The sequence below is a fragment of the Nitrobacter vulgaris genome, from assembly GCF_031453995.1.
GTDB lineage: Bacteria > Pseudomonadota > Alphaproteobacteria > Rhizobiales > Xanthobacteraceae > Nitrobacter > Nitrobacter vulgaris.
The window spans coordinates 1-203,297 of sequence record NZ_JAVDPZ010000004.1 but is presented as its reverse complement, the minus strand read 5'-3'; the positions used below and the strand labels follow the sequence as shown (position 1 = coordinate 203,297).

Below are 203,297 nucleotides of genomic sequence, written 5' to 3'. Positions count from 1 at the left end.
ATGCTTGGGAAGACAGATCCCGAAGGTGGCCAGCAGGCCCCTAATCGTATTCTCCATATTCATTCGCGATTTGATCGCAACCTCCCGCGCTCGCAATGCCGATGGGTGAGCCACAGGTTTGACAACTGAAATGCAACGGCTGGGAGGCACGATTCGACATACCCGCACGCACGGCCGTGTGCGTTTCGCAGGTCTCACATTTGAGAATAAAATTGATATTCATCGTTGGCTTATCCAAGTGAATTATTTTCGTGCCACCCCTAACACTGGCGCGGAAAGCAGTTGGGCTCATAAGGAGGTTTTTGGCAGTGCGTTTAGCCGTTTGAGGATGTGCAGTTCTGCCAACAATCTCTGCGCATTGAAGTCCTATCTTATAGAAATCGCAGAGTCGCCGAGGCGGGATTCCTAGTAATGTGCTTAGAATCAATGTGGCACTTGCTCAGGCTGAGGGACCTAACGTGATGACGTTATCGCCCGCGGGCGGCGGCATCTACAATAGAACGATTGCAATCCACTTTAGATGGCCAGCGCCGCCGACGAGGCCGACCATCGCAGAAATGAATGAATCTCGACGTGCGACCGTTCGAACTGAAAAATCCATCCCCGCACCATCGCCCTCCAATTCGACCTGCGTTCATTCATCGCCCGCAGAAACAGGAGTGCTCTAAAGTGAATCGCAAGAGGTCAAACTCGGGTTCCGAGCGCGAACTTAGACGGAGGCCATCGCGGGCGGTGGCTCTCAGATCGCTCGCTTGCCCGTCTGGTAGGCTCCGGCACTGCTTAGGAAAAATCGCCAAAGCCAAGCTGACTAGAATTCAGACCCTCGGGGTCACATTTTGATTCGCCGACACTTGACGACATCGGCTGACGCATGGACCCGCCGATTGACGTTCAAGAAGTCTTGTAAACTCGGCGAGTCCCTCGTTCAGGACTGTCCTGCAGATGGCGCCACTTCCGTGTCGGAGTGAGATGAAAGACGACAGAACCAAACGCAATTTGAGCCGCTGAACCGCGCGGAGTATGGTGCCCGGCTCGGCTCAGCGCGAAATGTCTGACGCCGAAGCCTACATGGCGTTGGCGCTAAACAACGCGCAAGGCGAGCTGTCGCTCACCTCCCGCTTCTGGCTTTTTGTTAGCGGCGTGCTATAAAACGCGGATGAGCGAAGAGCCCGGCAATGACGAAGTCCAATTGGTCGTCCATGAGATGCTGCGCGCCATTCGCCGCAACCAGACTGCTATCCTCACCAAGCTCGATAATATCAGCGAGGAAACTCGCACTATGGAAGTGCGCTTCGGCGCGCTCGAAACTCGTTTCTCGGCCATGGAAGAGCGTATGGCTGGCGTGGAAGTGCGGCTCGATCGGCTAGTCATTCCACGAATGTAGCTTATCGGTCGGCCAGCCATTGGCATCGCAGCCGGCCGGGTTGCCGTAAATAGCGCGGAAGTCGTCCTTCATGAACTCGGCCATCTGCAGCCGCTGACCGACGTGCTTGCCTTCCGGCAGGAAGAGATAGCGCTCGCACCATTCAATGTTGTCCTCGGCGCGCTCGGCCGGGATCGAACGGCCCCACGCCCGTGTCTCCAGCAGGCTCACGACGACAGCGCCAGCACCATGACAGTGACCACCACAATGAGGCCAAATATCAGAACCCCGGCGTAGGCCCAGCCAGCCCGCCGTTCCTTGACACCTGCTCTGCTCGTCGCGAACAAGAAACAAAACGACACAAAACAGAACAAGACGACACAAAACGAAATGTCAGCGCCGTGAGTCAACCTTTGACTGATTCGCCAGCATGGCAGTCCTACCAGAACGATACGGATCCCGGCTCAGAGTCTGCTTGGAGACTGTGACCCTGAACTCCTCATACAGCCACTGGCAGAGATCGACGATGCGCCAACGGACAACGCCGCAAATAGCAGGGATCGGCCCGCTTTCGATCACGGCAGCCAACGCCCGACGATGCTCGTCATCAAGTCGGGGCGGCTGACCGGGCGCCTTGCGATCAAAAAGGCCGTCCGGGCCGAGTGCGTTGAACTTCATCACCCAGTCGCGAACAATTTGCACACCAACTCCGCCGATCTTGGCGGCTTCCGTCCGCGTCGCACCGTCGTAGATCGCGGCCAAGGCCAGAAGTCGTCGCGCCTGCGGCCCGTCTTTCGACCGCTTGGCAGCGGACCGTGTCGTCTGTGCGTTGAAATCAACTCGCAGTGGCAGGGGCGACATGGCGAACCTCCCTCGTTCGCCATGTCGAATCAGCCCGCCGCTGATTCGAAAAGCCCCACAGAGTCACGCTCTCCGAGATTTGGTATTAGTCTACGAATAGGTCGCCCGCCGGAGACCCTCGCGCAAATGGCCAGCCTCCGTTATACTGCGCCGCGATCGCTGGCCGTTACGCGCAGGCCCTGTCGCCCCGCTCGAAAAAGGCACCGTGAGTCTGGCGCCGCCGAGGTAACACATTCGGCCTTTTCATTTTCCGAGCTACACTCGTAGCCTGACGCAAAATCGCGGGAATGCCAGTTTATTTGCACAAAACCCGTAGGTGGTCAGCATGCGAATGAATCTAGCGAACATAGTGGGAGCACTTTGCGCCGTCGCGATGGTCGGGAGCGCAAACGCTGCGATCAAGGAGGAGCCGGTCACCTATAAGGACGGCGCTACGACGATGAAGGGGTTCGTCGTATACGACGATACAACCCAAGCCAAGCGGCCCGGGATCGTGATGGTGCATGAATGGTGGGGCATTACCAAGCACATCCATAACGAGGCACGAAACTTCGCAAAGCAGGGCTACACGGTCTTGATTTCTGATATGTACGGAGACGGCAAGACCGCCGACAACCCGAAGGACGCCGGCGCGCTCTCGTCGTCGGTGATGAAAAACCCGACGGTGATGGAGTCGCGCTTCAACGCAGCTCGTGATGAACTCGCCAAGCAACCGTCGGTCAATTCCCAGCGGATCGGCGCCGTTGGTTATTGCTTCGGTGGCGCGGTCGTGCTGAACATGGCACGCGCCGGCGCGGACCTCGCCGCTGTCGCGGGCTTTCATGCATCACTTGGTCTCAATACCCCCGCGCCCAGGCCGGGAGCCGTTAAAGCGAAAATCCTCATCCTGAACGGCGCGGACGACCCGTTCCTCAAGCATGAGCAGTACGATGCGCTGAAAAAGGATTTCGACGCAGCAAAGGTCGATTATCGGGTCATCCGGTATCTCGGCGCGGTGCACGCATTCACAAACCCTGAAGCGACCGAGCTTGGCAAGAAATTCAACCTGCCACTCAGATACGACTCCAAGGCCGACCAGGATTCGAAGGCCGAAGCCGCCAACTTTTTTGCCGCGGACCTAAAAAAATAGACAAGAAAAGCATCTACTGGTTTTTTGACGTGTTTAGGCGCGACATCAAGCAAGGCGAGCTTCGTGTTCACGTCCCGCAGGCGCACCAAGCTGATACCGGCGTAACTTGCGGTTTTGCTTATGCTGTCCTGCTGTCCTCGTGGCCAGGATCACCGAGGAGCCATGCTAAGCGAGAATCTGCAGATTTTTTTGGCGGTCGGGCTCCAGAATCAGGCCCCTCCCGGCATACAGGCTTCGCAGATCGCGGCTATGTGCTTGTGATCGGTTCCGCAGCACCCGCCAAGTATGCGCATTGACGGGAACGCTCGCATCAGCCCGCTGTATCGGCGGCTGAGGTCGGCCATGTCGCCGATGTCGAGCGTGTCGGATTCGTCGAGTTCGGCATGGCTCTTGGCTGACGCGTTAGCGCGCACGCCGTGGATGCGCTTTACCCAATCTTCATCACGCTCCAGCGCCTGCTCGAAATGGATCGGGTGGGCGCAGTTGACCATGTAGTAGGCCGGCGACGTGCTAGTCGCCTCCTCGGTCGACTCGATCGCCGCCCGCAGCGTCGTGCCGTCGACCAGCCTACCATCCATCTCTACAGTGAACGAGACGACGCATGGCATCCCCGCCGACTTCGCAGCTCGTGCGATGCCCACCGCCTCGTTTACCGTATTCATAGTAGTCGCCGAGACCATGTCGGCTTGCGTGCCAGCCAAGATGTTGACCTGGAACGCGTGATAATCTTGTGCTTCGGTAATCTCCATGGCGCCAGCCTTGTAGCCGTCGCCGCGCGGTCCAATTGCTCCGTTCAACACTATCGGCGTTGCCCGCGTTTCCCACAGGTCGCGCAGGGCAGCGATCAGTTCCACCGCCGCGATGTTGACGGCTTTCAGCCTGCAGGCGTCAAATCCGATTAACTGGCCCCAGTCGAGACTTGCCCGCCAGGTGGCGGTGTCGAGCACGAAACCGACGCCACGCTTCCTGGCGATCGGAAGGAAATGCTCGTAATACTTCACCAGCTCTGCGCGACCCTTCTCGTCTTCGAGCAGCACGAAGGATGCGAACTGCGGCAAGTCTTGGCCTTGCAGGAAGATTAGCGCGGTCTCCATTCCGCCGTCGCTGAGGAACAGGCCACCTTGGGCCTGCGGTAATGCGTTACGATACTTCGCCATTGTTGATTCCACTCCATCAATCGACGACGGCAACACGGTCCCGGACGACGCAGTTATTGCCAACTCGTTTTACATTAACTCACGAATATTTTGGACTAGCGGCATTGAGACCGTGCCGCCAAGCGTCAATCAAGATGGAGGCCCTAGGCGCCGACGGCTGCCAGAAGGAAATTGTGGTCGCTACAATTCGAGTTGCAGCAGACCTGTTATACGGACCGCCTGGCGCTGGAGGGCGACGCCGTTGGCACGCTATTCGATGGCGCGTTGGCAGACTGTAAAGATGACGAAAGAGCGGCTGCATTCGCTCACCTGGACCGTCGATCTAAATCCAGGCGACATCACGCATTTATGGGCAACTCGATCACGAGGCCGATGGCGGAGCATCATCCGGAATGGTGCCGAAGTCGCACCGGGCTGCGCATGATCGACTCGCAACCGGCGGGCGCCATCTGGTACGCGCATGCGTGTTGCACGGCCGGCTCCTTTGGCAGCACATCTCAACGGTTTCATGGTCGACGACGGCACATTTGCTTGGTACAAAGCCGGCATCTGATGTAGCGTTAGGTCATTGATTTTGCTGCTGTTAAAAGGGGAAGGAGACAATCCTTTCCTGGGCACCATTTCATTGAAGACCTCTTCTCCTTCAATAAATTAAGCCCTATCAGAGTGTTGCACTTGCCCGGCTGTGTAACAAGGGTGCGCAACAATGCTGTTTCGGCTAGTCGGTCCGATGAAGCGCGATGGCTCTCGTATTCCGGTTTTCGTGTAGCGGATTCCCGTAGATGCGCGCATTACCAGGCCACCGCACTCGCGGCGAGCTCTATCGCATTTGGGCGGACGGTTAAGAATCGCGCCCGGAGCCCCGGCCATTGAGCAAAAGCCCGGTGGCGGCTGGCAGCGCGTAATCGAGACGCAAGCCAATGAGACGTCGGAGCCGTTACAATTCTTGGTGTTTGCGGATATTTCGTTGTCCCTCTACTCAGGCCGACTCCCGACCATCCTCTTTTCGGTTCGGAATCGAGACGATGTGCGGCGCATTCCCGTAGAATAGCGCACTCGTGACTCGGACAAGACGGCTACTCAACGAAAGGGTGAGAAGAAGCGCGCCGCAGCTGAGTCATAAGTAGGAAAAAAGCGATGGAAGCGATTTCGCAAGTTGCTCTCGCGGTCGAAAGAGGCGCAACGACGGTTCGTGGTGTTATCGATGTGACCGGGTTGTCTCGTCTTAAAGTCGAACGCGCACTGCAAACGCTTGAGAAGCAGAAGCGGATTGTTCGCGACAGTGAAGGCTTCAGGCCACCGGGCAAGCCGACGAAACCAAACGTCCGGCAATGTGGATCGTGCAACTGCTGTTGCGATATCCTCGAGGTGACAGCGGTCGCAAAACCGGTGAATGAGTTATGCAAGTATTGGGAGACCGGCAAAGGATGCACCATCTACAACGATCGTCCTCAAATGTGCCGATCGTTCACGTGCGCCTGGCTGCAAGGTCATTTCAACGACGACTGGTTTCCCGAGAAGGCTCGCCTGGTGATGCATTTCAGCGAGAACACGGTCAACGTTCAGGTCGATCCCGAATATCCCGACCGATGGCGACAGGAGCCGTACTTCAGCAAGCTGTGCGAGTTGTCACTCAATGGGATAAGGGCGAGAGGAAACCCCGGCTATGCCACCCTCGTCTTCGTCGGTTCTGACAAATTTCTCCTGCTCGGGCGAACCGCCGTCCCCGATCCGACGCTCTTCGGCACGGCGTTCGTACCCGTCACGCCCGAAACCTTCCGCTATTGGAGGGCCCAGTCGCAGGAGCATGCCCAACGCTTGAATGAACGCGCCGCTGAGATCCAGCGGATACAGCAGGAATTTGGATATTGCGCGATCCCCGACGACGAAGATCCCTATCCTCCTTATCGGCCTGCCCTTCTCCGATTGTCGAAACATCCACCCGATAAATCAGAATAATCCGATCGAACCTGGCAGACTGGTGTCATTCAGTCCACGCTACTCGTTCTGAAATGGGATCTGCTTTTTCTTCGCCGGACAAGTCTTTCTCGGCCTGAAGATAGAACTCCTCATCCTTCCCGGAAGGGAAGCCTTCTTGCTGCCATAGCTCATACGCACGGCGGCGAATCTGTGCCGGGGTGGGGTTTTGGTGGGGTTTTCTCATAGTTGATTTTGGATTGGACGATGGAATCTTGAGAGGGACTGCCCTGCGAGCGGAAAGCTCGCAGGGCAGCTCGCGATGCGGCGATATGCCCGTCAGCCCTCAGGCTGCGAAGTACGCGATATAGACAACTATGAAGGCGGCCACGACCAAACCGGTTCCTGCCACGAGCACGTTGCGCACCGTGGGTCCGCGCTCTGCGCCCCGTGCTTCCGTTGCGGTTTCGACGATGTGTCCGTTTTCCATCTTTGCCATTCGATCGCTCCTAAAATCTGTTGGGTATCCGTTGTGGAACTGCGTATCGCTCAGGAAAGAAAAACGGGCTGCCTCGCAGATCGTTCCTCCAGGCTGCGCGCGTCGTTCTTTCAACGGCAGATACACTGACCAAGCAGCAGTGCGATCAGTGAGCGCTTGCCTGGCCCGGTCCTTGCTCCGCCTGCGGAACCTAAGCGTGGCCTCAGGAGAACGTCACGTCGGCGATGACCGGCAAGTGATCCGAGCAAGCGCGGGCTTCCGGATCGGTCCATGCCCTGGCGATACACCCCGTCCGCACGGTGTAAATGCGATCAAGTCGAAGCACGGGACACCATGATGGAAAGGTGCGCAGTCTAGTCCGCACAGGGCATCGCTGCGCCAATATTCGCCTGACCGATTTGACCCAGAACCAATCGTTGAAATCACCGAGCACGATCGTTCTGGGAGCATCGATGAGATTGACGATTGCGCGAGCCTGCTCCTGACGCTCGCGGATGCTCAGCCCGAGATGGGTAGCGATCACTGCGATCTCTCCGATCGGGGACTGAATACAAGTGGAAATCGCCCTGCGCGCCTCTCGCTCCCGGTATGAAACATCCACGATGGTCGGTGCCCGGATGAAGGGCCACTTACTCAGCAAAACCTGTCCGTAATCGCCATCCGCCGTGACGATCGATCTGGCATCGACGTTATGCGCGCCCACGACACCTGCAAGACGTTCGAAAGGATTGTCGCTGCGTCCGCGAGAGTCGATCTCCTGCAGTCCCACAATATCGGGCGACCATTTCCGAATGATCGACGAGACCGCCCCGATGTCAAAGCGCGGATTGAGATTGAATGTGCCGTGTACGTTCCACGTCATCACGCGGATTGTAAGCGTCATGCTTTCCGCCCGGCGAGCCAGGTGACGACAAACTGAGCCGCGAGGCAGATCGCAATCCAGATAACAATCGTCAATCCGAGAGAAATCACATTCCCCCAGGATTCGCTCTTCGCAAAATCGGCGATCTGTGAACCCAGCGCAGCCATGACCACGATACCCGGCATCATGCCAAAAATCGTACCCACCAGGAAGTCTCTCAATTTCAACTGACTCGCGCCTGCGACAACATTGACGATCGAGAATGGTGCGAGTGGGACCATCCGGAGGATGGCGACCGCGATAATCCCCTTCCCAGCCAGCCGCCCCTGAACGCGCAGCGCGCGAGGCCCGAGAAGATTTTGCAGCCGTTTGTGGCCAAGATAGCGCCCAATCATGAAGAGTAGAGAGGCGCTCAAAATGACCCCTGCCACAGCAGTTATCGCGCCGGTCCAGGGTCCCAATGCTGCGGCTGTCGCTGCGATCAGAACCACGACAGGAAATATGATCAAACCGCCGAGCACAAAGCAGGCGACCGCGATGAACGAAGCAAACGGGGAGTCGTGCTGACTCATGATGGCCGACAGAAAGCCGATATCAGCGTAGCTGCGCAGCGGCGTGTAACGCCAGAGCAACGTCAGGGCCATAAGCATAAGCACGAGGCCCGCCGTTCCCAGGAGGGTTCTTGTGGTCCACATTCTACTTGCGGCGCGTTTGAGATTCAAAGGTATGCGGGGATCGGCAATGGGTTGGATGAAATCATTGAGCGCACGAAACGAAACCTGACCGACCTCGATCGGCTGCAACGCCTTGGTCGCTCCCGCGACTGCATAAGCATCGAGGAACCGCAGCAGACGAGATTCATTCTCAGCAACTTCTTCTTCGGCCGCGCCGCAAAAATGACCGATGAGTCGCCGACGCAACCTGCGAACAAAGTCGCGATGGGCTTCGGTCGTCGCTTCAAACACAAGGTCGCATTCGCTATCCGCACCCATTGAGCGGTTGTTGAGATTGGCCGATCCGATCCGGACGAGATCATCGTCGATAATCATCAGTTTGCTGTGGACCATGATAGGCTGGCCCGCCGTAGATGGATGAAGAATGCGCAATCGTTCCGTGACGCCGGCTTTCTTGAATGGATCAAGAAAGGAGTCGCGACCGCTCTGCATCGCCCGCGACTCAAGCCATGAGGAATGTAGCTTCGGCACGATAATCAGCACTTGAAGTGATGGGACAGCTGCCATCCGTTGGGCGAGGAGCTCGGCGATCTTCCTGACACTGATGAACTGGTTTTCGAGGTAGACAAAAGTCGTCGCGACGCCAATCAACCTTTCGAACAGGAGTTCAACCTCGTGAACGTCCTCGGATGAGTGGCTTGCCACCTCTGTTCTGGCGATCCCGACGGTGACTTCCCGGGCCCCGATCGGTACGGATTTCGGCCACCGGTCGTCGCCGGCAGAACCGACCTTCTCAAAATTGCAACCCGCCGCCTGCCAGCGCCGCATCGCAAGCTCACCGAGAGCCGCTGCCGCTTCGCCGTCGACCATGCACTGGACGTCATGGAAGGGGGGATAGCGCTTTCCCTGCGGATCTTTTCGAAATGGATGCTCGGGAAGATGGTCGCTGGTATCCCAGCGCCGGATCGTCAGGTCGAGCCCACCGACGAAAGCCAGCGAGTTATCGACGACGACAAATTTCTGGTGCTGCGCCGATCCAAGCGGAAGGCACGAATCCCAGCAGAAACGAATCCTGTCATCAGCCGCATCGGCGAATTTGCCAGCAGAACTGACTTCGCGCTCGGCGGCGTACAGCGCCGCAAAGTCCCAAATGAGAATGTTGATTGTGAGTTTGGGCTTGAGTTTTAACAGCGCCTTTAGAAAAGAGGCCAGCGAAAGCGGTAATCCGTCGTTGACGACCCCCGAGGGCCCGACCAGCGGGGTTTCGCTATGAATATCCCATCCAACAATCTGTATTTGTGTTTCGGCCCGCAGAAAGGATTCCCGCAACGCCGCGAAGTATTCGGCGGCATCATTGAGAACCGCCATTCGAGGCGCCCGGCACTTGAACCACACGGTTTGTCCCGGTATGAGAATCGAGGAATTCGTAAGCAGGTCAGATCTCCAATAGACGCTGCGTGCGAGGAACTGCTGGTGGATAGAACGATGCTTGATCTGCCGAGTTCCACATACTAACGCTGAGTTGCGCGCGTTGGCGAGCCTTCAACCCCGTACCGGAAACGGCCTCGCTTTGCTGTCGCCTAGGCGCCGAAAGCACCCACTGCCAATGGGTAGGAATTAGTGGCATACCGGCTTTCTTGCTAAACTCATCCATGCGTCAGGAGTGCACCGTTCATGGCCGTGTCCGATATCATGCTGGCGGCGAGGCTGAACGATCAGGCCGAGCTCTTTAAAGAGCAGGGTCGCTACGCCGAAGCCGAGCCGCTTTACAGACAAGCGCTGGCGATCTGCGCGAAGACGCGCGGGCTCGATCACCCCTCTGTCGCGCTAGGGTTGACCGATCTGGCCGAACTCTACGGCCTCCAGGGCCGCTACGCCGAGGCCGAGCCGCTCTGCAAGCGGGCGTTGGCGACCTGGAAAAAAGCCCTCGGGCCTAGTCACCCCGATCTCGTGCAATCGCTGAACGGTCTGGCCAAACTGTATACCGCCCAGAGCCGCTACGCCGAGGCCGAGCCGCTCTACAAGCGGGCTGTCGTCATCTTCGAGAAGGCGCTCGGCGAGGGTCACCCTTCCGTCGCGTCGGCGCTGGACAATCTGGCCTCACTCTACAAAGCAGAGGCCCGCTACGCCGATGCCGAGCCGCTCTACAAACGAGCGCTGGCGATCCGGGAGAAAGGGCTCGGCCCCGATCACGCTGATGTCGTGAAATCGCGGAGCAATTTGGACGACTTGTATAGCGCCCAGAAGGGGAGCACCGGCAGTCCCTAGAGCCTTTTTCGCTTCTGATAAAATCACGCGAATCGGCATCCACTTCGCTCGAAAACGCCGCCAGGATGAGCGCAGGCAAGGTGACGGTGGGGACCCCATGCCTGAGCCAGAGATCGCCACTGAGGCAGGCCGCCTGGATGCCGTGGCGCGCGGTTATGGCCGTGTTTCTACCGCCGTGCTGGACGAGGCCGCCAGGCTTGAGGCGTTGGATGGCAGGTTCCGCTGCTTCCGCAGTTCCCGCAGGACGATCAGGACCGGCGATAGAAAAACGAGCAGAAGCCCGAAGACCACGATCCCCAGAAGAATCGCCTTAAACGCCGACCAGACTGCGAGCAACAGGTGCATGAGCGTCTTAAGAATGAGCGCCACCTCTCCGTACACCATCGCCGGATAGCCCAGCGCGTACATTATCCATCCCGCCAGGATCGACAGGACGACTGCCGGCAGCAGGATCGTCAGCAGCCGGAGGTTTATTATGGAAAGTATCTGTTCCTTGATATCCGCCTGCATCGCTACCCTCGCCTCCAGCTACTCCGCTGCTCGGAATCGTATCGTCGGGAAACTCGCCACGCAAGGATCAGGACGACATTGCCGAACTGCCTGCCCGTGGTTTCAAGGTTCATGGTCAATTCTGCACTTGACGCCCTAGGGGCGTCGGTTTCCATCGTTTTGCACGGCGGATGCGCATCGGTCCGTTCGTCTCGTCGATCTCAAACGCATCGATTTCTCGGATAAGGCTGCTGAGCTTTCCGAACCCATAGGTACGGACATCGAAATCCGAAGCCAGTTTTGATCTCTGTTGCCCCATAGGACCGAGAAGCCCCCATCCATCCTCGTTTTCAATCTGCGAAATGGCCTTGTTAAGGACCGGAACGGCGGCGCTCGGCGGCTTCAGTATTTTTGAGTGGGGCGATATCGGTGACGGAGCGGCTACGGGTTTGAGTTCAGTTTTTTTGCGGAAGGAGATTTTCAAGCGAGATGAACCTATCGCAAGCTCGCTGAAAGCCGCCCGGCGTTTTCTTTTCGCCAAACCCATAAACTTTCGCGCCTTCCCGCCGCAGCCGGGCGGCAAGACTTGTGAAATCACTGTCCAACGAGACCAGACAAAATCCATTGATCCGACCGTCATGCAGAGGTCCATAACGGGGCGATCGTTGTTGTTCGACTTTCATCCAACGCCTTGAGAGACGTAACCTGCCGATGTTGTCGCGATTTCGTTGATATTATTGAAAGATGGGCCGCCGTCATGCACACAAGCAGGGACCGGAGTCAGCGAAATCTTGTGAAAGAACTCAGATTTTTCCTTGTATTAGAAATATTCATGAGCCACCCGGCCTTATCCGCTGCGAGCGCTGCTGGCCGCCCAGGTCGTTCAAAGGATCGTCCCTCGTTGCTGGAGCCCTTTCCGCTTCTGACAGAATCAGAAGCGGGGCTCTATGATCTTGATTTGACGCGTTTTCTTTGCACGAACCGGTGCCCACTTCGCTCGAAAACGCTATAGTCATTGCAACGATATTTTAGCCGCCAATCGATTCGACGAGGCCGAGACATCATGACCATCCGCCTGCACCGTGGCGACCTGCCGGACCAGGATCTTACGCGCTACACCGGTTCGGCGGCGATCGATACCGAGACCATGGGCCTCAATCCGCACCGCGACCGGCTGTGCGTGGTCCAGATGTCGCCGGGCGACGGTTCGGCCGACGTCATTCAGATCGGCAAAGGGCAGCGTGACGCGCCGAACCTGAAGAAGCTTCTCGGCGATCCGGCCGTCGTCAAGATCTTCCACTTCGCGCGCTTCGATCTCGCCGCGCTGTACAACGCATTCGGCGTGATGCCTCGGCCGGTCTACTGCACCAAGATCGCCTCGCGATTGACCCGTACCTATACCGATCGGCACGGCTTGAAGGATCTGGTGCGCGAGGCTCTCAGCATCGACCTGTCGAAGCAGCAGCAATCGAGCGATTGGGGATCGCAGGCGCTGAGCGACGCGCAGCTCGCTTACGCCGCTTCCGACGTGCTGCATCTGCACGCTTTGCGCGCCAAGCTCGACATGATGCTGGCGCGCGAGGATCGCACCGGGCTGGCGGAAGCGTGTTTCGAGTTCCTGCCGACGCGAGCGAAGCTCGATCTCTCCGGCTGGGAAGCCGACGACATTTTCGCGCATTCGTGAGCCGCGCCCCAAGATCGCCGCCTCGTGGTCGGCCTTTCACCTTTCGCCCCCTTTCGGTCACACTCCTCGTCCTCGGTGGGGCAGGCTTCGAGGTCAAAGCGGCTAATGTAGCAAACGCGCTCGGCGCCAGCAGCGACCGACGATGCGCCGTGCGGGTGTGCCGCCGCACGATGTCCGGGCTGCGAAGACCCCCATTTCGGGGTAGGATAACCAGAACAGGCGCCTGGAGCAGCGGTGTACTCGGTTCACAATCCCACCTATCAAGCCGGAATGCAGACTGGGCTGGAAGCAAGGTTCGCCCGCGCCGCCCGACACAGCCGCTTGGTGCGGGTATTGCGGATCGCGGTGCCCGGGGCGGTCGGGCTGGCGATGGCCGCGCTGATCGGGATCGCGACCTTCAATCCCTTCCGCGCGCTGGCGAGCCTGCCGCTCGACATGGATAATCTCGTCGTCTCCGGCACCAAGATCACGATGGAATCGCCGCGCCTCGCTGGCTTCACGCCAGATAAGCGGCCCTACGAGATGCAGGCCACCACAGCAACGCAGGACGTCACCGACCCCGATCATGTCGAACTGCATACCTTGCAGGCCAAAGTGCGGATGGAGGACAACTCGACGGTGACCTTGAATTCCCGCACCGGGATGTTCAACACGAAAACGCAAGTGCTCGACCTGCACAAGGATATCCTCATGCAGTCTTCGACCGGATACGAGGCGCGGCTGACCCATGCCATGGTCGATATGGGCCGGGGCACCGTCACCTCGGACCAGCCCGTCGATGTCAAACTGCTGAACGGAACGCTGACCGCCGACACCATGCAGGTCACCGAAAAGGGTGACGTGGTGCGATTCGAGAAAAATGTCGTCATGCATCTGGTGATGGACCGCCCTCCCGCAACTGCCGGTGCGGGGGGCGGCGATACGAAATGAATTCGACCGTGCCAAGTTTTCGCTGCTTTCCCCCGGTTTCCCGCATAGCTCTCCTGCTGCGCGGCGGATTGGTCGCCGTCGCCGTGATGGCTGTCGGCGAAGCCGCCGGACAAAGCTCGGTGCAGGGCGTTCCCAACGCGATGCAGGGTTTTTCCCAGAATCGCGATCAGCCGATCCAGATCGAGGCCGCCGCGCTGGAGATGCGCGATAAGAAAAAAGAGGCGACTTTCTCCGGAAACGTCAAGGTGGTGCAGGGCGACACCACGATGACATCGAAGACGCTCGTGGTCTATTACGAGGGCGGCAGTTCGACCGCTGACGGCAAGACCAAGGCACCAGCGAGGACGGCGATGAAATCGGCGGAACCGGGCCCATCGGGTGCATCCTCGATCAAGCGGCTGGAGGCCAAAGGCAGCGTGGTCGTGACCCAGAAGGACCAGGTCGTGACCGGTGAAACCGCGGTGTTCGACACCAAGACAAATCTGGTCACCATGCTCGGCGGAGTTGTTCTGACCCAGGGCAAGAACGTATTACGCGGCGACAGGCTGATCGTAGACATGACCACCGGCGTTTCCCGCGTCGAATCAAAGAATGGGCGGGTACAGGGCCTGTTTCAGTCGTCCGGGCAGGGAGGGCCGCTGGGTGGACCGCTGTCGCTCCCCGGATCAACACAAAAGCCCAAATGATATCAGTTAATCGTCCAAGGACATGGCGGCAGGAAGTTGAATCCGCAGTCACTCGTTTGTATCTACCGCAAGCGGATTTAAAGCTGCCGCGGCGGAGGCGGGTGTTGCGGGCAACGGATGTTTCCTCATTCATGGTGAGGCGACGAATCAGGCACGCTGCGGGATGCAGGCGAACGACCGTGAGAAGCTGAGCAGGCGCCCATGGTGGATCTCTTCAATGTATTCCGTAAGCGGCCGCAGAAGCGCGGGGCGCAAGCGTTTGCGCGGACCCGGACGGACATCACGGCACTCGGCGATACCATCGGCGACATGCTGACCAACCCAGTGCGCGACGCACCGCCGATCGCTCACGGGACCCGTCGCAACGCTCCGCCGGCCCCGCCCGTTTCGCAACCCCGGGTTTCGGCGCGCTCAGCGCCTGAAACGTCCCGGCCAGAAGTTTCCCGGCCGCGCGCCGCTTCCAACGGGACTGCCGCGCCACGGATGGCCGCGCGTCCTGGTTACCTGGCCGTACACGGGGTGGAAAAAAGTTTCGGCTCCCGTCAGGTCGTGCGCGGCGTGAGCATCTATGTCCGCCGCGGCGAGGCGGTCGGACTTTTGGGTCCGAACGGCGCCGGCAAGACCACCGTATTCTACATGATCACCGGTCTGATCCCCGCGGATCGCGGCGCCATCGAACTCGACGGTCACGACGTGACCAAACTGCCGATGTACCAGCGGGCGCGGCTCGGGATCGGCTATCTGCCGCAGGAAGCCTCGATCTTCCGCGGCCTCAGCGTTGAGCAGAACATCCGTGCCGTGCTCGAGGTCGTCGAGCCAAGCAAGAAGAAGCGCGAAGCCGAGCTCGACGCGCTGCTCGAGGAATTCAACATCACGCGCCTGCGGAAATCGCCATCGATCGCGCTGTCCGGCGGCGAGCGCCGGCGCGTGGAGATCGCGCGCGCGCTGGCGACGCGCCCGAATTACATGCTGCTGGATGAACCATTCGCCGGCATCGACCCAATCGCGGTCGGTGATATTCAAGATCTTGTGCGCCATCTGACCAATCGCGGCATCGGCGTGCTCATCACCGACCACAACGTCCGCGAAACGCTCGGCCTGACCGACCGCGCCTACATCGTCTATGCGGGCGAGATCCTGACCGAGGGCAGCCCTGAGGCGATCGTCAACGACCCCGACGTGCGGCGCCTTTATCTGGGCGAGGAATTCCGGTTGTAGATAGTCGCCGCCAGACTTTTCCGCTCGATCCTTGCAACGCTACGCGTGATTCGACCCCTCACCAGGGGTCGTCATTGACATCGACATCAATTGCCGGACCGTCGTCAAAGTTGCGATAGACGTCGGCGCCCGGCGCCCCGTAGCGGGAACGATAACCGGGGCGCTCATAGACATCATCGTTATCATCGTCCTGCCAACGTTCGACGAACGGCGGCGCGTGCGTGCGGTAGCAATTCCCGTCGTCGTCGCAAATCATCTGCGGGGCTTCGTCGGTGAAGGAAAAATCCGCCGCAAACGCTGGGAGCGCGAATAACAATCCCGCGGCGGCAACAAGAAGGCTGGTCTTGAACATGTGCAGTTTCCTCGCGTGCTTGGCGCGGCGGCGGCCGGCCAACGCCCCGAAGCTGAACCGCGCCGATGGCCGAATTGGGAACTTCCGCGGGCGTATCGGCGACGGGCCGACCCCCGTCTCGCCGCATTCTTCGTTCTTTCTCGTCGACAAAACGGGGAGCGTGAAATGAAGACAGTCCTTGCTGCAATTGCCTCGCTCGCGCTTCTATCGTCGGCGGCGCCGGCGCAGGAACGTGCCGGCAGCGCTGCGCTTGGCGCGTTATCGGGCGCGGTGGTGTTGGGTCCGGTCGGGGCGGTCGCCGGCGCGGTGGTTGGCTATACCGCAGGGCCATCGATCGCGCGTTCGTGGGGGTTGCGCCACTCATCGACCAAGTCGCGACGGCAATCCTCCAAACGAGGGCATCGGGGACGGACGACCGTGACCGATAGCGGCGGCCGCGCACCCGATGCGCAGACGGCAAGCCGGAACGCAACATCTACAGCAGCGATGGCCGCTGAACCGGGTGCGGTTTCCCCGAAAGTAACGCTGCCTCCGGTACAAGCCCTAGATTACTAGAGCGAAAGTCGGATTGTCGTCGTAAGGCGTGTACATCCGGCCATAAAAAAGCTAAGCAAGAATCGGACCATTTTGGACCGCTCTTGGCATGGCGCTAACGCAGAAACTCGAATTTCGACAGTCCCAGTCGCTGGTGATGACGCCGCAACTCATGCAGGCGATCAAGCTGCTGCAACTGTCGAATCTGGACCTTTCGGCGTTTGTTGAGGAGGAACTGGAGCGAAATCCTCTGCTGGAGCGCGCGAGCGAGGACCCCGACCCGCCGGTCGCCGGAGGGTCGGCCGTAAGGGACACTGAATATTCAGAAGGTGACGACGCGGCGGCGTTCGCGAATCACGGCGCAAGCGAGGGCACCGATGGTCAGGATTTAGAACCCGCGCCCGACGAATGGATGAATCGCGATCTCGGCAGCCGCGCGGAGATCGAACAGACCTTCGACAGCGGCCTGGAAAACGTTTTTCCGGAAGAACCGGCCGAGGCTGCAGCGCGGACCGCGCAGGATGCCGCACCGGTCACGTTCACGGAATGGGGCGGCGGCGCCTCCAGCGATGATAGCTACAATCTCGAGGCCTTCGTCGCGGCGGAGATAACGCTCGGCGAACATCTCGCCGAACAGCTTGCGGTGGCCGTCACGGTGCCGGCGCAGCGCATGATTGGCCGGTATCTGATCGATCTCGTCGACGAGGCTGGTTACCTGCCAGCCGATCTTAGCGAAGTCGGCGACAAGCTCGGCGCCAGCGAAAGCGAGTTGGCGGCCGTTATCGCGGTGTTGCAGACTTTCGATCCACCCGGCATCTGCGCCCGCAGCTTAAGCGAATGCCTTGCGATCCAGTTGCGCGAGAAGGACCGTTACGATCCAGCGATGCAGGCGCTGGTCGAGCATCTCGAGCTGCTGGCGAGGCGTGATCTCGCAGCCTTGCGCAGGATCTGCGGCGTAGACGACGACGACCTCGCCGAGATGGTCGGCGAAATCCGTCATCTCGATCCCAAGCCAGGCTTGAGGTTCGGCACCACGCGCACGCAGACGGTGGTGCCGGACGTGTACGTGCGGCCCGGTCCGGACGGCGGCTGGCTCGTGGAACTCAACAGCGATACGCTGCCGCGCGTGCTGGTCAACCAAACGTACTATGCCGAATTGTCGAAGACGATCCACAAGGACGGCGACAAGACCTATTTTACGGACTGCCTGCAAAACGCGACCTGGCTGGTCCGCGCGCTCGACCAGCGTGCCCGCACCATTCTCAAGGTGGCGACAGAGATCGTGCGGCAGCAGGACGGCTTTTTCGCGCATGGCATCGCCCATTTGAGACCACTCAATCTCAAGACCGTGGCGGATGCGATCCAGATGCATGAGTCCACCGTGTCCCGCGTCACCGCTAACAAATACATGGCGACAAATCGCGGCGTCTTCGAGTTAAAGTATTTCTTCACGGCATCGATCGCCGCGGCCGACGGCGGTTCCGCCCACTCGGCGGAGTCGGTCCGTCACCACATCAAGCAACTGATCGATGCAGAAGCGCCGTCGGCTGTTCTGTCCGACGACACCATCGTGGAAAGACTGCGCGAAGCCGGAATTGACATCGCCCGCCGCACCGTCGCTAAATATCGCGAAGCGCTGCGAATCTCTTCTTCAGTGCAGCGCCGCCGCGAAAAGCAGAATCTGCTTGGCGGCGCGCAGACGGCGTCTGCTCCGTCGCCGAACCGCTCGCGCAATGCCGCACCGGCTTGATTGCGCACCCGCGACACCCGATAATCTCTCCCCACTCATGATCGATGAGGCTTGTCATGACACTTCGAATCTCGGGCAAGAGCATTAACGTCGGCGAGGCGCTGCGAGGGCGCCTCAACAACCGTACCGACGAGGTTCTCCGAAAATACTTTGATGGACAATATTCGGGCCACATCACGCTGAGCAAGGACGGTTTCGGATTCCGCACCGACTGCGCGCTGCATCTGGATTCTGGAGTAACGCTCGAGGCTGAATCTAATGCCGCGGATGCCTATGCGAGCGCTGATCAGGCGCTGCTGCAAATCGAAAAGCGTCTGCGCCGCTACAAGAGCCGTCTCAAGGATCGCTCGGCGCGCAAAGCGCACGCCGCTGCGGAGGCGATCGCCGGGCTCGACGCACCGAGCTACGTTATCGAGGCGCCAGCTGTGGACGGCGAAGACGAGGTCACCGCCTTCAATCCGGTGATCATCGCAGAAACCGTCACCTCGCTGAGGCGGCTCTCGGTCAGCGAAGCGGTGATGGAACTCGATTTCACCGGCGCACCCATGTTGGTGTTCCAGCATGGCTCCAGCGGCCGCGTAAACATGATCTATCGCAGACCTGATGGCAATGTGGGCTGGATCGACCCGCCGTCCGTCAACGGCGCGGCCTGACTTGTTGCCATTGACGCTTGGGACGACGATCCATATGGGCCGCGGCCTTCCCGATCGGTCTACATAAAAGTTCGGGAATTGGCATCGGGCTCGCGTTAGACTATAAGGCCGGTCATCCTGGCCGGAGGGCCGCGAACCGCTTAGCGTGTGCGTTCGCCCGTATGTGGGCTCACGTTTGTTGCTGCTTGTCTGACGTGTCTTTCGCAACCTGACGGCAAACCTCACCTCGGAACGTCATATGATGATTACCGATCTGGTCGCACCCGAGGCGATCATTCCTGCATTGAAGGTCAACAGCAAGAAGCAGGCGCTGCAGGAACTGGCCGCGCGTGCCGCTGAATTGACGGGACAGAACGACCGCGCGATTTTCGAGGTGCTGTTGCGGCGCGAGAAGCTCGGAACCACGGCTGTCGGCTACGGTGTCGCGATCCCGCACGGCAAGCTGCAAAAACTCGACAAGATATTCGGTCTTTTCGCGCGACTCGACCGTCCGATCGATTTTGAAGCAATGGATGGGCAGCCGGTCGATCTCGTCTTCCTGCTGCTCGCTCCCGAGGGCGCCGGCGCGGATCATCTGAAGGCGCTGGCGCGGATCGCACGGCTGCTGCGCGATCAGGACATCGCCAACAAGCTGCGCGCCTCCCGCGATGCGCAAGCGATCTATTCCGTGCTGGCGCTGCCGCCGGCGACAGTCCCCTGATCGCTGCGAATCCAGCAAACCCTGGAGCGATTCTTATTTTGACGGAACGGACCACTCCGACATTGCGAACTCGCGTGAAGAAAACGCGTCAAATCAAAAAGCTGGAGTCTTTTATCGTTTCCGTGAAAAGAAGGCTCTAACGCTTCGGGCAAACATTCACGACAGGAACTGGATCTGTCATGCCCGGTCTTGGGTCAGACGCACACGTCGTTCTGCCTCGGGCGTTCGAAGACATGGAGGCTCAGCCCATACGCGGACAACGTTCGCCGTTCGGTGAACGGCAATGCCCAACTATGACGAAAAGCGTCAACCCGAGCACGCTATTCCTTCACCACACGCACGGCGCCGAGCGCGGCGCTGGTGGCATGCGCAGCGTAGGCCTTCAGCGCCATCGTCACGCGGCGCTTGCGCGGAGCGGCCGGCTTCCACGCCTTGTCGCCCCTCGACTCCATCGCCGTGCGGCGACGCTCCAGCTCAGCGTCGCTGACGTCGAGATGAACCTTCCGGTTCGGAATGTCGAACGCGATGGCGTCACCTTCCTCGACGAGACCGATCGCACCACCCTCCGCTGCTTCCGGCGAGACATGGCCGATCGACAGACCCGACGAGCCGCCGGAGAAGCGGCCGTCCGTGATCAGCGCACACTGCTTGCCTAGCCCCTTCGATTTCAGATAGCTGGTCGGATACAGCATCTCCTGCATTCCGGGGCCGCCGCGCGGCCCCTCGTAGCGAATCAACACCACGTCTCCTGGCTTGATTCTGTTGCCAAGGATGGCGTCCACCGCTGCATCCTGGCTTTCGAAAACGCGCGCGGGACCTGAGAAGGTCAGGATGCTGTCGTCCACGCCCGCGGTTTTCACGATGCAGCCGTCGCGCGCGATGTTGCCGTAAAGCACGGCGAGACCGCCGTCCTTTGAAAAGGCGTGTTCGGCATCGCGGATGCAACCTTTGGCGCGGTCGGCGTCGAGCTCCTCGAAGCGCTTGTCCTGACTGAACGCGACTTCGGTGCGGACACCCCCCGGCGCGGCCATGTAGAAGGTGCGCACGCTCTCGCTTTTCGTCCGCTTGATGTCCCAGCGCTCCAGCGCATCCTTCAGCGAGGTGCTGTGAACCGTGGGCAGGCCGGCGTCGATCAGACCGGCGCGATCGAGTTCGCCGAGAATACCCATGATGCCGCCGGCGCGATGCACGTCTTCCAGATGCACGTCCGGCACGGAGGGTGCGACCTTGCACAAGACCGGCACGCGGCGCGACAGCCGGTCGATGTCCTTCATGGTGAAGGGCACCTCGCCTTCGTAAGCCGCGGCGAGCAGATGCAGCACGGTGTTGGTGGAGCCGCCCATCGAAATATCGAGCGTCATCGCGTTTTCAAACGCCTTGAAGCTCGCGACCGAACGCGGCAGCACCCGCTCGTCGTCCTGTTCGTAATAGCGCCGCGCGAGATCGACAATGAGATGTCCGGCCTCGACGAACAGACCTTTGCGGTCGGCATGGGTGGCGAGCACTGAGCCGTTGCCGGGCAATGCGAGGCCGAGCGCTTCGGTCAGGCAGTTCATCGAGTTGGCGGTAAACATGCCCGAGCACGAGCCGCAGGTCGGACATGCCGAGCGTTCGAGCGCCTCGACATCGGCGTCGCTCACATTGTCGTCGGCGGCGGCGACCATGGCGTCGATCAGGTCGACGGACTTGACCTTGCCGTTGAGTGTGACCTTGCCCGATTCCATCGGGCCTCCGGAGACAAACACCGATGGAATGTTGAGGCGCAGCGACGCCATCAGCATACCGGGCGTGATCTTGTCGCAATTGGAGATGCAGACCATGGCGTCAGCGCAATGCGCGTTGACCATGTATTCGACGCTGTCGGCGATGACCTCGCGCGAGGGCAGGCTGTAGAGCATGCCGTCGTGGCCCATCGCAATGCCGTCATCCACCGCGATGGTGTTGAATTCCTTGGCGACGCCGCCGGCCTTCTCGATCTCGCGCGCCACCAGCTGGCCGAGATCCTTGAGGTGAACGTGCCCGGGCACGAATTGGGTGAAGGAGTTGACCACCGCAATGATCGGCTTGCCGAAGTCCTCGTTCTTCATACCGGTGGCGCGCCACAAGCCGCGAGCGCCGGCCATGTTGCGACCGTGTGTGGAAGTGCGGGAGCGATAGGCAGGCATAAGGTTTTTCCCGAAGGTTCAACAGCTTGGCGTGACCATACAGGCCGGCCGCTCAAGGTCAAATGCAACCGTCGAATGCTGTCATCCGCGAAGGCCTCGCGCGGCCGGATGCGAGGCCTCGATCAAGATGATTTGGGGATCGGATCGATCATGATCAATCGATTGCAATATTTTGGGGTCGATGCTGGCCTCTGCTCATCCCTGCTCCAGAAAGCGACAGCGCTCAACGCGCCGCCGCTTCCCGCCAACTCCGCCGCGCAATCGACGCGGCTCATTCAACGGATACTTGCTCGTATTCTGATCGCAGGCCGGTACCCGTTTTTTGCGGCATGACCGCTAGTGAACGCTGACGGCCTGCAATTCATTGCTCCAGGCGCTCGCGACCGCGGCCTCGCGCGAATCGGTGAGCATGATCGGCGTGCCGTCAGCAGCATGCAGTGCGAACAGCATGAGACCGGGCGCGATTTTCGGCGCCTGCGGAAACAGATCCGGAACGTCCTCGGAACGAACCTGCTTCACATAGGCAATGTGGCCCTCGCCAAGCTGCGCCAGCGCTTCGGTCGAAACGTTTTCGGGTCGGAACGTAGAAATCACTTCACTCATGGTCTCGACTCCTTTTGCTAGACTAAGCGGTCGAGTCCGCTACTCGTTGCACCCGAAAGCTTTTTTTGCCGGATAACCGGTCTTTTTTCGGGTCATGCATCATTCGTGTTCATTGATCGCGATTGTCTTAACGACCCTTTCAGGTTCCGGCCTGGCCAGATCGATAGACAATAGCCCGTTTTTGAGGTCCGCGCCCAGCACCAACATTCCCTCCGCCAGCACAAAGGTACGCTGGAAGTGGCGCGCGGCAATGCCGCGATGGATATATTGCCGGGCTTTATCCTCCTGTTGCCGGCCTCGGATCACAAGCTGATTTTCCTCAATGGTTACATCAAGCTGGTCGCGGGTAAATCCCGCCACCGCCAGCGTGATCCGCAGGCGTTCGGGCTCTCCGCTGTCACGGTCGCACCGCTCGATGTTGTAGGGAGGATAACCGTCGGCGCCTTTGACGACGCGGTCGAGCGCCCGCTCGATCTCGTCGAATCCCAAAAGGAACGGACTGGACAACGAAGGAACACGAGACATTACAAAGTCCTCTCGAAGCGACTTTGACGCGCGCGACCAGCAAAGTGAAACCGGTTTTGCGTCCGGTCGCGCGCCAACTTTATTGGCGTATGATCCGGATCGCCGAACCGCCTACACTTCGGCGGGTCAACGCGCAGGGCCCTTGCGGCACCCCGCTTGGCCGTCTGGTGCTCCCAGCCGGTCAACTCAAAATATGGCATGATTTGCACGCCATTCAAGATGTGCGACCTACCCTTTAAGGCTTTGGAATTAGGTCAGGATCGCGCCATTTGTCCTCACAGGCGCTAGAAGGGATGTCGCTTGTCCGGCGCCGGCATACATCGCCACGCCTCGGAAGATGACGGCATATGGTGGAGCCAGGCGGGATCGAACCGCCGACCTCTTGCATGCCATGCAAGCGCTCTCCCAGCTGAGCTATGGCCCCTCGACCGACCCCACCCAATGGGAGCGGCGCGATCTGCAAAGACCCTGAACCACAGTTCAGGGCCGATCTCAAGTCTCCTCGTCATCTCCTACGTCACCGATGATATCGGTCACATCCTCGTCGCCCTCTTCCTCGTCGGCGATGAAGGTGGAGTCATCGTCCTCGTCGTCGTCGAGGCTGTCGTCGATCTCGATATCATCCTCAGACTCTGGGACGACGGCCTTCTTGACCTTTCCGCTGTTCTCCTCGGCATCGGCCTCCTCCAGCGAAACCAGTTCTTCGGTCTCGGCCTCCGGCGTAGCGTCGGATGTGGAAGGCGCAGAAGCGGCGGCGCGGGCGGCCTCGCCTCGCCCCCGAACCGGCGCCACGACGATCGGCACGACCTCGCCGGTGTAGGGCGAGATCACCGGGGTCTTGTTCAGATCGTAGAACTTTTTGCCAGTCGTCGGGCAAATGCGCTTGGTTCCGAGCTCGGATTTGGCCACGTGTTGGAATCCCGGGAGTTCTTGAAAAACGGTGCTTCACTTGGCTAGTTGCGGCGGCCCTGTCAATAGCGCTTTGCAGACCGGCTCGCAGGCGTGACGCGCCGTCGTCCCTGTGATACCAGCCGCCACAACGGGGACGTGCAACTTGACTCTTTCCGGCCAGACCATGCCGCTTGAGGCGCGAAAATGCCAGTCATTGACGGGGCGCGTCAGGGTGCCCGGAGACAAATCGATTTCCCACCGGGCGCTGATCCTGGGCGCGCTGGCGGTTGGTGAAACCCGAATCTGGGGCCTTCTCGAGGGTGAGGACGTGCTTAACACGGCCCGGGCGATGCAGGCGCTGGGAGCGAAGGTCGAACGGACCGACGACAAAGGCGGGATCGCCTGGTCGGTGCGCGGCGTCGGCACCAGCGGATTCGCGACGCCCCAGGCGCCGCTTGATTTCGGCAATTCAGGCACTGGATGCCGCCTGGTGATGGGCGCGGTGGCCGGCTGCCCTATTAGGGCAGCCTTTGATGGCGATGGCTCGTTGCGCTCGCGGCCGATGCGGCGCATTCTCGATCCTCTGGAATTGATGGGCGCGCGGGTGATCTCACAAAGCGACGGCGGCCGCCTACCGCTGACGCTTGAGGGCGCGCACGATCCGCTGCCGATCGTTTACCGCACGCCGGTGGCCTCGGCGCAGATCAAATCGGCGGTGCTCCTGGCGGGACTGTCAGCTCCTGGGGTCACGACGGTCATCGAGCGCGAAGCCAGCCGCGACCACACAGAGCTGATGCTGAAGCATTTTGGCGCCGACATCGTTTCCGTGGCCGACGAGGCGCACGGCCGCCGGATATCGCTGACCGGACAGCCCGAACTGCACGGGGCCGGAGTCACCGTGCCAGCCGATCCGTCATCGGCAGCGTTTCCGATTGTTGCCGCGCTGATCACCGCAGGCTCCGACATCGTGCTAGACGACGTGATGACAAACCCGTTGCGAACTGGCCTGTTCGTCACGCTGCGCGAGATGGGCGCGTCGATCGAGGAGAGCGAAACACGCCTTGATGCCGGCGAACCGATGGCGCAGCTGCGCGTGCGCGCATCGAAGCTGCGCGGGGTCGAGGTGCCGGCGGAACGCGCGCCGTCGATGATCGACGAGTATCTCGTGCTTTCGGTCGCCGCAGCTTTTGCCGAAGGCACCACCGTCATGCGCGGCCTGCACGAATTGCGCGTCAAGGAATCCGATCGCCTCGAAGCCGCCGCAGCGATGCTGCGCGTCAACGGCGTCGCAGTCGAGATCGCCGGCGACGACCTTATCGTCGAAGGCCGCGGCCGTGTGCCCGGCGGCGGTCTCGTCACCACCCACATGGATCATCGCATCGCGATGTCGGCGCTGGTGATGGGCTGCGCCTCGGACGCGCCGGTCAAGGTCGACGACATCGCCTTCATCGCCACGAGCTTCCCCGATTTTGTTCCGATGATGCAGCGGTTGGGAGCGGATTTCGCATGATCATCGCCATCGACGGACCTGCCGCTTCGGGAAAAGGCACGCTCGGCAAGCGGCTGGCGCATCACTATCACTTCCGCCATCTCGATACCGGGGTGATCTATCGTGCGGTCGCGAAGGCCCTGCTCGACATCGGCGCGGACCTGGCCAACGAGGCACACGCGGTCGCGGCCGCGCATGAGCTCGACCCGGAAAAATTCGGCCATCCGGCCCTGAAAACCCGGGCGATCGGTGAGGCCGCCTCGGTGGTCTCGGCGTTTCCCGGAGTGCGCGAGGCGCTTCTGACCTTCCAGCGCCAATTCGCAGCCGAGCCGCCCGGCGCGGTGCTTGACGGCCGTGACATCGGAACCGTGATCTGCCCGGACGCCGACGTGAAGATTTTCGTGGTGGCCGATCCTGTCGTGCGGGCCCGGCGGCGCACGCTGGAAGCGCGGGCGCGTGGCGAGGAGGCCGATGAGGCTGTGGTTCTAGCTGATATCCTCAAGCGCGACGAACGGGACCGCAACCGGCCCGTCGCACCGCTGAAAGCGGCCGCGGACGCCCATGTGCTGGACAACTCCCATCTTGACATCGAGGCCGGCCTGAAAGCGGCGATTGCGATCGTCGAGGCGGTGAGGATCGGTTCCGGCCGCGCGTGATTCATCAGAAGCGGAACTCTATGATTTTGATTTGACGCATTTTGTTCACGCGAACCGGTATCCAATTCCCTCGAAACCACTGTAGGACGTTTTACAAAAGCCTTGTTCGCTTGCGGCTTTGACGGTATATCCACGGCATCCGGACCATCGTCGAAGTGTCGAGGCTGTCCGAGCGGACCGGCCGGAATCTCAAATTCCCGCCGCCATTGGAGGAATGTCCCGCTCAGTCTCCATATCGATCGTCCTTGCGATCGATCGCTCGTATCAGGCTCCGGATCAAATCATCGTCTCGAACGTGAAGGCTTCTGCCGGCCCGTTGTTGCTCTCTGCACGACGGTCGTCAGGACTGCGGACCCTGACCCTTCCCGCGCGAAACGCACATCAACCCGAACGGCCGGCAAGTACCCCGCATTGGAGAACACATGGCTTCGACTGATACCCTCAATCCGTCCCGTGACGATTTCGCCGCGATGCTCGATGAGTCTTTCGCTGGCGGCAGCCTGCAGGAAAGCTCCGTCATCAAGGGAAAGGTGGTCGCGATCGAGAAGGATATGGCCGTCATCGACGTCGGCCTCAAGACTGAAGGCCGCGTGGCGCTGCGCGAATTCTCCGGACCCGGTCGCGAGAGCGCCCTGAAGGTCGGCGACGAGGTCGAGGTGTTCCTTGATCGCATCGAGAACGCGCTCGGCGAAGCCGTGCTGTCGCGCGACAAAGCGCGCCGCGAGGAAAGTTGGGGCAAGCTCGAAAAAGCATTCCAGAATAACGAGAAGGTGCACGGCGTCATCTTCAATCAGGTCAAGGGCGGCTTCACCGTCGATCTGGACGGCGCCGTCGCCTTCCTGCCGCGCTCCCAGGTGGATATCCGTCCCATTCGCGACGTCGGTCCGCTGATGAACAACACGCAGCCGTTCCAGATCCTCAAGATGGATCGCCGGCGCGGCAATATCGTGGTCTCCCGCCGCACGGTGCTGGAAGAGACCCGCGCCGAACAGCGACAAGAGTTGGTGCAGAACCTCGAAGAGGGTCAGGTGATCGACGGCGTGGTGAAAAACATCACCGACTATGGCGCCTTCGTCGATCTTGGAGGCATCGACGGCCTCCTCCATGTCACGGACATCGCCTGGCGCCGCGTCAACCATCCGACCGAAGTGCTGGCGATCGGCCAGACGGTGAAGGTCAAGATCATCAAGATCAACCACGAGACCCACCGCATCTCGCTCGGCATGAAGCAGCTGCTCGACGATCCCTGGCAGGGCATCGAAGCGAAGTATCCCCTGAACTCCCGCTTCACCGGCCGCGTCACCAACATCACCGATTACGGCGCCTTCGTGGAGCTGGAGCCGGGCATCGAGGGTCTGATCCACGTCTCGGAAATGTCCTGGACCAAGAAGAACATGCATCCGGGCAAGATTGTCTCGACCTCACAGGAAGTCGAGGTGCAGGTGCTCGAGGTCGACAGCGTCAAGCGCCGCATCTCGCTCGGCCTCAAGCAGACCATGCGCAATCCCTGGGAGGCATTCGTCGAGAAGCACCCGGTCGGATCGACCGTGGAGGGCGAGGTCAAGAACAAGACCGAGTTCGGCCTGTTCCTGGGCCTGGAGGGCGATGTCGACGGCATGGTCCACCTCTCCGACCTCGACTGGAAGCAGCCGGGCGAGCAGGTCATCGACAATTTCAAGCGCGGCGACATGGTCAAGGCCGTCGTGCTCGACGTCGATGTCGAGAAGGAGCGCATCTCGCTTGGCGTCAAGCAGCTTGAGGGCGACCCGTTTGCCGAACCGGGCGACGTCAAGAAGGGCGCGGTCGTCACCTGCGAGGTGCTTGAGGTCAAGGACGGCGGCATCGAGGTGCAGATTTCCGGCACCGAGTTCCAGACCTTCATCAAGCGCTCGGAACTGGCGCGGGACCGCAACGACCAGCGCAGCGAGCGTTTCGCCGTCGGCGAAAAGGTCGATGCCCGTGTCATCCAGTTCGACAAGAAGGCCCGCAAGGTGCAGGTCTCGATCAAGGCGCTCGAAGTGGCCGAAGAGAAGGAAGCCATCGCGCAGTATGGCTCTTCCGACTCTGGCGCGACGCTGGGTGACATTCTCGGCACCGCTCTGAAACAGCGCACCGACACCAAATAAGCGCAGCTTCCTTGTGACGGATCTGGATCGCTCCTGGTCCGTCATCGTTTGCTCGCAATGAGGCGCATCGTGTCAAGGCCCCGGTCTCGCCGGGGCCTTTTCGTTGTTCGCAAACGCACGCGACATCAGAGTCGGACTCACGGGAACCTAACGCTGCGTACCCGGTTACTGTTAAAGATGGAGGTATCCGCGCCATCCGGACCAGACGATTATGACCGGGAGCCCTCTAGCGTCTTTTCGGGCCAACGGCATAGGTCATTGATTAGGCACACCGCGCAGCGCGGTGATCGCGCTAGGCAAGTGTAGCGTCCATGCAGGATCAGCCAGTGATGCGCATGCAGCATAAATTGGTCGGGGATGACGCGTTCGAGCCCAAGCTCGACGTCAAGAGGCGTCTTGCCTGGTGCCATACCGGTGCGATTGGCGACGCGGAAAACATGAGTGTCAACCGCCATGGTGTGCTCCCCGAAGGCCATATTGAGCACGACATTGGCGGTCTTGCGTCCCGCGCCGGGCAACGATTCGATCCCTGCCCGGCTGTGCGGGACCTCGCCATCAAACTCCGCAAGCAGTTTTTCGGAGAGCGCTATGATATTTCTCGCTTTGGTGCGATAGAGCCCGATGGTCTTGATATAGTCGCGGACCTTCTCCTCCCCGAGCGCCAGCATCCTGGCAGGCGTGTCGGCGATAGCGAACAACGCCCGAGTGGCCTTGTTGACGCCGGAGTCGGTCGCCTGAGCCGACAGCACCACGGCGACGAGCAGCGTGTAGGGGTTGAGGTGCTCGAGTTCGCCCTTGGGCTCGGGATTGGCTTTGCGGAAGCGCACAAAGGCTTCACGGACTTCGGCTGGCGTCCAGGGCTTAAGGGGTGGCGGGAGCACTGCGGATCCCTGCGTCGCGCTGGAAGGCTGCTTGGCCTTGGAGGTCGGCCCCGTCTGGCGTGCCGCCGGCTTTCCGGTTTTCCTTTTTTTTGCCGTCGCGGGCTGCTCAGATTTCGCCGCGGTGGTTTTTTGCTGCCGAGAATTCGCCGCAGGGCTGTTCGAGGGTGGTTTGTCGGTCCCGGCGCCAGCGGGCTTCAGCCTTGAAAATGTGCGGCGGGTGTTTTTGGACATGATCGTGGTATAGTGGATTTCCAATGACATTAGACCATACACAGGCTGGTCCGAAGTTACCTGAACAGACGCTGTTTTCAGCGCTGCTAACGCCCCATCGCTCGTTGTCTCAAACTGGATTTGTTGTGATGATGACGATTGTAGCCGTGGGAAGCTTTGTCGCGGGAATGATATTCCTGATGATGGGCGCCTGGCCGGTGTTCGGCTTTTTAGGTCTCGACGTCCTCGCCATCTACTGGGCTTTCCGCATCAGCTTCCGGCGCGCCCAAGCGACCGAGGAAATCTCCATCACCCATTATGAGTTGCGGGTGCGCCGCACCAGTCACCGCGGTCACATCGTCGAGTGGGTTTCCAATCCGCTGTGGGTGCATCTCGACCAGAAAATCCACGAGGAATATGGCATTGAGCGGCTTTATCTGGTTTCGCGCGGCCGCCGGATCTCGATCGCAAGTTTTCTTGGTCCGGACGAGAAGTTGAGTTTCGTTAAAGCCTTATCAGCAGCGCTCCAACTCGCAAAACGCGGACCGACCTACAATCTGGCGACTTGAGGGCCGCGGTAAATCGGGTGGCTGCGAGACGGCAGCCGTTCTACATCTTGGCCATGATGACGCTCACGAAAAATCTCGCTCCGAGTGATTCTTGCATCACGGACGCGCCGGGTGCCGCATTTCGCGACTACGACGCCGTACGGCGAGCTATCGCCTTCATCTCGGAAAACTGGCGCTCGCAGCCTCCCATCGCAGCGATGGCTGACTCCGCTGGAGTGACGTCCGACGAACTGCATCATCTGTTCCGGCGCTGGGCAGGCCTGACTCCGAAGTTGTTCATGCAGGCGCTGACGCTCGACCACGCCAAGGGGCTGTTGCGCAATTCCGCCAGCGTGCTGGACGCAGCCCTCGATTCCGGCCTGTCAGGTCCGGGGCGCCTGCATGACCTGTTCGTCACGCATGAAGCGATGTCGCCCGGCCAATGGAAGAACGGCGGCTCCGGCATGAAGCTCGCTTTCGGCTTTCATCCCTCGCCCTTCGGCATCGCGATCGTGATTGCCAGCGACCGTGGACTCGCCGGACTCGCTTTCGCCGACCCAGGCGAGGAGCAGACCGCGCTTGCCGACATGAAGCGGCGGTGGCCCAATGCAACCTATGTTGAGGATGCCGGTCGCACCGGTGCGCTGGCGCAGCGCGTGTTCGATACGAGGCTCTGGCGAGCAGATCAGCCGCTGCGTGTGGTTCTGATCGGGACGGATTTCGAGGTTCGGGTCTGGCAGACCCTGCTCAGGATTCCCATGGGAAAGGCCACGACCTATTCGAGCATTGCTGCCAATGTCGATCGCCCGAACGCCTCGCGCGCTGTGGGCGCCGCCGTCGGCAAGAACCCCGTATCATTCGTTGTGCCCTGCCATCGCGTGCTCGGCAAAAGCGGCGCGCTGACCGGGTATCACTGGGGACTCACCCGCAAGCAAGCAATGCTGGGGTGGGAAGCCGGGCAGATCGGCCTATAGCCTTTTCGAGCGAAGGGGAGTCCCGGTTCGCGTGAAGAAAATGCGTCAAATCAAAAAGCTAGAGTCTTTCACTGGTCCCGTGAAGCGACGAAAAGACTCGAGAATGAAGTTTATCAGGCTGCGAGATCAAGTTTCGAGGCCACTGTCGCATCGGCATTGAGCCGATAGATCACCGGCGCACCGGTTGCCAGTTCGCGCGCGAGGATTTGTTCCGGCGACAATTTTTCCAGCACCATGACCAGCGCGCGCAGCGAATTGCCGTGCGCCGCGACGAGCGTGCACTCGCCACGGAGGACGCATGGCAGGATTTCCTGCACGAAGTACGGCAGCGTGCGCGCCAGCGTATCTTTCAGGCTCTCGCCGCCGGGCGGAGGCACGTCATACGAGCGGCGCCAGATCAGCACCTGTTCGTCACCCCATTTCTTACGAGCCTCGTCCTTATTGAGACCCGAAAGATCGCCGTAGTCCCGTTCATTCAGCGCCTGATCTTTCCTGATCGGAATTCCGGTCTGGCCTAATTCCTTCAGCACAAGGTCGAGCGTGTGCTCTGCGCGGATCAACGTCGAGGTAAAGGCAACGTCGAAAACAAAGCCCTGCCCCTTCAGCTTGCGCCCTGCATCCTTCGCTTCAGTCACGCCAAGATCCGTCAGATCCGGATCCTTCCAGCCAGTGAACAGATTTTTCAGATTCCATTCGCTCTGGCCGTGACGCACGAGCACCAGAAGACGTTCGCTCATTCTGCCTGCTCCGTTTCTTAAATTCTAAACGCCCAACCCAAGCACGTCGGCCATTGAATAAAGCCCGGGCGCCTTGCCGCGCGCCCACTTCGCGGCCTTCAACGCACCATGGGCAAAGATCATCCGGTCTTCGGCGTGATGCGACAACGTTATGCGCTCATACGGACCCGCGAAGATGACGCTGTGATCTCCGGACACGGAGCCGCCACGGAGCGAGGCAAAACCGATGTCGCCCGCTTTGCGGGCGCCGGTCAGGCCATCTCGCCCGCGTACCGCGCGCTCATCCAGCCCGATCTTGCGGCCGTCAGCCGCCGCCTGTCCCAACATCAACGCGGTGCCCGAAGGCGCGTCGATCTTGGCTCTGTGATGCATCTCGAGAATCTCAATATCGAAACTCTCGTCGAGTGATTGCGCCATCCGCTTCACCAGCGCGGCGAGCAGATTGACGCCCAGACTCATATTGCCCGACTGCACAACCGCCGTACGTGAGGTCACGCTTCGGATCACCGCCATATCCGACGCTGAGAGTCCGGTGGTGCCGATGACATGAACCAGACCCCGCTCGGCAGCGACGGCAACGTTCGCGATGGTCGCGGCCGGAACCGTAAAATCCAAAATACCGTCGGCATTTGCCGATAAAGACCAGAGATCTGCCGACACTTCGATTCCGCTGGCGGGAAGTCCGGCCAGGACGGCGGCGTCTTTCCCGATCAGCTCGGATCCGGGCGCCTCAAGCGCGCCGGCCAGCACTGCGTCACCGGTTTCCGCGATCGCGCGCACCAGCGCGCGGCCCATCCGGCCGCCTGCTCCTGCAACGATCAAACGCATGTCAGCCACGACTCCTCAAATGCTCTTCGGGTATAGCGGGGGCTGCGTTTCGCGGCAACCGATCAGGTCTACATCAGCGCAGTGCCTCACATCAGGCGCGGCCTCATCGCATATCCCCGGCGATGGTGATCAACTGGCGTACCATCTTTTTCAGCGCATCCGCATCCGCCGAACGCTTCAACCGTTCCATATCGTCATAGGCTTCGCCGGCGAACGACAGCGCGAGCTGATTAGGAATCACCATCGCCCCGCACGCCGTAAGTATCAGACGCAACTGAGCCAGACATCTTGCGCCGCCAAACCGGCCCGCGGAGGCCGAGGCGATCGCGAACGCGCGTTCATGGAAAACCTGACCGCGTGCTTCATGCGGACTTTGTACGCATGATATCCAGTCGATCGCATTCTTGAGCAATGGCGGCAGCGAGGCGTTGTATTCGGGCGTCACGATAAGAATCCCATGATGCGCCCCGATCATCTGCTTGAGGTTGATGGCGCTTGCGGGCACGCCGGAATTTGCCTGTAGATCGGCGTCGTAGATCGGCAGCGGGAAGTCTCCAAGCGAAATTCGGGTGACCTCGACATCGGCTCGAACAAATTCCTCGGCTACGACGGCGGCAAGCCTTGCATTCTGCGAGCCGGTGCGAAGCGAGCCGGGAATGATGAGAATTTTCGGTGCGAACAGAACTGTCGATCGCATTGCAGGGACACCAGCCGCCGCGCTCGTGCCCTGAATCTGAAGTTTGCCTCATTGTGCGGCGCCTTCCAGAGCGGGCTTCAGATTCGAAAGGGCGTTAGCACGTTCATAATTCTCTTTCCCCGTTTCACGGAAACGGTGAAAGACTCCGTCTATTGATTAGACGCGTTTTCTTCCCGCGAACCGGATCCCTTCGCTCGAAAACGCTATCTTGTGGTTTGGGTTCAGAGGTTCGCTCGAAGCACTCGCAGAGAAAAAATAGCGAACTTCTGAACCACCACACGAGCTCATCAGCGCTTGCGATATACCCAGACGCGTGCAGGAGGGAGGTTCATCCAAATCCGCTCGGACGCTTCGGTCGAAATACCGGGGAGAGATTTGGGAATGGGAGGGACGACCGAATAGGTGAACTGCACGAACGGGGCGCCGGGAGCGAGCGTCGCGAAGGCGTCCCGGATCAATTTGAGCCGGGTCAACATCGGCTTGGTGACAAGCGGCAGCCCGGAGACAATCGCCGAGGCGCGAGCGCTCAGCACGTTCCACAGCGAATCTCGCAACGTATAGGCATCACCCTGCACAACCGTTGCCTGCGGGTAGCGGTCGCGAAGTAGCGCACAAAAACCAGGATCGTATTCAACCAACACCAACCGCTTCTGATCGACGCCGTGCTCAATCAGCGCGTTGGTGATCGCACCGGTCCCCGGTCCCAGTTCGATGACCGGATCGGACGATCCGACATCGACATACTGCGCCATCGTGCGTGCCAGGATGCGGCCGGACGGCATGACGGCACCCATATGGAGCGGCTTTTCAATCCACGAGCGGAGAAAGCGTACCTCGTCGTCAAGACGAAGGGGTTTCTTCGACGCACGCGCGGACAATTGCAAAGGCATTTCGCACCCAGGTGGGTCACTACTGGCAGGAAGTCAGGCTTAAGTTATACACAGGTACAACCGACAATCGACACGGTCAAGCAAAACGGTCATTACGGAGTGGCGCGAGTGCCGAAGAAGTCTTTGACCTTAGTGAAGAAACCTGCCGTCTCGGGTTGAGTCTCACCCGAAGATAGCTTTTCGAACTCGGCCAAGAGATCCTGTTGCCTCTTGGTCAGATTTTGCGGCGTTTCGACCACCATCTGCACATACATGTCGCCGGTCTGACGGGAGCGCAGCACTGGCATCCCCTTTGTTGCAACGCGGAAACGTCGGCCTGACTGGGTCCCAGACGGCACCCTCACCTTGGTCTTGCTTTTGTCGATGGTCGGCACCTCAAGTTCTCCACCAAGCGCGGCAGTAACCATTGAGATCGGAACGCGACAATGCAGATCGGCACCGTCTCGCTGGAAGAACTCATGCGGGGCCAGCGAGAGGAAAATGTAGAGATCGCCCGGGGGGCCGCCACGAATTCCCGCCTCACCCTCGCCGGCCAGACGAATGCGGGTGCCATCCTCGACGCCGGCGGGAATATTGACCGATAGCGAGCGTTCCCGGTTGACACGACCTGACCCACCGCAGGACGGACAGGGATCCTCAATCATCTGGCCCCGCCCCTGACAGCCAGGACAGGTGCGCTCCAGCGTGAAGAAACCCTGGGCTTGGCGGATCCGGCCAGCACCGCCGCACATCGAACAGTTCTTCGGCTTGGTCCCGGCCTTGGCGCCCGTGCCTGAGCAGGATTCGCAAGTCACCGAGACTGGGATTTCGACCTGAGCAGTCTTACCCTGAAAAGCCTCCTCCAGCGTGATCTCCATGTTGTATCGAAGATCTCCGCCTCGTTCGCGACCGCCGGTACGACCGCGCTGGCCGGCCATTCCAAACAAGTCCTCGAAGATGTCAGAGAATGATGAGGCGAAGCCGGCTCCGAACCCGGGGCCACCGCCACCCATGCCGCCCTGCTCGAACGCGGCATGACCGAAGCGGTCGTAAGCCGCCCGCTTGTTGCCGTCCTTCAGAACTTCATAGGCTTCATTGATTTCTTTGAAACGCATCTCACTGGACGAATCGCCCGGATTCCTGTCCGGGTGCCATTTCATCGCCAGCTTGCGGAAGGCCGCCTTGAGTTTGGTGTCGTCCGCACTCCGCTCGACCTCAAGGGTTTCGTAGTAACAGCGCTTGGTCGACATCAGTCCATTCCGCCCGAACGTCGTTTTATCCCGGAAAACGCGTCAGAAATTCGCTTGTCGCTGGATGCAGCGTCCCACCTAAACAAACATGACCCCGTCCTCCGAGACGCGCTGCGCACTCCTTGGGGGCCGGGGCCATGGTCATACCTGCCGTTTAAGCAGACTTCTTGTTCTTGTCGTCGTCGACTTCGGTAAACTCCGCATCGACGACATCGTCCTTCGCGGCGTCCTTGGCCGCATCGGCCTCCGCCTGCTGTTTGTACATGGCCTCGCCGAGTTTCATAGATACCTGCGCCAACGTGTTGGTTTTGGTCTTGATCGCCTCTGCGTCGTCGCCCTTCAGCGCCTCCTTCAGATCGCTGACGGCATCCTCGATGGAGCGGCGCTCACTTTCCTCGATCTTCGAGCCGTGCTCGGCGAGAGCCTTCTCGGTCGAGTGCACCAGACTGTCGGCGTGGTTCTTGGCGTCGACGGACTCGCGTCGCTTTTTGTCCTCGGCTGCGTTCACTTCCGCGTCCTTGACCATCTTCTCGATGTCGGCCTCCGACAAACCTCCCGAGGCCTGGATGCGGATCTGCTGTTCCTTGCCGGTCGCCTTGTCCTTCGCCGAGACGTTGACGATGCCGTTGGCGTCGATGTCGAACGTCACCTCGATCTGCGGCATGCCGCGCGGAGCGGGCGGAATGCCCATCAGATCGAACTGGCCGAGAACCTTGTTGTCGGCCGCCATTTCACGCTCGCCCTGGAAAACGCGGATGGTGACGGCATTCTGGTTGTCCTCGGCTGTTGAGAACACCTGGCTCTTCTTGGTCGGGATCGTGGTGTTGCGATCGATGATGCGGGTGAACACGCCGCCCAGCGTCTCGATGCCGAGCGACAGCGGCGTGACGTCAAGCAGCAGCACGTCCTTGACGTCGCCCTGCAGCACGCCGGCCTGAATCGCCGCGCCGATCGCGACAACCTCGTCCGGGTTGACGCCCTTGTGCGGCTCCTTGCCGAACAACTGCTTGACGACTTCCTGGACCTTCGGCATGCGGGTCATGCCACCGACCAGCACCACTTCGCCGATCTCGCCCGCCGTCAGGCCGGCATCCTTCAGCGCCTTGCGGCACGGCTCGATCGTCTTCTGAACCAGATCGTCGACCAGCGCCTCGAATTTGGCGCGGGTAAGCTTCATCGTCAGATGCTTCGGACCTGACTGGTCAGCGGTGATGAATGGCAGGTTGATTTCGGTCTGCGTGGTCGACGACAGCTCGATCTTGGCCTTCTCGGCGGCTTCCTTCAGCCGCTGCAAGGCCAGCTTGTCGTTGCGCAGGTTGATGCCCTGCTCCTTCTGGAATTCGTCAGCCAGATAGTTGACCAGGCGCATGTCGAAGTCTTCGCCGCCCAGGAACGTATCGCCGTTGGTCGACTTCACCTCAAACACGCCGTCGCCGATCTCGAGGATCGACACGTCGAAGGTGCCGCCGCCCAGGTCGTACACAGCGATGGTGCCGGCCTTCGACTTGTCGAGGCCATAAGCAAGCGCGGCCGCAGTCGGCTCGTTGATGATGCGCAGCACTTCGAGGCCCGCGATCTTGCCGGCGTCCTTGGTCGCCTGGCGTTGCGCGTCGTTGAAATAGGCAGGAACTGTAATGACAGCCTGATCAACCTTCTGACCGAGATGAGCCTCGGCGGTTTCCTTCATCTTTTGAAGCGTGAAGGCTGAAATCTGCGACGGCGAATAGGTCTTGCCGTCGGCCTCGACCCAGGCGTCGCCGTTGCCGGCTTTCGAGATCTTGTAAGGGACAAGCTTCTTGTCCTTTTCAACCGTGGGGTCGTCGTACCGCCGGCCGATCAGACGCTTGACTGCGAAAATGGTCCGCTCGGGATTAGTCACAGCCTGGCGCTTGGCCGGCTGCCCGACGAGACGCTCGCCATCGTCGCTAAAGGCAACGATGGACGGCGTAGTCCGCATCCCTTCCGCGTTTTCGATGACTTTCGGCGTCTTGCCGTCCATTACCGCCACGCACGAATTCGTGGTGCCGAGGTCGATCCCAATGACCTTTCCCATGGTCCTCATATCCTTCTTGTTGCGGCAGTCCGGCCAGGCCCTGACGGCACCCTCATCCAGACCCCCAGATATCAATTACTCGCGATTAGCGACGGTGAGCCTCATATAGGAGGGGGGGTGGGGGCTGCAAGGACCAGACCACTCTCCACCGGATGAAAACGCAATTCTTTTGCAATCCCGGACAGCCAGGGACGGCCCGAATAAGCAGATAATTAACCCAGCCTCACCGGACACCTTGGCCTCATAATCAAAACGGTGGTAGGCCGCCGCACAACAGCGACGAGAGGTTCGGCCGATTGCCGACGAATCATGCGCTTGAGGCGGCAGTCAAATCTCCTTCCAGAACCGCCGGCCTGGCGATCATTGAACGGCCTTAATGCAAATCCAATAAGCGCGCATGAGACACCTTCTGCACGTATTGATCGCTCTTTGCATATTGGGCAGCGCAAATTCGGCCCTCGCCGACGACGTGGTCTATGCGCCGGGCAGCCGGATCGGGCTGGTTCCGCTGATAGGTCTGACCCCGGCAAAGACATTTCCGGGTTTCGAAACCGCGGATCAGCGGGTCAAGGTCATCGTCGCCGAACTCCCCGTCACCGCCTTCAGAGACGTGGAAAACGTCGCCAAATCGAACGTGGCCGACCCTCGAGGCCAGAAGCCACAAGGCCTCGAGACCGCGAGCGGACAGGGTTATTTCATCGTCGAGGCGGCCAAGAACGGCGACGACAATGTCCGGCGCTATTCAATGGTGATTTCGGGCGGCACATTTTCCGGATACGTCGCAGCGCAGGTGCCAGAGAACGTCGGAAAGATCTATTCCGATGAAGCGGTGCGAAAGATGTTCGCAACGGTCGCCTTGCGCAAGGACGTACCGGTCGAGGAGCAACTCGGCCTGCTGCCCTTCAAGCTGAGCGAATTGAGCTCCTTCAAATTGATCCGCACGCTGGCACCAGGAGCAGTTATCCTGCTTTCCGACGCAGAAGCGGAAAACGACATCGACAGCAAAGCCTTTATGATTATCAGCCCGATCGGTTCGGTCCCTGAACGACCGGACGATCGGGACAGATTTGCACGCGACATCGCAGCCACAATCCCGAACCTCCGTGAGGGACGTATCACCATGTCGGAGTCGATGCGGATCAACGGATCGCCCGGCTTTGAAACGCGGATCGACGGCACGAACACACGAACGAATACGCCAGTGACGGTCGTGCAGTGGCTGGTGTTTGGCAGCGGGAAAACGGCAATGCGTCTGATCGGAAGTACGCCGCGGGATGGGTGGTCTGAAGCTTTTTCGCGCTTCCGCGCGGTTCGTGACGGTATCCGGCCGCGCTAGTGGAGTGAATTTGACATTCGCGACCCACCTAGCCGCGCGTCCCGGGCGTGAATGTCGAATTCAAAACTCGACCAGCAACCAATATCGGCCAGTGGTCTTTGATTCTCGCATTCAAGCCCGAGGACATAATATTGGTAAGCCCGCGAACGGGCGGATTCATTCGGACGCGGCTGCCTTGGCTCCGCCCTTCGCAACACCTACCAGCGCCGGACGCAATATCCGCTCACCGATCATGTAGCCGGCCTGAATGACCTGCGCGACCGTGCCGACGGGGATGGACGAATCGGGAACTTCGTACATGGCCTGATGGACGTTCGGATCGAATTTTTCGCCAGCCGGATCGAACCTCTTCACACCGTGTTTTTCCAGCGCGTTGTGCAGCGAGCGTTCGGTCAACTCCACGCCCTCGATCAGGGCTTTGAGTCCGGGGTCGGCGGCCGCGCGTGCCTCGGCGGACACCGCATCAAGCGCGCGTTGCAGATTGTCGGCAATATCCAGCACGTCGCGAGCGAACCCCGAGATGCCGTAGGTCCGCGCGTCCGACACCTCCCGCGCGGTGCGCTTGCGCAGGTTTTCCATTTCCGCCAACGTACGCAGCATCCGGTCCTTGGCGTCCGCGACTTCCTTGGTCAGCGCTTCAACCGCCCCCTCCTCGGGATCGTCGGGCATAATGTAAGGCTTGGATACCACTGGCTCGGCCTCCGGAACCGGATCGCCGGAATTGTTTGATTTGCCGTCGGAATCGGTCATTACACAGCCTTCTTGCACATGGTCTCGAATTAAAAGGGATGGTCGTGCGGGATATCGTGCTTCAGGCGTAAAAATCAAGCACAGGGCGGCGGGCGGGCTCAGCCGCCGAGCATCTGGCTGACAATGCGGGCCGCGTAATCCACCATCGGGATCACGCGCGCGTAGTTCAGCCGGGTCGGTCCGATCACTCCGAGAACGCCGACGATGTGGCCGGCGCCGTCGCTGTAGGGCGCGATGATCGTCGAGGATCCGGACAGCGAGAACAGCTTGTTCTCCGAACCGATAAAGATCCTTACGCCGTCGGCGCGTTCGGCGCGGCCAAGCAGATCGATCACGCCGCGCTTGGTTTCGAGGTCGTCGAACAGCAGCCGCACGCGCTCAAGGTCCTCCATCGCATGCAAATCTCCGAGCAGGTTGGCATGGCCGCGCACGATCAATTGCCGGTCGTCGCTGTCGCCGCCAGACCAACTCGCAATTCCTGCCGCGATGATCTTTTGTGTGAGCTGGTCGAGCTCCGCCTTGCTCTGCGTCAACGCGGTTTCAAGCTCGAGCCCTGCCTCGGCCAGCGTCCGGCCGCGAATTCGAGCGTTCAGAAAGTTTGACGCCTCCGTCAGCGCCGAAGCCGGGACGCCGGAGGGGAGCGTCAGCACGCGGTTTTCGACCTGCCCGTCTTCGGCGACCAGCACGACCAACGCCTTGTCGGGCTCCAGCCTGACGAACTCGATATGCTTCAACCGTACATTGGATTTCGCCGTCAGAACCACTGCCGCCGCCCGGGTCAATCCGGACAGCCGTGTCAAGGCCTCGCCCAATGCAGCCTCGACCGATTGCGCCTTGCCCACCGACGCGAGTTGAGTCTGGATCGACTGGCGCTCCGGCTCGGTCAGATCGCCGACCTGCATCAAGGCATCGACAAAGAACCGCAGGCCGAGCTCGGTCGGCAAGCGGCCGGCTGAGGTATGCGGTGCATAAATCAGCCCGAGCTGTTCGAGGTCCGACATCACATTGCGGACCGACGCTGGCGAGAGCGGCACCGCGATGAGGCGGGAAACGTTGCGGGAACCCACCGGTTCGCCCGTTGCAAGGTAGCTTTCGACGATCTGCCGAAAAATGTCGCGTGACCGCTCGTTCAACTGGGCAAGCCCGGCGTTCGGCGCAATCAGACCGATCGGATCGTGATGGGCCAACGATATCTCCCGCGTATAATGACTGTTGCGCCTGGGACCGGATCTAGTTTGTCTCTCCGGCGCACCAGTTACAAGCCGCCTTTGGCAATCGCAGTTCTGACCCTTGCCGGTGCGGCTCCTCACCCCTAAAAGCACGGCACGACGATTTTCATAGAATAGCTGGAGGGTTCCCATGCGGCCTAGCCGCCGTGCACCGGATGAACTGCGCGCCGTGTCGCTGGAACGTGGCGTGGTCAAATACGCCGAAGGCTCCTGCATGGTGAAATTCGGGGATACCCATGTGCTGGTCACCGCGACGCTAGAGGAGCGGCTGCCGCCGTGGCTCAAGGGCCAGGGCCGGGGCTGGGTGACGGCCGAATACGGAATGCTGCCGCGCGCCACGCTGGAGCGAACCCGGCGCGAGGCCTCCGCCGGCAAGCAAGGCGGCCGGACCGTCGAAATCCAGCGCCTGATCGGCCGCTCCTTGCGTGCCGCAATCGATCTCGAGGCGCTCGGCGAACGCCAGATCACAGTCGATTGCGACGTCATTCAGGCCGATGGCGGCACGCGCACCGCATCGATTACCGGCGCATGGGTCGCGTTAGCCGACTGCGTCAACTGGATGAAGGCCCGCAACATGCTCAAGGCCAGCGTGCTTCGAGACAGCGTGCTTCGAGACAATGTCGCAGCGATCTCATGCGGTATCTACAATGGCACGCCCGTCCTCGATCTGGACTATGCAGAAGATTCGGAAGCCGACACCGATGCAAACTTCGTGATGACCGGCGAGGGACGCATCATCGAGGTGCAGGGAACCGCCGAGAAGACACCTTTTTCCGACGACGAATTTTTTGCGCTCATGGCGCTGGCGAAAAAAGGAGTCGCACGGCTGGTGGATTTGCAGAAAATGGCGTTGGCGTGATTCGTTCTGCGAGCGCTCCGCGGGATGCTCCTCCAATAGCGTTTTCGAGCAGAGTGGGTAGCGGTTCGCGTCAAGAAACTGCGTCAACACAAGAAACCGGAGCCTGACTTTGAATTCCGTCAAAGTCGAAATGGCTCTAGGATCGGCCATGAATCGTCGGATCGCCGGCAAGCTCGTGATCGCCACCCACAATCCCGGCAAGCTCGCCGAGATGCGCGAGCTACTTGCGCCGTATGGCGTCGAGGCAATCTCCGCAGGCGAGCTCGGTCTCAGCGAGCCTGAGGAAACAGGCGATGATTTCCGCGCCAATGCTCGGATCAAGGCGACCGCTGCGGCCCTGAGCGCAAAGCTTCCGGCTTTTGCCGACGATTCCGGCCTCGTGGTCGACGCACTTGACGGTGCGCCGGGCATCTATTCCGCGCGCTGGGCCGGCGAGACCAAGGATTTCTCCGTTGCGATGACGCGGATCGAGCGCCTGCTGCAGGAGCGCGGCGCGACGAGCGCGGACAAGCGCAAGGCTCACTTCGTTTCGGCGCTCTGCGTCGCGTGGCCGGACGGCCATCTCCAGGAAGTCGAAGGACGAGTCGACGGCACGCTGGTATGGCCGCCGCGGGGCACGGCCGGATTTGGCTATGATCCTGCGTTCCTCCCGGACGGACATACGCGCACCTTCGGCGAGATGACGGGCATTGAAAAGCACGGGCTTCCGCCGCGCGGCCTTGGCCTGTCGCATCGCGCCCGCGCGTTCGTGAAGCTGGCGGAGATTGCTCTTGATCGGCGCTGATCCGACCACTGCCTTCGGCATCTATGTGCACTGGCCGTTTTGCCTGTCGAAATGCCCGTATTGCGATTTCAACAGTCATGTCCGCCACGCGCCGATCGATGAAGAGCGCTTCGTTCGTGCTTTCAAGCGCGAGATCGAGACCACCGCCGCACGCGCGCGCGGCCGGGAGGTGTCCTCCATTTTCTTCGGCGGTGGTACCCCGTCCTTGATGCGGCCGCAGACCGTTGGCGCGATCCTCGACGCAATCGGAAAATATTGGGGCGTCGCTGATGACGTCGAGGTCACGCTGGAAGCCAATCCGACCAGCGTCGAGGCCACGCGATTCCGCGGCTATCGCGCAGCGGGCGTCAACCGCGTGTCGCTCGGCGTGCAGGCGCTCGACGATTCCTCGCTAAAGGCTCTCGGACGCCTGCATACCGCGCACGAAGCGCTGGAGGCGGTGGCGATCGCACGCTCCGTCTTCGATCGCTATTCCTTCGATCTGATTTACGCGCGACCCGGCCAGACGCCAGCGATGTGGACCGAGGAACTGCGGCAGGCGATCTCGGAAGCGGCGGAGCATCTGTCGCTCTACCAGTTGACTATCGAGGAGGGTACGCCGTTTTTCGACCTGCACGCAGCCGGAAAACTCAGGACCCCCGACGAAGCGATTGCGCGCGCGCTGTACGACGTCACGCAGGACGTTTGCACGCGTCACGGCCTGCCAGCCTACGAGATCTCAAATCATGCGCTGCCCGGCGCGGAATGCCGGCACAACCTGCTTTACTGGCGCGGCCAGGAATATGCGGGAATCGGACCCGGAGCGCACGGTCGCCTCGACATCGACGGCATCAGGCATGCCGTCGCCACGGAAAAGCGGCCGGAAGCCTGGCTCATGCGGGTCGAGGCGATCGGCAATGGAATCGTCGCCGACGATCTGCTGAACAGCGAAGAACGCGCCGACGAATTCCTGCTCATGGGACTGCGCTTGCGCGAGGGCATCGATCCGCAGCGCTACGCGGCGCTATCGGGCCGCCCTCTTGATCCGCGGCGAATCGCAATCCTCCGTGACGAAGGTGCGATCACAATCAGCACCGAGGGCCGCCTGCGCGTCACGCAGGATGGCTTTCCCCTCCTGGATGCCGTGGTGGCCGATCTCGCCGCGTAGAGCGGGAAGAGGAAAGTGTGGTGCGGTTTTCCGCCCGCATCCCGTGTCTCAAATATTTGGAACCAATCACGTCATGATTTTGGATCGAATCGATCCAAAATCATCGTGATCTGACGACGCGGGCTACAGATCAGGCGCCAAAACTTTTTGGCGAACCTGCCGCCGGTTGGCCGCCGCCGGATGCGACTCGCATGACGGCGAGGCCCCGCTGGTTGGTGCCGTCGGAACGGAACCGAAACAGACCGTCGATGCCTGCGAAGCCTGACGCATTGGTCAGCGTCTCGGCCGCGAAGCGCTGCGGGCCTTGGGTGCGAGCAAGAGCCGCCACCAGCGCGACGGCGTCATAGGCAAGGGTGGCCGTACGTACCGGATCGCCGCCATACTTGGCGCGGTAGCGCCCTGCGAAGCTGCGGAAACCGGATGGATCAGGGGCGGCATAGAGGCCGCCCTGCAGCGACGCGCTGGCGAATACGCGAGGATTGTCCCACAGACCGGTACCCAGAAGCTGGACATTGCGCAGATTCGCACCCGCCGCGGCGAGCGCGTCAACGACCGAAACCACCGCATCGCCGTCATCGGCGATCAGCAGCGCATCAGCCGAGCGGAGCGACTGCGCCACCTTCCGTGCCGCACTGGCGCGATCGGCGCCATATTTCTCGAATGCGACGATACGCCCGCCGCGATGACCAACTGTCTGTTTGAAGGCCGCCTCGACGACATTGCCATACGCATTTTCGGGCACCAAGGCGGCAAACGAGCGCTTTCCGGTGCTGGTGGCATATTCGACGATCCGGTTGACGTCCGATTCAGGGAGAAAACTCAGAAGATAGACGCCCCGGCCCGCCACGCTCGAATCAGTCGAGAACGCAATCACCGACGTGCCGCGTGTCCGCGCCGCCTGAGCAACCGCCGGAACAGATGCTGCGAACAGCGGACCGAGAATGATTTCGGCTCCTTCATCGAGCGCTTGTTGCGCTCCCTGTTGCGCACGCTGCGCCGTGCCGGCTGCGTCCTTGACCAGCAATTGGACATTCGGGTTCTGAAATTCAGACAGCGCCATCTCGGCCGCGTTTTTCATCGACTGCGCCGCAACGCTCGCATTGCCTGCGGCCGACAACGGAAGGATCAAACCGACCTTGACCTGACCCGTACCGATTGTAGCTGCCTGCTGAGGCGGACCGGCTGCCTCTGGCTGCGGAGAAGAACCGGGGGAACTGGAAAAATTGTTCGTCAGCGTTTGCTGGACGCCCGAGCAGGCGCCAAGCAGAGGCGCGCCGATGACAAGGCCCAGCGCGGCTCGCCGAGTCGCTCCCTGGCGCTCAGATTTCGGTTCGAAGGGATCCTTCATCATTATCCTTGCAGTGCACCCATTCCGGACAGGTCCGGGCACAAGCCCCGCAGAATCAGCCATATTGCCGATGCCGCCAGTTAACCAAAACAAACGGATCGTGTCCGCCCCGAATTTAGCTCCATACCCAACCTTGGGTGCCGCGGAACATCGGAAAGCATGGGACGGATCCGTTCGCACGCAATCTTCGTGTTATCCGGCTCCGGCACCGAAGACGCTTCTTGACACGGGCCGAACTCATTTTCTCGAAAATGTTATAGAATGTCGCAGTATGCGTGCAAAACCCGCCTCTCTGAAATCGGACATCGAAACCCCGGGGACCCGGACCTTTTCCATAGCGGGCCATCAACTGGTTGCCCCGACGGCCGCGCCCGGTCTTCACCTGGTCGCTACGCCGATCGGTCATCTCGGAGATATCACCTTACGGGCGCTTGAGACCCTCGCAGGCGTCAATATCATCGCCTGCGAGGACACCCGCATCACCCGCCGCCTCACCGAACGCTACGCGATTACAGGCGTGCTCAAGCCTTACCACGAGCATAATGCTGCGACAGCGCGGCCGAAAATCCTGGCGCAGCTGGCACAAGGCGCCTCCATCGCCCTAGTCTCCGATGCCGGCACACCACTGATTTCCGATCCGGGCTTCAAGCTGGTGCGTGAAGCGTGTGCCGCTGGTCATCAGGTGATCGCGGTTCCGGGACCATCTTCGGTGCTAGCGGCGCTGTCCATAGCAGCGCTGCCGACGGACCGGTTCTTCTTCGAGGGGTTTCTGCCGGCAAAGGAGGTCGCGCGCCGCACGCGCCTTGCCGAACTCGCAAGGATCGATGCCACGCTGGTCATGTTCGAGTCCGGCAGTCGTATCCGGGATTCCTTGCACGACCTCGCGGCCATCCTCGGCAATCGCGACGCCGCGATCTGCCGCGAACTGACAAAGCTGCACGAGGATATCCGCCGCGCGACCCTCACGGAGTTCGCGCAAGGAGCCGAAACGCTGGAAACGCGGGGCGAATTCGTCCTGGTCGTCGGACCACCAACGGCTGATGCAGGCACGATGTCCTCCGACCAGCTGGACGATCTGCTGCTGACGTTGTTGAAGGAGAGCAGCGTCAAAGACAGCGTGGCTCACGCGGTCGAAATCTCGGGCCTCCCCCGACGTCAAGTCTATGCTCGCGCGCTTGAGCTCGCCGGACAGATGAGGGACAGTGACAACAATGGCAGCCTGTAAGGACCGCTCCCGAAACGGCCCAGAGGCGGCGGCGCCCGAGCGCGTCGCGGCGTTTCGTACCGGTCTTTCGGCGGAAAGTCTCGCCGCAGCCTATCTGATCGCCAAGGGCTACCGGATTTTGGCACGCCGGTTTCGCACGCCTCATGGCGAGATCGATATCGTGGCCCGCCGGCGGCAACTTCTCGCTTTCGTCGAAGTCAAAGCCCGTCGCAGCCTCGATGAGGCTGCCTATGCAGTGACGCAAAGACAACAACAGCGGATCATCAACGCAGCCCAAGCCTGGCTGATGGCGCACCCCGAACATGCGACTTTCGAATTCCGCTTTGACGCCATGCTGATTGCGCCACGACGTCTGCCGCGTCATCTGTTAGGTGCATTCGACGCCAGCACAATAGCCTGACGTATTCAGACGCTTTCCGCATTGACACAACCCGGACCAACAAGATGAAACTGAAAGTCGCCGTTCAGATGGACCCGATCGCGCGCATCAACGTTCGCGGCGATTCGACCTTTGCGCTGCTGCTGGAGGCACAGCGACGCGGCCACGAAATCTCATACTACACGCCGGATAAGTTATCGCTTCGCGGCAAGGACGTGGTTGCGTCGGTCCAGCCGTTGACCGTTCGGGATCAGGAGGGCGACCATTATACGCTCGGTGAAGCGGCGCGTGCTTACCTAGAATCCTTCGACGTCGTATTGCTGCGCCAGGACCCTCCGTTCGATCTCGCCTACGTCACGAGTACTCACTTGCTCGAGCGCATTCATCCGAAGACGCTCGTGGTCAACGATCCGGCAAGCGTGCGCAATGCGCCGGAAAAGCTGTTCGTGATGGATTTTCCGGAGTTGATGCCGCCAACGTTGATTTCGCGCAATCTCGACGAGATCAATTCGTTTCGTGACGAGCATGGTGCGGTGGTCATGAAGCCGCTGCATGGTCACGGCGGAGCCGCAGTGTTTCGCGTTACGCCGCAAGACATGAACTTCGGATCGCTGTTCGACATGTTCTCGGTGACGTTTCGCGAGCCGTGGGTGATCCAGCGATTCCTGCCCGAGGTCAAACAGGGCGACAAGCGCATCATCCTCGTCGACGGCGAATTCGCAGGTGCTGTCAATCGCGTGCCTGCCGCTGACGATCTGCGCTCCAACATGGTGCGCGGCGGTGCGGCGCGGGCAACCGATCTCTCTCCCCGCGAGAGCGAGATTTGTAAACGCATCGGTCCGGCGCTGCGCGAGCGCGGTCTGTTGTTTGTCGGAATTGACGTCATCGACGGCTTGCTCACCGAAATCAACGTTACCTCGCCGACCGGAATTCGGGCGATTGCCGCGTTGGGCGGCCCGGATGTCGCCGGAAAAATCTGGGACGGGATCGAGGCGAAGCGCCAATAGGCTCACCTAGAAATCCTGCAGCCTGTGTTCCCTTAATGTTCTTGTACATCGGGGAGTTGTAAGCTAGCTTCGCCGTGGCAAAGGGGGCGGCCATGGTTCAGCGGGTATCCACCGTCGCATTTGAAGGGATCGAGGCGCGCGCGGTCGACGTGCAGGTGCAGGTCGCTCCCGGCCTGCCCGCCTTCAACATTGTGGGCTTGCCGGACAAAGCCGTGTCCGAGGCCCGGGAGCGGGTGCGGGCGGCCCTGATCGCTTCAGGTCTTGCGCTGCCGGCGAGACGAATCACCGTCAACCTGGCTCCGGCCGATCTGCCCAAGGAAGGCAGTCACTACGATCTCCCTATTGCGCTCGGCCTGATGGCGGCGATCGGAGCGATTCCCTCCGACGCGTTGTCGGGGTTTACGGTACTCGGCGAACTCGGCCTCGACGGATCGATTGCGGCGGTGGCGGGGGTTCTGCCCGCTGCGATCGGTGCGAATGCGCGCGATGAAGGGCTGATCTGCCCCGCAGCCTGCGGCGCGGAGGCAGCCTGGGCGAGCCCCGACATCCAGATCGTCGCCGCCAGTTCGCTCATTCAGATCGCAAATCATTTCAAGGGAACTCAGGTTCTGTCTCGCCCGCAGCCCCGGATTCGTGAAACCCAGGGTAGCGCTCTTGATCTTCGCGACATCAAAGGGCAGGAGAGCGCCAAGCGTGCGCTCGAGATCGCAGCCGCCGGCGGACATCATCTGCTGATGGTCGGCTCTCCCGGCAGCGGCAAATCAATGCTCGCGGCACGCCTGCCTTCGATTCTCCCACCGCTGTCGCCGGCCGAGCTGCTGGAAGTGTCGATGATCGCGTCGGTTGCCGGCGCAATCGACGGCGGGGCGCTCACCTCGCACCGGCCGTTTCGCGCCCCGCATCATTCCGCCAGCATGGCCGCGCTGACGGGCGGCGGCACGCGCGCCAAACCCGGTGAAATCTCGCTCGCGCATAACGGCGTCCTGTTTCTCGACGAGTTGCCGGAGTTCGATCCGCGCGTGCTGGATTCGCTCCGGCAGCCGCTCGAGAACGGCGAGATCGCGGTGTCCCGCGCCAATCATCGCGTGACCTATCCTGCGCGTTTCATGCTGGTGGCGGCGATGAATCCATGCCGCTGCGGCCATGCCTTTGAGCCTGGCTATGCCTGCAAGCGCGGCCGCATCGATCGCTGCACCGCTGACTATCAAATGCGCATCTCGGGACCTCTCCTGGACCGCATCGATCTGCGCATCGAAGTGCCGGCTGTGACCGCCTCCGATCTCATTCTGCCGCCTTCGTCGGAAGGTTCAGCCGAAGTCGGCGCTCGTGTTGCCACGGCACGGGACATTCAGGCAGCGCGCTATGCGGCGCTCGGCCTTACGAATGTCCGGACCAACGCCGAAGCCCCGGCGGCCGCGCTGGAAGACATCGCGCAACCGGATGCACAAGGGCTGAAGCTGCTCCGCGACGCCGCGGAAAGCATGCGTTTGTCGGCGCGAGGCTATCACCGGGTACTACGCGTCGCCCGCACGCTCGCGGACCTCGATGCCGCTGACAAGATCGGCCGGCTGCACCTTGCCGAAGCTCTGTCCTATCGCGCGCTCGCCGACGACATCAAACGCGCGGCCTGACATTATAGCGTTTTCGAGCGAAGCATGTCCTCGGACTTGACCCGAGGATGGTGACCTGCTCGCGTGAAGAAAACGCGTCAAAATAACAATACAGTTCGCCTCCGTCCGCGACGGATCCGCAAGTTGCCGCCCCGATCTGCCTCGCGACACCGGTCCTGTGATATCTCGATAAGACCTCGTTAACCTTGTTCGCATCCGAACCGTTTCCGGTGTGGCCCTCGAGGACTTCCGCAATGTCATGCTTTCATGCTGACAGGGACACACACACGCTGCGCGTACTTTCGTTGGCGGCAACCGCCTCCGACGAACGCTGCAGGAAATTCGGGAAGGTCGATGGCAGCGCGATTATTCTGGATGAGGGCACGCCTGCGTGGGCTGATCCGGCAACATCCCCGGCTGAATGTTGCTTTTCGAGCCTTCATGACCTTTTCAATCGCGTTCGGAGGTGCCTACGGTTTCATTTCCGGAAGCCGAAGCGCCGATTACGACCCTCACGCCTTCGCAATCGGCATCAGCTTTCTGTTCGCGCTCGCTTGTGTCGCGCTGGCGATCCAGAGCATACGCTTGCGCAGGATGCGCAAGAAAATTCGCAAAGTTGCTCTCCACAATGAAGCGCTCGCTGATCGCAATTGGGAGCTGAAGGAAGCGGAGGAGCGCGCGCGCTGCCTTTTCGAGTCGCAGGGCGATCTGATCGTTTTGCGCGATGGGACCGGCGCCATCACCTCGGTCAATGATGCCTATTGCATCCTGGCGCAGCGATCACGGGCGGAGCTGCTTGGAACCCGGTTCGCGCTCCCCGTTCTCGAGCAAAGCGAGAGCATGATTGAATCGAACGGCACGCGAATTTGCGATCAGCGCGTCGAAACCGCACGAGGCCCCCGTTGGATTGCATGGCGCGAAGCCCTGATGCGGATCGACGCCAACCATCCGGCAGAACTACAATGCGTCGGCCGCGACGTCACCGATCGTACCGAGACCGAGCGCGTGCTCGGTGAAGCGCGGGATCACGCGAACGCGGCCAACCAAGCTAAATCGCGTTTCCTGGCGATGACGTCGCACGAGTTTCGCACACCACTTAACGGCATCATCGGCATGAGCGGATTGCTGTTGGAAACCTCGCTCACGCCCGAACAGACGACATATGTCAAGGCAGTGAAGGCATCCGGAGATGCATTGTTATCGCTGATCGAGGAGTTACTCGACTATTCCAAGATCGAGGCCGGGAAGATCAACCTGGAACGCCGCCCTTTCATGCTGTCCGATCTGATCGAGGACATCACCGAACTGCTGGCGCCGCGTGCGCAGGCCAGGCAGCTTGAAATCGCCGCCTATATCGATGAGGCCCTGCCAGCCGAAGTGATCGGAGACGCCGCGCGCTTGCGCCAGGTGCTGCTCAATCTTGCAGGCAACGCAATCAAATTTACGGCGTCCGGCGGCGTTGCGCTGACCGTCGCTCCCGGCGTCGGGCACGACGATATCCGCTTCATGGTCCGTGACACTGGAATTGGCATTGCGCCGGATGCGCAGGCTCGGATTTTCCGTGATTTCGAGCAGGCCGACGACCAAATTGCGCGCAATTACGGCGGATCGGGACTGGGGTTAAGTATCAGCGATCGCATCGCTAAACGGATGGGCGGGCGCATCACGCTGCAGAGCAAGCCGGGTGCCGGTTCGACATTCGAGGTCTCAATCCCTCTTCCTGCTCACGAGAGCGCACCAGAACGAAAGCGCTTTGTCGCACCGGATCTGGCGGGACACCCAGTCATGCTCGTGGCGCCTCAGACCATCGAGACATCGCTGCTCGCCCGGCGCCTGGAGCGATGGGGAGCCGAGACTTGCACGACATCGGACCTCGCAGTTGCTTACGCGCTGCTTCCGGAGCGAGCGTGGCACGCCGTGCTTGTCGATCATGCGATGGGCGGAGATGAGATCTGGCGGCTCGGTCAGGTTGCCCGCCAACATTCGGCGCGCCGGATCGTCATGGTCACGCCATCCACAAGGCAGGACCTTCAGGTCACCGGCGCCACGGCGTTTACGGGCTATCTTGTCAAGCCTTTGCGAGCTGCGTCGATCGCAGCGCGATTGTCTGCGCCGACCGAGGACTCGACTTTCCTTCGCACCACCAACGGCCAACCTGATTGCGACAGGCCTGAACGATCCGAGACATCGACCACGACGTCCGCACCAAGCCTTTCAATTCTCGTCGCGGAGGACAATGAGATCAATGCGCTCTTGACGCGATCACTCCTGACCCGCCTCGGGCATGCCGTCATCGTCACCGCAAACGGAGAGAAAGCGCTGGAATCGTGGGACGCCGCCCTAGCCGCGGGTAAGCCCTACGATCTCGTCCTGATGGACGTCCAGATGCCGACCCTCGACGGCATTGAGGCCACCAGGAAAATTCGCGAACGAGAAGCCGCCCAGTTCGGCCGCCGCACGACCATCTTGGCGTTGACCGCCAACACGCTGACTGACGATCGTTATGCCTGCTTCGAGGCCGGCATGGATGGCTTTCTCGTCAAGCCGCTCGATCGCGACAGGCTGGCCGAAGCGCTTGCGGGATTGACGGCCGCTCGTCACGTCCCCGCCTGAGGTAACATGCACCAGTGTGCACGTCTCGCTGCCAATGAGACCTACCTTTGCGCACGAAAAATCTCTAAAGCCGCCTTAGCGCGACCTGCTCGACGACATGATCGGCCCCCTTCTTGAGGATCAGGTTCGCACGGGGCCGCGTCGGCAGAATGTTGTCCTCCAAATTGGCACGGTTGGTGCGCTCCCAGATTGCAATCGCCGTTGCGATCGCTTCATCGTCCGACAGCAGCGCGTACCGATTAAAATAGGACCGTGGGTCCTGAAAGGCCGAATCCCGCAGGGCAAGGAAGCGGGTCACGTACCAGTCGCGCAGCACCGGCTCTTCGGCATCGATATAGACAGAGAAGTCGAAGAAATCGGAGACGACCGGAACGGCCCTGCCGTCGCGCGGGAGCGGACCGGTCTGCAGAACATTGACGCCTTCGACGATCAGAATATCTGGTTGACTGATCTCGATCCAGTTATGAGGGACGATGTCGTAAGTCAGATGCGAGTAAACCGGTGCGCGCACTGGCGCACGGCCGGCCTTGATGTCACTGAGAAACGACAGCAGAACCGGCAAGTCGTAACTCTCCGGGAAACCTTTTTTCTGCATCAAGCCGCGTCGCTCGAGCACCGCGTTCGGAAACAAAAATCCGTCAGTCGTGACGAGTTCGACTTTGGGGCGCGGCGACCATCGTGCGAGCAGCGCCTGCAACACGCGCGCCGTCGTTGACTTCCCAACCGCAACCGACCCGGCAACACCGATGATATACGGCACCTTGCGATCATGAATGCCGAGAAACTGACGCTGAGCAACAAAGAGACGCTGCATCGAGGCCACATAGATCGACAGCAGTCTGGACAAAGGCAGATAAATTTCCTCGACCTCCACGAGATCTAACCGATCATGCATCGACCGCAACGCCGCAATTTCATTCGCCGCCAGCGTCATCGGCATATCGTGGCGGAGTTTTGCCCATTCGGCACGGGGGAAAACCCGATACGGATTATATTGCTGCTGTTCTGCCCGCGAATCCATGAAGCTTGCCTCGGGGCTGGAGCATGATCCCGAAAAGTGGAAACCGGCTTTCGGAAAAGATCATGCTCAAGTTGAATCGGACGCTAGTCGCGATTGCGTGCGGCTTTCTCTTCAAGTCCCGATCTAGTCGTGCGTTGCGCCAAAACAGCTTCGACATCTTCCAGCGTCACATCCCTGGCCTTCAACAGCACAAGGAAATGAAACAGGAGATCCGCACCTTCGGCGATCAGATGATGCCGATCATTCTCGACCGCCGCGATGACCGTCTCAACAACTTCCTCGCCGAGCTTCCTGGCGCAATGTACGGGGCCCTTGTCGAGCAGCTTTCGCGTGTAGGACGCATCGCCCCCGGATGCAGCCCGGGCGTCAATGATGGCAGCAAGATCATGGATCGTAAAACGCGGCATAATCCGTCTACTCGTCCGGTCGCACTTTTAGGCACACGGCAATTGTTGAATACCTAGCACTTATGCGATCCAAAGTCGTCAGGGATCGAGCCGCATGGCCAACCCGGCACGAACCATATGCTCCTTGGCTTCGCGAATGGTAAATTCCCCGAAATGAAAGATCGATGCCGCTAGGACCGCCGTGGCATGGCCTTCGCGAATTCCATCGACCAGGTGATCGAGATTGCCGACGCCGCCGGACGCGATTACGGGTACGGAAACGCCATCGGCCACGCGCCGGGTCAGCGGCAGATCGAAGCCCTGGCGGGTGCCGTCGCGATCCATCGACGTCAGCAGGATCTCGCCCGCGCCGAGCGACACCACTTCCTGCGCATATTCGATCGCATCGATGCCGGTGGATTTGCGCCCACCATGAGTGAAGATTTCCCAACGGTCCGCGCCACCGGCCCTCGACACCCGTTTGGCATCGATGGCGACCACGATGCACTGGTCGCCAAACTTTTCCGCGGCCTCTTTGACGAACTCACGCCGGCTCACCGCTGCGCTGTTGATCGAGACCTTGTCCGCTCCGGAGCGCAGCAAGGTACGGATATCCTCGATGGTGCGAACGCCGCCGCCCACGGTCACCGGCATGAAGCAGGCTTCCGCGGTACGCCGAACCACATCCAACATGATGCCGCGATTTTCGTGCGTTGCGGTGATGTCGAGAAAGGTGAGTTCGTCGGCGCCGGCGGCATCGTATGCGACCGCCGCTTCCACGGGGTCGCCTGCATCCCGCAGGTCCACGAAGTTGACACCCTTGACGACCCGGCCATCCTTTACGTCAAGACATGGTATGACACGGACCTTGAACATCGTCGCCCGATACTCTCAAGCCGCCGCACGCGCGGCGTGAATCAGCTTCAGCGCTTCAACCGGATCGAGCCGGCCATCGTAGAGCGCCCGTCCAGCAATGGCGCCCGCGAGCTTCTTCGCACGCGGCGCGAGCAGCGCCTTTACATCCACGATGGAGGCGAAGCCACCCGACGCAATCACCGGAATTGAAATGCTGTCGGCAAGCGCAATCGTGGCATCGAGGTTCAGGCCCTTCAGCAAGCCGTCCCTGGCAATGTCAGTGAAGATGATCGCCGCGATTCCAGCGTCCTCGAACCGTCGCGCGATGTCGAGTGCCGACACTTCCGACGTCTCGGCCCAGCCGTCCACCGCGACTTTGCCGTCACGCGCGTCGAGACCGACCGCAACGCGTCCCGGAAACGCCCTGGCGGCTTCCTTGACCAGAACAGGATCGCGTACCGCGGCCGTGCCGATGATGACGCGCGCAACACCCTTGCCGAGCCAGGCTTCGACCGTTTTCAGATCCCGAATGCCGCCGCCGAGCTGAACCGGCAGGGCAACGGTTTTCAAGACCCGCTCAACCGCATCCGCATTCACGGGCTTACCGGCGAACGCGCCGTCGAGATCGACCACATGCAGATACTCGAAGCCTTGTGCGGCGAATGCGCGCGCCTGCTCCGCGGGATCAAGATTGAAAACGGTCGCGCGCGCCATATCGCCCTGCTCGAGGCGAACGCACTGACCGTTCTTGAGATCGATGGCGGGGAAGAGGATCACGGTTTCCATCTCAGGAAATTGGCGATTAGAGCCAGCCCGAATCGCTGGCTCTTTTCGGGATGAAACTGAGTGCCGATCGCGGTGTCCTTGCCGACGATCGCCGTCACCGGACCACCATAATCAGCGCGCGCGAGCACGTCGGTCTCGTTGGCGGCGTTCAGGTGGTAGGAGTGCACGAAATAGGCGTGACGGCCCTTCGGTCCCAATGGCAGACGCTCGAGCACCGGATGCTCCCGCACCGGATCGAGCGTATTCCAGCCCATGTGGGGAATCTTCAGTCTCTCGTCGCGCGGCGAAATTTTCTCGACGTCACCGGCGATCCAGCCTAGCCCGTCCGTTGTCACGTGCTCCCTGCCCCGTGTCGCCATCAGCTGCATCCCGACGCAAATGCCCAAAAACGGACGCGCTTTATCGCGCACCGCTTCCGTCATGGCCTCCACCATGCCGTCGAGCGCATCAAGGCCCTTGCGGCAATCGGCGAACGCGCCGACACCGGGCAGTACCACGCGATCGGCCCGGAACACCACATCCGGATCGCGCGTCACGATGATCTTTTCCGAACCTTCCATGTTGCGCGCCGCGCACTCAAATGCCTTGGCGGCCGAATGAAGATTACCGGAGCCATAGTCGATAATCGCAGCCGTCACCGCCTGAACCCGGGTTGAGGAAACAGGCCGACGATGTCACCGCGCAGTGTCGACGGCGGAAGGGAGTGGTCCGAAGCACCTCGGGTCGGAGGCGGCGCGCCGCGATCGATTGCCAAGGGATCGAAATCCGCGCCCCGCTCCGTTCGCCAGCGATCGAAAAAACGCCGCTCAGCGGCTTCCTCATCGTCTGCGACAACGACGTCGAGCAGACGCCACTTTTGCCGCGACAACGCCCAGCGCCGCAAACTCGCCGCTTCCAATCCCATCAGCACGGCGATCACGGCCATCACCGCAATGCGTGTCCCCCCGCTGACGCGCAGCAGCGTCATCGTGGCTTCCACCGCGATCGACAGAACCAGATACCCACCGAGCACCAGCCAAAGTCGTTGGTAAAGCAGCCACAATGGACCGAACACAAATGCCCCAAACGAAAAGCCATCGCGAACGAACACGAAATTGTCCGTGGTACCGCGCACGTCTGGCCCGTCGACCGGTGGCGCATGGACTGTATAGACCGACATTGCACTCTCCGCTGACAACGGAACGGTCAGCCGCCGAGCTGACCCTTTGTTGATGGCACTTCGTCCGCAGCGCGCGGATCGATCGCTACCGCTGCACGAAGCGCTCGCGCCAGACCCTTGAAGCAGGATTCGGCGATATGATGGCTGTTCTCGCCATATAGCGTCTCCACGTGCAAAGTCACTCCCGCATTGACGGCAAAGGCATTGAACCATTCGCGCACCAGCTCGGTGTCGAACTCACCGATCTTGTCGCGGGGGAAATCGACCTTGAACACGAGCACCGGCCGGCCGGAGATATCGATCACGATCCGGGACAGCGTTTCGTCCATTGGCATATAGACGCTGGCATACCGGCTGATGCCAACCATCGAGCCGAGCGCTTGCTTCACGGCCTGGCCCAGCGCGATGCCGACATCCTCCGTCGTGTGGTGGTAATCGACGTGGAGATCGCCGACGGCTTTGACCGTGATGTCGATCCGCGAATGGCGGGCGAGCAGATCCAGCATGTGGTCAAAAAAGCCGATGCCGGTCGCAACCTTGGACACGCCGGAGCCATCGAGGTTGACCGCGACCTCGATGTCCGTTTCCTTGGTCTTGCGCTTGATGCTCGCCGTGCGCATGAAAAGCTCTCTACCTCGCGCATGATCCGCCTCCGCCAAAATGTAAGCGGTTGGGCAACAAGGTCACGCGCCATTTAACGATCTGAGCGCGGCGGACAAAAAACGATATCCACTCCTGCTGACCGCGCTCTGATAGAACGCGGCTCTTTTAACAGGCTCAGGTCCCCTTCGCTACTGCGGGATGATGCATTTTTCCGGTGTTCTTCGAGCATGGTGACTCGTGGAGTGGATTTGAGGCTCGCCACCCATCTGCCGCGGGCGCCGATTGCAACGCGGCGCGGCAATGCCTAAATCTGGCGGGTCATCAAGGGGTTCATATGCAAGCATCACAGCCGGAGGTGTGGCACGGCACCACGATCCTGACCGTCCGCAAGGGCGGCAAAGTGGTCATTGGCGGAGACGGTCAGGTCTCGATCGGACAGACCGTCATCAAATCCAACGCGAAGAAAGTCCGGAGGCTCGGAAAAGGCGACGTCATCGGCGGCTTCGCCGGCGCCACCGCCGATGCCTTCACCCTGTTCGAGCGGCTGGAAAGCAAGCTCGAGCAGTATCCTGGCCAACTCACCCGCGCCGCCGTCGAACTCGCCAAGGACTGGCGAACCGATCGCTATCTGCGGCGGCTGGAAGCCATGATGCTCGTTGCCGACAAAGACGTCTCGCTGGTGCTGACCGGGACCGGAGACGTGCTGGAGCCCGAATCCGGCGTGATGGCGATCGGCTCTGGCGGAAATTACGCGCTTGCCGCCGCAAGGGCCCTGGTCGACTCCGACAACGACGCCGAGACCATTGTCCGCCGTTCTCTCGATATCGCCGCCGATATCTGCGTTTATACCAATCGAAACTTGACGGTCGAGATGCTGTCCACGGATTGAGCACGTCGGCTCCTGCAGGAGGCTCTTGTCGGAGTATTCGTGACAACCGTCGTCGTGCCAATCTATCCAGCTCGGCGTCACTGGCAGGCCGGGCCGCCCATCATTTGACCGCTTGTTCCCCCAACGATCCAACATATCTTCGAGAACATGATGAACTTCTCTCCTCGCGAAATCGTCTCCGAACTCGACCGTTTCATAGTTGGCCAGACCGACGCCAAACGCGCCGTCTCCATCGCGTTGCGCAATCGCTGGCGGCGCCAGCAATTGACCGGACCACTGCGCGAGGAGGTGTTACCGAAGAACATTTTGATGATCGGCCCGACCGGCGTCGGCAAGACGGAGATCGCGCGACGGCTGGCGAAGCTTGCAAACGCCCCCTTCCTCAAGGTGGAGGCCACGAAATTCACCGAAGTGGGATACGTCGGACGCGACGTCGAACAGATCGTCCGTGATCTTGTGGAGGTCGCGATCGGCCAGACCCGCGAGCGCAAGCGCAAGGATGTTCAAGCACGCGCACAGCTTGCCGCCGAGGAGCGCGTTCTGGACGCCTTGGTCGGCGCCAATTCGAGCGCCGCAACGCGTGATTCCTTTCGCAAGAAACTGCGGGCAGGTGAACTGAATGACAAGGAAATCGAGATCGAGACGCAATCATCCGGCGGAGCACCGATGTTCGAGATTCCCGGCATGCCGGGAGCACAGGTCGGTGCAATTTCGATCGGTGATATTTTCGGCAAGATGGGCGGACGAACCAAGACCCGCCGGCTGACCGTTTCTGACTCTCATGAAATCCTGATCAACGAGGAATCTGACAAGCTGCTCGATAGCGATCAGCTCACGCTGGAAGCGATCGCTGCGGTCGAAAATAACGGCATCGTGTTTCTCGACGAGATCGACAAGATCTGCGTGCGTGACGGGCGCAGCGGCGGCGACGTCTCGCGCGAAGGCGTGCAGCGCGACCTGCTGCCGCTGATCGAAGGAACGACGGTCTCGACCAAGCATGGCGCGGTGAAGACCGACCATATCCTGTTCATCGCGTCAGGCGCGTTTCATATTGCCAAGCCTTCCGATTTGCTCCCCGAATTGCAGGGCCGGCTGCCGATCCGCGTCGAACTGGAGGCCCTGACACGCAATGACTTGCGGCGCATCCTGACCGAGCCAGAGGCCTCGCTCATCAAACAATACGTCGCGTTGATGCAGACCGAGGAGGTCACGCTCGACATCACCGATGATGCCGTCGACGCACTCGCGGATATCGCGGTTGCGGTGAATTCAACCGTGGAGAATATCGGTGCAAGGCGGTTGCAGACCGTCATGGAGCGGGTGCTCGACGACATCTCGTTCACGGCCCCTGACCACAAAGGCGAGACGGTCCGCATCGACTCCGGATATGTCCAGAAGCATATCGGGGATCTGGCCAAGAATGCCGATTTGAGCAGGTTCATCCTCTAGAGTCTGTCACCGCGTCACGGAAACGGTGAAAGATTCTATCTTTTGTTCTAACGCGTTTTCTTCACGCGAATCGAATTCCATCCTCGGGTCAAGCCCAAGGACGTGCTTCGCTCGAAAACGCTATGGAGACTGATTCCGACATCAGACTCGAGCGCTGGCTTTTGATCGCACCTTTTGATCGCGGATGATCCAATCCCGAAAACCGGTTCGTTTTCGGGATTATGCTCTGACTCGGCGTCGCAACCGCACGTAAAGCGCGCCCTCGCCGCCATGGCCGGAGTGGGCCTCGTCGAAACCCACGACCAGCGAGCGAAACTCGGGGAGAGCAAGCCATTGCGGGACCTGCCGGCGTAGTACGCCCCGCTCGGAGTCCAGCCCCCTCGCGCGGCCCTTGCCGGTAATGACAAGCACGAAGGTGAGGCCATCGCCCGACGCGTTTTGCAAAAATTGCAGAAGGGCTCGATATGCCCGCGTTTGCGTCATGCCATGCAGGTCGATCCGGGCATCGATGTCTTTCCGTCCTCGGGACAATTGCGATCGCTCGCGGCGGGTGAGCGGCGCCGGCTGCGGGCTATTGAATCTGGCCGTTTTTTTGATTGAGCTTGATTCGGACCACGTCGCGGGATTCGCAATCCTGGCGGACTTCACTTCAAGCCGGAGTTGCAATGGATCTGGCCGAGGCCGTTTGCGCAATGGCTTGGCTTGCCCCGCAACGCCTTCCCACAAACGGCGCTCTTCCTCCGTAAGTACGCGCTGGCGGCTCGGCCGCGCGGATGCGTCGGGCGACAAGCGTTTCATCGCGCCCAGCGATGCCAGCGGCGGCCGTAATGGGTGCGATGCCGCCGGTTGTGCATGGATCTGACCTCAGGCCGCGCCGAGGGCAGCGGGGTGGCGTTCGATGGTGCGGCTTTCGCCGCTGGCGTCGGAGCAGCCCCGGCTTGTTCACCCGCGGGAAAAGAAGAGGGCGCGGAGGTATGCGGGGTGTTGGCCGGCTTCTGATCCTTGGGCGGAAAAAGCTTTGCTATTCTTGCCGAGGGTCGTGTTTGCGGAAGCGGCATGGTTCTGGCGCGAGCGACCGGATCAAGGCTGTTCGGGACGAGCATGACGAAGTGCATATGGTGTCGCAGACGGCCCGACACCCGCCCCGCTTCCGAACCGGCGCCGAAGTAAAGGTCCGCGCGGGCCGGACCAACAATGGCAGAGCCTGTATCTTGCGCAATCATCAGTCGATGAAAAGGCGTTTTCGCCTGTTCGGATTCGATCGGCAACTCGCCTTCGATGAAGAAAGGCGTGCCATAGACATGCAGCGATTTGTCGACCGCAATCGACCTGCCCGGCGTCAAAGGCAGACCCTGTGCTCCGATCGCCTCGTCGTTGTCCGAGAGCTTCACCTCGTGAAAGAACACGTAGGAGCGGTTCTGACGGCGCAATTCCTTGGCGCCATCCGGGTTTTCATTCATCCACTGCCGGATGCGTTGCATCGACATCTGATCCTTCGGGACGATGCTGCGTTCGATCAGAATACGACCGACTGCGGTATATGGATATCCGTTATAGGAATCATAGTTGATGCGTAAGGTGGAGCCGTCCTCGAGCCGAACGCGCGCTGAGCCCTGGATTTGCGTGAAGAGCAGATCGGTCTGGCTCTTGAGCCAGCAGATTTCGAGGCCGCGGCCTTCGATCGCGCCATCCTCGATTTCGGCGCGATCGTAGTAGGGGACCAGCTTTCGGCGGCCAATCTTGCGATACACCGGCCCGCTGTTGGGCAGGCTCGGCGCGCTTTGCGTGAATCCCCGGACAAAAAGGTTCGAGGGGCGCCGGTAAACCGGGACGGTGTAGACATCCGTTCTGGCGCGCGACCCGTCGATGATTGGCTCGTAATAGCCGGTAACGAAACCGTCCGTTTCGCCGAGACGTGAAATGCGCACGGCCCGGAAATGGTTTTCGAAGAAGGCTTTCGCTTTGGCGTCGTCTGAAATGTTGGCCGTCTTCGCCGCTCGGCACGGCTCCCACAAGGTTGCGCCGAGCGCCTTCTGACTGACGGCAGTTATACGCCGCACAGTGACGGCGCGGCAGCTGGCGCGAAAAGCCTTGAACGCGTCAAGATGATTGTCGTTGTTCCAGCCAGCGATGCCAGCCCAGGAAACCGGCGAGTATTGACCATCAACGATCTCGAGCGGCCCGGCCGAACGATGACGGCTATCGTGAGCTTGGACGGCGACAGGCGCAATCGCGGCGGCGACGCATAATCCGACCGCGCACCTTCTCAACCGACAGAAGTCAGCTGACGCTTCCGGTGCCAACCAGTTTCCAGTTCGGATCACGCGACGAAATATCGCGGGCAAACGTCCAAACATCGGTAATATCGGAAATCTTCTCAGGGTTTCCGTCGACGATCACTCCGGTCCTGTCGCGGGTGACAGAAATCATCTGCGAAATGAAGCGGACCGTCAGTTGCTCAGCGCCGTCTCGCAATTCCGCACCGATCAACTCGGCTTTATCAATTGATACAAATCGCGTTTCGGTCTTCTGCTCGAGTCTCTCTCTATCCTTGATAGCCGCATCAAAGCTTTCATAGACATCCGACGACAGCAAGTCCTTCAAAGTCCGGCGATCCCCGTTGGCGAATGCCAGTACGATCATCTCATAGGCACTGCGTGCGCCGCTCAGGAAATGCCCGGGATCGAAGGAGGAATCCTGGGCTGCAATAGCGTCGAGCCCTAAAGCGAGTGTCGTACCCGGTTCAGCCAAATTCTTCCAGCGATCGGAATTTGGCCCTACATCGGCGGTGGGCGTCGCGGATGACTGATTGATCACGGTTCCCGGCACCGGAACGACGTTGTTGTCCTGAGTACCACGCAGGACTTCCCGCGTAGCATCGTAAGGCGGACGCTCACTTCCTGTCCGCTGCCCGAGAACACTGCGCAGACGCAGGAAAATAAAGACCGCCAGCGCCAGGAAAATGATGGTGTAAATATCCACGTCGTCTTCACTTTCTGATCGGCTAGGATCACGGCCTGCGAACAAACGTCCAGCCGTGGGCCAGGTTCGCATCGGACGGCCGGATTTATTTAAGTACGAAACATAGTCCGGCCAAGGGCGGATTTTAGCATAACGAGCGGACCAGGGAGGGTGCCTCCTTTGCCAAGTTGACCAAACATAGCGCGTTTCCGATCAAAGGGGAAAGTCAGATTGCAGGCAGAAAGCGCATTCCCTCAACAGTTTGAGGGCACGGGCGAAAGGCCTGTGGTGCGGCCGAGGGACGCCCCCGGGTTCACTGGCGCGTCCGCCGTCCTTGTGGACAGCGGCAGGCTTATGTTAGCCACTCGCCCCGACGCGGCACTTCGCTCTTCAAGCAGGCGCATCGTCTGACAAGTCGGCTTGAAGTTTTAGGAGAGAGAGATCCATGACCAACGGCAACGGCACGCCTCCCGAGGCAGCCCCTTCACCCCAATTGAACGTGCTGGCCCAGTACACCAAAGATTTCTCTTTCGAGAATCCCAACGCGCCCGCCTCCCTCGCGCCTCAGCAACAGCCTCCGTCGATCAGCGTTCAGATCAATGTGGGCGCCAGCAACGTGGCGGAGAACGACTATGAGGTGGTGCTTAAAGTCGAAGGCAAGGCTGAACATACCGGCAAGCTGATGTTCAGTTTCGAGCTCGCCTATGCGGGCGTGTTCCGGATCGTCAACGTCCCCCAGGAAAATCTTCACCCCCTGGTCATGATCGAATGCCCACGGCTGCTGTTCCCATTCGCTCGCGAAATTGTCGCCACAACCGTTCGTGGCGGCGGATTTCCGCCACTGATGCTCGACCCAATTGATTTTGTAAGCCTGTATCGACAAAACATGGAGCGTCAGGCCGCCGCCGCGGCGCAACAAAAGCCAAGCTAATCCACGGCGAGCGAGGCCGTCGCCCTTAAAGGCGATTCATATACGTGAATCAGACGCCATCCCGTTCCAGGACTGGATTCAGCTTTTCGGATTCCTGGGCCAGGAATTCTGTCCAGATCGCCTTCTCGCCGAGCGTAGCGACGAAATTCCGATGCGCAATGCGGTCGGCCTCGGTCACGCGCGAGGACAGCGGCACCGTTCGCTGACGTCTTGGCAGTTCCAAAGTTCCGCCGGATTGACGGGGCGTGGCTTCAGCCAGGATTAATTGCGACTGGCGCGCGCCAATGAGATCAATATAGACTTCCGCAAGCAGCTCGGCGTCCAGCAATGCGCCGTGTTTGGTTCGGCGGCTATTGTCGATGGCATAGCGCGAGCACAGGTCGTCCAGCCGGTTCGAGACGCCGGGATGTTTTCGACGCGCCATCAATAGCGTGTCTACCAACCGATCGCGGCCGATCGCCTGCCTTTTGAGGCGATCAAGCTCGGCATTGATGAAGCTGATATCGAACGATGCGTTGTGAATGATCAGAGGCGCATCACCAATAAATTCCAGAAACTCATCAACGACGTGCGCAAACAGCGGTTTGTCGGCAAGGAATTCGCTCGACAGGCCATGTACCGCGAACGCCTCTTGTGGCATATCGCGTTCCGGATTGATGTAACGGTGGAACGTTTGCCCCGTCGGCATGCGGTTGAATATCTCAACGCAACCGAGCTCAACCAGACGATCGCCTCGCAGCGGATCCAGGCCGGTGGTTTCGGTATCGAGAACGATTTCGCGCATGCGCTTTCGTGATATTAGAGCGTTTTCCAGCGAAGTGAATGTCAGTTCGCGTGAAGAAAACGTGTCAAATCAAAATCATAGTGCTCGCTTCTGATTCCCTCAGAAGCGGACCGGCTCAGGAGAATCAGAGCCGCCGCCGCGGCATCTTAGCAGCTGCTGCCAAGATTTCCGGGATTTGCGCGCGCACGTGATCAAGACCGTGCGAGGTATCCACTACGAAATCCGCCCGCGTGCGCTTTTCGGCATCCGGCAACTGCCGGGCAAGGATTGCTTCCAGCTTTTCGCTCGTCATGTTGTTGCGAGCCATGATGCGCTTGCGCTGAATGTCAGGCGTTGTCGTGACGACAACGACCGCGTCGACATCCTGCTCGCCGCCGGTTTCAAACAGCAACGGCACATCAACCACCGCTACCGCTGCACCTGACCGCTCAGCCTGCTCGAGAAACGCGCGACGGTAGACATGCAACATGGGGTGCACGATCTCCTCAAGCCGCTTCATGGCTGCGGTATCGTGCACGACCTTTGCCGACAATTTCTCACGGTCGACTTTGCCGTCGACGGTCGTGCCGGGAAACGTGGCCTCAATCACCGGGGCCGCCTCTCCTTCATAGATGGCGTGAACGGCCGCGTCCGCATCGTAAACCGGAATCCCCGCTTCGGAAAAAAGTCGGGCGGTGGTCGATTTGCCCATTCCGATCGAGCCGGTCAGCCCAAGCACCAGCATATCCGAACATCCGCTGTTACAGCGATAGCAACTCTTGAGAGCGCAGAAAAGCAAGCAGCGGCAACAGCGGCAAGCCTAGAATGGTGAAATGATCTCCTTCGATCAGGCTAAATAGATGGATGCCGAGGCTTTCGAGCTGATAGGCGCCGACACTGGAGGAAGCCGCATCGCCAGCCGCGTCCAGATACACTCTGATCGTGTCCTCGCTCAGTTCCCGCATCGTCATCCGCGCGACTGAGACATCTTCAAACAGCGACTTACCATCGCGTACGACCGAGACGCCAGCGTGCAAAAGATGAGTTCGCCCAGAAAGCGCACGCAGGTGTGCGGCCGCCCCCGCGCGCCCGACCGGTTTGTTGAACAGGCGACCATCGCATTCGAGTGTCTGATCCGCCCCGATGACGTAGCGGCCGGGCGAGCGCAACGAAACGTCACGTGCTTTTTCACAGGCCAAACGAGCCGCGATCTCACCCGCGGTCGTGAGGCCGGAACTTTGCTGGACGGTTCGCTCGTCGATCGCAGCCGGGACTGTCTCGAATGACAGACCTGCATTGGCGAGCAATAGTTGTCGCACCCGGCTTTGCGACGCCAGTATCAGGGGTTTTGATTCGCGCCATATCGCCATTTCCGGCCTACCCCGAACCGCGCTGCCGGCGCCTGTCGGCAAACAGCTTCATGATCGCCGCGGCTGTCTCCTCGATCGACCGGCGTGTGACATCCAGTTGAGCCCAGTCGTGTTTCATACTCAGGCGGCGGGCGTGGATCACTTCGTCCGTAACAGATTGGCGATCGATATAGGCCTCATTGCCTGGTCCTGCCCCGATGCTCAACAACCGGTTCTGCCTGACCTGAATCAGGCGCTCGGGTGTTGCATGAAGACTGACAACCAAGGGGTTCTTCAACAATTCGAGTTGACGCGGAATCGCGATGCCCGGCACTAGCGGAACGTTCGCAGTGCGGATGCCGCGGTTGGCAAGGTAGACCGACGTTGGCGTCTTCGAGGTGCGCGACACACCGACCAGAACGACGTCCGCCTCCTCCAGACCTTCGACGTGCTGCCCATCGTCATGCATCATCGTGTAATTCAAGGCGTCGATACGCTTGAAATAGTCCGCGTTCAGCGTGTGTTGGGCACCAACGCGGCCGGTGGTATCAGCGCCAAGGTAGGCCTGAAACAGCTGCATGACCGGGCCGATAATCGAAAGGCTTGGGCTGTTAATCGCCTGGCACTTAGCCTCGAGGCGCGCCACCAGATCCTTTTCCAGCAATGTGAACAGAACGATTCCCGGCGCTTCCTCGATTTCCGCAAGAACGCGATCGAGCTGCTTCTGGCTGCGAACCATAGGGTAGACGTGTTCGATAGGCGTGACATCGGCATATTGGGCGGCCACCGCGCGTGAAACGGTGATCAGCGTCTCGCCAGTCGAATCGGAGACAAGATGAAGATGAAAATCGCGGCCGGTCACGGGTGCCATGGACCTGCATACCCTGTGTATCGTTGTGGAGACCTAGCCGCAATTTCGCTTATTCTGCGACAGCTACGGGATAACCTTGATTTTTCTTCACAGGTCTCCTGAAGGCAAAACTCTGTCCGCCGTCTCGGAAGATAGTAGGGCTGTGTGGACTTGTCTCTTGATAATCCCGTGCGAATGCGGGGTAAGTACCTGGCTCCACGATGATCTTTTGATTGATCGTGAATGCCTCGGAATCTCGTGCCTATGTGGGCAAGGTACGGAAAAGACGGGGACGACATTGTGTTCGCCCAATTCACCGTCACTTAAACTCAAACTGAAGAATCTTAAGATTTTCTTTAGAAAGAGTCGCTTGCGGATATCGCTCCGATTCTGGCAGGTACTGGACGCGCGGCAGATCGTAAGACCGAGACCTGAACGAGACGATCGATGTACGAGTGGATCAAAGCCTTTCATGTCATTGCGATCATTTCCTGGATGGCGGGAATGCTTTATCTGCCGCGGCTGTTTATCTATCACTGCGATGCGGAGATCGGCTCGAAGCAATCCGAGACGTTCAAGATCATGGAGCGCAGGCTCTTCAAGGCCATCATCAATCCGGCGATGATGGTGGCCTGGGGACTCGGTCTTTATATGATGTGGGAGCGTCAGTGGTATTCGGTCGGCTGGTTTCAGGGTAAATTGGCGCTCGTCATCCTGATGTCCGCCGTTCACGGCTATTTTGCCCGCCGCGTACGCGATTTCGCGGCCGACCGCAATGTGATGAGTCAGAAATTCTATCGTATTATCAATGAGGTTGTAACAGCCCTCATGATAGGCATCGTTATTCTGGTCATCGTCAAGCCATCTTAGGCCGGAAAACGGCCGGCAAGAGTCTGTCAGCACCTCCTTGCGCGGAGGCAATCAATTTTCTATATTGTGCGCATCCCACCCTACGCAGGCGGATGTGGTCGCGTCCCGGTTTCTAAATCGAACCGGTCGCCACGTCAGGTTTGAAGCCTTTCGGTGCCCTTCCTCGCTCGAGGTTTTTCCCGGTACGGGCAGGACTGCGGACTTTTCTTTCGGTCGTCGTCCGCATCTTCACGAAACCGCCTGGCAATCCTCCTCAAGCATTCCACAGGACTTCTCCCAATGCGGGAAATGAAACTTCAAGACCTCAAAGCCAAGACTCCAGCTGAACTCGTCTCGTTTGCGGAAGAGCTTGGGGTTGAAAACGCCAGCACCATGCGCAAGCAGGAGCTGATGTTCGCGATTCTGAAGCAGCTTGCCATCCAGGAAACCGATATCATCGGCGAGGGTGTCGTTGAGGTGCTCTCGGACGGCTTCGGCTTCCTGCGCTCGCCGGACGCTAACTATCTGCCTGGTCCGGACGATATCTATGTTTCGCCATCGCAGATTCGCCGCTTCGGCCTGCGAACCGGAGATACCATTGAAGGGCACATTCGTAGCCCCAAGGAGGGCGAGCGCTACTTTGCGTTGTTGAAAGTCAACACGCTCAATTTCGAGGATCCCGAGAAGTCCAAGCACAAGGTCAACTTTGACAACCTGACGCCTTTGTTCCCCGATCAGCGGTTCCGGCTCGAGCTGGAAGATCCCACTCGTAAGGATCTGTCGGCGCGGGTTATCGATATCGTCGCTCCGATCGGCAAGGGTCAGCGCGCCCTGATCGTAGCGCCGCCACGGACCGGCAAGACCGTGCTGATGCAGAACATCGCGCACTCCATCACCGCCAATCATCCCGAATGCTATCTGATCGTTCTTCTGATCGATGAACGTCCCGAGGAAGTCACCGACATGCAACGCTCGGTGAAAGGCGAAGTCGTGTCTTCCACTTTCGACGAACCGGCGGTGCGCCATGTCCAGGTTGCCGAGATGGTGATCGAAAAGGCCAAGCGTCTGGTCGAACACGGTCGCGACGTCGTTATCCTGCTCGATTCGATCACGCGTCTGGGCCGCGCCTACAACACCGTGGTGCCCTCCTCCGGCAAGGTGTTGACAGGCGGCGTCGATGCTAACGCCTTGCAGCGGCCAAAGCGGTTCTTCGGCGCGGCGCGCAACATCGAGGAAGGCGGATCACTGACCATCATCGCCACCGCGCTGGTCGATACCGGAAGCCGTATGGACGAAGTGATCTTCGAAGAGTTCAAGGGTACCGGAAATTCGGAGTTAATCCTCGACCGCAAGGTCGCCGACAAGCGAACCTTCCCGGCGATCGACATCGCCCGCTCCGGGACGCGCAAGGAAGAGCTGATCACCGATCCGCAACTGCTCAAGAAGATGTATGTGCTGCGGCGTATCCTCAACCCGATGGGTACCATGGATGCGATAGAGTTCCTGCTCGACAAGCTGCGCAACACCAAGAACAACGGTGAGTTCTTTGAGTCGATGAATACTTGATCATTCTGGCTTGGGTGCGCGGCTCTCGCGCAAGCGAGAGTGTTTGGCTTCTCAACCCGCTTTCGAGTCTCCTAGAGCATTATTGCTTCTGATTTAATCAGAAGCGAAGCTCTGGATTATCGTTTTGACGTGGTTCCTTCACGCGAACCGGTCACCACTTCGCTCGAAACGCTATAAAATCCCGCTAAGGGCCTCGGGATGGGTCAACGGCAGCGAGCAGGACTGACCGCGGCAGATGAAAGCGGCGCTTTGCGTCACCGCCGCAATCTTTGCTCGCGCTGAATGATCCTGCGGCAGCGCATCGGCATGCGGCGCGTGCAGCACGATGCTTGTCGCGTGCGGCAGTTTTCGTGCGGCGCTGAGCAGCGTGTCGGCTTGTGCGCCCTCGCCGACCACGACGATCTCCACGCCGCTGAGGCGAAGATCACGCGCATTCATGAGCGACAGCTGGCCAAAGCCGTTCTCGGTCGCGCTCGGCAGCAAGGCAGCGAAGAGGTTGTCGATGCAGTCGCGCCATTTTGTGGCGCCGGTCAGCGCGGCGAGCCGCACCAGGTTTTGCGCGATCAGTCCGTCGTGGTTGGGGATGGCGTCATCGGCCGTCGAATGCGGCCGCACGATCAGCCCTTCGGCGTCGTCGGCCGTCAGATAATAGCCGCCATGGTCGACATCGGCGTAGTGCGTGTCCAACGTGGATTGCCAGCGTAACGCCTGCGCAAGATATGCGTTGTCGCCGGTCGCTTCGAACAGAGCGAGCGCGGCGCGTCCCATCGCGGCATAGTCGGACGCGAGCGCCGGAATCAAAAGCCTGCCCTCGCGCCAGGAATGACCGAGCCGTTCGTCGCGGGTCATGTTGGTTCGAATAAACTCGAACGCCGTTCGCGCGGTTTGCAGCCAGTCAGGTTTGTCGAAGACGCAAGCGGCGTGAACGAGCGCGGCGATCATCAAGCCGTTCCAGTCGGCGAGAACTTTATCATCGAGTCCCGGACGAACCCGGCTTTCCCGGTGCGCCAGTAGCTTTTCGCGCAGCGCCCGCATGTTAGCGATGTCGTCGCTGGCCACATCGATGCTTCTGAGGCGGTTGGGAATATTGTGACCTTCGAAATTGCCGTTTGCGGTGATGTCATAGCGCGCGGCAAAATCGGCGGCGTCGGCAGGGCCGAGCACCTCATTGACCTCTTTCAGAGACCAAACGTAGAACTTGCCCTCCTCGCCTTCGGAGTCCGCATCGAGTGAAGAGGCAAAACCGCCCTCGGCCGTCAGCATTTCCCGGCGCAGCCAATCGACCGTCTCGATCGCGCGTTCGCAGTACAACTGATTATTGCTACGTGCATAGTCGAGCGCGAGCAGATCAAGGATCTGTGCGTTGTCGTAAAGCATCTTCTCGAAGTGCGGCACCAGCCATCTGTTGTCGACCGAATAGCGTGCATAGCCGCCGCCAAGGTGATCGTAGATACCGCCCTGGCTCATTCGGGTCAGGGTCAGCGTCGTGGCCGAAAAAAAGCGGTCGTCGTGGGTGCGCGCACCGGCGCGCCAGAGAAATTCCAGCACGGAACACTGCGGAAATTTTGGTGTGCCCTGTAGGCCGCCGTTCACCGGGTCGGTTGAACGCGTGATGGCGACGGCCGCGTTATTGAGTTCGGTAACGCCGAGATTGGCCGGGTTTTTCGACTTGGCGCGTTCGGAAAGCCGTGCGATCAGCGCGTCGCGGTTGCGCGAGATTTTATCAGGCTGATCGCGAAAGACCTGCGCCACTGATTGCAGAACGTCGGTGAATGCCGGGCGGCCGAAGTCCGGTAGCTTCGGAAAATAGGTGCCGCCCCAAAACGGCGATCCATCGGGCGACAGGAACACCGTCAGCGGCCAGCCACCCTGCTCGCCGAGATGGTGCAGCGCGCTCATGTAGATCTGATCGATATCAGGCCGCTCCTCGCGATCGACCTTGATGCAGACGAACAGTTCGTTCATCACTGCGGCGACCTCGTCGTCTTCGAAGCTTTCGTGCGCCATGACATGGCACCAGTGACAGGCTGCGTAACCGATCGACAGTAGGATCGGACGGTTGGTCCGCTGCGCCTCAGTGAGCGCCTCGGGTCCCCAGGGCCACCAATCGACGGGATTGTGCTTGTGCTGCAGCAGGTAGGGACTGGTTTCCGCGGCCAGACGGTTCGCAGGGCGGTCTGACCCCGTAGCGACGTGATTCATATCGGAGTGTCCTTCTGCGAATCTGCGATAACGGAAAACGTACGGCGGGGTTCGTTGCAATAGCTTTGAAGTTCAGATCATCGAAGCAGTCCAAGACATAAGTCATGCATCCGCGAGAACAAACGATCTTTGCGCTGTCGTCGGGCCGGCCGACGTCGGCGATCGCTGTTGTGCGTGTGTCCGGCCCGGAGGCTGGCACCGCACTTCGAGACATCGCAGGTGCAATTCCTGTTGCACGTATGGCGACGCGCGTATTGCTGCGCGACCGGGCCGGTGAAGCAATTGATGATGCTATTGTCTTGTGGTTCCCCTCGCCTGCGAGCGCAACCGGTGAAGACGTCGCGGAGTTTCATATTCACGGCGGCCGCGCTGTGCTGAACGCCTTGTTCGCGGCGTTGTCGTCGATCGACAATACGAGAACTGCGGAACCGGGAGAGTTTACCCGGCGCTCCTTCGAGAATGGCAAGATTGATCTCACTGAAGCCGAAGGTCTCGATGATCTGATTCATGCCGACACCGACCGGCAGCGCCGTCAGGCCTTGCGTCAGTTGCAGGGCCTGCTCGGCGATCGCGCGCGAGGTTGGCGCAAGGAGCTGATCGATGCCTCGGCCCTGATCGAAGCCGGAATCGATTTCGTCGATGAAGGCGATGTACCGGAAGACCTGCTGAAACCGGCGCTGGAGAAGATCGCGCAGCTCCGTCGCGAGATCGAACAAACCCTTGCGACATCAGTACAGAGTGAACGCCTGCGCGACGGTCTGACGGTCGCGATCGCCGGTCCGCCGAATGCCGGCAAGTCGACGCTGCTCAATCGTCTTGCCCGTCGCGAAGCGGCGATCGTGTCGCCGCACGCGGGAACGACGCGTGACATCATCGAAGTCTATCTCGATCTCGATGGCTATCCGGTGACGCTCATCGACACGGCCGGCATTCGCGAGACTGACGATCCCGTCGAGCAGGAGGGCGTGCGGCGAGCCCGCGACCGGGCGGCGTCGGCCGATCTGGTGCTGTGGCTTTCGGCCGATCACAGCGCCGAGCCGGATGGATCAATTGTCAACGGCGACGTTTCACTCTGGCTGATACGAAACAAGATCGACCTTTCTAACCCGGAGAATGGTGGGGCGAACCTGGGGCAGGTCGAAACGAAAATGGAGCAACGCGCCCCGACGCGGCAATTTCGGATTTCGGCGGCGCGGGGTGATGGCGTCGATGAACTGGTGGCCGCGCTCACGGCTTTCGCGGGCGTCTGGCTTGGACGGGGTGAGACGGGCGCAATCACGCGATTGCGGCATCGCAGCATATTGCGGGATGCTGCAGCATCGCTTGTAAAGGCAGAGGCGCTGGCCGGTCGGGGCGACGAACTTGTCGCCGAGGAGGTACGAATTGCAGTTCATTTTATCGGGCGGCTGCTCGGTCGTGTCGATATAGACGATATTCTTGATTCACTCTTTTTAGAATTCTGCGTCGGTAAATAGTGAATAATAGTTCATTTCTTAGTGCAAGATCAAGTGTGCCGGGAGGTTTGGGGATGCGGTGTTTCACGTGAAACACCGAGCCTTGTATCCCGAGTCCGAACTTTCGGATTCTGCGAGCCTGAGATAGAAGTCGCACCGGATATTGGCGAGAAGCCGAGAAGCTTATGGCATCAGCATTCGATGTGATCGTGATCGGGGGTGGCCACGCCGGCTGCGAGGCTGCGGCCGTGGCCGCGCGAACCGGCGCGCGAACCGCGCTGGTCACCCATCGGTTTAGCACCGTGGGCGCGATGTCCTGCAATCCAGCGATCGGCGGACTCGGCAAGGGCCATCTGGTCCGCGAGGTCGATGCCCTCGACGGTCTGATGGGGCGCATGGCCGATGCTGCCGGCATCCAGTTCCGAATGCTCAATCGTCGTAAGGGTCCAGCCGTCCGCGGCCCGCGAGCCCAGCAGGATCGCAAGCTCTACGCCGCGGCCATGCAGGCTGCGATTCGCGAAACCGCGAATCTTGAGGTGATCGAAGGCGAGGCGGATGACCTGATTGTTTCCGGTGGCAGGATCGCCGGCATTGGTCTGACCGATGGCCGGCAGCTCACGTCCGTCGCGGTCGTGGTCACCACCGGCACCTTTCTGCGCGGTTTGATCCATCTCGGCGAAAAGAGTTGGCCGGCAGGGCGGGTCGATGAAGCACCTGCACTCGGCCTGTCCACGTCGTTCGAGCGGATCGGCTTCGCCCTTGGGCGACTCAAGACCGGAACCCCGCCGCGGCTCGATGGCGCAACCATCGACTGGGCCGCGGTTGAGATGCAGCCGGGTGATGATCCGCCGGAGCCATTCTCGGTCATGACCGAGCGAATCACAACGCCCCAGATCCAGTGCGGCATCACGCGCACCACGCCGGCGACGCACGAGGTGATCCGCGCCAACGTGCATCGTTCGCCGATCTATTCCGGCCAGATCGCCAGCTCGGGTCCGCGCTATTGTCCTTCGATCGAGGACAAGGTGGTCCGCTTCGGCGATCGTGACGGACATCAGATCTTTCTCGAGCCGGAAGGCCTCGACGACAGCACGGTTTATCCCAACGGGATTTCGACCTCGCTGCCGGAAAACGTGCAGCTCGCGATACTTGCGACCATTCCCGGCCTGGAGAAGGTCAGGATGACCCGTCCGGGCTATGCCATCGAATATGACCATGTCGATCCTCGCGAACTTGAACCGACCTTGCAGACCAGGCGAATGCCCGGGCTGTTTTTGGCCGGCCAGATCAACGGCACGACAGGTTACGAAGAGGCGGCGGCACAGGGTCTCGTTGCGGGGCTGAATGCGGCATTGGCCGCGGGCGGCGGCGATCCGGTCGTGTTGGACCGCGCCGACGGCTATCTCGGTGTGATGATCGATGACCTGGTGACGCGCGGAATCACCGAGCCCTATCGGATGTTCACCTCCCGCGCCGAGTATCGGCTGACGCTCCGCGCCGACAATGCCGACCAGCGGCTGACGGACAAGGGAATTGCCATCGGATGCGTCGGGGCAGGGCGCGCGGCTCATCATCGGGGCAAGATGGCGGACTTGCGTGCGGCCAAGGCGTTGGCGATGTCGCTGTCGGTGACGCCGAACGAGGCTGCCCGCTACGGACTCTGGCTTAATCGCGACGGCCATCGGCGGTCTGCGTTCGAGTTGTTGTCTTATCCGGAGATCGGCTGGCATGACGTGGCCGCGATCTGGCCGGAGCTGTCGGCCGTCGATTCGGGAATCGCTGTGCATCTCGAGATCGATGCCAAATACGACGTCTATCTGAAGCGCCAGACCGCCGATGTCGAGGCGTTTCGTCGCGACGAGGGGCTGATTCTCACCGGGATCGACTACAGTGCGGTTCCCGGCCTCTCCAATGAAGCCCGAAACCGGCTGGAAAAGGCTCAGCCGCGCACCGTGGGGCAGGCAGGCCGCCTCGACGGACTCACGCCGGCCGCTCTGGGGATTCTCGCGGCCTATCTGCGTCGGGAAACGCGGAAGAGAGCGGCTGCTTCCGCGCGATGATCCGGTTCAGTCGGTTGAATGTTTCACGTGAAACATCGGGCGAAAGAGTCCTCAATCAACGACGAAGATGATTCCGCCCCGGCGACTTGTTTCACGTGAAACAATTTCTAACCGGATCCGGATCCGGACAGCGGACGATGATCGGGCGGCATCTCCCGATTCGTTCGACTGCTGTCGGCCAATGGCCGACCAATCCCAAACCGCGGTCCACCAAACGTCTGGCCAGGAATCAGAGGGGCGTCTATGTTGGCCATGATGTCCACGCCCGAACGAGAGCGCTCCCCAACCTCGGCTACCGACAAGATGGCCGCGTTGGCGCTTACCCCCGTTTCACGTCAAATCGAGGCGCGGCTAGACGCCTATGTCGATCTGCTGGTCCAATGGCAGACAAAAACCAATCTCGTCGCGTCGTCCACGATGCCGCAGCTCTGGACCCGCCACATAGCGGATTCCCTTCAGCTTCTGACGCTGGCTCCGAATGCAAAACGCTGGGCTGATTTCGGCAGCGGCGGAGGCTTTCCCGGCGTCGTGCTTGCCTGCGCCCTTGCGGGCGTTGAGGGCGCGCGCGTCGATCTAATCGAGCGCAACGCTAAAAAAGCGGCATTTCTGCGCGAGGCCGTGCGGGTCACCGCGTCACCGGGCCTTATTCACCTGATGGATATCGGGGATTATGTGGACAGAGTGGAGGATCGGATCGATTGCGTGACCGCGCGTGCACTGGCGCCTCTACAAGTGCTGCTCGGCTTCGCAGAACCCTTCGTGACAAAGGGCGCCACCGCGCTGTTTCTCAAGGGCCAAGATGTAGAAGCTGAATTGACGGAAGCTACTAAATATTGGAATATTAAGCCTCAGATTCATTCAAGTTGCACCGGCGGACACGGCTGGATCGTGGAACTCGATCATATCGAGCGGGCGTGATCGTCCTCAGGCAAAACAGGCATGGCGTGGTGCATGACGGTCATTGATGAAGTCTACCGACACGAAGACGGAGGCGAATCTCACGTCCGCCATCCCCGCATCATTTCGCTCGCCAATCAGAAGGGTGGTGTCGGCAAAACCACGACCGCGATCAATCTTGGCACTGCACTGGCCGCGATCGGGGAGCGCGTCCTGATCGTCGATCTCGATCCGCAAGGCAACGCCTCCACGGGTCTTGGCATCGACCGGCGCGATCGCAACGTCTCCACTTATGATGTGTTGATCGGCGAAGCACCGCTGCGTGACGCGGTCGTGCCGACCGCGGTGCCGCGCCTGCACATCGCGGCCTCGACCATGGACCTCTCCGGTCTGGAACTTGAGCTCGGAACCACAAAGGACCGTGCCTTCCGTCTGCGGGACGCGATCACCGCGCTCAACGGCAATGCCGCCGATGCTGCCGATTACACCTATGTGCTGATCGACTGTCCGCCGTCGCTCAATCTTCTCACGGTCAACGCGATGGCGGCGTCGGATGCGATCCTTGTGCCGCTGCAATGTGAGTTCTTCGCCCTCGAAGGTCTGTCGCAGCTGTTGCAGACTGTCGAGCAGGTGCGTTCAACGCTCAATCCGAATCTGTCGATCCACGGCATCGTGCTCACCATGTTCGACTCGCGCAACAACCTGTCGAACCAGGTGGTCGCCGACGTGCGCCAGTTCATGGGCTCAAAAGTCTACGACACCATGATCCCACGCAACGTGCGCATTTCGGAAGCGCCGTCCTACGGCAAGCCGGTGCTGGTCTATGATCTCAAATGCAGCGGCAGCGAAGCCTATCTGAAACTTGCGACCGAGGTGATTCAGCGCGAGCGCGAGTTACGCACGGCGCATTGAGAATCGGAAATCGGGTCGTGGGGTGCGTGAGTAACTCGATGAGTGCTGCCATGATGCGCAACCTGCTCTCCTCCACAAGGGGAGAGAAGAGTGACCTTATGTTTCCTTCAAGTCTGGAGTACAGCGCGTGAATCCAAGGGAGCTGGCGATGGCCGACGAAGCGCGTTCTCGACTGGGACGCGGTCTTGCAAGTCTGATCGGCGACGTCGGTGGCGAGGCCGCCCATGCCGAGCGTCCGCGCGTGCAGCGCAAGGTGCCGATCGAGTTTTTGAAACCGAATCCGCGCAATCCACGCCGCGCGTTTTCCGATGTCGAACTCGGCGAGTTGTCCGACTCCATCAAACAGCACGGCGTCATCCAGCCAATCGTGGTGCGGGCCGTGAAGGGGACGCAGGATCGCTTTGAGATCATCGCGGGCGAGCGCCGCTGGCGCGCGGCGCAGTCCGCGGGGCTGCACGAGGTTCCGATCGTTCCGGTCGAGGTCAGCGATCATGTCGCGCTCGAAATCGCGATCGTCGAGAACGTGCAGCGCGAAGATCTCAATGCGATGGAAGAAGCGCAGGGCTATCACGCGCTCGCCAATGAATTCAAACACACGCAGGATGACATTGCGAAGATTGTCGGCAAGAGCCGCAGCCATGTCGCAAACATGATGCGGCTGACAAAACTGCCGGACGATGTGCAGGCGCTGATCACCTCCGGCGAGTTATCGGCAGGCCATGCGCGTGCGCTGATCGGCGTGCCCGATCCTTCCGCGGCGGCGAGGCGCATCGTCACGGAAGGTCTCAATGTGCGGCAGGCTGAGGCGCTTGCGCATGAGGAGGGCGTTGCCGAGCGCAAGCCGCAGAAGGCCCGCGCTGACAAAGCGCAGAAGGACTCCGATACGTTGGCGCTGGAAAAGCGCGTTAGCGACGCGCTCGGCCTTGCGGTGACGGTCGATCACAAGAATCCCGGCGGCGTCGTGCAGATACGCTATCGCGATCTCGAACAGCTTGACGAGATTTTGAAAAGGCTGGATTCGAAGGGGTGACGGGCTCTTTTAGAGCGAGATGAAATGAGTTTGAATCATCGTCATTGCGAGGAGCGCAAGCGACGAAGCAATCCAGTCTTTCGGAGTGGCTCCTGGATTGCTTCGCTCCGCTCGCAATGACGGGGAAGCCGAGCTGGCCTCAATCGTCACGATCTCGCGTCGTTGTGAGCGAAGCAATCCAGACGGCGGCATGAAACAGCCCTGCGTCTATATTATAACAAGCGGTCGGAACGGGACCCTTTACACCGGTGTAACGGCAGATTTACCGCGTCGTATCTTTGAGCATCGAGAAGGCCTGATTGCAGGATTTTCGAAGAAATATGGATGCAAGAGCTTAGTTTGGTACGAATTGCACGAGACCATGACAAACGCAATCACACGCGAAAAGCAGATAAAAGCCGGCAGCCGTGTAAAGAAACTCGTATTGATTGAAGGCCTCAACCCGGCCTGGACCGATCTGTTTGAATCGCTTTTCTAAGAGCTGGATTGCTTCGTCGGCCTTGCATCCTCGCAATGACGACCTGTCACCCTCTCCGCCGTGCATTCACCGCGATCGACATCAGAGCGCGTTGCGCGATCGCGGAGGCCAGCGTCGCTTGCTTGCGGGTTTCCAATGCGGCGCCGGCAAGCTGATCCATCACCTGAATCAGCCGCGCGGCGCTGAAATTGCTCAGCGCCGTTTCCACGGCCGTCTTGCGCGAAAAATGCAATCGCGGAAATCCGCTATCGGCGGCCGATGAAGCGGACGCGCCGCCCTCCATTAAAAGCGCAGCCTTGTGCAGGGCGGCGACCTGACGCTGCGCGGCCAAAATGACAAGGCCCGGATAGGTACCAGCGACCATGGCCTTGGCGAATTCGGTTTCGACCACCGCCGGCTGTCCGGCGAATGCGGCGTCGATGACGGGATCGAGTTTGAAGTCGGATGCGTCAGAGACCACGGCCATGATGTCGATGAGCGTGATCTCGCGTTGCCCATGAGCATAGAGCGCAATCTTGCGCAGCTCATTGCGCGAAGCCTGACGATCACCGCCGAGCAGGGACATCAGCGCCGCGCGGGCATCGGGCGCGATCTTCAGGCTCGAGAGGCGCAACTCCTCGTCAATCAACCGCGTCAGATCGCGTTCGGTGTCGGGATAGCAGGCAATTGCCACCGCGTTCTTCGCGCGCTCGCAAGCCTTGCGCAGCGGTGATTCCGGCCTCAGCTCGCCGGCTTCGATCACGATCCGGCAATCCTGGATCGTGGAGTTCGCCAGCACATCGACGCCGCTGGCAAAGCTGCGTGACCCCGCCTTGATCCGGATCGCGCGGCGGCCGCCGAACAGCGGCACCGTCATCGCCTCATCGACGAGACGCGACGGCTCAGTGGCGAGATCGTCGCCGTCGAGCCGAACCAGCGAAAACGGATCGTTGGGATCTTCGACGGCCGACGCCATCAACGCGTCAGCGCGCTCACGCACCAGACCGGCGTCGGGACCGTAGAGCAGGATGATCGGGCGGGCCGGATCGGGCCGGGCGAGAAAGCTGTCGATGTCCTTTCCGCGCAGCGCGACCATTCGCCGGCGATCACGTGCCGGCGTAAAAGAACGCCGCCAGCCGGGTATTGATATTCTCGGCGATTTGCTGCGCGGCGCGGTCTTCAGCGTCGCGATAGGCACGCGCGCGGGCGAAACGCTGGAGCTGGCCGGGAATGTCATAGGAGGTGCGGGAGAAGGTATTCGCGTTCAGGACGGTCTTGCCGGTGGCAACCTCGATCAGCTGGTAGCTCGCATTGATACCGTATTGCTCGTTGGAGGGCAGCGCGGTGTTTGGGTCGAGCATCAGCGACGAGCGGTTGGTGGTGAAGCGGATCTGAAGCTGGTGTGTCGGGGGCGCTCCGGTGGCGCCGCCGTAAAGTTTGAATGCAAGCGCGTTGCGAAGAGTGACACCGATCCGCGCATCCGGAGACCCATTGGGTTTATCGATCGGCAGGAGTTCAACGCCCATCAGCCTGTCGCGAAGCGCCGGGCTGCCGTCGGCGTGTTCGGCATACATCGGACGGAAGCAGCCAGCCGTCAGCGCGGCCAGCACGGCAATGATGCTTAGCCGGGCTGCGATGCGCGGATTGACCCATTTTCCAGCCCGGCGACCCGACAAACTACCCCACCACATTCACGATCCTCTGCGGAACGATAATGATCTTTCGAGCCTGCTTGCCGCCCAAGGCCTGCTTTACCGCATCGAGCGCCAAAACGGCAGCCTCAATTTCCGGATTTCCCGCGCCGCTGGCCACGGTCACCTCGCCCCGCTTTTTGCCGTTTACCTGCACCGGCAGCGTGAGGGCGTCTTCAACCAGCAAATCGGGCTCGATTTGTGGCCAACCGGCTTCCGAGACCAGGCCAGCCTGACCGAGCGCCTGCCAGCATTCCTCGGCGAGGTGCGGCATCATCGGGCTGAACACCTGCACCAGAATGATGGCTGCCTCGCGCAGGCTCCAAGCGAGGTCCGGCGCCGGGGCGGACTTGTTGCTGCGGGAGCGGGCAAGGGCGTCGGCCAATTCGTTGGCGAACTCGCGGATATTGGCGAGGCAGACGTTGAAGTGCAGCCGCTCTATTCCCGTAGAGACCTTGTCGAGCGCGCCATGGGCCGCCTTCCGTAGCGCCAAAGCATCGGTGCCAAATGCCGCTGGTCTCTCTTGCGGCGCGGTCTTGCCGGGTTCGGCGGATTCATTGACCAGCCGCCATAGCCGCTGCATGAAGCGCGCCGCACCCTGTACGCCTTCCTCGCTCCAGATCACGTCGCGATCCGGCGGCGAATCCGACAGCATGAACCAGCGTGCGGTATCGGCGCCATAGCTGCCGATGATATCGTCGGGATCGACGGTGTTGCGCTTCGATTTCGACATCTTCTCGACCGCGCCGATCTCGACCGGCTCGCCGGTTGCGATCAACGTGGCGCGGCGGTTGTTGCCGTCGACCTCGATCCGCACCTCCTCGGGCGAGGCCCAGCCGCCGTCAGGCTTGCGGTAAGTCTCGTGCACCACCATGCCCTGCGTGAACATGCCCTTGAACGGTTCGTCCATGCTGACATGGCCGGTGGCCTTCATCGCGCGGGTAAAGAAGCGCGAATAGAGCAGATGCAGGATCGCGTGCTCGACGCCGCCGATATACTGGTCCACCGGCAGCATCCGGTCGACGACTGCGCGCGTGGTCGGTGCGTTGTCGTTCCACGGATCGGTGAAGCGCGCGAAGTACCACGACGAATCGACGAAGGTATCCATGGTGTCGGTTTCGCGGGTGGCCTTCGCCCCGCATCGCGGACAACTGACGTGCTTCCAGGTCGGGTGATGATCGAGCGCGTTGCCGGGCTTGTCGAAGGTGACATCCTCCGGCAGCGTCACCGGCAAATTCTCGTCCGGCACCGGAACGACGTCGCAGGCCGGGCAATGGATCACCGGGATCGGACAACCCCAGTAGCGCTGGCGTGAAATGCCCCAGTCGCGCAGACGGAAGTTCACCTTGCGCTCGGCGACCGGGGCTTTGCCGCGCGTTTCGCCTTCCAAGCGCTTGGCGACTTCTTCCTTCGCCGCATCAGCGGTCATGCCGTCGAGAAAACGCGAATTGATCATGCGGCCATCACCGTCGTAAGCGGTGTCAGTGATGACGAAGCTCGACGGTTCCTGTCCCTCGGGGCAGACCACCGGCGTGTTGCCAAGTCCATATTTGTTGACGAAGTCGAGGTCGCGCTGGTCGTGCGCCGGACAGCCGAAGATGGCGCCGGTGCCATATTCCATCAGGATGAAGTTGGCGACGTAGACCGGCAGCTTCCAGGTCGCATCGAACGGGTGCACGGCCTTGATGCCGGTGTCGAACCCCATTTTCTCCGCGGTGTCGATCTCGGCTTGCGCGGTGCCGCGCCGCTTACACTCGGCGATAAAGTCGGCGAGCGCGGAGTTATTCTTCGCTGCCGCTTGCGCGAGCGGATGATCCGGCGCGATCGCCATGAACTTCGCGCCGAACAGGGTGTCCGGCCGCGTGGTGAATATTTTCAGCTCGTTCTCACCGTTTGGCGTGGTCGCCGGGTCGAGCGCGAAGCGCAGCAGCAGGCCCTCGCTGCGGCCGATCCAGTTGCGCTGCATCAGCCGCACCTTGTCGGGCCAGCGATCGAGCGTGCCGAGCGCGTCGAGCAGCTCCTGCGAATACGTCGTGATCTTGAAGACCCACTGGTTCATCTCGCGCTGCTCGACCACGGCGCCGGAGCGCCAGCCGCGTCCATCGATCACCTGCTCGTTGGCGAGCACGGTCATGTCGACCGGATCCCAGTTGATCTTGCGCTTCTCGCGCTCGGCGAGACCGGCGCGCAGGAAGTCCAGAAACATCTTCTGCTGGTGTTTGTAATAGGAGGGATCGCAGGTCGCGAACTCCCTGGCCCAGTCGAGCGACAGCCCGATCGAGCGGAGCTGCTTCTTCATGGCTTTGATGTTGTCGTAGGTCCACGCCCTCGGCGCGATCTTGCGCTCGATCGCGGCGTTCTCGGCCGGCAGGCCGAAGGCGTCCCAGCCCATCGGGTGCAGCACGTTGTAGCCCTTGGCGCGCATGTAGCGCGCGATCACGTCGCCAAGGGTGTAGTTGCGGACATGGCCGATGTGGATGCGCCCGGACGGATACGGGAACATCTCCAGCACGTAGTATTTTTCGCGCGGGTCATCGTTTTTGGTGGCGAAGATCGCCTGCCTGTCCCACTCGGCTTGCCAGCGCGGTTCGGCGTCACGGGCGTTGTAACGTTCTGAGGTCATGGAATTGCGATGTTTTTCGTGATTTGCAGCCACTCGACTAGGCCATGAAGCGGATCGGGGGTCAACGGTCGGGCGGGCGGTTTGCAAGCGGTGTGGTTTTGCGGTGTAAGCAGGGAACGTTTCCCGCCTTCCGGAGTGACGATGGCCGACCTTTCCGCTTTTTCGATCACCCGCCGCTGGCCGGCGGCCCACCCGGAGCGTCTGCAGCTCTATTCGGTGCCGACGCCCAACGGGGTGAAGGTCTCGATCATGCTGGAAGAAACCGGATTGCCCTATGAGCCGCATTTCGTCGATTTCAGCAGGGATGAACAGAGGAGTCGTGAATTTCTCTCACTCAATCCCAACGGCAAGATTCCCGCGATCCTCGATCCCGATGGGCCCGGCGGCAAGCCGCTCGCTTTGTTCGAGTCGGGCGCCATCCTGCAATACCTCGCCGAGAAAACCGGACAGTTTCTGCCGGCTGATCCGGCGCTGCGCTGGCAGACCCTCCAGTGGCTGCACTTCCAGATGGGCGGCGTCGGGCCGATGTTCGGGCAGGTGGGATTCTTCCATAAGTTCGCCGGCAAGGATTTCCAGGATAAGCGGCCACGCGACCGCTATGTGACGGAATCGAAGCGGCTGCTTGGCGTGATGGACGTGCATCTGGCGACGCATCGGTGGTTTGCAGGCGACGACTACACCATCGCGGATATCTCGATGCTTGGCTGGGTGCGCAACCTGATCGGGTTTTACGATGCGCGCGATATCGTCGAGTTCGATCGTTTCCGTCATGTCGGCGGCTGGCTGCAGCGAGGCCTGGCGCGGCCGGCGGTGCAGCGCGGTCTCGCGATTCCGGCGCGACAATGACCACTGGTGAGGCGGCGCCGATCGATGGCTTTGCTTCCGTGGAAGCCGGGATTGTTCGCGCGTGCCGGGACGCACAACGCGAACGCTCCTCGGTGACGCTGGTAGCGGTGTCGAAAACCTTCGACGCTGAAGCGATCGCGCCGGTGATCGCAGCCGGCCAGCGCGTGTTCGGGGAGAACCGCGTGCAGGAAGCCAAGGGGAAGTGGCCTGCCTTGATCGCGGCGCATCCCGGTCTCGCGCTGCATCTGATCGGCCCGCTGCAGTCCAACAAGGCGAAGGACGCCGTCGCCCTGTTCGATGCCATCCATTCGGTCGACCGCTCGAGCCTTTGCGAGGCGTTGGGAAAAGAGATCAAGAATCAGAACCGGCGGCCGGATCTGTTCGTGCAGATCAACACTGGCGAGGAGCCGCAGAAGGCCGGCGTCGCACCAGCGGATGCCGACGACTTCATCGTACGCTGTCGCGACACTTATGGCCTCACGATCTCAGGCTTGATGTGCATTCCGCCGATGGATGATGCGCCGGCGCCGCATTTCGCGCTTGCCGCCAAGATCGCCAAGCGCAACGGGCTCACGCAGCTGTCGATGGGGATGAGCGCGGACTTCGCCATAGCGATTGCGCTCGGCGCGACGCATGTGCGGATCGGCTCGGCGATTTTCGGGACGCGGTAATTCTTCCTATCTTCCGCAAGGGAGAAGGAAAGCCCTTCAGCTTCACCCGATCATGATTTTCGTGCGTGGACCGATCCGCCGCAACAGCCGCAGCATGGCGGGTTGCGTCATCGCCACGCATCCGGCGGTCGGGCCAAAGTTGTCGCGCGCCAGATGCAGGAACACAGCGCTGCCGCGCCCTGCGATACGCGGGCGGGTGTTGTGATCGATTTCGATGATGAAGTCGTAGAGATGATCCTCGCGCGTCAGCCGGTCGCCGGTTGCGCTCTGCGTCAGCCGAATCGGTCGATTGTAGCGCCGGTCGGCCGGATCCTCACACCAGGCATCAGCGGGTGTGATCGCGCGAACCGGCAGAAATGTTTGTGGCCGTGGATGCCGATCGGGTCGCCACCACACCCGTATGGGCCGAAAAATCCCCTTTGGGGTGCCGCCATCGCCCTCGCGTTTGTTGGCCCGGATACCGCCGCGGCCAAGCGCCACCGCAATTGTCCGCCCTTCCGCGATCAGCCAGCCTTGCTGCGGTCGTCCGGCGACGGCCCGAATGCGAATCGCCGCGAGCGGTCGATCACAGGAATGTGTCGTGCAAGGCATTGAAAAGTCTTAGCTTTGTATGGAATGAGGAAGCCCCGCGCATTCTCTCAGCCGAGACGTCGATCCTGTATGTCATGACAGGGAACATTCATCCAAATTCTCCCCAGTTCTGGAGTACTCTGTTTGGACGATGAATTGCTGCAAGTTCATGCGCCCGACGAATCGGGACTTAAATACCTGATGAAGGTAGCTGGCGCGCCCGCCGGGTGTTTCAGCCGCCAGGAGGATTGCATAAATGGCCAACGCCCGCAAAATCCTGATCGTGGACGACGATAACGATCTGCGCGATACGCTGGTCGAGCAACTGTCGCTGCATGAGGAATTCGAGGCGTCCGCCGTTGATACCGGCGCGAAGGGCGCCAGCGCGGCCAAAGCCCATTCGCCCGATCTCGTGCTGATGGACGTCGGCCTGCCCGACACGGATGGTCGCGAAGTGGTGCGCAGTTTGCGCAAGGGCGGCTTCAAGGCGCCGATCATCATGCTGACCGGTCACGACACCGATTCGGATACGATTCTGGGCCTTGAGTCCGGCGCCAATGACTATATCGCCAAACCGTTCCGCTTTGCGGTGCTGCTGGCACGCATCCGCGCGCAGTTGCGTCAGCATGAGGCCAGCGAGGACGCGGTATTTTCGGTCGGACCCTATAGTTTCCGGCCCGGCGCCAAAATGCTGACGACCGCCAATGCCAAGAAGGTGCGGCTGACCGAGAAGGAAACGGCGATTTTGCGCTTCCTCTACCGGGCCGGGCAGATTCCGGTGTCACGCGAGACCCTGTTGCAGGAGGTCTGGGGATACAACTCCGGAGTCACCACGCATACCCTGGAAACTCACATTTACCGGTTGCGCCAGAAGATCGAGAATGACGCTGCCAATCCGGAGATTCTGGTGACCGAAGCGGGTGGCTACAAGCTGGTGCCCTGATTCGGATGGAGTCAGAAGCGAGACTCTATGGTAGTTTCGAGGCGTTTCTTTCCGCGAGCCGGTATCCACTTCGTCCAAAAACGCTATAGGTTGACGACTCGTATCAGCTCCCGTCAAAACAGCCTTTGGGTGATCCGGAGCCGACCGGTTTTGCATGTCGATCGACGATGACGTTGTCCTGCTTGAGCGCGTCCCGACCCTGCGCTTGCTGGGCGCCGAGGCTTTGCGCGTGCTTGCCATCGGCGCAGAACAGCAGCAGTTCGCCAGCGGCTCGATCCTGTTTCGCGCGGGTGACGAGGCGGATGGGGGGTACGTCGTTCAGGAGGGCAGCTTTCGTATCCACGTCCCGGACGGCCACGATCGGGAAGTCGTCGCCGAGTGCGGCACGCTGATCGGGGAACTCGCTTTGATCGTCCCGATATCGCGGCAGGCCACCGCGATTGCGCGGGAATATTCGATGGTGATCCGCGTTTCACGCACCCTGTTTCTGCGCGTGCTTGACAGCTATCCCGCCGCCGCCCACCGCCTTCGCGACGAACTCGCCAACCGCACCCGGCAAACGACCAGCGACATCCTGATGGCATCGGCGAAACTGAGTAGTTAAAGCGTTTTCGAGCGAAGTGGATACCGGTTCGCGTGAAGAAAACGCGTCAAATCAAAAACACAAAGTCTTTGATCCCGACCCGACGGGCTGTGCCATCGCAAAGTGGAAACCAGCTTTCGGATAAGATCCGCCGTGGCGTCGGCACTCACACCTCGATCACCGCCGTCACCGGCACATGATCGGATGGACGCTGCCAGCCTCGGGCGTCGCGGGTGATGCGGAAGTCCCGGATTCCGCCACGCAGCGCTTCGGAGACCCAGATATGGTCAAGTCTGCGGCCGCGGTTGGCGGCAACCCAGTCGGCGGCGCGATAGCTCCACCACGTATAGACTTTCTCCGACATCGGAATCCGCGCGCGAGCGATGTCGATCCAGTTGCCGTGATTCTGCACGCCGAGCAGCTTCTCGCATTCGATGGGCGTATGCGAGACGATTTTCAGGAGTTGCCTGTGCGACCAGACGTCGTTCTCATGTGGCGCGACATTGAGATCGCCGACCAGCACATGCCGGTCGCCGTTGCCCGGATGCAGCGGCGCACAGGCTTTCATCTCGTCGAGAAATTGCAGCTTGTGGGCAAACTTCGGATTGAGCACGGGATCGGGAATGTCGCCACCCGCGGGCACATAGAAGTTATGTAGCACCAGCGGCGCGGCGAGACCCGCCTGGCCGCCGAAGATCACACTGACGTGGCGGGAGTCGATCTTGTCGCAGAACGTGCGGATGTTGCTGGCGTCAAATGGCAGCTTCGAGACCACCGCCACCCCGTGATATCCCTTCTGCCCGTTGAGCGCGATGTGCTCATAGCCGAGTCGGCGGAAGCGTTTCAGCGGAAAGGCGTCATCGGGGCATTTGGTCTCCTGCAGGCACAACACGTCCGGCCGTTGCGCTTTCAGAAACTTGGCGACCAGATCGATGCGCAGCCGCACCGAATTGATATTCCAGGTGGTGAAGGTGAGATGCATGAATTCCGGTGAAGACGTCGACAGGTCTATGTGCCGTCATACGCGGACCTGACCCGCGTATCCATCAATATTCGATCTGCGCGTTGTAACGCCTCAGTTGTTCGTCGAGGTCGGATAATTGGTATAATCGATCTTGAACAGAGCGGGATCGAGCTTCGCCGTGGCATTGAGATTGTAAATCGCTACCGTGGTGTCGTAGCCCTGCGGATCGGTTATGGTCCACTGCTTGAGCTTGCCGTCCTTGACGCCGACCATCAGCATGAGGCGGGAGGTGCCGACCAGCGCCTGCTTCTCTTCGATGGTGACGCTGATGTAGAGATCGTCCGACGTCACGGCGACGACGTTGGTGTCCCTCATCAGGTCGATGCGGTCCGACAACAGATAGCGCAGCGGCGTTTGCGCCAGCGGGTACACATCCTGGGTCGCGAGCTTGGTGTCACGAACAACGAGCGACGAGCCGTCGGAAATCATCGCGATCGGTGACGGAGGGTCGTATTCGAACCGTACTTTGCCCGGCTTCTGGATGTAAAATTCGCCGGTTGATCGGCTGCCATCAGGGCCGACCTGCACGAAATTTCCGGCAAGCGTCCGCAGCGACGATAGATAGGCACTGACTCGTGCCGCCGCCGCTTTCTGATCCGCGCTGAAAGTTGCAAAAATATTGGCCGGTACGTTGCGGCGCGGATCAGGAATGATCGGGTCCGGCGGTCGCGTGGTTCCGGTCACCTCCGGCTGGGCCGTCTGCACCACCATCGCCGCGGGTGCTCCGTTGCGGGCCTTAGGGGCCGGTTGCGGGAGCGGAACGGCCTCGGCGAGGGCAGGCGTAACAAGAACAAGAAGACCCATGGTCAGCGCCGCCGCGAGCCGGACCACGCCGAGGCGCGCGCGGATCGGACGACTGGCCGCGGATGAATGTGTCACGTCTCTGCTCAATGTTTCGTCCTGTCCGCCGGAGGCGTTCCTTCTACAGTGCTTCGCGGCGTTGCGGATATCGCTTTTTTCCCCGACCGGATCCGAGGGATGGCCGCCGCGCGGGAGTTCGCCTCAACTGCGCTGAACCAGATACCATCGCATCTCTCTGATCGAGCATGATCTCGTCTGAAAATCTGCTTCCAGTTTTCAAAAATCATGCTCAAGCGGAAGGTGGCTGCAACGATATGCAAGTTTGAACCGGGCCCCTAGAAGGGAATGAGGAAAAGTGTCGTGCGGTTTTCCGCCCGCATTCCGCTTCTCATAATATCGGAATCGATCACGTTGATGATTTTGGATCGATTCGATCCAGAATCATCGTGATCTAGTTTGGTGCTGTGGCGATTTCGCGGCTCCGGAAACTCGATCATCGTCATACCGTCATGGATCAGAAGTGGCCTTCTTCTTCCTCGATCAGGATTTCGCGCTTTCCTGCGTGATTGGCCTGCCCGACGATGCCTTCGAGTTCCATGCGCTCCATCAGCGAAGCGGCGCGGTTGTACCCGATCTGGAGACGGCGCTGGATATAGCTGGTCGAAGCCTTACGGTCGCGCTTCACGATTGCGACAGCTTGCGAGAACAGATCGCCGCCGCCGTCGCTGCCCATGCTCGTGCCGTCGAACACCGCGCCGTCCTCGCCCTCAGCGGGCTCTTCGGCCGTGACCGCCTCGAGATATTCGGGAGCGCCTTGCGTTTTGAGATGGCGAACCACCTTCTCGACTTCTTCGTCGGATGCGAACGGCCCGTGCACGCGCGAGATGCGGCCACCGCCGGCCATGTAGAGCATGTCGCCCTGGCCAAGCAGTTGCTCGGCGCCCATCTCGCCGAGAATGGTGCGGCTGTCGATCTTGGACGTCACCTGGAAGGCGATGCGGGTCGGGAAATTGGCCTTGATGGTGCCGGTAATGACGTCGACCGACGGACGCTGCGTCGCGAGGATGACGTGGAGGCCGGCGGCGCGCGCCATCTGCGCAAGACGCTGGACCGCGCCTTCGATATCCTTGCCCGCGACCATCATCAGGTCGGCCATTTCATCCACGATAATGACGATGAAGGGCAGCGGCTCGAACTCGAGCTTCTCTTGCTCGTAGATCGCCTTGCCGGTTTCCTTGTCGAAGCCGGTATGCACCGTGCGCGTCAGATCCTCGCCCTTGGCCTTCGCTTCAAGGAGGCGGGTATTGTAGCCGTCGATATTGCGTACGCCGAGTTTGGCCATCTTCTTGTAGCGCTCTTCCATCTCGCGCACGGCCCATTTCAGCGCGACCACCGCCTTCTTCGGATCGGTCACCACCGGTGTCAGCAGATGCGGGATGCCGTCATAGACCGAGAGTTCGAGCATCTTTGGATCGACCATGATGAGACGGCACTGATCGGGCCGTAGCCGGTACAGCAGGCTGAGAATCATGGTGTTGATTGCGACCGATTTGCCGGAGCCGGTGGTGCCGGCGATCAGCATATGCGGGGTGCGCGCGAGATCGATGATGACCGGATCGCCACCGATGGTCTTGCCGAGGCAGAGCGGCAGCTTGGCGACCGAGTCGGTCGCCTCCCTCGCGGTGAGCAATTCGCGCAAGTAAACTTTTTCGCGGTGCGCGTTCGGCAGTTCGATGCCGATGGCGTTGCGGCCGGCGACCACCGCGACGCGCGCCGACAGCGCGCTCATGGAACGCGCGATATCGTCGGCAAGGCCGATGACGCGTGACGACTTGATGCCGGGCGCGGGCTCGAGTTCATACAGCGTCACCACCGGTCCGGGATTGGCTTTCACGATTTCGCCGCGCACGCCAAAGTCGCCAAGCACGCCTTCCAGCGCCCGCGAATTGGTTTCCAGTTCGGACTTGCTGAGCGGCTGGCGGTCGGAGGCGCGCGGCGCGCTCAGAACGTTGACCGAAGGCAATTCGAACTTGCCGGGTTTCTTCGCTGGCTGACGGGGAGCGGCCTTCCGGCGCGGCGCGCTGACAACCGGCGCATCATCGCTCTCCTCCTCGTCGTCCGCTTCGTCCTCGTCGTCGTCAAGGTCATCGTCAAGGTCGCTCCGGGCCGGCGCCAGGGAGGGAGCGATATGTCCGCCGCCGAGGTTCGGTTCCTGACGCTCGAACGCCAGCGCTCCCGATTTTTGCGGCGCGCTCGACACCAGCGACTTATAGGCCAGCGCGAGCAGTGCCCCGAACCTGAGGCGCTTGAATCGCGCCTTCGCGCTCATCATCGCGTGAACCGCCCAGCCCAGCGAGACCGAGGCGTGGTCGCTGCCCTCATCAAACGGCTGGTCGTCCTCGATTTCGCGCGCCTCGTCGGCGGGCCGCGATCTGATTCCGCTGGCCCAAAGGAATGTCGCGGCCATGACCGGCAGGAAGATCGCGCCGAGCACGATGCTCTGCACCACGCTCGCCGGGCCGAACAGAATCGCGGGCGCCCGCACCAGCGCGTCGCCGACCACGCCACCGAGACCCGTGGGCAGCGGCCATGCGCCGTTGTGAGGCCAGCAACTGGCGAAGCCGGCGGCGGTTATGGTGCAAAGAATCCAGCAGCCGAGACGCGTGGCCTCGCAATCGAACGGGCGATGAGTCAGCATCCGCCATCCCCAGATCGCCACCGGCAGGATCAGCATGATCGCGCCGAGACCGAGAATCTGCATCAGGAGATCTGCGCCGATCGCGCCGGGATAGCCGAGGACGTTGTGGATCGCGCGCGAGGTGGCGTGGCTGAGGCTCGGGTCCTGTACCGACCACGTCATCAGCGCGGCTGCAGCAGCGCCGGACAAGGCGATCATGCCGAGCCCGGTGAGTTCGCGCAAGCGCCGGCCAAGCGGCTCGCGGATCGACGGCGGTATATGATCGACGATGGGAAAAAGGCGTTCGATCGCTGCCATGCTCATGGGATCCCGCGATTAATCGAGAGTTTTCACCAGCCGATGCAATGCCTCGGCCGTTGTTTCAGTGTCCGCTACGAGCGCCAGACGGATATAGCCCGCGCCGGGATTAAAGCCGTCGGCTTGCGGACGCGCCAGATAGCTTCCGGGCACGACGCGAATGCCGGCTTCCTTGTAGAGCCTGACGGCCACGGCCTCGTCGCCGCCATAAGCGGAGACATCCAGCCAGATGCAGAAGCCGCCGGCCGGGCGGCTGTAGCCGAAGCGATGACCGAGGATCTGGTCGGCGAGGTCGAACTTGAGCCGGTAGAGCCGGCGGTTCTCCTCGACATGCGCTTCGTCGCCATAGGCCGCCACCGCGACATGCTGCAGCGGCACCGGCACCTGAGGCGACGCGACGTTGCGCAATTCATGAAACGCGGAAAGGAATTTGCCATCGCCGGCCGCGAAACCGACCCGTAGCCCCGGCAGGTTCGAGCGTTTCGACAGCGACTGGAACGCGACGACATTGGCGAAATCCGGCCCCGCGCATTCCAGCGCGCTGCCGGGCGCGTCCCGCGTGTAGATTTCCGAGTAGCATTCGTCCGAGAACACGAGGAAGCCGTGACGGCGCGCCAGCGCGATCAGGCGCGAGAGGTAATCGCGCGAGGCCGTCGTTCCTTGCGGGTTGGCGGGGGAGGCGAGATAGATCGCGACCGTCCGCGCCAGCGTGCTCTCATCGATGGAATCGAGGTCGGGCAGGAAACCGTTGGCGCGCGTGGTCGGCAGGAAGATGGTTTCGCAATGGGCAGCGCGTGCGCCCGCGCCATAGGCCGGGTAAAACGGGTTCGGCATCAGGATGGCCGGCGTGCCCATGCGGGGCGCGACGTAGCGGGCGGCGGCGATCGCGGCGAAAAACAGCCCCTCACGGCTGCCGTTCAGCACCAGAATCTCGGTCTCGGGATCGACGGCACGGGGCAGGGTGAAGCGCCTCGACAGCCAGTTCGCGGCCGTGCGGCGGAACGGCTCGATCCCCCGCGCCATCGGATAACGTCGGAACTCGTTGATATATTGAGACAATATCGGAGCGACGAAGTCGGGCGGCGGGTGCTGCGGCTCGCCCAGCGACAACGTGATCAGAGGTTGTCCCGGCTCGTAGGGCGCAAGCAGCTCCGCCGTCCGCGCGAACGGTGACCGCTCGCCGGGCGTTGTGAACGCGGCCGGGCTGGCGGCAGACTCGGCCGGACTGACGGCGTCTGGCGCCGCGCGCGATGAAGCGGTGGTTGCCATCGGTTAAGCGTCAACACTTTCAAGACGTTCGGCCGCACCCAATAGCCGGACGAAAGACAGTTGAGTACCATAGGTACGGCGAGGTTAAGACGCGATTAACCATCGGCGGGAGGGCAGATTTTCTTGTTATGTTCTTGTGAATGCATAATGACGTTGCGGCGGCCCGTGTACCGCGACCGGATTTGCTTCCCGAAATAACAAATACCGAGGAACGAGGTCCCCTGCGTCTGCGGGAGACCCGATTTGCCCGCCTACAGCGCCTCGCCCTTCAACAGCCGTGGCATCTCGCCGGTCAGTCCCGCCGCCTGGCGGATGAACGCGTTCTTCAAAGGCGGCATTCGGTCAACCAGACCGAGGCCGATGTCGCGCACGCTGCGCAGCAGCGCCGATTCGTTCGAGAACAAAACATTGAGCGTGTTGGTGGCGAAGCCCATCGCCATGGTGTCGAAGCGCCGCCAGCGCTGATAGCGCTCGAGCACGTCGGCCTGCCCAGGATTGATGCCGAGCCTGACAGCGTCGACGACGGTTTCCGCGAGCGCAGCGACATCCTTCAGTCCGAGGTTCAGGCCCTGACCCGCGATCGGGTGAATCACATGCGCCGCGTCGCCGACCAGCGCCAGCCGCTCGGCGATGAATGAGCGCGCGACGAAATAGTGAAGCGGGAACGCGCGTGGCTTGTCGAGCGCCTTGATCTCGCCGAGGTGCAGGCCGAAGCGCTGCTCCAGTTCGGCATGAAATTCTTCTTCGGCAAGCGCGACGATGCGCGCGGCATCCGCCCGTTTCTCGGTCCATACCAGCGATGAGCGGCGGCCTGTCAGCGGCAGGATCGCGAACGGCCCGGCGGGGAGAAAATGTTCTTCGGCGCGGCCCTGATGGTCGCGTTCGTGGCCAACGGTGACGACGATGCCGGACTGGTCGTACTCCCAGCCGTGAGTGGCGATTCCGGCGCGCTCGCGCAGCCTTGAACGCGCACCGTCGGCCGCCACCAGAAGGCTTGCGTCAATCGTCGAGCCGTCGGCCAGCGAGACCATGACTCCGCCCGGCCGCACGTCGTTTCCCGTCACCGCGGTCGCGCGCAACTCGACGCCTGCCGCTTCCGCACGCGACGCCAGCGCCTCGATCAGATAACGATTCTCGACCATGTGCGCGAACGGTTCGCCCGGCTCGACCTCGCCGGTAAACGTCAGAAATGTCGGGCGGGTGGCGTCCTCGAGCTTGGAATCCGTGACCACCATATCGAGGATCGGCTGCGCGGTGCCGGCGACTTCGTTCCAGACCCCGAGCGCTTCGAATAGGCGGCGGCAGGCGGCAACGATAGCGGTGGCGCGCGGATCGCGGCTCGGCCGGTTCGCCAGCGCCGGATCGGCGACCACGATCGGAACCCCGGCGCCCAGCCCCTGACGCAGCGCCAGCGCCAGTGCCAGTCCCGCGAATGCGCCGCCGCAGATGACAATGCTCTGTTGTGTCGTCATGGTACGCCTTGCTTCTGTGCCGCCGCAGTATAGCCGGGCGAAACCGGTTTCCAAACGTTGCTTCTTTAGCACCCGCTCGGCCCGTGTCGTCGTTCCAGGACGGCTAGAGGCCGCGAACCCGGGATTAACGGTATGACAACGCATGAGTTCATGATGAAGGCGTCGCGATGTCCAAAAGTTTGATCGATCTGATCGCGATCCTCGATTTGGAGCCGATCGAGGAAAACCTGTTCCGCGGCAACAGCCCAAAGACGGGCTGGCAGCGGGTGTTCGGCGGGCAGGTGATCGCGCAGGCGATGGTGGCGGCGTGCCGCACCGTCGAAGGCCGCCTGCCGCATTCACTGCATTGTTATTTCATTCTGCCGGGCGACCCCGAGATCCCGATCATCTATCAGGTGGAGCGGTTGCGCGACGGCAAAAGCTACTCGACGCGGCGCGTCACCGCGATCCAGCACGGCCGCGCCATCTTCTCGCTCATGGTGTCGTTCCATGCGGAAGAGGAAGGCGCCTTCAATCATCAGGATCGGATGCCCGACGTGCCGCCGCCGGAGCAACTCTCGCCGGAGGAATTCGTCAAGCAGCCGATGTTCAAGGAGGTGCCCGAGTTCATCCGCCGTTACTATGAATCGGACAGGCCGATCGAACTGCGCCCGGTCGAACTCAACCGCTACTTCGGCGAGAAGATCGAGGACGGTCGTGTCCATGTCTGGATCCGCACCGCGTCGAGTCTGCCTGACGACCCGGCGCTGCACATGTGCGCGCTGGCCTATGCGTCGGATTTCGCTCTGCTGGATGCGGTGATGGCGCGCTACGGCCGCACGCTGTTCGATAAGCATATGATGGCGGCATCGCTCGATCATGCCATGTGGTTTCACCGCCCGTTCCGCGCTGACGAGTGGCTGCTCTATGCGCAGGATTCGCCGAATGCCCAGAACGGCCGTGGTCTCGCCCGCGGCCTGATCTTCAAGCAGGACGGCACGCTGGTCGCGTCCGTGGTGCAGGAAGGCTCGGTGCGCGAGCGGCGCTAGAGCGGGATGAGGAAAAGTGTGTGCGGTTTTCCGCCCCGGATCCCGCTTTTCAAGATGTGAGAATCGATCACGTGCATGATCTTGGATCGATTCGATCCGAAATCATCATTATCTAAGCCGCCCGCGGCGACAGTTCGATCTGCGAGATGTACCAGCGCGCGATCCAGCTGAGCACCCATGGGATCGGGATGATCAATATGCAGCCGATCGCAACCACCACCGTTCGCCACAACACCTCAAGGCCGCTGGCATTGAAGATAATCTCGCGCCGGGTGCCATCAATGTTGCGGAACATCCAGCGCGTCATCGCCGTGATGACCCATGCCCCGCCGATGATGGTGATGAGCGAGAGATGGAGCAGCACAGTCCAGCCGACGTAATGCATGGCGTCGCCCCGGAACGAAAGCTGAAGCGGCCGTCCGTTGGCGCTGATATTCGCCACGATCCATTTAATCGTCATCCACGACAGCCAGGCCTGCACCGGAATCAGGATGAACTCGATATAAGGTATACCGGTCACGCCGGAGTAGGTGCACAGCGCGCTCAACACGAATACCCACCAGATATCCATCGGCTGGCCGGTAAATCCGAGATCGGGCCGCTGCGGCACCCGTACCTGAGAGATGAACCATCGGTAGAAGCTCGTGGCCACCCAGGGTGCCGGAACGACCAGCAGGAAGCCGATGACGAAGATCAGGCTGCGCCCGAGCAACTCCCAGATGCTGAAATCCGCCGACAGCGAGTCGCCGGCACGGCCGTCACTGCCGGTCAGCGACTCGCCTCCATGCGCGGGCCCCGGCGGCATGCGCGCAGCGGCCATAGCACCGGACAGGAGGCCCGGAATATCGCCGGCTCTTTCCCAGGCGGACATGCCCTCGGTCCAGACGCGAGTGTTGGCGTTCACGGTGCCGCGGACGATGAAATCCCGCAGCCGGTCTTCGGAATACGGGCCTTGCTGGGTGTTTCCAGAGGCGAAAAACCACAGACGGTTCGGCATGAATTTCCCCAAGACGCATCGGCTCTTGCCGGTGGTCCCCTTTAGTCGCAACGACGCGAACCTGGTTCAGGCGAAAAACCGGCCCGTCCGTGCCGAGGTCTCCACACTGTGACAAACCCTCGGCATGTTTTTCGTCCAGGCTGCAAGTTTTTTGTGCGAGTTGCACGGAAAGATGTCAGACTCAATCGTGCGGAGTCAGCTAACGTATTGTCCATTGAGCGGAAGCGTCATCATGAAATTCGTCGTCGCCGTTATTAAACCTTTCAAGCTCGACGAGGTCCGCCAAGCGCTGACCGCGATCGGGGTGCATGGCATGACCGTGACCGAGGTCAAAGGCTACGGCCGCCAGAAGGGCCATACCGAGATCTATCGCGGCGCCGAATATGTCGTAAACTTCTTGCCTAAGCTACGGATCGAGGTCGCAGTGTCGTCGGAGCTTGCGGACAAGGCGGTGGAGGTCATCACCGCGGCCGCGCGCACCGGCCAGATCGGCGACGGCAAGATCTTCGTGATTCCAATCGATCACGCCCTGCGCATTCGCACGGGCGAGACCGACAGCGACGCGCTGTGACGATGTGAACGTGTTCCCGGCGCGGCGAAGCAGCGCGAAGACCGCTGCACCACGTCGGTGACATAAGAGAATCCGAAAGTCGGGGAACAACAATGGGGGCACTTTTGCGTTGGGCAGCAGGCGCTGCGACGACAATCGTTGCAATCACGATTTTCGTAACGACAGGGACGCCGGCCTTTGCGGACAGCGCCACTTCAACTGTCAGCGCCGCCGATACCGCATGGATGATCGTCGCCACGGCCTTCGTGCTGATGATGACGATCCCGGGGCTGGCGCTGTTCTATTCGGGCATGGTGCGCAAAAAGAACGTGCTGGCGACGATGGCGCAAAGCCTCGCAGCGGTGGCGGTGATTTCGATTCTGTGGGTGGCGTTCGGTTACTCGCTGGCGTTCACAGGCGACGGGCCGTGGCTGGGATCGCCCGGCCGCATGTTTCTCGCCGGTATGAGCATGGACGCCGTCAATCCCGCGGCAAAGACCATCCCCGAAGCACTGTTCATGCTTTACCAGATGACCTTCGCGATCATCACCGTGGCGCTGGTGGCGGGCTCGGTGGCCGATCGGATGCGCTTCTCGGCCTATCTGCTGTTTTCGGTCGGTTGGTTTATCTTTGTCTACATTCCGCTTGCGCATTGGGTGTGGGGCGGCGGCTTCCTCGGCGCTGCCGGCGTGCAGGATTTCGCGGGCGGGCTGGTGGTGCATCTCAGCGCCGGCGTAGGGGGGCTGGTCGCGGCGAAAGTCCTCGGTAGCCGTCACGGCTATGGTTCGGACAATTTGTCGCCCTACGATTTGTCCCTCGCTGTGATGGGCACGGGGCTTTTGTGGGTCGGCTGGTTCGGATTCAACGGCGGCTCCGCGCTGGCTGCGAATTCGCGCGCGGTGATGGCGATTATCGCCACGCATCTCGCCGCCTGCGCCGGCGCGCTGACATGGGCAGCCATCGAGTGGGCGACGCGGCGCAAGCCCTCCGTACTCGGCATGATCTCGGGCGCGGTTGCGGGTCTCGGCACGATCACGCCGGCCTCCGGCTTTGTCACGCCCCTGCAAGGCATCATCATCGGAATCGTTGCCGGACTGATCTGCTATTGGGCCTGCACCAGCCTCAAGCATCGCTTCCGCTATGACGATTCGCTCGACGTATTCGGCGTCCACGGCATTGGCGGACTGACCGGGACCCTGCTGCTCGGGGTGTTCGCGACCTCGTCGATCGGCGGCGTGCCCGGCCTGCTCGAAGGCAACCCGCGCCAGTTGCTGCTGCAGCTCTATGGCGTGGCCGTCACCCTGCTCTGGTCAGGTGCGGTGACTTACGGCCTCCTCAAGCTGGTCGGCGCTTTCGTGGCGCTACGGGTTTCCCGCGAGAACGAGCTGGAAGGACTCGACATTTCCCAGCACGGCGAGGCGCTGCAATAGCCGCATGACGACTTCGATATGACGGCGTTTTCCTTGGCCCGGTTCTGGTTTCAGAATCGAGCTTTTTCTGATCGGTACCGGTGTTTCGAACCTCTCGATGCCTTCCCCTTGGGCAAAACATCCTGAAAGCCGGGCACTGCCTTTCTTTTGAGCAGATGTGGTCAGGTTTTGAGCGGAGGGTTCCGCCCAATGTCGCACCGCGTGGCAGCAGAGCCAAAAAGCCTTGAATTCACAGGTCGTTAAGCAATTGGGCCGGTTTGGCACAGCATTTGATTCCCTGGTTGCGGCTGCGAATGCGCCGCGACCCTTCCCGGCGCGGAATCTCAGCCGAAACCGCCCGGCATGTTGCAGCCGGGCCCAGGCGGGGGCCGGACACATGAAAAAATCGTTATGGCGATCATCAAGCCCTTCAAGCACGAAGAGGTCCGCGATGCCCTGACCGCGATCGGCGTGCACGGTCTGACAGTGACGGAAGTCAAGGGATACGGCCGCCAGAAAGGCCGTTCGGAAATCTATGCGGCGCCGAATACACCGTGAGCTTTCTGCCGAAGATCAAGGTCGAGGCCGCGGTCAATTCCGGCCTGGTCGATGCGGTCGTCGAAACCATCGCCTCGGTGGCGTGAACCGGCAGGATCGGCGACGGCAACATCTTCGTCATCAACCTCGAGCATGCGGTTCGCATCCGCACCGGCGATCTCGATGCCGCAGCGATCTGATTTCGCGCTCATCCTTCCTCAATCAGGAGTAAAGCACATGACGTTCGAATGCCCGGCCCGCGCGGGACTGGCCATCGCGGCGATACTCACCGCAGCCGGCCTTGCGGGATTTGCCGACGTCGCGCTTGCCCAGAGCGCCGCAGCGGTCGCCCCTGCCGCGCCACCGCCGCCCAAACTGGATTCGGGCGACACCGCGTGGATGCTGACCTCCACCGCGCTCGTGCTGATGATGACGATCCCCGGCCTCGCACTGTTCTACGGCGGCATGGTGCGCAAGAAGAATGTGCTCGCCACGGTGATGCAGAGTTTCGCCATCACCTGTCTCGCCACCGTGCTCTGGATGGTGATCGGCTATAGCTGGGCCTTCACCGAGGGTACGAACTTTCTCGGCAGCGCCTCGCGCATGCTGCTGATGGGCATGGGCACGGACTCCATCGCCGCCGCCGCGCCGACGATCCCGGAATCGGTGTTCATGTGCTTCCAGATGACGTTCGCGATCATCACGCCAGCGCTGATCTGCGGCGCGATCGCGGATCGGATGAAGTTCTCGGCGATGATGTGGTTCATGGGCCTGTGGTCGCTGTTGGTTTATGCGCCAGTCGCGCACTGGGTCTGGGGCGGCGGATTCCTCGGAGGTCTCGGCGTGCTGGACTTCGCCGGCGGCACCGTGGTCCATATCAACGCCGGCGTCGCGGGCCTCGTCTGCGCGCTGGTGCTCGGCAAGCGCAAGGGTTACGGCAGCGAGAACATGGCGCCGCATAACCTGGTGCTGACCATGATCGGCGCGTCGCTCTTGTGGGTCGGCTGGTTCGGTTTCAACGCCGGTTCGGCGGTGACGGCGGGCGGACAGGCCGGCATGGCGATGGCGGTGACCCAGATCGCAACCGCCGCCGCGGCGCTGGCCTGGATGGTCGTCGAGTGGGGCTTGCGCGGCAAGCCGAGCGCGCTCGGCATCTGCTCCGGCGCGGTCGGCGGTCTCGTCGCCATCACCCCGGCCTCCGGCTTCGTCGATCCGTGCGGCGCGCTGGTCATCGGCGCCGTCGCCGGCATCGGCTGCTACTGGGGCGCCACCGGCCTCAAGCACATGATGGGCTATGACGACAGCCTCGACGCCTTCGGCGTCCACGGCGTCGGCGGCATCATCGGCGCGCTGCTCACCGGCGTGTTCGCCCGCACCGCCATCAACAAGGCCGGCACGGGCCTGATCGACGGCAACACCCATCAGGTGATCGTCCAGATCTACGGCATCCTCGCCACGGTCGTGTACGACGCCATCGTCACCCTGATCATCCTGCTTGCCATCAAGGCGGTGATCGGTCTGCGGGTCAGCGGCGAGAACGAACGCGAAGGTCTCGACATCAGCCAGCACGGCGAGGTGGTGCAATGACGCGAGAGCACGGCTGCGGCGCTCCGAGTGGCGTCGCCGCCGTCAGGACGATGCCTCTTCCGATGAGAAATGAAGAGCCAGGGCGGCGTGCATCATCCTCGCTCGATTTACCCTCACTCGATCTTCCTGGCCTCTTCCGGCAGCATGATCGGAATGCCGTCGCGGATCGGGTAGGCTAGTCTCGCCGAGCGCGAAATCAGTTCCTGCCGTTTGCCGTCGAATTCCAGCGGTCCCTTGGTGACCGGACAGACCAGAATCTCCAGAAGCTTTGGATCGACGGTATCTTCGGGACGATCGGAGGGGGGCGGCGTCATACGGGTCTCTTCGAAGGATCAAGTCGGGCGGGTGGGTTCATATGGGTTGTGGTTGAATCTGACATTCGCTTGCCGAGTTTGCCGCACGTCGGTGGCGAATGTCCAATCCACTCCACCAGTTGAGACGTTTCGCTAGCTACTGCAATCCGGGGTCGCCGCTGGTGCGTTTTTTTGCGAGGTCCATTTCGGTCACCGCGATCAAGATTTCCGCGCGCGTTTTAAGGTCAGTTGCCTCCAGCATCGCCTGCTTCTCCAACGGGCCATAGGGCGACATCATTGCTAGCGCGTTGACCAGTGCCTCGTTCGGGGCGTTCTCGATGTCGCTCCAGTCTACCTTCAAGTCGTTGACCTTGAGAAAATCGTTCAGCACCTCGAGCAGCCGTTTGCGGTCGACGGCGTCCTCGCCTTTGCGCGCGGTCAGATCATCGGCGTAAGCGAAGAAATCGACCTTGCACTGGCGATAGGGCGTCAACACCGTCGGCTCTTCCACGACCTTGAAACGCGAGACGCCGGTGAGCTCGAGGATATAACGGCCGTCGCCGGATTCGGCGAACTGCGTGATGCGCCCGACGCAGCCGACATGGAACAGCTCCGGCTTGTCCTCGCTCGCAGAATGGGCGATGTCGGGCTGGATCATGCCGATCAGACGATGGCCGTCCCGGAGCGCGTCGTCGACCATTGCGAGATAGCGCATTTCGAAGATGTTGAGCGGCATTTGGCCGCGCGGCAGCAGCAGTGCGCCGGGCAGCGGGAACACTGGTATCACTTCGGGAAGGTCACCGGGTCCGCGGTATTCGGCATTGATGGGCATGAACGAGTCCGGTGCTAGCGCGTATTCCGTAAAAGTGGATACCGGTTTTGCGATGAGAATACGCGCAAGTTATTAAGTGAGAGCATTTTCTAACGTCTAACCGGATTCCACTTAGCCGGAAAATGTTCTCACGGGCAAAGCTTGTAGCGGTCCTGCCCTGTCTTACATTCGCAGGCCGTTCGCTGAACGGACGCAAATGTGAGACCGGACCGCTTAAGAAAACAGGATCGTCGACAGGCGTTTGCGTCCCTCGACGGTGGCTTCGTCCGCGGCGCCCCACGCTTCGAAGAATTGCACGAGCTGCCTGCGGGCGGCATCATCGTTCCATTTGCGGTCGCGCCTGACGATTTCCAGCAGGTGATCGGTGGCCTCGCTGCGTTGGCCACCAGCGTTCAGTGCGGTAGCCAGGTCGAATCGCGCCTGATGATCGAGCGGGTTGGCCGCAACCTTCTGCTCGAGTTCGACGACCGGGCCGAGTGAACTCGCCTGTTCGGCGAGGTCGATCATGGCCTGCACGGTTGTCACGGCGGCGTCGCCGCGCTTCGATTCCGGCACCAGCGCGAGTGTTTGCTTGGCTTTGTCGATCGCGCCGGTGGTCGCATAGCAACGCGCAAGTCCGGCGATCGCCGGAAGATTGGCGGCGTCGATACCGAGAACCTCGGCATAGACCTCGGCCGCCGTGGTCGGGTCGCCTGCGGCGAGCGCGGCTTCCGCCTCTTGCAAGATTTCCTCGATATTCGGAGTGCCGGGCGCCGCCCCCGCGCCTTGCGTCAGCTTGTCGATGAAGCTCTTGATCTGGGTCTCGGGCACAACGCCCATAAAGAAGTCCACCGGTCGCCCACCGGTAAAAGCGAACACCGCCGGAATCGACTGATTACCGGTTTGTGCCGCAAGCTGCTGAAAAATGGCAGGATGCTGGTCGATATTCATCTTCGCCAGCTTGACCTTGCCAGCGGCGGCGCGCACCGCCTTTTCCAGGATCGGGGTCAATTGGCGGCATGGTCCACACCACGGCGCCCAGAAATCGACCAGCACCGGCTGGCGCATCGATTCCTCGATGACATCCTTCATGAAGGTCTGGGTCGTCGTCTCGTTGATCAGATCCGACGCCTGCGGTGGCGGCTCGCTGCCGTGCTCGACTATGGTCACGTGATCCTCGCCTGATGTCCCCGGAAGGAGCGGTCTGCGCCGTCCCAAAGTTCGCATATCCTTGCTAGCACGATCCGGACCCATAAATTGGTCCCTGCGCGGAAATATTGCAATTGGCGGGCGGGGCATCGTTCCCTCGTGGTCCTCTGAATGGCACCGGTATCGCGGCTGCCGTCCAGTGGAGGGGACTTTGGGAGAGAGGACCTCATATCTGGCTGTTGCATTCGCACGCCGCATTTGGCATAGCTCTGCCCTTCGGCGGCCGTCGATCGGCTGCCTGTTTTCGGATGCGGGTGTAGCTCAGGGGTAGAGCACGACCTTGCCAAGGTCGGGGTCGAGGGTTCGAATCCCTTCGCCCGCTCCAATTTTCCCGTGTCCGCGTTCCAGTTGGCCCTCGGCAACAGGCTAACGGAACATGCCAGACCATAGGCGACAATCCCGTGCGGAACGGATTTGTCGCTGGTCCAGATGGTTCTTTGGTTCCAGCTCGAAGTGTTCGAGATCGCAGCGCACCATGCTGACGGCCTGCGGGGGCGACTTTGATGCCGTTCTGACCGCCGAGTCTGGACTAGACTCACGCGACTCAATGCATACCGAGGCTGCAGCAGGCGGCGGTTATGAATGTTGTACTTCTTCAGGAAACGGTCACTGCCATCGCCGTGCAACAAAGGCGGATAACCTTCGCCGGCTGCTTCGTCGCCGATACCAGGGGAAGCGTTAGCTGTTGAAAAAACTAAGAAAAACGGAAAGCCCGGGCGGCTGCCGAAGCTCTCTGACACCGAAGAGCTGCGGGTATGTCTCGCGATCCAGGCCGATTAACCTCGTTTTAACCGATTCCATTCATCATCAAGTTACCAAGCTTCGCCCGCGAGTCGTGAGCTTTGGTAGTCTTGGATCTAACTCCTGGGGAGGATCAATGTTTTTCTTCAAAAAATGGTCGATCGCGAAAGAAAATGCCGCGAAAGCCGCAGCGATCAGCAAGTCTCAAGCCGTCATCGAGCTCGGTATCGATGGAACGGTCATCACGGCTAACGAGAAGTTTCTCAGCATACTCGGTTACACGCTGGCGGAGGTTCGCGGAAAGCACCACGGCATGTTCGTGGAGACCGACGAACGGTCCGGCGCCGCATACCGCGACTTCTGGGCCAGGTTGAATAAGGGCGAGACCCAATCGGCCGAGTACAAACGCATCGACAATCACGGCCGGGAAGTCTGGGTTCAGGCGTCCTATATTCCGGTGCTGGATTCGAGGGGGAATCCGACAAAAGTTATCGCGCTCGCGTCCGATATCACCGCGAAAAGAATCAAGAATCTGGAAAACGCGGGTCAGGTTTCCGCCATCGAACGCGCGCAGGGCGTGGTCGAATTCAAATTGGACGGCACGATCATTACCGCGAACAGAAACTTCCTTAACGCGATGGGCTTCGCCCTTAGCGAAGTGCAGGGGAAGCATGATGGCATGTTCGTGGAGCTGTCGGAGCGGTCAGGTGCGGCCTATCGCGAACTCTGGGCCAAGCTCAATCGCGGCGAGACTCAATCGGCCGAATACAGGCGGTTTGGTAAAGGCGGGAGAGAAGTCTGGATTCTCGCGACTTACAATCCAATCGTGGACGAGACCGGAAAGCCGTTCAAGGTTGTCGCGTTCACGACTGACGTCACCAAACAGAAATTGAAGGCGGCTGAGCTGGAGGGCCAGGTCGCGGCCATCGGAAAGTCGCAGGCCGTCGCCGAATTCGGAATGGATGGAAAGATCCTGACCGCGAACGATAACTTCCTGAAAGCGTTCGGCTACTCTCTCCTCAACGAGGTCCAGGGCAATCACCATCACATGTTCGTGGAGGCCGGCGAACGATCCAGCGCCGCCTATCGCGAATTCTGGGCCAAGCTCAATCGCGGCGAGTCACAGTCAGCCGAGTATCAGCGTATCGGCAAGAACGGCAAGATCGTCTGGTTGCAGGCTTCTTATAATCCGGTCCTGGATTCGAGGGGCAAACCCACGAAGGTTATTGAAGTCGCGACCGATATCACCGCCAGGAAACTCGAGGCGCTGGAAAACGCGGATCAGCTTGCCGCCATCGAACGCGCCCAGGCAATGGCCGCATTCAAACCGGACGGTACGATTATCGCCGCCAACGACAAGTTCCTGAAGGCGATGGGTTACACCCTCGGCGACGTTCGTGGCAAGAATGACGGCATCTTCGTGGAGGCTTCGGAGCGTGCAGGTTCTGCCTATCGCGAATTCTGGGCCAAGCTCAATCGCGGCGAGGCTCAATCGGCCGAGTACAAGCGCATCGGGAAGGACGGCAAGGAAGTCTGGATCCGGGCCTCGTACATTCCGGTCCTCGACGCCAAGGGCAAGGCGATCAAGGTCATCCAATACGCCACGGTGATCGAATCTGACCGTGGCGAAGAGATGGTACAGGAGGCGCCTGTGTCGTTGGCTGATCAGGCTGAAGCGTCGAGCTTGAGCATGGAGCGGCTGGAGACCCGTCGCAAGAGCGAGAGCGTCGGTCCGTCGCCCCTCGCCCAGTTCCTGACAAGCCTTCGCGCGGGATTTAGCTCCGCGATGGCATCCTCGACGAAAGCGGTCGCCAATTTCTTGTGACGATTGGTTGATCAGGAGAACGATGGGGTTGATGGTCGATGCTTTGGCGATGACCTCGAACCCATCGTGAATGTCACAGGGATGAGTTAGCCGTTGCCAACCTTCCTCCCTCAGTTGGCAAGGCTAACTGGCCGCGATTGAGTTGACGCTAAGAGAAGCGACGCCCGCTGCGGGCGTCGTTGGCTTTCGAGAGAAGGCGGATCAACGTCGGGCGACATCGTTCCGGGAGTTGGCATGGGCCGGAAAATCGTTCTGCTCTCTGATGGCACCGGAAATTCCGCGGCGAAGGTCTGGCGCACCAACGTCTGGCGCACATTCGAAGGGCTTGATCTTTCCGGATCGGATCAGGTGGCGTTCTACGATGACGGCGTCGGCACGTCGTCGTTCAAGCCGCTCGCCGTGCTCGGCGGCGCGTTCGGCTTCGGGCTGAAACGCAACGTTATCGATATCTACAAGTTCGCCTGCCGCAACTGGCTTGACGAAAGTGACCAGATATTCGGCTTTGGCTTTAGCCGGGGCGCCTTCACCATTCGCGTGGTGATGGGGCTGATCCTTAATCAAGGACTGATTGCCGCCGCCACCGAGGAAGAATTGGATCGCAAGGCGCGCGCAGCCTATCGCGCCTATCGCCGCGAACGCTATCATACGGTCTGGCGCATCGAGCATCTGTTCAGGGCTTTGCGCGATCTGGTTTGGCGCGACGATTACGACAAGGCAGACAATCGCGTGATCCAGCGCATCCGCTTCGTTGGCGTGTGGGATACTGTCACCGCCTACGGGTTGCCGATCGACGAGATGACGCGAGGCGTCAGCCGCTTCATCTGGCCGCTGCAATTGCCCGACCACAAGCTCGATCTGACGCGGGTGATGCGGGCCTGCCAGGCGCTGTCGATCGACGAGGAGCGAACCACTTTCCATCCCGAATTGTGGGATGAGAGCGGAGCACAGTCTGCCCGGCTTCGCGGGGACGGTGAGCGCTATCTTGCCGACGAACAGGTGAGTCAGGTCTGGTTTCCTGGCGTTCATTCCAACGTCGGCGGCGGCTATCCGGACGATTCACTGGCTTATATTTCACTGGTCTGGATGCTGCGGGAAGCGCAGGCCTGCGGTTTGCGCTTCAAGTCGGATCAGGGGGCGCCGCCAGCCGATCCCGACACCTTCAAGCATGCCGTCGCAATGTGCGACAAGGATGGCCGGCTCTATGATCCGCGCAAGGGTGTCGGCGGATACTACCGTTACGGGCCGCGCAAGATCGAGCTTCTCTCCAGCTACGCCTACACCAAACGGGACGTGGTGTCGGTGGCGAGACCGAAGATTCACGAGAGCGCTTTGTGCCGAATCGCAAGCCGCGCCCACGCCTATGCGCCGGTGGGGCTTCCCGCGGTCTACGATATCGCGACTTATGATGGGCGAATCGTCACGCCCGATGCGTTCGGGCTTGAAACCTCGGATGAGGCGGCGAAACGCGCCGAAGCGCAAGAGCATGTCTGGAACCAGGTGTGGAAGCGCCGCATCGTCTATTTCCTTACTGTCGGCGTTTCGCTTTGGCTCGCGCTCTACCCGCTGTTGCGCAAGCTGCCTGCCAAGGACGAGTATCTCAGCCCGGTCCGCTGGATCTCGGACATCATCCGCCTGGTCGGCGGCTTCCTGCCCGGATTCGCGCAGACCTGGATCGACGGCTACGCTCGCAGCCCGGTGCAGTTTTCACTCCTGCTCATCACCGTGATTGTGCTGATCGCCTGGAGCGCATGGCTCGCGGCAGGCATCTCGGATACGATGGGCGCGATCTGGCGGCGCGCCCCGTGCGCGCCCACCAAGGGACCGACAAACTGGATTTATCGGCTGCGCACCAGCCGCATCTACGTCGCTTTTCACGACTGGCTGAAGCGGCGCGGCGCGCCGGCCTTCTTTGCGCTGCTGTTCGTCTATCTCGGGGTCACGCTGACCAGCCACCTGCTTTACAACGCGCAGGATATCGCGGGCTTCACCTGCCGCGAAAACTCCCAAGCGAAAGCGCTAACTCGCGGCGAGGAAGCCAGCGTGACCTTCGCCACATCCGGCCTGTGCAACAACACCGGGATTTTCGTCCAGGGCAATGGCGCGCGCTATGTGGTCAAGGTGGAGACCACCGAGCCGTTCCGGGACGGCGGCATTCGGTCCCCGCTCGGCGGATTCTACTCGACCGATGCGCCGAACTGGCATCAGCAGCTGGCGCTGGTGCTCGGCGTTCCCTTGCGTCGCGAGCTAACGCGGCCGTGGTTCCGCCTGGTGTTGCGCTACGGCGCGGTTGGCGGCGAGGAGGTGTTTCTCGATCCCGATCCGGAAGACGGCACCATCGAGGCCGTGATCCGGCCGACGCGCAGCGGCGAGTTGCTTGTGTTCGTCAACGATGCGGTGCTGGGCATCCCCGGATTCTACGACGCATTCTATCGCAACAATGAAGGCTCCGCCAAACTCACAGTTAAGCGCAGATAGAGTGGCCTTCCGGATGCTCGAGCCGGATAGCCCGCCGAGGAACGTTTCGAGATGAGGATGCTCGCCGCAGGCCGGGCATGATCGGCCGTCCGCTGATTCAGAAGAACTCCGCCACCGCCGCCAAAATGCGCGCGATGTCCTGTGGACGCGACAGCCGGTGGTCGCCGTCCTGAATCATGGTCAGCACCACGTCATCGCTCGGCAACCGTTCGGTCAGCGTTAAGGCGTGACGCCACGGCACGTCGAGATCCTGCGCGCCCTGCAGGATGCGCACCGGACAGCCGGTCGAGATGCTGCGGTCAAGCAGCAGATGGTTGCGGCCCTCCTCGATCAGTTCGCGCGTGATCGGATAGGGATCGCCGTAATCGGACGGCCGCAGCCAGACACCATCGGTTTCGATGGCATGTCTGGCCTCCGGCGAAAAGGTCTTCCACATCAACTCCTCGGTAAAATCCGGCGCCGGTGCGATCAGCACGAGGCCGGTGAGCGTGGCGCGGGAGGATGCCCGTCGCGCGATCTCGCGCGCTAGCAGAAGCGCCATCCAGCCACCCATCGATGAGCCGATCACCACCTGCGGCCCCTCGCAAAAAGCGTCGAACACCGCGAGGCTTTCCTCGAGCCAGCGTCCTATGGTGCCATCGGTGAACTCGCCGCCGCTAGTCCCGTGACCGGAGTAGTCGAAGCGCACGCAGGCCAAACCGCGTTCGGCCGCCCACGAATCGAGCGCCAGCGCCTTGGTGCCCGCCATGTCGGATTTGAAGCCGCCGAGCCAGAACAGGCCCGGGGAGTCCCCGCGCCGTGCCTGCACGGCGATCCGGCGCATGGCGTCGCCGCCGCCGACCTCGATAAATTGCGCTGCCGTCTCGCTCGTCATGGCGTCCGTCCGTTTGCGTGTTTCCGGCAGTGCCGTTCCCCCATTTGAATGCCTGCTCGATGCGGAACAAGTAGCGGATCGAAATTGATCGGCGTGACCAAAATACCTCGCGTTCGATGGTTTTGCCCCGCGTTAAATTCCCCCGCTTGCCCGCAGCCGCTTATTCCTTCAAAGTAGGCGCTTCTTTCACAACATTGGAGAGCCACCCATTCGCCGTCCCAGTAGAGCGCCAATGCCCGTCGCGAAAGACGGACCGCGCACCAACGATGAAATCCGCAATGCCCAGGTTCAATTGATCGATCAGGACGGCACCAACCAAGGTACCGTGGAAACGATCGCCGCCATCAAGATGGCCATGGATGCCGGTATGGATCTGGTCGAGATTGCCCCGAACAGCAGTCCTCCCGTCTGCAAGATCATGGATTACGGGAAATACAAGTTTCAGGCCCAGAAGAAAGCCGCCGAAGCCCGCAAGAAGCAGAAGGTCGTCGAGATCAAGGAGATCAAGCTCCGTCCGATGATCGACGATCACGACTACGACGTGAAAATGAAGGCGATGCAGCGGTTCTTCGAAGAGGGCGACAAGGTCAAGATCACCCTGCGCTATCGCGGCCGCGAGATGGCTCACCAGGAGATCGGCACCAAACTGCTCGACAAGGTGAAGGCCGACGTCGCCGCCTACGCCAAGGTCGAGCAGGACGCCAGGTTCGAGGGCCGCCAGGTCGTCATGGTGCTGGCACCGCGCTGAGGCTGCGTTCATCTCTTTAAGAGTTCGACCGAAATTGGCTCGCGAGACATCTGGCGGGCCAGTTTCGACGAGCCTCTGCAAGACCTAACCCGCAAGCGGAGAGGGAGCGCGCCGTGTCTGTTCCAAGCGACTTGCCTTCAGCTATTTTTTAAGTGGGCACATCTCTCCCGGGCAGCCCCTTCCGGCTGGGAATAGCGATCGTTCTTTCCCTAAATCGTTGCCAATCCGGCCATCCTCTGCCATAAGCCCGATCTTCGCCGCCCGGCTGATTCAAGGGCTGCCGTGGCGACGACCATGCCGGCGATGTCATTTCAGATATAGTCGAGCATTTTCAACGCTCTAGCGAGCATTTCGCCGCAAAAAGCGCCCCTTGGGGCGCATTTTTTCGTGGCAACAGGAGAGCCAAATGCCCAAGTTGAAGACCAAATCGGGCGCTAAAAAGCGCTTCAAGGTGACCGGGACCGGCAAGGTGGTGTCCGCCCACGCCGGTAAGCGACATGGCATGATCAAGCGGACCAAGAAGCAGATTCGTCAGCTTCGCGGCACCCGCATCCTGTTCAAGACCGACGGCGACAACATCAAGAAGTACTTCTTGCCGAACGCCTGACGGCCGACCTGTTGCAATCCCGCCGCGCCAAGCGGCGTCAAATTCACCAGTCACTTTGAAGGAGATCGGTCATGGCTCGCGTCAAGCGCGGTGTGACGGCTCATGCCAAGCACAAGAAAGTCTACAAGATCACCAAGGGTTTTTCCGGCCGCCGGAAGAACACCATTCGCGCCGCGAAGGCCGCCGCCGACAAGGCCGGCCAGTACGCCTTCCGCGACCGCAAGCGCAAGAAGCGCACCTTCCGCGCCCTGTGGATCCAGCGCCTCAACGCCGCCGTCCGGCCGTTCGGCATGACCTACAGCCGCTTCATCGACGGCCTGTCGAAGTCGGGCATCACGGTCGACCGCAAGGTGCTGTCGGATCTCGCCATCAACGAGCCCGCCGCGTTCCAGGCGATCGCCGAGAAGGCCAAGGCCGCGCTCGCGGCTTGAGGCTTCGCGACGATCGGCCGTCGGGAGCGACGGATGATCGATATCAGCTATGCCAGGCGGATGGCCCGGTACAACCGTTGGCAGAACGACAATCTTTACACCGTGGCCGACGGTCTGTCGGACGGCGAACGCCGCCGCGATCGCGGCGCGTTCTTCGGCTCGATCCACGGCACACTCAATCATCTGCTTTGGGCCGACCGCATGTGGATGAGCCGGTTCTCCGACTGGCCGAGGCCCGGTTGCGGGATCGGCGAGTCGCCGACGCTTGTTCCCGACTGGAGCGAACTCAAGCGCGAGCGTCGCGCCGCGGACGCCCGGCTGATCGAGTGGGCCGACGGTCTCGATCCGGACTGGATCAAGGCAGATCTTACCTGGTTCTCCGGCGCGACAGGGAGCAGCGTGACCAAGCCGCGCTGGCAGCTCGTGATGCATCTTTTCAATCATCAGACCCATCATCGCGGGCAGGTTCACGCGATGCTGACGCAGGCGGGCGGCAAGCCGCGCGAGACCGACTTGTTCATCATGCCGGAGTAAAAGGGATGGCCGACATCGAGATTCTCGAACAGGAACTGACCGGCGCTGTCGACAATGCAGGCGACGAAGCCGCGCTGGAGGCGGTGCGCGTCGCGGCGCTCGGCAAGAACGGCGCGGTGACGGCGTTGCTCAAGACGCTTGGCGCGATGTCCCCGGACGAACGCAAGACGCGCGGCGCTGCGATCAACATGCTGAAGGACCGGGTGGCCGCCGCCATCAACGCACGCCGCGAGGTACTGAAATCCGCCGCGCTCGACGCGCGCCTTGCGTCGGAAACGATCGACGTCACGCTGCCGCTGCGCGAGACGCCCGCGGAAGCCGGCCGCATCCATCCGCTGAGCCAGGTGTGGGACGAGGTCACCACGATCTTCGCCGACATGGGTTTCGCGGTCGCCGAAGGTCCCGATATCGAGACCGACGACTATAATTTCACGCGGCTGAATTTCCCGGAAGGCCATCCGGCGCGGGAGATGCACGACACCTTCTACTTCAACCCGAAGGAGGCAGCCGGCTCGGAGGCCGGAGAAAAGCCTTCGCGCCTCCTGCTGCGCACCCATACCTCGCCGGTGCAGGTGCGCACCATGTTGAGCAAGACACCGCCGATTCGTGTCATCTGCCCTGGCCGCACCTATCGCAGCGACTCGGATCAGACCCATACGCCGATGTTCCATCAGGTCGAGGGGCTGGTGATCGACAAGTCATCGCATCTCGGCCACCTCAAATGGATCCTGCACGAATTCTGCAAGGCCTTCTTCGAGGTCGACAACGTCAACATGCGTTTCCGTCCCTCGTTCTTCCCGTTCACGGAGCCGTCGCTGGAAGTCGATATCCAGTGCCGCCGCGACAAGAACGAGATTCGCTTCGGCGAGGGCGAGGACTGGCTGGAGATTCTCGGCTGCGGCATGGTGCATCCGAACGTGCTGAAGCTGTGCGGCATCGATCCGGAAGTTTATCAGGGCTTCGCCTGGGGCATGGGGATCGACCGCATCGCCATGCTGAAATACGGCATCGCCGATCTGCGGCAATTGTTCGAAGGCGACGTGCGCTGGCTCACTCACTACGGCTTCAGGCCGCTTGAGATCCCGACGCTCGCGGGGGGATTGTCGACGTGAAATTCACCCTTTCCTGGCTGAAAGAGCATCTCGACACCGACGAGCCGCTCGACAAACTCGCCGACAAGCTGACCATGATCGGGCTCGAGGTCGAGCACATCGCGGACAAATCGAAGACGTTCGCGCCGTTCACCATCGCGCGCGTGGTCTCCGCTGTGCAGCATCCGAACGCCGATCGTCTCAGGGTCTGCATGGTCGATACCGGCGAGACCAGCGACAAGGGTGAGCCTGCTTACATCCAGGTGGTGTGCGGCGCGCCGAACGCGCGCGAGGGCCTCGTCAGCGTGTTCGCGCCGCCTGGCACCCACATTCCGGGAAAGAATATCACGCTCGGCGTCGGCACCATCCGCGGCGTCGAGAGCCGCGGCATGTTGTGCTCGGCGGCCGAGCTTGAAATCTCCGAGGATCACGACGGCATCATCGAATTGCCGGCGGATGCGCCGGTCGGTGTGGGATATGCGGAATGGGCCGGACTCGGCGATCCCGTGATCGAGATCAACCTGACGCCGAACCGGCAGGATTGCACGGGCGTGCACGGCATCGCGCGCGATCTGTCCGCTGCCGACATGGGTCGCTTCAAGGACCCGACCATCAAGCCGATCAAGGGCGAATTTCCCTGTCCGGTGAAGGTGACGGTGGAGGATGCCGCGCTGTGTCCGGGTTTCGCGCTGCGCCTCGTCCGCGGGGTGAAGAACGGCCCGTCGCCGGAATGGCTGCAAAAGCGCCTGACTTCGATTGGCCTGCGCCCGATCAATGCGCTGGTCGACATCACCAACTTCATGACCTACGACCGCGGCCGCCCGCTGCACGTGTTCGACGCGAAGAAGGTGCACGGAAATCTCACGATCCGTCGCGCGCGCGACGGTGAGACGCTGCTGGCGCTCGACGGCCGCACTTACACGCTCGATCCGAATGTTTGCGTCATCGCCGATGACAAGGGCGTCGAATCGCTCGCCGGCATCATGGGCGGCGAGCAATCCGGCTGCGACGAGACCACCACCGATGTGCTGATCGAATCGGCGCTATGGAGCGAGATCAACATCGCGCAGACCGGCCGCAGGCTCGGCATCAATTCAGACGCACGCTATCGCTTCGAGCGCGGCGTCGATCCCGCTTTCATGGTGCCCGGTCTCGAAATGGCGACGCGGCTCGTGATCGAGCTTTGCGGCGGCACGCCGTCGGAGAACGTCGTTGCCGGACAGGCGCTGCCCGATGACCGCGTGATCGATTTCCCCTTGAGCGAAATCAAGCGGCTGGCGGCTATCGATGTGCCTCTGGTCGAAGTGCGGCGCATTCTCGGCCATCTCGGTTTCATGGTGGCCGGCAGCGGGCCCGTTGTGAAGGTCGCTATCCCCACCTGGCGCACTGACGTTCAGGGCAAGGCCGACATCGTCGAGGAGATCGTGCGTATCGTTGACGTCGACAAGGTACCGATGACGCCGTTCGATCGTGGCGAGGCTCCGCGCAAACCTGTGCTGACGCCGATCCAGTCACGCACCCGACGCGCGCGGCGTGCGCTGGCGGCGCGCGGCATGGTCGAAGCCGTCAACTGGTCGTTCATCGCCAAGCCGCAGGCCGAGCTGTTCGGCGGCGGAAGTAAGGAACTGGCGCTCGCCAACCCAATTGCCTCGGATCTTTCCGACATGAGGCCGAGCCTGCTGCCGGGTCTCGTCGCGATCACGCAGGCCAATGCCGACCGGGGCTTTCCCGACGTCGCGCTGTTCGAGGTCGGGCAGATTTTCAGAGGCGACGGTGCGCAGGATCAATTCATGGCCGCCGCCGGGCTTCGCCGCGGCATGGCCTCGTCGGCGGGTCTCGGGAGGCACTGGTCGGGCTCGGCCACCGCGGATGCGCTTGATGTAAAGGCCGATGCGCTTGCCTTGCTGGCTGCCGCCGGTGCGCCGGCACAGGCATTGCAGATCGGCGCCGGCAGCGAATCGAAAAACTTTCCGGCATGGCTGCATCCGGGACGATCGGCTGCGATCCAGATCGGACCGCAGAACGTGCTCGGCTATTTCGGCGAACTGCATCCCCGCGTGCTCGAAGCGCTGAAGGCTGATGGTCCGCTACTCGCATTCGAGGTGATTCTCGACCGCATTCCGGAGGCCAAGCAGAAGCCGACTCGCGCAAAACCGGTGCTGGAATTGCCGCCGTTCCAGCCTGTGGCGCGCGACTTCGCGTTCATCGTCGATCGCGTTGTGAAAACGGCCGATATCGTCCGCGCGGCGCAAAACGTGGACAGGAAGCTGATCTCGGGCGTCACGGTGTTCGATATCTACGAAGGCAAGGGCATCGATGCGGACAAGAAATCGGTTGCTATCGCGGTGACGCTGCAGCCGCGTGACAAGACGCTGACCGATCAGGAGATCGACGCGGTGGCGGCGAAGGTCGTCGCTGAAGTCGCGAAAAGAACCGGCGGCAGCTTGCGCGGTTAAAGCGTTTTGACGCGAGGCGGATACCGGTTCGCATCAAGTACACTGGAACGATTACGCAGGCACAAGATCGCAGTAAGCGAATCCCTCGCGCTCGACAATGTCGCCGCGTACGACCTCGATTCGCTGCGAGAATATCGGCGCGGCAAAAACGAAAGTGTGGAACTCGCCGTTTTCGCCGCACGGATCGATTCCGGCCGGAAGGTCCTTCAGTAGCGCCTCATTGAAGTTGCGGCCGGCAAACGAACGGTCGAGCTTCGCTCGATCGATCGAGACCAGATGCGCTTCCAGTCCGCTCGCGATCATGTCGCGCGCAAGCGCCGAAGTAGGCCGGCGCCACAATGGAAACACCGGCGTGATACCAGTGCCGGCGAGCTTTTGTTCGCGATAGGCGCGGATATCCGCGAGAAACAAATCGCCGAAGATGACATGCGTGATGCCGGACCGCTTTGCATCCGCCATCGCCCGCGTCATCCGCTCTTCATAGGCATCGTTCGGGCACGGATTGGGAATCGGCACGACGAGCGGCGGCAGTCCTGCGGACGCGAGTTGCGCGTGCAAGAGCTTTTCGCGCACGCCGTGGATCGAGACGCGGCCGAAGCTCTCGTTCACCGTGGTCAGTGCGCCGACGACATCGAACGCGCCCTCGCGGCGAATCTCATGCAGGGCGAAGGCGCTGTCTTTGCCTGACGACCATGAAATCAGCGCCCTCGGTCGCGTCATCGGGGCAGCGGAAAGCCGAAGGCGTCGTTTGCGCTTCGCGACGGCGTTCGTCTGTCGTGTCGCAATGGCTTGTGCTTTGACGCTGACGGCTGTGCTGGCTCCTTGCTCGCGCCGATTTTTCGCAGCGCGGCGTCAGCCGCTCGCTCGCCGCTCTCCCATGCGCCGTTGACGGTACCCCACAGCGTCTCGTGCGCGGCTTCACCGGCGAGAAACAGGTTGCCCAGCGGCTCCATCAGGATTCTCCGCGAGGGGTGGCCGCCAGGTTCTGCGGCCGACATCGCCCCGAGCGCATAGGGGTCGGCGTTCCATCTGGTCACGGCGGACTGCTTCACCCCAGCCGCAGCATCGCTACCGAATAACTTTGTCAACCACTCCGTGGCGAAGGCCGTCATCGCGCCTGCTCCTTGCGCCGACAGATCGCGACCGAAGCTGCCCGCGATATCAATCGTGCACAACGACGATCCGCCCGCGTTCGCCACGAGAAGCGCGGTCTTTCCGTCGCTGCTCTGCTCTATCATGGTTTCATTGTGTCCAAGGCCGAGCGGATTGTTGGGTAGCCACAGCGCGATGCGATCGTAGCTGCCGAGCGACAATTTCGCAGCCGCGTCAAGCGAGCGCTTCGGCAAGTCGGGCGTGAAGCGGATGTTGCCTGCGGTCAGCACATTGACGGATACGGTGATGATGACGGCGCGTGCGTCGATACGACCCGCGGGTGTCTCGACTCCAATGGCGCGGCCGGCCCAGGTCACCCGGCTGACAGGCGTCGACAAACTCACCGGTATGGCTTGGCCGAGCGTCGCGAGCAGTACGCCGAGGCCCTGTTTGCAATCAATCGCGGCGTTGCGCTCAGGCGCGCTCGCCCGATCCATCACCGAGAGATATTTCAGATCTTTTCCAGTGGCGCTGGCGCCGAGCACGAAATCGATCGTCTGAGCCCAAACGTCGAGATCGCCGGGCAGCACCGAGGCGCAGGCGACGTCGATCTTCCCGCGCGCGGCCTCGCCGATGGCGCGCCGTGCGCGCACCAGCGCCGCGAGGAATTGCTCGGTTTCGCCCGCCCGCGCGTTACGCCGCCCGATGCGGATTTTCTGGCCGAGCTGGGCCGGAAACATCTCTGTACCCACGCTTCGCGCCAGCCGGATCATCGGATTGGTGTCGGGCTCAAACAGCCAGCGTGCGCCGCGATCGAACGGCGTCCCGAAAGTCCTGGTATCGGTGTGACAGCGTCCGCCGATCCTGTCTGCCGCTTCGACCACAAGCACGGTGCGATTTGCCGCCTGAATCCGTCGCGCCGCGGCGATGCCTGCGGCGCCTGCGCCGATCACGACGATCTCGGCATCACGCGGCAGCGGCGCGGCCGGCGCGCGGCCGATGCCCATTCCTGCTACACAGGCGGCGGATGCCGACAGGAAATCGCGGCGTGTCATTCTCATGGCATGGTTTCCAAGACTCAAATGCAGGAATGACCGGCGTGGTGGTTTTAAAAAAAATCGCTTCCCGTTTTGCATGTTCCAAAACGAACGGTCTGATTCCATGCCACCAGAGAATCGTAGATTTTCAGTGTTCTTTTCGGATCCGACGGTCTGGCAGGCTTAGGATTCGGGACACGGCGAACTTGCCGCATCAATCAGCCTGCGGCAACTGTCATGGTGAATCGATGGTTATTTCGCGATTGCAGCTATGAACCGAATTGCAACGGGTTTTGGCCATGGTAAGGAGGGAAAACCGGTCAGGTCGAAAGGCGGAGAGAGACTGCCATGGGTTTCGTGCTCGATACGGTCGGAAAATGGATTGCGGCGTACCTCCAGAAGGAGCTGCCGGGGTACGAGCCGTTCACGCCGAGCGATCCGGAGCGCGTGCGCGGCCTCATTCAGGAGGGCGACGTTCTCCTGGTCGAAGGCAATAGCCGTATTTCCGGCATCATCAAGTATCTGACGCAATCGACATGGTCGCATGCCGCGCTTTATGTCGGCCCGATCGACGGCGCCAGCGAGCCCGATGGCGAGTCGCATGTGCTGATCGAGGCCAATGTCGGCGAAGGTGTCATCTCGGCGCCGCTGTCGAAATATCTTCCGTATCACACCCGGTTGTGCCGCCCGGTCGGGCTGTCGCACGAGGATCGCGTCACGGTGTGCCGCTACGCCATCAACCGGATCGGCTTCGGCTACGACACCAAGAACATCGTCGATCTGATGCGTTACCTGTTTCCGCTGCCGGTGCCGCAGCGCTGGCGGCGGCGCATGATCGCGTTCGGGTCTGGCGATCCGACCAAGATTATCTGCTCGGCGTTGATCGCGCAGGCGTTCGGCGCGGTGCGCTATCCGATCCTGCCGAAGATCACCCGCGCCGGCAGCCGCAACGCCCGGCGCGAGATTCTGCACATTCGCGATTCCTCGCTCTATATGCCACGAGATTTCGACATCTCGCCCTATTTTGAGATCGTCAAGCCCACGATCGTGCGGGGTTTCGATTACCTCTCGCTCCATTGGGCCGACAAGCAGAAGCCGCTCGCGGAGGTGGCGGGTGTTTTGGACCCGATTCAAGTCGGGGCGGGCTTGCCGTCGTTCGCTCCCGCGCCGGTGGAAGAGATGATCGCCGACGAAAGCTCCTCGCCGCGGCAGCGATCCGAAACGGGGGACGCGGCACATGTCCGCAGCGCGCGGGCACGACAGCAGTCCTGCGTGCCCGCCGCAACATCCGACCCGGAGAGCGTGCCGGACCCGGTCCTCAAATGGCCTCGCGAGGCAATTCCATGACCGACGCCGACGTCACCGCTCCCGAACTTGCCGTCTCGCAATGGTTCAATACGGCCGAGCCCATGACGTTGGCAGCACTGCGCGGCCGCCCGGTGCTGCTCCATGCCTTCCAGATGTTATGCCCCGGCTGTGTCGCGCATGGCACGCCGCAGACGCAGCGCGCCTATGAGTTGTTCAAGGCGACCGATCTTCAGGTGATAGGTCTGCACACGGTATTCGAACATCACGCTGCAATGACGCCGGTTTCGCTTCAGGCCTTTATTCACGAATACCGGCTGACGTTTCCGATCGGCGTCGATGCCGCGGGCGACGGCACGCCGCTGCCGGTCACTATGGGCCGCTACGGAATGCAGGGCACGCCGACCAGCATCCTGATCGGCCGCAACGGCCGCATTGTTCATCACGGCTTCGGTCAGCAGAGTGACATGGCGCTTGGCGCCATGGTCGCGGCCGAACTCGCGGGCGCGCAGACCTACGCCACCTAGAGCCTTTCCGTGTCTGAAAGAATCAAAAGCGTGGTTCTACGGTTTTGATCTGACGCGTTTTACGGAAAACCGCTCCATACTTTTTCTCATCCCGCTCTTGTGCCCCGAATCCGAAGTTCGCATCTCGCTTGCAGCATTTGCGCTCCTCGAGGCGCTCATGGTCCCGTGCTCTTGCCGGCGCGGATCGCGGTGTTTATCTGAGCGCAGGATTCCTTGGGGAAACGCACCCTTATGATCGGCGCTGCTGTCAACGCCCTTACGCAGATTCTTTCGCCGCCGATGCGCGCCATCCTGTGGCGCGCGATAGGGCTCGCGCTTGTGCTGATCGTCGTGGTCTCGATCGGACTGCAGCGGCTCTTGAGCTGGCTCGCCGGATCGGGCGAACTCTGGGCGGAGACCATGCTGGGGCCGGCCTTCCACACGCCGCTCAATATTCTCGCCTGGGTTCTTTCAATTGCCGCAGGCTTGGGCATCGTGTTCGGCGCGGTGTTTCTGATGCCTGCGATCACCTCGCTGGTTGCTGGCGTGTTCGTCGACGACGTCGCGGAGATCGTCGAGCACGAGCATTATCCAGCTGATCGCTCGGGCGCGGCGCTGCCGATTGGCCTTGCGATGGCCGAGGGCGTCAAGACAGCACTGCTGACGCTGCTCGTCTATCTGATTGCGCTGCCGTTCGTGTTCGTGGGCGTGGGCGTGATCGTGTTCTTCGTTGCAACGGCGTGGTTGCTCGGCCGGGAATATTTCGAGCTTGCGGCGATGCGGTTCCGTTCACCGGCGGAGGCCAAGGCGATGCGCCGCGATAACGCCTCTACAGTGTTTGTGGCCGGCCTCGTCATCGCAGCTTTCGTGGCGATTCCGATCGTTAATCTGGCGACGCCGCTGTTCGGCATGGCCTTCATGGTCCACCTGCACAAGCGGCTGTCGGGGCCGCGACCCGAGTTAATCACGCCGGACCGGCGCAGCCGCTAGCCGGGGCCAAGTCAAACGGCCAGGTCAAACGGCACGGTTTCACGTTCCGGCGCATGATCGGAGCCGGCCATGCTTTCTTCATATTACGCCGCGATTGGTGTAGTTTGACGAGCCCAAATGTCATGCACCGGCGACGGTGTGATCGACCGCAATATTCCTTGAGGAGAAATGTCGATGTCGATGGAATCCGACGTGATCGTCGATCGCCGCAGGTTGCGCCGCAAGCTTACCTTCTGGCGCGTGGCGTCGGCTTTGATCGTGATCGGCGCTGTCGTTGCAGTCGGCGCTTACGCCACGCCTTGGGGCGGCAAGCTGACCGGCGCCTCCGCGATCCAGCGTGTCAACATCGACGGTCTGATTCGCAGCGACCAAAAGCGAGTTGAGGCGCTGGAGCGACTCGGAAAGTCGAACGCCCCCGCGGTCATCGTCCACATCAACTCGCCGGGCGGCACCACCGCCGGATCCGAAGAGCTTTACGACGCCCTGACGCGCCTGAAGGCCAAGAAACCGATGGTTGTGGTGGTGGAAGGGCTCGGCGCGTCGGGCGGATATATCGCGGCGCTCGCCTCCGATCACATCGTCGCGCAGCAAACGGCGCTGGTCGGCTCGATTGGCGTGCTGTTTCAATATCCGAATATCACCGACCTTCTGAAAACTGTCGGAGTCAAGGTTGAGGAGGTGAAATCATCGCCGCTGAAGGCGGCCCCGAACGGATATGAACCGACCAGTCCGGAGGCGCGGGCCGCGATCGATGCCCTGGTGAAGGATTCCTACGCCTGGTTTCGGGGTCTGGTGCAGAACCGGCGCGGCATGGACGATGCACAGCTCGAGAAAGTCGCCGATGGGCGCGTTTTCACCGGACGGCAGGCGGTAGACCTCAAGTTGGTCGATCAGCTTGGCGACGAAAAGGCTGCGATCGCGTGGCTTGTGGCGGAAAAGAAAGTCGCGCCCGACCTGCCGGTGCGTGATTTCAAATTGTCGCCGCGTTTGACCGATCTGACGTTTATTCGTACCGCCGCTTCGGTGGCCTTTGACGCGTTGGGATTGAGCAGCATCGCTCGACAGGTCGAGCAGACCGGCATCGTGGGGGCGGCAGATCGCCTCAATCTCAACGGAATGCTGGCATTATGGCAGCCCGCACCGTCGAACTGAGGTCCGAGCCGGTCGTGAGCGGGCATTTTGCGCCGCGGGGAACCTCGGATGCTGCGATGCAAGGCATCGCGGCGGGTTTCTCTAACGGCCCGAATCGCATTTAGCGTCTTGACAGTCCTGACCATTTCCAAGGAAATGGGCTTCCCACGCACGGGCCTCAGTCTCGATGATCAAATCCGAACTCGTTCAACGCATCGCCGAACACAACCCGCACCTCTACCAGCGGGATGTGGAGAACATCGTGAACGCGATCCTCGATGAGATCGTCGCAGCTCTTGCGCGGGGTGATCGCGTCGAGTTGCGTGGTTTTGGTGCGTTTTCAGTTAAACATCGTCCTGCCCGCGCGGGCCGTAATCCGCGCACGGGAGAACACGTCCCGGTCGATCAGAAAAGTGTACCGTTTTTCAAGACCGGTAAGGAAATGCGTGAGCGGCTCAATCGCGAGAATGCGACGAGCGAAGCGAGCGCGTAGGAACGTTCAGGGGAGCGGCCCCATCAATCGGCGAGTGAACCTGTCAGCACGATTGCCGACTGACGCTGCGTCGCGAGAGAGATCATGCGCAAATTCCTCACCGGCTTGATCCTGATTCCGCTTGGTGTCCTTTTCATCGTGTTCGCATTCGCCAATCGCCGATTGGTGACGGTGACGTTCGATCCCTTCGGTGGAAGTGACCCTGAGACCGGCGTCACGCTGCCGCTGTTCATTCTCATTATCGCGGTTGCGATTTTCGGCGTAGTCGCCGGGAGCACCGCGACCTGGCTTAGGCAGCGCCGCTGGCGGCATACGTCTCGCCAGTACGAGACGGATGCGCGAGAAGCGCGCGTGGAACTGGCCGATCTGCGATCCCGCTACGAGTCGCGTGAGACGTCGCGATTGCCGGACTTGACCCGGCGGACCGGATAGCGCCTTTTGGATCGATTCGATCCAAAATCATCGTGACTGGCCGCCAGCCGCAAGGAAAAGAACGTTCAAATGGCGTTCTCGCCCGGGCGAGACAAGCCGCTTGCGACGTTGTAGAACTCCCATCGCGCTTGATAGCGGCGATCGGCCGGCTTGCGCCGGATCATTCGAGACCATGCCCCTGATCGTCAAGATATGCGGCCTGTCCACCATTGAGACGCTTGACGCTGCTTTGCAAGCCGGCGCCGATATGGTGGGCTTCGTATTCTTTCCACCGTCGCCGCGGCATCTTGAGCTTCCGCGCGCGCGAGAACTCAGCCCGCAGGTGCGAGGCCGGGCGGGCAAGGTCGCCCTGACCGTCGACGCCGACGATGCGACGTTGAGTGGAATCATGGAGGCCATGCGGCCGGATCTGCTGCAATTGCATGGCAAGGAAACCGTTGCCCGTATCCGCGAGATCAAGCGGCTGTTCGGCCTGCCTGTGATGAAGGCGATCGGCGTTGAAACCGCCGCCGATCTTGCAGAGCTGCCGGGCTATGCCGCCGTCGCCGACCGCCTGCTGTTCGATGCGCGTCCGCCAAAGGACGCGACCCGGCCGGGCGGACTCGGCGTGCCCTTTGACTGGCGCCTTCTGGAAAATCTATCCCTCAAAGTGCCATTCATGCTGTCGGGAGGTCTGGCCGCAGGCAATATTCACGATGCGGTGTGCATCACCCGCGCTGGCGGGGTCGATGTCTCGTCAGGCGTGGAAAGCGCGCCGGGGGTCAAGGATGCCGGAATGATCAGAGATTTCATTCGTGCCGCGCGAGCGACGGAAACCAGTTTGCGCGAAGTGACCTCGCATGTGGAGTAGTCCCGGAGCACTACGGCAGCCGTCATGCTCGCGCAGAGCAGCCGTAGATTGCGTAAATTTGTCTGCGCCGCGGGCATCAACCTCTATCGAGATTCACAGCAAGCAAGACGTGGATGGCCGGAATAAATCCGGCCATGACGAAGGGTGACAATGAATTCCCTCCCCAACTCCTTCCGGTCCGGCCCCGACGAACGCGGGCACTTCGGCACGTTCGGCGGCCGCTTTGTGGCGGAAACGCTGATGCCGTTGATCCTCGATCTTGAGAAGGCCTATGCCGATGCCAGGGTCGACGCCTCGTTCCAGCGTGACATGGCGCGCTACCGCAAGGACTACATCGGCCGGCCGTCGCCCTTGTATTTCGCCGAGCGTCTAACCGAGCATCTTCGGGAAATTTCCGTGGCCTCGGGCCGCGCTGGCGGCGCCAAGATTTACTTGAAGCGCGAGGAGCTGAACCACACAGGTTCGCACAAGGTCAATAACGTGCTCGGCCAGATTCTGGTGGCGCGGCGCATGGGCAAGAAGCGCATCATCGCCGAGACCGGAGCCGGACAGCACGGCGTTGCCACCGCAACGCTATGCGCGCGCTTCGGCCTCGACTGCGTGGTCTATATGGGTGCGGTGGATGTGGCGCGGCAGGAGCCAAACGTCATCCGCATGGAAATGCTTGGCGCCAAAGTGGTGCCGGTGCAGTCCGGCACCCGCACGCTGAAGGACGCGCTGAACGAGGCGCTGCGCGACTGGGTGACCAACGTGCACGACACCTTCTATTGCATCGGCACGGTGGCGGGGCCGCATCCTTATCCGATGATGGTGCGCGACTTCCAGTCGATCATCGGCGACGAAACCCGCCAGCAGATGCAGGAGGCCGAGGGTCGGCTTCCGGATTCGCTGGTCGCCTGCATCGGAGGGGGCTCCAACGCGATGGGGCTATTCCATCCTTTCCTCGACGAATCCTCGGTGGAGATCTTCGGCGTCGAGGCCGCGGGCCACGGCCTCGATAAGCTGCATGCGGCTTCGCTCACAGGTGGACGGCCGGGCGTGCTGCACGGCAACCGCACCTATCTCTTGATGAATGACGACGGCCAGATCCAGGACGCGCATTCCATTTCCGCGGGGCTGGATTATCCCGGCATTGGTCCGGAGCATTCATGGCTGCACGAGACCGGCCGCGTCACATATCTCTCCGCGACCGACGAGGAGGCCCTGGCGGCGTTTCAGCTGCTCACGCGGCTGGAGGGCATCATCCCGGCGCTGGAATCGGCGCATGCGATCGCGCGGGTCATCGAACTCGCACCCGAGCGACCGAAGGATCATCTGATGGTGGTCAACCTCTCGGGCCGCGGCGACAAGGACGTGCCGCAGGTCGGCGATATTCTGAAGGGCAGGAAGAAGTGACCACCCGTATCGACACGCGCTTTGCCGAGTTGCGGAAGCAGGACCGCTCGGCCTTCGTCACCTTTCTGATGGCGGGCGATCCGGACCCCGTGACCTCGCTCGCCATCATCAAGGCGCTGCCCGGGGCTGGCGCGGATATCATCGAAATCGGAATGCCCTTCACCGATCCAATGGCGGATGGTCGGGTCATCCAGGCTGCGGGCCTGCGGGCGCTGAAGGCGGGCATGACGCTGACCAAGACCCTCCAGATGATCCGCGATTTCCGGAAAGACGACGATTCGACGCCGATCGTGCTGATGGGTTACTACAATCCTATCTACATCTACGGCGTCGAGAAATTTCTTGACGATGCGAAGGCAGCTGGCATCGACGGTCTGATCGTCGTCGATCTGCCGCCGGAGGAAGACTCCGAATTGTGCATCCCGGCGATGAAAGCCGGGTTGAACTTCATTCGCCTTGCAACGCCAACGACTGACGACAAGCGGTTGCCGGCGGTGCTCGCGAATACGTCCGGCTTCGTGTACTACGTCTCGATCACCGGGATCACCGGCAGCGCGGCGGCGAATTCGGCGGCTGTCGGCGAGGCAGTCGGGCGCATCAAGCGCCATACGAGCCTGCCGGTCTGCGTCGGCTTCGGCATCCGCACCCCGGATGCGGCCCGCGGCATCGCCGAACGCTCCGACGGCGCGGTGGTCGGCTCGGCGCTGGTGGACGTGCTTAGCGGCAGCCTTGACGCCGAAGGCAAGGCGACGGCCGAAACGGTCAACGCGGTCGCCGGTCTCGCGGCGTCGCTGGCCGAGGGCGTACGGTCCGCCAAAAGCGGGTGAGGAAAGGTGTGTAGGGATTTTCGGCACCATCCCTCTATAAGAATTGGGACGGAAGGCCCGGGCATACCGGTTTCAAAACTCCCTTGCGGAAGAGGGACCCAAGCCGCATCTATGCGCGAGAAGGCCGAGAGGGGTCGCTCCTTCGCGTTATTTAAGCTATAGCGTTTTCGAGCGACGTGGATACCGGTTCGTGTAAAGAAAGCGTGTCAAAACAACAATCTAGAGCTTCTGATTCAATCAGAGCGAAATGCTCTAGAAAACTCCGGCGGAGCGCCCCTTTGCCTTGCGCCGGCCGCTGCCGCACCGGGGGTATTTCTGCTCGCTTATGGAGCGTCTTCGATGAATTGGTTGACTAACGTCGTCCGGCCGAAAATCCGCAATATCCTCAAGCGGGAGACGCCGGATAATCTCTGGATCAAGTGTCCCGACACCGGGCAGCTCGTGTTCTACAAGGACGTCGAGAGCAATCAGTTCGTCATCCCCGGATCGAACTATCACATGCGCATGAGCGCGGATGCGCGGCTGAGCTCGATCTTCGATAACGAGACCTGGTACGATGTGGCATTGCCGGAGGTGCCTGCAGATCCGCTGAAGTTCCGCGACGAGCGCAAGTATGTCGACCGCATCAAGGACGCCCGCGCCAAGACCGGGCTCCATGATTCCGTGAAGGTCGGGTTCGGCAAGCTGGAAGGCTCCGCCGTCGTGGTCGCGGTGCAGGACTTCGATTTCATGGGCGGCTCGCTCGGGATGGCGGCGGGCGAGGCGATCGTGCGAGGTCTCGAACTTGCGGTCGAAAAACAATGCCCCTTCATCGTGTTCGCGGCGTCGGGCGGCGCGCGGATGCAGGAAGGCGTGCTGTCGTTGATGCAGCTGCCCCGCACCACGGTCGCGGTACAGATGCTGCGCGAGGCATGCCAGCCCTATATCGTGGTGCTGACGAATCCGACCACCGGCGGCGTCACGGCCTCCTATGCGATGCTTGGGGACGTTCAGATCGCGGAGCCCGGCGCGCTGATCGGCTTCGCCGGAGCCCGCGTCATCGAGCAGACCATACGCGAGAAACTGCCGGAGGGTTTTCAGCGTGCCGAATATTTGCGCGACCACGGCATGATCGACATGGTGGTGCATCGTCACGAACTGCGGCCGACGCTGGCGCGGCTGTGCCGGCTGTTGACCAAGGCGCCGGAAACGATCGAGACGGCGCCAGAACCAGCTTCTCCTGCCCAGCCGGATGAGCCGGCCGAACCGGCTGCCGTTCCGGAGGCTCCGCCGGCGACGCCAGCCGCACCTCCGGCGTGAGCGCCGTTCCGCCCCGCCAAACGCCGCTCGACGACGTTGTTGCGGGGATCTCGAAGCTGCATCCGAAAAAGATCGATCTCACGCTCGGCCGGATGTGGCGCATCCTCGAGCGGCTCGATCATCCCGAACGCAAGCTGCCGCCGGTTATTCATGTCGCCGGCACCAACGGCAAGGGCTCGACCATTGCCTACCTGCGCGCGATTCTCGAGGCTGCAGGTTTGCGCGTGCACGTCTTTACCTCGCCTTACCTGGTGCGGATCAACGAATGCGTGCGGCTAGCCGGAACGTTGGTGGCCGATGACCCATTGCGTGACGCGCTGCTTGAATGCGAGCGTGCTAATGGCGGCGATCCGCTCACTCTTTTCGAGATGAAGACGGCGGCGGCTTTTCTGCTGTTTGCGAAAAATCCCGCCGACGTGCTGCTGCTTGAGGTCGGCCTCGGTGGCCGGCTCGATAGCACCAACGTCGTCGAAACGCCGCTGGCAAGCGTTATCACGCCGGTCGGCATCGATCATGTTGAGTTTCTCGGCGGAACGCTGATGCAGATTGCCGGCGAGAAAGCCGGCATCATCAAGCGTGGCGTGCCGGTGATCTCCGCCGAACAATTGCTGGAGGCGCAGGCTGTGATCGAGCAGCGGGCGAAGCAGATGCGCAGCCCGCTGCACGCCGCCGGCCAGGACTGGCACGTCCACGTGGAACACGGGCGACTGGTCTATCAGGACGAACGCGGTCTGCTCGACCTTGCCGCTCCTCGGCTGTTCGGCCGGCATCAGTTCGACAATGCAGGCCTTGCGATCGCGACGTTGCGGGCGCAGGACCGGTTCAGCATCGAGACAACGGCGTTCGAGCGCGGCGTTACCGGCGCGGAATGGCCGGCGCGGATGCAGCGGCTGACATCCGGCCGGATCGTGGATCAGGCGCCACGCGACGCCGAGCTTTGGCTCGACGGCGGCCACAACGCCGATGGCGGACGGGTAGCGGCGGCGGCGCTCGGCGATCTTGAGGAGCGGCTGTCGCGTCCGCTGGTGGTGATAACAGGCATGATGGGCAACAAGGACGCGCAGGGCTTTCTCGCCAACTTCGCCGGCCTAACGCGCCATGTCATTGCCGTGCCGATTCCGAACATGGAGAATGCGATGCCTCCGGAGGTCCTGGCGGAAGCGGTCCGCGCGCTCGATATGCGCGCCGAAACCGCGGTGAGCGTCGGGGCCGCGCTACAATCGGTCGCGCGTCTCGCCTACGAAATTCCGCCGCGCATTCTGATCGCAGGATCGCTGTATCTCGCCGGCCACGTGCTGGCGGAGAACGGCACGCCGCCGAACTAAAGTTTATTGAATTCGGGCTGGATCGAACCCACCGTCATTGCGAGCGAAGCGAAGCAATTCAGGACAAAGTAAGAGCTGGATTGCTTCGTCGCTTACGCTCCTCGCAATGACGCCGACAAAACACCTACTCCCGCAAGGGGAGAAGGACGGCGAACGCACCCAAACAAAACGGCCGGCGCTGAGCCGGACATTCGTAGATTCCATACAACTCCACCCTGCTCCACAGTGCTCCGCCATCGTATTGAATTATCGAGATAAAATAGCCGTTTACCCTTCCATCTAGCTCCAGCGTCCTACACCTTGCTCGCCCTAAATCCGCGTCCTATGTTGGGGTAAATGTTGGGGAAGGAAAGCGGCCGGACATGGCAAAAAGGCAACTTCATCGGTTGACGGCTAGGCAGGCCGAGACGATCAGCAAGCCCGGTCGCCACGGCGACGGCGGCAATCTCTTCCTCGTAATCGGCGCGGGCGCTGCACGCTCGTGGTGTTTCATCTATCGGGACGCCGACACTGGCCGTCTCCGTGAGCTTGGACTCGGCCCCGCCAAAGGAGTCCGGAAGCACGGTCTCACGCTGGCTCAGGCCCGCGAGAAGGCTGCGGCGATGCGCCAGCTAAGGCTTGGCGGCCTTGACCCGATTGCGCACTGCAAGGCTGAAAAAACGCAGGCTGTCACGTTCGGGCCGTTCGCCCTCGAATTGTTGGAGAGCATCAAGGGCGGTTTCCGGAATCCGAAAACGGCTAGTGAGTGGAGACGTGGCTTTGAGGTTCATGCGAAGGCACTCGCGGCGAAGCGCCTCAACGCTATCGACACGGCCGAGGTGTTGTCGGTGCTGAAACCTCTGTGGCTCGTGAAACCGAAGACCGCGCGCGAATTGCGCGGCCGTATCGAGCGAGTGCTCGACGCGGCGAAAGTCAAAGGGCTGCGCACAGGTTCAAATCCGGCCGCGTGGAAAGGCCATCTGTCCGAACTGTTACCTGTTCAGTCGCGCCGGAAGCAACACCACGCCGCTGCTGCTTATGACGCTGTTCCCGAAATCATGGACAAGATTCGCGCTGACACATCTACACTCGCGAGGTTACTTGAGTTCAATGTCCTGACTTGCGTTCGTGCTGAGGAGGCCCGCGCCGCAAGAGTTTACGAAATAGACTTTGAAGCGAAGACGTGGACCATTCCCGCTGACAGAACCAAGATGGGACGAGACCACGTTGTGCCACTGGTGGGCCGGGCGATTGAAATTCTGAAAGCTGTGATTCATAAAGACGCACAACCTAACATGTTTGTATTTGCGGGCCGATCAGGCGAAAAGCCGATCGGCAAAGATCGCGCAACGAACTTATTACGTGAGATCGCACCGGGCGCGACACTACATGGAATGCGTAGTTCATTCAGAGATTGGTGCGGAGACAAGACTGGATTCTCACGCGAGGTTGCAGAAGCTACGCTCGCTCACGCCATCGGTAATCAAGTCGAGCAAGCCTATCGCCGCTCCGACGCTTTAGAGAAACGGCGCGCTCTGATGAATGCTTGGGACGCGTGGTGTGCCGGGATTCCGGAATCTGACAACGTGGTGCCGTTTCAAATTAACTAAACATAGCCCTCCCGCTTTCGTTGGCTGAGATGCGGATGGTTATCGTTCATGGTCGCTCCACATATCCCGTGGAGCGTCAACGATGACTAGCGAATGCCCATTCGACGAGATGAGCTTCAACCCGAGCGGCGCGGCCCGCGTTCTCGGTATTTCCGATAGTAAGATGTTTCAGTTGCTCGCTGCCGGTGAAGTAGCGAGCTTCCGCGTCGGTCGCGCGCGCCGGATTAAGGGCTCAGCGCTTAATAAGTATCGTGAAGCCAACGCCGTCTGACGCTGCTTCGTACGTTACAAAATGTCCGATCATATCGACATCGAAATGATTCCTGAACAATGCCATGAAGTGGGTAATATCTCCCCGCTTCTGCGCGCTTTGTGTCCGGACCTATCCGATGACGCGACGCAATTTCTCTCTGATCGTATACATCTGAATCCGTCACGGGCTGATCCGACCACAAAACCCCGCCACGAAGCGATTGCCGATTTCATCGAAGCGTACGACCGCAAGAAAACGCGACGTGGCTTTGACCGCGCGGCGTTTGATGCTGTGTATCCTCAATATAAAGCATTACCGGGCGGTAAGACGTTGATGAAAGATCGCGCTGAAACGTTGGTACGGGGTGAACGTCCGAAAGAGGTTCGGGAAATTTTGCGTCAGCGTCGCGGTTAAAAAGTACCCGCATCATCGATCTATTTGGGCGTTGTGCCGATTTTGGCGGGTATCGCGAAACGAAAATCGCACCGATCTTATCATCAGATTCATGACGAGGTTTTAGCGATGCGCGATTACTCCAATAACCGAATGCTTCCCGCTGACGAATTAAAGAAAATCAAGCGTCGACTCCCTTCTTATGGTCGTTCCGCGATCCGCAGAATGGAGAATGACGTACGCAACGCGCGGGCCATTGATGAGGGAAAGTGGCGCGTCATCGGCGTCGAAGACGTTCAGGAACGCTATCGGTTACGCACCGCATACGAGCGCGCCGAATCGTATTTGACGCGAGTCAAGGCAAACGGTGCAAACTTAAACGAAGCGGCTCCGTTCATTTTAGAGCGTGATGAGGCGCGCGACGCGTTGACAGCGTTTGAAGAAGATCGTGAGTCGCGCCTGTCACAACTCCGCGACGCAAAGTCGCGTACCGAGGGCGGCCTTTTAGAACGCTGCAAACGTTTTCTTTCTGGACACTCACAAACGACTTTCAAGGAGCTAGTAGCGCCAGTTACTAAAGGTGATCTTTCCAAGGTTTTGATAGCAACCCGCTATGCGATCGCTTCAAAGAATGCCGACATTGCTAACCTCGACTTGGCTCCGGTTACACTTGCCGAGGCAACGGCCCATATTGATCACGACATTGAAAAGTTCGCACGAGCGGGAGCGCCTGACACGTACATGGCCCTCCGATTCTTGGCGACCAACAGCAATACGCGCCGCCATGGCTTTACCAGATGGCCAGAGGTTTGGACGGGTATCAATGGACGTAAAATTAACGACGGCTTTTCGCTGGTCTTTTGGGCCTTGAAAGATTTGATCCGCGACAAGCTCGTGGCGGAAGCCAAACAGCGCATCGAATCGAGTGCATTTCCGCCAATTGCCATCGCAGATCGCGCACCGCGTGAAGCGCAATTGCGTGCTGAACTTCTAGACCTTGAGCGGACAGAAGAGGCCATCGTCGCCGCTCTTCAAGCGAAGGGTGATGCGAACGTAGTGCGCCGATACAATGCCGACCCGCGCGCCTTGCTCGGTATTGAAATCGTCACGACGGAACCAACGCATGGAAAATCGGGCGACTCGCTCGCGCAATATACACACGAGCCGAAGATGGAAGCGCCCAAAGGGCAATCACTACCTCGCAGTTCGAAGTGGGTGAATCAAGGCGCGCGCAACACGGACTCCGAATGACTTTGAACGCCCTGAGGTGATGTGCCCCATGCACCTCAGGGGAAGCCCGGCTGGTTACCGGCAAGGCCGCCGCGTTTACGCGGATCATGGACGCTAGATGCGGCGGCCAACACTTTTAGACAGTCCAATTCACTTTCAATGAAGAGGATTTTTCCATGCCAAAATTTTCAGATGTTACCGTTGCCGTTCGTTCCTACCGCTCGCGCAACGGCGGCTCACATGCTGACCGCGCAATTCGCGCGCATACGACGGGGGACGTGACAATCGATTCTGCTTCTCCTGAAATGATTGAACGCGTGCTCGGTGGGCCGTCAAACAAGGCCGATTCTGCCCTCGGCAAAGCGGAAAAGCCGACAAGTTGGGACGATGTCCGTAATCGCGCGTGGTCTCGCTACAACAATCCGCCACGCCGCGATTAACCGATGGTACGTCTCAAATTCACGATTCCGGAGATCGGGAGCGGCATCTTAGGTTTTGTGCCGGGTCTTGATGTCACTGGCGTTGACGACGAGGGCCGAAAGACCCTCGTCCGCCTCATCGAGTCAACCGCGACCCTTCCGGAATTGGCGAAGCGAGTCGGCGTCACCATCAACGATATGCATAAACGTGCGCAAAACGCCGTGATGCTACGTCCCGTGATTACGGGAGATTTCTTCGAAGCGCGATACATGAAACGCGATCTTGCGGAATGGTGGCGTAGCGAGTCCAGCATGATGCGCTGGAAACCGAAGAAGATGTTTTGAAATGTTGGCTGACGCGGCGGCCATTTCATTATTTCATTAATTACTGGATGTGCTTTCAGAAAGAGAAATTGACCAATGTTTTTAAAGCGTCATGAAATTATCCGCGAAGATATTACGGGCATTGCGCTCTTGTCGTTGAGCCGGGTTAACGTTCTCTGTTTGACGAAAGGCTTCCCGAAGCCAACGCGTAGGGATGGTCGTCGCACAATTTACGATGCTCGCGCGATCATGAAATATTTTACCGATCGTGTTGACGGCCGGACAATTGAAGGCCGCAAGCGGAAACACCGCCACAGGAAATGAAACGCCGCAAGCGGCTCGTCCGAATAGTCGGCCGCGACGGAATCACACGTCAGTATTTAGTTCGCGAAGACGGATCGCGGCTGCTCATCTTCACGCGCGGAAAATGAGATTTCCAGATGGCTATGAAAATCGACTACGTTGACCCCGCTGCGGTACGCGCGGCGAAGGACGCGAAGAACAAGGCGCGCGAGGCGTTACGCGGACCACGGGGCTATGAAGGTTTGCGCGGCCCCAAAGGCGCGACCGGTAAACAAGGCCCGCAAGGCGAGCCCGGCATTGACGGTTTAGACGGTGAGCCCGGTCAGCATGGGAAGACCGGAGCGCGCGGCGCATCCGGCGATAATGGATGGAGTCCCGTTCTATCCGTCGTGAGCAGCGGCGCACGCCGCGTGCTTCGCGTATCTGATTGGACCGGAGGTGCGGGCGACAAGCCGGGCACCGGGTATATCGGCCCTGACGGCCTCACAGACAACATCAAAGAAGCCGTTGACGTTCGCGGCACTAAAGGCGCGCAAGGCTTCGCAGGGCCGCCCGGCGTCGGAATTCGTGGCCCGCGTGGTCCGCAAGGCGATCCCGGCGAAGGTGGTAGCGGCTCGGGCGACGGCGGCGAAGGTTGGAGCCCTGTCCTAGCCGTAGCCACGGACGGCGAGCGCCGTGTTCTCCAAGTTTCGGATTGGACCGGCGGCACGGGCGACAAGCCGGACATCGGATTCTATGTCGGTGCAACCGGACTCGTGAGCGACATTGCCGACGCGGTTGACGTGCGCGGCGGTGTTGGTGCGCAAGGGCCGCAAGGCGACATTGGCGATCAAGGCCCTCCGGGCGCTGACGGCGCTACCGGAGCGCAAGGCCCGGCCGGTGCTGATGGAGCTACCGGAGCGCAAGGCCCTCCGGGCGCTGACGGCGCTGACGGTGCCACAGGACCGCAAGGCCCAACCGGAGCCACAGGACCGCAAGGCCCAACTGGTGCCACGGGGCCTCAAGGTCCGTCAGGATCAGCTAGCGCGGTCACGTCTATGCGTTGGATTTATTATACGGACGTGACTGCGACTAACAACACTGACGCTAGGGACTACGCATCGTTATGCGTGTGTACCGGCTTAAGTTGGCCCGCAAATATCACGAGTTGGGGCGGCACGGTTATGCGTTTTCGTTATCTTCAATTCTATATCGCGGTACTTGGTACAACACCCCATTCGCTTAAGGACTTGACGATGGAGATTACACAGCATGGACGATGGATCGCCCGGAACGATATCGACTCGGCTTTAATGGGACACCCGCCGAATGTCCTCATCATTGTGCGTGAAGGCGACGCCCAAGACTGGTACGAGTATCAGCGGCATTTTAAGCCTGATACGATCAAGGCGGCTGTAGTTGACGGACACGTAATAAACGCCGTCGTAGATGTGAGCATGATATGCCCGGCTGAACATCTACTTATCGAAATAGACGATACGACCGGCGACCCGAAAGAATACATCGGCAGGGCCTTCGACGTAGAGCAGAACGCTTTCGTTGGCTGAAATCAAAAGGACAGTGCGACATTCATAAAAGAAATGCCCGGCATCGAAATCAACCGACGACCGGGCAGGTTTTATGGAGTGCCGAATGAATACCGTCCGAGTAAAGACCGCTCAACAAACTTTTGAAACTTACGACTCCAATATTTTCGACCTTATCCCGCTTGATGGCAAAGCGCCTCGCGACAAGAATTGGACGACTCGGACCTACGACAGCGCGAAAATCCGGCGTGCCGCGATCAAAGCGCGCTTTAACGTCGGCGTACGTCTGAAACCCAATCAACTCGTCATTGATATCGATCCGCGCAACGGCGGCTTGGATTCTTTTGAACGTTTTTGCATTGATCACGGCCTTGATGACTCTCTATTCCCGCGCGTCGTCACCGGCAGCGGCGGACTCCATATTTACATGGCGAAGCCCGCAGATGTCTTGATCCGGAAAGGTTTGAAGGAATATCCGGGCATCGATTTTCTATCGCGCGGCACGCAAGTCGTCGCGGCGGGCTCGATTCATCCAGGGGCGAAAAAGCCGTACATATGGGATGACGATTTTCCCGACGTGCGCGACGGTCTCCCGGCTGTACCCACGTCCGTATTGGATGCCATCACCCGCCCCGCCTCTGAATCGTCCGGCGTCGGCGGCGAATATTCGCCCGAGCAAATCGCGGCAATGCTAGACGCTTTGGACCCGGCTGATTTCCGCGAACATTCGGTTTGGTTGAGGTTGATGCAGGCTTGTCACCATGCCTCCAGCGGCGACGCGCGCGAACAGTTCATAGAGTGGAGCATTTCTGATCCCGAGTATTCCGACCAAGCCGAAATGATCGGGAAGCGATGGGACTCACTGCACGAAAAGCGTGACGACGCGGTTACTGCGGCGTCACTGCGCTACGAGCTAGAACAGCGCGGGCTACTGCATGTCATCCCGGCCGCTGATGCATCCGGCGACTTCGACGCAATCGACGATGAGGATTTGTCGTGGCTTGATCCGCCGTCCGCCGATGCGCCAGCGATCCGCTTAAACCAAGTCAATGCGGAGAACATCAATAATGTTTTCTCGCTCGTCAACGTCGGCGGAAAGACCCGCGTCCTCTATTGGGGCAAGTCCCCGATAGACAGGCGAGTCCGCGTTCCAGAATTATGGGCGACGGAGGAATTAGGCAAGGCGCTCGCTAATCGTTTCGTTGTGATCCGCGACGAAGAAGGTGGTGAGAAACGCATTCCACTAGCAAAATGGTGGCTAACAAGACGCGGGCGTTACACCTTCGACGGCTTGATATTCGACGCTGACGAGGCCGATGTGTCGGAGTCTGACGAGATCAACTTGTGGCGCGGTTTCGGTATTGATCCCGCGCCCGGTAATTGGAGCCGGATGCGGAAGCACATTCGCGACATAATCGCAGACGGTGACGACGCCTCGTTTGATTACATCATCAGATGGATTGCATGGGGTTTCCAGAATCCGACGAAGCAAGCTGAAGTCGCGCTCGTGTTGCTCTCCAAGGAGAAAGGCACCGGTAAAGGATTCCTCGCCCGCGCGCTTTGTGAAATCTACGGCGCGCACGGACTCCACATATCGCAGCGCTCGCACCTTGTGGGGAAGTTCAATGCTCACTTCGCGCAAGCCGCCTTCGTCTTCTGTGACGAAGCTTTGTGGCCGGGCAACCATGACGACGAAGGCCCACTAAAAGCGCTCGTGACCGAACCGACGATGCAAATCGAGCCGAAGGGCGTGAACGCCTACCGAATGCCGAACGCGCTCAAGATCGTCATGGCCAGCAACAACGATTGGGTTGTGCCTGCATCCGGTGATGAGCGACGGTATGCTGTCTTCCAAGCCTCTGACCGGCGGAAGCAGGATCACCGATATTTTGAGCGGTTGCGTGCGGAGATTGAAGGCGGCGGCCTCGCCGCGATGCTGCACGATTTGCAGGACATGGACTTAAAAGGCTGGCACCCACGCCACGGTGTCCCGGAAACAAAGGCGCTGGCGCAACAGAAACTCCTATCCGCACCGCCCGAGATCAAATTTCTTGGTGATCTACTCGGGGAAGCCGTGTTGCCGTGTCAGCATCCCTCAAAGCCATATCGCGCACCGGCCGCCGATCTCTACGATTTCGCGCGCCGAAAGTATCCGAGCATTGCAAGGTGGACAGACAATCAGTTCGCGGACTTTCTAAAAAGCTGGAACGTGGAGCGGCGGCGCGTAAGTGTGAGTTGGTGGGACTTTCCGCCCCTTGCGGACATGCGCAGAGATTTTCGGGCAAGGCATCCGTGGCACCCGCCTTTCGACGACGCTGACGAATGGATGACGGATTTGGGGCACGACGCCTAACAAGGGTGCCCTAGTTGCGCGGGGGCTGCGCACTCGCAAACCCTATAAAACAAGGGGAATGCGCAACTAGGGCAACTAGGGCAACTAGAGCAGCTTATAGAGATTAGTATAGAAATATAGAAAGCTACGGCGATTTGAGGGGTGCGCAGGTTGCCCTAGCTGCCCTAGTTGGCCTTATAGCACTGATAACATTGATAATTTTGGTGCGCAGCTTTGGGCGTGAGGTGCGGTAAGCTGCGTGGGTTTATTTTCCTATAAATCGGAATAAATGCTGAAATATTTTTCGGCGGGATTAGGGTTGTTTATTAGGTTTAACGGGTCCTCCCGGAATAAAATCCTACGAGGGCAATACATGAGTGCGTGCCCTCTCTTTGTGTGAACTTTTTATTTTCGGGTTTCTATAAGATAGCTCCGAAAGTTTTCGCTGCGAGTCAAACCGTCAAGTTGCAGGCGCAACCGAACCGCTTAGAAGAATGGCGAAAAAGTTATAACCAAGTAGACCAACAGCAGCCAACGCCGAAATCACACATACAGTAAGCGTGAAACGCCATGCGGGGATGAACCCAATAGAAACCCGCGCTTCTTTTCGCTGCAACTCCTGCAGTTGTCCGAAAAAGACATCCGGTTGGGGCGGTTTCGTCAGGAATTCGTGGCTCAACGAAAGCCGTTTTCCGCTGATCCACATCTTTATAGACTTCGAAAGCGATAAAGACCGTAAGCGATACTCCCGCTGCTAAGGCTACGGCGATGTTCATTTTTGGTGAGAGGTCCTTTCGCGTTGCCGACCATATCGCGAAAATGCCTGCATATCCTCCAATCATAATTAGGTTGGTGTAGGCAATGGCCTTATCTAGAATCTTGCTTTGCATATCAACCATTGCGTCTAATGCCTTCTTTTGCTGCGCCTCCGCTTCCTTCCTTTGCTGTGCCACTGCAATTTCATTGATCGCCTTTCCCAATTTGCTTTCCACTCCCGCGATGACTCGTCTGGTGTCGTGATCCATAATACCCCTCCCAAAATGTCTCAACGAATCCATCCTAGCACGAGTCGTCTCGCTGCTTTGGTTTGAGAATTCGTTGGCTGACATTGGCGGACATTCGGCGCATCGTCGAATTATGACACACGATCGAAAAAGACGCGTCTGCGATAAAAAGGTGACCGTCCGACTTCCGGCGATGATGCTGCGACGAGTCGACTCGCTTGCTTTGTATTCCGTGTCCCCGCGTGCGACGGCTATTCGTCGTTTGCTCGCGCGTGGCCTTGAAGTTGAGGAGGCGACTCATGGCGAGTAAATCGTTCAGCGTCCGTATCTCGTTAGACGGCGGCGCGGACATTCGAAAGCAGCTAGAAGGAATCGGGGCGGCCGGAAGGAAAGCCTTCTCCGATCTTGAGGACGCATCGCGCGGCAACTCGTTCCTGCAACGGTTTGGGGTAACCGTAACGGAAGTCGTCGGCAAAATCGGCGCGCTGCAAGAGACGTTTCGCACCGTAGGCGGGGCGGCCGTTGGATTCGGCTCTAAGGTCGGCGGTGCGGTTGACCGGCTCGCCGCGCTCGGTGGGCTGTCGATTGGCGGGGCTGTAGCGGGCTTTATCTCTCTGACTAAGGCTGCGGGGGACGCGGGCGAGCAGTTGAAGAACACCGCCGACACAATAGGCATTACAGCGCAGCAACTCAAAAATTTGAAAGACGCTGTTGAGCTTTCCGGCATTGACGGCGGGCAGTTTGAGCGCGGCTTGCTGAAACTCAGTTCCGGAATGGCGGAAGCGGGGAAAAGCGCGATTACGTACGACCGGAATTTGCGCGATCTTCGCCAGCAATACAATGACGGCGAGATATCGTCGGACGCATATTGGAAAGCGGTAAAGAAGCTTAAGCAGGCGAACGAGGACTCTTTAGACCCGTTCACCCGCTTAGGAATCGTCGTGAAGAACGCAGACGGCTCGCTGCGGAATACCCATGACGTGCTGTTGGATATTTCAGATGTGTTCAAGGGTATGCCTGACGGCGCGAACAAGGCCGGGCTCGCGGCCGAACTGTTCGGGTCGAAAAATTCGCGAATGGCTACCTTTGTCGGGCAAGGATCGCGGGCCATCGTGGAGATGGAAAAAGAAATGCAGCGGCTTGCACCATCGCTCGATGACGCGAGCGGTGCAGCCCTCGACAAAGCCGCCGACTCTTTCGGTCAACTTCACAAAACGCTTGGGAGTGTGAGGAATTCAATACTTGCGACGTTCGCGCCGCAAGTAACGAAGCTTGTTATGGGCTTCGTTGAGGCTATCGTGCGCGGTCGTACTGACTTGACGTTGTACGCTTCGACGATCGCGGACAAAGTTAAGCCGATCGTGGAGGATTTGGTTGCGCTGCTTGAAGGTCGTGACTCTGATGTTCAGAATCAATCAATCATCAAAGCGAAAGCATCGATGATTGATTTTGCCGCAGCGACGAAAAACGCGATAGTTGGAATCATAATTCCCGCGTTTAACGCCTTCTTGACGACACTGGATATCACGGTGAAGGCGATTAACGCCGTGTTCGGGACAGACTTGACGGCCGGGCAGATCGCAATTGTTGGTGTGATCTTGAGGCTTACCGGGCTATTCGGAGTACTGACTTCCGGCGCGCAACTCGCATACGTCGCAGTTGCCGCGCTTATCACGACTTTCGGCGGAATTCCGGTTGCGATTGCCGCAGCCGGATTCGCCGTGGGCTTTCTTCTGACGAAACTGGTTACCGATTGGGACGGCACGACGAAGAAGATCGGGGAGCTATGGCAGGCGTTGTGGAGCTTGCTCCCGCAAGGTGCGCAAGACGCGCTGTCGGCTGTCGCGGCTCCGTTTATCGCGTTCGGTACGGTCGTAGCCCGGATCGTTGCTGGCGTCGCTATGGCGTTCGAGTCCCTCTTCAATGGCGAGTTTGTTGCCAATTTGGGAACGATCTTCAGCGCGTTGTGGGAGATGATCAAGAGCGGGGCGGCGGATGCTTGGGAGTCGGTGAAAAGCACAGCGCTTGGTGCGTGGGATGCGATCAAGCAAGGCGTGACCGATGCAGCCGATTGGATCGTGCAGAAGTTCAATAGCGCCGTGGATACGGTGAAGGGCTATTTTAGCGGGCTCGTGGACATTATTAGCGGCGTCCTAGCGAAGGCAAGGAGCGCGGCGGATACCATTGCGTCGGCTGTCGGCGGCGGCGGCGGGGATAAGACGCCGGGCTTCGCTGGCGGTGGTCACATTCGCGGGGCGGGTACCGGAACGAGCGATTCCATTATCGCGCGCGTATCCAACGGCGAGTACATCTTCACAGCGAAAGCGGTGAAGCGGTTAGGGTTGCCTATCCTTAACGCGTTGAATTACGGCTTTCGCGATATTGGAAGCGTGTTTAGAGGGTTCAACGTCGGCGGCTTGGTGGATGCGCTAACCCCGTCCGTCCCTCGGTTTGCGAGCGGCGGCCTTGTGTCCGTTCCTGCCACGAGCGGCGGCGACTTACGCCCGGCGAACATCCATCTGCGAGATGGGTCATTCCCGGTCATGGCACAACAGAGCGTAATAGACAGCCTCACGCGCTACGCCACGGGCAAAGAGGCCCGTAGCGCGGGGCGCAAGCCGACTTGGTATCGGAGTTGAAGTTATGAATGACGCGGTGACCTATGGCTATCTAACAGTTGACGGCCAGCTAGGGCCTTTGTGTCTGGGAATATTGCGACGAGCGCTTACGATTGGCGGTATGGCTTTCGCTGCGGAAGCGAAGCGCGACGACGCGGCTCTTGAACAAGCTTGCGCTAGGGCGCACGTCGTTTTTGTTTTGTGGCCGGATGAGCAATCGGCGTGTGGGTTCTCATTCATGCCTGCGAAGCGTTCTCCGGGCGAAGAGACGCCGGATAAAATCGACGTTGTTGCGGAAGTCATACCTTGCGAGACGCGGGAAGCCGCGTTCGCGCTTCAACGTCGATTTGGCGACGCCGCCTTGATTGAGGAATTCAAGGTATGCGCGATGGGGAATAATATCGTTCCGTTTCCGCGCCGCTAACTGAGCGTGCACTCTACGTATTTTCGATTTTGAGTTACCTATTTTCGATTTTAGGTTTTTATTCTTAGAATCGATTCGCGATACGTAAAATCGATTTTACGTATTATTTTCAGTGGCTTGACTCTCTGTATCCTTTATGTCTAGCTCTCTTTCGGACGGGAGCACTAGACATTTAAGGATTATATACCCATGCATAAAGAGCTTTATCGGACTAAGCATTTCACATGCGCCGTTGCAGTTGAAAAAGACGGCTCAATGGACGTTCTTTTTACGAACCGCCGCTTGCGAGCTATGCGGTATTTGCCCAGTGGCGACGGCGGCTCGGATGTTTTGAAGCTTCTCGCCGCCGTCGCCAATACGCCCAATCTTCTGGACACCGCCTTATGCCTTGGGTACTGGCGCGCTTTCGAGCCCGGTGCTTCAGCCGCTGAGGCCGCGTGAGTCGCCTCATTCAATGGTTATTGCGACAATGGCATGGGACGCCGATTCCGCGTGATCCCGTGCCGCCGCAGCCATGCGCGGATGAGGGTTTTGAAACGCTGGCGAGTCTGATCGATTCGGACACGCCTGCGAACTTCGACGAGATCGCGCGGCGGCTTCAGCGCTGAAACATGTTGCGCGGGCGCGCAAGGTAGGTGAGTCGGAACGGTATGCTTAGCGACAAACCAACAGTATTTAATTTCGACGTAGACAGCGGCCGTATAATGCGGGCGATGTATACGGAAGATGATATCGGCGCGGTAATACGAATTCACTTCGAAATCGATAGGGCTCTTGACCATATCGTTAGAACGATGGTGCCTTCCTCTAATACAATGAAGCTTCCATATACGAGCAGTAAGGTCGATTTTCTTTTAGCGTTGGGCTTGCCCAATTTGCGGATCACGCCTGTTTTGATAATCAACAGCATCCGCAACAAATTCGCTCACAGGGAAAAAGAAGCGATCGTTTTGAGCGATACTGTTGATTTACTGAGAGCTATCGAGACGATGTATGATCGCAAGATACCCGAGAGCTTTCAGGTAATACACCAAAAGAAAGATGGAAGCCGCTGCGAATGGCGCTTCGGGGAAATGAGCCCAAAAGAAAAATTCTGTTTTCTCGGGTCGCTAGCTCTGGCTGGTGTTGCGATGATTGAAAGTGACTTTGAGAAAGTGTCGTTCAAATCGTTGATGCGCCGACCATAGGGCGGCGTAGCCGATTCGATCTCTACGCCGGGCGTCGCGGAAGCCCTTCAAGAGCCCGCTGCGTAACCTCTAGGACTATTGGGGTATTTGTTGGGGTACCAGATTCTACTATGAGCTATTTCAGATACTTAGATGATAAAACGGCCAGCGCTGAGCCGGCCGTTTGCGGGATTGGGTGCGGAAAGATCAGACCGTGGCGGTGATCCATTGCTCAAGTTTTTGCTTCGGTGCGGCGCCGACCTGACGCGAGGCCAGCTCGCCGTCCTTGAAAATCATCAGGGTGGGAATCGACATCACGCCGTATTTCGAGGCCGTCCTCGGGCTCTCGTCGACGTTCAGCTTCACGATCTTGACCTTGCTGCCCATCGCGCTGGAGATTTCGTCCAGAACCGGGCCGATCATGCGGCAAGGGCCGCACCACTCCGCCCAGAAATCCACCACGACCGGGCCAGTCGCCTTGAGCACTTCCGCTTCGAAATTGGCGTCCGAAACCTTGCCAACAGCCATGGAATACCTCGTTGTGTCGATGAGATCGTGCGCTACGAACGAATGCACGTGAAACTGCGATCAAGGTAAGAAGGCGATCTTCCCGGGTCAAGGTTTCTCACACGGAGATGATTGCTTCCAACCCGGCATCGAGCACTGTGGCTGAAATCTCCATCATTTCAAGCGCCTCGGTCCAGAGCAGCGCCGCCTTGACAGGCAGTTCCGGGTACAGGCTTGCAAGCACCGCGCGATAAAGCGCGAGCTGGCGGATATAGGCCGGCGGTACGCCGGCAACGTTCGGGGGGGGTGCGTGGCCGGTCTTGTAGTCGACGACCAAAATTCCGCCGGGAGTTACCACGAGCCGGTCGATCTGACCGGATACCAGCACGGGATCGCCCCGCCGCGTCGTCAACCTTCCGGCAATCGCGACCTCGGCCCGACTGCCCGCCGCGAACACGGGCGCAAACCTCGCATCATCGAGCACCGCCATGACCTGCGCCGCCAGCGCGTCGCGCTCGGCCCCGCTCCAGTCGTTCGCGTTGCGCGCGAGATAGGACAGTGCCGTGTCTCGGCGGCGATCGCGCGGCAAGTCCGGCAGGGATTGCAGGAGGCGATGCACCAGCGTGCCCCGCAGTCGCGCCCGGTGGTGCTGATCCGGGAAGGCGCTGGCCGGCAAGCGAAGATGTATGGCCTCGTCAGTATCCGAGGGCTGTAGCGGTCGGCTCGCTGGCGGTTCCGGCGTGGCCATGCGGTGCAGCCAGGGCGGCGGCAACGTAATCTCGGCGACGGCGGCGGTTGGAGCTGCCGGACCTGCGGCATCCGATACGGCTTCTCCTGGCCGGGCGAAACGCTTGACCTTGCCGGCCGCGGTTTCGAACTCGTGCATCGCAAGGCCGGAATTGCCCAGACCCGTCTCGATCAAGTCGTACCAGGAGAACTTTCGGACATCTTTGCGGTTTCCTGGTTTGCAGCCGCCGATGATCAGGCGGTCCGCCGCGCGCGTCATCGCGACGTAAAGCAGACGGCGATATTCGTGCTCGGTTTCCGTGGTCATGGCCGCGCGGGCTTGCGCCACGCAAGGCGGATCCTCTGCCTTCTTGCCGGCCCAGATCGTCACGCCGGCAACGCCGGCGGGAGCATTGCCGCGCGCCATACGAATCAGGCTGAGACGCTCGGTGTCGGCTGGCGATGTCGAAGTGTCGGCGAGAAACACCACCGAGGCTTCGAGTCCTTTCGCGCCATGCACGGTCATCACGCGCACTTCGTCGCGCGAAATTTCCATGTCGCGCTTCACCTGGGTATCCGCAGCGCGCAACCACGCCATGAAGCCTTGCAGCGACGCGGGGGCCTTGCGCTCATAGGTCAGCGCCAGTTCAAGAAACTCATCGAGCGCATCATTGGCTTCATGGCCGAGCCGGCGCAGGATGCGCCGTCGTCCGCCATCGATCTCTCCTTGGCCGCCCAGGAGCCACGCGAAAAACGCGAACGGCGTCTCGCGTGTGGCGCGACTTTCGCACCGCTTGAGGCGCTCGAGTGCGTCACGGAGTCTATCGTTCGTTGGCGCATGCTCGGCGAGTGCGTCGCGCAGCGAGCCTTTGCGCTGCCATGCCAGCGTGAATAGGTCGTCGTCGTCGAGGCCGAACAGCGGGCTTTTCAGCGCTACTGCAAGCGCCAGATCGTCCCGCGGCAGCAGCAGTGCATCCGCAAGATTCATCAGGTCGATGATCGCGATGTGCTCGGTCAGCTTGAGGCGGTCGGCGCCGGCCACGGGAATGCCGGACTGCTTCAGCGCCTGGATGACGGCGTCAAAGGTGTTACCGCGTCGCCGCACCAGCACCAGGATATCGCCATAGCCGAGCGGACGACGATTGCCCAGATGCCCGGTCATGGTGCCTTGCGTGATCAGCGTCTTGATCTCGGCCCGGATGCGCCGTGCAAGTTTGACCTCGGGGCTGGTTGCGGTAACCTGATCGAACGGCGCGCGCCAGCCCTCGATCTCCTCGCGCTGGTCGCGCTCCTCCAGATTCCAGAGATCGGCGATGCCGGGTGCGGCGTCCGCCAGCGATTCATGCACGGGATGTGCGCCGACCGCATGGATGCTGGAATAGATATTCGGATCGCGGAACACATGGTCGACCGACTCGAGGATCGTTTTTCCGGATCGGAATGAGTAGATGAAATCTTCCTTGCGAAACGGAAGCTCGGCAGCGCGGAATTTCTGCTCCAGCTTGCGCCGCCGCTCGTCGAATTCGCGCGGGGCCGCGCCCTGGAACGAGAAAATCGACTGTTTCTCGTCGCCGACCGCGAACACGGTTCGCTTGACGCCTTCGCGCGCGCCTTCACCGGTGGTGAACTCGGCGATGATGCGCTCGACAATGTCCCATTGCTTTGGACTCGTATCTTGCGCCTCGTCGATCAGCACGTGATCCACGCCGCGATCGAGCTTGTAGTGGACCCATCCCGGCGATGTCTGCTCCAGCATCCGAAGAGTCTTGTCGATCAGGTCGTCGTAATCAAGAAGGCCGCGCTCGTGCTTCTCGCGCTGGTAGTTGGAGGCGACTGCGGTCGCGATGACCAGCAGGGATTGCGTGCGGTCGCGGATGTTGATGGCGCGTCGGCGTTCGAGCAGCGCGATCACACGGGTGCACTCGCGATCGAGCATTTCAGCGATGTCGGGCCGGACATCGCTGATCTTCTTTGTAACGAAGGATTTGCGCCGGCTGCCATCCCCGGTCAGGAAGACGTCGAGATAGCGATCGGCTTGCGCGGCATTTCCCACCATGACGTGCGCCTCGCAAAGGCGGTTAGACTGGTCGATGTCGGATTTATTGCCTGTCTTCAGAATCGCGGCGAGCGATTTCCATTCCGACCTCGGCAGGTTCGGCCCGTCGACGATCTCGCGCTCGACATCCTCGACGCGCTCGGCTGGATCGACACCGAGCGCATCGGCAACATCCCGGATCGTCTGCTCGATGCCACGGTCTTCGGTCCGGACCATGACGTGATCGCGGCTGAGACAGGCTTGGTTGACGACGTCCCGCAGTGTCGAGTCAGCGGCCGCGCTCATGGCGTATCGCAACGCTCGCCCGGCCGGACTGTCAGGATTTTGCGAAGCGTCAAGCATGATACGGATGCTCGCGCGCTCCATTATCTCGGTCTGGTCGCGTTCGTCGAGCACGGTGAAGCGCGCCGGCACCTGCGCCTCGAACGGAAACTGCTGCAACAGCCGCGTGCACAGCGCGTGAATGGTCTGCACCTTCAGCCCGCCCGGCGTTTCCAGCGCGGATGCAAACAGTTTGCGCGCCCGTTCTCGCCATTTCACGTCAGGCTGCGCGATACCGACGCCGCGCAGCGCTGCGTCCAGCGCCTCATCGTCGAGCGTGACCCAGTGACCCAGCGTTGAAAACACCCGCTCCGCCATGTTCGCGGCGGCGGCCTTGGTGAAGGTGATGCAGAGGATGCGCGCCGGGGGAACGTCGTTGAGCAACAGGCGGATCACGCGCTGCACCAGCACGTGAGTCTTGCCCGATCCGGCATTGGCGGACACGAACACCGAGGTTGCCGGATCGGACGCACGCTGCTGGCGCGCGCTGGCGTCGGGATGAACGGAGCGGGATGCCTTCACCATTCCTCTAACCCCAGCCCGCCCGCAGCCGACCATTCCTTGACCCGTGCGAGATCGTCATAGGCACCGTAGCGTGTTTTCCACATCGGCAGGTCGAGCGATACATAGCCCTGTTGCTCGTCGTCGAAAGCGCGGATCAGCGCCGTGAGTTCTTCAAGAGCGCGATCGGCGGCCTCATCCGGTGATTGTTTGTCGGTCTTGCTGTTGTTGAGATCGACCTGACGTGGCTCGCCGGGTGGGTTGTTGCCGCTAAGCCGGACATACATCAGCTCGCTGACCGATGCGCCGGGGGGAATGCCCGCGAAACCGCCCTTGCGCAGGATCGCGGATTCCAGCGTAAGCTGTGGCGACAAGCCGAGCCGCACCTGCTTATTGCTCGGCGGGCTGCCGGTCTTGTAGTCGAGAACGGCAAAGCGGCCGTCGATGAGATGCTCGATGCGGTCGGCACGCGCCGACAGAATAAAGTTGCGATCACCGTTGATCGGGATCTCGATCTTGCCGCTAACCTCGGCGTCAATCTTCACGAGTTGCGTTCGTCGCGACGCTTCCCATTCCGCGAACCACGCCGCGATGCGCTGGAAGCGTGGCCACCACAGCGCGCGCGCCTCTGGCCGCTGCATGAGCGGCGCGAAACGGCTTTCGCCGATGGCGCGCAACACGTCCTGCGGATCGTCGGGCAGGTTTGCCGGATGCAGCTTTGTGAAATCGCCGAGCGCGTCATGAATCGCCGAGCCGCGGTCCGCCGCCGACAGTGGCATGTCAATGGCATCGAGCGGCAAGAGCTTCAGAACGTATTTGGCATAGATGGTGTAGGGATCGCGCAGCCAGTCCTCGATCGCAGTCACGGACAAGTGCGTCGGCCGCGCCACACGCGGCGGCTTTGGTTCGGGTTTCGCGACCGGCGTGACCTCGTCGGGCCGATCGAGCGCTTCCGCATATTGAATGTATCGCGCTCCCGCCTGTTTCGCAGCCGTCCAGCGTGCTGTGCCGGCGACGGCTTCGAGCCGATGCAGGAAACGGGATGCAACCGCCGGCGCGCCCCCGGCTTTGGCGGCGTGGCTGAGGATGACATCCTCGGCACCGAGAAGCTGAGTGAAATCGTGCGCGGAAAGTCCGATGCGCCGTTCCGGAAGATCGAGCCCGAGCTCGTGTCGCATCGGCCGGCTGAGCCAGGGATCGGTCGGCGGCGCGGGCGGCCAGACGCCCTCATTGAGCCCGCCGAGAATGACGCGGTCGCATTGGGTGAGACGCGCTTCGAGCGGGCCGTAGATACGCAGGCTTGCCGTCGCGGTCTGCGGCCGGCGCACGACGCGGTCGCCGAACGCGGCCTCGAACGCTTCCGGATAATCAGCGATCTTGACCGTCAAACCGCTGCGGTCGCCTGCCTCGCGCAAATCGCCGAACGCCTCGGCGAGCGCACGGCCATGCTGGCCGTCGAATGCGACGGCAACGCCTTGATCGTCATGCGACATTGCTTCGACTACCTGGCGATGCTGCGAGGCGAGAATGGTGAAGTCCGCCGACCTTGATGCGCCATCGCTTTCGAGCGGCGTGAGTGCGTCCTGCAAGGCCGTGATCAGGGCGCGGGCTTCGTCAAGATGATGTGGCTTCAGCGCGGCGCGGGGCTCGCTGCGATGCAGAGAAGAATTCTCGCCGCGATCGAGCTTGTCGCGTTCGCCGCAGAATTGCGCAAACTCATCCGCGAGTCCCTTGCTGCCCGGCGGCGGCCGGGTGCCGCGCAGGATCGCAAGCTCCAGTGTTGTGATTGCGCGCGCCCATCCTCCAGTGGAGCGACCGAGCCGGCACAGCGGATGCTTCAGCAGGGCCAGCAGGGTCGGCGGCTCCAGGCCGTTGCACGCCGTCTCGGCGACCAACCGTGCGAATATTCCCGCAGATGTGTCCATCAGCGGGTCACCGCCCGAATCGTCAAAGGCGAGATTCCAGCGGCCGAGCGCCGCCATCACCCGGCGCGCCAACGCTCGGTCGAACGTCACAAGCGCCGCGGTCCTGTTCAGGTCGCGAGCCTCGCGCATGGCAACAGCGATGCTGAGCGCTTCCATTTCCGGATTGGCGGCGGTGATTACTGCGAGGCTTTGCAGTCCGGCCGCGATCTTCTCGGCGACCTCGGGCTCGGCAAGCCGGGTGTGCCATTGCGCGGTCGCCTCCGCCGGCCGCATTGCCTCGGACGCCAGCATCTCGCGCCCGTATGGCGCAGGGGAGCCAAGCGCTCTCACGTCGCGTCGCGCGATGCCGAACCGCGTGAGCAGACCGTGCAGCGCGAACTGTGGATGACCGGCGGCGGGCGGCGTGATGAATGCGCCGCTTTTATCCTTGCGGCCGCCAATCAGTTGCCATGCGTCTTCGTCGAGGTCGGTATCCAGTCCCGGCAGCACCACCGCGCCTTGCGGCAGAGTTGCAATGATATGCAGCAGTTTTGCAGTCGATGGCATCGAACCGGTGGAGCCGGCCGCGATCACGGGTCCCGCATGATGGGTGAGGAGACGCGCGGCCTCGGCTTCGATCAGGCGATCGCGCCGCGCCACCGGTTCGATCCGCTCCTTTTCCTGAAGATGATCCGGCCAATAGTTTCGCGCGATCTTCAGGAAATCGAGCGTGAGCTGCCAATAGCGGTCGAGCGCCTCGGGCACGAGCCCGTCAAGCGCGCGCCAGTCCACGCCGCGCGTCGCCATGTCATCCATCAGTCGCGCGAGATCCTCGGCAAGCGTCAGCGTCGAGGCCGGGCCGCCGAGAACCAGCGGCGCTTGCGCCGGCTCACCCGGTTTCAGCCGATCCGCCCATGCATTGATAAGCTGCGCGAGCGCGAGGCGGCGCGCGAGCCCGTCGAGCGCCGGCGGCAATTCGAGCGACTCCGGCGACAGCGAGACTGCCTGCGCGAAAGCCAGTTCGTCCTCGTCGATGCCGCCGAGCGCGACGATGCGCGGCAGGATCACGGCGTCGAGATCCAGTACGTCGAGGAAGATATCGCGCGCCATGCGGCCGGCGCGGCGGGTCGGCAGGTAGAGCGTGGCCTCGGCAAGTCGTTCGGGCTGCGTGCGCGGACGGAATCCCTCGATCAGTTCGCCGTCGACCAGTGCGGTGATGACGGTACGTAGAAACGGTACTGACGCGGGGACGTTGTGGACGCGCATGAGGGATCCTGATTCGAGATCAGGCATATCATGACATGAGCGGGAGAGGAGCGGCGACCGGTTGAAAGGCAGGCGTCAGATGACGCCCGCGAGGACCGCTTTCTCGGCCTCCTGGACGGCATCGGGTGTTCCGACATGCATCCAGAGGCCGTCGAGCTGCAGCCCGAGCAGCCGGTCCCGCTCGCCGGCCTGGTCGAATATCGTCGTCAGCGAAAACTCTCCTGTCGGCGCGCCGGCGAACAGCGTGGGCGACATGATGGCGGCGCCGGCATAAACGAACGGCACGACCTGGTTCTCTTTCCGTCTGCGAAGCGCTCCATTGGGCAGCATGGCGTAATCGCCGCTGCCACTGTAGCCGATGCTGCTCGCGGTCGGCGCCATTAGCAGCAGAATGTCCATGCGCGCGGGATCGAAGGCCTCGGTCAGCCGCATCAGATTGGAACGCGCGCCGTCGGTCCACATCGTATCGGCGTTGAGATGGAAGAACGGCGCCTCGCCGAGCAGCGGCAGGGCCTTGACCACGGCGCCGCCGGTGCCCAGCACCTCATTGCGCTCATCGGAGATAATGATCCGCGGCCTGATGCGGAGCGCGACATGATCGATGATCTGATCGGGAAGATAGCGCACGTTAACGACCGCTTCTTCGACGCTGGTCTCCGCCAACTTGTCCAGTACGTGATCGAGCAGCGGCTTGCCGGCCACCGGCACCATGGGTTTTGGCATCCGCTCGGTCAGCGGCCGCATGCGCAGGCCGAGGCCCGCGGCGAGTACCATGGCTTTGGTAGGAGTAACTGGCATGTCTTAGCTCACGCACATCGTCGATTCAGCGAACTATAGCGGTTTCGAGCGAAGTGGATACCCCGGTTCGCGTGAAGAAAACGCGTCAGACCAGAATCATAAAACCACGCTTCTGATTCCATCAGAAGCGTAAAGGCCCTGTATCACGCCGCGTTACGAATCGCACTGATAACTCCGGCGATACACACCCGAGATGATGACGCGCCCATGATAGCGGAGGGGCTGCAGGATTGAATGGTGGGATCCGGGCGGAAACCGCACCGCGCTTGTTCTTCATTCGCTCCAGGATCAGGTGTCCGCCGTGGCGCTGTTTTGCCGGCTTGTCTTTTTCTTTTTGTCGCTCTGCTTCAGGAAATTGACGCCAACCTGGTCGCCATTGACCCAGGCCAGTTCGCAGCGGCGATAGGCGAGGCCCGTGGATGACAGCAGCAGAAAAAACTCCTTAAGATGCAGGCCTTCGATGGAGCCTTCGATAGTCAGCTTGGCGCCGATTTCCGATACGTCCTCGATGGTGCAGTCGCGGCGCCAGGTGCCGTCGATGCCCATCATGCGCGCGCTGTAACCGCGCTCGAAGGTGACGCGCTCGCCTTTGCGCCGTTCTACACCCATGATGTGCTCCCTCTTGGAAGGACGACTGTGCCGCGATCCGCAGGATAGATCCCGGGCTCCGAAGCTACGGCGCTACTTCTAAAAAAAGGCGTAAAATAAAACGGTTCAACCCGCCGGAGGCGGAACGTGATTCTGATACCACTCTTGGGCCGCTGATAACGCCGGGTGAGCCAGCGAGCGCGTGAGATAGGTCCAGATCCGGGGTTGATGTCGCAGATAGTGCGGTTTGCCATCGCGCCGATTGAGTCGCGCGAACGTGCCGAGCAGCCGGGTGTTGCGTTGTGCCGACATGATGGCATACAGCTCGGCGAAACCGGCGGGATCGAACCGCGCGTCCGATTCCAGCCGCGCCTTCACGTAGCGGGTAAGCAACGCGAGTTCGATCGATTCGGGAACGTCCACCCGTGCATCCTGCAAAAGCGAGACCAGATCGTAGGCGGCGGGACCGAGCACGGTGTCCTGAAAGTCGATGATGCCGACCTTTCGGATATCTCGCTGTTGCTCCAACCAGATTAAATTGGGCGAGTGGAAATCACGCAACACCCAGGTTCTGGACGCAGCACTCGGTTTCGCCAGCAATGCGCGCCAGATTGTCATGAACTCCGCGCGCAGGTCTTCGCTCGGTTCAATGCCGCGGTCGATCAGATACCAGTCCAGCATCAGGCCGACCTCGACCAGCATCGCTTCGGTATCGAACACCGGAATGGTGTAGGCGATGTCCGCCGCCACCGGAAGCGTGTCGGGCAGTGTCTGACAATGCAGCGCGGCCAGCAGATCGGTAGCCGTTTGATAACGCTCGACGATCGGCGTCGGCGGCGTGCCTTCGACAAAGCTGGCGCTGCCGAAATCTTCGGTAATCAGGAATCCCGACTCCAGATCGGCATGATGGATCACCGGCGCGGAGAAGCCGTGGTCGCGCAGGCCGCGGGCGATCGCGACGAAGGGCTTGATGTCTTCGGCAAGATGCACCGCCGCGCTGTAGGATTTGCCGTCGTGGATCGCCGGTCCATCGGGTCGCCGTGGCGCGTTCATCAGGATGAAACTGCCATCGCTGCAGATTATCCGGGCGTATGAGCGCGTCGAAGCGTCTCCGGGCATGCGGCGCCGTTCCGCGTCCAAGCACCCGGCATCGTCGAGGAATCGGCGCAGCGCGGCAAGCCGCGAAACCTGAGAGGCGGCCTTGCCATACCCGGTGATTTCGGCGGCGCGCGCGGCTGATCCGAGTGCCGGACTGTGGCTGATGGCGATGTCGATCCGATCAGCAGGCAGGCCGCCGGCTGCGCGGTCCGGCCATTCGATCAGGACCAGCGTGTCTTCGGGCAGCGGCGCGAGGCCAATCTCCTCAAGTTCATCGGGGCCACTGAGGCGATAGAGGTCGGCGTGGAGCAGCGGACAGGGCGGCAGATCATAATGTTGCGCCAGGGTGAAGGTCGGGCTCGGTACCTCGATCGTGTCATCGCTCGCGAGATACCGGATCATGGCGCGCGCGGCGGAGGTCTTGCCTGCGCCGAGATCGCCGGACAGGGTGATGACGTCCCCGGGACCGATCAGGAGCGCCAGGTCGGCCATGAGATGCGCGGTCGCAGTCTCGTTGAGGAGCGCGGTCGCGAATCTCGACGGTCCACTCATTCGGCGGCGTTTCGGTGGGCGGTTTGGTCAAGTGGAAAATCACACACGACCCGGGTGCCGCTCTTGGTGGTGGAATCGAAATGCACGCGCCCGCCATGGAGTTCCACGAAGGAACGCACCAGCGAAAGGCCCAGGCCGGGGCCGCGATGGCGCGATCCGTTCGCGTGGCTTTCGAACCAGTCGAACACCTTGTCCTTGACGTCGGGCGAAATGCCGGGACCTTCGTCCATCACGGCAAATCTCACGTTGTGCTCGGCGCGCCGGGCGCTCACCGTGATGACGGCGTCCGGCGGCGAGAAATTGGCGGCATTGGCAAGCAGGTTATAGAGAACCTGAACGATGCGGCGCTCGTCGCCGATGAAGTTGCCGATGTCCGGATCGACATCGACATTCAGCACGATTCGATCGCGGGTCAGCCGGTCCTGAATGCCTTCCGCTGCCGCCGCGATGGTCTTGCGGACATCGACCGGCCCGAGCTCAAGCGTCATGGCGCCGGCGTCGATGGTGGCGAGGTCGAGGATGTTGTTGGTCAGCGCCAGCAGCGCGTCTGTCGACGAGGTGATGTAGTTGACATACTCGGCCTGCTTTTCGGTGAGCGGCCCCGTGCCGGGATCATTCATCAGATGCGCGAAACCGATGATGGTCGTCAGGGGCGAGCGAAGTTCGTACGAGACGTGATGGACGAAATCGATTTTCATCTGATCGGCGGTCTCGAGCGCATCGTTGCGCTCGCGCAGCGCGCGTTCCACGTTCTCGCTATCTGTGATGTCATGGAAGGTCAGCATGGTGGCGCCGTCGGGAAGCGGCATGGTCATGCAGTCCAGGATGCTACCGTCCTTGCGCTCGAGCTTGAGCGGCACTGAGGTGCGATTGTCGATGCCGGTGACCGCCCTGCGGATCGTCTGCCAGGCGTCATTGTCGTCGAACAACGGTTTGCACCACGCCTCGACCGTATCGATATGCGGCTGCTGCGAAAGCGCCTCGGGCGAAAGCTTCCACATCCGCGCAAAGGCCGGATTGAAAAGTTGCGCGCGTCCGTTACTGCCGAAAACCGCGACTGCTTCGGTCAGGCTGTCGAGGGTCTCGCGCTGCACGGTGATGAGCCGGTCATATCGCCGAGCCAGATTCAGGCTTTCCGTGACATCGTCAAACAGGTAGGTGACACCGCCTTCCGGATTCGGCGTGGTGACGATGCTGAGTGCGCGCCCGTCCGGCAGATACCATACGTCCTTGACGGCCTCGTTGGCGCGATAGGCTTCATGCAGGCGTGCTTTCCATGCGCGGAAGTCCGGCTGTTCCGGCAATCGGCGCGCCGCGCGCAGGCGATCGAGCACGCTGGAGTCGTCGGGATGCCCATCGAGAAAGGGGCGGTCGAGATCCCACAGCCGGCGGTAAGAGTCGTTGTAGAAAGCGAGCCGCCGCTGCCCGTCGAACACGGCGACGCCCGATGACAATTGGTCGAGGGTTCGGCGATGTGCGTCCGCCATCCGCGTCAGCGCCTGCCTTAGCTCCGTAGCCTCGCTGACGTCGAGCGCGATGCTGGCGCTCCCGCCGGTGGTCCGCAGTGCGTGGATGTCGTGCATCCGCCGCTCGCCGCCGATAACGATCGGCAGCCGCGCGGTAAAAGTGGCATGATCGTTCAGCGCCCGCGCCATCGCGATACGGTCCTCGCTGTCGAGCAGTTCGAGATTGCGCTGGATTGCGTCGGTTGCGTGGGCGGCTTCGGTGGCGCGCGCATAGGCCGCGTTGGCGAAGGAGATATTGCCGTCTTCGCCTCTCGCCCAGAGAGGCCATGGCGCTGCGGCTGCGAAGGCCCGCAGCATCTCTGTTTCTGCCAGGAGACTGTTATGACGCAGTGTCATCTCGGCGAGGTCGCGCCGCAAACCGCCAAGATCCCGGATACGCACGATGGCCTGGCCGCCGATGGCGCGGCCCATCGCTTCTACGGTGCGTCCGGCCGACGTGACCAGATTGAGCAGAAAGCCTTCTCCGGCATTGCGCAGCGCATCGACCGCGTGATCCATCTGCAACGCCGGCTCAGGCAGCAGCCAGGTTCCGAACGCCAAAACCCGCAAGGGCTGTTTTGGCTCCTGCGGTAACAGCAGCGCGGTATCGCCGCTGACCTGGGGACGGTCCTCGCCCGCGCCCCACGAAATCAAAATCTGCGGTTCCACGAATAGAAGGGCGCGAAAGCGGTCGGCCTCCGATTGAAGGTCGCGGATTTCGGCGCGCAGCCGCTGTTCGTTCGCGGCGGCGCGGATGCGCGTGCGCATCAGCAGGATAGCGGCGACCACCGAGAAACTCAGCACGCCGAGCGCCATCGCCAGCGCAGTCAAATCCTGCCGACTGAGATTCATGAAAGTCTGGAGCAGCCGTTCGGCCAGCGCTGGTTCGGCTGCCCAAGCGGGCGATATGTCAATGAGGCTGACCGCGCCGGCACCGGCGATGCCGCCCGGCACCAGCGAGGTGCACGACAGTAAGGTCCGACGCATCACGCCGATTACGCCTGACATCTTTGCCCCAAAACCGCACGACGATGTTCGACCGGCAAACCGTTCGCCGTTCACGAATCGACCACCATTATGCTTAAGCGGACTCGGGGGGTAAGAGTCCAGACCGTGAACGGGAATCCGGCAATGGAAAAATGCGCGGCCGCGACATTTTCGAAACGATTTTCTTAAAGACGGGTGGCAGGGGCTAAAGCGGGATGAGGTTTGATTGAATCGTCATGTCCGGTTTTATGCCGGGTATGACGTCTCGAAGTATGAATCCCACCAAAGACATGGCTGGCCGTCATCCTGGCGCCCGGTTCCTCCCCGACAGTGGCCGAAACTGAGTCGCGTCGCCGCGCGCTTGTCCCGCGCGCAAGAGGAGGAGCCGTCATGTTGCGATTAGCAATCGCGTTTGTGTTGGCACTGGTCGTGACCGCGGCCAACGCGCAAGATACCAAGTCTGGACAATCGCACACGCCGACCGTTGGCAGCGCGGATGGGACACGGCCGTTCCTATTTGATGGACGAATGCCGGGTGATGGCGTCCGGCGGGGAACGCTCGCCGACGATCATCACCCCAACGCCGGCACCATTGTGGTGCCGCCAAAAGCAAACGAGCCCGCGCCCGAACGATGAGTCCGCGCATCCGTGAAGCTAGCGTCCGGTCGAACCAAATCCACCGCTGCCGCGGGTCGTTGCCGACAACGACACCGCGCGCGCGAGTTCAATCCGCGTCACCGGTGCCACGACCATCTGCGCGATGCGCTCGCCGCGGCGGATGGTGAATGATGCCGTTCCGAGGTTAACGAGGAGGACGTTGATCTCGCCCCGATAATCGGCGTCCACGGTGCCGGGCGAATTCAGCACGGTAACCCCGTGCTTGGCAGCGAGGCCGGAGCGCGGCCGAACCTGCGCCTCGAATCCGTCGGGCAATGCGATAATCAGCCCGGTCGGAACCATCGCATGCTGTCCGGCGACGAGAACCAGCGGCGCCTGTTCGGGAATTGCGGCGACGAGATCAAGACCGGCCGCCTGGCTGCTTTGGTAGCAAGGCAGCGGAAGACCCTCGGCATGAGGCAATTGCACGACGTCAACCTTGATCGGGCCGCTCACTTCGACGAATCCGTCATGGTTGAGACAATGCGTTCGATCAGCATTGCGGCCACCTCTTCCTTGGTCATGACGGCGAAGGACTCGGTCTTGATCTCGCCGCCTTCGCCGCGCGTCAACAGATGCACCGTGTTCCGGTCGCCGCCCATCACGCCGGTTCCGGGAGAGACATCGTTGGCGACGATCCAGTCGCAGCCTTTGCGTGCGAATTTTGCCTTGGCATTCTCGATGAGATGTTCGGTTTCGGCGGCGAAGCCGATCACGAGGGGCGGGCGTTTGTCGCGCAGGTTTGAGATGGTTGCGAGGATGTCCGGGTTCTCTGTCAGTTGCAGCGGCGAAACCCCGGCCGCGGTCTTCTTCAATTTCTGCGCGCCTTCGTGCGCGACGCGCCAGTCGGCAACCGCAGCCGAGAAAATCGCGATGTCGGTGGGCAGCGCGGCTTCCACAGCCGCCAGCATCTCCCGCGCGGATTCGACATGCTCCACGGTGACGCCGGCGGGGTCATCGAGGTCGACCGGACCGGAAATCAGCGCCACCTCGGCTCCGGCCGCCTGCGCCGCCGCTGCAATGGCAAAGCCTTGCTTACCCGAGGAGCGGTTGGCGATGTAGCGCACGGGATCGATCGGCTCAAAGGTCGGTCCGGCGGTGATCAGGACTCGGCGGCCCTTCAATGGTTGCGCCTGCGGAGGCCTGAGAATCCGCTCGGCGGCGGTCGCGATCGTCACAGGCTCGGCCATGCGGCCGACGCCGGCCTCACCCGCTTCCGCCATCTCGCCGGCGTCAGGACCGATCATGGCGACGCCATCGCGCGCGAGCTGCGCCACGTTGCGACATGTCGCCGGGTTGTTCCACATCAGCGGGTTCATCGCCGGTGCCAGCAAAATCGGCTTGTCGGCGGCGAGCAAAATGGCACTCGCGAGATCGTCAGCGTGGCCGTGTGCCATCTTTGCCATCAGGTCGGCTGTTGCAGGCGCTACCACGATGAGGTCACAGTCCCGCGCGAGCCGGATATGGCCCGCGTCGAATTCGCTGCCTTGATCGAACAGGTCGGTATAGCAACGCTCATCTGAAAGCGTTCCGGCGCTCAGGGGCGTGACGAATTGCTGCGCAGCATTTGTCATGATGCACCGCACAATAAAACCGCGCTCCTTCAATCGTCGGATCAGATCGAGCGCCTTATAAGCGGCGATCCCGCCGCCAATGATCAGTGTTATTCTAAGTAAAGCATTGCTATTGTGTCGTAAATTATGCCAGCGTGGGATTGTTGCGTTGCGGGATACGTTGCTGACGGTGGTGACCGCCGGCGCAGCGGGAGTTGCAGCCTCGCGCAGGATAACGCGGACCTCGTCCTCGACCGAACGGCCGTTGCGGGCGGCCCGCATCCGCAGCTCGGCCTTGATGGCGTCGTCGAGCTTGCGGATGGTCAGGCTGGCCATGATAGTCCTGCGATACGTATGATAGCATTGATATCAGTCGATTGGTATCACTGCAATCAACTCAATCAATGTGCGGTCCAGAGCAGGCCCATAAGCGCCGCGGCGATGACCCAGAGCGCCAGAATATTCCAGCGCTGACTGCGTTCTTCAGCCCGCTTGATCTCCGCAATGGTGTCAGGCCCCAATGTCAGCCCTTCGCGCGCCATCGCCTCGAACTGCTCGATGAGAGAGACCGTTCGCGAGGCGATCGCCGGCAACCCACCGAGCAGGCGGCCAAGCTCGCCGGCGCCGGCAATCGCGCCCTGCATCCGTCCGATCGGGCCGAGATTCTCCGTAATCCATTCGCGGACGACCGGATCGGCCACCGTCCAGATATCCAATTTAGGGTCGAAGCTGCGCGCCACCCCTTCGACCACCACCATGGTCTTCTGCAACAGGATCAGTTCGGGGCGCGTCTGCATGTCGAACAGGCCGGTGACCTCAAGCAGCAGCGTCAGCAGCTTGGCCATCGAGATTTCCTCGGCGGTGCGATTGTGGATCGGCTCGCCGATGGCGCGGATCGCTTGCGCGAAATTTTCCACCGAGTGATGGCCCGGCACGTATCCGGCCTCGAAGTGCACCTCGGCGACGCGGCGGTAGTCACGCGTGATAAAGCCGAGCAGAATTTCGGCAAGGAAACGCCGCTCTTTCAATCCCAGCCGTCCCATGATGCCGAAGTCGACCGCGACCAGCCGGCCCGAATCGTCGAGAAACAGGTTGCCCGGATGCATGTCGGCGTGAAAGAAGCCGTCGCGCAGCGCATGGCGCAGAAAACTCTGGATCACCTTGCGGCCGAGCTCGGGCAGATCGGCTTTCGCTTGCGCAAGACGCGCATGATCGTTCAGCGCGATGCCGTCGATCCACTCCATCGTCAGCACGTTGTGAGTGGTGCGATCCCAGTCCACAGTAGGAACGCGAAAGTCCCGATCGTCGCGGGTGTTCTCCGCCATCTCCGACAGTGCGGCCGCCTCCAGCCGCAGGTCCATTTCCATCGCTACCGATCGAGACATGGTGTTGATGATTTCGATGAGGCGCAGGCGCCGCGCTTCGGCCGAATGCGCTTCGGCCTTGTTGGCGACGAAAAAAAAGTCTGAAAGGTCGCGTCGAAAGCGTGCGCCGACATTCGGCCTTAACACCTTGACCGCAACCTGCTTTCGGACGCCGTTCTTCTCGACCTCGCCGCGATGGACCTGTGCGATCGAGGCTGCCGCCACCGGCGGTCCGAAACTTGCGAAAACCTGTGTCACGGGTCTTTCCAAAGACGCCGCGACCACCGCTTCAGCTTCCGCTTGTGAAAACGGCGGCAAGCGGTCCTGCAGGCTTTCCAGATCGCGAGCCATGGCGATGCCGATGACATCGGGGCGCGTGGCCAGGAATTGTCCAAGCTTGAGATAGGCCGGCCCGAGTCGCGTTAGCGCGCGCGTCAGCCGCGAGCCGGATTTCGCGCCGCGGCGCTCGACGAGGCGGGCCATGCGCAGCGCGAGCTGTCCGGGCGGCGGCACCAGCGAGGGATCGACGACGCCGAACACGCCTTCGCGCGCGAACACGAACGCGGCGCGTGCCAGCCGCGCGACGTGGGATAATGCGGAGATCACAAACGCCAGCCCGAGTGTAGTGCGACGATGCCGCCGGAGAGCGCCTGCCAGGTCACGCGGGCGAAGCCGGCATCACGGATCATGTCGGCAAAGGCGCTCGGCTTCGGAAATTTGCGGATTGATTCGACCAGATACTGATAGGAGTCGGCGTCGCCTGTGACGGTGCGGCCGAGCGGCGGGATCACCTTGAAAGAGAACAGATCGTAGATTTTGTCGAGTCCCGGCACATCGACCGTCGAGAATTCGAGACAGAGAAGCCGGCCGCCTGGCTTTAGCACCCGACACGCTTCGCGCAGCGCGGCGTCGATGCGCGGCACGTTGCGGATGCCGAAAGCGATGGTATAGGCGTCAAAACTGCGATCCGCGAACGCCAATGCCTCGGCGTTACCTTCGACGAACGACACCTGATGATCGAGATGTGTCTTGATGGCGCGCTCGCGGCCGACCGCGAGCATATCCGGATTGATGTCGCAGACGGTGGTCTGAAATCCGTGGCCCGCGGCTTTCGCGGCCCGAAAGGCAATGTCCCCGGTGCCGCCTGCGACATCGAGCAGCGAAAACGGCGCATCGCTGCGCGGCGGGTTCAGCGCCGTGATCATCACATCCTTCCAGACGCGGTGCAGTCCGCCGGACATCAGATCGTTCATCAGGTCGTAACGCTGCGCCACGCTGTGGAAGACGTCGTTCACCAGCGTCTGCTTGTCCACCAGGGGGACGTCCCTGAAGCCGAAATGCGTTTGGTCCTCTCGATCCATGCCCATTTTCTCCATGACCGAACCATAGCCTGCCATGCTGCGCTGCGCTACAAGCCAGGTCGATCTGGGGATGGATCGCCATCGGAGAGTGGTTAACCGGCGACATCAAGAGGGAAGCGTCCATGTCTCCAAAGTTTGCCAGCGTGACCCCCACCCTCCGGATGTTCGATGTCCGCAAGGCGCGGGAGTTCTACCTCGATTTTCTCGGCTTCAAGGTCGATTTCGAACATCGGTTCGAGCCGGATCTGCCGCTCTACATGGGGATATCGCTGGGCTCGGCGGTGCTGCATCTCAGCGAACACCACGGAGGCTGCTCGCCCGGCGCACGGATCATCATCGAGACGACGGGGCTTGCGGATTATCAGGCTGGGCTGCTTGCCAAGCGTTACGGCTATGCCCGGCCGGGATTGGAACGCCAGCCCTGGGGCGCTACCACCATGACGGTGACTGATCCGTTCTATAACTGCCTGGTCTTCAGCGAAGAAAACGAGACCCCGGCTTAGAACGCCGGAGAATCCCACGAAACGAGCGCAGCGGTGCCTGAACTTCCCGAGGTCGAAACCGTACGCCGCGGCTTACAGCCAGCGATGGAGGGAGCGACCATCGTCCGCGCCGAGACCCGGCGCAAGGACTTGCGGTTTCCGTTCCAGACCGATTTCGTCGCCCGTCTGGAGGGCCAGGTCGTGACCGGGCTGGGGCGGCGGGCAAAGTACCTGCTGGCGGACCTCGCATCCGGCGACGTGCTGCTGATGCATCTCGGCATGTCCGGATCCTTTCGCGTGATCGATGCGGCCGGAGCCGCGGCTCCGGGCGATTTTCACCATCGGCGCAACGAGGGTCGCGTCCACGATCATGTGTGTTTTACGATGTCTTCCGGCGTCGAGATCGTGTTCAACGATCCGCGCCGTTTCGGGTACATGAAGGTTGTCGCGCGCGAAGCGCTCGACGACGAGCCGCTACTGAGACGACTCGGCCCGGAGCCGCTTGGGAATGAATTTGACGCGGCGATGCTGGCGCGGTCGTGCCGCGACAAGAAGACCAGCCTGAAGGCCGCGCTGCTCGATCAGCGCGTGGTCGCGGGGCTCGGCAACATCTATGTGTGTGAGGCGCTGTTTCGCGCGCGGCTTTCGCCGCGCCGTCTCGCCGCAACGCTTGCCCTGAAAACGGGTGCGCCGTCTGAGCGCGCCGAACGACTGGTCGCTGCCATTCACGACGTGCTCAATCAGGCGATCAAGGCGGGAGGTTCTTCGCTTCGCGATCATCGTCAGACCACAGGAGAACTCGGTTACTTCCAGCATTCGTTTCGGGTCTACGATCGCGAGGGCGACAAGTGCCGGACGCCGACATGCAAGTGCACGGTGAGGCGCTTCACCCAGAACGGACGCTCGACATTCTGGTGTCCGGGTTGCCAGACGTAACCCGGTTCAGCCATCCGAGTGGATGTGCCGATTTATCTCCGTACGCAGATGACGCGAACCACGGCGGCTTCTGCATCAAGCGTTCCGTCGGACGTCACATCGTTTGCTTTCAGAAAATCGCGGACGGCTTCCACTGGAGCGAGCACGGCCTGTGCGGCCGTCGCCGCATCCGAAAGCCCGGCGATGTCCGCCGGCTTCAGGAGTGCAAGCCCTGCGAGCTTTCCGTTTGCATCGAGCGCCGCCGCGCCGGAAAAACCCAATGCCGGCGCCGGCGTCAGCATCAATTCATCGCCGCCCTGCGTCACCGAGGCCTTGATGCGACTGACGGCGGAGCCGCCGCCCTGGTTTTGCGGATCGGTGATGCCGACCAGATCGACGCCACCTTTTGCCGGATCGCGACCGAGCGCGATCGGATGCAATCCATGTGCGCCGTAGATGCGCAGCAGCGCGAGGCCGTGATCCTTGTCGTCGGCGATCCTGTCCGCATTGCCATGGCCCGCGACGACAATCGACCGGCATCCGTCGGTGGCGTCGCGTCCGGTGATGATCGCGCCGTCGCTGCTGACAGTCACGCCGCTTGCATATTCCACCATCTTGCGAAGCGCCGGACCGTTCGCCGGAAACGGGTCGAATGCGCTCGACATGGCGATCACCACCGGCTCCATGACGCCTTCGGTGGCCTGATCGTAGAGAATGGTCAGGATGCGCGCCTCGCTATCGCGAAGTTGGCCGCGCATGTAGAACTTCTTCAGACCCTGTGTGCCTGACAGCACGAAGACATCCGGTTTGACGGCGCTGTAGTCGATCTTGCGACCGGCGGGCTGCTTGCGTTCGTGGTCGACCAGCCTTGCGGTTGTGAGGCCGGCTTCCTTGCGGCGCATGACGAAGATCTGGATCGTGCCGGTTGAAGAACTCCATTTCGTGCCTTCGCCCTCGCTCGATTGCTGCGGCACCAGCCTCGCCGGCAGGCCCAGCCGAACGCCGATAGCGGCATCGGCGGCGATCTTCCAGCCGACATTCGCGCGCGCTTTCCGCGCTGCCGCGGCGAGAACGCCGCGTTCCTGCGGGTTAAGCACGCCGGTCTGCTTGCCGCCCTGATCGTTCTGGAATGCCTTGATCGCAGCGATGAGCCTGTCGCTGACCTCGCCATTGATGAGGCCGTTATAGTGGCTGGTCCATGCCAGGTCGGATTGAAGTGCTTGCAGCGTCGCGGGTGCCATCGCGCTTACGGTGTCGGCCGGGGTTTGCGCCAGCGGGCGGGTGGCTGCCGGTTTGTTTTTCGCGCTTCCGGCAGTTCCGCCGGTTTGCGCCTGGGCATACATCGTGGTGGCCACGATCATCAATGCCGCGGCCATCGTCGCTCGCATGGCAGCTTTCGCCTCCGTTGAAACGGCGCTATTGAAACACATCTGCGTGGCCGGCAACAGCAGCCACTGAGGTTCTGGCCCGCGTGCGGCGCTGGATCGAGACGAGAACGGCAGGACGATGCTGAGCGCCGACGAACTTGAACGCTATGCCCGCCACATCGTGATGCGCGAAGTCGGCGGCCCCGGCCAGAACGCGCTGCGCAATGCGCGCGTGCTGATGATTGGAGCCGGGGGTCTCGGTGCGCCGGCGCTGATGTATCTGGCGGCCGCGGGCGTGGGTACGCTCGGCGTCATCGATGACGACGTGGTGACGCTGTCGAATTTGCAGCGCCAGATCATTCACGCGACGCCGGATATCGGCAGTCCCAAGGTCGAGAGCGCCGCGGACAAAATCCGCGCGCTCAACCCGCATGTCGTATTCCGCGCTCATCACATGCGGCTGGATGCGGCGAACGCGTTGTCACTGTTTGCAGACTACGACATCGTCGCCGACGGCTCGGATAATTTTGCCACGCGCTATCTGGTGGCGGATGCCTGTTATCTGGCGAAGAAGTCGCTGGTGACCGCCGCGCTCGGGGTGTTCGACGGATCGCTGACGACGATCCGCGCGCACGAAAAAAATGACGATGGCGAGTTCAATCCGACGTACCGTTGTCTGTTCCCCGAACCGCCGCCCGAGGGCACGGTGCCGAGCTGCCAGCAAGCGGGCATTCTTGGCGCGCTGGCCGGCGTGCTCGGCTCGATGACGGCGTTGGAGGTGATCCGCGAGATCGTCGGATTCGGCGAGGGGCTGGTCGGGCGTTTATTGATGGTGGATGCGCGCGCAATGCGGTTCGAGACGCTGAATTACAGACGCGATCCGTCGAATCCGCTCAACGGCGATCATCCGACTATCAGGGATTTAAGCGCGTATCGCTGACGGATGATAGCGCAGGTTCGCTTGCCGTCATTGCGAGGAGGCGAAGCGGACGAAGCAATCCAGTTTTTTATGCGGTCCTGGATTGCTTCCGCTTGACGCAAACCCGGCGCAGCCGGTCTTGCGTCGCTCGCAATGACGGGGTTTGCGGAGCGCTTCCTCACAACATGCTCGGCAGCACGCGGTCCGGCGGCTTGTGCGCATCGAGGAAGGTGCGAATGTTGATGATGACCTTCTCGCCCATTTCGACGCGGCCCTCGATGGTGGCGGACCCCATATGCGGCAGCAGCACGACCTTGCCGGCCTTGGCAAGGCGGACCAGCCTGGGGTTGACTGCAGGTTCATGCTCGAACACGTCGAGCGCCGCGCCGGCGATTTCGCCGGCCTCGATCAGTTTCGTCAGCGTGTCCTCGTCGATCACAGTGCCGCGCGCAGTGTTGACGATATAGGCGTCCTTGCGGATCAGCTTGAGGCGGCGCGCCGACAAGAGGTGGAAGGTGGCCGGGGTATGCGGACAATTCACCGAGATGATGTCCATCCGTGCCAGCATCTGGTCGAGCGAATCCCAATAGGTCGCGCCGAGTTCGTCGGCGATCTTCGGCGCCACGGGCTTGCGGTTATGGTAGTGGATTTGCAGGCCGAAGGCGTGGGCCCGGCGCGCCACGGCCTGACCGATGCGGCCCATGCCGATAATGCCGAGCCGCTTGCCGCCGAGCCGCCGGCCGAGCATCCAGGTCGGCGACCAGCCCGGCCAGTCACCGCCCGCGGTCAGCAGCGCGGCGCCCTCAATGAAGCGGCGCGGGACTGCGAGAATCAGCGCCATGGTCATGTCGGCGGTGTCTTCGGTAAGAACGTTCGGCGTGTTGGTGACGGTGATGCCGCGCTCGTGCGCGGCGACAACATCGATATTATCGACGCCGTTGCCGAACTGCGCGATCAGCTTCAGCTTGCAATCCGGCTGTTTCAGCACGGTCCCGTTAATATCGTCGGTCACCGTCGTGACCAGGATGTCGACGGTGCGGACGGCGTCCATGAGCTGTTCGGCCGTCATCGGCCGGTCGTCAAGATTGAGCCGCGCGTCAAAGAGTTCGCGCATTCGAGTCTCGACCGAGTCCGGCAGCTTGCGCGTGACGACAACCAGAGGCTTTTTCTTGATCGACATTTGATGCTCTCTAGTTTCCGATTTTCGAAATTCGTAGACCCCTGCGGCAACCTTTGATGAAACATTGGAGTGACGCGGTGACGCCACGCGTTCGAGTTCGGAAACTGCCTGTGGCAACCCACAATCCAAGCGAATCAGGTTCTGCGGACATACCGTTCAGTCCCTGTTAACCCACACGTTCGAAACTGCAGTCGCTGGCTGATATCGGCTGTCTCCCTGGTATCCCGGGTCCCTCGCATCTTCCGTGCACTTTCCCGGGCTTCTCCCCGGTCATCCTGGGTTTGATCCTCTCTAGCAGAAGGTCGTGCCAAGGCAAGACGGGTCCGGAAGACGGGGCGGCCGGTTCGGGTGGTATGGTGGACGTCTCGGGGGCAGGTGATGATGGTGAAATGGCGCACTATTTCCATGGTGTTCGCAGCGGCGATGCTGAGTGCGGTTGGGCTCGAAACCACCGCCGCCGCCAAGGACTCCGCGCTATCCACCAGCGGACTGCCGGTTCCGCGTTATGTGAGCCTGAAGTCCGACCACGTGAACGTCCGCGCCGGTCCGACCAAGGATAACGACGTCGCCTGGGTCTATACCAAGGCCGGCCTCCCCGTCGAAATCACTGCGGAATTCGAGAATTGGCGCCGCATCCGGGACTCCGAGGGAGCCGAGGGGTGGGTCTATCACTCGCTGCTGTCAGGCCGTCGCACCGCAGTCGTCACGATGAAGACGAAGAACGACTTCGCGCTGCTGTATGATCGCGCGGATGTTCAAGGCAATGTGGCTGCCCGCTTGCAGGCTGGCGTCGTGGCGCAGGTCAAACATTGCGCGTCGGGATGGTGCCATGTTGCGGGTGACGGCTTCGACGGCTGGATCGAGCAGCAGCGACTCTGGGGCGTCTATGCCGATGAGAAAATCAACTGATCGTCGTCCGGCCACGTTCGCCGGAACGTTGGACTAAACACCTCTCACAAAACCAAATGCCCGGCGCAGGGCCGGGCAGCGGGAACATCGTTCGAAACTGCGAGTCGGATTACCGCTTCTTGCGCAGCCGTACAACCATATCGATACGGCTGATCTCGTAGCCTTCCGGCACGTTCGGCATCTTCGGCATCACCAGATGCGGATCGGGGATGTCGACCAGTTCGTGATTGTTCTCAAGATAGAAGTGGTGATGGGCGGTGACGTTGGTATCGAAATACGTCTTGGTGCCGTCGACGCTGACCTGGCGCAGCAGTCCGGCGTCGGTCAATTGATTGAGCGTGTTGTAAACGGTGGCGAGCGAAACAGGAACCTTGGCGAGAGTCGCTTCTTCGTAAAGCATTTCCGCCGTGAGATGGCGTGCGCCCTTGCCGAACAACAGCCAGCCAAGCGCCATACGCTGCCGGGTCGGCCGCAGCCCGACCGATTGCAGCATTTCGTTGACGTCGTGCCAAGGGCAGCCTGTCAGAGTCGGCTGCCGCCCATGACCGACCGCTGATACATCATGGTCGTCCTCGGTCACAACTACGATGTTCTCGCTTGTACTCACGCCATGCATCCGAAAAACTCTTAATCCAACCGTCAACCGTTCCCCAAGGGAGCTTGCTGTCTCCTACTATAGGAAAGAAGGTCCTTAGATGCAAGTTTTTCGCAACTAGAACGGCTCAAAACTCGTATCCGAGTTCCGCGCTTTTCAGCGGGCCTGACGCGTGCGGAGTACAAAATATATATACTTATCAATAACTTACGTTTTCTGGTCCGGATCGCAAGTGGGGACGAAGGGTAGCTGTCCCCGTAACCGTCACCTTACGATCGGCTTGGCAGGTCAGGCGAATCGCACGGTTGCCCGCCTCGCTCGAATCATCGCCTGCATCACATAGGATCGCCAGACGCTCACGCGAAACGGGTGCTCTTTGCCCCCTCCGGACCCTGTGTTAGAGAGCCACAATGCGCTGATCTTTAGGATCAGTGTCCGTCTCAGTTGAAAAAGCACACGTCTCGTGCGCCTTTCCAACCATCATTGCCCAACAGAGAGAAAGGCCACGCAGCATGCAGGACCGGCGCAGCAGCTATGATTACGAGGGTTTGCTGGCTTGCGGCCGGGGGGAGCTGTTCGGGCCGGGAAACGCCCAGTTGCCTTTGCCACCGATGCTGATGTTCGATCGCATCACCGACATCACTGAAGATGGCGGGGAGTTTGGAAAAGGATTGATCCGCGCCGAACTCGACGTCAAACCCGACCTCTGGTTCTTCGGCTGCCATTTCAAGGGCGATCCGGTGATGCCCGGCTGCCTTGGCCTCGATGCGCTATGGCAGATGGTTGGATTTTTTCTGGGCTGGACGGGCGGTGAAGGCCGTGGACGTGCGCTCGGTATCGGCGACCTGAAGTTCTCCGGTCAGGTGCTGCCGCACATTCGCAAGGTCGTCTACAATGTCGACGTCAAGCGGGTGATGCGCTCGAAGCTCGTGCTCGGAATCGCGGACGGGTGGCTTTCCGCCGACGATGATATTATCTACCGCGCGAAAGACCTGAAGGTCGGTCTGTTCAAGCAGGATGCAAAACCGGGGACGTGACGGCCGAGGTCGCCGGACGATGCAGGTTGGGTTTTTGACGAGGACGCTTCATGAGACAATATGACTTTGATGCGAGGAGATCATGAGGCGGGTGGTCGTCACGGGGATGGGCATTGTCTCGTCGATCGGAAACAATACTCAGGAAGTGCTGTCCAGTCTCTTCGAGGCCAAATCCGGCATCACGCGCGCGGAGAAGTATGCGGAGCTCGGTTTTCGCTCTCAGGTGCAGGGTGCGCCGACGCTGAATCCGGCCGATGTGATCGATCGTCGCGCGATGCGCTTTCTCGCCGAAGGCGCGGCATGGAATCACGTTGCGATGGAGCAGGCGATCCGCGATTCAGGTCTGGAGCCGAATGACATCTCCAACGAGCGAACCGGAATCATCATGGGTTCCGGTGGCCCGTCCGCTCGTACAATCGTGGAAGCGGCTGATATCACGCGGAGCAAAGGCCCCAAGCGCGTCGGTCCGTTCGCGGTGCCCAAGGCGATGTCATCCACCGCGTCGGCGACGCTCGCCACCTGGTTCAAGATCAAGGGGGTCAACTACACGATTTCATCGGCCTGCGCGACGTCCAACCACTGTATCGGCAACGCCTATGAGACCATTCAGATCGGCAAGCAGGACATCATTTTCGCCGGCGGTTGTGAGGAACTCGACTGGTCTCTCTCGGTGCTGTTCGACGCCATGGGCGCGATGTCCTCGAAATACAACGATACGCCGGCGACAGCCTCGCGTGCTTATGATGTCAGTCGCGACGGCTTCGTGATCGCCGGCGGCGCCGGTGTCGTGGTTCTGGAAGAACTCGAGCATGCGAAGGCCCGCGGCGCACGCATTTACGGCGAAGTCGTCGGCTATGGCGCAACGTCCGACGGCTACGACATGGTTGCGCCGTCGGGCGAGGGCGCCGAGCGCTGCATGAAGATGGCGATGTCGACGGTGAAAACGAAAGTCGACTATATTAACCCGCATGCGACCTCGACGCCAGCGGGAGATCCGCCGGAAATCGAGGCGATCCGCAAGGTGTTCGGCACGGGTGACAAGTGCCCACCGATTTCCGCTACCAAGTCGCTGACGGGACATTCGCTCGGCGCGACCGGCGTACAGGAAGCGATCTATTCGCTTCTGATGATGAACAACGGCTTCATTTGCGAAAGCGCCAACATCACCGAACTCGATCCGGTGTTCGCGGATATGCCGATTGTGCGTAAGCGTATCGACAACGCCAAAATTGGCACGGCGATGTCGAACTCGTTTGGTTTCGGCGGGACCAATGCCACGCTGGTGTTCAAACGATTAGATGCGTAATCGGTTTGAGCGGCGGTGCTGAAGATCTGCGGCGTCGCGGCGATATCGATATTGTCAAGACCGGGCTTAGCGCGAAGCATGTCTTGCGCGGATGACCCGGCCATCCAAACCTTTTAACCTGTCCACGTCGCTAAGGCGTGGATGCCCGGCACGGAGCCGGGGACGACGGAGTCTCGCATGACACACCTGATGCAAGGCAAGCGCGGCTTGATCATGGGGGTCGCCAACGACCACTCGATCGCCTGGGGTATCGCCAAGACACTGGCCGCGCACGGCGCGGAACTGGCCTTCACCTACCAGGGCGAGGCGCTGGCCAAACGGGTCAGGCCGCTCGCCGAATCGGTTGGCAGCAAAATGGTGCTGCCGTGCGATGTCGAGGACATCGCCTCTGTCGACAAGGTGTTCGCCGATATCGGCAAGGCCTGGGGCAAAATGGATTTCCTGGTTCATGCCATCGCGTTCTCCGACAAGAGCGAACTGAATGGCCGTTATGCCGACACGACGCGCGCGAATTTTGCGCGCACCATGCTGATCTCGTGTTTCGCCTTCACCGAAGCGGCGAAACGCGCCGCTGCCCTGATGCCGGACGGCGGCAGCATGCTCACGCTGACATATAATGGCGGCGACCGCGCGATGCCGAACTACAACGTGATGGGCGTCGCTAAGGCAGGGCTGGAAGCATCGGTGCGCTATCTGGCGGTCGATTTCGGCGGGCAGAACATCCGCGTCAATGCCATTTCGGCCGGCCCGATCCGCACGCTGGCCGGTGCCGGGATCGGCGATGCACGCTTCATGTTTGCGTTCCAGCAGAAGCATTCGCCGCGAGGACGTGGCGTCAGTCTCGATGAACTTGGCGGCGCCGGGCTTTATTTGTTGTCGGATCTGTCCGGCGGGGTTACCGGCGAGATTCATTTCGTCGATTCCGGCTACAACATCATTGCGATGCCGCAGCCCGACGCGCTGCGTAGCGACGGCATGAGCAACGGCGCGTCGAACGATGCGGCGAAGTAGGGCTTTGAAGCGGCGCGTTAGTTGCGTCTTCTCTCACAAGCGAAAAAGCTGAATCATCCTGCCGCGATTGTCTCCGCACGTTGAAACGCCGGCCGCGCCATGCAGCGGTCGATGTAGCGATCGAAGGCTGGCCGTGGCGGCACCATCTTGAACTGGCGGATCGCGAAGTTCAGTCCGGAGCCGATTACGATGTCGGCGGCGGAGAAGTCGTTGCCGAGAATCCACGGCCCCTCTTCCAGCGCCTTGTCGAGCACATCGAACACCTGAGTGGCGTTCCCCCACGCGGCCGTGCTCGACGGCACCTCGAGCTTGGTGAAAATCTGGATCAATGCCGGCTCGATGCAGCTCGGTCCGAAGAACAGCCATTGCAGATATTTTGCACGGCGCGCATCGCCGAGCGGCGGGGCTAGCTTTGCATCCGGAAAACGCTCGGCGACATAGGCGCAGATCGCCGCCACCTCGGCGGTCGCAATGTCGCCGTCAGTCAGTGCGGGCACCTTGCCCATCGGGTTGATGGCGAGAATTCCGGCGCTTTCTGCGCGCCGGTTGAGATGTCGATCAAGACCCGCTCGTAGGGTTGTCCGGTTTCCTCCATCAGCCAGAGCGTAGTGAACGAACGCGAGCGCGGCGACCAGTAGAGTTTCATCATCGAACAGTTATCCTTTCTTCTGGAGTCTGTTTCACCTGCATTGAATCGGACCTGATCTGCTTTTAGTTGAGCATGATCTTGTCCGAAAACCGGTTTCCACTTTTCGGGATCATGCTCCCGCGATCGTTTGGCCGTTGGTGTGGCGGGCTGGATAGCCCCTTGTAAGTGAACGGGATCGCCATATCGCGACACTGGAGCGGGATGAGGAAAAGTGTGCAGCGGTTTTCCATCCCGCTCTCAAATATCGGAATCGACGACAAAGCCCCTGCGATGTGATCGCAGGGGCTTTGTGTTGAACTGCATTTCGCGACAAGAATCGTCGCGCCGCGTGATCGCTGCGATCAGGGCTTCAGATCGAAGCGGTCGGCGTTCATCACCTTGGCCCAAGCGGCGGCGAAGTCGTTCGCGAACTTTCCCCTGGAGTCGGCGCAGGCATAGACTTCTGCAAACGCGCGGAGCTGGGAGTGCGAGCCGAAGATTAGATCGACGCGGGTGCCGGTCCATTTCAGCGTATTGGTCTTACGGTCGCGGCCTTCGTACACGCCATCCTGACCGGCAACCGGTTGCCACTCGGTATCCATGGTGAGCAGGTTGACAAAGAAGTCGTTCGTCAGCTTGCCCGGCCGGGTGGTGAAGACGCCGTGCTTGGAGTCGCCGGCATTGGCGCCGAGCACGCGCAGACCACCGATCAGCACGGTCAGCTCGGGGCCCGTCAGCTTCAGCAATTGCGCGCGGTCCACCATCGCTTCCTCGGGCGCCATGAACTGCTGCTTCTTGCTGTTGGTGTAGTTGCGGAAGGCGTCGGCTCGCGGCTCGAGCGGAGCGAACGAGTCGACGTCGGTCTGGTCCTGCGACGCATCCATGCGTCCCGGCGTGAACGATACCTTCACGTCGATCCCGGCATCCTTGGCCGCCTTCTCGACCGCAGCCGATCCACCGAGCACGATCAGGTCGGCGAGCGAGATCTTTTTGCCGCCCGTCTGCGCGCCATTGAATTTGGTTTGGATCTCTTCGAGCTTCGCCAGCACTGCTTTCAGTTGGGCCGGCTGGTTGACCTCCCAGTCCTTCTGCGGAGCGAGGCGGATGCGCGCTCCATTGGCGCCGCCACGTTTGTCGGAGCCGCGGAAGGTCGAGGCCGAGGCCCAGGCGGTCGAAACCAGTTGCGCCACGGTGCAACCGGATGAGAGGATTTTCGCTTTCAGGTCGGCGATGTCGTTGTCGTTGACGACTTCGTGGTCCACGGCAGGAATCGGATCCTGCCAGATTAGCACCTCCTTCGGCACCAGCGGACCGAGATAACGCTGGCGCGGTCCCATGTCGCGATGGGTGAGCTTGTACCAGGCGCGAGCGAAGGCGTCCGCGAACTGGTCCGGGTTCTCGTGGAAGCGCTTTGAGATCTTCCCGTAGATGGGATCGAAGCGCAGCGAGAGGTCCGTGGTCAGCATGGTCGGCACGTGCTTCTTCGATCCGTCGAAGGCATCAGGCGTGATGGCGGGCGCGTCTTTCGCTTGCCATTGATGAGCGCCAGCCGGGCTCTTGGTCAGCTCCCATTCGTATTTGAACAGCGTATCGAAGAAGTTGTTGTCCCACTTCGTCGGCGTTTGCGTCCAGGTGACTTCCAGGCCGCTGCCGATTGAATCGGCGCCTTTGCCTGAGCCGAATTTGCTTTTCCAGCCGAGGCCCTGATCCTCGATCGCGGCTGATTCCGGTGCCGGGCCGACCAGCGATGCATCGCCTGCGCCATGGGTCTTGCCGAAGGTGTGGCCGCCTGCGATGAGCGCGACGGTCTCCTCGTCGTTCATCGCCATGCGGAAGAAGGTCTCGCGGATGTCCTTGGCGGCTGCGATCGGGTCTGGCTTGCCGTTCGGTCCTTCCGGATTGACATAGATCAGGCCCATCTGCACGGCGCCGAGCGGTTCGGCAAGCTCGCGTTCGCCGCTGTAGCGCTCGTCGCCCAGCCACGTTCCTTCCGGACCCCAGAACAGTTCTTGCGGCTCCCATTCATCGGCACGCCCACCGGCAAACCCAAAGGTCTTGAAGCCCATCGATTCCAGCGCGGCGTTGCCGGCGAGAACGTAGAGATCGGCCCAGGAAATCTTGCGGCCGTACTTCTGCTTGATCGGCCACAACAGACGTCGCGCGCGGTCGAGCAACACGTTATCCGGCCACGAGTTGAGCGGCGCGAAACGCTGCTGACCGCCGCCGGCGCCGCCGCGGCCATCGGTGGTGCGGTATGTTCCCGCGCTATGCCACGCCAGGCGGACCATCAGCCCGCCGTAATGACCGAAGTCGGCCGGCCACCAATCTTGGGAGTCGGTCATCAGTGCTTTCAAGTCGTTGATGACGGCGCTCAGGTCGAGGCTGGCGAACTCCTTGGCGTAGTCGAAGTCCCTGCCCATCGGGTCGGACAGGTTCGATTTCTGATGGAGGACCTGAACGTCCAGTTGCTCCGGCCACCAGTCACGATTGCTGTGTCCGTGACCGCCCGCGAAAGGGCACTTGCCCGCGCCTTTGTCATTGGTCTTTGCGTCCATGATTGTCTCCGATGCTGTGCTGTCGCGTTGCCGATGGCTGCCTTGGCAACCCAGAAGCCGCGGTCACCCGATGGAGGCCTCAACGCGGAACCATGCTTGTCCGTTCGGGTGTGCCGGCGCTGATGGTGACAAAGGTTAGGCCCGACGGTGCCGCAGTCCTCCGGCAACACGAGGATGACAGCAGTTTGGGAGAAGTTTTTGATAAGGTCCAGTCGATTTGCCTTCACACCGTGATAAGCTTATCTGATCGAAAATGGTCACGCTCAGACAGCTCCGCTACCTCGCCGCGCTCGCGCGCCACTGTCATTTCGGACGCGCCGCGGAGGCTTGCGCCATCACCCAGCCGGCGCTGTCGATGCAGATACGGGAGTTGGAACAGTTCCTTGGCGTCACGCTGGTGGAGCGGCGTCCCGGCGAGGTGCTGCTGACCGAGCTCGGCCGGGAGATCTCCCGCCGTGCTGAGGACGTGCTGGCGTCGGCGCGCGATCTTGTCGATTTCGCCCGCCATCGCGCAAGCCCCCTGACGGGACGCCTGACGCTTGGCATCATCCCGTCGTTGGCGCCGTATCTGCTGCCGCGTATCCTGCCCGCGCTGCAATCGAAGTTTCCCGAGTTGCAGCTTGAACTGCGGGAAACGCAGACGCGGCTGCTTGTCGAGGAGATCAAGGGCGGCGCGCTCGACGCCGCCATGCTGGCGCTGCCGCTCGGCGAGCCTGACATCGATACGCTCGAACTTTTCAACGACCTGTTCCTGCTGGCGGTTCCGGCAAGCGATCCCCGGTCCTGCGAACGTCGTGTCGCCGCGCAAGACATCGATCAGTCGCGCCTGATCCTGCTCGAGGACGGCCACTGCCTGCGCGATCAGGCACTGGCGTTCTGCGCCACGATCCCGCGTGGGCCGACGCCGGGCGCAACCGGCATGACATTCGGCGCCTCCAGCCTTGCCACGGTGATGCAGATGGTCGCTGGTGGTTATGGCGTGACACTGATCCCGCAGATCGCCGCCGATGTTGAGGCGCGCGACAGCCGCGTGAAATTTCTACGGCTGGAAGAGCCGCAACCTGGCCGCAGCATCGGACTGGCCTTCCGCAGGACCTCTCCGCGCAAGGCCGATTTCGAGGCGCTCGGCGATGTGGTTAAGGATTGTGTTGCGACGAACGGCTCCTAACCCTTCCCTGCAAGGGCGGAGAGGGAGCTGGCTGTACTCCGATGAAGCGTTTCCATCGAAAGAAGCGCTCTATGATTTTTCTGACGCGGTGTCATTACGCGAACTGGTGCCCACTTCGCTTGAAAACGCTTTAGTGGAACAAAAAAAGGCGGCTCGAAAGCCGCCCTTTCGTAACTTTGACCGCGCCTGACGACGCCTACTCGCCTGCGGCCTCGCGTGCCGGCGCTTCGGCCTTCTGTTTGGCCTCGATGTCTTCGCCTGTCTCTTGATCGACCACCTTCATCGACAGCCGAGTCTTGCCGCGATCGTCGAAGCCGAGCAGCTTGACCTTGACCTTCTCACCCTCCTTGACGACGTCGGAGGTTTTCTGCACGCGGCCAGCCGCGAGTTGGCTGATGTGGACGAGGCCGTCCTTGGCGCCGAAGAAGTTCACGAAGGCGCCGAACTCCATCACCTTGACCACGGTGCCCTCGTAGATCTGGCCGACCTCCGGATCGGAAGCGATCGACTTGATCCACTTGATCGCGGCCTTCATCGCTTCGCCGTCGTTCGAGGCCACCTTCACGGTGCCGTCGTCCTCGATGTTGACCTTGGCGCCGGTCTTCTCGACGATCTCGCGGATCACCTTGCCGCCGGTGCCGATCACTTCGCGGATCTTGTCGGTCGGAATCTTGAAGGTCTCGATGCGCGGCGCGTATTCGCCGAGCTCGGCGCGGGCGTTGGTCAGAGCTTTCGCCATCTCGCCGAGGATGTGGATGCGCCCGTCCTTGGCCTGACCGAGCGCGACCTTCATGATCTCCTCGGTGATCCCGGCGATCTTGATATCCATCTGCAGCGAGGTGATGCCGCTTTCGGTGCCAGCCACCTTGAAGTCCATGTCGCCGAGATGATCCTCGTCGCCGAGAATGTCCGACAGCACCGCGTAGCGGCTGCCTTCAAGAATGAGGCCCATGGCGATGCCCGCGGTCGGCCGCTTCAAGGGAACGCCGGCATCCATCAGCGCAAGCGATGCGCCGCAGACCGAGGCCATCGACGATGACCCGTTGGACTCGGTGATCTCGGAGACGACGCGGATGGTGTAGGGGAACTCGTGATGCGGCGGCAGCACCGGATGAATCGCGCGCCACGCCAGTTTGCCGTGACCGATCTCGCGGCGCTTGGTGCCGCCGAGGCGTCCGGTCTCGCCGACCGAGTAGGGCGGGAAGTTGTAGTGCAGCAGGAAGGTTTCCTTGTACGTTCCCGACAACGCGTCGATGTACTGCTCGTCCTCGCCGGTGCCGAGCGTCGTCACGACCATCGCCTGGGTCTCGCCGCGAGTGAACAGCGCCGAACCGTGGGCGCGCGGCAATACGCCGACTTCGGCGACGATGTTGCGCACGGTCTTGACGTCGCGGCCGTCGATACGCTTGCCGGTATCGAGAATGTTCCAGCGCACGATCTTGGCCTCGAGGTGCTTGAACACGCCGGCGATGCGAAGCTTGTCGTATTTCGGCTCCTGGCCCTCCGGGAAGTAATGCGCGATGACCTTGGCCTTGGCAGCGGCAACGGCATTCTGGCGCTGCTGCTTGTCGGCAATGGCGTAAGCCGGGCGCAGGTCGGCTCCGATCAGGCTGAGCATGTCTTTCTCGAGCGCGCTGTCGTCGGCCTGGCTGACTTCGCGCGGCTCCTTCGCAGCCTTCTCGGCCAGCTCGATGATGGCGTTGATGACCGGCTGGAAGTGACGGTGGCCGAACATCACGGCACCGAGCATGATGTCTTCGCTCAACTCCTTGGCTTCGGACTCAACCATCAGCACGGCGTCGGCGGTGCCGGCGACAACCAGTTCGAGCCGGGTATCAACCATTTCGTCCAGCGTCGGGTTGAGCACGTATTCGTCATTCATGAAGCCGACGCGCGCCGCGCCGATCGGCCCCTTGAACGGGGCGCCGGAAAGCGTCAACGCGGCGGACGCAGCCACCATTGCCAGGACGTCGGGATCGTTCTCCATGTCGTGGGACAGTACGGTGACGATGACCTGGGTCTCGTTGCGCCAGCCGTCGGCGAACAGCGGACGGATCGGGCGGTCGATCAGGCGGGAAACCAGCGTCTCTTTTTCGGTCGGCCGGCCTTCGCGCTTGAAATAGCCTCCGGGAATGCGGCCCGCAGCGTAGGTTTTTTCCTGATAGTCGACTGTGAGCGGAAGGAAATCGACGCCTTCGCGCGACGCCTTGGCTGCGACGACGGTAGCGAGCACGACGGTCTCGCCGTAAGTGGCGATCACGGCGCCGTCGGCCTGGCGGGCGATCTTGCCGGTTTCGAGTTTGAGCGGACGCCCGCCCCAGTCGATCTCGACTGAATGCTTGTTGAACATCTTGTTGTCTTTCATGGGTTCACGAAAGCACGGACGCCAGACGCAAAGACCATGCGCAAGATTGCGAGACGCTGGCCACAACGATCGTAGTTGTGTCAGCGTCCGGCGATCCTGCCATGGTCTTCAGGTCTTGAATGGCGTCCATCCTTCCGATGGTACGGGCATTTGACCCGTCATCGCCCAGCCGCCGGATTGCTGCTGGACACGCTCTTCTTGGGCGTGATCTGTTTGCAAAAAGCGCATTTCGTTTTTTGCAGATCACACACATGGCGCGGACATTCAGTCCACGCATCAAGCGCGCAAGGATGCGCGCGGACTTTGCTCAACGGCGGATGTTGTGCTTCTCGAGCAGAGCCTTGTAACGCGCCTCGTCCTTCTTCTTGATATAATCGAGAAGGGAACGACGCGTGGAGACGAGCTTCAGGAGACCACGACGGGAGTGATTATCCTTGGTGTGGCTCTTGAAATGGTTCGTAAGGTTGGAGATGCGTTCCGACAGGATCGCGACCTGAACCTCCGGCGAACCGGTATCGCCCGACTTGCGGGCGCTGGACTTGATGATTTCCGCTTTGCGTTCGGCGGTCACCGACATCGTCAGCCTCTTTCGTTTTCGTTGCGGCCGGAACTGGCTGTCAGCCCGGTCAGGTTGAATACGCGCTTGGGGATGAGTTCGCCGTGCCCCAGTTCGGCGAGGGCCAGCAACCGGCCCGCCACCGTGACATAGACAACGCCGCTACTCTGGGGTGCATCCCGTCCGCGCAACAAAACGGCCTGGCCCCGATGGAGCCTTGCCGCATCAGCCCGAGTGACGGCCAGCGCCGGGATGTCGTCCAGCGCGGTCTCAACGGGCAGAAGAGCGTCCGCGAGGTTTTCCTCACCGGACGCGGCTCTATTGCACAAAGCTTCCAATTCTTCCAGCGGAATCATGTCCGCCTCGCCGAACGGGCCGACGAGCGTCCGCCGTAGCGAGCTGATGTGGCCGTAACAGCCAAGAATCCGTCCCATGTCGCGGGCCAGTGCCCGCACATAGGTACCCTTGCCACACTCGGCCTCGAACGCGGACCGGCCATCATCGGTGTGTTCCACGAGGGTCAGTTGGTGAATTTCGACCTGTCGCGGCTGCAAAGCGACGGTCTCGCCGTCGCGGGCGAGGTCATAGGCCCGTTCGCCCTGGATCTTGATCGCGGAATATTGCGGCGGGGTCTGCTCGATCGTGCCGGTGAAGCGCGGCAGCAGCGCCCGGACCGCGTCCGCATCGGGGCGGTTCGCGCTTGTCGATGTAACCCGGCCCTCGCTGTCGTCGGTATCGCGCTCCTCGCCCCATTGCACCGTGAAGCGGTAGCGCTTGCGGCCGTCCATGACGAAAGGAACGGTTTTGGTGGCTTCGCCAAGCGCGATCGGCAGACCGCCCGAGGCCAGTGGATCGAGCGTGCCGGCGTGCCCGGCGCGTTTGGCCGAAAACAGCCGCTTCACGACCGCCACCGCATGGGTCGAGGTCATGCCGATGGGCTTGTCGAGAATCACCCAGCCATGCACGTCGCGCCTGTCGCGGCGCGGCTGGTTGTTCTGTTTCTTTCTTCCCTCTCCCGCTTGCGGGGTGGGGTGGCGAACCTCACTCGTCTGACGGGTCGCCGAGGAAAACTCGCCCACCCCAATCCTCTCGGAGCGAGTTCTGCTCTCTTCGAGCTCCGAGCGGGAGAGGGAGCTGTCCTCGTCATGTGGCGATGTGTCGGAAAAATTATTTCCGCGATCAGAATTATTTTTCTCGGGCCCGTCCGATTCGCCGATTGGCGAATCGAATGTGCCGTTTTGCATCGTCATGATCGTCAGCTTTCGTCCGAATCCGGTGCGAGGTCTCTCTGCACCGCAGGTGTTCTCAATAATTTCTCGATACGTTCCGCTTCGTCGAATCGTTCGTCGGCGCGGAAGCGGATATCAGGTGCGAATTTCAGGTTAACGCGCCGCGCGATCTCGCCGCGCAGGAATTTCTTGTTGCGGTCGAGCGCCTCGATCACGTCGATGGTGTCGCGGCCGCCGAGCGGCATCACGTAGATCGTCGCGAGCTTGAGGTCGGGGGACATGCGGACTTCGGGCACCGTGATGAGATGTCCTTCAAGCACCGGATCATGCACGTGACCCTGCGAAAGAATTTCGGCGATCGCGTGACGCACGGTCTCACCGACGCGCAACTGGCGTTGCGAGGCACCGGGTTGTTTAGCTTGCTGATGATGGCGCGGCATGAAACGGCGTCTTTCAAACAGTCGTCATGCCCGCGCTTGTCGCGGGCATCCACGTCTTTCTCGAGATATATGGCTTTAGACGTGGATGCCCGGAACGCGTCCGGCCATGACGCCGTATCCCAATTAACGCAGCTCTCTTGTGAGATTCGGACTCACAGCGAGCGCTGAATGGTCTCCACGCGATAGCACTCGATAACGTCGCCGGCGCGCATGTCGCCGTAGTTCTCGAACGCCATGCCGCACTCCTGGCCCGACTGGACTTCCTTCACTTCGTCCTTGAACCGCTTCAGCGTCGACAGCTTGCCCTCGTGCACCACGACATTGTCGCGGATCAGACGGACGTTGGCGCCGCGTTCCACGTTTCCGTCGGTCACGCGGCAACCAGCCACCTTGCCGACCTTCGAAATGTTGAACACTTCGAGAATTTCGGCATTACCCAGCATGGTTTCGCGCAGCGTCGGCGCGAGCAGGCCGCTCATCGCCTTCTTCACGTCGTCCACGAGGTCGTAGATGATGTTGTAGTAGCGGATCTCGATGCCGTTGCGCTTGGCTGCGGCCGCGGCTTCCTTGTTGGCGCGAACGCTGAAGCCGATGATCGCGGCGTTGAAGCCCTCCGCCAGCGTGACGTCGGATTCGCTGATGCCGCCGACGCCCGCATGGAGGATGCGCGCGGCGACTTCGTCGGTGCCGAGCTTTTCCAGCGAGCCGAGGATGGCTTCCAGCGAGCCCTGCACGTCGGCCTTGATGATCAGGGGGAAATCCTTGCGGCCCGCGGTCTTGAGCTGCGACATCATCTGCTCGAGCGAGCCGCGCATGCCGGAGGCGCTGGCGGCGGCGTTTTCGCGCTTCTGGTGAGCGCGATAACTCGTGACCTGGCGGGCGCGGGCTTCGTTCTCGACCACGGCAAGGCGGTCGCCGGCTTCCGGCGGTCCGTTGAATCCAAGCACTTCGACCGGCACCGACGGGCCCGCCTCGTCGACCGTCTCGCCCTGATCCGAAATCAGTGCGCGGACACGGCCCATTTCGGCGCCGGCTACAATGATGTCGCCGACCCGCAGGGTGCCGCGCTGGACCAGCACGGTGGCCACAGGGCCGCGGCCGCGATCCAGCTTGGCCTCGATCACGGTGCCTTCGGCGGGGCGCATGGCATTGGTCTTAAGGTCGAGCAGGTCCGCCTGCAGGGAGATCATTTCAAGCAGCTTGTCGAGGTTGGTCTTGTTCTTCGCTGATACCTCAACGTCGACGACCTGGCCGCCCATCGATTCGACCTGTACCTCGTGCTGCAACAATTCGGTGCGCACGCGCTCCGGCTTCGCGTCGGGCTTGTCGATCTTGTTGATCGCGATGATCATCGGGACCTTGGCGGCCTTGGCGTGATTGATGGCCTCGATGGTCTGCGGCATGACGCCGTCGTCCGCAGCGACGACGAGGATGACGATGTCTGTAACCTTGGCGCCGCGGGCGCGCATCGCGGTGAACGCGGCATGGCCTGGCGTGTCGATGAAGGTTATCTTCTTGCCGCTCTCCGGCGAGGCGACCTGATAGGCGCCGATGTGCTGGGTGATGCCGCCGGCTTCGCCCGACACCACATTGGCGTGGCGCAGCGCATCGAGCAGCGAGGTTTTGCCGTGATCGACGTGGCCCATCACGGTAACGACCGGAGAGCGCGGCTCGGTATCGGTGGAATCGTCAACCACATCGAACAAGCCTTCCTCGACGTCGCTCGCGGCGACGCGCTTGACGGTATGGCCCAGTTCTTCAGCGATGAGTTGCGCGGTGTCGGCATCGATCACGTCGGTGATCTTGTGCATCGCGCCTTGCTTCATCAGCATCCGGATCACGTCCACTGCGCGCTCGGCCATGCGGTTGGCGAGCTCCTGGATGGTGATCGCTTCCGGCACGATGACCTCGCGAATCAGCTTTTCCTTCGGTTCATTCGAGGCATGACCCTTCAGGCGCTGGGTGCGGCGGCGGAACGAGGCGATCGATCGTTCGCGCACGTCGTCGGCGCTCAACGCCGTCGCTAGCGTCAGACGGCCGCGTTGCTTGGCGGGCGCCGGTTTGGCAGCCGGCTTCGGTGCGATCACAGGACGGGCGGGGCCGCCGCCGGGACGACGGACCAGGCGCGGAGCCTCGTCCTCGTCGCTGCCGTCGGCGGCGACAGCGGCCGGCCGCGCCGGAGGCGCCGCGCGCGTGGTGGTGGTCGTGGTCTTGGCCGGTGCAGCCTTGGTCTCGGTTTCGCCGAACCGGCGTTTGGCTTCGAGTTCGGCCTTGCGCTTGGCTTCCTCTTCCTGACGATGGCGCTCTTCCTCGGCCTTGCGGCGAGCCTCGGCGGCCTCGCGCTCGGCCTGTTCGATGCCTTCCTTGCTGTTGCGCCGCGCAGCTTCGGCTTCCGCAATACGGCGCTCTTCTTCGGCGCGCACTTTGGCTCCCGCCAGGGCGCTCGCTCGCGCGCTGCGCTCGTCCTCGGTCAGTTTCCGCAACACGACGCCTGAACCCGAGCGCGGGGCGGCGGGTGTCGCGGCACGAGCCGGTGGAGCCTTGGGAGCCAGCGTCCTGGGGGCGGCCGGCTCCGAGGTTCCCACCGGTTCTGGGCCGGGAGAGTCGCCGCCGATTCGACGCTTGCCGCGTTTTTCGACCACCACCTGCTTGGTACGGCCGTGGCTGAAGCTCTGGCGCACGGTGCCCTGCTCGACGCGAGGCTTGAGCGTCAAGGTCTTGGACGGGCTGACGCTCAGAGTCTTGTCGCCAGGATTTTTCGTATCAACCATTCAGCGGTCCCAATCTTGTTGCGCTGTACGCGATCGCACAGGTGGTGTCGTTAGAATTCTTGCCGTGTTCAGCTGCCTTGCCGCTGCCCGCCATCCTGGTATCGAACCAGGATCTGGCTGCGCTGCAGGAAAGTCTTGCTCGCCGGGCCTGCGAGCAGGGCTGCATGTATCACATTTGCCCTGCCAAGTGCCAAATCCAATTCTGCCGACGTCAGGGTGGTGACAACCGGGATTTCCTGCGTTTTACCGGACTGGACGGCTATTTTGGTGACGGTAGCGTCCAATTTCCGAATTCCGTCTGCGGCGCCGTCTGCGGCGTGAAGCAGGGCAACCGCCTGATGACGAAGCAGTGCGTCCTCCGCTTTTGCGAAACCGGCGACGACCTGACCGGCCTTGGCGGCGACCGCCAGCGCGTCGATTGCGCTGCGGACCATCAACTGCCGGGTCTTCTCAACCAGAGAGGCCGATACGTGAACGTCCCGCTTGAAGCCCTTGCTAAACTGGTGGCGGCGGACCGCCTCTGCAACAGCAGCATGCGAGGCTGAAATCCAGAGACCCCGGCCGGGAAGTTTGCGTTTCAGATCCACGATAACCTCGCCCGAAGGCGAGACCACGAACCGGATCAAGTCGCCGATCGGGCGCACCTCGCGCGTAACCACGCACATCCGCGTCGTCGCGGATTTGTTGGTCCGCGGTCCGTCGTCAAGATCTGCCGGGTCGGCGATGGCGAGCATGTCGTGAACATTCCCCTTGTCATCGGCGGCGAGGTCTTCCCGCGAAGCCGAGTCTGCTTTCGCGGAAGGGGTCCTGGCGCACGTTCCGCAGAAGCGGTGACTGCAAGTTACTGGTTGTGAGCATTTTCTTCACGCTAACCAAACCCACTTAGCCGGAAAATGTTCTGGAGTGTGAATCCCTGCACTGAGATCAGACTCCAGCCTAAATCCTACGAACGAGCATGATCTATCGAAACCGGCTCCCACTTTTCAGGATCGTGCTCTATGCCGGCTGATCTTCAGCGGCGACGGCCTCTGCCGGTTTCGCCAGGTCAGCTTCGCTGATCCAGCCGGCCATCAGGCGCGCTTGCATGATAATGGCCTCGGCATCCTCGCGCGAAATCTCGATGCCGTCGAAATAACCCGCGTGCTTGACCGCTTCGCCTTCCTTGCGTTCGGTCCAGCCGACCAGATCGTCGGTGGCGCAACCGGCCAGATCCTCGACTGTTCTGACGTCGTTCTCGCCAAGTTTGACCAGCATTTTCAATGTCACGCCAGGTACCGTCTTCAGAGCGTCGTCCACGCCGAGTTCCTTTCGCCTGCTTTCCAGTTCGGCCTCGAGTTGCTCGAGATATTCGCGGGCGCGGCTCTGCAATTCGCCCGCGGTTTCATCGTCGAATCCCTCAATGCCGGCGAGTTCCCGCGTATCGACCAGCGTCAGTTCTTCAACAGAGGTAAAACCTTCCGACGCCAGCAATTGGCCGACGACCTCGTCGACGTTGAGCGCTTCCATGAACATGCGAGTCGCATTCTCGAAGTCCGCCTGGCGTCGCTCCGATTCCTCCTGCTCGGTCAGGATGTCGATATCCCAGCCGGTCAGTTGCGAGGCGAGCCGCACGTTCTGTCCGCGCCGCCCGATCGCGAGCGACAACTGGTTGTTGGTATCGGGAACCACAACCTCGATCCGCTCCCGATCTTCGTCGATCACGACTTTTGCGACCTCCGCCGGCGCCAGCGCGTTGACGACGAACGTCGCGATATCGGGCGACCACGGGATGATGTCAATCTTTTCGCCCTGCAACTCGTTGACGACCGCCTGAACGCGCGACCCGCGCATGCCGACGCAAGCCCCAACCGGATCGACTGAGGAATCCCTCGACACCACGCCGATCTTCGCTCGGGAACCCGGGTCGCGCGCCACCGCCTTGATCTCGACGATGCCGTCGTAAATTTCCGGCACTTCCTGTGCGAACAGCTTCACCATGAACTGCGGATGGGTGCGCGACAGGAAGATTTGCGGCCCGCGAGTTTCGCGGCGCACGTCGAAGATATAGGCCCGGACCCGGTCGCCGTTGCGGAAAACCTCGCGCGGCAACATCTCGTCGCGGCGTATGACGGCCTCGCCGCGGCCGAGGTCAACGATCACGCTGCCGTATTCGACACGCTTGACGATGCCGTTGACGATATCGCCGATGCGATCCTTGAACTCCTGATATTGCCGGTCACGCTCAGCCTCGCGCACCTTCTGCACGATCACCTGTTTGGCGGATTGCGCGGAGATGCGGCCATATTCCAGCGGCGGCAGCGTGTCGGCGATGGTGTCGCCGATCTGCGCGCCCGGATTGGCTCGCTGAGCGTCCTTCAGCGAGATCTGGTTCGCGGCGTTTTCGACCTGATCGACCACCAGCATGTGGCGGGTGAGCTGGAGCTGTCCGGTTTTCGGATGAATTTCCGCATGAACGTCGGTCTCACTGCCGTACCGCGCCCGCGCCGCTTTGGCGATCGCATCTTCCATCGCGGCGATCACGATGCCACGGTCGATGGATTTTTCTCGCGCTACTGCGTCCGCGATCTGCAGCAGTTCGAGTTTATTGGCGCTGACAGCGGCCATGACTTAGTCTCCTTCGATGGGATCAATGTCGCCGCGCCGCAGTCCTTCTGCGGTCAGGCGATGTTCCTTGGTGTTCTTCGGCGGCTTTTTCCCGGGGGTTTTTGAGCCGTTTTTGAGTTTCCGTTTCGGCGCGTTGTGTTTCGGTAGATCGTTTTTAGCGTGCAGCGGAAGCGGGGGCAGAACGCCGAGATTCCGTTTCATCTCGCGCTCCGCGATCTTGCCCCGCCGCATCGATTCCGCGATTAACTCGTCGGTCAGAACCAGCCGCGCGTCGGCGATATCCTCCATGATCAGCAGGACATCGGCATCGTCGTCCCGTTGGACGTCGTCCCGATGCAGGCGCACTGCGTTGTCCTCGACGCCCCGAAGAATGCCGCGGAACCGCTTGCGACCCTGATGGGCGACGGCCATCTCGACCTTCGCGAGGTGGCCGGCGTGACGTTCGAAGTCGGATCGGCGCACCAGCGGCCGGTCGATGCCGGGCGACGAGATTTCCAGCCGATAGGCCTTGTCGATTGGATCGGCGATATCGAGCACCGGCGACAGCGCCTTCGAGATCGCCTCGCAATCCTCGATCTGCATCGATCCGTCCGGCCGCTCGGCCATGATCTGCACCGTGCAGCCGGCTTCGCCCGACACCTTGATGCGGACCAGGCGGTATCCCATGCCTTGCAGAACCGGGGCGACCACCGATGAGACCCGCGCGGCGACGCCCGGCTCGACCACGAGACGCGGCTCGTCGAGCAGGTCGTGATCCGGGATCTGGGCAACGGGATCGGTCATATCCGGTTCAAGGATCGCTTTGCAGATATTAATGGGTCTGCCGGTCACAGGCTCTGCCGCCCACTATTGTCGTCCGGGTCGGCGTTGTTGATTGAAGGAACCTGGATACGCCGCGGCGCATGAGGCCCGTTCAGGTAATAAAAAAGAGCGGGTCCCGACGGGTCCCACTCTCGATACGTGCTCGTATGAGAAAGTTTCCACAAATATAGCCGTGTTCGCGCTCCCCGGCAAGGCCCGTCGAGGGCGTCAGAGGCGAATTTCATCGTTTGCGGTTCTTCGGAGACCGGCACTGGAGATAAGACGGGATATGCCAAGCCGATCCCGCCAAGAAAACCTACGCCCTGCTCTCAGGCGCGGGCGACGTCGGGCAATGATCAGTCTGTACGCCGAAAGCGCAGATACGTCGCGCGGCGGCCTTCGCGCGTGGCTTTGCGACCGTAGCGCGTCATGGTGTAGCCCGGCCATGGGTTGCGCCAGTCGGCCGCGCGTTCGGCGAGCCAGACGAAATCCGGCGATCGCGCCAGATGCGCCAGCGTCCATGCGCAGTAGTCGGCGATGTCGCTGACGAAGCGGAATTCGCCGCCCGGCCGGAGGACGCGCGCTATCGCCGCGATGGTCGCGTTCTGGACGAAACGGCGTTTCCAGTGACGGCGCTTCGGCCACGGATCGGGATGGATCAGATCGATCCGCGAAAGCGAGCTTTCAGGCAACCACGCCAGCAGTTCCGATGCATCGCCGGCGAACAGGCGGATATTGCGGATATCACGCGCTTCGATCTGCGCGAGGATCTTGGCCATGCCGTTGACGTAGGGTTCGCAACCGATGAAGCCGGTATGCGGAAAGGCCAGCGCTTCGGCGATGAGATGCTCGCCGCCGCCGAAACCGATCTCAATACGTATTTCATCAACCTGGCCGCCGAACAGCGCGGTCAGGTTGGACGGCTCGATCTTGGCGGGATCGAAACTGAGGCGCGGCAACAGATGCGCGATCAGGTCGCTCTGGTGCGATCGCAGCTTATGTCCCTTGCGGCGTCCGAAAAACGAGCCGTGACCGGACTCACGGCGAAACGATGTATCGTCGACAATACGGCAAGGATCGTGAAGGTCGGAAGCGACAGCCATCATCACCACGCCCGGTGAAGGCCTAGCGCTGGTCTAACGGTTCCTTGGCCGCAATTTGTTCAACCATATCAACGATGCTGCGGCGCAGCTTTGCATCGGTGATCCGGGTAAATGCGCGGGTCAGCGCGAGACCTTCGGATGTTGCAAGAAAATCGGAGACATAAGCAGGTGATGGCGCTTCGCTCAGACCCTCGGCCTTGGAGATACCCGTGGGGCTACCCTCGAACAGAAATGAAACCGGAACCTGAAGTATCTCGGAAATCTGCTGGATGCGGCTGGCGCCGACGCGATTAGTGCCTTTTTCGTATTTCTGAACCTGCTGGAATGTCAGTCCCAGAGCTTCTCCGAGTTTTTCCTGACTCATGCCGAGCATGATGCGGCGCATGCGCACACGGCTGCCGACATGTTTGTCAACAGGATTGGGCGCCTTGGTCGACATCTCCTGGGTCTCCTCGAAGGGGGCCGCGATCCTTGAATACGCTCCCGGTGCCATGATCGTCAAACTCAACTCAATCACATGATAAAAATTCGAAGTTAATCCCACAGTCGGCTGCATTATACCACTCGCGCAAATTGTTACACGAACTATATCGATCGTGCGATTGGAAGCGCTGTAGCGAAACTCGCATGAAATTATTCACGCGCCGCGGCTAGTCGCGACGCCGTCGAATCACCAGAACAAACGCGATGATCACCATGATTGCGGCGGGAATATCGCCGGCGCGGGCGTAGGGTGTTGCCGTAACGGCAGCGGGCAGGCGGGAATCCAGTATGCCTTCCACGCCGAGATCGAGCTGTGCGACAATACGTCCTACGGGGTCCGTGACCACCGAAATACCGGTGTTCGCCGCTCGCACAAGGGGCAGGCCTTGCTCGATGGCCCGCAGCCGCGCCTGCTGAAGGTGCTGGTGAGGACCCGTGCTGATCCCGAACCAGCCGTCATTGGTGAGGTTGACGATCCAGCCCGGCCGGCCGCCTCTGGATTCGATGTTACCCGGAAAGATCGCCTCGTAGCAGATCAGCGGAAGCATGCTTGGCGCGTTTGGAAGTTCGATAGTCCGTCGGCCGGTTCCCGAAATGAAACCGCCTTGGACCTTGGTGAGTTGAACGAAGCCCAACTTTTCCATCAGTCCCTGAAACGGCAAGAATTCGCCGAACGGCACCAGGTGGAGCTTGTCGTAAATCGACAGGATGCCGCCATCATCGCCGATAACATAGATCGAATTATACGCCCGTGTGATCCTGGCGTCTGGCGGCAGGTCGGGCGCGCGGACCGAACCGGTAATCAGGATCGTTCCTTTCGGCAAGAGATCGGCAATCTCCGCCATCGCGTCGGCTTCGCGGGTAAGAAAAAATGGGAAAGCCGATTCCGGCCAGATCAGAACGGTTGCGCCGTTGACGCCGGTTGACTGCGGTCCGGTGGCGCGGTCCGAGAGCGCCAGATATCTCTGCATCACCGCCTGCTTGGCGGAATAGTTGAACCGCGCGTCCTGCGTCAAATTGGGCTGCATGATGCGCAGTCTGACGTTATCCGTGAATTCTGTCGGATGCTGCGATAGTCGGACTGAACCGTAGACGCTCATGGCGAGGAGCAGCAGGCCCGCGCTGACCGGGGCGAGCCATGGCCGGCGACCGCGGCTCCAGCCATCGATCAGTACGGCGGGGCTCGCGAAGATGGCGACGCTAAGGAACGTCAAACCCCACAGGCCGATCAGCGAGGCGGTTTGCGCCAGGGCCAGCGGCTCAGTCAGCGCATAGCCGAATGCATTCCAAGGGAACCCTGTCAGAGCGTGTCCGCGCAGCCATTCGCCGACCGTAAGCGCAGCGGCGAGCGCGAGAATGCGCGAAGCATCCTTGGTCCAAATCAAGCGCGCCAGGGCGAAACCAAGCGACGTAAAGAGTGCGAGATAGGCCGGCAGGCCGATGACGGCGAACGGCATCAGCCATGCGAAAGTCTGTGCATCGACCAGAAAGGCGTTACCGATCCAGTAGAGTCCGGGAACGAAATAACCGAACCCGAACAGCCAGCCGGCGAGCGCCGCGGCCGGCACGCCGCCGAGACGGCCGGCGGCCGATCCGTCGATCAGCCAGGTTGCGACCGGGAAGGTTACGAACAGCAACGGCCAGACGTTGAAAGGCTCCATGGCAAGCGAGGAGAGGGCGCCGGAGACAAGCGCAACGAGGGCGCGCTTCCAACCCCATGACAACGTGATGGCAAGGCCCGCCGTTCTGGCGCTGCCTGCGATGCTCATGCTCACGGGGTTTCGCCTCCATCGCCCGGCGGTGAAAGAGAGGCCGAATCGCCGTGCGGTTGAGAGGTTATATCCGATGCATTCTCTCGTCGTCGCCCGTCGCGCGGTCGAACGGGGGGACGCTCCTTGCGCAGTCCGATCCGCAGCCGCTTGACGCGGCGAGGGTCGGCATCGAGCACTTCAATCTCGAACGGTCCCGGCCCTAAAATGACCTCCCCCCGCACTGGCAGGCGACCGACATACGTGACGAGAAAGCCCCCGAGCGTGTCGACCTCCTCGCCCGCTTCGCCGGTTTCGAACGCCTCGCCGATCATGGCGCAGACGTCCTCGAGGCTGGCGCGGGCGTCGGCAATGAAGGAATTCTCGGTCTGGCGCACGATCGATGGCGGCTCATCGCCGTCGTGCTCGTCATCGATTTCGCCGACGACCTGCTCGACGATGTCCTCGATCGACACTAGGCCGTCGGTGCCGCCATATTCATCGACGACGAGCGCCAGATGGATTCGCGAGGCCTGCATCTGCGCGAGCAAGTCGATCGCAGGCATGGACGGCGGCACGTAGAGCAACTTGCGAATAATGTTGGCTTCGCTCAGTGGCAGCGCCAAATCAACGGCGCGCAAATCGAGACCGGCAGGCGGCGGTTTCTTTTTGCGTTTCGCCGTGGACGGCAGTGTGGCGCGCGCTCGCGCAGCCATGAAAGCCAGCAGGTCGCGAATGTGAACGATGCCTTCGGGATCGTCGAGATTCTCGTGATACACCACGAGACGGGAATGTGCCGCGCTTTCGAAGAGGTTGATCAGTTCGCCGAGCGGAATGTCGCGCCTGACCGCGACGATATCGGCGCGGTGGACCATTACATCGGCGATGCGCCGTTCGTGCAGGCTGAGGATATTGCGCAGCATGGTGCGCTCAATGGCGGTGAAGCTGGCCTCGTCCGGCGTCGAGGCGTCAAGCACCACCTGAAGGTCGGCTCGGACCGATCCCGCCTTCCATCCAAACAGCGAGCGGATCGCACGCATCAGCCAGCGCTCGGGGGCCGGGCGCAGCACCTCGCCATTGTGCACGGGTACCGGCAGGTTGCGATGATCCTGCGCCGGCCGGTTATCGCTGGGTTGGTCCTCCGAAGGCACTCACGTCGTCCGTTTTTGGGGCGCGTAGGGATCTGGAATCCCGAGCCGCGCCAGAATTCTCCGCTCGAGGTTTTCCATTTCTCCTGCTTCTCCATCGGTTTCGTGGTCGTAACCGATCAGATGCAGAAACCCATGGATAGCCAGATGGCTGAGGTGATGACTGAACGGTTTGTGTTCGTCATCGGCCTCGCGACGCAGAGTTTCATAGGCGATCGCAATGTCCCCGAGCATACGCGGCGGATCGTCGGGAAGGGACGGACCCGTAGGCTGTAGCGCCGGGAATGACAGGACATTGGTCGGTTTGTCGATGCCGCGCCAGTTGGCATTGAGCGTGTGGATGCCGGCGTCGTCAGTCAGCATGATCGCGAGCTCGGCATCGCCGGTGTCCTCATCGACCATCCCGGCAGCGGTCTCGATGGCGCGATGAATGATAGCCTCGGCATCCGCCTCCGCTCGCCAGCAATCGGCGACCACAAGGATTTCAGTCACGGGAAAAGCGGAGCTGATCATTGTATGTTTTTCGCCGCCAGCGCCTTGCGCAGGCCGGCCCTTCTCTACACTCATGTCCGGCATCAGGTTTTTCCGGTGGCCGGCCGCCGTGACAACCCTTCATAGGCGGCGACGATCCGTGCGACCAGTTCATGACGGATGACGTCCTCGGCGGTAAATCTAACCTGTGCTACGCCCTCGACACCCTCGAGCAGCCGCGTCGCTTCCGCCAGTCCCGATGTTTGACCGTTCGGCAGATCGACTTGCGAGGGATCGCCCGTGACGATCATGCGGCTGTTTTCGCCCAGTCGTGTCAGAAACATCTTCATCTGCATCGAGGTGGTATTCTGCGCCTCATCGAGGATGATCGCCGCATTGGTCAGGGTGCGTCCACGCATGAAGGCGAGCGGAGCAATCTCGATCTCGCCGCTTTGCAGCGCGCGCTCGACGATGCGGGAGTCCATCAGATCATATAGCGCGTCGTAGATCGGCCGCAGGTACGGGTCGACCTTTTCGCGCAGATCTCCCGGCAGGAAGCCCAGCCGCTCGCCGGCCTCGACCGCGGGGCGCGTCAGGATGATGCGATCGACCTCCTTGCGCTCGAACAGTTGCGCGGCCTGCGCCACCGCGAGCCAGGTCTTGCCGGTGCCCGCGGGACCGATGCCGAATACCAGTTCATGACGCTTCAGGGCGCGGATATAGAGATCTTGCGCGGCTGTGCGGGCCCGCACCGGGCGCTTGCGCAGGTTGATGGCCTCAAACGTCGAAGGCGGCGCCTTGGCATCGTATTCGAACAGCGAGCCTTGTGCGATCACGGCGCGAATCGCACCCTCGACCTCGCCCTGCGAGAGATCATGGCCCTGCACTGCCTGAGTGTAGAGCATTTCCAGCACACGCCGTCCCGCGTCGCAGCCGTCGCGCGATCCGGTGATGGTGATGTGGTTTCCGCGCGAATCGACGACCACTCCGAGTCGCCGCTCGAGTTGTGCGAGATTCTGTCCATAAGGGCCGACCAGCGCGGATACCGCACGATTGTCCTCGAAATCGATGACGACCTGCGTTTCGGGCGGGCCGTGTATGTCGGGTTTCCGGCTGGGAGCAAGTGGAAGGGAATCCGATGCGCTCTTGGGCAAGGGTTCAGACTCCGGCGGTCGTCTGGAACTGTGCGCCGGCCGGCGCAGCATCGTTCAACTGCGCGCGGAATGCCGGCATGGACGCCAGCGTTCCGAACAGGCTGTAACGTTCCAGGCTCGCCATGGTTACGGGGAGCACCTGTCCGATGATGGCGTCGGATGCATTTACATGGGCGGGCTGCAGATAGGGGGTGCGGCCGGCGATCTGGCCCGGCTTGCGTCCGGCACGGTCGAACAGCACGTCAACCGTCTTGCCCAGCGCGGTCCGGTTGAAGGCGGATTGCTGGCTGTCGATCAGGTTTTGAAGCCGCACCAGTCGCTCGTCCATGTCGGCCGTTGACACCGTCTCCTGCATTTCCGCCGCCGGCGTTCCTGGCCGCGGCGAGTACTTGAACGAATAGGCGGCAGCGTATCCGATTTGGTCGACGAGCGCGAGGGTCGCGGCGAAATCTTCCTCGGTTTCGCCCGGGAAGCCGACGATGAAGTCCGACGAGAACGCGATGTCCGGCCGGACATGGCGAAACCGGTCGATCACCCGGCGATAGTCATCAGCGGTATGTCTGCGGTTCATGGCGGCGAGAATGCGGTCGGACCCGGACTGCACCGGCAGATGCACGAACGGCATCAGGGCGTCGAGATCGCGGTGGGCATCGATGAGAGAGTCCTCGACGTCGCGCGGATGGCTGGTCGAGTAGCGCAACCGGACGATGCCCGGAATTTCGGCGAGACGATACAGCAGCTTGCCGAAAGGCCAGGGTTGCCCGTCGGGACCGTCGCCATGATAGGCGTTGACGTTCTGCCCGATGAGGGTGATTTCGCGCACGCCGTTGCCTGCCAGGCGCTCGACGTCCTCGATGATCTTCGCCACCGGACGTGACGCTTCGGCGCCGCGCGTATAAGGCACGACGCAGAAGGTGCAAAACTTGTCGCAGCCTTCCTGCACCGTCACGAACGCCGAGATACCGCGAGAACGAATTGCCTGCCGTGACGGCTGCGGCAGAAAGCCGAATTTGTCCGCGATCGGAAATTCGGTCTCCAGTGCGCGGCCGTCGGTCTTTGCGCGCAAGAGCAATTGCGGCAAATGATGATAGCTCTGCGGACCCACCACCACATCGACCACCGGCGCGCGCCGAATGATCTCCTCGCCCTCGGCCTGCGCGACGCAACCGGCGACAACAACGCTCATGCCGCGGCCATCACGCGCCGCCTGATCTTTGGCGGCGCGCAGCCTGCCGAGTTCGGAATAGACCTTCTCGGACGCCTTCTCGCGAATGTGGCAGGTGTTGAGAATGACGAGGTCGGCATCCTCAACGCTGGCTGTCTCGACATATCCTTCCGGCGCCAGCGTGTCCGCCATGCGCTGGGCATCGTAGACGTTCATCTGGCAACCGTAGGACTTGATGTGCAGCTTGCGCGGCGGCGTCATGGAACCTGGCTCGGTGGACGTGGCGCGCTTATTGGCGCCCTGTTCACTTATAGGCGAGGGCGGCGAAAATCCAGCGCCCGTCCCTTGTCCGATATCGGTGAGGTCGCGCCGGACGTCCTTGTCTTTGCGTCAGCATGGCGGCACGAGCCCCACACGAAATGACTTCGCACTGAGGAGCTTACGGCGTAGCAGCGTTTCGACAGGCACTCAGGACTTATCGTCGTCCATCGGAACGCAATAGAGCTCGAGCCGATGGTCGACCAGCCTGTAGCCGAGTTTGCGCGCGACCTCAGCTTGCAGCTCCTCGATTTCATCCGACGTAAATTCGATAACCTTGCCGTCGCGCAGATTAATCAGATGATCGTGGTGACTGTCGCGCATCGTCTCATAGCGCGCGCGTCCTTCGCGAAAATCGTGCCGCTCGATGATGCCGGCGTCCTCAAACAGCTTCACCGTGCGATAGACTGTCGAGATCGAGATCTTGTCATCCACCGCGACGCAGCGTCGATAGAGCTCCTCGACGTCCGGATGATCGGAGGCCTCCGCCAGCACGCGCGCGATAACCCGGCGCTGTTCGGTCATACGCATTCCAGTGGCCGCGCAACGCTCCTCAATTTTAGTGGGTTCCTGCACGGACGTTGATTTAAGAGCCGTCATCAAAGTGTCCGGTTCCGATGGCGCATGATCCGCTCATAGAAACGTAGATAATGCGCGCGAACGATGGAAGGGAGTGCGACCGGACAAAAAACCGATGCACCGTTGCCGATGGTTTTCCTAGTTCCTTTTGCCACCGCTTGGATATTACGACAAGTTACGGCGCAACACCAATGCGTTCAGTTCCTGACCGCCCGCCTCGCGATAGTAGCGTTCGCGACGTCCGACAACGACAAAGCCGGCGCGTTCATAGAGACGCCGCGCCGGCTGATTATTTTCCTCGACTTCGAGAAATACGGTCCGCACGCCGCGTCCGGCGAGGTGGCCAAGGTGCGTGAACAGCAGACCGGGCGAGAATCCCTGGCCGCGATAGCCGGCGTCGATTGCAATCGACAGGATTTCAGCCTCGTCCGCAGCGATGCGTGACACGGCAAACCCGATCACGTTCGATCGTAGCCGCAGACGCTGAACCAGTGTGTTGCGCTCGGCGAGCATGGCCTCGAATTCGCTTTCGCCCCAACCGCGGTGAAACGATGCGCCGTGAATCGCCGCAAGGCGCGCCGTGTCGTTTGGGCTCGCGGGCTCGACAATGGGAGCGGCGCGCTCTTTGCCTGGGAACCAATTCATCATGATGCGGCCAGCGTCTGTGTTTTAAGCAAGAAATTGCCGGCCGGCTTAGCGTCGGGCGCGCGCAGGTAATATGGGCGGGGCGGCGCGGCGTTCGGACTGACTGCTGCACCGAGCCATGCCACCCAGGCGATATCAGGTGCGGGCTGCGGATCCACCGCGACCGGGGGCGCTAGGTGGGTCGGCCAGCGGTCGGCGAGAAGTTTTGCGGCATTCCCGACCAGATGCGGCGCGCCAAAGCGCGACGCAGCGAGCGCCTCCTCGATCGGCGCGACACGCGGGTGGACCAGCGTGGCGCCGTCACCACTCATTGTTTGAAAATAAACCTGATCATGTCGGGCATCGATCACGGAGATTACCGGCGACTTGCGGTTCTCGCCGATAACCGGCGCGGCAAAGGCTGCCAGGGTGGTCACGCCCACCACCGGTTTGTCGGCGGCAAGCGCGATGCCGCGCGCGGCCGATAGCCCCACCCGCAGGCCGGTGAAGCTGCCGGGACCGGTGGTCGCGACGATGCGGTCCAGCGCCGCAACGGCGATCCCGGCGGATTCGATGACCCGGGCGATCAGTGGCATCAGAGTTTCTGCGTGGCCGCGCCTCATCGGTAGCGTTTCCTGAGCGATCAGGCGGCCGGCGTTGGTGTCCAGGACGCCAGCGGCGCAGGCATCGAGTGCGGTATCGATCGCAAGGACGAGCATGGGGCCAGATTAGCACCCCTGCCCAGGATTTACCTGCGGTTTGGACGAAGGAACCCGAGTTTTAGACACCAGATTGCCGCGATCTGGCTGTTTACCGTGGTCTCGGGGTCCAGCTCAGATTTAATCCGCATTTAACTAAAAGTCGCCTTAATGGCGCTCAGCGAGTCTGCGAACAGCTTCGCTGGAACTTGGGGTTACCGAATCAGCCATGCGCAGTCTTGATCCGGACATGCCGGCGGCGTGCAGACTATCGAGCACTGCCTGCAGGGATCGGAAGTAGAGTGTCTCTGGACGTGGGGCGAATGACATACGTTACGGGCAGACGTTACTATGATGTGGCGGCCTATTCCGCCGACTCGCCCCGCAAGGCGGTCCCGCAAAATATTCTGGGCGCCGCCGCGCTCGCCTGCATCGGGCTGGCCTGCGCCTGGACCCTTTATACCCATGTATCCGGCGGACCCACGGAGTTGGTGACCGCATCGTTACCGCCGCTTGCATCCAGGCTTTCGGTGGAACCGGTTCGTCGCATCGCGGCGGCCTACGAGGCATTGGGGGAAATACCCGCGCCGCGTGTGGTGAGGGCGACCACCGGAACGCCTGTGGCCAAGGCCCGTGCTCAAGATCCTGAAGCGCGAGCCCGCACGGCATGGCTCTATGGTCCGCGCTTCCTCGGGCCGCCGCCCGGCTCATTTGAGCCGGCTCAGGATGCCCCGCAGACCGTAGCCTCAATTCCGGTCGAGACCGCACCTGAGGTCCTGCCGCTCCCGCCGGCACCCCAAGTCGCCGCGATTGTTCCGATGCCAGCCCCGCGTCCGTCCGAACTGCGTCAGCTGCAGGCTGCCAGCTCTTCCCGCGAGGTCGCGGAAGTCCCCGCCGCCGCTGAGCCGGAGCCGAAGAAACCGTCGATCTTCGAGAGACTGTTCGGCAGGCCCGCGGCCGGCCTGCAACTGGCGTTCGCTGCACCGGACGGCGGGGTGACCAGCGACGGTGAGAGCCTGACGCTCGGCCGCATCCCGCAATACAACCAATTCACCGCCGTCTATGATATTTCCGCGCGTAAGGTCTACCTCCCGGACGGCAATACACTTGAGGCGCATTCCGGGCTTGGCAATATGATGGACGATCCGCGTTCTGCCGACAGGAGAATGCGCGGCGTGACGCCGCCACACACCTACGATCTGTCGTTGCGTGAACGCCCTTTTCACGGCGTGGAGGCGATCAGGCTGAAACCGATCGGCGGCGAGGATAAGATATACGGGCGCACCGGGCTGCTGGCACATACCTACATGCTTGGGCCGAGCGGCGCCTCCAACGGCTGCGTGTCGTTCAAGAACTACCACGCGTTTCTAAACGCCTATAAGAGCGGCAAAATCAAGCGGCTGGTCGTCGTTGCCAAACTCTGAACTATAGCGTTTCGAGCCAGACGGTACCGGAATCGCGTGAAGAACGCGTCCAATAAAAATTCAGAGAGCCCGCTTCTGAATCCATCAGAAAGCGGAAAGGCCAAAGCCTCCTGCGAAAAGACGCGCTCTTCTAGACCGGCCGCACTTCGACGACCTCGGGCACGAAATGTTTCAGAAGGTTCTGGATGCCATTTCGCAAGGTCACGGTCGATGACGGGCATCCTGAGCATGAACCCTTCATGTTCACGTAAACGACGCCATCCTTGAAGCCGCGGAAGGTGATATCGCCGCCGTCATCGGCGACTCCCGGCCGCACCCGCGTCTCGATCAGATCCTTGATCAAGGTCACAGTCTCGGCGTCTGCTTCATCGAAAAATTCAACGTCGTTGTCTGTGTTCGTCTCGCCCTCGCCGTCCGTCAACAGCGGCGCGCCCGACATGTAGTGTTCCATGATGACGCCGAGGATGGCCGGCTTGAGATGTTGCCAGTCGCTGTCGTCCTTCGTCACCGTGATAAAATCCGAGCCATAAAAAACGCCGGTGACGCCGTGCACGGCAAACAGCTTCACGGCGAGCATTGAGCGGCCGGCCGTGCTGGGGTCGGTGAATTCCATTGTTCCTTTGCCAAGCACGGTGCGGCCCGGGAGGAACTTCAAGGTGGCGGGATTGGGGGTGACTTCGGTCTGAATGAACATCGATCTCTCCGTCGCCGCCGGTTCAAGGCCGGCGCGTGGGTTCTCTAGCAGATAGCGATCACGAAGGCACGATCAAGGGCGCCGGCGGGGCAGCCGTTCCTCGGCCGAATGGACGGAAATAGCCTGGAGCCTGATCCGACTTCGTGGAATCACCCTTCTTTGATTAGGCATGATCTTATCCGAAAACCGGTTCCCACTTTTCGGGATCATGCTCTAGGACAGCGCGTCGATCGCGTCGTTCGTCAGGGTGCCGGGCACGATCGTCACTGGAATCGGAAAGTTTCCAGCGGTCTTGGCCAGCGTCGTGATGATCGGGCCGGGACCTTCGGGACCGCCGGCGGCGGCGAGCACCAGCATCGAAATATCCACGTCCTTCTCGATGACATCCAGAATTTGTTCAAGCGGATCGCCTTCGCGAATGATTCGTTCAGGCGTAATCGCGGCGATCCCGTTGGCTCGGCCGGAGGCGCGCTCGAGCGCCGCATCCGCACCTTCGTAGGCCTCAGCCCGCATCACTTCGGCGACACCGAGCCATTCCTGATTGCGGTCTTCCGGCTCCACCACCCGCAACATCACGATGCCTCCGCCGACGCGGATGGCGCGGCGGCTGGCGTAATAAACGGCGCGATCCCATTCAGCGCTGTCATCGACCACGACCAGATATTTTGGCTTGTGACCGCTCTCGTAGCTTCGACGTTGTGCGCTCATGCATGTCCCGATGCTGAATCAGCAACCCGTCGCTATGCTGCCACGGCACCGGCTGCCTCGACAAGCAGGTTCCGGACCGCGACATACTATAGCGTTTTCGAGCGAAGTGGATATCGGTTCGCAAACGGAAAGGCTTTAGCGCCCGCGGATGAAACCGACGATGTCCTTCACCGCGTCCATGGTCTCCGATGCGATCACGCTGGCACGCTCGGCGCCCTCGATCAGAATCTGGTCGACATGGGCCGGATCGTCGGTGAGCCGTTTCATCTCGCGAGCGATCGGCGATAGCTTTGCGACCGCGAGATCGACGAGGTTGGATTTGAAGCTCGAGAACTGCGCGCCACCGAACTCTGCGAGGAGCGCGGATTTGGGCTTCCCTGAGAGCGCCGCATAGATGCCGACCAGGTTGTCGGCCTCGGGGCGGTTTTCCAGCCCCTTTTCCTCCGACGGCAGAGGTTCCGGATCGGTCTTGGCCTTACGGATCTTTTGCGCGATGGCATCGGCGTCGTCAGTCAGATTGATGCGCGAATAATCGGACGGATCCGACTTGGACATTTTCTTGGTGCCGTCGCGCAGGCTCATCACCCGCGTCGCAGGCCCCGTGATCACGGGCTCCGGCAGCGGAAAAAATGTGTCGCCATGACCGTTGGCGGCGATCGACTCCGAAAAGTCGTTGTTGAATTTCTGCGCGATGTCGCGGCTGAGTTCGAGGTGCTGTTTCTGATCCTCGCCGACCGGAACGTGCGTCGCGCGATAGACCAGGATATCCGACGCCATCAGAACCGGGTAATCGTAAAGCCCGACCGACGCGTTCTCGCGATCCTTGCCGGCCTTTTCCTTGAACTGGGTCATGCGGTTGAGCCAGCCGAGCCGCGCCACGCAGTTGAGCACCCACGTCAATTCGGCGTGCCCGGCCACCTGACTTTGGTTGAAGATGATGTGCTGCTTCGGATCGATCCCGCTTGCGATAAAGGCTGCCGTCACTTCGCGGGTAGCGCGGCGGAGCTCATTGGGCCCGCCCCAGACGGCGACGGGCACGGTGATGGCATGAAGATCGACCACGCAATAGAGACACTCGTGGTCGGCCTGCAATTTTACGAAATTAACGATGGCGCCGAGATAATTGCCGAGATGCAGATTGCCGGTCGGCTGAACGCCTGAAAAAACCCGTGTCATCATCGTTTGGTTCCTGCTTGCCCGCGCGCGATTCGGAAACATGCGGCGAAACGCGGGGCTCATGCCTTCGGTCCGGCGCGCCGTCCATTGCCACGCGGAATCTAAGCGCGCAAGTCGCCGGATCGCGATCGCATCAGCGCGGCTTGTATGTCGTTCCGATCGATGACCCTGAACGTCAACAGCAGCAGGCCGTAGATCACGACGCCTGCGGCGATCAGGACGACCAGCGTGGCGGCCTGGAGCAACCCGTGCACGCTGGACATTGGGTATAGTAGCCGACCAGCGAACCACAAAACGCCGCCCATCACGAGCGCCGCCAGCCCGATGCGCGGCAGACGCCGGCGCGCTTCGGCATCGATAGAAAATCCAAAAGTACCAGCAATGCTGCGGACGAGGCTCACCGCATTGCTCCATGCACCGAGCGCGACGGCGACAGCTATTCCTGCGACCCCGAACAGCCGTCCGAATACGAACGCGAGTACCATCGCGACCGCCACGCCCTTCAGTGTGGCCATAAGCGGCGTCATTGTATTGCCGCGTGCGAAGAACGCCGGAGACAGCGCCTTGATCAGCACATAGGCGGGAAGGCCGAAGCCCAGACAGCCCAGCGCGAGCGCCGTTGCGCTCGTGTCGGCCGCGGTAAACGCGCCGTGCTCGAACAGCACCCGCACGATCGGCTCGCTGAGGACGATCAAGCCGACCGCCGCGGGCAAGGCGAGAGCTCCCGCCAGTTCGATCCCGCGTGACTCGGCATTGACCATCGCCGCTCTGTCGCCCTTGTTGAGGGCTTGGGTCATTTCGGGCACCAGCACGGTGGAGATGGCGACGCCAATCATTCCCAGCGGCAACTCGATCAGGCGGTTTGCGAAGTAAAGCCACGACACGGCCGACGGCGATGTCGACGCGACGATTGCGCCGGCTAAGATCAGCAGTTGCGGCCCTGAATTCGCGATCATGCCGGGGACGGCCTTACGGGCAAAATCCCGCATTCCGGGATCGAGCGATATTCGTAAGGGACTTGCGAGATCGTCGCGGCGGGTCAGGAGCGCAAGCACCGCGAGTTGCAGCAATCCCGCGGCGCCGACGGTTGTCGCCATCACCACTGCGGCAAAATGTGAGTCCTGATGCAACGACAGCAGCAGCACCGCGACGAGGATCAGGGCGACATTGAACAGCAGCGGCGAGAACGCGGTGATCGCGAAGCGATGCCGGGCGTTCAGCAGGCTCATGATGACGGTCGCGGGACCTGCGAAAGCGAGATAGGGCAGCATCAGCCGTGCGTCGGTGACGACGAGTTGCAAGCTCTCGCTGCCGACAAAACCCGGCGCGAGCACCCTCATGAGAAGCGGCATCGCCACGCCGGCGATCACGGCCAGCGCAATCAGCATCGCGCTCACGGTTGCGAGCACGTTGCCGGCGAAGGCCGATGCGGCGGCAAGGCCGCTGCCGTCGCGCAGGCGCATCCACGCCGGCACCAGCGCCGCATTCAGGGCACCTTCACCGAGCATCCGGCGGATCACGTTGATGAGTTGAAACGCCATCAGAAAAGCGTCGGCGACCGGGCCCGCGCCGAGCAGCGCCGCGGTCAGCGCATCGCGCGCGAAACCAAGCAGCCGCGAGGCCAGGGTGCCTGAGGAGACTTTGAGGACGGAGCGGATCATGGCGAGGTTAGCCGTACCGTGCTTGATGGCATGGAGGTGCCGTGATACGCGGCACCTTCACGGGTCAGGAGTCTGACCGGATCCTCGCTTTCCCGCAATTGCCGCGACAGGATATTCTTAATGACTGCAGCGAAATACGACGTGCTTGCGATCGGCAATGCGATTTTCGACGTTCTGGTGCGGACCGATGAGGGCTTTCTCGCCGCCCACGGCATGACCAAGGGCGGCATGGCGTTGATCGACGAGGCGCGCGCGGCCTCGATCTATGCCGACATGGGACCCGCGACCGAGATGTCGGGCGGCTCGGCCGCAAATACCATCGTCGGTCTTGCGGGGTTCGGGGCTCGCACCGCCTATGTCGGCAAGGTGAAGGACGATCAAATCGGCCGTCTCTATACCCATGATATTCGCGCCGCCAAGGTGGCCTTCGATACGCCGCCAGCATCCGACGGCTCCGCCACCGGCTGTTCCTACATACTGGTGACGCCGGACGGCGAGCGCACCATGAATACCTATCTTGGCGCGGCTCAGGATCTGTCGTCGGCGGACATCGACCCGGACACCGTCGCCGCCGCGTCGATCCTCTATCTCGAGGGCTATCTGTGGGACCCCAAAGCCGCCAAGGAGGCGTTTCTCAAGGCATCGCAGATCGCGCATGACGCCAAGCGACGAGTCGCGCTAACCTTATCGGATGCGTTCTGCGTCGATCGCTACCGGGACGAATTTCTGCAACTGATGCGAAGCGGCGCCGTCGATCTGATCTTCGCCAACGAGACCGAACTGCATTCGCTCTACCAGACCTCCGACTTCGAAACGGCGCTGGCGCAATTGCGCGAGGACATTGCGCTCGGCATTGTCACCCGCAGCGAGAAGGGCTGCGTCGTCGTGACGAAGGATGAAACAACGGCGGTCCCGGCGTGCTCCATCGACACGTTGGTCGACACCACGGGAGCCGGCGATTTGTTCGCCGCCGGTTTCCTGTTTGGGCTGGTGCGCGGCGCGAGCCACGAATACGCGGGGCGGCTCGGCGCGCTCGCCGCGGCAGAGGTCATTCAGCACATCGGCGCACGGCCGCAGGTGTCGCTCAAGGAACTGGCACAGGCGAACGGCTTGCCGGTGTAGGCCATAGCGTTTTCAAGCGAAGTGGTGACCTGTTCGCGTAACGAAAACGCGTCAACATAAAGATCAGTTTTCCGGCAGCGGAATGAACTCGTGTTCGTTCGGCACGGGTGCGAAGTGGCCGGTTTTCCAGTCCTGCTTTGCCTGTTCGATACGCTCCTTGCTCGAGGAGACGAAATTCCACCAGATGTGCCGCGGTCCTTCGAGCGCGTCGCCGCCGAGGAACATCATACGCGCCGGCTTTGTCGCGCGTACCGTGATGCGGTCGCCGGGACGGAAAACCAGCAGCTGCGGCGCTTCGTATCGGTCGCCCGCGATCTCGATCTCGCCGTCAACGATATAGATCGCGCGCTCTTCGTGGTCCGCGTCGAGCGGCACGCTCATGCCGGCCTCGAGAGCGACCTCGACGTAGAACCACGGTGACACCATCTCGACCGGCGAGGTTGCGCCAAACGAACGGCCGGCGATGATACGGGCGCGGAATCCCTTGTCCTGCACCGTTGGCAGGCTGGCAGCGCCGTAGTGCTGGAAGGACGGCGCGATCTCCTCCTTGTCGTTCGGCAGCGCTATCCAGCTTTGCAGGCCGAGCATCATCTGCCCGCTGGCACGCTGCGCGTCGGGCGTGCGTTCGGAATGTGCGATGCCGCGACCCGCGGTCATCAGGTTCATGGCGCCCGGCTGGATTTCCTGGATGTTACCTTCGCTGTCGCGGTGCATGATGCTGCCGTCGAACAGGTAAGTGACGGTGGCCAGTCCGATATGCGGATGCGGCCGCACGTCCATGCCCTTGCCGGAGACGAACTGCACCGGACCGAAATGGTCGAAGAAGATGAACGGGCCGACCATCTGTCGCCTGCCATGAGGCAGCGCCCGGCGCACGGCGAATCCGTCGCCGAGATCTCGGGTGCGCGGCACGATGACAAGTTCGAGCGCATCGCAGGATTTGGGATCGCCGAGGGTGGGGTCGTTGGAAGGAAGCCAGCTCATGATGTCTCCATCAGACAATAACGATTGAACCCTAAAGGTCGATTCAGCTGCGTTGAAATCAAACTCTTTTGATTCTTTGACTGAGCATGATCTTGTCCGAAAACCGGTTTCTACTTCTCGGGATCATGCTCTGAATTATCGCGGTCGGTCGGTTGACAACCGCGCGGGAGAGAATGGACTTCAATTCCGGCTTCACGAAGCCGTCGTTCGCTGGATCAAACTTTGTTCTTGTCCGTTGGGTGAGCGTAATCTTGCCCGAAGATTGGTCAGTTTTGGGATGCGCTGGACAGTCGTGCCATGGAACGAGATACGCCCGCGACCTATCCGCCGCTCGACACGCTTAAGCGCGTCGCCGACGACGTTTGGATCGTCGATGGTCCGACGATCCTCTTCGGCCCGCCTTTGCTGAAAATGCCGTTCTCGACCCGCATGACAGTCATCCGCATCGGGAGCGATTTGCTTGTCCATTCGCCGACGCGGCTGACGCCCGAACTCAAGCGGAGTGTCGAAGGCCTCGGTCGGCCGCGCTGGGTCATCGGACCCAACCGGATCCACTACTGGTGGATTCCGGACTGGCACAACGCCTTTATTGATACCGAGGTCTATCTCGCGCCGCGCATCCGCGAGCAGGCAGGCAGCCGTATCGATTTCGATTGCCAAGCGCTTGACCGGGATCGGGGTTACCCCTGGGACAGCAGCGTGGCGACGCTTCCGGTCGAGGGCAGCTACATGACGGAAGTCGTTTTCTTTCATCGCCGGAGCCGGACGCTGGTGGTGACCGATCTGATCGAGAATTTCGAGCCTCACAAGCTGAACTCAGTTTTCATGCGCTGGCTGACGCGGCTCGGCTGCGCGCAGGACCCGAACGGATCGATGCCGCGCGACATGCGTGCATCCTATCGCGACAAGGCGCGGTTGAGGTTTGCCGTGGAAACCATGATCGGCTGGAATCCGGAGCGGATTATTCTGGCCCATGGCCGATGGTACGATCGCAATGGCACGGACGAATTGCGCCGCGCCTTCCGGTGGCTATTGCGATAACGGCGGGCTCGCGAGGCCGCCGGCATCAGTCGAACAGACCGAACGGATTCCACGCAGCGTTGCGGGCATAGCGCGGGCGCTCGGCCTCTTGCGCGATCCTTGCCGGACGGGCATGGGCAATATGCTTACGCGTCGCTGGCTTCGCGGCGACCTTGGACCGTTCCGCGGTCGCTTCCTTCGGCATTTCCGCCCGCGCTTCATAGACGTGGTCCGCCGGCAGATAACGGAGGTGGCGCTCCCACTGCAGACGATCAGGGGTTGGCGCCAGCGTGGCGACGTTCGGATAGACGACAGGATGAGGATGTTGCTTCGCCCGCTCGAAACGTTTCTCCGATCGGCGCCAATTATCTATTGTATTGAGAACCGCCTGCCCTGCGGCCGATGCTTGGCTCGCAGATCCGGATTCTGCCGTTGACGCTGCCACGTTTATGGCAGCCGGGCGGTTATCAGCAATCTCCACGTGATCACTGGGCCACAGCAAACCAGCGACAAAAAGCAAGCCTGCAAGGCAGCAACCCATCACCACAAAATAACGGAAGATCGGCATCATACCCACCAACGCACAGTCAGAAACAAAAACGCGACCTGTACGATTAGGTTCCTGATGATGGGTTCGGGTTCAAGCGAATAGCGGAAATATGGTTCACACGCGCGTGTTCGTCGCCCGGAACAACGACTTACGACCGCGAGCCGCCAGTTGGCGGATGGCCGTACTGACGGCAATCCTTGATGTAGATGGGCGTCGCCATTTGCTCATGTCGCAGGCGGCTATCGCGTATTCGAGCGAAGTGGATTCCAGTTCGCGTGAAGAAAGCGCGTCAAAACAACATCTGGAGCATTGGCGCCATGGGCGTCGCGGCGGATGCGGACGTATCCGCGTTATCCGCCCGTTCCTCCGACCGTTATTCGCTCCATTCGCAAGGTCGGCTGACCGACGCCAACGGGTACGCCCTGACCGTTCTTGCCGCAGGTGCCAACGCCGTCGTCCAGCGCGACATCGTTGCCGACCATGGTGATGCGGTGCAAATCGGTTGGCCCGTTGCCGATCAGCATGGCGCCTTTCAGCGGAGCGCCGATCTTGCCGTTCTCGATCAGGTAGGCCTCGGTGCATTGGAACACGTATTTGCCCGAGGTGATGTCGACTTGGCCGCCGCCGAAATTGACCGCATAGATGCCGTTCTTCACCGACGCGAGGATTTCCGCCGGATCGCGATCGCCCGCCGGCATATAGGTGTTGGTCATTCGCGGCATCGGTACGTGGGCATAGTCCTGACGGCGGCCATTGCCGGTCGGCTTCATTCCCATCAGCCGCGCGTTCTGACGATCCTGCATGTAACCGACCAGGATGCCGTCCTCGATCAGCACGGTGCGGTTGGTCGGCGTGCCCTCGTCATCGATGGAAAGGGAGCCGCGTCGGGCCGAAATGGTGCCGTCGTCGACCACGGTGACGCCTTTGGCCGCGACCTGCTGACCCATCAGCCCCGCGAAAGCGGAGGTCTTCTTGCGGTTGAAGTCCCCTTCGAGGCCGTGTCCTACCGCTTCGTGCAGCATCACGCCGGGCCAGCCCGGGCCGAGCACCACGTCCATCTCGCCGGCGGGCGCAGGGATCGATTCCAGATTGATCAGCGCCTGACGGATAGCGCCCTCCGCCGCTGACCGCCACGCTTTGGTCTCGATGAAGCGGGCGTAGCCTTCGCGGCCGCCATAGCCCTGGCTGCCGGTTTCCTGCCGGTCGCCCTGTCCGGCGACGACGGAGATGTTCACTCGCACCAGCGGACGGACATCGCGGTAGCTTTCGCCGTCCGGCCGCATGATTTCAACGACCTGCCATGTCGCCCCGAGGCTGACGGACACCTGACGCACCCGCGGATCCTTATCGCGGACATAGGCGTCGATTTCGGCAAGCAGCTTGACCTTGGTCTCGAAGCCGAGGCCATCGAGCGGATTGTCATCGCCGTAAAGCCGTACGTTAGTATGGGAGGGAGCGGCCGCGAAAGTGCCCTGATAGCCGCCGCGCACGGCGCCGACGGCATCGGCGGCGCGGATCAGAGCGGGCAGCGAAACGTCGGACGAATGGGCGTAGCCGACGGCGTCGTCCTTGACCGCGCGAAGGCCGAAGCCTTGCGAGGTATCATAGGTCGCCTGCTTGAGCCGGCCGTTATCGAACATCAGAGCTTCGCTCTGGTTATATTCGAGAAACAGTTCGCCATCGTCCGCGCCTTTGAGGCCCCGCGCAACTTCGTTGCGTACGGAATCGCGGTCGAGATCCGCGCGTTCGAGCAGAGATGTGCTAGTGGGGCTGGTCATGCGAACTCCGGATGCAACGTGCCCGTTCCGTATGGTTCAGGCGGACAGAAGTTCAAGATAGGTATGATTACCGCCAGATGGGAGGCTTTTTCTGCCGAACTTCTCGAGTGGCGTCGCGCTACTCGCCGAGGCGAGCTTCAGATCGGGCTCTAGGGCAGCTTGTCGTAACCTTCGCCGAGCCCGTTCAGGCTGAGTGGAAAGCCAATGCCTTCCTCGGGTGTTTCGAAGATGATGAATGTCGCCGTCTTTGCGCTGCGCAATTGCCCAAGCAGTTTGTCGTCCAGAACGACCTCGGCGACACAGCCGTTTGGGAGGCAGCGCACGAAACCGGCGCGGCCAACGTCGACGTTGTCGAGCTTCAGCCCTAGGCCGGAGGGCAGCAACACGCCGAGCGGCGCCACCACGCGCATCAGCCGGCTTTTTTGGTCGGCAGTCTTGAGCACAATCACGGTCAGGCCGGCATTGGAGCGATCCTCCGCCACCACGCTCTGGATCAAGGCACATTGCTCGGCCTTCGCTCCGGGAGGAGTATCGCAGCGGATCTGCCAATCGCCATGAACAGATTTGACGGCTCCCTGGGCCACGGCCGCACTGGTAAAGCCGACCACAAGAAGTGCGGCGGCGAAGCCCGCCAAAGCGCGGAGCGGCTGCCGCCGAGCCGCCATGCGCGGGAATGCATATCTCATATGTTGTTTAGAAGGCTCCATCCGGGTCGATCCCCTGCTTTCGACCATGCCTCGCCGCCTGACGGTCAATGACGGCGCCTTGAAGGCGGTCCCGGCCCGGATTAGCCCGAACCACGGCCGAATCTGCGAAGCGGCCGAGCCTGTGCCTACATCGGACAATCCGCCTGTCAAGCGGCGTCCTGCCGTGAACCCTGTGTTTCGCTCCGCGTCGTCGGCCCGATGCGTTTATAGCCCACGCGCCGCACGGCCGTTTTAAGCATCGCTCAACTCGCTGTCCTTGGTCCTTGCGAGGCGCGACAAATTATGGTTTGAGAGGGGCGGCTTTGGACGCATTCTAGCTAAACGGCGCGCAGGCTGTTTGCGGAAGCGTCAGAGGAGCAGCAGGCTCGTCCTCGGCGGGAACTGCTTAGGGGCTTGTTTAGGGTTTATTTATGACAAGGAGCGCGAGCGGCATGAAGATGTCGATGGGCCAGTCTGGCCGCCGGTTTGGCCGCCGGTTTCTGGGATTAGCGTTTGGCGGAGC

At 61.1% G+C, this 203,297-nt stretch carries 188 protein-coding genes, 2 tRNA genes and 2 pseudogenes; 92 read left to right on the top strand and 100 right to left on the bottom strand.

Annotation, left to right across the window (positions count from 1 at the left end; genetic code table 11):
• The first annotated feature begins 1,156 nt into the window (after positions 1 to 1,156).
• Positions 1,157 to 1,384, top strand: coding sequence for a hypothetical protein (locus tag GGQ85_RS04130; protein ID WP_309773464.1), 228 nt, complete (start codon positions 1,157 to 1,159; stop codon positions 1,382 to 1,384).
• On the opposite strand, the gene GGQ85_RS04125 is transcribed toward GGQ85_RS04130, so the two are convergent.
• Positions 1,364 to 1,594: a hypothetical protein gene (locus tag GGQ85_RS04125; RefSeq protein WP_309773463.1), complete on the bottom strand. Its 231-nt coding sequence runs from the start codon at positions 1,592 to 1,594 to the stop codon at positions 1,364 to 1,366. The two genes, GGQ85_RS04130 and GGQ85_RS04125, sit on opposite strands and share 21 nt — an antisense overlap.
• A 162-nt stretch (positions 1,595 to 1,756) precedes the next feature.
• A complete protein-coding gene (locus GGQ85_RS04120; protein ID WP_309773462.1) occupies positions 1,757 to 2,224 on the bottom strand; it encodes a helix-turn-helix domain-containing protein in 468 nt (155 codons plus the stop codon).
• A 325-nt stretch (positions 2,225 to 2,549) separates the two neighbouring features.
• On the opposite strand from GGQ85_RS04120, the gene GGQ85_RS04115 reads away from it, so the two are divergent.
• On the top strand, positions 2,550 to 3,353 hold the full coding sequence (locus tag GGQ85_RS04115) for a dienelactone hydrolase family protein (protein WP_309773461.1): 804 nt from the start codon (positions 2,550 to 2,552) through the stop codon (positions 3,351 to 3,353).
• A 209-nt stretch (positions 3,354 to 3,562) separates the two neighbouring features.
• Here the strand turns inward: GGQ85_RS04115 and GGQ85_RS04110 are convergent, their stop codons facing one another.
• Complete coding sequence (locus tag GGQ85_RS04110) at positions 3,563 to 4,510, bottom strand: homocysteine S-methyltransferase family protein (protein WP_309773460.1); 948 nt, start codon at positions 4,508 to 4,510, stop codon at positions 3,563 to 3,565.
• 1,137 nt (positions 4,511 to 5,647) lie between these two features.
• Here GGQ85_RS04110 and GGQ85_RS04105 point away from each other — a divergent pair.
• Positions 5,648 to 6,469 carry a zinc/iron-chelating domain-containing protein gene (locus GGQ85_RS04105; RefSeq protein ID WP_079445238.1) on the top strand — a complete coding sequence of 274 codons (822 nt, stop codon included), beginning with the start codon at positions 5,648 to 5,650 and terminating at the stop codon, positions 6,467 to 6,469.
• Positions 6,470 to 6,494: 25 nt separating this feature from the next.
• Here the strand turns inward: GGQ85_RS04105 and GGQ85_RS04100 are convergent, their stop codons facing one another.
• The 4 genes from GGQ85_RS04100 to GGQ85_RS04085 form a co-directional block, all read right to left on the bottom strand.
• Positions 6,495 to 6,674, bottom strand: a complete 180-nt coding sequence (locus GGQ85_RS04100; RefSeq protein ID WP_079445237.1) for a DUF2934 domain-containing protein — start codon at positions 6,672 to 6,674, stop codon at positions 6,495 to 6,497.
• A 99-nt stretch (positions 6,675 to 6,773) separates the two neighbouring features.
• Positions 6,774 to 6,926: a hypothetical protein gene (locus GGQ85_RS04095; protein ID WP_173815868.1), complete on the bottom strand. Its 153-nt coding sequence runs from the start codon at positions 6,924 to 6,926 to the stop codon at positions 6,774 to 6,776.
• Positions 6,927 to 7,128: 202 nt separating this feature from the next.
• Complete coding sequence (locus GGQ85_RS04090; RefSeq protein ID WP_309773459.1) at positions 7,129 to 7,809, bottom strand: endonuclease/exonuclease/phosphatase family protein; 681 nt, start codon at positions 7,807 to 7,809, stop codon at positions 7,129 to 7,131.
• Entirely contained in the window at positions 7,806 to 9,830 is a 2,025-nt protein-coding gene (locus tag GGQ85_RS04085; RefSeq protein ID WP_309773458.1) for a VTT domain-containing protein, read from the bottom strand. Before GGQ85_RS04085 ends, GGQ85_RS04090 begins: the two co-directional genes overlap by 4 nt.
• A 306-nt stretch (positions 9,831 to 10,136) precedes the next feature.
• Here GGQ85_RS04085 and GGQ85_RS04080 point away from each other — a divergent pair, with 306 nt between their 5' ends.
• Complete coding sequence (locus GGQ85_RS04080; RefSeq protein ID WP_079445234.1) at positions 10,137 to 10,730, top strand: tetratricopeptide repeat protein; 594 nt, start codon at positions 10,137 to 10,139, stop codon at positions 10,728 to 10,730.
• Positions 10,731 to 10,883: 153 nt separating this feature from the next.
• Here GGQ85_RS04080 and GGQ85_RS04075 read toward each other — a convergent pair whose 3' ends face one another.
• The 3 genes from GGQ85_RS04075 to GGQ85_RS04065 form a co-directional block, all read right to left on the bottom strand.
• A complete protein-coding gene (locus GGQ85_RS04075) occupies positions 10,884 to 11,240 on the bottom strand; it encodes a hypothetical protein (RefSeq protein ID WP_079445233.1) in 357 nt (118 codons plus the stop codon).
• Between the two features lie 115 nt (positions 11,241 to 11,355).
• The gene (locus tag GGQ85_RS20805; RefSeq protein ID WP_374708844.1) at positions 11,356 to 11,538 is read right to left on the bottom strand and encodes an OST-HTH/LOTUS domain-containing protein; all 183 of its coding nucleotides are present in this window, start codon (positions 11,536 to 11,538) and stop codon (positions 11,356 to 11,358) included.
• Positions 11,539 to 11,674: 136 nt separating this feature from the next.
• The gene (locus GGQ85_RS04065) at positions 11,675 to 11,902 is read right to left on the bottom strand and encodes an NYN domain-containing protein (protein ID WP_309773456.1); all 228 of its coding nucleotides are present in this window, start codon (positions 11,900 to 11,902) and stop codon (positions 11,675 to 11,677) included.
• 380 nt (positions 11,903 to 12,282) lie between these two features.
• On the opposite strand from GGQ85_RS04065, the gene GGQ85_RS04060 reads away from it, so the two are divergent.
• The 4 genes from GGQ85_RS04060 (at position 12,283) to lptB (ending at position 15,737) form a co-directional block, all read left to right on the top strand.
• Positions 12,283 to 12,903 carry a ribonuclease D gene (locus GGQ85_RS04060; protein ID WP_309773454.1) on the top strand — a complete coding sequence of 207 codons (621 nt, stop codon included), beginning with the start codon at positions 12,283 to 12,285 and terminating at the stop codon, positions 12,901 to 12,903.
• A gap of 234 nt (positions 12,904 to 13,137) precedes the next feature.
• Entirely contained in the window at positions 13,138 to 13,833 is a 696-nt protein-coding gene (lptC, locus tag GGQ85_RS04055; RefSeq protein WP_374708843.1) for an LPS export ABC transporter periplasmic protein LptC, read from the top strand.
• On the top strand, positions 13,830 to 14,519 hold the full coding sequence (locus GGQ85_RS04050) for an LptA/OstA family protein (RefSeq protein ID WP_309773452.1): 690 nt from the start codon (positions 13,830 to 13,832) through the stop codon (positions 14,517 to 14,519). Before lptC ends, GGQ85_RS04050 begins: the two co-directional genes overlap by 4 nt.
• Positions 14,520 to 14,720: 201 nt before the next feature.
• Positions 14,721 to 15,737, top strand: a complete 1,017-nt coding sequence (gene lptB, locus GGQ85_RS04045; RefSeq protein ID WP_309773451.1) for an LPS export ABC transporter ATP-binding protein — start codon at positions 14,721 to 14,723, stop codon at positions 15,735 to 15,737.
• A gap of 58 nt (positions 15,738 to 15,795) precedes the next feature.
• Here lptB and GGQ85_RS04040 read toward each other — a convergent pair whose 3' ends face one another.
• Complete coding sequence (locus tag GGQ85_RS04040; protein WP_309773450.1) at positions 15,796 to 16,131, bottom strand: hypothetical protein; 336 nt, start codon at positions 16,129 to 16,131, stop codon at positions 15,796 to 15,798.
• Between the two features lie 123 nt (positions 16,132 to 16,254).
• Between GGQ85_RS04040 and GGQ85_RS04035 the strand changes: the two genes are divergently transcribed.
• The 4 genes from GGQ85_RS04035 to ptsN all read left to right on the top strand — a co-directional run bounded on the left by GGQ85_RS04035 (position 16,255) and on the right by ptsN (position 19,726).
• Positions 16,255 to 16,644 (top strand): DNA-directed RNA polymerase subunit N, encoded by a 390-nt coding sequence (locus tag GGQ85_RS04035; RefSeq protein ID WP_309773449.1) that lies wholly within the window; start codon positions 16,255 to 16,257, stop codon positions 16,642 to 16,644.
• Between the two features lie 88 nt (positions 16,645 to 16,732).
• A complete protein-coding gene (gene rpoN / locus GGQ85_RS04030) occupies positions 16,733 to 18,373 on the top strand; it encodes an RNA polymerase factor sigma-54 (protein WP_309773448.1) in 1,641 nt (546 codons plus the stop codon).
• Positions 18,374 to 18,429: 56 nt separating this feature from the next.
• On the top strand, positions 18,430 to 19,026 hold the full coding sequence (hpf, locus tag GGQ85_RS04025) for a ribosome hibernation-promoting factor, HPF/YfiA family (RefSeq protein WP_079445226.1): 597 nt from the start codon (positions 18,430 to 18,432) through the stop codon (positions 19,024 to 19,026).
• 238 nt (positions 19,027 to 19,264) lie between these two features.
• Positions 19,265 to 19,726, top strand: coding sequence for a PTS IIA-like nitrogen regulatory protein PtsN (ptsN, locus tag GGQ85_RS04020; RefSeq protein WP_079445225.1), 462 nt, complete (start codon positions 19,265 to 19,267; stop codon positions 19,724 to 19,726).
• A gap of 320 nt (positions 19,727 to 20,046) precedes the next feature.
• Here ptsN and ilvD read toward each other — a convergent pair whose 3' ends face one another.
• The 5 genes from ilvD to GGQ85_RS03995 form a co-directional block, all read right to left on the bottom strand.
• Positions 20,047 to 21,891: a dihydroxy-acid dehydratase gene (ilvD, locus tag GGQ85_RS04015; RefSeq protein ID WP_309773447.1), complete on the bottom strand. Its 1,845-nt coding sequence runs from the start codon at positions 21,889 to 21,891 to the stop codon at positions 20,047 to 20,049.
• Between the two features lie 336 nt (positions 21,892 to 22,227).
• A complete protein-coding gene (locus tag GGQ85_RS04010) occupies positions 22,228 to 22,494 on the bottom strand; it encodes a BQ00720 family protein (protein WP_079445222.1) in 267 nt (88 codons plus the stop codon).
• A 99-nt stretch (positions 22,495 to 22,593) separates the two neighbouring features.
• Positions 22,594 to 23,019 carry an Hsp20 family protein gene (locus tag GGQ85_RS04005; protein WP_009796516.1) on the bottom strand — a complete coding sequence of 142 codons (426 nt, stop codon included), beginning with the start codon at positions 23,017 to 23,019 and terminating at the stop codon, positions 22,594 to 22,596.
• Positions 23,020 to 23,367: 348 nt separating this feature from the next.
• Positions 23,368 to 23,443, bottom strand: a tRNA-Ala gene (locus GGQ85_RS04000).
• 68 nt (positions 23,444 to 23,511) lie between these two features.
• Entirely contained in the window at positions 23,512 to 23,928 is a 417-nt protein-coding gene (locus GGQ85_RS03995) for a TIGR02300 family protein (RefSeq protein WP_079445221.1), read from the bottom strand.
• Positions 23,929 to 24,073: 145 nt separating this feature from the next.
• Here GGQ85_RS03995 and aroA point away from each other — a divergent pair, with 145 nt between their 5' ends.
• The 3 genes from aroA (at position 24,074) to rpsA (ending at position 28,181) form a co-directional block, all read left to right on the top strand.
• The gene (gene aroA / locus GGQ85_RS03990) at positions 24,074 to 25,420 is read left to right on the top strand and encodes a 3-phosphoshikimate 1-carboxyvinyltransferase (RefSeq protein ID WP_309773446.1); all 1,347 of its coding nucleotides are present in this window, start codon (positions 24,074 to 24,076) and stop codon (positions 25,418 to 25,420) included.
• On the top strand, positions 25,417 to 26,055 hold the full coding sequence (cmk, locus tag GGQ85_RS03985; RefSeq protein WP_309773445.1) for a (d)CMP kinase: 639 nt from the start codon (positions 25,417 to 25,419) through the stop codon (positions 26,053 to 26,055). The genes aroA and cmk overlap by 4 nt, the downstream gene beginning before the upstream one ends.
• Before the next feature lie 422 nt (positions 26,056 to 26,477).
• Positions 26,478 to 28,181: a 30S ribosomal protein S1 gene (rpsA, locus tag GGQ85_RS03980; protein ID WP_079445218.1), complete on the top strand. Its 1,704-nt coding sequence runs from the start codon at positions 26,478 to 26,480 to the stop codon at positions 28,179 to 28,181.
• A gap of 209 nt (positions 28,182 to 28,390) precedes the next feature.
• Here rpsA and nth read toward each other — a convergent pair whose 3' ends face one another.
• Positions 28,391 to 29,062 carry an endonuclease III gene (gene nth, locus GGQ85_RS03975; RefSeq protein ID WP_510184771.1) on the bottom strand — a complete coding sequence of 224 codons (672 nt, stop codon included), beginning with the start codon at positions 29,060 to 29,062 and terminating at the stop codon, positions 28,391 to 28,393.
• 31 nt (positions 29,063 to 29,093) lie between these two features.
• Here nth and GGQ85_RS21110 point away from each other — a divergent pair, with 31 nt between their 5' ends.
• The 3 genes from GGQ85_RS21110 to GGQ85_RS03965 are packed head-to-tail and all read left to right on the top strand — an operon-like array spanning position 29,094 to position 30,794.
• Positions 29,094 to 29,306, top strand: coding sequence for a hypothetical protein (locus tag GGQ85_RS21110; protein WP_510184770.1), 213 nt, complete (start codon positions 29,094 to 29,096; stop codon positions 29,304 to 29,306).
• Positions 29,307 to 29,316: 10 nt separating this feature from the next.
• Positions 29,317 to 29,841: a DUF2244 domain-containing protein gene (locus GGQ85_RS03970; protein ID WP_309773443.1), complete on the top strand. Its 525-nt coding sequence runs from the start codon at positions 29,317 to 29,319 to the stop codon at positions 29,839 to 29,841.
• A gap of 53 nt (positions 29,842 to 29,894) precedes the next feature.
• Entirely contained in the window at positions 29,895 to 30,794 is a 900-nt protein-coding gene (locus GGQ85_RS03965) for a methylated-DNA--[protein]-cysteine S-methyltransferase (protein ID WP_309773472.1), read from the top strand.
• Between the two features lie 113 nt (positions 30,795 to 30,907).
• Here GGQ85_RS03965 and GGQ85_RS03960 read toward each other — a convergent pair whose 3' ends face one another.
• The 6 genes from GGQ85_RS03960 to dnaK all read right to left on the bottom strand — a co-directional run bounded on the left by GGQ85_RS03960 (position 30,908) and on the right by dnaK (position 37,228).
• A complete protein-coding gene (locus GGQ85_RS03960) occupies positions 30,908 to 31,531 on the bottom strand; it encodes a 2,3-bisphosphoglycerate-dependent phosphoglycerate mutase (RefSeq protein ID WP_309773442.1) in 624 nt (207 codons plus the stop codon).
• Positions 31,532 to 31,555: 24 nt separating this feature from the next.
• Entirely contained in the window at positions 31,556 to 32,368 is an 813-nt protein-coding gene (dapB, locus tag GGQ85_RS03955; RefSeq protein ID WP_079445215.1) for a 4-hydroxy-tetrahydrodipicolinate reductase, read from the bottom strand.
• Positions 32,369 to 32,462: 94 nt separating this feature from the next.
• On the bottom strand, positions 32,463 to 33,041 hold the full coding sequence (locus tag GGQ85_RS03950) for an NADPH-dependent FMN reductase (protein WP_079445291.1): 579 nt from the start codon (positions 33,039 to 33,041) through the stop codon (positions 32,463 to 32,465).
• A gap of 302 nt (positions 33,042 to 33,343) precedes the next feature.
• Positions 33,344 to 33,946, bottom strand: coding sequence for a class I SAM-dependent methyltransferase (locus GGQ85_RS03945; protein ID WP_079445214.1), 603 nt, complete (start codon positions 33,944 to 33,946; stop codon positions 33,344 to 33,346).
• A gap of 92 nt (positions 33,947 to 34,038) precedes the next feature.
• Positions 34,039 to 35,175 carry a molecular chaperone DnaJ gene (dnaJ, locus tag GGQ85_RS03940; RefSeq protein WP_079445213.1) on the bottom strand — a complete coding sequence of 379 codons (1,137 nt, stop codon included), beginning with the start codon at positions 35,173 to 35,175 and terminating at the stop codon, positions 34,039 to 34,041.
• Positions 35,176 to 35,329: 154 nt separating this feature from the next.
• Positions 35,330 to 37,228 (bottom strand): molecular chaperone DnaK, encoded by a 1,899-nt coding sequence (gene dnaK / locus GGQ85_RS03935; RefSeq protein WP_309773441.1) that lies wholly within the window; start codon positions 37,226 to 37,228, stop codon positions 35,330 to 35,332.
• 397 nt (positions 37,229 to 37,625) lie between these two features.
• Here dnaK and GGQ85_RS03930 point away from each other — a divergent pair, with 397 nt between their 5' ends.
• Positions 37,626 to 38,564, top strand: coding sequence for a hypothetical protein (locus GGQ85_RS03930; protein ID WP_309773440.1), 939 nt, complete (start codon positions 37,626 to 37,628; stop codon positions 38,562 to 38,564).
• A 156-nt stretch (positions 38,565 to 38,720) separates the two neighbouring features.
• Here the strand turns inward: GGQ85_RS03930 and grpE are convergent, their stop codons facing one another.
• Both grpE and hrcA read right to left on the bottom strand, forming a co-directional pair.
• On the bottom strand, positions 38,721 to 39,314 hold the full coding sequence (gene grpE, locus GGQ85_RS03925; protein ID WP_309773439.1) for a nucleotide exchange factor GrpE: 594 nt from the start codon (positions 39,312 to 39,314) through the stop codon (positions 38,721 to 38,723).
• Positions 39,315 to 39,412: 98 nt separating this feature from the next.
• A complete protein-coding gene (gene hrcA / locus GGQ85_RS03920) occupies positions 39,413 to 40,501 on the bottom strand; it encodes a heat-inducible transcriptional repressor HrcA (protein WP_079445209.1) in 1,089 nt (362 codons plus the stop codon).
• A gap of 172 nt (positions 40,502 to 40,673) precedes the next feature.
• Here hrcA and rph point away from each other — a divergent pair, with 172 nt between their 5' ends.
• The 3 genes from rph (at position 40,674) to hemW (ending at position 43,333) form a co-directional block, all read left to right on the top strand.
• The gene (gene rph, locus GGQ85_RS03915) at positions 40,674 to 41,402 is read left to right on the top strand and encodes a ribonuclease PH (RefSeq protein WP_309773438.1); all 729 of its coding nucleotides are present in this window, start codon (positions 40,674 to 40,676) and stop codon (positions 41,400 to 41,402) included.
• Between the two features lie 148 nt (positions 41,403 to 41,550).
• Positions 41,551 to 42,186, top strand: coding sequence for an RdgB/HAM1 family non-canonical purine NTP pyrophosphatase (gene rdgB / locus GGQ85_RS03910; protein ID WP_079445207.1), 636 nt, complete (start codon positions 41,551 to 41,553; stop codon positions 42,184 to 42,186).
• Entirely contained in the window at positions 42,173 to 43,333 is a 1,161-nt protein-coding gene (hemW, locus tag GGQ85_RS03905) for a radical SAM family heme chaperone HemW (RefSeq protein WP_309773437.1), read from the top strand. Before rdgB ends, hemW begins: the two co-directional genes overlap by 14 nt.
• Positions 43,334 to 43,463: 130 nt before the next feature.
• Here hemW and GGQ85_RS03900 read toward each other — a convergent pair whose 3' ends face one another.
• The gene (locus tag GGQ85_RS03900) at positions 43,464 to 44,681 is read right to left on the bottom strand and encodes a penicillin-binding protein activator (RefSeq protein ID WP_309773436.1); all 1,218 of its coding nucleotides are present in this window, start codon (positions 44,679 to 44,681) and stop codon (positions 43,464 to 43,466) included.
• A gap of 271 nt (positions 44,682 to 44,952) precedes the next feature.
• Here GGQ85_RS03900 and rsmI point away from each other — a divergent pair, with 271 nt between their 5' ends.
• From rsmI to GGQ85_RS03875, 5 genes are all read left to right on the top strand, one after another.
• Positions 44,953 to 45,906, top strand: coding sequence for a 16S rRNA (cytidine(1402)-2'-O)-methyltransferase (gene rsmI / locus GGQ85_RS03895; protein ID WP_309773435.1), 954 nt, complete (start codon positions 44,953 to 44,955; stop codon positions 45,904 to 45,906).
• On the top strand, positions 45,893 to 46,306 hold the full coding sequence (locus tag GGQ85_RS03890) for a YraN family protein (protein WP_309773434.1): 414 nt from the start codon (positions 45,893 to 45,895) through the stop codon (positions 46,304 to 46,306). The genes rsmI and GGQ85_RS03890 overlap by 14 nt, the downstream gene beginning before the upstream one ends.
• 44 nt (positions 46,307 to 46,350) lie before the next feature.
• Entirely contained in the window at positions 46,351 to 47,292 is a 942-nt protein-coding gene (gene gshB, locus GGQ85_RS03885; protein ID WP_309773433.1) for a glutathione synthase, read from the top strand.
• A 92-nt stretch (positions 47,293 to 47,384) separates the two neighbouring features.
• Positions 47,385 to 48,923 carry a YifB family Mg chelatase-like AAA ATPase gene (locus tag GGQ85_RS03880; protein ID WP_309773432.1) on the top strand — a complete coding sequence of 513 codons (1,539 nt, stop codon included), beginning with the start codon at positions 47,385 to 47,387 and terminating at the stop codon, positions 48,921 to 48,923.
• 333 nt (positions 48,924 to 49,256) lie between these two features.
• Entirely contained in the window at positions 49,257 to 51,515 is a 2,259-nt protein-coding gene (locus GGQ85_RS03875) for a response regulator (RefSeq protein WP_309773431.1), read from the top strand.
• A 64-nt stretch (positions 51,516 to 51,579) separates the two neighbouring features.
• Here GGQ85_RS03875 and coaA read toward each other — a convergent pair whose 3' ends face one another.
• The 7 genes from coaA to hisB form a co-directional block, all read right to left on the bottom strand.
• Positions 51,580 to 52,536 (bottom strand): type I pantothenate kinase, encoded by a 957-nt coding sequence (gene coaA, locus GGQ85_RS03870; protein ID WP_309773430.1) that lies wholly within the window; start codon positions 52,534 to 52,536, stop codon positions 51,580 to 51,582.
• A gap of 83 nt (positions 52,537 to 52,619) precedes the next feature.
• Positions 52,620 to 52,943 carry a phosphoribosyl-ATP diphosphatase gene (locus GGQ85_RS03865; protein ID WP_079445180.1) on the bottom strand — a complete coding sequence of 108 codons (324 nt, stop codon included), beginning with the start codon at positions 52,941 to 52,943 and terminating at the stop codon, positions 52,620 to 52,622.
• Between the two features lie 78 nt (positions 52,944 to 53,021).
• Entirely contained in the window at positions 53,022 to 53,798 is a 777-nt protein-coding gene (gene hisF / locus GGQ85_RS03860) for an imidazole glycerol phosphate synthase subunit HisF (RefSeq protein ID WP_079445179.1), read from the bottom strand.
• Positions 53,799 to 53,813: 15 nt separating this feature from the next.
• Positions 53,814 to 54,563, bottom strand: a complete 750-nt coding sequence (gene hisA, locus GGQ85_RS03855) for a 1-(5-phosphoribosyl)-5-[(5-phosphoribosylamino)methylideneamino]imidazole-4-carboxamide isomerase (RefSeq protein WP_309773428.1) — start codon at positions 54,561 to 54,563, stop codon at positions 53,814 to 53,816.
• Complete coding sequence (hisH, locus tag GGQ85_RS03850) at positions 54,551 to 55,201, bottom strand: imidazole glycerol phosphate synthase subunit HisH (protein ID WP_309773427.1); 651 nt, start codon at positions 55,199 to 55,201, stop codon at positions 54,551 to 54,553. The genes hisA and hisH overlap by 13 nt, the downstream gene beginning before the upstream one ends.
• Positions 55,198 to 55,722, bottom strand: coding sequence for a DUF2628 domain-containing protein (locus tag GGQ85_RS03845; RefSeq protein ID WP_309773426.1), 525 nt, complete (start codon positions 55,720 to 55,722; stop codon positions 55,198 to 55,200). Before GGQ85_RS03845 ends, hisH begins: the two co-directional genes overlap by 4 nt.
• A gap of 26 nt (positions 55,723 to 55,748) precedes the next feature.
• Positions 55,749 to 56,342 carry an imidazoleglycerol-phosphate dehydratase HisB gene (gene hisB / locus GGQ85_RS03840; protein WP_079445175.1) on the bottom strand — a complete coding sequence of 198 codons (594 nt, stop codon included), beginning with the start codon at positions 56,340 to 56,342 and terminating at the stop codon, positions 55,749 to 55,751.
• 317 nt (positions 56,343 to 56,659) lie between these two features.
• On the opposite strand from hisB, the gene hslV reads away from it, so the two are divergent.
• Together hslV and hslU are read left to right on the top strand one after the other, a co-directional pair.
• Positions 56,660 to 57,214: an ATP-dependent protease subunit HslV gene (gene hslV, locus GGQ85_RS03835; RefSeq protein WP_309773425.1), complete on the top strand. Its 555-nt coding sequence runs from the start codon at positions 56,660 to 56,662 to the stop codon at positions 57,212 to 57,214.
• A gap of 147 nt (positions 57,215 to 57,361) precedes the next feature.
• Positions 57,362 to 58,663, top strand: a complete 1,302-nt coding sequence (gene hslU / locus GGQ85_RS03830) for an ATP-dependent protease ATPase subunit HslU (protein WP_309773424.1) — start codon at positions 57,362 to 57,364, stop codon at positions 58,661 to 58,663.
• Positions 58,664 to 58,882: 219 nt separating this feature from the next.
• Here the strand turns inward: hslU and GGQ85_RS03825 are convergent, their stop codons facing one another.
• Genes GGQ85_RS03825 through GGQ85_RS03815 form a run of 3 tightly spaced genes read right to left on the bottom strand, consistent with a single transcriptional unit; the run spans position 58,883 to position 61,645 of the window.
• A complete protein-coding gene (locus tag GGQ85_RS03825; RefSeq protein WP_309773423.1) occupies positions 58,883 to 59,461 on the bottom strand; it encodes a Smr/MutS family protein in 579 nt (192 codons plus the stop codon).
• Positions 59,458 to 60,966 (bottom strand): murein transglycosylase A, encoded by a 1,509-nt coding sequence (gene mltA / locus GGQ85_RS03820; protein WP_309773422.1) that lies wholly within the window; start codon positions 60,964 to 60,966, stop codon positions 59,458 to 59,460. Before mltA ends, GGQ85_RS03825 begins: the two co-directional genes overlap by 4 nt.
• Positions 60,944 to 61,645, bottom strand: a complete 702-nt coding sequence (locus GGQ85_RS03815) for a Tim44/TimA family putative adaptor protein (RefSeq protein ID WP_079445170.1) — start codon at positions 61,643 to 61,645, stop codon at positions 60,944 to 60,946. The genes mltA and GGQ85_RS03815 overlap by 23 nt, the downstream gene beginning before the upstream one ends.
• Before the next feature lie 424 nt (positions 61,646 to 62,069).
• On the opposite strand from GGQ85_RS03815, the gene secB reads away from it, so the two are divergent.
• Positions 62,070 to 62,555, top strand: a complete 486-nt coding sequence (secB, locus tag GGQ85_RS03810; RefSeq protein WP_079445169.1) for a protein-export chaperone SecB — start codon at positions 62,070 to 62,072, stop codon at positions 62,553 to 62,555.
• Positions 62,556 to 62,604: 49 nt separating this feature from the next.
• On the opposite strand, the gene dnaQ is transcribed toward secB, so the two are convergent.
• The 4 genes from dnaQ to GGQ85_RS03790 form a co-directional block, all read right to left on the bottom strand.
• The gene (gene dnaQ, locus GGQ85_RS03805; RefSeq protein WP_309773421.1) at positions 62,605 to 63,339 is read right to left on the bottom strand and encodes a DNA polymerase III subunit epsilon; all 735 of its coding nucleotides are present in this window, start codon (positions 63,337 to 63,339) and stop codon (positions 62,605 to 62,607) included.
• A 124-nt stretch (positions 63,340 to 63,463) separates the two neighbouring features.
• Positions 63,464 to 64,063: a dephospho-CoA kinase gene (gene coaE / locus GGQ85_RS03800; RefSeq protein WP_309773420.1), complete on the bottom strand. Its 600-nt coding sequence runs from the start codon at positions 64,061 to 64,063 to the stop codon at positions 63,464 to 63,466.
• 16 nt (positions 64,064 to 64,079) lie between these two features.
• Complete coding sequence (locus GGQ85_RS03795) at positions 64,080 to 64,688, bottom strand: Maf family protein (RefSeq protein WP_309773419.1); 609 nt, start codon at positions 64,686 to 64,688, stop codon at positions 64,080 to 64,082.
• A gap of 7 nt (positions 64,689 to 64,695) precedes the next feature.
• Entirely contained in the window at positions 64,696 to 65,538 is an 843-nt protein-coding gene (locus tag GGQ85_RS03790; RefSeq protein ID WP_309773418.1) for a pyruvate, water dikinase regulatory protein, read from the bottom strand.
• 426 nt (positions 65,539 to 65,964) lie between these two features.
• Between GGQ85_RS03790 and hemJ the strand changes: the two genes are divergently transcribed.
• A complete protein-coding gene (hemJ, locus tag GGQ85_RS03785; RefSeq protein ID WP_079445165.1) occupies positions 65,965 to 66,387 on the top strand; it encodes a protoporphyrinogen oxidase HemJ in 423 nt (140 codons plus the stop codon).
• A gap of 279 nt (positions 66,388 to 66,666) precedes the next feature.
• Positions 66,667 to 67,932, top strand: coding sequence for a transcription termination factor Rho (rho, locus tag GGQ85_RS03780; protein ID WP_009796565.1), 1,266 nt, complete (start codon positions 66,667 to 66,669; stop codon positions 67,930 to 67,932).
• Positions 67,933 to 68,103: 171 nt separating this feature from the next.
• On the opposite strand, the gene GGQ85_RS03775 is transcribed toward rho, so the two are convergent.
• A complete protein-coding gene (locus GGQ85_RS03775) occupies positions 68,104 to 70,134 on the bottom strand; it encodes a thioredoxin domain-containing protein (protein ID WP_309773417.1) in 2,031 nt (676 codons plus the stop codon).
• 104 nt (positions 70,135 to 70,238) lie between these two features.
• Here GGQ85_RS03775 and mnmE point away from each other — a divergent pair, with 104 nt between their 5' ends.
• The 6 genes from mnmE to GGQ85_RS03745 all read left to right on the top strand — a co-directional run bounded on the left by mnmE (position 70,239) and on the right by GGQ85_RS03745 (position 76,965).
• Positions 70,239 to 71,609: a tRNA uridine-5-carboxymethylaminomethyl(34) synthesis GTPase MnmE gene (mnmE, locus tag GGQ85_RS03770; protein ID WP_309773416.1), complete on the top strand. Its 1,371-nt coding sequence runs from the start codon at positions 70,239 to 70,241 to the stop codon at positions 71,607 to 71,609.
• 164 nt (positions 71,610 to 71,773) lie between these two features.
• Positions 71,774 to 73,648: a tRNA uridine-5-carboxymethylaminomethyl(34) synthesis enzyme MnmG gene (gene mnmG / locus GGQ85_RS03765; RefSeq protein ID WP_309773415.1), complete on the top strand. Its 1,875-nt coding sequence runs from the start codon at positions 71,774 to 71,776 to the stop codon at positions 73,646 to 73,648.
• Between the two features lie 252 nt (positions 73,649 to 73,900).
• On the top strand, positions 73,901 to 74,566 hold the full coding sequence (rsmG, locus tag GGQ85_RS03760) for a 16S rRNA (guanine(527)-N(7))-methyltransferase RsmG (protein WP_309773470.1): 666 nt from the start codon (positions 73,901 to 73,903) through the stop codon (positions 74,564 to 74,566).
• 33 nt (positions 74,567 to 74,599) lie between these two features.
• On the top strand, positions 74,600 to 75,457 hold the full coding sequence (locus GGQ85_RS03755; RefSeq protein WP_309773414.1) for a ParA family protein: 858 nt from the start codon (positions 74,600 to 74,602) through the stop codon (positions 75,455 to 75,457).
• Between the two features lie 148 nt (positions 75,458 to 75,605).
• On the top strand, positions 75,606 to 76,487 hold the full coding sequence (locus GGQ85_RS03750) for a ParB/RepB/Spo0J family partition protein (RefSeq protein WP_309773413.1): 882 nt from the start codon (positions 75,606 to 75,608) through the stop codon (positions 76,485 to 76,487).
• A gap of 190 nt (positions 76,488 to 76,677) precedes the next feature.
• The gene (locus GGQ85_RS03745; protein ID WP_079445158.1) at positions 76,678 to 76,965 is read left to right on the top strand and encodes a GIY-YIG nuclease family protein; all 288 of its coding nucleotides are present in this window, start codon (positions 76,678 to 76,680) and stop codon (positions 76,963 to 76,965) included.
• Positions 76,966 to 77,011: 46 nt separating this feature from the next.
• Here GGQ85_RS03745 and holA read toward each other — a convergent pair whose 3' ends face one another.
• Genes holA through leuS form a run of 3 tightly spaced genes read right to left on the bottom strand, consistent with a single transcriptional unit; the run spans position 77,012 to position 81,258 of the window.
• Complete coding sequence (gene holA / locus GGQ85_RS03740; protein ID WP_309773412.1) at positions 77,012 to 78,040, bottom strand: DNA polymerase III subunit delta; 1,029 nt, start codon at positions 78,038 to 78,040, stop codon at positions 77,012 to 77,014.
• 10 nt (positions 78,041 to 78,050) lie between these two features.
• Positions 78,051 to 78,635, bottom strand: coding sequence for an LPS assembly lipoprotein LptE (gene lptE, locus GGQ85_RS03735; RefSeq protein WP_309773411.1), 585 nt, complete (start codon positions 78,633 to 78,635; stop codon positions 78,051 to 78,053).
• Complete coding sequence (leuS, locus tag GGQ85_RS03730; protein WP_309773410.1) at positions 78,622 to 81,258, bottom strand: leucine--tRNA ligase; 2,637 nt, start codon at positions 81,256 to 81,258, stop codon at positions 78,622 to 78,624. The genes lptE and leuS overlap by 14 nt, the downstream gene beginning before the upstream one ends.
• A 141-nt stretch (positions 81,259 to 81,399) precedes the next feature.
• On the opposite strand from leuS, the gene GGQ85_RS03725 reads away from it, so the two are divergent.
• On the top strand, positions 81,400 to 82,104 hold the full coding sequence (locus tag GGQ85_RS03725; protein WP_309773409.1) for a glutathione S-transferase N-terminal domain-containing protein: 705 nt from the start codon (positions 81,400 to 81,402) through the stop codon (positions 82,102 to 82,104).
• On the top strand, positions 82,101 to 82,775 hold the full coding sequence (locus GGQ85_RS03720; protein ID WP_309773408.1) for a YggS family pyridoxal phosphate-dependent enzyme: 675 nt from the start codon (positions 82,101 to 82,103) through the stop codon (positions 82,773 to 82,775). Before GGQ85_RS03725 ends, GGQ85_RS03720 begins: the two co-directional genes overlap by 4 nt.
• Before the next feature lie 42 nt (positions 82,776 to 82,817).
• Here GGQ85_RS03720 and GGQ85_RS03715 read toward each other — a convergent pair whose 3' ends face one another.
• Positions 82,818 to 83,366, bottom strand: a complete 549-nt coding sequence (locus GGQ85_RS03715) for a L,D-transpeptidase family protein (RefSeq protein WP_309773407.1) — start codon at positions 83,364 to 83,366, stop codon at positions 82,818 to 82,820.
• A 235-nt stretch (positions 83,367 to 83,601) separates the two neighbouring features.
• On the opposite strand from GGQ85_RS03715, the gene GGQ85_RS03710 reads away from it, so the two are divergent.
• Together GGQ85_RS03710 and GGQ85_RS03705 are read left to right on the top strand one after the other, a co-directional pair.
• Positions 83,602 to 84,288 (top strand): response regulator transcription factor, encoded by a 687-nt coding sequence (locus GGQ85_RS03710; RefSeq protein WP_079445151.1) that lies wholly within the window; start codon positions 83,602 to 83,604, stop codon positions 84,286 to 84,288.
• A 154-nt stretch (positions 84,289 to 84,442) separates the two neighbouring features.
• Entirely contained in the window at positions 84,443 to 84,892 is a 450-nt protein-coding gene (locus GGQ85_RS03705; protein WP_079445150.1) for a cyclic nucleotide-binding domain-containing protein, read from the top strand.
• Positions 84,893 to 85,037: 145 nt separating this feature from the next.
• On the opposite strand, the gene GGQ85_RS03700 is transcribed toward GGQ85_RS03705, so the two are convergent.
• The 5 genes from GGQ85_RS03700 to GGQ85_RS03680 form a co-directional block, all read right to left on the bottom strand.
• Positions 85,038 to 85,853, bottom strand: coding sequence for an exodeoxyribonuclease III (locus tag GGQ85_RS03700; protein WP_309773406.1), 816 nt, complete (start codon positions 85,851 to 85,853; stop codon positions 85,038 to 85,040).
• A gap of 93 nt (positions 85,854 to 85,946) precedes the next feature.
• Positions 85,947 to 86,699, bottom strand: a complete 753-nt coding sequence (locus GGQ85_RS03695) for an outer membrane lipoprotein carrier protein LolA (protein ID WP_079445186.1) — start codon at positions 86,697 to 86,699, stop codon at positions 85,947 to 85,949.
• Positions 86,700 to 87,210: 511 nt separating this feature from the next.
• Positions 87,211 to 89,697 (bottom strand): DNA translocase FtsK, encoded by a 2,487-nt coding sequence (locus GGQ85_RS03690; protein WP_309773405.1) that lies wholly within the window; start codon positions 89,695 to 89,697, stop codon positions 87,211 to 87,213.
• Positions 89,698 to 89,709: 12 nt separating this feature from the next.
• Positions 89,710 to 90,960, bottom strand: coding sequence for an aminotransferase class I/II-fold pyridoxal phosphate-dependent enzyme (locus tag GGQ85_RS03685; RefSeq protein ID WP_309773404.1), 1,251 nt, complete (start codon positions 90,958 to 90,960; stop codon positions 89,710 to 89,712).
• Between the two features lie 251 nt (positions 90,961 to 91,211).
• Entirely contained in the window at positions 91,212 to 92,432 is a 1,221-nt protein-coding gene (locus tag GGQ85_RS03680) for a ubiquinone biosynthesis hydroxylase (protein ID WP_309773402.1), read from the bottom strand.
• Between the two features lie 167 nt (positions 92,433 to 92,599).
• Here GGQ85_RS03680 and tesB point away from each other — a divergent pair, with 167 nt between their 5' ends.
• Positions 92,600 to 93,460 (top strand): acyl-CoA thioesterase II, encoded by an 861-nt coding sequence (gene tesB / locus GGQ85_RS03675; RefSeq protein ID WP_309773401.1) that lies wholly within the window; start codon positions 92,600 to 92,602, stop codon positions 93,458 to 93,460.
• 112 nt (positions 93,461 to 93,572) lie between these two features.
• Here tesB and GGQ85_RS03670 read toward each other — a convergent pair whose 3' ends face one another.
• Positions 93,573 to 94,457, bottom strand: a complete 885-nt coding sequence (locus tag GGQ85_RS03670) for a DUF4339 domain-containing protein (protein ID WP_309773400.1) — start codon at positions 94,455 to 94,457, stop codon at positions 93,573 to 93,575.
• Between the two features lie 232 nt (positions 94,458 to 94,689).
• On the opposite strand from GGQ85_RS03670, the gene GGQ85_RS03665 reads away from it, so the two are divergent.
• The 4 genes and pseudogenes from GGQ85_RS03665 to GGQ85_RS03650 all read left to right on the top strand — a co-directional run bounded on the left by GGQ85_RS03665 (position 94,690) and on the right by GGQ85_RS03650 (position 98,540).
• Positions 94,690 to 95,028: a P-II family nitrogen regulator gene (locus GGQ85_RS03665; protein WP_079445130.1), complete on the top strand. Its 339-nt coding sequence runs from the start codon at positions 94,690 to 94,692 to the stop codon at positions 95,026 to 95,028.
• Positions 95,029 to 95,120: 92 nt separating this feature from the next.
• A complete protein-coding gene (locus GGQ85_RS03660) occupies positions 95,121 to 96,437 on the top strand; it encodes an ammonium transporter (RefSeq protein WP_309773399.1) in 1,317 nt (438 codons plus the stop codon).
• A 342-nt stretch (positions 96,438 to 96,779) separates the two neighbouring features.
• Positions 96,780 to 97,153 (top strand): annotated as a pseudogene (locus GGQ85_RS03655) (P-II family nitrogen regulator).
• Positions 97,154 to 97,190: 37 nt separating this feature from the next.
• A complete protein-coding gene (locus tag GGQ85_RS03650) occupies positions 97,191 to 98,540 on the top strand; it encodes an ammonium transporter (protein ID WP_374708841.1) in 1,350 nt (449 codons plus the stop codon).
• 113 nt (positions 98,541 to 98,653) lie between these two features.
• On the opposite strand, the gene GGQ85_RS03645 is transcribed toward GGQ85_RS03650, so the two are convergent.
• The 3 genes from GGQ85_RS03645 to GGQ85_RS03635 all read right to left on the bottom strand — a co-directional run bounded on the left by GGQ85_RS03645 (position 98,654) and on the right by GGQ85_RS03635 (position 100,814).
• Complete coding sequence (locus GGQ85_RS03645; RefSeq protein WP_079445127.1) at positions 98,654 to 98,854, bottom strand: Trm112 family protein; 201 nt, start codon at positions 98,852 to 98,854, stop codon at positions 98,654 to 98,656.
• 136 nt (positions 98,855 to 98,990) lie between these two features.
• Complete coding sequence (locus GGQ85_RS03640; RefSeq protein ID WP_079445126.1) at positions 98,991 to 99,665, bottom strand: LON peptidase substrate-binding domain-containing protein; 675 nt, start codon at positions 99,663 to 99,665, stop codon at positions 98,991 to 98,993.
• A gap of 213 nt (positions 99,666 to 99,878) precedes the next feature.
• Positions 99,879 to 100,814: a tetratricopeptide repeat protein gene (locus tag GGQ85_RS03635; RefSeq protein ID WP_309773398.1), complete on the bottom strand. Its 936-nt coding sequence runs from the start codon at positions 100,812 to 100,814 to the stop codon at positions 99,879 to 99,881.
• A 289-nt stretch (positions 100,815 to 101,103) separates the two neighbouring features.
• Here GGQ85_RS03635 and GGQ85_RS03630 point away from each other — a divergent pair.
• The 3 genes from GGQ85_RS03630 (at position 101,104) to GGQ85_RS03620 (ending at position 105,894) form a co-directional block, all read left to right on the top strand.
• Positions 101,104 to 101,178, top strand: a tRNA-Gly gene (locus tag GGQ85_RS03630).
• 552 nt (positions 101,179 to 101,730) lie between these two features.
• A complete protein-coding gene (locus GGQ85_RS03625) occupies positions 101,731 to 103,419 on the top strand; it encodes a PAS domain-containing protein (RefSeq protein ID WP_309773397.1) in 1,689 nt (562 codons plus the stop codon).
• Between the two features lie 234 nt (positions 103,420 to 103,653).
• Complete coding sequence (locus tag GGQ85_RS03620; protein ID WP_309773396.1) at positions 103,654 to 105,894, top strand: T6SS phospholipase effector Tle1-like catalytic domain-containing protein; 2,241 nt, start codon at positions 103,654 to 103,656, stop codon at positions 105,892 to 105,894.
• Positions 105,895 to 105,991: 97 nt separating this feature from the next.
• Here GGQ85_RS03620 and GGQ85_RS03615 read toward each other — a convergent pair whose 3' ends face one another.
• A complete protein-coding gene (locus tag GGQ85_RS03615; protein ID WP_309773395.1) occupies positions 105,992 to 106,768 on the bottom strand; it encodes an alpha/beta hydrolase in 777 nt (258 codons plus the stop codon).
• Between the two features lie 208 nt (positions 106,769 to 106,976).
• Between GGQ85_RS03615 and infC the strand changes: the two genes are divergently transcribed.
• The 6 genes from infC to pheT all read left to right on the top strand — a co-directional run bounded on the left by infC (position 106,977) and on the right by pheT (position 112,635).
• The gene (gene infC, locus GGQ85_RS03610) at positions 106,977 to 107,516 is read left to right on the top strand and encodes a translation initiation factor IF-3 (RefSeq protein ID WP_079445121.1); all 540 of its coding nucleotides are present in this window, start codon (positions 106,977 to 106,979) and stop codon (positions 107,514 to 107,516) included.
• A gap of 406 nt (positions 107,517 to 107,922) precedes the next feature.
• Positions 107,923 to 108,123 (top strand): 50S ribosomal protein L35, encoded by a 201-nt coding sequence (gene rpmI, locus GGQ85_RS03605; protein ID WP_011508684.1) that lies wholly within the window; start codon positions 107,923 to 107,925, stop codon positions 108,121 to 108,123.
• A gap of 71 nt (positions 108,124 to 108,194) precedes the next feature.
• On the top strand, positions 108,195 to 108,554 hold the full coding sequence (gene rplT, locus GGQ85_RS03600) for a 50S ribosomal protein L20 (protein ID WP_079445120.1): 360 nt from the start codon (positions 108,195 to 108,197) through the stop codon (positions 108,552 to 108,554).
• A gap of 33 nt (positions 108,555 to 108,587) precedes the next feature.
• On the top strand, positions 108,588 to 109,088 hold the full coding sequence (locus GGQ85_RS03595; protein ID WP_309773394.1) for a DinB family protein: 501 nt from the start codon (positions 108,588 to 108,590) through the stop codon (positions 109,086 to 109,088).
• Positions 109,089 to 109,093: 5 nt separating this feature from the next.
• A complete protein-coding gene (gene pheS / locus GGQ85_RS03590) occupies positions 109,094 to 110,200 on the top strand; it encodes a phenylalanine--tRNA ligase subunit alpha (RefSeq protein WP_309773393.1) in 1,107 nt (368 codons plus the stop codon).
• Positions 110,197 to 112,635, top strand: a complete 2,439-nt coding sequence (gene pheT, locus GGQ85_RS03585; protein ID WP_309773392.1) for a phenylalanine--tRNA ligase subunit beta — start codon at positions 110,197 to 110,199, stop codon at positions 112,633 to 112,635. Before pheS ends, pheT begins: the two co-directional genes overlap by 4 nt.
• Before the next feature lie 51 nt (positions 112,636 to 112,686).
• Here the strand turns inward: pheT and GGQ85_RS03580 are convergent, their stop codons facing one another.
• A complete protein-coding gene (locus GGQ85_RS03580; protein WP_309773391.1) occupies positions 112,687 to 113,355 on the bottom strand; it encodes a Dph6-related ATP pyrophosphatase in 669 nt (222 codons plus the stop codon).
• Entirely contained in the window at positions 113,352 to 114,788 is a 1,437-nt protein-coding gene (locus GGQ85_RS03575) for a flavin monoamine oxidase family protein (protein WP_309773390.1), read from the bottom strand. Before GGQ85_RS03575 ends, GGQ85_RS03580 begins: the two co-directional genes overlap by 4 nt.
• Before the next feature lie 324 nt (positions 114,789 to 115,112).
• On the opposite strand from GGQ85_RS03575, the gene GGQ85_RS03570 reads away from it, so the two are divergent.
• From GGQ85_RS03570 to GGQ85_RS03480, 19 genes are all read left to right on the top strand, one after another.
• A complete protein-coding gene (locus GGQ85_RS03570) occupies positions 115,113 to 116,111 on the top strand; it encodes a YiiX/YebB-like N1pC/P60 family cysteine hydrolase (RefSeq protein WP_309773389.1) in 999 nt (332 codons plus the stop codon).
• Positions 116,108 to 116,596: a peroxiredoxin family protein gene (locus GGQ85_RS03565; protein WP_309773388.1), complete on the top strand. Its 489-nt coding sequence runs from the start codon at positions 116,108 to 116,110 to the stop codon at positions 116,594 to 116,596. The genes GGQ85_RS03570 and GGQ85_RS03565 overlap by 4 nt, the downstream gene beginning before the upstream one ends.
• A 231-nt stretch (positions 116,597 to 116,827) precedes the next feature.
• A complete protein-coding gene (locus GGQ85_RS03560) occupies positions 116,828 to 117,565 on the top strand; it encodes a sulfate transporter family protein (protein ID WP_079445112.1) in 738 nt (245 codons plus the stop codon).
• Positions 117,566 to 117,739: 174 nt separating this feature from the next.
• Positions 117,740 to 118,717 (top strand): signal peptide peptidase SppA, encoded by a 978-nt coding sequence (gene sppA / locus GGQ85_RS03555; protein WP_079445144.1) that lies wholly within the window; start codon positions 117,740 to 117,742, stop codon positions 118,715 to 118,717.
• Between the two features lie 166 nt (positions 118,718 to 118,883).
• On the top strand, positions 118,884 to 119,189 hold the full coding sequence (locus GGQ85_RS03550) for an integration host factor subunit beta (RefSeq protein WP_009796612.1): 306 nt from the start codon (positions 118,884 to 118,886) through the stop codon (positions 119,187 to 119,189).
• Positions 119,190 to 119,273: 84 nt separating this feature from the next.
• Entirely contained in the window at positions 119,274 to 119,621 is a 348-nt protein-coding gene (locus tag GGQ85_RS03545) for a LapA family protein (protein WP_079445111.1), read from the top strand.
• Between the two features lie 172 nt (positions 119,622 to 119,793).
• Positions 119,794 to 120,471 (top strand): phosphoribosylanthranilate isomerase, encoded by a 678-nt coding sequence (locus tag GGQ85_RS03540; RefSeq protein ID WP_309773387.1) that lies wholly within the window; start codon positions 119,794 to 119,796, stop codon positions 120,469 to 120,471.
• A gap of 150 nt (positions 120,472 to 120,621) precedes the next feature.
• Positions 120,622 to 121,866 (top strand): tryptophan synthase subunit beta, encoded by a 1,245-nt coding sequence (gene trpB, locus GGQ85_RS03535; RefSeq protein ID WP_309773386.1) that lies wholly within the window; start codon positions 120,622 to 120,624, stop codon positions 121,864 to 121,866.
• Positions 121,863 to 122,693, top strand: coding sequence for a tryptophan synthase subunit alpha (gene trpA / locus GGQ85_RS03530; RefSeq protein WP_309773385.1), 831 nt, complete (start codon positions 121,863 to 121,865; stop codon positions 122,691 to 122,693). The genes trpB and trpA overlap by 4 nt, the downstream gene beginning before the upstream one ends.
• A gap of 339 nt (positions 122,694 to 123,032) precedes the next feature.
• Entirely contained in the window at positions 123,033 to 123,992 is a 960-nt protein-coding gene (gene accD, locus GGQ85_RS03525; protein WP_309773384.1) for an acetyl-CoA carboxylase, carboxyltransferase subunit beta, read from the top strand.
• Positions 123,989 to 125,317, top strand: a complete 1,329-nt coding sequence (locus tag GGQ85_RS03520; protein ID WP_309773383.1) for a bifunctional folylpolyglutamate synthase/dihydrofolate synthase — start codon at positions 123,989 to 123,991, stop codon at positions 125,315 to 125,317. Before accD ends, GGQ85_RS03520 begins: the two co-directional genes overlap by 4 nt.
• A 362-nt stretch (positions 125,318 to 125,679) precedes the next feature.
• Positions 125,680 to 126,906, top strand: a complete 1,227-nt coding sequence (locus tag GGQ85_RS03515) for a tyrosine-type recombinase/integrase (protein WP_309773382.1) — start codon at positions 125,680 to 125,682, stop codon at positions 126,904 to 126,906.
• Between the two features lie 82 nt (positions 126,907 to 126,988).
• Positions 126,989 to 127,177, top strand: coding sequence for an excisionase family DNA-binding protein (locus tag GGQ85_RS03510; protein WP_309773381.1), 189 nt, complete (start codon positions 126,989 to 126,991; stop codon positions 127,175 to 127,177).
• Positions 127,178 to 127,198: 21 nt separating this feature from the next.
• Positions 127,199 to 127,573, top strand: a complete 375-nt coding sequence (locus tag GGQ85_RS03505; RefSeq protein WP_309773380.1) for a hypothetical protein — start codon at positions 127,199 to 127,201, stop codon at positions 127,571 to 127,573.
• Between the two features lie 108 nt (positions 127,574 to 127,681).
• A complete protein-coding gene (locus tag GGQ85_RS03500; RefSeq protein ID WP_309773379.1) occupies positions 127,682 to 128,803 on the top strand; it encodes a hypothetical protein in 1,122 nt (373 codons plus the stop codon).
• A 155-nt stretch (positions 128,804 to 128,958) separates the two neighbouring features.
• Positions 128,959 to 129,222 carry a hypothetical protein gene (locus tag GGQ85_RS03495; RefSeq protein ID WP_309773378.1) on the top strand — a complete coding sequence of 88 codons (264 nt, stop codon included), beginning with the start codon at positions 128,959 to 128,961 and terminating at the stop codon, positions 129,220 to 129,222.
• Positions 129,223 to 129,225: 3 nt separating this feature from the next.
• Positions 129,226 to 129,546 (top strand): hypothetical protein, encoded by a 321-nt coding sequence (locus tag GGQ85_RS03490; RefSeq protein WP_309773377.1) that lies wholly within the window; start codon positions 129,226 to 129,228, stop codon positions 129,544 to 129,546.
• 419 nt (positions 129,547 to 129,965) lie between these two features.
• Positions 129,966 to 131,375, top strand: a complete 1,410-nt coding sequence (locus GGQ85_RS03485) for a collagen-like domain-containing protein (protein ID WP_309773376.1) — start codon at positions 129,966 to 129,968, stop codon at positions 131,373 to 131,375.
• Between the two features lie 85 nt (positions 131,376 to 131,460).
• Positions 131,461 to 133,707, top strand: coding sequence for a DUF5906 domain-containing protein (locus GGQ85_RS03480; RefSeq protein WP_309773375.1), 2,247 nt, complete (start codon positions 131,461 to 131,463; stop codon positions 133,705 to 133,707).
• Between the two features lie 485 nt (positions 133,708 to 134,192).
• Here the strand turns inward: GGQ85_RS03480 and GGQ85_RS03475 are convergent, their stop codons facing one another.
• A complete protein-coding gene (locus GGQ85_RS03475) occupies positions 134,193 to 134,711 on the bottom strand; it encodes a hypothetical protein (protein WP_309773373.1) in 519 nt (172 codons plus the stop codon).
• Between the two features lie 112 nt (positions 134,712 to 134,823).
• On the opposite strand from GGQ85_RS03475, the gene GGQ85_RS20800 reads away from it, so the two are divergent.
• From GGQ85_RS20800 to GGQ85_RS03455, 5 genes are all read left to right on the top strand, one after another.
• A complete protein-coding gene (locus GGQ85_RS20800; RefSeq protein ID WP_374708840.1) occupies positions 134,824 to 135,000 on the top strand; it encodes a ribbon-helix-helix protein, CopG family in 177 nt (58 codons plus the stop codon).
• Positions 134,990 to 137,329 carry a phage tail tape measure protein gene (locus GGQ85_RS03470; protein ID WP_309773372.1) on the top strand — a complete coding sequence of 780 codons (2,340 nt, stop codon included), beginning with the start codon at positions 134,990 to 134,992 and terminating at the stop codon, positions 137,327 to 137,329. Before GGQ85_RS20800 ends, GGQ85_RS03470 begins: the two co-directional genes overlap by 11 nt.
• A gap of 217 nt (positions 137,330 to 137,546) precedes the next feature.
• On the top strand, positions 137,547 to 137,732 hold the full coding sequence (locus GGQ85_RS03465; RefSeq protein ID WP_309773371.1) for a hypothetical protein: 186 nt from the start codon (positions 137,547 to 137,549) through the stop codon (positions 137,730 to 137,732).
• A gap of 189 nt (positions 137,733 to 137,921) precedes the next feature.
• Positions 137,922 to 138,173 carry a hypothetical protein gene (locus GGQ85_RS03460; RefSeq protein ID WP_309773370.1) on the top strand — a complete coding sequence of 84 codons (252 nt, stop codon included), beginning with the start codon at positions 137,922 to 137,924 and terminating at the stop codon, positions 138,171 to 138,173.
• Between the two features lie 209 nt (positions 138,174 to 138,382).
• Positions 138,383 to 138,919 (top strand): hypothetical protein, encoded by a 537-nt coding sequence (locus tag GGQ85_RS03455; protein WP_309773369.1) that lies wholly within the window; start codon positions 138,383 to 138,385, stop codon positions 138,917 to 138,919.
• Positions 138,920 to 139,105: 186 nt separating this feature from the next.
• On the opposite strand, the gene trxA is transcribed toward GGQ85_RS03455, so the two are convergent.
• From trxA to GGQ85_RS03420, 7 genes are all read right to left on the bottom strand, one after another.
• Positions 139,106 to 139,426, bottom strand: a complete 321-nt coding sequence (gene trxA / locus GGQ85_RS03450) for a thioredoxin (RefSeq protein WP_011313390.1) — start codon at positions 139,424 to 139,426, stop codon at positions 139,106 to 139,108.
• A gap of 97 nt (positions 139,427 to 139,523) precedes the next feature.
• Positions 139,524 to 143,033, bottom strand: a complete 3,510-nt coding sequence (gene addA / locus GGQ85_RS03445; protein WP_309773368.1) for a double-strand break repair helicase AddA — start codon at positions 143,031 to 143,033, stop codon at positions 139,524 to 139,526.
• Positions 143,027 to 146,179: a double-strand break repair protein AddB gene (gene addB, locus GGQ85_RS03440; protein ID WP_309773367.1), complete on the bottom strand. Its 3,153-nt coding sequence runs from the start codon at positions 146,177 to 146,179 to the stop codon at positions 143,027 to 143,029. Before addB ends, addA begins: the two co-directional genes overlap by 7 nt.
• A 75-nt stretch (positions 146,180 to 146,254) precedes the next feature.
• Positions 146,255 to 146,977 carry a nucleotidyltransferase family protein gene (locus GGQ85_RS03435; RefSeq protein ID WP_309773366.1) on the bottom strand — a complete coding sequence of 241 codons (723 nt, stop codon included), beginning with the start codon at positions 146,975 to 146,977 and terminating at the stop codon, positions 146,255 to 146,257.
• Between the two features lie 288 nt (positions 146,978 to 147,265).
• Positions 147,266 to 147,586 (bottom strand): PilZ domain-containing protein, encoded by a 321-nt coding sequence (locus GGQ85_RS03430; RefSeq protein WP_079445103.1) that lies wholly within the window; start codon positions 147,584 to 147,586, stop codon positions 147,266 to 147,268.
• Positions 147,587 to 147,691: 105 nt separating this feature from the next.
• On the bottom strand, positions 147,692 to 149,215 hold the full coding sequence (gene tsaE / locus GGQ85_RS03425; protein ID WP_309773365.1) for a tRNA (adenosine(37)-N6)-threonylcarbamoyltransferase complex ATPase subunit type 1 TsaE: 1,524 nt from the start codon (positions 149,213 to 149,215) through the stop codon (positions 147,692 to 147,694).
• A complete protein-coding gene (locus tag GGQ85_RS03420) occupies positions 149,212 to 151,728 on the bottom strand; it encodes a PAS domain-containing sensor histidine kinase (RefSeq protein ID WP_079445101.1) in 2,517 nt (838 codons plus the stop codon). The genes tsaE and GGQ85_RS03420 overlap by 4 nt, the downstream gene beginning before the upstream one ends.
• 369 nt (positions 151,729 to 152,097) lie before the next feature.
• Here GGQ85_RS03420 and GGQ85_RS03415 point away from each other — a divergent pair, with 369 nt between their 5' ends.
• Positions 152,098 to 152,343: a hypothetical protein gene (locus GGQ85_RS03415; protein ID WP_309773364.1), complete on the top strand. Its 246-nt coding sequence runs from the start codon at positions 152,098 to 152,100 to the stop codon at positions 152,341 to 152,343.
• Between the two features lie 18 nt (positions 152,344 to 152,361).
• On the opposite strand, the gene dut is transcribed toward GGQ85_RS03415, so the two are convergent.
• From dut to ubiE, 4 genes are all read right to left on the bottom strand, one after another.
• Positions 152,362 to 152,820, bottom strand: a complete 459-nt coding sequence (gene dut, locus GGQ85_RS03410) for a dUTP diphosphatase (protein ID WP_309773363.1) — start codon at positions 152,818 to 152,820, stop codon at positions 152,362 to 152,364.
• On the bottom strand, positions 152,817 to 154,253 hold the full coding sequence (gene coaBC / locus GGQ85_RS03405) for a bifunctional phosphopantothenoylcysteine decarboxylase/phosphopantothenate--cysteine ligase CoaBC (RefSeq protein WP_309773362.1): 1,437 nt from the start codon (positions 154,251 to 154,253) through the stop codon (positions 152,817 to 152,819). Before coaBC ends, dut begins: the two co-directional genes overlap by 4 nt.
• A 65-nt stretch (positions 154,254 to 154,318) precedes the next feature.
• A complete protein-coding gene (gene ubiB / locus GGQ85_RS03400; protein ID WP_079445098.1) occupies positions 154,319 to 155,887 on the bottom strand; it encodes a 2-polyprenylphenol 6-hydroxylase in 1,569 nt (522 codons plus the stop codon).
• Entirely contained in the window at positions 155,884 to 156,642 is a 759-nt protein-coding gene (ubiE, locus tag GGQ85_RS03395; protein ID WP_309773468.1) for a bifunctional demethylmenaquinone methyltransferase/2-methoxy-6-polyprenyl-1,4-benzoquinol methylase UbiE, read from the bottom strand. The genes ubiB and ubiE overlap by 4 nt, the downstream gene beginning before the upstream one ends.
• Before the next feature lie 122 nt (positions 156,643 to 156,764).
• On the opposite strand from ubiE, the gene GGQ85_RS03390 reads away from it, so the two are divergent.
• Both GGQ85_RS03390 and mutM read left to right on the top strand, forming a co-directional pair.
• Positions 156,765 to 157,145 carry a glyoxalase superfamily protein gene (locus tag GGQ85_RS03390; RefSeq protein ID WP_079445097.1) on the top strand — a complete coding sequence of 127 codons (381 nt, stop codon included), beginning with the start codon at positions 156,765 to 156,767 and terminating at the stop codon, positions 157,143 to 157,145.
• 33 nt (positions 157,146 to 157,178) lie between these two features.
• A complete protein-coding gene (gene mutM, locus GGQ85_RS03385) occupies positions 157,179 to 158,060 on the top strand; it encodes a bifunctional DNA-formamidopyrimidine glycosylase/DNA-(apurinic or apyrimidinic site) lyase (protein ID WP_309773361.1) in 882 nt (293 codons plus the stop codon).
• A gap of 32 nt (positions 158,061 to 158,092) precedes the next feature.
• Here mutM and GGQ85_RS03380 read toward each other — a convergent pair whose 3' ends face one another.
• The gene (locus GGQ85_RS03380; RefSeq protein WP_309773360.1) at positions 158,093 to 159,427 is read right to left on the bottom strand and encodes a serine protease; all 1,335 of its coding nucleotides are present in this window, start codon (positions 159,425 to 159,427) and stop codon (positions 158,093 to 158,095) included.
• Positions 159,428 to 159,545: 118 nt separating this feature from the next.
• On the opposite strand from GGQ85_RS03380, the gene GGQ85_RS03375 reads away from it, so the two are divergent.
• Positions 159,546 to 160,346, top strand: a complete 801-nt coding sequence (locus GGQ85_RS03375) for a HesA/MoeB/ThiF family protein (protein WP_309773359.1) — start codon at positions 159,546 to 159,548, stop codon at positions 160,344 to 160,346.
• Between the two features lie 157 nt (positions 160,347 to 160,503).
• Here GGQ85_RS03375 and GGQ85_RS03370 read toward each other — a convergent pair whose 3' ends face one another.
• Positions 160,504 to 161,505, bottom strand: coding sequence for a 2-hydroxyacid dehydrogenase (locus GGQ85_RS03370; RefSeq protein ID WP_309773358.1), 1,002 nt, complete (start codon positions 161,503 to 161,505; stop codon positions 160,504 to 160,506).
• A 378-nt stretch (positions 161,506 to 161,883) separates the two neighbouring features.
• On the opposite strand from GGQ85_RS03370, the gene GGQ85_RS03365 reads away from it, so the two are divergent.
• Positions 161,884 to 162,414 (top strand): SH3 domain-containing protein, encoded by a 531-nt coding sequence (locus tag GGQ85_RS03365; RefSeq protein ID WP_309773357.1) that lies wholly within the window; start codon positions 161,884 to 161,886, stop codon positions 162,412 to 162,414.
• Between the two features lie 109 nt (positions 162,415 to 162,523).
• Here GGQ85_RS03365 and irrA read toward each other — a convergent pair whose 3' ends face one another.
• Positions 162,524 to 163,030 (bottom strand): iron response transcriptional regulator IrrA, encoded by a 507-nt coding sequence (irrA, locus tag GGQ85_RS03360; protein ID WP_079445092.1) that lies wholly within the window; start codon positions 163,028 to 163,030, stop codon positions 162,524 to 162,526.
• Positions 163,031 to 163,521: 491 nt separating this feature from the next.
• On the opposite strand from irrA, the gene fabA reads away from it, so the two are divergent.
• The 3 genes from fabA to fabI all read left to right on the top strand — a co-directional run bounded on the left by fabA (position 163,522) and on the right by fabI (position 166,363).
• Positions 163,522 to 164,046: a bifunctional 3-hydroxydecanoyl-ACP dehydratase/trans-2-decenoyl-ACP isomerase gene (gene fabA / locus GGQ85_RS03355; protein ID WP_309773356.1), complete on the top strand. Its 525-nt coding sequence runs from the start codon at positions 163,522 to 163,524 to the stop codon at positions 164,044 to 164,046.
• A gap of 82 nt (positions 164,047 to 164,128) precedes the next feature.
• Complete coding sequence (gene fabB / locus GGQ85_RS03350) at positions 164,129 to 165,352, top strand: beta-ketoacyl-ACP synthase I (RefSeq protein WP_079445090.1); 1,224 nt, start codon at positions 164,129 to 164,131, stop codon at positions 165,350 to 165,352.
• A gap of 177 nt (positions 165,353 to 165,529) precedes the next feature.
• The gene (fabI, locus tag GGQ85_RS03345; protein ID WP_079445089.1) at positions 165,530 to 166,363 is read left to right on the top strand and encodes an enoyl-ACP reductase FabI; all 834 of its coding nucleotides are present in this window, start codon (positions 165,530 to 165,532) and stop codon (positions 166,361 to 166,363) included.
• Positions 166,364 to 166,416: 53 nt separating this feature from the next.
• Here fabI and GGQ85_RS03340 read toward each other — a convergent pair.
• Together GGQ85_RS03340 and katG are read right to left on the bottom strand one after the other, a co-directional pair.
• Positions 166,417 to 167,012: pseudogene (locus GGQ85_RS03340) on the bottom strand (glutathione S-transferase family protein).
• A 341-nt stretch (positions 167,013 to 167,353) separates the two neighbouring features.
• Positions 167,354 to 169,546 (bottom strand): catalase/peroxidase HPI, encoded by a 2,193-nt coding sequence (katG, locus tag GGQ85_RS03335; protein ID WP_309773355.1) that lies wholly within the window; start codon positions 169,544 to 169,546, stop codon positions 167,354 to 167,356.
• 253 nt (positions 169,547 to 169,799) lie between these two features.
• Between katG and GGQ85_RS03330 the strand changes: the two genes are divergently transcribed.
• The gene (locus tag GGQ85_RS03330; RefSeq protein WP_079445086.1) at positions 169,800 to 170,714 is read left to right on the top strand and encodes a LysR substrate-binding domain-containing protein; all 915 of its coding nucleotides are present in this window, start codon (positions 169,800 to 169,802) and stop codon (positions 170,712 to 170,714) included.
• A gap of 196 nt (positions 170,715 to 170,910) precedes the next feature.
• Here the strand turns inward: GGQ85_RS03330 and pnp are convergent, their stop codons facing one another.
• The 18 genes from pnp to tsaB form a co-directional block, all read right to left on the bottom strand.
• Positions 170,911 to 173,064 (bottom strand): polyribonucleotide nucleotidyltransferase, encoded by a 2,154-nt coding sequence (pnp, locus tag GGQ85_RS03325; protein WP_309773467.1) that lies wholly within the window; start codon positions 173,062 to 173,064, stop codon positions 170,911 to 170,913.
• A gap of 322 nt (positions 173,065 to 173,386) precedes the next feature.
• Positions 173,387 to 173,656: a 30S ribosomal protein S15 gene (rpsO, locus tag GGQ85_RS03320; RefSeq protein WP_079445085.1), complete on the bottom strand. Its 270-nt coding sequence runs from the start codon at positions 173,654 to 173,656 to the stop codon at positions 173,387 to 173,389.
• 2 nt (positions 173,657 to 173,658) lie between these two features.
• Positions 173,659 to 174,885: a tRNA pseudouridine(55) synthase TruB gene (gene truB, locus GGQ85_RS03315; protein ID WP_309773354.1), complete on the bottom strand. Its 1,227-nt coding sequence runs from the start codon at positions 174,883 to 174,885 to the stop codon at positions 173,659 to 173,661.
• A 5-nt stretch (positions 174,886 to 174,890) separates the two neighbouring features.
• A complete protein-coding gene (gene rbfA / locus GGQ85_RS03310) occupies positions 174,891 to 175,304 on the bottom strand; it encodes a 30S ribosome-binding factor RbfA (RefSeq protein WP_309773353.1) in 414 nt (137 codons plus the stop codon).
• A 152-nt stretch (positions 175,305 to 175,456) separates the two neighbouring features.
• Positions 175,457 to 178,075 carry a translation initiation factor IF-2 gene (gene infB / locus GGQ85_RS03305; protein WP_309773352.1) on the bottom strand — a complete coding sequence of 873 codons (2,619 nt, stop codon included), beginning with the start codon at positions 178,073 to 178,075 and terminating at the stop codon, positions 175,457 to 175,459.
• Between the two features lie 68 nt (positions 178,076 to 178,143).
• Positions 178,144 to 178,809 (bottom strand): RNA-binding protein, encoded by a 666-nt coding sequence (locus tag GGQ85_RS03300; protein ID WP_079445082.1) that lies wholly within the window; start codon positions 178,807 to 178,809, stop codon positions 178,144 to 178,146.
• A gap of 262 nt (positions 178,810 to 179,071) precedes the next feature.
• Positions 179,072 to 180,679: a transcription termination factor NusA gene (gene nusA / locus GGQ85_RS03295; protein WP_079445081.1), complete on the bottom strand. Its 1,608-nt coding sequence runs from the start codon at positions 180,677 to 180,679 to the stop codon at positions 179,072 to 179,074.
• A 3-nt stretch (positions 180,680 to 180,682) separates the two neighbouring features.
• Positions 180,683 to 181,462 carry a ribosome maturation factor RimP gene (gene rimP, locus GGQ85_RS03290; protein ID WP_309773351.1) on the bottom strand — a complete coding sequence of 260 codons (780 nt, stop codon included), beginning with the start codon at positions 181,460 to 181,462 and terminating at the stop codon, positions 180,683 to 180,685.
• Between the two features lie 374 nt (positions 181,463 to 181,836).
• Complete coding sequence (gene trmB / locus GGQ85_RS03285) at positions 181,837 to 182,586, bottom strand: tRNA (guanosine(46)-N7)-methyltransferase TrmB (protein ID WP_309773350.1); 750 nt, start codon at positions 182,584 to 182,586, stop codon at positions 181,837 to 181,839.
• Between the two features lie 19 nt (positions 182,587 to 182,605).
• Entirely contained in the window at positions 182,606 to 183,022 is a 417-nt protein-coding gene (locus GGQ85_RS03280; RefSeq protein WP_309773349.1) for a helix-turn-helix domain-containing protein, read from the bottom strand.
• Between the two features lie 211 nt (positions 183,023 to 183,233).
• Entirely contained in the window at positions 183,234 to 184,835 is a 1,602-nt protein-coding gene (gene lnt, locus GGQ85_RS03275) for an apolipoprotein N-acyltransferase (protein WP_309773466.1), read from the bottom strand.
• A gap of 2 nt (positions 184,836 to 184,837) precedes the next feature.
• On the bottom strand, positions 184,838 to 185,965 hold the full coding sequence (locus tag GGQ85_RS03270; RefSeq protein WP_309773348.1) for a hemolysin family protein: 1,128 nt from the start codon (positions 185,963 to 185,965) through the stop codon (positions 184,838 to 184,840).
• Positions 185,966 to 186,475, bottom strand: a complete 510-nt coding sequence (ybeY, locus tag GGQ85_RS03265) for an rRNA maturation RNase YbeY (RefSeq protein ID WP_309773465.1) — start codon at positions 186,473 to 186,475, stop codon at positions 185,966 to 185,968.
• A 62-nt stretch (positions 186,476 to 186,537) separates the two neighbouring features.
• Positions 186,538 to 187,587 carry a PhoH family protein gene (locus tag GGQ85_RS03260; protein ID WP_309773347.1) on the bottom strand — a complete coding sequence of 350 codons (1,050 nt, stop codon included), beginning with the start codon at positions 187,585 to 187,587 and terminating at the stop codon, positions 186,538 to 186,540.
• A gap of 4 nt (positions 187,588 to 187,591) precedes the next feature.
• Positions 187,592 to 189,013, bottom strand: coding sequence for a tRNA (N6-isopentenyl adenosine(37)-C2)-methylthiotransferase MiaB (miaB, locus tag GGQ85_RS03255; protein ID WP_309773346.1), 1,422 nt, complete (start codon positions 189,011 to 189,013; stop codon positions 187,592 to 187,594).
• A gap of 207 nt (positions 189,014 to 189,220) precedes the next feature.
• Complete coding sequence (locus GGQ85_RS03250) at positions 189,221 to 189,670, bottom strand: Fur family transcriptional regulator (protein ID WP_309773345.1); 450 nt, start codon at positions 189,668 to 189,670, stop codon at positions 189,221 to 189,223.
• Between the two features lie 144 nt (positions 189,671 to 189,814).
• Positions 189,815 to 190,297, bottom strand: a complete 483-nt coding sequence (gene rimI, locus GGQ85_RS03245) for a ribosomal protein S18-alanine N-acetyltransferase (RefSeq protein ID WP_079445075.1) — start codon at positions 190,295 to 190,297, stop codon at positions 189,815 to 189,817.
• Positions 190,294 to 190,992 (bottom strand): tRNA (adenosine(37)-N6)-threonylcarbamoyltransferase complex dimerization subunit type 1 TsaB, encoded by a 699-nt coding sequence (gene tsaB / locus GGQ85_RS03240; RefSeq protein ID WP_309773344.1) that lies wholly within the window; start codon positions 190,990 to 190,992, stop codon positions 190,294 to 190,296. The genes rimI and tsaB overlap by 4 nt, the downstream gene beginning before the upstream one ends.
• Before the next feature lie 302 nt (positions 190,993 to 191,294).
• Here tsaB and GGQ85_RS03235 point away from each other — a divergent pair, with 302 nt between their 5' ends.
• The gene (locus GGQ85_RS03235; RefSeq protein WP_309773343.1) at positions 191,295 to 192,395 is read left to right on the top strand and encodes a DUF2778 domain-containing protein; all 1,101 of its coding nucleotides are present in this window, start codon (positions 191,295 to 191,297) and stop codon (positions 192,393 to 192,395) included.
• A 130-nt stretch (positions 192,396 to 192,525) separates the two neighbouring features.
• Here the strand turns inward: GGQ85_RS03235 and GGQ85_RS03230 are convergent, their stop codons facing one another.
• The 4 genes from GGQ85_RS03230 to murJ form a co-directional block, all read right to left on the bottom strand.
• The gene (locus tag GGQ85_RS03230; RefSeq protein ID WP_079445072.1) at positions 192,526 to 193,089 is read right to left on the bottom strand and encodes a NifU family protein; all 564 of its coding nucleotides are present in this window, start codon (positions 193,087 to 193,089) and stop codon (positions 192,526 to 192,528) included.
• 213 nt (positions 193,090 to 193,302) lie between these two features.
• Positions 193,303 to 193,797 carry a universal stress protein gene (locus tag GGQ85_RS03225; RefSeq protein WP_079445071.1) on the bottom strand — a complete coding sequence of 165 codons (495 nt, stop codon included), beginning with the start codon at positions 193,795 to 193,797 and terminating at the stop codon, positions 193,303 to 193,305.
• Between the two features lie 135 nt (positions 193,798 to 193,932).
• Complete coding sequence (gene trpS / locus GGQ85_RS03220) at positions 193,933 to 194,976, bottom strand: tryptophan--tRNA ligase (RefSeq protein ID WP_309773342.1); 1,044 nt, start codon at positions 194,974 to 194,976, stop codon at positions 193,933 to 193,935.
• 98 nt (positions 194,977 to 195,074) lie between these two features.
• Positions 195,075 to 196,634 (bottom strand): murein biosynthesis integral membrane protein MurJ, encoded by a 1,560-nt coding sequence (murJ, locus tag GGQ85_RS03215; RefSeq protein ID WP_309773341.1) that lies wholly within the window; start codon positions 196,632 to 196,634, stop codon positions 195,075 to 195,077.
• A gap of 120 nt (positions 196,635 to 196,754) precedes the next feature.
• On the opposite strand from murJ, the gene GGQ85_RS03210 reads away from it, so the two are divergent.
• A complete protein-coding gene (locus tag GGQ85_RS03210; RefSeq protein ID WP_309773340.1) occupies positions 196,755 to 197,756 on the top strand; it encodes an adenosine kinase in 1,002 nt (333 codons plus the stop codon).
• Between the two features lie 63 nt (positions 197,757 to 197,819).
• Here GGQ85_RS03210 and GGQ85_RS03205 read toward each other — a convergent pair whose 3' ends face one another.
• A complete protein-coding gene (locus GGQ85_RS03205; protein ID WP_309773339.1) occupies positions 197,820 to 198,740 on the bottom strand; it encodes a pirin family protein in 921 nt (306 codons plus the stop codon).
• 297 nt (positions 198,741 to 199,037) lie between these two features.
• Between GGQ85_RS03205 and GGQ85_RS03200 the strand changes: the two genes are divergently transcribed.
• Positions 199,038 to 199,781 (top strand): DUF4336 domain-containing protein, encoded by a 744-nt coding sequence (locus GGQ85_RS03200; protein WP_309773338.1) that lies wholly within the window; start codon positions 199,038 to 199,040, stop codon positions 199,779 to 199,781.
• A 25-nt stretch (positions 199,782 to 199,806) separates the two neighbouring features.
• On the opposite strand, the gene GGQ85_RS03195 is transcribed toward GGQ85_RS03200, so the two are convergent.
• The 3 genes from GGQ85_RS03195 to GGQ85_RS03185 all read right to left on the bottom strand — a co-directional run bounded on the left by GGQ85_RS03195 (position 199,807) and on the right by GGQ85_RS03185 (position 202,774).
• The gene (locus GGQ85_RS03195) at positions 199,807 to 200,328 is read right to left on the bottom strand and encodes a hypothetical protein (RefSeq protein WP_244553361.1); all 522 of its coding nucleotides are present in this window, start codon (positions 200,326 to 200,328) and stop codon (positions 199,807 to 199,809) included.
• 332 nt (positions 200,329 to 200,660) lie between these two features.
• Positions 200,661 to 202,088 carry a metalloprotease TldD gene (tldD, locus tag GGQ85_RS03190; protein ID WP_309773337.1) on the bottom strand — a complete coding sequence of 476 codons (1,428 nt, stop codon included), beginning with the start codon at positions 202,086 to 202,088 and terminating at the stop codon, positions 200,661 to 200,663.
• A 149-nt stretch (positions 202,089 to 202,237) separates the two neighbouring features.
• Positions 202,238 to 202,774, bottom strand: coding sequence for an invasion associated locus B family protein (locus tag GGQ85_RS03185; RefSeq protein ID WP_309773336.1), 537 nt, complete (start codon positions 202,772 to 202,774; stop codon positions 202,238 to 202,240).
• Between the last annotated feature and the right edge of the window lie 523 nt (positions 202,775 to 203,297).

Coding starts and splice junctions, on each gene's coding strand:
- GGQ85_RS20800 (WP_374708840.1), top strand. CDS start 134,824: ATGACACACGATCGAAAAAGACGCGTCTGCGATAAAAAGGTGACCGTC.
- GGQ85_RS03435 (WP_309773366.1), bottom strand. CDS start 146,977: ATGCCAGTTACTCCTACCAAAGCCATGGTACTCGCCGCGGGCCTCGGC.
- GGQ85_RS03580 (WP_309773391.1), bottom strand. CDS start 113,355: ATGACGCGACCGAGGGCGCTGATTTCATGGTCGTCAGGCAAAGACAGC.
- hisB (WP_079445175.1), bottom strand. CDS start 56,342: ATGCGCACGGCGAGCATCAAGCGCAAGACCAAGGAAACGGACATCGAG.
- GGQ85_RS03195 (WP_244553361.1), bottom strand. CDS start 200,328: ATGCCGATCTTCCGTTATTTTGTGGTGATGGGTTGCTGCCTTGCAGGC.
- GGQ85_RS04115 (WP_309773461.1), top strand. CDS start 2,550: ATGCGAATGAATCTAGCGAACATAGTGGGAGCACTTTGCGCCGTCGCG.
- GGQ85_RS03690 (WP_309773405.1), bottom strand. CDS start 89,697: ATGAGCATGGCAGCGATCGAACGCCTTTTTCCCATCGTCGATCATATA.
- GGQ85_RS03890 (WP_309773434.1), top strand. CDS start 45,893: ATGGCAGCCTGTAAGGACCGCTCCCGAAACGGCCCAGAGGCGGCGGCG.
- GGQ85_RS03225 (WP_079445071.1), bottom strand. CDS start 193,797: ATGAGCGCACAACGTCGAAGCTACGAGAGCGGTCACAAGCCAAAATAT.
- GGQ85_RS03680 (WP_309773402.1), bottom strand. CDS start 92,432: ATGACGACACAACAGAGCATTGTCATCTGCGGCGGCGCATTCGCGGGA.
- GGQ85_RS03505 (WP_309773380.1), top strand. CDS start 127,199: ATGTCCGATCATATCGACATCGAAATGATTCCTGAACAATGCCATGAA.
- trmB (WP_309773350.1), bottom strand. CDS start 182,586: ATGATGGCTGTCGCTTCCGACCTTCACGATCCTTGCCGTATTGTCGAC.
- rpoN (WP_309773448.1), top strand. CDS start 16,733: ATGGCGCTAACGCAGAAACTCGAATTTCGACAGTCCCAGTCGCTGGTG.
- GGQ85_RS03755 (WP_309773414.1), top strand. CDS start 74,600: ATGACGGTCATTGATGAAGTCTACCGACACGAAGACGGAGGCGAATCT.
- GGQ85_RS03645 (WP_079445127.1), bottom strand. CDS start 98,854: ATGACGCCGCCCCCCTCCGATCGTCCCGAAGATACCGTCGATCCAAAG.
- hslV (WP_309773425.1), top strand. CDS start 56,660: ATGCAAGCATCACAGCCGGAGGTGTGGCACGGCACCACGATCCTGACC.
- GGQ85_RS03510 (WP_309773381.1), top strand. CDS start 126,989: ATGACTAGCGAATGCCCATTCGACGAGATGAGCTTCAACCCGAGCGGC.
- GGQ85_RS03575 (WP_309773390.1), bottom strand. CDS start 114,788: ATGAGAATGACACGCCGCGATTTCCTGTCGGCATCCGCCGCCTGTGTA.
- katG (WP_309773355.1), bottom strand. CDS start 169,546: ATGGACGCAAAGACCAATGACAAAGGCGCGGGCAAGTGCCCTTTCGCG.
- ybeY (WP_309773465.1), bottom strand. CDS start 186,475: ATGATCAGCTCCGCTTTTCCCGTGACTGAAATCCTTGTGGTCGCCGAT.
- tldD (WP_309773337.1), bottom strand. CDS start 202,088: ATGACCAGCCCCACTAGCACATCTCTGCTCGAACGCGCGGATCTCGAC.
- tesB (WP_309773401.1), top strand. CDS start 92,600: ATGTCCAAAAGTTTGATCGATCTGATCGCGATCCTCGATTTGGAGCCG.
- GGQ85_RS03720 (WP_309773408.1), top strand. CDS start 82,101: ATGACCACTGGTGAGGCGGCGCCGATCGATGGCTTTGCTTCCGTGGAA.
- GGQ85_RS03375 (WP_309773359.1), top strand. CDS start 159,546: ATGCTGAGCGCCGACGAACTTGAACGCTATGCCCGCCACATCGTGATG.
- murJ (WP_309773341.1), bottom strand. CDS start 196,634: ATGATCCGCTCCGTCCTCAAAGTCTCCTCAGGCACCCTGGCCTCGCGG.
- GGQ85_RS03875 (WP_309773431.1), top strand. CDS start 49,257: ATGGCAGCGCGATTATTCTGGATGAGGGCACGCCTGCGTGGGCTGATC.
- GGQ85_RS03640 (WP_079445126.1), bottom strand. CDS start 99,665: ATGCCCATCAATGCCGAATACCGCGGACCCGGTGACCTTCCCGAAGTG.
- GGQ85_RS03460 (WP_309773370.1), top strand. CDS start 137,922: ATGCATAAAGAGCTTTATCGGACTAAGCATTTCACATGCGCCGTTGCA.
- GGQ85_RS03210 (WP_309773340.1), top strand. CDS start 196,755: ATGACTGCAGCGAAATACGACGTGCTTGCGATCGGCAATGCGATTTTC.
- GGQ85_RS03845 (WP_309773426.1), bottom strand. CDS start 55,722: ATGTCGGTCTATACAGTCCATGCGCCACCGGTCGACGGGCCAGACGTG.
- trpS (WP_309773342.1), bottom strand. CDS start 194,976: ATGATGACACGGGTTTTTTCAGGCGTTCAGCCGACCGGCAATCTGCAT.
- GGQ85_RS03455 (WP_309773369.1), top strand. CDS start 138,383: ATGCTTAGCGACAAACCAACAGTATTTAATTTCGACGTAGACAGCGGC.
- GGQ85_RS04100 (WP_079445237.1), bottom strand. CDS start 6,674: ATGAGAAAACCCCACCAAAACCCCACCCCGGCACAGATTCGCCGCCGT.
- GGQ85_RS03695 (WP_079445186.1), bottom strand. CDS start 86,699: ATGGGTCTTCTTGTTCTTGTTACGCCTGCCCTCGCCGAGGCCGTTCCG.
- GGQ85_RS03415 (WP_309773364.1), top strand. CDS start 152,098: ATGTTGCGATTAGCAATCGCGTTTGTGTTGGCACTGGTCGTGACCGCG.
- GGQ85_RS03705 (WP_079445150.1), top strand. CDS start 84,443: ATGTCGATCGACGATGACGTTGTCCTGCTTGAGCGCGTCCCGACCCTG.
- GGQ85_RS03480 (WP_309773375.1), top strand. CDS start 131,461: ATGAATACCGTCCGAGTAAAGACCGCTCAACAAACTTTTGAAACTTAC.
- mnmE (WP_309773416.1), top strand. CDS start 70,239: ATGCATCCGCGAGAACAAACGATCTTTGCGCTGTCGTCGGGCCGGCCG.
- mnmG (WP_309773415.1), top strand. CDS start 71,774: ATGGCATCAGCATTCGATGTGATCGTGATCGGGGGTGGCCACGCCGGC.
- hisA (WP_309773428.1), bottom strand. CDS start 54,563: ATGGAAACCGTGATCCTCTTCCCCGCCATCGATCTCAAGAACGGTCAG.
- rdgB (WP_079445207.1), top strand. CDS start 41,551: ATGAATCGTCGGATCGCCGGCAAGCTCGTGATCGCCACCCACAATCCC.
- GGQ85_RS03200 (WP_309773338.1), top strand. CDS start 199,038: ATGGAACGAGATACGCCCGCGACCTATCCGCCGCTCGACACGCTTAAG.
- rsmG (WP_309773470.1), top strand. CDS start 73,901: ATGATGTCCACGCCCGAACGAGAGCGCTCCCCAACCTCGGCTACCGAC.
- GGQ85_RS03625 (WP_309773397.1), top strand. CDS start 101,731: ATGTTTTTCTTCAAAAAATGGTCGATCGCGAAAGAAAATGCCGCGAAA.
- rsmI (WP_309773435.1), top strand. CDS start 44,953: ATGCGTGCAAAACCCGCCTCTCTGAAATCGGACATCGAAACCCCGGGG.
- rpsO (WP_079445085.1), bottom strand. CDS start 173,656: ATGTCGGTGACCGCCGAACGCAAAGCGGAAATCATCAAGTCCAGCGCC.
- GGQ85_RS03280 (WP_309773349.1), bottom strand. CDS start 183,022: ATGTCGACCAAGGCGCCCAATCCTGTTGACAAACATGTCGGCAGCCGT.
- lptE (WP_309773411.1), bottom strand. CDS start 78,635: ATGTGGTGGGGTAGTTTGTCGGGTCGCCGGGCTGGAAAATGGGTCAAT.
- GGQ85_RS04130 (WP_309773464.1), top strand. CDS start 1,157: ATGAGCGAAGAGCCCGGCAATGACGAAGTCCAATTGGTCGTCCATGAG.
- GGQ85_RS03230 (WP_079445072.1), bottom strand. CDS start 193,089: ATGTTCATTCAGACCGAAGTCACCCCCAATCCCGCCACCTTGAAGTTC.
- GGQ85_RS03565 (WP_309773388.1), top strand. CDS start 116,108: ATGACCGACGCCGACGTCACCGCTCCCGAACTTGCCGTCTCGCAATGG.
- GGQ85_RS04050 (WP_309773452.1), top strand. CDS start 13,830: ATGAATTCGACCGTGCCAAGTTTTCGCTGCTTTCCCCCGGTTTCCCGC.
- hemJ (WP_079445165.1), top strand. CDS start 65,965: ATGTACGAGTGGATCAAAGCCTTTCATGTCATTGCGATCATTTCCTGG.
- rimP (WP_309773351.1), bottom strand. CDS start 181,462: ATGACCGATCCCGTTGCCCAGATCCCGGATCACGACCTGCTCGACGAG.
- lnt (WP_309773466.1), bottom strand. CDS start 184,835: ATGAGCATCGCAGGCAGCGCCAGAACGGCGGGCCTTGCCATCACGTTG.
- GGQ85_RS04035 (WP_309773449.1), top strand. CDS start 16,255: ATGAAGACAGTCCTTGCTGCAATTGCCTCGCTCGCGCTTCTATCGTCG.
- GGQ85_RS03550 (WP_009796612.1), top strand. CDS start 118,884: ATGATCAAATCCGAACTCGTTCAACGCATCGCCGAACACAACCCGCAC.
- GGQ85_RS03715 (WP_309773407.1), bottom strand. CDS start 83,366: ATGCCTTGCACGACACATTCCTGTGATCGACCGCTCGCGGCGATTCGC.
- GGQ85_RS04005 (WP_009796516.1), bottom strand. CDS start 23,019: ATGTCTCGTGTTCCTTCGTTGTCCAGTCCGTTCCTTTTGGGATTCGAC.
- rplT (WP_079445120.1), top strand. CDS start 108,195: ATGGCTCGCGTCAAGCGCGGTGTGACGGCTCATGCCAAGCACAAGAAA.
- pheS (WP_309773393.1), top strand. CDS start 109,094: ATGGCCGACATCGAGATTCTCGAACAGGAACTGACCGGCGCTGTCGAC.
- dnaQ (WP_309773421.1), bottom strand. CDS start 63,339: ATGCGCGAAATCGTTCTCGATACCGAAACCACCGGCCTGGATCCGCTG.
- GGQ85_RS04120 (WP_309773462.1), bottom strand. CDS start 2,224: ATGTCGCCCCTGCCACTGCGAGTTGATTTCAACGCACAGACGACACGG.
- GGQ85_RS03795 (WP_309773419.1), bottom strand. CDS start 64,688: ATGGCGATATGGCGCGAATCAAAACCCCTGATACTGGCGTCGCAAAGC.
- GGQ85_RS20805 (WP_374708844.1), bottom strand. CDS start 11,538: ATGGGGCAACAGAGATCAAAACTGGCTTCGGATTTCGATGTCCGTACC.
- GGQ85_RS04105 (WP_079445238.1), top strand. CDS start 5,648: ATGGAAGCGATTTCGCAAGTTGCTCTCGCGGTCGAAAGAGGCGCAACG.
- GGQ85_RS03485 (WP_309773376.1), top strand. CDS start 129,966: ATGGCTATGAAAATCGACTACGTTGACCCCGCTGCGGTACGCGCGGCG.
- GGQ85_RS03945 (WP_079445214.1), bottom strand. CDS start 33,946: ATGCCTTTGCAATTGTCCGCGCGTGCGTCGAAGAAACCCCTTCGTCTT.
- GGQ85_RS03235 (WP_309773343.1), top strand. CDS start 191,295: ATGACATACGTTACGGGCAGACGTTACTATGATGTGGCGGCCTATTCC.
- GGQ85_RS03620 (WP_309773396.1), top strand. CDS start 103,654: ATGGGCCGGAAAATCGTTCTGCTCTCTGATGGCACCGGAAATTCCGCG.
- GGQ85_RS03670 (WP_309773400.1), bottom strand. CDS start 94,457: ATGCCGAACCGTCTGTGGTTTTTCGCCTCTGGAAACACCCAGCAAGGC.
- hpf (WP_079445226.1), top strand. CDS start 18,430: ATGACACTTCGAATCTCGGGCAAGAGCATTAACGTCGGCGAGGCGCTG.
- GGQ85_RS03500 (WP_309773379.1), top strand. CDS start 127,682: ATGCGCGATTACTCCAATAACCGAATGCTTCCCGCTGACGAATTAAAG.
- secB (WP_079445169.1), top strand. CDS start 62,070: ATGACCAACGGCAACGGCACGCCTCCCGAGGCAGCCCCTTCACCCCAA.
- GGQ85_RS03365 (WP_309773357.1), top strand. CDS start 161,884: ATGATGGTGAAATGGCGCACTATTTCCATGGTGTTCGCAGCGGCGATG.
- GGQ85_RS03475 (WP_309773373.1), bottom strand. CDS start 134,711: ATGGATCACGACACCAGACGAGTCATCGCGGGAGTGGAAAGCAAATTG.
- coaBC (WP_309773362.1), bottom strand. CDS start 154,253: ATGGCCAGCCTGACCATCCGCAAGCTCGACGACGCCATCAAGGCCGAG.
- GGQ85_RS03900 (WP_309773436.1), bottom strand. CDS start 44,681: ATGAAGGATCCCTTCGAACCGAAATCTGAGCGCCAGGGAGCGACTCGG.
- GGQ85_RS03490 (WP_309773377.1), top strand. CDS start 129,226: ATGGTACGTCTCAAATTCACGATTCCGGAGATCGGGAGCGGCATCTTA.
- GGQ85_RS03650 (WP_374708841.1), top strand. CDS start 97,191: ATGACGTTCGAATGCCCGGCCCGCGCGGGACTGGCCATCGCGGCGATA.
- GGQ85_RS04065 (WP_309773456.1), bottom strand. CDS start 11,902: ATGAAAGTCGAACAACAACGATCGCCCCGTTATGGACCTCTGCATGAC.
- GGQ85_RS04060 (WP_309773454.1), top strand. CDS start 12,283: ATGACCATCCGCCTGCACCGTGGCGACCTGCCGGACCAGGATCTTACG.
- GGQ85_RS03825 (WP_309773423.1), bottom strand. CDS start 59,461: ATGAAACGCTTGTCGCCCGACGCATCCGCGCGGCCGAGCCGCCAGCGC.
- GGQ85_RS03965 (WP_309773472.1), top strand. CDS start 29,895: ATGATGACGCTCACGAAAAATCTCGCTCCGAGTGATTCTTGCATCACG.
- GGQ85_RS03330 (WP_079445086.1), top strand. CDS start 169,800: ATGGTCACGCTCAGACAGCTCCGCTACCTCGCCGCGCTCGCGCGCCAC.
- GGQ85_RS03595 (WP_309773394.1), top strand. CDS start 108,588: ATGATCGATATCAGCTATGCCAGGCGGATGGCCCGGTACAACCGTTGG.
- fabA (WP_309773356.1), top strand. CDS start 163,522: ATGCAGGACCGGCGCAGCAGCTATGATTACGAGGGTTTGCTGGCTTGC.
- GGQ85_RS03515 (WP_309773382.1), top strand. CDS start 125,680: ATGGCAAAAAGGCAACTTCATCGGTTGACGGCTAGGCAGGCCGAGACG.
- grpE (WP_309773439.1), bottom strand. CDS start 39,314: ATGACCGATTCCGACGGCAAATCAAACAATTCCGGCGATCCGGTTCCG.
- GGQ85_RS03465 (WP_309773371.1), top strand. CDS start 137,547: ATGCCTGCGAAGCGTTCTCCGGGCGAAGAGACGCCGGATAAAATCGAC.
- leuS (WP_309773410.1), bottom strand. CDS start 81,258: ATGACCTCAGAACGTTACAACGCCCGTGACGCCGAACCGCGCTGGCAA.
- GGQ85_RS03960 (WP_309773442.1), bottom strand. CDS start 31,531: ATGAGCGAACGTCTTCTGGTGCTCGTGCGTCACGGCCAGAGCGAATGG.
- GGQ85_RS04010 (WP_079445222.1), bottom strand. CDS start 22,494: ATGAGTGAAGTGATTTCTACGTTCCGACCCGAAAACGTTTCGACCGAA.
- fabI (WP_079445089.1), top strand. CDS start 165,530: ATGACACACCTGATGCAAGGCAAGCGCGGCTTGATCATGGGGGTCGCC.
- GGQ85_RS03615 (WP_309773395.1), bottom strand. CDS start 106,768: ATGACGAGCGAGACGGCAGCGCAATTTATCGAGGTCGGCGGCGGCGAC.
- GGQ85_RS03665 (WP_079445130.1), top strand. CDS start 94,690: ATGAAATTCGTCGTCGCCGTTATTAAACCTTTCAAGCTCGACGAGGTC.
- GGQ85_RS03370 (WP_309773358.1), bottom strand. CDS start 161,505: ATGTCGATCAAGAAAAAGCCTCTGGTTGTCGTCACGCGCAAGCTGCCG.
- GGQ85_RS03570 (WP_309773389.1), top strand. CDS start 115,113: ATGGGTTTCGTGCTCGATACGGTCGGAAAATGGATTGCGGCGTACCTC.
- trpB (WP_309773386.1), top strand. CDS start 120,622: ATGAATTCCCTCCCCAACTCCTTCCGGTCCGGCCCCGACGAACGCGGG.
- GGQ85_RS03300 (WP_079445082.1), bottom strand. CDS start 178,809: ATGCTCGCCATCGCCGACCCGGCAGATCTTGACGACGGACCGCGGACC.
- rimI (WP_079445075.1), bottom strand. CDS start 190,297: ATGATGAATTGGTTCCCAGGCAAAGAGCGCGCCGCTCCCATTGTCGAG.
- GGQ85_RS03250 (WP_309773345.1), bottom strand. CDS start 189,670: ATGACGGCTCTTAAATCAACGTCCGTGCAGGAACCCACTAAAATTGAG.
- GGQ85_RS03750 (WP_309773413.1), top strand. CDS start 75,606: ATGGCCGACGAAGCGCGTTCTCGACTGGGACGCGGTCTTGCAAGTCTG.
- GGQ85_RS03540 (WP_309773387.1), top strand. CDS start 119,794: ATGCCCCTGATCGTCAAGATATGCGGCCTGTCCACCATTGAGACGCTT.
- GGQ85_RS03775 (WP_309773417.1), bottom strand. CDS start 70,134: ATGAATCACGTCGCTACGGGGTCAGACCGCCCTGCGAACCGTCTGGCC.
- GGQ85_RS03430 (WP_079445103.1), bottom strand. CDS start 147,586: ATGGGTGTAGAACGGCGCAAAGGCGAGCGCGTCACCTTCGAGCGCGGT.
- lptB (WP_309773451.1), top strand. CDS start 14,721: ATGGTGGATCTCTTCAATGTATTCCGTAAGCGGCCGCAGAAGCGCGGG.
- GGQ85_RS03880 (WP_309773432.1), top strand. CDS start 47,385: ATGGTTCAGCGGGTATCCACCGTCGCATTTGAAGGGATCGAGGCGCGC.
- GGQ85_RS03560 (WP_079445112.1), top strand. CDS start 116,828: ATGATCGGCGCTGCTGTCAACGCCCTTACGCAGATTCTTTCGCCGCCG.
- addA (WP_309773368.1), bottom strand. CDS start 143,033: ATGGTGAAGGCATCCCGCTCCGTTCATCCCGACGCCAGCGCGCGCCAG.
- trxA (WP_011313390.1), bottom strand. CDS start 139,426: ATGGCTGTTGGCAAGGTTTCGGACGCCAATTTCGAAGCGGAAGTGCTC.
- hslU (WP_309773424.1), top strand. CDS start 57,362: ATGATGAACTTCTCTCCTCGCGAAATCGTCTCCGAACTCGACCGTTTC.
- GGQ85_RS04090 (WP_309773459.1), bottom strand. CDS start 7,809: ATGACGCTTACAATCCGCGTGATGACGTGGAACGTACACGGCACATTC.
- dnaJ (WP_079445213.1), bottom strand. CDS start 35,175: ATGTCGACCAAGCGCTGTTACTACGAAACCCTTGAGGTCGAGCGGAGT.
- GGQ85_RS03790 (WP_309773418.1), bottom strand. CDS start 65,538: ATGGCACCCGTGACCGGCCGCGATTTTCATCTTCATCTTGTCTCCGAT.
- GGQ85_RS03545 (WP_079445111.1), top strand. CDS start 119,274: ATGCGCAAATTCCTCACCGGCTTGATCCTGATTCCGCTTGGTGTCCTT.
- infB (WP_309773352.1), bottom strand. CDS start 178,075: ATGGTTGATACGAAAAATCCTGGCGACAAGACTCTGAGCGTCAGCCCG.
- rph (WP_309773438.1), top strand. CDS start 40,674: ATGCGGCCTAGCCGCCGTGCACCGGATGAACTGCGCGCCGTGTCGCTG.
- GGQ85_RS03685 (WP_309773404.1), bottom strand. CDS start 90,960: ATGGCAACCACCGCTTCATCGCGCGCGGCGCCAGACGCCGTCAGTCCG.
- GGQ85_RS03420 (WP_079445101.1), bottom strand. CDS start 151,728: ATGTCAGGCGTAATCGGCGTGATGCGTCGGACCTTACTGTCGTGCACC.
- accD (WP_309773384.1), top strand. CDS start 123,033: ATGAATTGGTTGACTAACGTCGTCCGGCCGAAAATCCGCAATATCCTC.
- gshB (WP_309773433.1), top strand. CDS start 46,351: ATGAAACTGAAAGTCGCCGTTCAGATGGACCCGATCGCGCGCATCAAC.
- irrA (WP_079445092.1), bottom strand. CDS start 163,030: ATGCATGGCGTGAGTACAAGCGAGAACATCGTAGTTGTGACCGAGGAC.
- GGQ85_RS03700 (WP_309773406.1), bottom strand. CDS start 85,853: ATGCATCTCACCTTCACCACCTGGAATATCAATTCGGTGCGGCTGCGC.
- miaB (WP_309773346.1), bottom strand. CDS start 189,013: ATGACGCCGCCGCGCAAGCTGCACATCAAGTCCTACGGTTGCCAGATG.
- tsaB (WP_309773344.1), bottom strand. CDS start 190,992: ATGCTCGTCCTTGCGATCGATACCGCACTCGATGCCTGCGCCGCTGGC.
- GGQ85_RS03710 (WP_079445151.1), top strand. CDS start 83,602: ATGGCCAACGCCCGCAAAATCCTGATCGTGGACGACGATAACGATCTG.
- sppA (WP_079445144.1), top strand. CDS start 117,740: ATGTCGATGGAATCCGACGTGATCGTCGATCGCCGCAGGTTGCGCCGC.
- GGQ85_RS03205 (WP_309773339.1), bottom strand. CDS start 198,740: ATGAGCTGGCTTCCTTCCAACGACCCCACCCTCGGCGATCCCAAATCC.
- addB (WP_309773367.1), bottom strand. CDS start 146,179: ATGCGCGTCCACAACGTCCCCGCGTCAGTACCGTTTCTACGTACCGTC.
- GGQ85_RS03725 (WP_309773409.1), top strand. CDS start 81,400: ATGGCCGACCTTTCCGCTTTTTCGATCACCCGCCGCTGGCCGGCGGCC.
- dnaK (WP_309773441.1), bottom strand. CDS start 37,228: ATGGGAAAGGTCATTGGGATCGACCTCGGCACCACGAATTCGTGCGTG.
- GGQ85_RS03865 (WP_079445180.1), bottom strand. CDS start 52,943: ATGCCGCGTTTTACGATCCATGATCTTGCTGCCATCATTGACGCCCGG.
- GGQ85_RS04080 (WP_079445234.1), top strand. CDS start 10,137: ATGGCCGTGTCCGATATCATGCTGGCGGCGAGGCTGAACGATCAGGCC.
- rpsA (WP_079445218.1), top strand. CDS start 26,478: ATGGCTTCGACTGATACCCTCAATCCGTCCCGTGACGATTTCGCCGCG.
- rbfA (WP_309773353.1), bottom strand. CDS start 175,304: ATGCCGCGCCATCATCAGCAAGCTAAACAACCCGGTGCCTCGCAACGC.
- cmk (WP_309773445.1), top strand. CDS start 25,417: ATGATCATCGCCATCGACGGACCTGCCGCTTCGGGAAAAGGCACGCTC.
- rho (WP_009796565.1), top strand. CDS start 66,667: ATGCGGGAAATGAAACTTCAAGACCTCAAAGCCAAGACTCCAGCTGAA.
- GGQ85_RS04095 (WP_173815868.1), bottom strand. CDS start 6,926: ATGGCAAAGATGGAAAACGGACACATCGTCGAAACCGCAACGGAAGCA.
- GGQ85_RS03380 (WP_309773360.1), bottom strand. CDS start 159,427: ATGCGAGCGACGATGGCCGCGGCATTGATGATCGTGGCCACCACGATG.
- pnp (WP_309773467.1), bottom strand. CDS start 173,064: ATGTTCAACAAGCATTCAGTCGAGATCGACTGGGGCGGGCGTCCGCTC.
- hisF (WP_079445179.1), bottom strand. CDS start 53,798: ATGTTCAAGGTCCGTGTCATACCATGTCTTGACGTAAAGGATGGCCGG.
- holA (WP_309773412.1), bottom strand. CDS start 78,040: ATGGTCGCGCTGCGCGGAAAGGACATCGACAGCTTTCTCGCCCGGCCC.
- GGQ85_RS03745 (WP_079445158.1), top strand. CDS start 76,678: ATGAAACAGCCCTGCGTCTATATTATAACAAGCGGTCGGAACGGGACC.
- rpmI (WP_011508684.1), top strand. CDS start 107,923: ATGCCCAAGTTGAAGACCAAATCGGGCGCTAAAAAGCGCTTCAAGGTG.
- GGQ85_RS03470 (WP_309773372.1), top strand. CDS start 134,990: ATGGCGAGTAAATCGTTCAGCGTCCGTATCTCGTTAGACGGCGGCGCG.
- fabB (WP_079445090.1), top strand. CDS start 164,129: ATGAGGCGGGTGGTCGTCACGGGGATGGGCATTGTCTCGTCGATCGGA.
- GGQ85_RS03185 (WP_309773336.1), bottom strand. CDS start 202,774: ATGAGATATGCATTCCCGCGCATGGCGGCTCGGCGGCAGCCGCTCCGC.
- coaE (WP_309773420.1), bottom strand. CDS start 64,063: ATGCTGGTGCTTGGGCTGACCGGCTCGATCGGAATGGGCAAATCGACC.
- coaA (WP_309773430.1), bottom strand. CDS start 52,536: ATGGATTCGCGGGCAGAACAGCAGCAATATAATCCGTATCGGGTTTTC.
- nusA (WP_079445081.1), bottom strand. CDS start 180,679: ATGGCCGCTGTCAGCGCCAATAAACTCGAACTGCTGCAGATCGCGGAC.
- GGQ85_RS04110 (WP_309773460.1), bottom strand. CDS start 4,510: ATGGCGAAGTATCGTAACGCATTACCGCAGGCCCAAGGTGGCCTGTTC.
- GGQ85_RS03970 (WP_309773443.1), top strand. CDS start 29,317: ATGACATTAGACCATACACAGGCTGGTCCGAAGTTACCTGAACAGACG.
- truB (WP_309773354.1), bottom strand. CDS start 174,885: ATGACGATGCAAAACGGCACATTCGATTCGCCAATCGGCGAATCGGAC.
- GGQ85_RS03660 (WP_309773399.1), top strand. CDS start 95,121: ATGGGGGCACTTTTGCGTTGGGCAGCAGGCGCTGCGACGACAATCGTT.
- ubiE (WP_309773468.1), bottom strand. CDS start 156,642: ATGGATCGAGAGGACCAAACGCATTTCGGCTTCAGGGACGTCCCCCTG.
- GGQ85_RS04075 (WP_079445233.1), bottom strand. CDS start 11,240: ATGCAGGCGGATATCAAGGAACAGATACTTTCCATAATAAACCTCCGG.
- ilvD (WP_309773447.1), bottom strand. CDS start 21,891: ATGCCTGCCTATCGCTCCCGCACTTCCACACACGGTCGCAACATGGCC.
- GGQ85_RS03390 (WP_079445097.1), top strand. CDS start 156,765: ATGTCTCCAAAGTTTGCCAGCGTGACCCCCACCCTCCGGATGTTCGAT.
- GGQ85_RS03495 (WP_309773378.1), top strand. CDS start 128,959: ATGCCAAAATTTTCAGATGTTACCGTTGCCGTTCGTTCCTACCGCTCG.
- tsaE (WP_309773365.1), bottom strand. CDS start 149,215: ATGAGTGGACCGTCGAGATTCGCGACCGCGCTCCTCAACGAGACTGCG.
- GGQ85_RS04085 (WP_309773458.1), bottom strand. CDS start 9,830: ATGGCGGTTCTCAATGATGCCGCCGAATACTTCGCGGCGTTGCGGGAA.
- GGQ85_RS03930 (WP_309773440.1), top strand. CDS start 37,626: ATGAGACACCTTCTGCACGTATTGATCGCTCTTTGCATATTGGGCAGC.
- ptsN (WP_079445225.1), top strand. CDS start 19,265: ATGATGATTACCGATCTGGTCGCACCCGAGGCGATCATTCCTGCATTG.